Origin of the sequence: Paractinoplanes lichenicola (genome assembly GCF_016785085.1) — a bacterium.
GTDB lineage: Bacteria > Actinomycetota > Actinomycetes > Mycobacteriales > Micromonosporaceae > Actinoplanes > Actinoplanes lichenicola.
The window spans coordinates 1-226,030 of record NZ_JAENHO010000009.1; the positions used below are offsets into that span (position 1 = coordinate 1).

The following is a 226,030-nucleotide window of genomic DNA, read 5'->3' on the forward strand; positions in this document are numbered from 1 at the left end:
GTGGACGCGTGTGTACAGGTGCCTCGCTGGGAAACCAGTTTTTGTGTGCCAAGTGGAGAACGACAGGCAGGAGGCGGGGGTGGGAGTGGAGTTCAGGCGGGTGCGGGGGGGGGGGGGGGGGGGTCGGGGGGGGGGGGGGGGGGGGGGTGGGGCGTGGGGCGTGGGGCGTGGGGCGTGGGGCGTGGGGCCACGGTCGGCGCGGAGCTTGACGGGTGGGAAGGGCTGATTCGCTCGACGGGAGGGTGAATACGTGGCCAAGACGCGGCGGCAAAACTTGATCTGTTCCAGAAAAGGGGTCTAAGGTCTTCCCCGTGACGTCCGACCTCGCAGCGCGGCTGCGGGCGGTATCGTTGCGCGTGACCCGGCCCCGGCTGGCGGTGCTCGCGGCGCTTCGTGACCACCCGCACGTCGACACCGAAACGGTGATCGCGCTCGTCCGGGCCGACCTTCCCACGGTCTCCCACCAGGCGGTTTACGACGTGCTACGCGCGCTCACCGACGCCCGATTGGTGCGGCGCATCGAGCCCGCCGGCGCGACCGCCCGCTACGAGACCCGGGTGGCGGACAACCACCATCACGTCGTGTGCCGCTCGTGCGGCGCGATCGCCGACGTCGACTGTGCCGCCGGCCACTCACCCTGTCTTACCGCCTCGGACGCTCACGGCTTCGTGATCGACGAGGCGGAGGTCGTCTATTGGGGCACGTGTCCCGACTGTTCGGAAGGAAAATCATGAGCGACGCCCAACTCGGAGACGCGGCCGGCTGTCCGGTCGCGCACGACTCCGTGACCGCGCACGGCAGTGAGAGCGAGAACCCGGCGATCGATTCGCCGACCCCCAAGACCGGCGGCCGCCCCCGTACGAACCGGGACTGGTGGCCCAACCAGCTCGACCTGTCGGTGCTGCACGCCCACTCGTCGAAGGCCAACCCGCTCGGCCCGAGCTTCCAGTACGCGCAGGAGTTCGCCAAGCTCGACGTCGAGGCGCTCAAGGCCGACATCGTCTCGGTGCTGACCACCTCGCAGGAGTGGTGGCCGGCCGACTTCGGGCACTACGGCGGCCTGATGATCCGCATGTCGTGGCACGCCGCGGGCACCTACCGCATCCAGGACGGCCGTGGCGGCGCGGGCGACGGCGGGCAGCGCTTCGCCCCGCTCAACAGCTGGCCCGACAATGCCAACCTCGACAAGGCGCGCCGCCTGCTGTGGCCGGTCAAGGCCAAGTACGGCCAGAAGATCTCGTGGGCCGACCTGCTCGTGCTGGCGGGCAACGTGGCCATGGAGTCGATGGGCTTCAAGACCTTCGGCTTCGGCTTCGGCCGGGTCGACACCTGGGAGCCCGAGGAGATCTTCTGGGGTCCCGAGGACACGTGGCTCGGTGACGAGCGCTACGCGTCGGAGAAGACGATGTCCGACGGCGTCGGCGCGACGGAGATGGGCCTCATCTACGTCAACCCCGAGGGTCCCAAGGGCAGCGCCGACCCGGTCGCCGCGGCGCACTTCATCCGCGAGACCTTCGCCCGCATGGCGATGAACGACGAGGAGACCGTCGCGCTGATCGCCGGCGGCCACACCTTCGGCAAGACCCACGGCGCGGGCGTCGCCGACGGCCACGTCGGCCCCGAGCCCGAGGGCGCGCCGATCGAGGCGCAGGGCCTGGGCTGGCTGAGCACCCACGAGAGCGGCAAGGGCAAGGACACCATCACGTCCGGCCTCGAGGTCACCTGGACCGACAAGCCGACCCAGTGGAGCAACCGCTTCTTCGAGATCCTCTTCGGGTACGAGTGGGAGCTCACCACGAGCCCCGGCGGCGCCAAGCAGTACGTCGCCAAGACCACCGACGAGATCATCCCGGACCCGTTCGACTCGGCGAAGAAGCACAAGCCGACCATGCTGACGACCGACCTGTCGCTGCGCATGGACCCGGCGTACGAGAAGATCTCGCGGCGCTTCCTCGAGAACCCCGACGAGTTCGCGCTGGCCTACGCCAAGGCGTGGTACAAGCTGCTGCACCGTGACATGGGCCCGGTCAGCCGCTTCCTCGGCCCGTGGGTGGCCGAGGCGCAGCTGTGGCAGGACCCGGTGCCGGCTGCCACTGGCGCCCAGGTCACCGAGGCCGACGTCACCGCGCTCAAGGCGAAGGTGCTCGACTCCGGCCTGTCCGTCGCCGAGCTGGTCTCGACCGCGTGGGCCTCGGCCGCGTCGTTCCGCTCGACCGACAAGCGCGGCGGCGCCAACGGTGCCCGCATCGCCCTCGAGCCGCAGCGCAGCTGGGAGGTCAACGCCTCCGCCGCGCCGGTCGTCGAGAAGCTGAAGGGCATCCAGCAGGAGTTCAACGCCGCTGGTGGTGCCCAGGTCTCGCTGGCCGACCTGATCGTGCTGGCCGGTTCGGCCGCGGTCGAGAAGGCGGCGCTGGACGCCGGCGTCAAGGTGACCGTGCCGTTCCACGCGGGCCGCACCGACGCCACGCAGGAGCAGACCGACGTCGAGTCGTTCAAGGTGCTCGAGCCGCGGGCCGACGGCTTCCGCAACTACCTGCGCCCCGGCGAGAAGACCCAGCCCGAGATCCTGCTGGTCGACCGGGCGTACATGCTCAACCTGACCGCCCCCGAGATGACCGTCCTGGTCGGCGGTCTGCGCTCGCTCGGCAACAACTTCGGCGACGCGCCCCACGGCGTGCTCACCGACAAGCCGGGCGTGCTGTCGACGGACTTCTTCGTCAACCTGCTCTCCCCGGGCACCCGCTGGAAGGCCGCGGAGACCGGCGAGCACCTGTACGAGATCCGCGACCTCGAGACCGACTCGGTGAAGTGGACGGCCACCGCCGTCGACCTCATCTTCGGCTCGAACTCGCAGCTGCGCGCCCTCGCCGAGGTCTACGCCAGCGCCGACGCCACCGAGAAGTTCGTCACCGACTTCGTCGCCGCGTGGACGAAGGTCATGGACGCGGACCGCTTCGACCTGGTCTGATCCACTGTCGAGCCCGGCCGCTCCCGCAGCGGCCGGGCTCGATACATTCATGGTGATGAGCAGCTCCGAGGATCTGGCCCGCTGGGACGCCATCGCCTCCACGTATGCCGGCACGGCGGGTGACAGCTTCAACCGTCGCTTCACCCCTTTTCTCCGTACGCAGTTCGGCGACATCGCCGGTCTGCGCGTGCTCGACCTGGGCTGCGGCCACGGCTGGCTCGCCGGTGAACTGCACCGGGCGGGCGCCCACGTCATCGGCATCGACGGCAGCCAAGCGCTGATCGACATCGCCCGCCGCGACTACCCGGACGTCGAGTTCGGGTTGCACGACCTCACCTCGGGCCTGCCCACGCCACCGGCTCGCGAATACGACCGCGTCGTCTCGCACATGGTTCTGATGGACATGCCCGAGATCGACCGTGTGCTGGCCGACGTGGCCGCCTCGCTGAGCGCGGACGGCGTCCTGGTCTTCTCGATCCTGCATCCCAGCTTCTTCGACCAGGCGCCAATTCAGGACGAGGCCACGGGTGCCTGGCGTCGGCACGTACGGGGTTATCTCGTCCCCGAGGAGCGCTGGATCACGTCGTTCGGCGGGCACACCCACTATCACCGGCCGCTGTCCTGGTATGTCGACGCCCTCGCCCGGCACGACTTCGCGGTGACCGCCCTGCACGAACCGCCGACACTGCCGAATCACACCCGGCCGCCGCAGGAGTGGACCGACTACGAGCGCTGGTTCAGCACCATCCCGACGATGCTGGCCGTGGCCTGCCGCCTCAGTCGTTGATCTGACAACACCTGAACCCGGACCGGCGATGGACGGGTTCCGGCGCGCCCCGGACGATTTCCTCCTACCTGGTAGGAGGGCGGGCCGGCGTGGAACCCGTGTCAATCATCGTCAGCATGCTGGTCAACGCGATGACCTCGGCCGTGCAGTCCGCCGCGGAGCGCAAAGCCAGCGCCGTCTACGGGCGGATCCGGGAACGGGTCACCAAACGGTACGGCCCGGCCGTCGCGGCCCGGTTCGCCATGCTGGAACGCAACCCGCTGTCCCGCGAGGCCCAGGTCGCCCTGGCCCGGGCGCTGTCGCGATCGAAAGCCGCCCGCGATTCCGAACTGCTCAAACTCGTACAGGTGCTCGGGCCCCTTCTGCAAAACCCGATGTCCGAGGCGGTCGGCGCCGACCTGGACGAGGTGCTGCAACGCGGCCGCGGCACGGACGACCTCGACGAGATCATGCAGCGCCACGTCGGCCTCGTCATCAAGACCCGCGGCAAATACAAAGTGGACGACACCAACCTGCTGACCCCGAACCTGAGCGAGGCCGGCGCAGTTCCCAGCCGTACGAGGAAAGAATTGGCCGGACTGCACGACCGGGTGAGAGGGGTCGTCGAACGCATCGCGCTGCTCATCGAAAACGGCAAGTATGAAGACGCCGAACAGGCGCTCCGGACGATCCCGATGGCGGTGGCCGAACGCGAGAAAGCCGAACGCCTGATCGCCGTCGACAAGCGCATGCACATCTCGTTCCAGACGCTGCGCACCACAGTAGAGTTCTTCAGCGACCTCAACGAACGCATGCTCGACCGGCTCGAACGGGAACAACAACCCGACCGCCAACTGACGATGATGCTCGGCAACGCCATCGTGGTCTACGAACTGGCCGACTTCGCCATCGACTATGTGCACAAGTTCGTCGCCGAGGGCGGCCCCGAACTCGAAGCCGTGCAACAGGAAGTGCGCACGTCGATGAACGAAATCCGGGCCCGCAACGAGGCACTGGACGAACAGGCCCGCAGCGGCCGTATCGAGGAGGCGGTGCGCGCGCAGACCCTGCAGACGATCGCGCAACGCCGGGCGGTCATCGACGAGGTCGAGCGGGAATGGCGGGCCTACACCGGGGATGTGCGCAAGCTAAGCACCATTGTGGACGAAGTTCGGGCCAAGGTGCCCACGCTGGAACTGATCCGCGACAACGCCGGCGTGCAACTGCATCTGGTTCAGCTGATCGCTTTGATGCGCTTCTTGAAGCAGAACACGGACGCCATCCGCGGGACGCTCATCGTGCTGCAAAGCCTGCGCCTGGCCCCACTGACGGTCAACCGCGTGCGCCGCCTGATCGGAAGCCCTTAGCCCCAGCCCTCCGCCCTCCGCCCGTGGCTCTTGGCGGCGGCTTGGGCGCGCGGTGGGGTTCAGCGGTCGCTCGCGTGCGCTCGTGGCGGCTCGCGTGCGCTCGTGGCGGCTCGCGTGCGCTCGTGGCGGCTCGCGCCCGCTCGGTGGGCGTCATCGGTCGCCCCTTGGCGGCTCGCATGCGCTGGGTGGTCTTTGTGATTACTTTGGTTGCGCTTGGAGTGTGGTAGCGGTGGCCCCTCGATGCCGCTTTTCAGGCTGCGGCTGAGTGAAACTCATCATTCGGTGGTAACGGCGCCAACGACTTTGATCCACACCAAGCTAAATCCCGCGGCTGAGCGGCCCAATTTCGTCCCGGTCTAACCTCGACCACAGCACAGTGAGCTTCACTCAGCCGCAGCCTGACAACGGCTTGGAGTAGTCACCGCAACCACCGCCCGACCGTGACCAAAGTAATCATGAACCCACCGGCCGCGTGGTGGCCGCTGAGAGTGACCGATGAAGCCCACCGGGCGCATGCGGGTCGCTGGGGGTGGTTGGTGGGTTCGCCGGGCGTAAGCGGGCCGATGGAGTGGCTAATGGGGCTCGCCGAGCGGGTACGGGCCGCTAAGATGGTTGGGAGCTCGCCGGGCGGTTGCGGGCCGCTGGAGGTGGTTGGCGGCGCTGGTCGAGCGCACGTGAGCCACTGAGGCCCACCGAGCCGCGGACCCGCCAAGCGGTCAGGCCTCTTCACCCCAGGTAGCCGTCTCACCGCCGGCCAGGCAGACGATCAGGAACCCGTCCGGGGAAGTGACGGCCCAAGACTCGACGTCAGCGTGCGGGCAGATCAGCACCTCGGCGCCGCTGGTGAACGAGATCGTGAGCTCCCCACCGTCCCCGGTCCGGGCCGAAGCTACCTCGTCGCCCAGCAGGGTCGCCAGGGCGTCCGATGGCTGCTCACCCGGCTCGGCCACAATCTGTCCGGAACCCGGCGTGGCCAGCTGGACCGCGGTCTCGACCAGCACCTGCCCGCCCCCGGTGAAGCTCAGCACGAAGGCGTGCCCCAGGCGCACGTATTCGAGGCGCCGGCCCGCCAGCATCTCCAGCGACCGCGCTCGGCGCGGGCGTCGTCCCGCGCCCATGTCGGTGACCATGACCGGCAACATGCTGTACCTCCCCGGCTCGTCTCTTTGTCGAGCAGGAAACTAACCGGGGTTTTCATAACAGGGCCTTAAAGGTCCCGAAAAGATTCCTAGACGGCCGAGTCGCTGAGCAGGCCTTCGAGGCGACGCAGCAGCTCCTGCGGGTTGAACGGCTTGGTCATGTAGTCGTCGGCCCCGGCCCCGTAGCCGGACTCGATGTCGCTGTCGTTGACGCGGGCGCTGAGCATCAGCACCGGGATGTTCGCCGTACCCTCGTCGCGCCGCAGGTTCTGGCAGACCTCGAGGCCGTCCATGGCCGGCATGTTGATGTCGAGCACGGCCGCGTCGGGGCGGTGCTCGGCGGCCAGCTCCACCGCGGTCTTGCCGTTGCCGGCGTGCAGCGTGCGGAACCCGGCGACTTCGAGCTTCCACGAGATGAGGTCGCGGATGTCCTCGTCGTCCTCGGCGATCAGCACTACGGGGGCGGCGGCGGTGGCGTTCATCGGTGCTCCTTGATCGGGGGGCGTCTCGCTACGCCGGGTACATCGACGCCGGGCCGGTCCGGATCAGCCATCTCCCGGTTGCGGGTAAGTTGCCGCACTATACGTTCAGTGACGGTCACGCTCAGTGGTGGGTCGTCGTTGCGGCCATGACGGGTGGGAACTACTGCGACCAGATTGCCGCGGGCGGGCCGGGTGTCGCCGTTGAAGGACCGACCGGGATCGGTTCGCTCAGCGTGAACGCGGCCGGTCCTCGGCGACCGAAAGGAGTTCGACCGTCACGTGGAGTGACGCGATTGCGGCTGAGCTCAGGTAGCGCTTGGTAGCTCGCATACACGGCCGCCGTCGGGCGTCCATTGATTCCTCGTGGCGGCTTGCTTGCACTCGGTGGGCCTGATCGGTCACCCTCAGCGGCCCCCATCCGGTGATGCCGATGAGGATCGCGCTGGGTGGCACGCACATCTGCTCGGAGTAGGCGGCCCGCAGGGCGTCGGTGTCGGCGTCAAACGGGAGCCGGCTGGCAGAACGGGCACCACCACGTCTCCCGGTCGTACGGGCCGTCGCCGGCCGGGACGAACGCGACGGGTGTGGCGCAGCGGCGGCACGGGCGGCGATAGCGGCCGTACACCCAGTGGGTCCGGCCGCGGCGCAGGTCGCCGGTGGTGCTCTGGGTGCCGTTGCGTAGGCCGAGCCGCATCATCCGGCCGATCAGTTCGAGCACCCGGTCGGCGTCGACGTCGCCGGCGGGGGTGTGTGGCCAGACGCCGGCGATGAAGAGGCCTTCGACGGCCCAGAGGTTGCCGATCCCGCAGACGTTGCGCTGATCGAGCAGCGCCTCCCGGATCCGGCGGTCGGGCGCGGCCGTGATGGCGGTGACCGCGGTGGGGCGCTGCTGCGGCCACTGGTCGGCGAGGATGTCGGGGCCGAGGTGGCCGACCACCTGGTCCTCGCGGGCGGTGGGAAGCACCTCCAGCACCGGCATGGCGTGTGCGGCCAGCACCCCGGCCGGGCCGAAGTCGAACCAGGCGCGGACCTGATCGGTGGCCGGGCCGGGTCGCCAGCCGGGCCGGTGGATCCGCCATGAGCCTTGCATGCGCAGATGACTGTGTACGGTCTGGCCGCTCGTGAAACGCATCAGCAGGTGCTTGCCGACGGGGGCGACGGTGAGCAACCGGCCGCCCTCGAACCCACCCCGCCAGAACTGCGCAGCCACCACGTCATGCCCGGCGAGCGCCCCGTCCAGCCGCGCGGCGAGCCGCCGTACGGAGTCACCCTCGGCCACGCCCCATGATGGCAGCCGTCCGGGCAATGCGGGGGTGAGAGGGCTGCGGAGGTCGTTGCAGTCGCGGGGGTGGTGAGGCTGGGGATGGTGATGGCAGTCGCCTGGGCAAGGCGGGGTGGGGAGGTGGCGGAGAGTCGTGGCAGTCGCCCGGGCAAGGCGGAGGCGGGGAGGCTGGGGTTGGTGATGGCGGTCGCAGCAGTGGCGAACCTGGGCATGGTGATGGCAGTCGCGGGCGTGGGGAGGCTGGGGATGGTGATTGCAGTCGCCCGGGCAAGGCGGGGGTTGGGGAGGCCGGGCACGGTGATGGCAGTCGCCCGGGCAAAGCGGGGGTAAGGAGCTGCGGTCGGACGCTGGCAGACGCCGGGAGAATGCGGGGGTGGGGAGGCTGCGGATGGTTCTGGTGGTCGGGCTGGTGCTGGTGGTGCTCGTGGCCGGGTTGGTCTGGGCGTTGCAGCGGCGCCTGATCTACTTCCCGGACCGCTCGGCCCCACCGCTCCCGCCCGGAGCCCGTACGGTCGACCTGCACACGTCGGACGGCCTGCGGCTGCAGGCGTGGCTGTTCGAGCCGCCGCCCGGGGTGCCCGACCGTAAGGTGTCCATCCTGGTCGCGCCCGGGAACGCCGGCAATCGAGGCGATCGACTGCCGCTGGCCACCGGGCTCGCCAACCGGGGGCTGACCGTGTTGCTGCTCGACTACCGCGGCTACGGCGGCAACCCGGGACGCCCGAGTGAGCAGGGCCTGGCCCGTGACGTACGGGCCGCGCGAGTTTATCTGGTCGGGCTGCAGCGACCGATCGTCTATCTAGGGGAGAGCCTGGGCGCGGCGGTGGCGACGGGGCTGGCGGCCGAGCATCCGTCGGCCGGCCTCGTGTTGCGGTCGCCGTTCGCCGATCTGCCGGCGGTGGGGCGGGAGCACTATCCGTTCCTGCCGGTGCGGCTGCTGGCCCGGGACAGGTTTCCGGTGCGGGAGCTGATCTCGCGGATCACGGTGCCGACCGTGGTGGTCTACGGCACGGCCGACGAGGTGGTGCCGGCCGGGCAGAGCGTCGGTGTGGCCGAGCGGGCCGGGGGGCCGGTGCGGCTGGTGGCCGTCGAGGGTGCGGGGCACAACGACGCGGTGCTGGTGGCGGGGCCGCCGTTGATCGATGCCGTGGACGACCTCGTGCGGGAGCCGTGAGAAGGCTCCCGCACGTCGTACGTGGTCAGGCCTTGGCTTCGGCCTCGGTGCTGGTGATCTCTTCGGCGCGGTGGCGGGCGGCGTTGCGGCGGCCGGTCGTGACCATGATGAGGCCGATGATGAGCAGCAGCGCGCCGAGGACCGCGAGGCCGATCGGCAGGTAGCGGCTGATCAGCAGGACCGAGCTCTTGGTGTCACCGGCGGACTTCACGTTGTTCGCGACCGTCTCGTCGGTGTAGATGAAGTTGCCGTCCAGCAGCGCCGTCGGTGCGCCCGATTCGGGGACCAGCGTCTTCTTCTGCTGCTCCTGCACCTTGATGAAGGTGCCGGAGACGGGCTCGACCCAGATCGTCCGGGTGTTGCTGTAGTTGACCTGGCCGCCGTCGGCGCCGGGGGCGAACGTGGCCAGCAGGCCCTTGAGGCGCTCCTCGGTGAAATTCAGCGGGGAGTCGGGGATCGTCTGCTGGAACTTGTACGTCTCGAGGCCGTTGATCTTCTCGGTGCCCTGGTATTGGATCGGCGCGGCCTTGCGCAGGTCGCGGTCGAAGTATTCGTAGTCCTTCTTCTCGGTGCCGAACGGGAACTTGTAGAGCTGCCCGGCGAAGTTGACCTCCGACGGCGCGTCCTCGCCCGCGTCCTGCAAGAACTGGTCGGACCAGTCGACGGCGGCCGCGGTGTCGCGGTCGAGGGCGAGGCCGGCCTTGTACTGGCTGACCATCTCGTCGGTCTCGACCCACTTGACCGTGCCGTAGCCGTTCCAGATGACCGTGTCGTCGTTCTTGATCTCCTCGGCGGTCAGGTCGACCTGGGGGGAGATCTCGGTGGTGGACCGCAGCGTGCCGGTCTGCACCGTGACGACCGGCGTGGGCACGTCCGGCCCGCCCTTGGTCTGCAGGAATTTGGCGTCCTTGGCCTCGGCGACGCTCGGACGCAGACAGTCCGACGACTGGTCCGGCTTGCACAGCGCCAGATCGTAAGGCAGACGCGCCACCGAAGGCGCGACGTAGAACGCACATCCAGCCGCAATGACCACGGCGAAGACGCCGATGCCGAACAGCACGGCACCCCAGCGAGCCCTCACTGAGCCCTCCCATCGTTATCAATCGGCCGGTATCCCCGCACGGCCCGATCACCCATAATGGGCGCAGGTTACTCGCCAGTTACATAGTTGCGCGACCCCCTGGGACGGTTTATGTCTGCGCCCGTTACGAATAGGTCCCTCCATCGACTCCCGCCACTGGATGCGGTACGGGTCGTGGGAGCGCTCGCGGTGGTCGCGCACCACGTCGGGTTCGCCACGGGGATCAATGTGGGCGCCGGTCCCTGGGCCGGTTGGCTGGCCCGGCTGGACGTCGGCGTGGCCGTGTTCTTCGTGCTCTCGGGCTTCCTGCTCTATCGTCCGTGGGCCCACGCCCGGGCCACGGGGCAGGAGCTGCCGGGGGCCGGGCTCTACCTGTGGCGTCGGGCGCTGCGGATCCTACCGGCGTACTGGATCACGGTGGTGGTCTGCCTGCTCGTCGTGCCGCGCAATCACGACGCCTCGGCGGGGGACTGGGCGCGCCACTTCACGCTGACGCAGATCTATGACGCGTACGGGTTGCGGCACGCGCTCGGGCACACCTGGAGCCTGGCCACCGAGGCCGTCTTCTACGTGCTGCTGCCGATCCTGGCCGTGCTCGCGTTGCGCGGCAAGCGGCGGGCCGGGCGGCCGATGCTGATCCTCGCCGTCGCGGCCCTGATCACGGCCACGTGGGTCACCTTGCTGAGCGTGGGGGTGCTCTCGCTGAGCCGGCACACCACCTGGCTCCCCTCCTACGCGATCTGGTTCGGCGCGGGCATGGCGCTCGCCTCCGTGCACGTGTCGCTGAGCAACGGCCTGCTGCCGCGCTGGCGGTTCCTCGACGACCTGGGCCGGGCGCCGCTGGCCTGCTGGGCGACCGCGGTGGCGGTGCTGGGCGTGGCGACCACCTCGATCGCCGGGCCGCGCACCCTGGCCGAGCCGACCGCCGCCCAGTTCGGTCTCAAGATCACCCTGTACGCGATCATCGCCGTGCTCGTCGTGCTGCCGCTGGCGTTCGGCCCGCAGACCCGTACGAAGGTGGCCTTCGGCTCCGGGTTCGCGCGCTGGCTCGGCCTCGTCTCGTACGGGCTGTTCCTCTGGCACCCCTTCGTGCTCGAGATGCTCTACGAGGTCACCGGCCGGCAGGAGTTCACCGGTGACCTGCTGGAGACGTACGCGATCACCGTGGCCGGCGGCCTGCTGCTGGCCTCGCTGAGCTACTACCTGGTCGAGAAGCCGTTCCTGCGGCTCGGTCACCTGCGCCGGCGGCGCCCGCCGGGGAACAGCAGCGAGAGCCAGAGCGCGACCCCGGCGGCCACCGCGGCCAGCTGAGGCAGCGCCGCCGTGTGGCTGTCGGCGCCGGTCACCGAGGCCCAGCCGGCGATCGCGAACAACCCGGCCGGCAGCAGGAACCGGGCCCAGTTGAGGGCGCCGCGCAGCCACTGCCGGTCGCGACTGTCCAAATGCGGCCGCAGCGCGCGCAGGGCCACCACGACGGCCAGGCCCATCGCGGTCAGCCCGGCCGCGGTCACGCCGCCGACGAGCAGCAGCGCGGCCCCGCCGACGAGCGGCGGCAGCAGCCACCGGCGGCGGCGCCGCACGGGCACAGCGGCCGGCACGGGTTGCCGGGACGGGATCACGGCGGCCACGGCCACGCCGGTCAGCAGCACCGCGCCCGCACCCAGGGCGATGCCGAAGGTCTGGTCGGGCGCGAACCGCAGCGTCACCTCGCCGGCCGGGCCGGAGGGCACGATCCAGCCCTGCTGCCAGCCGTCCACGATCAACGGCCGCAGCGTCTCGCCGGCCAGCGTCGCCGTCCAGCCCGGGTTGGTGTTCTCGCGCAGGGTCAGCACGCGCTGGGCCGGCGAGGCGTCCAGGTGCACGCGGCGCGTCGTCGAGGTCCACTCGTCGACCCGTACGGGGCTCTCCCCGCTCTCGGTCGTCTCGACCTCGCCGCCGCCCTGCCCAGCCTCGGGTCCGCGCAGCGGGGTCAGGTTGACCCGCACCGGGTCGGCGGTCGACGACGCGACCGCGACCACCCGGGTCTGGCCCGCGGCCACCCGCACCGGGCCGGTGCCCCCGGGGCCGCACAGCCGGGTCGCGACCTCGCGCCCCTCGACCAGCTCGCGGCGGCTGGCCACCAGGGCGGTCGAGCGCTGCACGCCGCCGACCGAGATGGCCGGGCCGGTGCCGCAACGCAGGTAGAGCCGGCGGTCGGGGTCGTTGCGGGCGGGCGGCGGGTCGTCCAGCACGGTCAGCTCGCTGACGCCCAGCGGCAGCTCGCGGGTGGTGTCGCGGTAGGGGTCGAGCGACCGCGACGGGAAGGCGTTGGAGAACAGCACCGTGATCGCGCCGGTGCGCAGCGGCGGGTCGAACCGCAGCGAGCCGCCCTCGTCGAGGTAGCCGTTGCGGACGCCGGTGTCGCCGAGCACGGTGACCTGCCAGATGCGTGACGCCGCGACGCCGTCCGCGAGCTGGATCCGGATGCCGTTGACCTGCCGCGGCTTGAGGAAACCGAGTCGCAGCCACGGATTCTTGTCCTCGTCGGAGGCGTACCAGGTGGTGCCGGGATCGCCGTCGGCGACGACGCCGGGGCGCGCCACCGGGTCGGGCACCCCGTTGCTGGAGGCCGTCACGCTGGGCACGATGCCGCTGGTGACCGAGGCCGTGCCGCCCGGGTCGAGCATCGCGTTGAGGGCCGCGCCGGGCTTGGGCCGGGCGCGCACGGTCACCGAGTAGAGCGCCGCCTGCGGAACCTCGGCCGTACGGTCGATGTAGCCGCCGTCCTCGGACTCGCGGGCCTTGCCGCCCGAGCAGTAGGGCCGGCCGTCGGCGAAGTAGCAGGCCGGAGTGGACGGTGCGGCGGTGAACAGCATGCCCGCGGCCCGCCCGGCGACCGGCGACGGCGGCACGGCCAGGGTGCGCTGCGCGACCACGCCCGGGATGCTCAGGTCGGTGATGCCCACGCCGCCGTAGCCGAGCCGCACGTCGCGGACCGCGTCGACGGTGACCCGCACGGTGTCGGCCGGGATGTCGCCGGGCAGCGGGATCGTGAAGGTGGTGCCGAAGACCTCGCGGGTGACCGGCTCGTTGGGCCCGGCCCGCACGGTGATGCGGGTCGGCACGGAGTCGGTGCCCTGGTCGAGGGTGAGCCCGAGGCTGCTGATGACCCGCTTGTCGGGCAGCTCGACCTCGAGCCACTGGCCGGCCGAGGGCACGCCGGGCGCCGACCGCCACGAGGTGCCCGGGTTGCCGTCGAGGGCCGCGAACGGCTGGTGGGCCGGGCGCGCGCCGATCAGCGCGTTCGCCTCCGAATAGGCCGTGGAGGCGCGCACGGTCTTGATGCCCAGGTAGCGCACGACCGTGTCCTGCTCGTCGCCCCAGTCCGGCAGGTAGTCGCGGGCCGGGGCGCCGAGCCGGCCCTCGTCGCCGGCCTCCAGCGTGGCCGAGGCCCGGTCGGCGGCCATGCCGAACGCGACCTCGCGGCGGCGCATGCCGTCGGTCAGCACCACGGGGCCGGGGCTCAGGTCGTCCGGGCGGTCGCCGGCCAGCACCGTGGGCCCGGCGGGCAGCTTGCCGGCGGCCGCGGCGCCGAGCAGCGACTCGGGCCCGCCGACCACGGTGGTCAGGCTGCTCGCGTCGTACGCGGTGATCGCCTTGGCCGGCCGGTCGACCTGCCACACCTCGAGCGCGGGGACCTTGACGTCGAGGCCGTCGTCGACGAAGAAGCCGGGCAGCCGGTCGCCGCCGACCTCGGGCCCGAACGTGGCCACCGGGGTCAGGCCGGGCGAGCGCAGCAGCGCCTGGCGGGCCACGATCGGCTCGGTGGCCTGGGCCCGGCCGTAGTTGAGGTCGGAGCGCAGCAGCAGGTAGCGCACGCCGGAACGGGACAGCAGGGTCGCCAGGCCGATGGAGCCCGAACCGGTGGCGAGCGCCTCCTCGACCGAGTCGAGCAGCCGGATGGTGCCCGGCGGGGTCAGCGGGATCGAGTTGCGCACACCCCAGTTGCCCTTCATCAGGGCCTGGGTGATCTCGTCGCTGGGCCGGCCCCACAGGTATTGCGGGAAGCGGGCGCCGGGCACCACGAGCACCTGCTCGTTGTCGAGGTTGCGGTCGAGCCAGGTGGCGGCCTCGCGCCAGTAGCCGGGCACCTCGGCGAAGCTGCCGGGCGGCACCACCCCGCCGGCCAGGGCGGGGCTGGCCACCCCGGCGATCGCGGCCAGCGCGGCCCCGGTGACCGCGGCGGCGCGCAGCCGGGCCGGCTTGCGATCGGGTTCCCGGGTCGTCCGGGCCGAGCGCAGGGCCAGGCCGAGCAGGTGGGCCAGGCCGAGCACGAGCGGCAGCCGCAGCACGACGTCGAACTTGTGCACGTTGCGCAGCGGGGCGCCGGGGCCGTCGAGGAACGCGCGCTGGGCGTCGGCGAACAGGCCGTCGATCGCGCCGACGTGGCCCAGCCCGACCAGGGCCAGCCCGGCCAGCAGGCCGGTGACCAGGAACCAGCGGTGCGGCACACCCCGGCGGGACAGCCCGGCCAGCCCGAGCCCGGCCACGATCAGGGTGGCCACGACGATCGCGCTCTCGGTGGCCAGGCGCCACCCGGCCGGCCACAGCGGACCGAACGCACCGGTCAGGTAGGCGTGCCAGTGCGAGGCGCCGCGCAGCACGGTGGTCGTGTCGGTCGGCGCGGTCGTGACGGCGGCGGTCTCGATGTAGTCGAGGAACGGCGGGCTGTAGCGGCCGAGCAGCAGCAACGGCACCAGCCACCAGGCCGTGGCCGCGGCGACCGCGACGCCCCAGCCGATCAGGGCGCGGAAGCGCAGCCGGGCCGGGCGCAGGCCGGCCAGCCACAGCACGGCCAGCGGCACGACGGCCAGCACGGCTGTCGCGTTGACGCCGCCGGCACACGCCACGACCAGCGCCGACCGGGTCACCGCGCGGCGGATCGGCACGCCCTGCCGCAGGCCGATCAGCGGGATCAGCACCCAGGGGGCGAGCGCGGTGGGCCAGGCCTCGACCGAGATCGGGCCCAGCTCGGTGAGGATGCGCGGGGACAGGGCGAACGCGACACCGGCGATGATCCGGGCCCACGGCGTGCCGATCCCCAACCGCTGGGCCAGCAGCACCAGGCCGGTGAAGGCCAGGCTGAGCAGCAGGGCCCACCACAGCCGCTGGACGACCCAGGCCGGGACGGCCAGCAGCTTGCCGAGGAGGAAGAACGGGCCCATCGGCCACAGGTAGCCGTACGCCTGATTTTGCAATTGACCGAAAGTGCCGGCCGGGTCCCACACGTGCAGCGCCCGGCTCAGCCAGCCGCCCGGGTCGATCACCAGGTCCACCTTGGTATCGATGGCCGTCGAACCGGGACTTTGCAGGAAAGCGATGGCGGTCAACCCCGCGCAAACGGCGAGCAGGCGCAAACGCCAGACTGAGCGCGGAACGCCATCGTCGGCTGACGATTTCAGTGCCGGCTGCATGTCGCTCCCGATTGACCCTTGCGGAGTCGCCGGGCGACCCCATACCGTGACCCGACCGCGAATGCTACTCGCGAGTAGGGGTGATTGTGGACACTTTTGTCGCCGGGAACCGGCATGTGCTGTTCCTCAACTGGCGCGACACCCGGAACCCCCAGGGGGGCGGTTCCGAGGTGTACGTCGAACGCATCGCGGGCGAGCTCGTGCGGCGCGGTCACCGCGCGACGCTGCTCTGCGCGAAGCACGCGTTCGGGGACGCCGAGGAGCGTACGGCCGACGGCGTGCGGGTGCTGCGCCGCGGTGGCCGGCACACGCTCTACCTGCGCGCGGCCCTGCTCCACCTGCTCGGATTCGTCGGCCTGGGCCCGCTCAGCCGCCGCCACGGCCGGCCGAACGTGATCGTCGACGTCGGCAACGGCCTGCCGTTCCTGGCCCCACTGTGGGCCCGCTGCCCGGTGATCGCGCTCGTGCACCACGTGCACCGCGAGCAGTGGCCGGTCGTGCTGACCCCACGGCTGGCCAAGTTCGGGTGGTGGATCGAGTCGTCGCTGGCGCCCCGCGTCTACCGCAACTGCCGCTACGTGACCGTCTCGGCCGCGACCCGCGACGAGCTCGCGGTGCTCGGCGTGGGCCCGGAACGGGTGTCGATCATTCACAACGGCACTCCGGACATGACGGTCACGGCTCCGGTGGCCCGTACGGCGCATCCGTCGCTCGTGGTGCTGGGTCGGCTCGTCCCGCACAAGCAGGTCGAGGTGGCGATCGACGCGGTGGCCGCGCTCGCCGGGGAGCTGCCAGGGATCACGCTGACGGTGGCCGGGCAGGGCTGGTGGGAGCCGGCGCTCAAGGACTACGCCGCCGGCCTGGGCGTGGCCGAGCGGGTGCGCTTCGCCGGCTTCGTGGACGAGCCGGAGAAGCGGCAGCTGCTCAGCGAGGCCTGGGTGGCGCTGACCCCGTCGCTCAAGGAGGGCTGGGGCCTGACCATCGTCGAGGCGGCCGCGGTGGGCACGCCGAACGTGGCCTTCGCCGGCGCCGGGGGAGTCGAGGAGTCCCTGGTCGACGGCCGGACCGGCCTGCTGGCGAACGATTCCGCGGACTACACCGAGAAGGTGCGCCGGCTGCTCACCGACGATGCTCTGCGGCTGGCCATGGGCACGGCGGCCCGGGCGCACGCGGCACGGTTCACCTGGCCGGCGGCGGGCGAGCGGTTCGCGGCCCTCGTCGAGGGGGCCACGCACGTCCCGGCGCCGGCCGAGGTGGACCGGACCTACCTGGTGCCGTAGACCCCGGGGACGACCTGCGTGTCGTCGGCGGTCTTGGCCGCCTCGGACGACGAGCCGGTCAGGGTCGAGGCCAGTGCCACCGACCCGATAGCGCCGAGGGCCAGGGCAATCACCCCGGCCAGGACCAGGGGAAGGGCCTTACGCATGTGGGCACTCCTTCTGAGCAGCGACATCGACGGGCTTGCGATGTGCGCGGGACGTTACCACCTAGTAACTTCTTTGCGAAGACCCGTTCTCGTACAACTGGAGGTCGGTTCCCGCATGCACCATTCTCAATCCGGCCAGCGCGCCGGGCGGGACCGGGGCCTCCCCTTCGACGCGCTGCACCACGACCCAGCGCATTCCGAGCGGGGCAAGCGGTTTCCCGAGCGTGAGGGCGGCGCGGATCTCGTCGGCGCGGCGGCTCTCGCCCGCGATCACGCGGTCACCCACGATCAGGCGGTCGTCCCGCACCACCTCCGCGTCCACATAGCGGGGGAGCGGGTCGATCACAGTTCGGGAACGGTTCCAGGCGTACGTGTGATAGCCCGCGAACGGCAGCGACACGACCTCGCCCGGCGACCGCTCGATCAGCCGGGCCACGACGGCGAAGTCGGCCGGGTAGCTCACCGGGCGCAGCCGGCCGGCGGCCCCGTACGCGAGATCGGGCATGATCACCAGCGGCAGCACCAGGGCCCCGGCCAGCACCTCGCGCCGCCCGATCCGCTCGGCGCCCAGGGCGGCACAAAGGCACAGCACCAAGACGTACGGGATCAGGAACTTCTGCCCGTCGCGCAGCACCCCGGCCCCGGGCACGCCGGTCACTGCCCACTCGAGCAGCGCCCGGCCGCCGGGCAGGACGGCCAGCGCGGCCAGCAGGAAACCGCCCCCGGCCAGCACGAGCAGGCGGATCGCGGCGCCGCTGGGCAGCCGCTCGCGCAGCAGTCGCCAGCCGAGGACGGCCAGCGCGAGCAGCAGCAGCGTGCCCACCGGGGCCAGCGGGGACGTGCGACTGGGCAGTGTGGTCTGGGCGTTCCAGATGCCGCCCGTTCCCAGCAGCGCGCCGATCGGCCCGGTCCAGTCGGTGCCGCGCGCGGCGAAGGCGGCCACCCCGCCGGGATCACTGCGCCCGTCCGCGCTGCTCAACGCGGTGGCCAGCAGCCAGGGCAGGTTGAGCAGGGCGGGCAGCCAGGCCTTGCGGGGCGCCAGGACGAGCACGGTGGCGAAGGCGATCAGGCCGCCGGTGGGGGTCACGGCGGCCGGGGCACAGGCGGCGAGCAGGCGCACGGTCGAGCCACGGTCGCGCAGGCAGGCCGCGACGATCCACGGCAGGCTCCCGTACGCGAGCAGCAGCCCCCACTGCCCCAGCAGCAGACGCTCGGCGAGAAAGGGCGTCCACGCGTACGCGACGGCGGCGATCAGCCGGGGCCCGAGCCGCTCGGCCGGCACCAGCCGCCCCGCGCCCAAGGCCGCCAGCAGCAGGATCGCGGCCAGGGCGACGCGCTGGATCAGCCAGCCCGGCGCGATCACCGAGGCCAGCGAGACCAGCGCGTCCTGCGGGACGGCCCGGGGCAGGGTGCCGCTCGGGACGATCAGGTCGGCGCGCAACGGCTGGTGCGGCACGAACATCATGTCGTACGAGAGCACGTACCCTGGCGCGGCGAGCGGGGCCAGGACGGCGGCGGCGACCAGGATGGCGGTCGCGGGCAGCGCCCAGCGCTTGACTCGGCGCACGGCCGACACTGTATGCGACGAACGACTGGAAGCAACCCATGAGCAAGGGAACTAAGGGGATCGGGGTCGCGGGGCTCGCCGTGACCGCGGCCGGCGTGCTGACCAACCTGCTGGGCTACGTGGTGCCGCTGATCGGCGCCCGCCGGCTCAGTGCGGCCGACCTCAGCGCGCTGGCCACCATCCTCGCCATCACCGCGATCGCCGGCGTGGCCAGCACCGGCCTGCAGATCGCGGTGGCCGTGCACCGGGCCCGGCACGGCGCCTCCTCGGTGACCCGGTCGGCGCTGCTGACCGTGGTCGTGATCGCGGGCGCGCTGGCCGTCGCCCTGCCGATCGCCGTGCTGGTGCTGCATCTGCCCGCCCTGGCCACCGTGCTGGCCGGCATCTCGACCGTCGGCGTGGTCGCGGCCGGGCGCTGGCTCGGCGAGATGCAGGGCGACCAGCGGTTCCTGCCGCTCGCCGTGGGCCTGGCCGTGCTGGCCGGCGGCCGCTACGGCGGCGTGATCGCAGGCCTGGCCGCCGGGCTCGGGCTGACCACCGCCCTGCTGCTCGGTGCGGCCACCGCCGTGCTCGTGCTGCCCGTGCTGCATCTGCTGGCCCGCCGCCCCGGGGTCGCCGCCGAGGGGGAGCCGCTGGCCGCGCGGGCCGTGCTGACCGCGGGCGGCGCCACCCTGGCCATGCTCGTCGTGTCCTACGCCGACTTGATCCTGGCCCGCCGCTTCCTGCCGTTCGACGCCTCGGGGGAGTATTCGGTCGGCACCGTGCTGACCAAGGGCGCGCTGTGGGCGCCGCAGGTGGTGACCATCATGGCCCTGCCCCGGCTGGCTCAGGCCGACCGCCGCACCCTGCGGATCGCGCTGGCGCTCGTCACCGCGTGCGGGGTCGTGCTGGTGGCCGGCGCGGCGGTCGCCGGTGGGTTCGCGTTCCGGTTGGCGGGCGGCCCCGATTACGTGTCGCTGGGCCGGTACGCGCCGATCTTCGCCGCCACCGGTGCCGTCTACGGCCTGCTCTTCGTGCTGATCAACGCGCAGGTCGCGGCGGGCGCCAAGTGGCCCGCGGCGCCACTGTGGATCTGCGCCGCCGGGTTCGTGCTGGCCGCCTGGCTGGTGCTGCCGCACACCCTGCCCGGCATCGCGTGGGGCGCGCTGGGCACCGCGGTCGTCTGCCTGGCCGCGACATCTGTCCTGGTCGGACTGCGGCTGCGGGCCTCCGTTACCGCGCCGCGACCGGAGCATGCAACGCTGTCGATCGATTGATCGGGTGGACGGGGGTCCCTGTGCGGTTCGGGATGCGGTGGCTGCTCGCCGCTTGGACGGTCGTGGTGCTGCTGGCGGTGGCGGCCGCGGCCGGGCCCAGAATGGTGCCGGAGCCCACCGGTGGCACGTCGGCGGCCGACCTCACGGCGCTGTTCCAGCGGTACGGCGACACCTCGGGCGACTGGCTCGGCGCCGACCGTACGGCCTCGGTGCCGCTGCCCGACGGCCGCCGGCTGTGGCTGTTCTCCGACACGTTCCTCGGCCGCCCCGACCCCGACGGCGCCCGGCCGCGCTCGGCGTCGCTCGTCCACAACTCGGCCGTCGTGCAGGACGGCGACCGCCTCGAGACCGTCACCGGCGGCACCCCGGGCAACCCGGCGTCGCTCTTCTCGACCGGTGACAACGGCGAATACCACTGGGTCGGCGACGCGTCGGTGCTCAGCGACCAGGTGCAGGTGCTGGTTAACCGGATCCGGCGCACCGGGCCGGGCCCGCTCGATCACGTGCTGGCCGCCACCGACCTGGCCACCCTGGCCCTGCCCACCTTCGCCGCGGGCCGGGTGCGGCCGCTGCCGGTGGGCGACAAGGTCTCGTGGGGCTCCGAGGTGATGGCCGACGGGGGCTACACCTACATCTACGGGTCCGAGGCGGCCGGCCCGATGAAGTTCGCCCACGTGGCCCGGGTGCGCGGCAGCGACCTCGGCGGGGCGTGGGAGTTCTGGACCGGGCAGGCCTGGTCGGCCAAGGCGGACGACTCGGGGCGGCTGCTCAGCGGCGTCGGCACCAGCTACGGCGTGCGCAAGGTGGGCGACCGGTACGTGCTGGTGACCCACGAGAACAACCTGATGTTCAGCGCGGACTTCGTGGCGTACACGGCCGACACGCCGACCGGGCCGTTCGCCGGGCCGCAGTACTTGTTCCGGGCGCCCGAGGCCGAGGCCGGGCACATCGTCTACGACGCCGACCTGCACCTCGACCTGGCCAAGCCGGGCTCGCTGCTGGTCTCGTACAACGTCAACGACCTCGACGAGGCGGTCGCCTACGCCGACGCGTCCATCTATCGTCCCCGGTTCTTCGAGGTTCCGTGGCCGCCGAAGGCCGGCAAACAGCTGCCCGCGGCGCCGGCCGACGTGGCCGCGGCCCCGGACGGGTCGGGGACAGCCCGGGTGACGTGGCAGGTCGAGGACGGGCGGGACTACCGGGTCTACCGGCGCGACGTGACGGCCGGGCAGACCCACTTCGTCCGGCTGCCGGGCAACGCCCCGGGCAAGTTCGAGTTCCTGACCAACGGTCACCGGTACGAGTTCGCGGTGGCCGCGGTCGACAAGCGCGGCGAGGGCGCGATGTCCCCCGTGGCCGGCATGACCGCGACCGTGCCGCCGCCCCCGGCCCCGAGCATGGTGCGGGCCGAGCCGGACAACGCGGGCAAGGTGACGCTGCACTGGGCCGAGGTGCCGTTCGTGCAGCTCTTCAAGATCTATCATCGGGATCTGACGACCAGGCAGAAGGGGCGCACGGCGGCCGGCGCCTATCCGGGGCAGAGCGCGACGGTCGGGCCGCTGCGGCACGGCCACGAATACGAGTTCACGGTCGTGGCCGTGGGCGGCGGCGGGGACAGCGCGCATTCCAAAGGCGTACGGGCGAAGGTTGTGGTGGCCGCCCCGCCCGCGCCCGGGACGCCCAGCGCGCAGCCGCGGACGGACGGGACCGTGCTGCTGTCGTGGCCGCAGGTCGCGCCCGGACTCGCGTACAAGGTCTATCAGCGCGCGGCGGGCACCACCGACTGGGGCGTGCCCGGGATCGCCCGCACGACGCAGTTCCGGTCGCGGCCGCTCGAGCACGGGCGCGAATACGAGTTCGTGGTGGCGGCGGTCAACGACGGCGGTGAGGGCACCCGGTCACCTGTCGTGCGCGTACGGGCTCAGCTGGCGCCGCCGGCCGACGCGCCGACCCGGCTGCGGGCCGAGCCACGCGGCACGGCCGTCGAGCTGACCTGGCGCTCCCGGGACACGTGGCACTGGATCTTCCGGCGCGACGTGACCGCGGGGGAGAAGGACTTTACGCGCGAGGAGGTCGGGGCGCAGGGGCGCAAGGCCACGCTGACGAACCTGGTGCACGGGCACGAGTACGAGCTCAAGGTCGCGGCCTTCAACCCCGGCGGGGCGGGTCCGCAGTCCTCGCCCGTACGGGTGCAGGTGGGGTCTGCTCTGCCGACCGATCTCGCGGTGGTGGCGACGGGGCCGGGAACGGCGCGACTGACGTGGAAGGAGAGCCGGTCGGACGCGCTCTATCGGATCCAGTTGCGGGACGCCAGCGCGGGGGAGCAGTGGCGCACGGATCCCTATCCGGTGGACGGCACGAAATACGAGGCCATCATGCTGATCGCCGGGCATCAATACGAATTCCGGGTGCAGCTCAACGACCTGACGACCGGCCCGGTTTCCGTGACGGCGCGCTAGTTCTTGCGCATCACCAGCGCGAGGTTCCACGAGAGGACCTCGCGCGCGGCCGGCACCTTGAGAATCCACTGCGCCCACGAGGGGTGATAGCGGGCCAGGGCGTCGAGCCGGGTGGCATGCTCGGTGGTGCGGGCCCATCGCAGGGCGGCGCCGACCGAATACGGATGCAGGCTGTGGCGGTATTTGTTCTTCGGCGGCTTGCCGTTGCGGCGCTCATAACGGCGGGCCGCGTAATGGCCGCCGAAATAGTGCCAGGGGGCCGTCTCGTGGCCGCCCCACGGGGAGAGCCACGGCGTGAACGAGGCGTAGATCAGGCCGCCGGGGCGGGTCACCCGGACCATTTCGTCGAGCATGCGGGGCGGGTCGGGCACGTGCTCGAGCACATTCGAGGAATAACAGACATCAATCGACCCCGTACGGATGGGAAGCTCCATGCCGCTGGCCCGGAGCGCGCCGACCGCCGAGTCCTCGCCCGCCACGCCGGAGGCCATGTCGCCGGCGTCGGGTTCGAGGCGGACGTATCGGGCGCCGGCCTTGCTGAACGCGTCGGCGAAATAGCCGGGGCCGCCGCCGACGTCGAGGACCAGCTGATCCCGCAACGGGCCGTACTTGCTGAGCTGGCCGACCGAGTCCTTCGCGAGCGCGGTGTAGAAGCGGTCGGGGTCGGTCTGCTCGACGAGGAAGGCCTGGAAGAGCGTGATCGAGCGCTGCAGGGTGGCCTTGTGCGGCTCGGTCACCGGCGTTTCTCCTCTGGGTTGACGGGCTCCCGCAATCTACCGGTGGGTAACTACGGTGACAACCGTCCGCGCCGCCTCGCCGAAAAGTCCACTGTTGACGGAATGGTCTGGCGGGACACACGGCCCTGGTCGGCGTGGGTAGGCTCCAGCGCTCTGCCGATCTTCGTCGTTCTTGAAGGAGCCTCCCCACCGTGACAACCGTTCGCCGCCTCCTCGGCCTGGCCTCGGCTGCCGCTCTGACCGCCATGCTCATCCCGGCGCCCGCCCAGGCCGCCGTGCCGTCCACGGACCCCAACGCCGTGCTCGTGGCGGGTCCCGCGCCCAAGACCTTCACCGGCGTGCCGGACAAGTGGGTCAACGAGACGCTGGAGGTGCGCAACGACAGCGACAAGCCGCTGCGGGTCGTGCTCCACGTCAAGACCAAGGGCCTGTGGTTCGCGTCGAGCTACATCACCTGTAAGTACAGCGACAGCCTCCCGCCGACCAAGGTCCCGGACGTGACCGACGTCGAGGAGGCGATCTGCCAGCCGCCGAACGAGATCGAACCGGGCGGCTCGTACAAGTTCGGCGGCGGGTTCATCCGGACCCACCCGAAGGCGCAGCCCGGCGCCGAATACTCGTACGAATTCACCTGGTACACCAAGGAGTACGCGGACGCGCAGGGGCCGACGTGGCTCGGGCGCGACAAGCTGACGCACACCGGCTTCCACACGCTGGCCCTGATGACGAAGGTGACGCCGGAGACGCCGTACACCGGGGACAACAGCAGCTCGGGCAAGGTCGTCATCCCCGCCGGGGAGACGCCGCCGACGACGCCGCCGGCCACCGCGACCCCGGAGCCGACGGTTACCCCGACCGCGACGGTCGGGCCGACCCTGCCGCCCGGCGATGGCGAGGAGGAGCCTTCGACTCCCGCGCCGACGAGCAGCTCCCCGGCCGCCCCGACCACCTCGCCTGTCGCCGGTGGTGTCGGTGGGGGTGACGACACTGGTGGCGGCCTTCCGCTCACCGGCACGAACGTGGCCGTCGTCGGCGGGCTCGGCGCGGTGCTGCTGATCGGTGGCGCCGGTGCCTTCCTGCTCGCCCGTCGGCGCCGGACGTCGTTCTCGGCCTGACCTCGCTAAGATCGCCGGTCATGCGTCCCAAACGGATCTTGGCCGGCGTGGCGGCCCTGGCGGCTGTCCTCGGGTTGGCGGCGGTCACCCTCCCCGCGGGGGCGGAGACCGCCGCTACCCCGTACGTTTTCTCTCAAGCCGACGTCGGGTTCTCGGAGGGCGCGGCGACCACGGGGCTGGTCGGGCGGCTCGACGCGATGGACGCGTACGTCGGTGATCGGAAGCCCGTGCTGCGGCTCGATCTCGACTGGTGGGGCGTACAGGATTGTGCGAATTGCGCCCCCGACTTCGGCAAGCTCGACGCCGTGGTCGACGCGGCGAACGCGCGGGGCATCCGGGTGCTGCTGATCATCGGCTACGCGCCGCCCTGGGCCAACGGCGGGCACGCCGACGACAAGTGGTTCCCGGTCGCCGACTCGACGTGGCGGACGATCGTCGATGCCACGGCGGTCCACTTCGCGGGGCGCGTGCAGGCGTACGAGGTCTGGAACGAGCCGAACTTCGCGAACAAGGGCAACTACGGCGACGGCAGCACCACGGCCCGGCGGCTGCGCTACTGGCAGCTGGCGAAGATCGCGTACGAGGTCGTGCACGCTCGCTGCACGTCGTGCACGGTGCTGGCGGGTGCGTCAGGCTCGGGCGACAAGACCGAGGACGAGTCGGCGGCCTGGCTCGACTGGGCCTACGCCAACGGCTACGGCAAGACGTTCGACGCGGTCACCCACCACCCGTACCCGGCCTGGAGCAACCGCCGCAGCCCGTCCCGCCCGGAATGCGCGACGCGGCGGTGGGCCATGTTCGGGCCGCCCGACGAGAAATGCGGTGAGCTGGCCGCCGTACGGGCTGTGATGGTCAAACGCGGCGACGGCCTCAAGAAGATCTGGGGCACCGAATACGGCTACCCCTCGAACGTCATTTCCGTTGAGGAGCGCCGGGATCACCTCGAGGAGGGCGTCCGCATGTGGCGCGCGCTCGACTACACCGGGCCGCTGTTCATCTACTCGTTCGCCGACAGCCCGTCCTGCGCCGCAAGTTCGGCCGACCCCGAATGCCACTTCGGCCTGACCGACACCGCCGGGAACCCCAAACAGCCCGCGTACGACGCCCTGAAGCTCGCCCTGACCGACAGCTTCCAGCGCACCCTGGCCCCCGGCCGGTCACTGCACCGCCAATCGGCCCTGCGCTCCAGCGACGGCCGTTTCCAGCTGTGGCTGCAGGGCGACGGCAACCTGGTGCTCTACATGGGCTCGACGGTGCTGTGGGCCAAGACCGGCCTGAAAGCGATCCGCCTGACCAACCAGCCCGACGGCAGCCTGGCCCTCTTCGACGGCAATGGTGTCAAGGTCTGGACCACGCCCACGGCCGGCAAGGGCGCCTCCGACCTCAACCTGCAAAACGACGGCAACCTCGTCCTCTACCCGAAAACCACCCCGACAACGGCGTCCTGGTCAACCGGCACGTGGGGGCACAAGGCATAGGTCACGCCTCGGCGGCCCGTCGGGCGGCCCGCTCGACTCCCGCCCGACGGGCCGCCCAGAACGCGGGGTGGTTCTGAACATTCGCGGATCCGGCGGCTGTTCCGATCGCGCCGTCGAGCTTCCACCACAACACCTCGCGGGCGTCCCGCAGCTCGCCGTGCAGATACTCCTTCGCGAACTCGTCGATCACGAACAAAGCTTGCCATGCGGCTACTTGCCGGGCGTCGTCCGTTGTGCGGAAGTCACCAGGGCATCCACCTCGGCAAGCGGCAGCAGCCGTTCGCGGCGACAGATCCGTTCCGCTGTCCGCACTGCTTCGCGCCGCCCGCCGCCGTCCCATGCGCTCCGGACGCGAGAAATCAGTCCGGACGTGGCGTGACCGTCGTAGAAGACATCATTGAGCCGTACCCACCACGCATCGAGACACCGCACCAGATCCTCGTCGATCTGTCTTTCCGCGCCCCGGGCCCGCGTTCTGAGCATTTCGTCGCCGTGCCGAGGATGTCTGATCAGCCAGTGCGACCAGATCAACGCCAGCGTCCCGGCCGGGCGTGCCCGAAAGAGCGCGTCGGCGTAAGCCGCGGGGTCCGGCGCACCCAGGGCCGCTTCCAGCTGCGCCTCGAACTCCTCGTGAGCCCGCTCCCATTCGGCAACGACCACGTCCCGACGTCCACGTTGATCGGCTGTGTTGGTGGCCAGCATGAGCAGCTTGTCGGCCGATCTCGCAAATCCGGCCGCGAGGTTTTTTGCCACCTCGTCCAGTTCCCCGCCACCCAGCGCACCCAAGAGCCGGAAGGTGCCGAGCAACCGGGCGGTCAGGTTGCCCGGCACGAGGTTTTGTCGATGGCAGAGCAACAGGCCGTCCGTCATCGTCGGCGATGGCCGGCACCCGGACCACTCGTGCGGCCGCTCGACTGCGCTGAAGCTGCGCAAGAAGTCAGGCTCGAACGCGGGCGCGGTGGCCGCAAGCGGCCCTGTCAAGAACCATCGTTCCGACTCGGCCGGAGCACAGTCCGGCCACGCGCCGCCCTCGATCAGCTCCCACTGCTCCCACAACCAGCTGGAAAGAGGCTCCTCGCCGGAATCGAAAACGGTGACGACCGGCTCTTCCGGACGCTCGGTTTGTGTTCGCCCGGTGGTCTGCTCGGCGTCGGTCCAGTGGTAGTAGGTCTGCCCACTCGGGTATCGCACGCCGAACCATCTCCCGGCAAGCGACCCGTGTGCTTCCTCCCATCCTGCTTTGGCGTTGTGTACGGCCAATGTCCGGTCAGCTTGCTCAGGGGAGGTCAGCATGAGATACCGAGCGGCGATGAGTGCCCGGTCCAGCGGCCCGGCCACGCTATTCAGCGAGGAACTCGTCTGCGCTTTGCCGGGTGATCCGGGCGACCCGGCCTGCCTTGGCCCGGGTCATCCCCCGCCGGACCAGCACCTCGGCCAGCTCTTTCTCCACATCCTCGGCTGCTCCCAGATCAACCGTTTCCAGGCTCCGCATTTCGGCCGGGATGGGCTGCTCCTCGCTAGGCGCAGCGTTCCTGCCGAGCGCGGCCGCGAACCGGGTGGCGATCCAGTCTCCGGTCGCGTTTCCCCACGCTTGCAGTCCGTCTCCGAGCTTGCTTGCGCCGAGCCCCTGGACGAACCTCTCCAGCAACAAGCCACCGAGCAGCACCAACGCGCCCTCGGCCAGGAAGAATCGCTGTTCCTGCGGCGCGAACACGTAGAGGTCTTCGCCGACTTCTTCGCGCATCCGCCCCAGAGCCGCGGACCAAGCCTCTTCCGTCACGCCGAAACCATCGCATGAGGGTTGCCGCACGATGGGAAGCCACACACGGCGGCTACGGTAAACCGTCCGTCCGAGTGCCTGTGTCAGTCTCTGGCTAACCGTTCCAGGGATGCGTCGGTGGTCAGTTCCCAGCGGTGTTCCGGGTGGGCGATGTAATGCTTCAACGCCCCCAGCACCACCCCCGGATCCGCCGCCAGCCAGCGGCCGCTGATCATCTCGGGGGCCGACATGGGACGGCCCAGGAAGTCGCGGGAGCGGGTGTCCGAGGAGCCGACGAAGCCGACCGCGATCATCGGTCCCCGGTCCCACATCGGCGAGGCCGAGGTCAGGGCGATCCACGGCACGAAATGCGTGAACGTCAGTCCCCGGTGGTGCACGCCTTGCGGTCCGATGACGACTTCGCCTGGGATCATGCGCAGGATGACGGTCAGGAGCACGAGCAGCGGCGCGCCGATGACCCCGAACAGGGCCGCCACCAGCCACGACTCACGCCGGGCGGCCACCACGGCGTAGCCGGCGGCGGCTGCGGTCGTCATGAAGAGCGTCGCGGTCACCAAGTAGGTCGGGCTTCCGGCGTACGGGAAAATCAAGCCGGCAGCCGTGCGCCGGACGCCGGGCGAGGTGCGCCGGCCGAAGCGGTAGCCGAAGAGGCACAGCAGGGCCAGGTGCCACAGGAACACGGCCAGCCCGGCGAAATACACCGCCTGCCAAGCGTCGTCGTAGAGCAGTTGCCAGCCGGCGGCGACAAATGCCAGCGCGGCCAGCGCGCCCAGATAGAGGACGCCGAACAGCATGCGGCGGGGGCGGCGGTGCCCGGACCACTCGGGCGGAAGGATCTTCATGAGAGCCCGCAGTCTAGACACGTGCCCCCAATGATCGGCGGAGGTCGATTATGCTGCCGCCGTGTCTGGTGGGCCCGAAGTTCTTCTCGATCCCGGCGCGGCTTATCCGGAGTTCGCCCCGGTGCGAGCCGCGATGCAGGCGCGTGACTGGCCGGGGGTTCGCCGGCTGCTCGACGCCACCCCACCCGGCCTGCGCAGCGGCATCATCCACACGTGCGCCGAGGAGCTGAAAGACCCCAGCTTCTTGACGGCCCAGGCAAAAGACGACACGACGGCCGCCGCGATGCTGGGGGCGCATCTGATCGTCGTGGGCTGGCGGATCCGTACGGCGGCCTCGGCCGATCAGGTCAGCCGGCGCCAGTTCGCGAAGTTTCACGAGTGGCTGCGGCAGGCCGAGGCCGTGCTGCTCGAGGCGTCCGTGGTCAACCCGCGCGACCCGGCGGTGTGGCACGAGCTGCTGCTCTCGGGTCGCGGCCTGCAGGTGGGCCAGAGCGAGGTGCTGCGCCGCTACGACCGGTGCAAGCTGGCCGACCCGCACCACCTGCCGGCCCAGCAGTCGATGGTGCAGCAGCTCTGCCCGAAGTGGGGCGGCTCGTGGGAGCTGGTGCACTCCTTCGCTCGGGAGGAGATGCTCGCCGCCCCGCCCGGGTTCCCGCAGGCCGGGCTGGTCGCCGACGCGCACATCGAGCATGGCTACGCGGGCGTGAAGCACGAGGCGATGACCGCGGGCGCCTTCCGCAAATATCTGCAGCAGGAACCCGTACGGGCGGAACTGTACGACGCCGCCAGCCGGTCGGTCTGGAATCCCGAGTTCCGCCGGTGGTACGGCTGGGAGTGGGCCGCCAGCTCGTTCGCGATGGTGTTCAGCCTGCTCGGCGACGACCGCGGCGCGCAGCACTTGTTCGGCATGCTCGGCAACGTCGCCACCACGCAGCCGTGGGAATACCTGGGCGTCCCGGCGTGGCAGATCCGCAAGTACCGTAAGAAGGCGGGGGCCTGGCGATGATCCGGCACACCGAGGTCGACGGCATCCCGGCGGTGGTGGCGGACAAGCAGGGCGGGCCGATGCGGGCCGGGCTGGTGTTCCGGGTCGGGCAGGCCGACGAGACCCTGCCCCGCAGCGGCATCACGCATCTGATCGAGCACCTGGTGCTGCATCCGCTGGGCCACGGCGACTATCACCACAACGGCAGCACGGCCGCGGCCTTCACGTCGTTCCACGTGCAGGGCAACGAGCAGGAGGTGGCCCGCTTCCTGACCGCGGTGTGCGACTCGCTGGCCGCGCCGCCGCTGGCCCGTCTGGAGGCGGAGAAGGGCATTCTCCGTACGGAGGCGGCCACGCACGGCACGGGTGTCCTGGGCTCGCTGGCGGTGTGGCGGCACGGCGCCCACGATTACGGCCTGCCCGGCATGCCCGAGTGGGGCCTGCACGCGATCACCGCCGACGACGTGCGCCAGTGGACGGCCCGGTTCTTCACCCGGGACAACGCGGTGCTGTGGATCACCGGCGGCGACGTGCCGGGCGGGCTGCGATTGCGACTTCCCTTCGGCGTACGGGAACCGATGCCCTCGCCGTCGTCGGCCCTGCCCGTGACACCGGCGTCATACAGCGGCGCGGCCGATGCGGTGGCGTGGGACAGCGTGGTCGCCGAGAGCGACGCCGCGGCCGTCTTCACCGACGCGCTCGAGCGGGTGATGTATCGCGAGCTGCGCCACGACAGCGGCCTTTCCTACACCGTACGCACTGATTACAGCCCCCGCGGCGACGGCGGAGCGGTGATCACGGCGCTGGCCGACGCCCTGCCCGAGAAGCAGGACGCCGTGCTGGGCGGGTTCGCGCAGGTGCTGCGGGCCGTCCGGGCCGGCCGGATCGAGCCCGACGACGTCACCGGGGCCATCGCCCGCCGCCTCGACGCGCTGCGTCACCCCGACGTCGACGCGGCCCGGCTGCCCTGGTTCGCCCGCGAGGTGCTGACCGGCCGCCCGCTGCGCACCACCGACGAGCTGGCCGCGGGCCTGGCCGCCGTGACCGTCGCCGATGTCGTCGCCTGCGGTCAGGCCGCCGAGCGCTCGGGCCTGCTGATGACGCCGCCGCACGCGCACGGCGGGGCCGGGATGACCGACTACTCCACCGCCGAGTCGAGCCCCGCCCCGGTGGCCGGCGCCTCCTATCGCGCCAGGGCCGGCCACGCCGAGACGATCCTGGCCGGGCCGGAAGGCATCAGCGCGGTGGGGCGTTCTGGTTCCTCCACCGTACGGTTGAACTCGTGCGCCGCCGTGCTGTCCTGGCCGGACGGCCGCCGCCTGTTCGTCGGGCTGGACGCCACCTCGGTGTCGCTCGAGCCCACCCTCTATCGCAAGGGCGAGGACGCCGTACGGGCCCTGGACGTGCACATCCCGCCCCACCTGCGCGTCCCGATGCCCGCCCGCGACCCCCAATCGATCCCCAAGCCCCGCCGCGCCGCCGTGTCACCGCAGCGCCGCCGCCGTACGGTGATCGCCGTGTTGTGGGCTTTGCTGGCCCTGGCCTGCTTCGCGGGCGGCATCTACGTGCTGAGCGGGCCCCTCGACGACGACGCCCGCCAGGGTGGCGTGGGCGGGCTACTCGTGGGCGGCTTCTTCGTCTACATGGCGATCCGCGCCTTTAGATTGTGACCTTAAGTACTTGCCGCGATCGGGGTAGAACAGGCCGCTGAGCGGTAGTAATGCATAGTGCCCGACCTCGCTCCCCGCCGCCGCGCCCTGGTGCTGGCCATCTGCTGCCTGAGCCTGTTCATCGTCGGCCTCGACGCGACGATTGTGAACATCGCGCTCCCGGCGCTGCGGAACGACCTCGACACGTCGGTCTCGGGCCTGCAGTGGGTCATCGACGCGTACACGCTCGTGCTGGCCAGCCTGCTGATCCTCGCCGGCAGCACGGCCGACCGGGTGGGCCGGCGCCGCACCTTCCAGACCGGCCTGGCCCTGTTCACGCTGGGCTCCCTGCTGTGCAGCGTCGCGCCCAGCCTGGGCTGGCTGATCGCCTTCCGGATGGTGCAGGCGGTCGGGGGCTCGATGCTCAACCCGGTCGCCATGTCGATCATCACGAACACGTTCACCGAGCCTCGCGAGCGGGCCCGCGCGATCGGGGTGTGGGGCGGCGTCGTCGGCCTCAGCATGGCCCTCGGCCCGCTGGTCGGCGGCGTGCTGGTCGAGTCGCTGGGCTGGCGGTCCATCTTCTGGCTCAACGTGCCCGTCGGCATCGCCGCGATCGCGCTGACCGCCCTGTTCGTCCCCGAATCCCGCGCCCCCAAGCCGCGCCGCATCGACCCGCTCGGCCAGGCGCTCGTCCTGATCCTGCTGGCCTCGATCACGTACGGGATCATCGAGGGCCCGGTCGCCGGCTGGTCCTCGCCCGAGATCATCGGCTGCTTCGCCCTCGGCGCGGTGGCGCTCGCCGCCCTGCTCGCCTACGAGCCCCGCCGCCAAGAGCCCCTGCTCGACCTGCGCTTCTTCCGCAGCGTCCCGTTCAGCGGGGCCACCCTCATCGCCGTCTCCGCGTTCGGCGCCCTGGCCGGCTTCCTGTTCCTCAACACCCTCTACCTGCAGGACGTACGGGGTCTGTCCGCCCTGCACGCGGGTCTGTACACCCTGCCGATGGCCGCCATGACCGCCGTCTGCGCGCCGCTGTCGGGCCGCCTGGTCGCCGCCCGCGGCACCCGCCTCCCGCTGATCCTGGCCGGCACCGCGATGACCCTGGCCATGCTGCCCCTGACCCGCCTGACCGACACCACCCCCACGGCCCTGCTGATCGGCTGCTACCTCCTCTTCGGCATCGGCTTCGGCCTGGTCAACGCCCCGATCACGAACACCGCGGTCTCCGGCATGCCCCGCTCCCAGGCCGGGGTGGCCGCCGCCATCGCCTCGACGTCCCGCCAGGTCGGCGGCTCGTTGGGCGTGGCCGTGATCGGCGCCGCCGTGGTTTCGGGCATCACGGGCCCGATGGCCGCCGAGTTCGCCCACGCCAGCCACGTCGGCTGGTGGATCGTGGTCGGCTGCGGCGTCTCCGTACTGACCCTGGGCCTGATCACGACGGGGCGCTGGGCCCGATCCACCGCCGACCGCACGGCCGCCGACCTGTTCGACACCCCCGAAGCCGCCCACGTCCCGGCCTGACCGCCCCGTTGATTGTCTTCACCCAGATCGACCCTCCAGGGACAACGTCACATGGTCCTGAACGTGGCACGGTATGCAGGACCCGTGGGTCAGAGCAGGCCCTCGAGGCGCTCTTTGAGAAAGGCAGCGCTGATCAGCTCGAAGTGGTCGTTCTGGCAGCACTCCAGGCTGTTGACGTCCAGCCCTCGATCGTCGGCTCCCTGGCTGACCTGACTGAACAGGTCCTCGTAGTTGTACGACAGGATGACGTGTACGCCGCCGGTCGCTTTGATCAACCGGCCCAGGTAGTTGAGGAACTGTGCGGGTGACTCGACGTCCCACTTCTGCACGACCTCGGTGGCGTGCCGCTGCACCTGAGCGAAGTTCTTGTCCAAGATCTTGTAGAGATACTCGCAGAGGTAGCGGAACTCATCGAGCTGCGAGGCCGACCCGAGAAGCTCGAGCAACTTCTCCGGTGCAGTCGGTCGAGCGCGTAGGCGAGCAGCGCCATGTGTGACTCGAGCGAGATCACGCCGTAGTGGTCGTCGTCCTTCTCGATGTCGTTGAAGCCGTAGAACGTCAGCGCCACGCAGTGATAGCGGCTCTCCACCATGTACGGCCGGAAGTCGAACGCGTCGAGACCGAGACCGTGCAGGAACACGATGAGGTCGGTCGAGTCGCGTTTGGCCTCCAGATAGTGAAGATCACGCCCGATCACCTTCTCGTCGATCGGCCGGTCGGTGAAGTCCTTGACTCCGGGCTGGATCGCGATCGTCCCGTCCGTCACGGTCAGCTGTTGCCGGCGCTTGATCGACCATCGATAGAAGCCGGCCGTGGTGCCGCCCGCCACGACGGCGGTGACCACCCCGGAGACCAGGGTCGTGTTCAGATCGCCGATGTTCTCCAACCCGGCACGAAACTCGGAGGAGTAGAGGTTCGTTGCGACGCCGATGACACTGCCCAGGGCGCCGGAGGCCACGGCCACCCAACGGGGGATGCGCAACCGGGTCGAAAGGGCAGAGTCGGAGTGCTGATCGGCCGGACTGTTCACAAGATCGCCTCCTCAGGGGTTCGTGAGGACCGGATGGCGATCGACGAACGACTCGAAATCGTCGAGCGGGAGCACGTCGCCGCGGAAATGGCCGTCCGAAACCATGCACACCTGCTGCGGAGCCGCTCGGGAATCGTCGTAGACCGTCACGGTGCAACCCGGCTTGGTCAATTCCGCGACCGGCTCCGTGACAATTATTATTTCCGGCGCGCGCAAGCTCTTGCGAAGGACATCGATCACCAGAGCCCGGCGCTCCGGTTCGATCTCGTAGAGGACGTAGCTCAGATTGACCGCGTTGATCTGGTAGCGCCGGATGAATCGGGCCAGCTCACGCTGCTTCAGGATGTCGAATTCGTGGTAGCGCACGGCTGTCTCCATCACACCGGGAGCGTCCAGTGACAACTCGAGCTCGCGATAGAGGTCCGCATAGTATTCGGTGGCGCCGTAGCAGGCGTGCACCCATTGGTCGTCTGGCCGCGGGCCGCGGTCCACGCCGTGGCGGGCGGCGAACGGAATGGGCTGGAACAGTGGTTGGCGGCCGTTCCACCGAAGATCCGCGCTGAACCGGTCGAACAGAATCTGCGAGTTCAGCTGGCGAGGTAGCACGCCGAGGCCGGTTCCGAGATCGGCGAAGTCGACCGTGTTTCCCCTGCCGCCGCCGAAGTAGGCGCCCAGAATGATCTGAACGACCAGGACGCGCCGCGCCGCCGTGAACGAGTTCTGCCTGCTGGTGAGGATCTCGGTGATGTCGCCACCCTTGTCCCTCAGCGTGACCTCGAGAGCCGCGAGGCGCTGCGCGGGCGGTATCCGGGCGTCGACCAACTCATCGAACGACGCCGGGCCGACCTTCTTGACGGCAATACCCAGGAGTGTCATCAAGTGCGTGAAGCTGCACTCCGACCGCGCCTTACGGGACGTCGTCACCGTGTTGCCGAGGTCCGGAGCCTCCTGTTCGAGGCCGTAGGCGAACAACCGATACAGCTCGCGCCAGCCGTGATCTTGTGGGTGATCGCCCAAGCTGCGGGCGGCTGAATAGGCATCAGCGAGTACGGTCACCTGTCCGCTTCCATCCGCCGCCGGTTCAACATCAAGATATGTGTTGGACTGAAAGTAGGTTGCCGCAATGCCAGGGCGTTCCAGATCAACAGTTTTGAATCTTGATTGAGGCACTTCAGCTTTTCAGCCTATAGAAGCGGACGGTACCACGGTGAACACTCGTGGTATAGATCGCACTCGCTGGCGAATGATCGAGAATCTTGATTCGCGCGTGGTGTTGATATGTCGTCGGACCTGTTGTGCGGCTCGTGCGAGATGTGTAGGAGTTGCATGGGGGGCGCATGATGATAGAGGCGGACTGGTCATTCCGGCCAGACCTGATGGATCCATGCCTTAGGGGCAAGGATTGCCGCCGAATCCACGTGGACAGCCAATCGCCGGGCCGGATCCATTGTGGATCTTATGGAATACTTCGTGGCTTCACCCGCCAGGGTGTACCTCGGGGCATCTTGTTCCGAACGGGGCGGTTGTCACGTTGGGATGGATTGGGCCGATCAGCGAGCGGTTGGTCCGGAGATCAACTGCGAGTGAGGATTGAAGTCTGTCGTGACTGTTGAGACGAGGTCGGTGTCGGCTCAAAGGGGCAAGGTTCACGTCGCCAGGCGCCATCGGAAACGCGGCGAGGACCTGCTTGTGTTCATGCACGGCTTCGGCTGCGCCAAGGAGAGCTTCGACGGCGCCTTCACCGCCGGGGCGCTGGCCGAGTACTCGTTGCTGACCTTCGACTTCCCCGAGCACGGCGAGTCAGGCTCACTGCCCGAGCGCGCCGACATCGAGGGAGCCGCCGAAGTCGTCACGTCGCTGTTGAGCGAGTTCGACCGGCGGCATCTATATCTCGTCTGCCACAGCATGGGCGGCGCGATCGGTGTCGTCGCCGCGCGGAAGTTGCCCGACCTCGCCGGGTTCATCAGTGTCGAAGGAAACCTGGTGGCCGATGACTGCGGATTGGTCAGCCGGGGCGTGGCTCAGCAGAGCGCCAACGACTTCAAGGAGCGAGGCTTCTCCGAGTTCGTCCAGTGGCTCGAACGTTCGCCGGAACGCAGTCACAGGGAATGGGTGAAGTGGTACCGGCGATGTGACCCGCGTGGTCTGCACGGGCTCGCGAAGTCCCTTGTGGACTGGTGTGATCATCGCGACCTGGCCGGCATCCTCGGCACGCTCGGTCCGAGCGCCTACGTGCACGGCTCGCACAGCGACGTGGCCCATCTGAAGGAGATCCTGGGTGACTCCATGTATCAGGTTGACGGGGCGGGGCATTTCCCGATGATCGATGAGCCCGACGCGTTCTACCGGCTGATCGGCGAGCGTCTCGACTCCTTTGCCACGAATGGGTGGATGGCGAACGCCTAGCGGTCCAGCAGTTGGGCCAGGTGGATGGCGGGGCGGGTGCGCAGGTCGGCTACCTGGGTGCGGCACGAGAAGCCGTCGGCCAGGACGAGGGCGTCGGGGGTGGCGTCCAGGGCTGGGAGTAGTTGTTGTTCGGCTACTGCTACTGAGACCTCATAATGGCCGATTTCGACGCCGAAGTTGCCGGCTAGGCCGCAGCAGCCGGAGAGGCGTTTGACTTGCGCTCCGGTTGTGGCTAGCAGGTCGGCGTCGGCCTTCCAGCCCAGCACAGCGTGGTGGTGGCAGTGGGGCTGGGCGATCAGCGACACGTCGGAGAGGTCGGGTGGGGTCCAGCCGGGGGTTTCGGCGAGGAGTTCGGCCAGGGTGCGGACCGAAGCGGCTACCGCGGTGGCGTCGGCCGAACCGGGGAGCAGCTCGTGGATGTCGGAGCGGAGGACCGCCGTACAGGAAGGTTCGATGCCGACGATCGGGATGCCGGCTCGGGCGTCGGGGGCCAGGGCTTCGACCGTACGGGAAAGGATTTTCTTGGCGGAGTCGAGTTGGCCTGTCGTGATCCAGGTGAGGCCGCAGCAGACCTGGCCTGAGGGGAGGCGGGGTTCGTAGCCTGCGGCGCGGAGGACGCGGACGGTGGACTCGGCTACTTCGGGGGAGAAGGCGTCGGAGAAGGAGTCGGCGAACAGGACGACGGGGGTGCCGCCGGTCGAGGGCTTGAAGGTGCGGCGGAAGGGGCGCTTGGCGAAGGCGGGGACGGACCGTCGCTTGTCGACGCCGGCCAGCCACAGGGCGAGGCGGCGGAGGCCGGGCAGGCGGGTGCCCAGGTTGGCCAGGCCGGGGGTCCAGCCGGCGAGGCGGGACCAGAACGGCAGGCGGCCCAGCGTGTAATGCGAGCGGGGGCGCAGGCGACCGCGGAACTTCTGGTGCAGGGCCTCGGACTTGTAGGTGGCCATGTCGATGCCGGTGGGGCAGTCGGAGGCGCAGCCCTTGCAGGACAGGCAGAGGTCGAGCGAGTCGTGCACCGACGGGTGGGACCAGGGCAGCTCGCCGCGGACGACCTCTTGCAGGATGCGGGCGCGGCCGCGGGTCGAGTCCTTCTCCTCGCGGGTGGCCAGGTAGGACGGGCACATCACGCCGCCGGCGGCGGAGTTGTCGGCGCGGCACTTGCCGACGCCGGTGCAGCGGTGGACGGCCTGGGCCAGGTCGCCGTCGTCGTGGGGGTAGGCCAGCGCCAAGCCCTTCAACGGGAACGAGGCGGGGCGAACAGCAGCGTCGACCGGGTCGGGGTCGACGAGCACGCCGGGGTTGAGCAGGTTGCCGGGGTCGAAGGCGTGCTTGATGCCGGCGAAGAGGGCGATGGCGTCGGCGGAATACATGTGGGGCAGCAGCTCTGAGCGGGCACGGCCGTCGCCGTGTTCGCCGGAGAGGGAGCCGCCGAACTCGCCGACCAGTTTGGCCGCGTCGACGAGGAAGTCGCGCATCACCTTGGTGCCGCCGGGCTGGTCGAGGGGGAAGTCGAGCCGGACGTGCATGCAGCCGTCGCCGAAGTGGCCGAAAGGCGCCGAGCTCATCCCGTACGCGGCCACGAGCTCGTCGAAGCGGGCCAGATACGCGCCGAGGCGGGCCGGTGGGACTGCGGCGTCCTCCCAGCCGGGCCAGGCGGGGCGGTCGGCGGGGGAGCGGCCGGCCAAGCCCGCGCCGTCCTCGCGGATGCGCCACAGCCGGGCCTGGGTGACCGGGTCGGTGACGACCAGGGCGTCGTCGGCGATGCCGTCCGCCGCGAGCTTGCGGGCCCGCGCCTCGACCTCGCCGAGCTCTTCGCCGGCGAGTTCGACGAAGAGCCAGGCGCCGCCGCGGGGCAGGGGCGGGACGGCAGCGGCGCCACGACGGGCGCGCAGCACGTCGAGCAGCCGCGAGTCGAGGCCCTCGCACGAGGTCGGGCCGTGGGCGACCACCGCGGGGGAGGCCTCGCCGGCGGCCACGATGTCTTTGAAGCCGAGGACGACCACCACCCGTACGGGCGAATCGACGACCAGACGCACAGTGGCCTGGGTGATGACGCCGAGCGTGCCCTCCGACCCGACGAACGCCTGGGTCAGGTCGAAACGCTCGGGCAGCAGATGCTGGACGGCGTAGCCGGAGACCTGGCGGCCGAAGGTGTCGAACTCGGTGCGGGCGGTGGCCAAATGGCGCCCAATGACCTGTTTAAGTGAATCGACGACCGGCCCCTGCGGCGCGGTCGTGTCCAATTTGTCCCCGGCCGCGGTCAGCAGTTCCAATGCGACGACGTTATCCGAGGTGCGCCCGTACGCCAGCGAGCGCGAACCGCAGGCGTTGTTGCCGATCATGCCGCCGATCGTGCACCGCGGGTGGGTCGAGGGGTCGGGCCCGAACCGTACGCCGTGGGGGGTGGCCGCCTTCTGCAGCGTCGCGTGGATGGTGCCGGGCTCGACCACCGCCGTACGGGAGATGGGGTCGATCTCGAGCACCCGGTTGAGGTGGCGGGAGAAGTCGAGCACGATGCCCGGGCCGATCGCGTTGCCTGCCACCGACGTGCCCGCCCCGCGCGAGGTGAACGGGGTGCCGGTCTCGCGGGCGATCGCCAGGGCCGCGGCCACCTCGTCGACGTGCCGGGGGCGTACGACGGCCAGCGGCGGCACCCGATAGAGCGAGGCGTCGGAGGCATACATCCCCCGCGTGCCGGCGTCGGACCGCACCTCGAGCCCGGCCTTTTCCAGTGCACCCACCACGTCGCTCATGAGTAACATGTTACGCGTGCCGAATCTGAGCCTGCCACCTGAGGCCCCGACGCTCGCCGACGCCGTCGCCCAGGCCGTGCGGGACGGCGTGGCCTCGGGCCAGCTCGTGCCCGACCAGACGTATTCGGTGTATCAGCTGGCCGAGCTGCTGGGGGTGTCGCGCAGCCCGGTCCGCGAAGGCATGCTGCGGCTGGCCGAGGCGGGCCTGGTCGAGATCCGGCGCAACCGCGGCTTCCGGGTGCTGCGGCCCCGCGTCCACGACGTCGAGGAGATCGTCGAGATCCGGTTGGCCCTGGAACCCGCCGCGGCGGCAAAAGCAGCCCTTTCCGGTACGGAGGAGGAGCACACGGCCATCCGGGAGGCGCTCGCCGCGATGGCGGTCGCGGCCGCCCGGGGGGACGAGGCCGCGTTCTGGCCGGCCGACCGCGCGCTGCACGACCTGCTGCTGCGCACGGCCGGAAACAACCGCTCGGCCGCGATCGTCGCCCAGCTGCGCTCGACGACCGCCCTGCTCGGCCCGCCGACGACGGCCAGCGGACGCACCCTGGCCGAGATCCACGCCGAGCACGAACCGGTGGTGACGGCCGTGCTGCGCCGGGACGGTCCCGCGGCCGAGGCGGCCATGCGAGCCCACCTGGAGTCGACCGGCCGCCTGCTCGTCGACCGGCTCAAAACCTAAGGAGTCAGGTAGCCGCGGGAGAACGCCGTAGCCACGGCGGCCGCGCGATCGCTGACCTCGAGCTTGGCGTAGACGTGCAGCAGGTGCGTCTTCACCGTGGCCTCGCTGATCAGCAGCTGCCTGGCCGCCTCCCGGTTCGTCTTGCCCTTCGCGATCAGCGCCAGCACCTCGATCTCACGCTGCGACAGCGGGGCGGCGGCGGGCTGGCGCATCTGCCCCATCAGCCGGGTCGCGACCACGGGGGAGAGCACCGCCTGCCCCTGCGCGGCCGCCTCCACGGCCCGGAACAGCTCGTCGCGCGGCGCGTCCTTGAGCAGGTAGCCGGTGGCGCCCGCCTCGATGGCCGGGATGACGTCGCTGTCGGTGTCGTACGTGGTCAGCACCAGCACCCGCGCGGGCACCTTGCGTGCGGCCAGCTCGCGGATGGCGGTGACCCCGTCGGTGCGCGGCATCCGCAGGTCCATCAGGATCACGTCCGGCCGCAGCGTCTCGGCCGCGGTCACCGCCTCGGCGCCGTCGCCGGCCTCGCCCAGCACCTCGAAGCGCGGGTCGGCGCTGAACATGCCGCGCAGGCCGTCACGCACCACCGGGTGATCGTCGACGATCAACAGCGAGATCAATCCCCACCTCCAGCTGGGATGGCGGGCACGGTGGCCGAGACCGCCGTGCCGCCACCCGGTTCCGATTCGATGTCCAGCCGCCCCGCGAGGCGCTGCACCCGCTGCCGCATGCCGGCCAGCCCGAATCCGCCGTTGCGGGATCCGTTGGCCCTTCTCGCCTCCGGGTCGAAGCCCACCCCGTCGTCGAGCACGTCCAGGGTGACCAGGTCCTCCATGTACGACAGGGTCAGGCTGACCCGGCCCGCCCGGGCGTGCTTGGCCACGTTGGCCAGGGCCTCCTGCGCCGTCCGGAGCAGCGTCACCTCGACGTCGGCGTGCAGGGGCCGGGCGTCGCCGGTGGTGGTGACGGCCGCCTCGACCGCGTTGACCTGCGACCACTGCCGGGCCACGGCGCCGATCGCGTCGGGCAGCCGGGCCTCGGCCAGCACCGCCGGCTGCACGGCGTACACGGTCTCGCGGGCCTCGGTCAGGCTGTCGCGGGTCAGCGTCATCGCCGCCGTCATGTGCCGCCGCAGCGTCGCCGGGTCGTCAATGGTCTGCTCGGCCGCCTGCAGCTGGGTCAGAATGCCGGCCAGGCTCTGGGCCAGCGTGTCGTGGATCTCGCGGGCCAGGCGCTGCCGCTCGTCGAGCACGCCCGCCTCGCGCGCCTGCACCATCAGCTGGGCCTGCAGCCCGGCGTTCTCGGCCAGCGCGGCCTCGAGCTTGACGTTCGCCTCGTGCAGCTCGACCAGCGCCTGCCGCTGCATGTCGTTGCGGTGCACGGCCCGTTCGGTGAAGTAGAAGAGCGCCACCGCCAGCACCCCGGACAACGCCCCGACGGCGAGCCAGGCCGTCCACAGATCCTCGGCGTTGATCGTGCCGACGCCGCCCAGGAAGGCCGCCGCCGAGATCATCGCGGTCGCGGCCGCACCGGCGTAGCGCCAGCGGCCGTGCAGATGGAAGGCCTGGGGATAGCCGGTGAACGCGAAGAAGCCGTACCACGGGGCGAGCGCGACCAGGCCGGCGATCTGCAGCATGAGCCCGGCGTAGTAGAAGCCCATCAGCGGGCGGTTGTCGTGCCACGCCGGGTGCAGCGTGTCGAACCACAGGATCCACAGTGCCGTCGTGATCGAGAGCCCGAGCACCACGGTCAGGTGGACCGGCTCGTCGCCCATCGGCCGCAGCAGGGTGACGACGACGCCGACGGCCAGGAGGACGTAGGGCAGGAGCTTGAGGGCCAGCGTGCCCTTGCTCTCCCAGCGGTCGAACTCCTCGCGCAGTTCGGCCTCGATGCTCACGGGTCTCCACTTCCGGCGGGGTCTCGCCATGATGGCATGTGCGAGACAATGGGGGATGCCTCGCCTGACCAAGAACATCCTGTCGTACAAGTCGAGCGGATCGATCCTCAGCATCTACTCGCGAGACTCGGTGCTGTCGGTCGGCTCGTACGGGTCGATCTTGTCGGTGTTCTCCTACGCCTCGGTGCTGTCGGTCGCGTCGCTGGCGTCGTTCGGCTCGGTGCTGGCCCTCGGCTCGTTCGGGTCGGTGCTGGCGATCGGCACTTTCGGGGCGTTCCTGGCGACGGGCTCCTCCACCACGGCCGGTGTCGTCTTCGTGGTCGCGTCGGCCGTCCTGGCTCTGGTGGGCGCGATCATCCGGAAGCGCTGATCCGCGCGCTCATTTCGGCAGCTTTGGTCCGCGCGGTCGCTTGGCAGCTTTGATTCGCGCGGTCAGGAAGGCTGCGACGTCGGGGTCGTCGGTGAGTTCTGCGGCCTTTTGGTAGGCGGCCGTGGCGTCCCGGCCCGCGCGGGCGAGCAGGTCGGCGCGGGCCGCCCAGTACGGCTGGAACGTCTCGGCGCCGGTCGGCAGCGCGGCCAGCCCGGCTGAGGGGCCCTCGATCCGGCCCACCACCGTGGCCGCCGCGACCCGGGCGCCGAGGCTGGGCGCGACGGTGAGCAGGGCCGCGTACAGGGTGTGCAGGGCGGCCCAGTCGGTCACCCCGGTCCGGCGGCGATCACAGTGGACGGCCTGGATGGCGGCCTCGAGCTGGAAGCGTCCGGGCGGTCCGGCGGACCCACAGCGGCGCAGGTAGGCCTCGCCCTCGTCGACCAGCGCCGCGTCCCAGCCGGCCGGGTCCTGCTCGTCCAGCGGCACGAACGACGGCCGGCGCCGGGCCAGCATGAGCGTGGTCAGCGCGGCCAGGCCCCACGCCTCGGCCTCGTCGCCCAGCAGCGCGGCCAGGGTGACGGCCAGATACTGCGCCTCGCCGGGGTCGCCGCGCCACGCGATCGCCGCGCAGCCGTAGACCGCCTCCAGCACCGCGGGCAGCCGCTCGGGCATGATCCGGCGATCGGGCACGGTGAACGGGATGCGGGCCTGCTTGATCCGCTTCTTGGCCCGGACCAGCCGTTGCGCCATCGTCGCGGGCGGGACAGCGTACGCTCGAGCGATCTCGGCGGCCTCGAAGCCGAGCACGGTCTGCAGCATCAGGGGCGTACGGGCGGCTTGGTCAATGGCCGGGTGCGCGCAGACGAACAGCAGCTCGAGCCGCTTGTCGCCGATCGCGTACGGGTCGTGGTCGGCCAGGGGATCGAGGCTCGCGCTGTCCTCCCCGAGCGGGACGGCGGCGGGCTTGCGCCACTCGTCGCGGCGGCGGTTGCGGGCCACGGTGAGCAGCCACCCCGCCGGGTTCGCGGGCACGCCGGTCTCGGGCCACCGGCGCAGGGCCTGCTCGAATGCCCCGGCCAGCGCGTCCTCGGCCTGGGCGAGGTCACCCGCGGGCGCCGCGAGCAGGGCGACAAGCTTCCCGTACGAGGCCCGCGCGGCCCTCTCGGCGGCCGCGCGCGCCTCGTCCCGGCTCAACTCCACACACCGTCCACGAGGTGGGTCCCCACCGGACGGATCTCGACCGTGCCCCACTGGGCCTGCGGCGCCTGGCGGGCCCACTCGATCGCCGCGTCCAGGTCGGGCACGTCGATCACGATCGTGCCGGCGAGCTGCTCCTTCGTGTCGGCGAACGGGCCGTCCTGCACCTGCGTCGAGCCGTCCCTGACCCGTACGGTGGTGGAAAGCTCGGACGGGTGCAGCACCTCGCCGCTGACGAGCACCCCGGCCGCGTGCAGGGTCGCCGCGTAACTCGACATCGCCCGCTGACCCTCGGCCAGCATCTCCGGCCCGAGCTCGTCGGTCGTCAGTTCCTGGTAGTGAAACAGCAGCGTGTAGCGCATCTCGGCCCCCTCAGCGGACAGCGTACTGGGCGATGATCACGCCCGTCGTGGTCGGAATCGTGCGCTCCAGTTCGAGATTCGCGCGCTCGCCATCCTCTTCACTGGCAAACAGCTTCGTGCCCGAGCCCAGGACGATTGGGTGGATCTGCAGCACGTACGTGTCGATCATGCGGGCGGCGTGCAGGGCGCGGATCAGCTCGCCGCTGCCCATGATCGTCAGGCCGGTCTCCCGGTGCTCGGCGACCGTCTTGACCGCGTCGCCGACCAGCAGCTCGGTGTTCGGGTAGGCCGCCGTGGTGTCCGCCGAGCGGGTGACGACCAGCTTGCGCGCGTTGACCAGCACGTCGGTGAACGGGTTGGGGCGCTCGGTCGTGGTCCAGAAGCCGAGCAGATCCTCGTACGTGCGGCGGCCGAACAGCAGTGCCCCGTCCTGGCGGCTCATGCCCTCGGCGGCGAAGCCCATCGACACCTCGTCGGCGTACCCGTCGGCCCAGCCGCCGTGCTCGAAGCCGCCCCGGTCGTCCTCGCCCTTGCGGCCGGGCGCCTGCATGACGCCGTCGAGGGTCACGTTCTGGAAGACGGTGATCATCGTGGTTCCTCTCATCGTGTGCTGTCGAGGGATGACGATTGGGTCGCCTGCCGATCGACAGCTGAGAGAAATTTCCTTCTATTGGACGCGCATCTGCTCCAGCAGGGCCTCCAGGCGTTCGGCGGGCATCGGGCGGCCCAGCAGGTCGCCCTGGCCGAGCCGGCAGCCCGCCGTCTGCGCGGTGTCGAGGTCGAGCGCGTCCTCCAGGCCGTGCGCGATGACCTCCATGCCGAGCCGCCGCCCGAGCGTCACCGCCACGTCCATCACCGCGCCCGCCTGCCGGAACGTCTCGACCGGGTCGGCGAACACCTCGCGGTCGATCTTGAGCAGGTCGATCGGAAGGATGCGCAGCCGGCTCAGCGACGTCGGGCCGGTGCCGAAGTTGTCGACCGCCGTGCGCACGCCGGCCGCGCGCAACCGGCCGAGCTGGGCGGCGATGTCCTCGACGGGCGGCTGGTGGGCGTCCTCCCGTACGTCGGAAAGGTGTTGCTCGGCGATCTCGATGACGAGCGCCGAATGGGGCAGGTCGTGATCCTCCAGCGCGGTGTCGAGCGTCGCCTGGAACGCCGGGTCGACGAGCTGGCGGGGCCGCACGTTGACGGCCAGCCACAGCGAGTCGTTGAGCTGCCGCCAGCGGGCCAGCAGCCGGCACGAGCGCTGCAGCACGGCCTGCTCGATGGGGCTGCGCAGGCCCAGATCCTCGGCCACGGCCTGCAACTCGTCGGCCGGCACCACGCCGAGCTGGGGGTGCCGCCACGTCGGCAGGGCCTCCACCCCGACCGGCCGGCGCCCGTCCAGCTCGAGCACGGGCTGATAGCGCACGTCGATCTCGCCCCGGGTGACCGCGCCCGGCAGATCCTGCTCCAGCGTCGAGCGGCGCAGCAGGCGGGTCTCCATCTCGGCCTCGTACCACTCGACGGCGCCTGGCGGCCCCGACCGTACGGACCGCAGCGCCAGCGCCGCCCGGCGGATCACCTCGTCGGAGTCGTGCTCCTCGGTCACGTCGGCCAGGCCGCCCCACGCGGACAGGTGCGAGACGGTGCCGGCCGTCATGTATGGCGCCGAGAGCGCGTTGACCAGCTGGCCGGCGAGCAGGTGGGCCCGTACGGCTCCGCTGTGGGTGAGCACCGCGAACCGGGTCTCGCCGACGCGGGCCGGGATGTCGGCCCCCGCCACCTGGGTGCGCAGCCGCCGGGCCGCCTCGACCAGCACCAGTTCGGCCAGGTCACGCCCGCGCACGTCGCCGATCGCGGTCAGCCCGCCCAGCTCGACGACGATGATCGCGCCCGCGTCGGGGGTCAGCTCGGCCGCGCGCACCAGGCCCTCCCGGTTGGCCAGCCCGGTCTGCCGGTCGAGGTGGGTGGACTGGCGCAGCGCCTCCTCCAGGTCACGCATGTTGGTGACGTCGCGGACGTGCACGACCAGCGTGTGCCCGGCCTCGGCGGGGTCGGCGCCGCTCGTGGTCCACTCGGTCTCGCGCCACCGCCCGAAGCCGTCCCTCAGCCGTACGGAAAGGCCGTTGTCCTCGTCGAAATCGGCCCGGGTCATCCGCTCGAACAGGTAGGCGTGCACGGCCTCGACCTGATCGGGATGCACCAGGGCCGACACCGCGCGACCGAGAACCTCCTGGTCGGAGAGCCCGAACTGGCGCGCGGTGGCCGCCGACTGCCAGCGCACGGCCAGGTTGGAGTCGAGCACCAGGGCCACGTCGGCCGAGCCGAACATCAGGCTGCGCAGCCGGTTGCCCTGATCGGTGAGATGCCCCGCCTGGCGGCGCAGGGCCACCGACGACACCCACTCCCGCGCGGCCACGGCCGTGATCGCGACCGAGCCCAGCGCGATCGACGGCGCGTCGAGCCGGCCGCCCTGCAGCAGGTGATAGACGGTGACCAGGGCCGACCCGAGCACCGGGGCCGCGAGCAGCGGGAAGCCGGCCGACGGTTCGCTGCCGGGCGGCGGCATCGGGCTCTCGTCGGGGGAGAGGCGCACCGAGCCGTGCCAGAGCATGAGGGCGGCCACGTTGATCGCGCCCGCGGCGACCACCGCGGCGATCTCGGCGTTCGCCTCCTGCGGATAATCCATGCCGATGACCAGCGCGGTCAGGCCGATCAGGGCCAGGGCCGCGGCCGGGCCGCACCACTGCAGGGCGGCCCGCTGCCGCAGCGCGTGCACACCGTTGACCGCGACCGTGGCGGCGGCGCTGCCCCCGCAGATCAGCGCGGTGATCGAGGCGCCGCGACGCTCGCCGTCGCCGTTGAACAGCAGCATCCACGATGCGAAGAGCAGGCAGGCGGTCACCCCGAGCACGTCGAGCCCGATCCGCAGCTGGGCCAGCGAGTCGCGGCGCTGATGCGGGCGCAGGATCGCGGGCAGGAACGTGATCGCCACCAGGAACAGCGCGACCAGCGGGATCTCGGCCGGCAGCGGAACCCCGCCGACCAGCACCTCGGACGCCACCAGCGTGGCGACCCCACTGGCGGCGCCGGCCGCGGCGGTCAGGCCGAGCCCGCCGGCCAGGGCGTACACCCGCAGCCGGGGGCCGGCGGCCCGGCCCTTGAGGGCCGCGCGCACCATCACGGCGGCGGTCACGGCCGAGGCGGCCGTCAGGAAGCCCGCCACTGCCCGCGGTTCGAGCAGGATCAGCCCGGCGATCAACGTCGCCGTGGCCACGAGGGCCCCGACGGCCAACGTGACCGGCCGGAGAGGGGATCCGCCTGCCATCAATGTCATCCAGGTAGTTCTCGGGGGTGAACTGTTCTGTACCCGCCTAACGAACCGACGCCGAGGGGGTTACGGCCATCCTGTCACTTTGGTCCCGGGCGTCCTATCCCCCGTCCTGCCGACAAGCGCGCAACTCATCGGCAACCCGGGCGGCACTCAACTCCACGGGCGGCGGCCCGATAAGTGGTGGCGTACGACCGCTTGACCACTGGGGGAAGAGATCATGAGCTACATCGCCGCATATATTCAGGCCAGGCTGACGACACGCTCCGACGAGGGCGCCACCGCCGTCGAATACGGCCTGCTGGTCACGCTGATCGCCATCGCGCTGATCGCCGGCGCCACCATTTTCGGCGGCAAGATCAGCGACCTCTTCACGACGGTCGGCAACAAGCTGGTCGCCTCCTGACCTATCCCTGTCTCAGGGCCCATTCCGCACTTGAACGCCCTCGCCGGTCGCCTTCGCAGCGGCCGGCTTAGTGGCTATCCGGCCGTCGCAGCGTTTCGTCGCCGTCGCCGTCGCCGGCTCTTGGCTGGGTCACCACGTCGTCCTCCCGCACGCGGAACGTTCCCCGGCCCTCGCTGTCTTCGACGCCGTGCCCGAGCCGCACCGTCGCCACCCGGTGCCCCTCATCCGCGACCTCCCAGCCGACGACGTCGCACGCGATCTCGAGCGGCACGGGCAACTCGGTCCAGGGCCCGAAGTCGTCATCGTCGGACAACACCGGCGCCTTCTCCACGATCACGGCCACCGACCCCTCCGCCTCCTGCAGCCGGACCTCGACCCACCCCGGCCACTCGACATCAACCCACCGCACAGCCTGCACTCGCACGAACTCCACGCGCAGAACCCTAAGACCCGCCCGCATGATCGTCGGCGTTGTCCACAATCCAAGGTTGTCCACAGGGGTCGCCGCGAAGATCGGCCCAGCTCGATAAAATGGTGCTGGTGGGGGTCCCCCTGGGAGGGCGGGCTATGTGCCGGGCCCTGCTACTGCGCGCGGAGTCTTATCACCAATTGCGCATCTGTTCCCGCGTCTACCGGTTCTCTTTCCGGCGCTGCCCGTGAAACATGGCGTTCATGGTGCCGTGACGAGACCGTCACTCACAGGCGCCACACGACCATGGGAGGCAACGATGCCAGCCAATCGCGCGGTGGTCTACGAGGGCCCCGGCAAGGTCGAGGTGCACACCATCGACTACCCCACGTACGAGTTGAAGGACGGCCCCGGCGTCAACAAACTGAACGTCGGCCGCAAGGTGCCGCACGGTGCGATCCTCAAGACGGTCGCCACCAACATCTGCGGCAGCGACCAGCACATGGTGCGCGGACGCACCACGGCGCCCCAGGGGCTGGTGCTCGGGCACGAGATCACCGGTGAGGTCGTCGACGTCGGGCCGGGCGTCGAGTTCATCAAGCCGGGCGACGTCTGCTCGGTGCCGTTCAACATCGCCTGCGGGCGCTGCCGCAACTGCAAGGAAGGCAAGACCGGCATCTGCCTGAACGTCAACCCGGACCGGCCCGGCTCGGCGTACGGCTATGTCGACATGGGCGGCTGGGTCGGCGGCCAGGCCGAATACGTGCTGGTGCCGTACGCGGACTGGAACCTGCTCAAGTTCCCCGACCGCGACCAGGCCATCGAGAAGGCGCTCGACCTGGCCATGCTGGCCGACATCTTCCCGACCGGCTATCACGGCTGTGTCAGCGCGGGTGTCACCTCCGGCTCGACGGTCTACATCGCCGGGGCGGGACCGGTCGGCCTGGCGGCGGCCACGTCCGCGTGGCTGCTGGGCGCGGCGGTCGTCATCGTGGGCGACCTCAACGAGGAACGGCTGGCCCAGGCCCGCAGCTTCGGCTGCGAGACGATCAACGTGGCCCAGGGCGACCCGGTCGAGCAGATCGCCGGGATCCTCGGCAGCGACTGGTCGGCGATCGGTGAGCCGCTGGTCGACTCGGCCGTCGACGCGGTCGGCTTCGAGGCCCGCGGGCACGGCGCGGATTCCGATGTGGAGCAGCCGGCCACGGTGCTCAACTCGCTGATGCAGCTGACCCGTGCGGGCGGCGCGATCGGCATCCCCGGCCTGTACGTCACCGGTGACCCGGGCGGCGTGGACGAGGCGGCCAAGGTGGGTTCGCTCTCGCTGCGGCTGGGGCTGGGCTGGGCCAAGTCGCACTCGTTCGTCACCGGTCAGTGCCCGGTCATGAAGTACAACCGCAACCTGATGATGGCGATCCTGCACGACAAGGTGCAGATCGCGAAGAACGTCAACGCCGTGGCCATCGGCCTGGACGAGGCCCCGCAGGGCTATCAGGACTTCGACCAGGGCGCGGCCAAGAAGTACGTGCTCGACCCGCACGGCATGGTGCCGAGGCGGGCCGCCTGAGCTGTCGTCCCCGCGGTGCCGGCCCAGGTCGCCGGCACCGCGGTCAGTTGCTGTAGACCCGGGACGGTTCGAGCAGCACCACGGTCCGTCGCTGCTCGGCCATCACCCGGTCGTACTCGTCCCAGTCGTCATGCGTGCCACCGGCCGCCGTGAACACCTCGCGCAACATCAGCCGCAGCCGCTCACCGTCGACCCCCGCCGCGGGATCGTCCGGCCCGATCAGCCCGGCCGAGCCCTCGACCGTGGCCCACTTCCACCCCGACCGCACCGACACGGCGATCTGGGGCCGCGCCCGCAGATTGCTCAGCTTCACCCGCCCATAAGTCACAAACCCCAGCGCCCGTACGCCGGTCAGCGGGTGATCGAGCACGCCCGCGTTCACCAGCGACGCCTGAATGCTCCCGTCCGCCCGCAGCGTGGACACGGTCACCAGCCCCCGCTCGGCAGTTGCCAGCTCCGCGAAGTCCTCCAACGTCGTCATAGCTGAAACTTAGCCGTAGCCAGGGTGTGGCAGACCTAGGCTGAACACGGCCTTCATATCCCGCCTCCCTCCGGCGATGCTGGGTTCGCGCCGTACGAGGGGGAGGTCGGCATGGACGACAAAGCGCTCGGCGAGTTCCTCCGCCACCGGCGGGAACGGTTGCGGCCCGAGGATGTGGGCCTGCCCGGTGGTGGCCGGCGCCGCACTCCGGGGCTGCGCCGCGAGGAAGTCGCGAGCCTGGCCGCGTTGTCGCCCGACTACTACTCCCGGCTGGAGCAGGGCCGGGTCCGCACCCCGTCCGCGGCGGCGCTGGCCAGCCTGGCCCGGGCGATCCGGCTCACCGGCGACGAGCAGGACTACCTGTTCCGGCTGGCCGGGCAGCAGCCGCCCGAGCCGCGCTCGCCGCTGGCCCACGTCGACCCGGCGATGATCTATCTGCTCGACGCGCTCGGGCCCACCCCGGCCCAGGTGACCGACGATCTGCTCACGGTCGTCGCGCAGAACCGTGCCGCGGAGAACCTGTGGGGTGTCTGGACCGGCCTGCCCGGTTACGCCTCCAACGTCACCTGGCGGTGGTTCGCCGATCCGTCGTCGCGCGACAGCAACGACCCGGCCGAGCACGAGCGCATCGGCCGGGCGTACGCGGCCGATCTGCGCGCCGGCCTCGCCCAGCGGTCGGCGGGTGACCGGTTCGGCCAGGGGCTGGTGGCCGACCTGCTCGAGCGCAGCGCCGAGTTTCGTGACGTGTGGGCCCAGCAGCAGGTGGCCCCGCTGACCTCGGCGCCCAAGCTCATCCGGCACCCGCTGGTCGGCCCGCTCGATCTGCAATGCGACGTCGTGCTGAGCCCGTCCACCGGCCACCGCCTGATCCTGTTCCGTCCCCGCCCCGGCTCGAACGCCCACGAGCAGATCGCCTTCCTGGAGGTGCTCGGCAGTCAGAAGTTCGGCGTCTAGCGGTCCGGGCCGTACAGGCCGAAGTGCAGTGCCGGGTCGGCCGGGTCCCAGGTGTTGGTGAACTGGGAGCGGGCGCCCATCTCGGCCACCCGGCTCAGCAGGTCGTTGCCCAGTTCGAGGCGGGACGGCTCCCAGGCGGCCAGGGCGCGCGGGATGTCGGGCTCGGCCGCCAGCGCCGCGGCCAGGGACCACGCGTCGGCGGCGGCCTTGGCGGTGCCGGCGGCGGCGTGGGGGCGGGCGGCGAACGCGGCGTCGCCGATCAGCGCGACCCGGCCGAACGCCATGTTGCGGACGGCGATGTCGAGCACGATCTGGATGTACGGCTCGGGCGTGCGCGCGATCAGCTCGGCGGCCGCGGGGGGCAGCAAAGACGCGGCCTCCGTACGCATCTGGTCGACGAACCGCCGTTGCACCTGTCCGGGGTGGACGGAGACGGGGGCCGTGAAGCCGCGCAGATCGGTGGTCATCTCGTCGAGCGCCGGGCCCTCGGCCACGTTGCGATACCAGATGTAGTTCAGCTGCCGTTTCCCCCGCGAAAGGCTGCCGTCCGCGCCTGGAATCGCGTACATGCAAATGTGGGACGAGTCGATGACCGAGTAGGCGAGCGCGTCATTGATCAGATCGGCGGTCTCGGCCGTGACGGCATCTTCCGGTACGCATCCCCGCCAGCCGATGTAGCCCGCGTAGCGCGGCATCACCCGGGGCTGCAGCCGCCGGCGCCCGACCGACGAGACGCCGTCCGCGAAAACGACGAGCGAAGCCCGTTCCGTACGCCCGCTGACGAACCGCAGCGTCACCCCGTCGTCGTCCTGGTCGAGCCCGACCGCGAACTCGCCCAGGTGATAGTGCTCGGGGCCGAAGTCGTCGAACAGCACCCGGTACATCGTCGTCCACGAGCTGAACCGCCAGGCGGCCGCCTCCTCGTACGCGATCTTGTTGTCCTCGCCGAGGTAGCGCATCACCGTCGAGCCGATGCTGACGTCCTCGACGGTGAACGGGTGCGGCCGCTCCTGGATCCAGCGCACGGTGTCGGGCTGCAGCACGATCCCGCCGCCCCGGCCGTCGAGATAATCACCCGTACGCTCGAAGATGTCGACCTCGAAGCCCTGCTCGCGCAGCAGCAGAGCCGCGGTCAGCCCGGCGAACGAGCCGCCGACCACGATGGCGCGCCCCCGGTCATTCATGGCCGGTCCCAGGCCCGTACGGGTGCTCGGGCAGGTTGACCACGATGGCGTCCTGCGTCGTGCGCGCCACGATCATCCGTACGGGCTCGGTCTGGCTCGCATTTTCTTCCCAGTGCACGACGTCCGGCTTGATGTAGACGAAGTCGCCCGGATGCGCCTCGCGGACGGTGTCGAGCCGGTCGCCGACCCACCAGCGGCCGACCCCGCTGAGCACGTAGAGCGCGGTCTCCGAGTGGCCGTGGTGGTGCACGCCGGTCTTGCTCCCGGCCGGCAGCACGGAGAGGCCCATCCACAGGTCGCGGGAGCCGAGGCGGGCGGAGACGGCCTCGAACCGCTGGAGGCCGGACGTCTGGGGTGTCTGATCTGACAGCTCATTGGCGCGAACAATTTGCACGCCGACGTCGTCGTTCATGGGTATGACTCTGCGATCCGGCCGTCGGTCGCGACATGTGCGGCCACACAGGTATGGCGCCGGGTCAGTTGTGGTGGCACAGTCTCCGGCATGCAGACGACCGGTGCCGTGCAGCTGCGTCCCTGGCTGGAGGCCATCGCCGCGATCGCGACTGCCCTCAACCGGCCGGTCTCGCTGCCCGAGGTGCTCGACCTCGTGTCCGGCACGGCCGCCAACCTCCTCGGGTACGACTTCTGCGCCGTGCTGCTGGTCGACGAGGAGCGCACAAAACTGGTCATCACCGGGGCCCACGGCCTGTCCCCGCGCTACATCGAGCAGGTCAACGCCGACCACCCGGTCGTGCTCGAACCCGCGGGCGAACCCCGCGCGCCGTCCAGCCGCGCCTTCCTGACCGGCACGTCGGTGCAGGTGGCCGACACCGTCGCCGACGCCACGTTCCTGCCCTGGGGCGGGGTCGCCCGCCAGCAGGGCTACCGCTCGATGATCTCGGTGCCGGTGTTCTCGGCCGGCCGCCCGGTCGGCACGCTCAACTGCTACACCCGCATCCCGCACGACTTCGGCCCCGGCGAGCAGGAGCTGCTCTCGCTGCTGGCCGAGCAGGCCGGGGTGGCTATCCAGACGGCCCGGCTGCGTGAGCGGGAGGCCGCCACCATCGCCGATCTGCTCCGCGCCGAGGAGGTGCACGAGCAGTTCACCCGGGTCGCCCTGCGCGGCGGGGGAGTGGCCGGGGTCGCGGCCGCGCTGGCCGAGCTGATGAGCACGCCGGTGCTGGTCGTCGAGGAGCCGTCCGAGGTCCCGCTGGCCGCCGTGGGCCCGCCCGTCGACGGGGAGGGCCACTCCACGCCGGTGGTGCTGGGCAACGAGACCGTGGCCCGGATCGTCGTGCCGGCGCCCTCGTCACCCCTGCCCGCGCTCGACGTCCGGGCCCTGGAGCACGCGGCCACGGTCTGCGCGCTCGAGATCCTGCGGGCCCGCACCGCGCACGAGGTCGAGTGGCGGCTCTCCGGCGAGGTGGTCACCGACCTGCTGGCCGGCCTGACGACCGCGGTCGAGCGGGCGGCGCGCCTGGGCATCGACCTGACCAAGCCGCACTCGGTCATCGTCGTCAGCGGCGGGCCGGCCCGCGTCCTCTCCGTCGCCCGCTCGCTGGCCGCCGCCGCGCAGCCCCGGGCCCTGGTCGGAACGATCGGCGACGACGTGGTGCTGCTGTGGGCGGCCGACGCCACCGGACATGCCGCCGCATTGCTGGCCCAGCTGCGCCGCGCGGGCGCCGGCCCCGAGACCGCCGTGGCTGTCTCGCCGCCCTGCACCGAGCCGGCCGACTATCCGGCCGCCTACCGCCGGGGCCGGGGCGCCGCGACCATCGCCCGCCTGCGCGGCCGCACCGACACGGTGGCCAGCTTCGAGTCGCTGGGCGTTCACGGCCTGCTGCTGCAGCTGCAGGACATCGGCGAACTGCGCCGCTTCGCAGCCGAGACCCTGGCCCCGCTACGCACGTACGACGCCGCCCGCGGCACGGCTTTGGAGCAGACCCTCCGCGCGTACGTCACCAACGACCTCAACACCGCAGCCACGGCCGCCGCCCTGTTCGTCCACCCCAACACCGTCAACCTACGGATCCGCAAGGCCGAACAACTCCTCGGCGTCTCCACGTCCCACGTACGCGTCCTGGCCGAACTACAGGTAGCCCTGAACGCCGACGACGTAGCCGACGCCCTCACCACCCCCGGCGCGACCGGGCTAGTTACTTAAGCCGTTCCCGTTTCAACGAGACACGCGCCGCCGCGGGTCGTAACCGCGCACGACTCGCGCCGCCGTGGGTCGTAACCGCGCACGACTCGCGCCGCCCCGGCCAATTGATGCCGATTGGCTGAACAATTTAATGTTCGGCTCCGGTGTGTCTCCTGAAAATGGCATGATCCGCAATTTGCTAACGATCTCCGCGGTCGAGATAATGTATTTATGCGGTACCAGCAGCTTCAATTGTTCACCCGTCCCGAGACGGCTGCTATGCGTGACCGCACAAAAGCGCGCCATTATTCACCGGGCGCGGTGGAATTCCGTCGAGATCATGCCGAGCGGCGGCGTTGGGGCTTGGTCCGTCGCCACGCGGAGAAGCTGTGCCGGCTGCACGGCTGTTCGAGTGAGTGCACCGGGTTGGGCTTACATGACCACGTCGAGTCCATGCCGTGGGCGACCTTGATCGACGACGAGATCAAGGTCCGGCGGCCGCGCTCCACCGGCCCAAGCCGCGGAGGCTCGCCGGCCGGGCGTGGCCTACGGCAGGCCGCCCCGCCGGCGGTCGGTGGGCCCGAGACCGCGAGCCGGGCGGGCGCCGTAACGCGTGCTGAACCCGCGCCCCGGACCGAATCCACTGCTCAGGCTGAACCCGCTTTCCGTCCCGCCGTGGCACCGCTGGCCCCACCCCGGCGCCGTACCGACGCCGCTGCTCGGGCTGAACCCGCTTTCCGTCCCGCCGTGGCACCGCTGGCCCCACCCCGGCGCCGTAGCGACGCCGCTGCTCGGGCTGAACCCGCTTTCCGTCCCGCCGTGGCACCGCTGGCCCCACCCCGGCCCCGGACCGACGCCGCTGCTCGGGCTGAACCCGCTTTCCGTCCCGCCGTGGCACCGCAGGCCCCACCCCGGCCCCGGACCGAAGCCGCACGCTGGGCGGGTGGCGTCACGGATCTGGTGAGCACCGTAAGCCGGGCTGGACCTGGAGGCCGGGCTGGACCTGGAGGCCGGGCTGGAACTGGAGGCTGGGCTGGACCCGGGGGCCGGACTGGACCTGCGGCCGTGCGGGCGCTGCGGGTCGGGCGGGCGCCGTAAGCCGAGCCGGCGACTCGCCGTTGTCGGCACCCGCGCACCCGCACCCAACCGATCCACAACGCAAACCCGCCTCGGCCGGAACTGATTACAGCCCGCCCCGAAAATCTCTCACCCCGGTTTCTGAAACGCCCGGAATTTGCTAGAAAGAATCGGCCCGGAATGCCAGGAAGCGGTGATGGAAAGGGGCAAGAACTATTCCGTCGCGGCGAAAAATCTGTAGTCGCCCCGAGGTCGATCCGGCGGCGTAGTGGATTGCGCGGGCCGCAAGCATAGCGAGGGAACACCTGGCGAGGTATCGACCAATTCGCTCGTCAATATGACAGGTGCTCCCCAAGTGGTGGATTCGCGCGGCTTGGGTGTCGCATCGTCGGCCGGCACTGCATTTCTGAGCTCGCTGCGGATACGGTCACTCAGCTGTCGGGGCGGCGGGCGCCTGGCCGTGCGGCCGTAAACGGGACTGCTTTACGTTCGGGCGGAAGGTGGCGGTGGGGGTTTCCTATTCGCCCCACACCGCGGTCTCGAACCGCGGTCTCGACAGAGCCAGTCGGCCGGCCTCACGGGTGGCGTCCTGGAGGTTGAGACGTCGCCCCGGGGTGGTCGGCTATCGCGATGTCCAGTGCGGCAGCAGGACGGCCCCGAGACGCGGGGCGGGGCGGCGGGTCGTGTGGTGGCGGGGTGGGGTTAGCGCTGGGAGCGGGTGGCGTGCAGGGAGGCCAGCAGTTGCAGGCGGTCGGCGTCTGGGCTGTTGGGCTCGGCTGTGAAGGCCAGCATTACTGGGCCGGGGTTGCCTGGTAGGGGGTAGGTGTCCCAGTTGAGGACTATGTCGCCGACCTCGGGGGCGTGGAAGGTTTTTACGCCGCTGACTGATTCGCGGACGTCGTGGCGGGCCCATAGGCGGCGGAATTCGGGGCTGCGGATGCTTAGTTCGCCTACCACTGCGGTGGCGCGGGGGTGGGTGGGGTCGGCGGCGATCGCGGCTCGCATCATGCCGATGTATTCGAGGGCCTGGCGTTCCCAGTCGGCGCACTGCCGTTCGTTCGTGCGGGCGTCGTCGAACATCAGCATGAGCATGTTGAGGCGGTCGGGGGGATAGTCGGCGGGGTCGCCCAGCAAAGCCTCGGCCATCGTGTTCCAGGCCAGCACGTCGAGGTGGCGGCCCAGCACCACGGCGGGGGTGGCCATCACGGCCAGCAGGCGGCGGGTGCTCTCGGGCACGACCTCGGGGCCGCGGGTGACCCGGCCGGGCGACGGGCGGCGGGCCGCGCGGGCCAGCGCGAACAGGTGCCGCCGTTCCTCCTCGTCGAGGTCGAGCGCGGCGGCCAGGGCGTCGAGCACGTCGTCGGACGGGCGCAGGTCGCGGCCCTGCTCCATGCGCTGGTAGTAATCCGTGCTCAGGCCGGCCAGCAAAGCCAGCTCCTCGCGGCGCAGCCCGCTCACCCGGCGCCGCCCGCCCGGCTCGAGGCCGACGTCCTGCGGGGTCAGCCGGCCGCGGCGAGCGCGCAGGAAGTCGCCCAGCTCACGGGCGTACGGGGAACTCATGAGCCAAGTCTGCCCCGCCCGCCGGGAATCAGGGTAGGTCTGCCGGACCTAGGCACGAGCGTGCGACGGAACCCCCGCAAATCGGTCCTAGCGTCGGCCGCATGATTCCCGACATGAACGGCCGCGTCGCCGTCGTCACCGGCGCCAACTCGGGCCTCGGCCTGGTCACCGCGACCGCCCTGGCCCGGGCCGGCGCCCACGTGATCCTGGCAGTGCGCAACACCAAAGCCGGAGCCGAAGCAGCCCGTACGATCGGCGGCGCCACCGAGGTGCGCGAGCTCGACCTGGCCTCGCTCGCCTCGGTACGCGCCTTCGCCGGCAAGCTGACCGTCGACCATCCCGTCGTCGACCTGCTCGTCAACAACGCCGGCCTGGTGCTGATCGGCCGGCGTCGCACCACCGCCGACGGTTTCGAGCTGCACCTGGGCACCAACATGCTGGGCCACTTCGCGCTGACCGGCCTGCTGCTCGACTCCTTGACCGCCGCGCCCGCCGCTCGCGTGGTCAGCCTCAGCTCGATCACCCACAAGCCCGCCCATCTCAACTTCGACGACCTGATGTGGGAGCGCAGCTACAGCGCCAACCGCGCGTACGGGGCCTCGAAGCTGGCCACGACCGTCTTCGGCCTCGAACTCGACCGTCGCCTCAAGGCCGCCGGGTCGCCGATCGTCAGCACGCTCGCGCATCCCGGCATCACCCGCACCAACCTGACCCCGCGCGCCTGGGAGGACCGGGGGCGGTTCGGCCGGTTCGTGGCCCGCGGGGGCTTGCTCTTCACCCAGTCGGTCGAGCGGGGCACCGAGCCCCAGCTACGCGCCGCCACCGACCCCACCCTGCGCGGCGGCGAGTTCTTCGGCCCGTCCGGCTTCATGGAGATGCGCGGCCGCGTCGTCCCGGTCAAGCCGAGCCGCGAGGCCGCCGACCCGGCGGTGGGCAGGCGCCTGTGGTCGGCCGCGGAGCAGCTGACCGGAGTCCGTTTTCTTTGAGCGCGTGCTCGCCGGTGGGTGCGGCCGAGGACTCGTCAAGGGCCGGCGTAGGCACCGGTGAGTTCGACGGTAGCGTCGGTGACCCGGCCGCCGGCGTGATCGTCAGAACGTCGACGGTGTCCGCGCGTCCGGCAGGGGTTGCGGGGTGGGGGCGGCGATGCGGGGCAGGGCGGTCAGCGGCAGCAGCCACAGTGCGGCCACGGCGACGAGCGTCCACGAGGCGTAGCCGTGGTCGGCGGCCCACCCGACGATCGGGGTCGCCGCGACGACCAGGCCGAAGGCGGCCGTGTTCGTCAGGCCGACGGCGGCCGCCGGGCGTTCGGGCAGCCTGGCCTGGCCCGCGCTGACCACGCTCGCGAACGGCAGGCCGCTGAACATGCCCAGCGTGATGACGGCCAGCACGGCGACGACCGGCGTGCTGCGCCACGACAGGGCAATCGTTGCCGCCGCGCACGCCACGAGAGCGACCACCCAGACCGTACGGGAAAGGCCCGGCCACAACGCGGCGATGTGCCCACCGAGAGGACGGCTCAGCACCGACAGCCCGAGCACCGCCGACCCGACGACGGCGGCCACGGCGGAACTGAAATTCCAGATGTCAGTCAGCAGTGTGGTCGCCCACGAGGACAGCACGACGCCGAGACCCAGTGTCGCGGCGTGCACCGCGGCCAGCCGGAACAGTTGCCCGTCGCGCACCGAGCCCGCGCCCCGCGGAGACACCCGACGAGCGGAACCGCCTGGCGACAAAGCGGACAAAACAAGCGCTGGAAGGACAACGGCCAGCGTCGTCGCCCAAGCCGCCCGCCACCCCAGCACCAGCGAAGCGAAGGGCACCACCAGCACAGCGAACCCGGAGGCGGCCAGCGCCACCCCGCCGAAGATCCCCATGCCCCGCGGCCCCGTCCCGCTGTCCCGGGCCAGCGACGTGCCGCAGACGAAGCACACCGCGAACCCGGCCCCCGACGCGAACCGGGCCCCGACGGCCAGCCACGGCAGCGGCGCGACCAGGGCGGCCACGTGCGCCACGACCACCAGCGAAAGCCCGGTGACGGCGGTGGCCCGCACGCCGAAGCGGTCGACGAGCACTCCGCTCGGGAACTGCAGGGCCGCGTACGGGAAAGCCAGAGCCGACGTCAGCAAACCGACCCAGAGCAGGCCGGCGCCATAACCCGAGGCCAGCACCGGCGCGCCGGCCCCGGGCGCGGTCATGGCCCAGCCCGCGGAACCGCCGAGCAGGCACGCGAGGGCAAGCTTCACCCGTCGATCGGCAGCCCAGCCCGCGGAACCGCCGAGCAGGCACGCGAGGACGAGCTTCACGCGTCGATCAGCAGCCGGGCCAGGCGCAGCGCCACCTGCAGCTCGGTGCGGCGCTCGGTCAGCGGGCGGCCGAGCAGCTCGGCCGCCTTCTGCAGCCGGTTGCGCACGGTGTGCTCGTGCAGATGCAGGTGGGCCGCGGTGGTGACGTGGCTGCCGAACCGGTGCGAGGCCTCGACGGTCTCGCGCAGCCGGGCCGCGATCTCGTCCTCGGCGCCCAGCTCGCCCAGTTCGGCGCGCACGAACGCGCGGGCCCGGGCCGGGTCGGCCATCAGCAGCACCTCGAGGCTGACGTCGGCATAGCTCAGCACCCCGGAACCCCAGGCCGCGCGGACACTTTGCACATCGCGCACCTGCCGCCAGCCGTCGCGCACACCCTGCACGCCCACATGCGGTTCGCTGACCGACGCCTGCAGCCCTAGCGAACGCAGGCAGTCGGTGATCGCGACGATCCGGGCGGCCGTCCAGCCCGCCTGCCGGGGCTGCGCCAGCCACACGACGGTGCTGGTCAGGTCGATCGGGTGCACGAGAGTGTCCCGTACGTGGCACTTGTCGCGCAGCGTGTCGAGGATCTGCCGCGCGCAGCCCTCGGGCGTGGCCGGCAACAGCACGGCCAGGTGCGCGGCGTCGAGCGGGTAGTCGAGCAGCACCAGGTCGGACGGCGGCAGCGGGGTCGAGTCGTCGCGCAGCAGGTGCTGCACCAGCCCGGCCCGCACGTGGTCGCGGGATCGGCTCAGCACGTCGTCCGTACGGGCGAAGGTGTCCGCCACCTGCGAAGCCGCATGGTGCTGATAGGCCAGCACGAGCTCGGTCAGCGCCTGCAGGGCGGCCAGGCTCTCGCCGCGGGGCACGTCGTCGGCCTCGGCGCGGGCCACGAGCTGGTCGCTCCACTCCTGCCACATGGCGCGGAAGCCGACCCGGTACGACCGTTGCAGCGCGGTCTGCGGCAGGCGCAGCCGTGCCTGCAGGGCGGCCAGCGCGAACGGCTCGGTCAGCCGCACCTCGGCCAGGGGCAGCCGGCCGGTCAGCACCTGCCGCAGCGCGCTCAGGTTCTCGACCACGCTGGCCCGCAGCCGGTCGACGAACTCGTCGTTCTCGCGCAGCGTCTCGAAGGCGGCCGCGAGGTCGACCTCGACCACCCGGTCGGCGAGCGCGGGCAGGTCGACGGCGTCGGCGGCTTCGCGGGCCCAGCGGGGGAGCGGGGCCACAACTGTGGTCGTCATGGCCTTACGTTGCCGCCACCCCGCGCACCGGCCGATGTGCCGGCCACCACACTGTCAGGTCAAGAATGGTTGGCCACACATCGCGGGAGCGGGCTGGCCCCGGTGAGGCTGTGCCTTGTAACACAGCCGTCACACTTAGGAGCCGCCATGCCGCTGGGTCGTCGACCTCCGCACCAGGCTGGTGGCGAAGAGCCGTTCGCGGCCGGCCCCGATGTCGCCCTCGTGCTCGATCCGCTCCACCAGCAGCCGGGCCGCCGCGCGGGCCATCTCCGACAGCGGCTGGTGCACGGTGGTCAGCTGGAACACCTCCCAGGAGGCCATCGGCACGTCGTCGAAGCCGATCACCGAGATGTCGCCCGGCACGTCGAGGCCGAGCGACTTCGCGGCGTCGATGGCGCCGAACGCGATGATGTCGTTGCCGCACAGCAGCGCCGTCGGGGGAGCGGGCAGCCGCAGCAGCTCGCGGGCGTTCTGATAGCCGCTCTGGTGCGAGTAAGGCCCCTCGCGGACCAGCTCCGGGTCGACGGTGAGCACCTCGGCCACCCCGGCGTGCCGGTCGCGGCTGGTCGACGTGTTGGCCGGGCCCCGGATGACGCCGATCCGGCGATGGCCCAGCTCGAGCAGGTGCCGGGCGGCCAGGCGCCCGCCGTGGTGGTTGTCCGCGGTCACCCGGTCGACGTCCATCCCGTCGACGTAGCGGTTGAGCAGCACGATCGGCAGGTGCCGGGCGGCCAGCTCGGCCCCCAGCTGCGAGTCGAGCGTGGCCGTGGTCAGCAGCACGCCGTCGATCGACGAGTTGAGCAGGCCGAGCAGGGCCTCCTGCCCGGTCGGCAGGTCGGTGCGCTCGGCGAACAGCACGAATCGGTAGCCCATCAGCTGCAGCTCGTCGTGCACCGGGTTGAGCAGCGACGGGAAGAACGGGTTGGTCAGGTCGGACGCGACGACCGCGATCGAGGGCGTCCGCGGCGCGGGCTCGGCCGGGGCGATCGTGGTCCAGGAGGGGCGGTAGCCCAGCCGATCGGCCGTCTCCTCGATCAGCCGGCGCGTCTCGTCGGAGACCCGGGGATCGCCGCGCAGGGCCCGCGAGACCGTCGACTGGGCCACCCCCGCGGCCTCGGCGACGGTGGAGCTTGTGGCGCCCCGCGCGGGCCCACGGCGGCGTTCCGGGTAGGTGCTCATGCATAAATTATGCACACCCGGCGCTGCTCAGGACACTCATCTGAGTGCATAAATTTCTCAAGAATGCTTGACTTGCACACCTCATCCAGGCAGTGTCGGGCGTCACATACCTGAAACATTCTGCGCACTCTACTGCCGGACTTTTCGCAGCTCCTCGCCTCTGGTCGCACCCGTCGATGTGTCGCACCCCCGTGAGAGGTAGACCCATGAATGCATCACGCATCGCCCGTCCGAACAGCCGCCGATTCATAGCCGCCACCGCCGTCCTCGCCGTCGCCGCCGCCTCCGGATGCGGGGCCCGCCCCGGCGCCCAGTCCGGCGGCAACGCCGAGGCCAAGGACGCGAACGGCGTCGTCAACATGGTCATGGCCCCCGACCCCGTCTGGAAGTGGATGGAGTCGCAGGGCATCAAGCAGGAGATGGAGGAGGCCGCCAAGATCCAGGTGCTGACCTCGTCGTCCTGGGACGAGTTCGGCGTCTACGCCGGCGGTCACGCCGACGTCGTCTCCGCGGCCTCCTACGAGGTGCCCGAGCTCGAGAAGCAGACCGGCGAGAAGACCACGATCTTCGGCAAGTTCAACTCCGACCGCAGCATCCTGGCCGTGGGCAAGGACAGCCCGGCCAAGGACATCTGCGAGCTCAAGGGCAAGAAGATCGTCACGCACAGCGCGGTCTCGATCACCATCATGTGGGGCGTCTACGCCAAGAAGTGGTGCAACCTCGACCTGCGGGCCGGCGGCGGCGACTACGAACTGGTGGTGACCGACCCGCAGAACGCGGCCGGGCTGATCGAGCGGGGCGACGCCGACGCCGGCCTGCTGCTGCCCGACTTCTCCATCCCGCAGCTCTCCAGCGGCGCGATCAAGCCCCTGTACGACTCGAAGAGCGTCTCGCAGATCTACGCCGAGCAGTTCTCCGACGACAAGACCGAGCTCACCCACCCGCAGAACAACGTGTTCGTCGCCCGCAAGGCCTGGGTCGAGAAGAACCCGGAGGAGGCGGCGTTCCTGATCAAGATGTGGGACCGCGGCGTGCAGGAGTGGGCCAAGAACCGCGACAAGATCATCGAGGCCTACCCGGAGGACTTCGCCGCCGAGAGCGACAAGGACAAGAAGTTCATCCGCGACTGGCTGGCCAACACGTACGACTGGTTCGTCGACACGACCTACCTCGACCAGGCCTGGGTGGACAGCGAGACCAAGCTGTTCAACCTGATGAAGGAAGCGGGCTACGTGCCTGACGACGTGGCCGACCCCGACTTCACGATTCTGCCGAAGTCATGACGGACCAGCTGATCGGTGCGGCCCCGGCCGCACCGCCCACCGACCCCGAGGCCGGGGCCAAGCGCACCGCGAAACGGCGCCGCCTCCGGCTCACCGGCCTGGTCATCCTGGGCTGGATCGCGTTGTACGGCGTCTGGGAGTACGGCTCCTGGTGGTTCGGGTCGCGGCTGCTGCCCACCCCGTACGAGGTCCTCATGTCGGCGGTCGAGATCGTCGAGAGCGGCAACTTCCTCACCGACTTCTCGGCCAGCGTGCTCAAGACGTTCGCCGGCTTCGCGGTGGCCGCGGCGGTCGGAGCCCCGATCGGCTATTTGATGGGCCGCTACAACTACTGGCGCGCGTTCTTCCACGACGGCGTCACGATCGCCGGCACCATCCCCGCGATCGTCTACGCGGTGCTCTCGCTGATCGTCTTCGGCCTGTCCAACCTGGGCCCGATCCTCGCCGTCGCGCTGGTCTCGGCGCCCTACATCGCGCTCAACGTGGCCGAGGGCATCCGGGGCGTCGACAAGTCGCTCGTCACGATGAGCGAGGCGTTCGGCCGCTCGCCGCAGCAGATCCGCCGCGAGGTGCTGATCCCGACCATCGTCCCGTACGTGTTCGCGGCCATCCGGATGTGCTTCGCGGTGGCCTGGAAGGTCGAGGCGCTGACCGAGGTCTTCGGCGGCCGCAACGGCGTCGGCTTCCAGATCCGTACGGAATATCAGCTGTACGACATCGCCGCCGTGCTGGCCTGGATGTTCCTGTTCATCGTCTTCATGCTGATCATCGAGCGCCTGGTGCTGGCCAAGAGCGAGGCCCGCCTGCTCTCGTGGCGGCCGCAGGAGAGGAGCTCCGCGCTGTGAGCACCACGATGGCCCCCGTCAAGGCCCGCCGCTCCACCACCGAGAAGGAGCAGGAGACGCCGGCCTGGCAGAAGCGGCTCACCTCCGACCGCGCGGCCCGGATCGCCGCCCTGCTCAGCTTCTTCCTGTTCTGGGTGCTGATCTCGTGGCTCTTCCTGCGCGTGCCCGGCCCGATCGAGGTCGTGCAGCGGCTCGTCGACGAGTTCAGCCGCGGCGAGGTGTTCGGCAACTTCGGCAAGACGCTGTACCGCTTCGGCGTGGGCGTCGCGCTGGCCACGGTCGTCGGCATCGCGATCGGCGTCGTCATGGGCCTGTCCCAGCTGGGCCGGGCGTTCTTCGAGAGCCCGGTGCTGGTCGGCCTGTCGATCCCGGCCATCATCTGGTCGTTCCTGACCGTCATGTGGTTCGGCTTCGGCGATCTCAGCCCGATCGTGACGACGTTCCTAACCTCTGTCCCGTTCGTCATCGTCAACGTCGCCCAGGGCGTACGCGGGGTGTCGCGGGACCTGCGGGACATGTCGACGACGTACAACGTGCCGCTCTCGCGCCGGATCAAGGATCTGGTGCTGCCGGCGGTCACCGGCTACGTCGCGGCCGGCGTCCGGTTCGCCATCATCATCGGCTGGAACGGCGTGCTGCTGGCCGAGTGGTTCGGCGGCGGCGGGGGCGTCGGCTACCGCGCCCGGTGGTGGTACGACGCCAACCGGTTCGGCGGCTTCGCGGCCTGGGTCGTGCTGTTCGTCGGCTTCATCGTGCTGCTCGACCGCTTCGTGCTCGACCGGATGATCCAGCGCGCTTTCCGCTGGCGCGACGCCTCGGCCTGATCTCTCTAAGGAGCCACTGTGGCTGTTCTGACCGTCAAGAACCTCGCCAAGACCTTCAACGTGGGCACCGCCAAGGCCAGCCGGGTGCTCGACGACATCTCGTTCGACGTCCGCGGCGGCACGTTCGTCTCGATCGTCGGCCCCTCCGGGTGCGGCAAGAGCACGCTGCTCAACATCATCTCGGGGGTCGAGGAGCACACGTCGGGCGACATCAGCCTGACCAGCGACTCGGGCGGGCCGGCCCGGATGGGCTACGTCTTCCAGGACCCGCGGCTGCTGCCCTGGCGCAGCGTCATGAAGAACATGATGTACGTCCAGAACGATCGGAGCGAGCCAACGGTTGCCCGCTGCCGAAAGTATCTGGACATGGTCGGGCTGACCAAGAACGCCGACTTCTTCCCGGGCCAGCTCTCCGGTGGCATGCAGCAGCGGGTCGGCATCGCCCGCGCGTTCGCCGTCGAGCCCGACCTGCTGCTGATGGACGAGCCGTTCAGCCACCTCGACGCGATCACCGCCCGCGGCCTGCGCGCGCAGTTGCAGGACATCTGGGCCCAGTCGAAGAAGACCGTCGTCTTCGTGACGCACGATGTGGTCGAGGCCGTCGAGCTCTCCGACCGGATCATCGTGCTGCAGCCGGGCGGGCGCATCTATGAGGACATCACCATCGACCTGCCCCGGCCGCGCCGGCAGACCGACCCGACCGTGGCCACGCTGCAGGCCGAGGTGCTGGGGCGGCTCGAGGCGATGAAAGCCCTTTCCCGTACGGCTTCGGAGGTGGCCGCCTGATGACGTCCTCGCTTAAGCAGCCCACCGGCGACGCGACGGCCGGACCCGACGTCAGCGCCGTCGTCACCGATGTCATCGCCGACATCCGGGCCAACGGCGACGACGCGGTTCGCAAGTACTCGGCCAAGTTCGATAACTGGTCGCCGTCGTCGTTCCGCCTGTCGGCCGCAGAGATCGACGAGATCATCGCGAAGGTGCCCGCCGGTGTCCTCGACGACATCAAGACCGTGCAGGCCAACGTGCGCGGCTTCGCCCAGGCCCAGCGCGACAGCATGCACGACGTCGAGGTCGAAACTCAGCCCGGTGTCTTCCTCGGTCAGAAGCACCTGCCGATCGTGGCGTCGGGTGCTTACGTCCCCGGCGGTCGTTATCCGCTGACCGCCTCGGCCCACATGACCGTGGTGACGGCGAAGGTGGCCGGCGTGGAACGGGTCACCGCGTGCACGCCGCCGCTGCGCGGGGAGATCCCGCCGGCCACGATCGCCGCGCTGCACCTGGCCGGGGCCGACGAGATCCTCGTGCTGGGCGGGGTGCAGGCGGTGGCGGCGATGGCCCTGGGCACGGAGTCCATCGGGCGCGTGGACCTGATCGCGGGCCCCGGGAACGCGTACGTGGCCGAGGCGAAGAGGCAGCTCTTCGGAACCGTTGGCATCGACCTGTTCGCGGGGCCTACGGAGATCTTGATCGTGGCCGACGAGGACGCGGATCCGTTCGTCGTGGCGGTCGACCTGCTGAGCCAGGCCGAGCACGGGCCCGACTCGCCGGCGGTGCTCATCACGACGTCGGCCGCCCTCGGGCAGCGGGTGATCGAGCACATCGAGGCGATCCTGCCCGGCATGCCGACCAACGACATGGCCGGGCCCGCGTGGCGCGACCACGGCGAGGTGCACGTCGTGGGCACGCTGGACGAGGCGTACGGGCTGGCCGATTCCTACGCCAGCGAGCACGTGCAGATCCTGACCCGCAACCCGCGCGAGGCGCTCGACAAGATGCGGCACTACGGCGCACTGTTCCTGGGCGAGGGCACCTGCGTCTCGTACGGGGACAAGGTGATCGGCACGAATCACGTGCTGCCGACCCGCGGCGCGGCCCGCTACACCGGCGGCCTCTGGGTCGGGAAATACCTGCGGACCGTGACCTATCAGGAGGTCACTTCCCAAGCCGCTTCGGCCGAGCTCGGCGAGCTGTGCGGGCGTGCGGCTCGGGTCGAGCTCTTCGAGGGCCACGCCCGCTCCGGCGATGTCCGCGCCGCCAAGTACGGCGGGGCGCCTCTGCCCTGGTCACCGCTCGCTTCGATCTAAGGACATTCATGCGCACCGTTGACATTCACGGCCACGTGATCCTGCCCGACACGCTGCCGCTGACGGCCGGGCTGATGTCGCCCGAGATGGATCCGTTCACCTACTACGGCGGGGACGAGACCAACGCGTACCAGGTCGAGCATGTGCGCGCCATCATGCCGCAAGCGACCGACCCCGTACGGCGGATCGCCGACCTCGACCGCATGGGCATCGACGTGCAGGCCATCTCGGTCGCGCCGGCCGGCTACTTCTACTGGACCGACCCCGCGCTGGGCCTGCAACTGGCGCAGATGCAGAACGACAACCTGTCGAAGATCGTGGCCGACCACCCCGACCGTTTCGTCGGGCTGGCCACGGTCCCGATGCAGGACGTCGACGCGGCCGTGCAGGAGCTGGAGCGGTGCGTGACGGAGTACGACTTCCGCGGCGTCGAGATCAACACCAACGTCATGGGGCTCGACCTGGACGACAAGCGGTTCCGGCCGTTCTTCGCCAAGGCCGAGCAGCTCGACGTCGTCGTGATGCTGCACCCCAACGGTTTCACGGGCGGCGAGCGCTTCCGCAAGTATTACCTGACCAACGTGATCGGCAACCCGCTCGACACGACGGTGGCGCTCACCAAGATCATCCACGGGGGAGTGCTGGAGGAACACCCGGGTCTGAAGCTCGTGGCCGTGCACGGTGGCGGGTACCTGCCGTTCTACTCGTCGCGCATGGACCACGCGTACGGGGAACGCCCGGAGGGCCGGCACCACATCACCCGGCCGCCATCGACGTATCTGAAGCAGATCTACGTCGACTGCCTGGTCTTCGACGCCCCGCACCTGGAGTTCCTGGTGCAGCAAATGGGCGCCGACCACGTCGTGATCGGCACCGACTACCCGTTCGACATGGGCCACTACGACCCGCTCGACCAGATCGCGTCGGCCCGCCTCGACGAAACCGTCCGCAACGCGATCCGCGGCGAGACGGCGGCCCGGCTGCTCAAGCTGGCCTGAGTCCGGCCGCGCCCGCTGTCCGGCAACGGCGCCGGCGGTGGGTGCGGCCCTATTCCGGAGGAGATCCCGCCGGCAGCGGCTCAATCTCGATCTTGCTGTTGAAGCCGCAGGCTCTGGCGATCGGATCGCGATCCGGCATGACGTTCGGCGGCCCGGCCTCGGTCGCGTTGCTCGCATAGGCGGCCAGGCCGTCCGCGAAGGACAAGAAGGCCTTGCGGACCGGAGGATAGTCGGCTGTCCCCGCCAGATTCCGGATCAGGGTCTCGTGGTGACCGTAGAAGGCCTGACGCAAGGCGATCCTCTGCCGGACCGAGTAACCGTCCGGGTTCTGCGTCATGCGTTCGTACTCACTGACGGCGGCCTGGCTCCTGTCGCCCGGATACTGGAGAACCCAGGCCACGAAGCCGTCGCAGGGATCGTCGGGGGTGCGCGCCGCCGGGCTGGAGTTGGGAGCCGGGGCGCTGGTTCGGGACGCTGCGGCGTCGTTGCGGTCGGCGCACGCCCCGGCCGAGACGCCGATGACCAGCAGGACAGTGATCAGCCGCAGCGACGGGCTACGCAACGGACTTCTCCAGCAGCACGATGTGGTCGTCGCGGACCACCAGCACGCGGCCGTCCGCGGAGACGGCGAGCAGTTGTTCGCGCTCCTGGTTGTCGTAGCTGTCCAGGGGTGTGCTGGCACATTCCTGGTTGCGGCAGCGCCAGACCGTCTGCCGCCAGTGCTGGACCGGCTCGCCGTAGGTGATGCGGAAGCCGGAACCCGCTGCCTCGGTGGGCACGGCCGCGGCCACGTAGACGTCCGGGCCGGCCACCGCGGCCGCCGCCAGCTTCGAGTTTCCGCTGCCGCCGACGGGGGTCGAGGTGTGGCCGTCGAAGAGCTCGCCGCCCCGCACGAAGACTGTGCGGTCGCCGGCCACGGTCCAGGCCGCGTCGGACGGCCCGCTGTCGACGGCCGACTGCTTGGGCGCCGCGCACGTGACCGGCTCGCAGCTGTAGCGGTAGACGGAGTGGCCGATCCAGAAGGAACCGTCCGGCCGCCCGTCGGTCCCGATCGTCAGGCGGGCGCGGCGGCCGTCGGGATAGCCGTCCTCGGGCGTCCGGTCGAGCACACCCACCTGGTGGCGTTGCGGCGCGGCACAGGCGACGTCGGCGCATCTGATCATCGAGAACCGGTACCGCCCGTGCTGCCCGCCCGTGATCGGCGTGGCCACGAACAACCACAACGCCCCGTCCGGTGCCGGCGCGCCCGCCACCTCGGTGCGGCCCTCCACATCCAGTCGTTCCCGCCCTGACGCGCGAACCGGGATCCACGCCTCCTGACACCCTTCCCGTACGCACCGGGCGTAGTGCACGAACGGCCCGCCCTTGTCCGGTCCACCGGTCAGCGCGGTCTTCACCACCGTGCCGTCGGCACCGATCGTGGCCGACCCGTACCCCTCCACGGTCGGCGGACCGCCGCTCACGTCGGTGGAGTTCTGGCACAGGTCGTCGTCGCAGAACCAGACCTCACTGGTGGTGACGATCACCGGGTGCCGGCCCGCGGGCCACGCCACGGCCCGCGCCCCGGACGACCCGGCGGAGTTGGTGCGAACCACCGGGGCGTCGTACGGGTTGGTCAGCAGCACGCCCGCCGCCAGCGCGACAGCGACCGCGAACACGGTTATGGCGGGCCACAAACGCGGCCGTCTTGCCCGAGCGGCGGCCGCGTCCTTGGCCCCGCTTGTCCCGGCTCCCCGCGAGTGCGGTCGCGCGGCCAGCCCGATCTGGGCGACAAGCGCGACGATCAGCAGCACCGTCTCGCTTCCCGGGGCACCCAGGCGTTCCCACCCGTACGCCACCAGCATCGGCACCGCGACCCCGCCCAGCACGAACGACAGCGCCTCGCCCCAGGTCGGCGCCGTGCCGGAGCCGACGAGCTGGTCGATCCCGATCAGCAGCACCCTCGCCGCCCCGAGCACGACCGCCACCAGCACGGCGACGATCAGCACCAGTCCCGCGCCGCCGCGGGCGAGCCCGGCCGCCGCCCACAACGCGAGGAAGGCGCCCCCGCCCACGGCGATCAGACCGATCCCGTACGCGGGAAGGCTCTTGACCCCCTGCCACAACGACTCGCGCGGCCCGGCGTCGCGGGCGACCGCCCACACCCCGCCGACCAGCCCCACCAGCCAGAACACGACGGCGGTGACCGCTTTGACCCCCGCCAGCCCGTCCCCGCTGAGCGCCTCGGGGATCCCGTCGACGATGACCAGCCGCCCCGACCCGAGGGCGAGGTCGGCCAGCGTCGACACCACCAGCATCGTCGCCGCGACGGGCAACACGACGGCGAACAACCGCCGCCACCGCCGCGACGCCAGCCCATAACCCGACGCGACGTTGCCCAGCAGCCCCTCGTGCGAGGTCACCGGCAGTGTTGAAGACATCGCGCCAGGATAGGTTCCCATTGATCTTGCGGCGACCCCGCCCGGATCACGGCCCCGGCGGGTCGTCCCCGCACCTCGGCCCGTCCCGAGGAGTCCGCCCGCAACGCCATCCGCGGCGCTACGGCACCCGGCTCTCCTCCCGGTTTCCGGCGCGCCGGCGGAGGCCGTAACGGACTGCCTCGACGATGACGGTGGTGCCGGCGGCCAGGCCCAGGCCCAGCAGCAGGCCCTTCAGCTTGTCGTGCTCGAAGGCTTCGCCGCCGACGTAGCCGACAGTTGCCGAATACACGGCCCAGGACATGGCGGCCAGAGCGTCGAACAGGGCGAACTTGCGGGGTGGATAGCGGACGGCGCCCATCGTCATAGTCACCGCGGTGCGCCCGCCGGGGATGTAACGCGCGACTACCAGCAGCAGGCCGCCGCGTTTCTCGAGCGGTCGTTCGACCCACCGGAACCGGTCGCGCCGTACGGTCCGGCCGATCCGGTAGGCGATGTGATCGCCGCAGAAGGCCCCGATCGCGGCGACCGTCATGACGAGGGCCAGGTTCGGTTCGCCGCCGGCCGCGAAGACCCCCACCCGGACGCTCGACGAGCCGGGCGGCCGTTTCCCGATGATCGCCGGCCCCGGGACGGGAGTGGACGTGGTCAGCAGAGGAAGGCGGCCACCGCGTCGGCGAAGGGGGCTGGGTGTTCGTAGGCCGTGGCGTGGGCGCCGGGGAGCCAGGTGACTGTGGGGTCGGGGAGGGTGGCGGTGAAATAGTCGACGGCCTGGTGGAAGGGGGGCGCGTCGTGTTTGCCGCACAGGAGCAGGGTGGGGGCCTTGATCTCGGGGACCAGTGCGGTGGTGTCGGCGGCGGCCAGGGCCTCGCAGGTGCGGGCGTAGACGTCGGGGTCGCCGGAGAGCAGCAGGGCCCTGATGCGGGACACGTCGGAGGGCTGGGCGGCCTCGGTGAACCAGAGCTTCTCGGTCGGGGCCAGGATCGGCGTGAGGCCCTCGGCGCGTACGAGGGCGGCTCGCGAACGCCACATCTCGCGCATGGCGGGGGGATAGACGGCGACGGTGTCGGCCAGGATCAGGCGGCGGACCAGGGACGGGTGGCGGGCCGCGATGACCTGGGCGACCAGGCCGCCCAGCGAGACGCCGCAAAGGTCGACGGGGCCGGGCAGCGAGACGGCGGCCGCCATCTCCTCGATCGTGGCGCCGGACAGGTCGGGCGTGACGACCGAGGGCTGGAAGTAGGGGCGTACGGGATCCCAGAAACGGTGGTCGACGCCGAGCGGATGCAGCAGAACCAGCGTCATGAGCGCTCCCGGGGAGGCAGACGAGGCGCGTCGGCCGGGGGTGGCGTGCGCGCGACGTTCATCGTCATGGCCAGGGTCGTGTAGTAGCCGGCCGTGCCGACGACCTCGATCACGCGTTCCTCGCCCAGCAGGTCAAGGGCTTTCCCGTACGCCGCATCGCCGACCTGCCGCGTGCGGTGCAACTCGTCCAGCAGGTCCCACACGGTCGCAAAACGATCACCCGCGGGTCGCCGGGCGTGCGCGACCGCCTCGACGACCTCCGGCGGCAGCCCGGCTTTTAACGCCAGGGGATGATGGAACCCGTACTCGAAATCCTGGTCCCAATGCCGGGCCACGAACAGGATGACCAGCTCGACCAGGTCGTCGTCGAGCGCGCTGCCGAAGCGCAGGAACTCGCCGACCAGCTGCAGCCGGGTCATCAGCTCGGGGCTGCGCAGCAGCGGCACGAACGGGCCGAACAGCGCACCGCGCGGCCCGGAGGCAATCCGCGCGGCGGCAGCCCGCTGCTCGGCCGTCATGTCCTCCAGCGGCGGCAAGCGATCGTTCACGCCAGGGCCGCGTTCACGTCCGGCATCACCTTCTGCGCCATCAGCTCCATCGACCGGCGGGCCAGTCGCGGGTCGACCCAGTCGAGGCCGGCGTAGACGAGCTCGCCGAAATCGCCGGTCTGCTCGCGCAGGGCCAGGATCTGCTCGGCCACCGATTCCGGCGTGCCGGTGATGACCAGCTTGTCGAGCACGTAGTCGAGCGTGACCTCCTCGTCGGGCTGGTCGCGCCGGGTCTTGAACAGCTGGAGCCGGCCCAGTTTTTTCATCTTCTTGAGCATCTGCGAGTAGTAGAACCGGTAGGGGCTGTTTTCGTCGTCGCGCCCATAGGAGGCAGCGGTCGCGGGGTCGTCGGCCACGAACACCGTGCGGGCCACGCGCCAATCGGCCGGATCGGCGGTCGCGCCGGCGGCCTGCTTGCCCTCGACGTAGTTGGGCCAGTGCGTCGCCACCCACTGCGGCAGCAGGAAGTTGGCCGACAGCGGGTGGAAGTCGCGCTTGCCCATCGCGATGACGCCCTTGGAGAACGGTGCCACCACGGTGCCCACAATCTCGGGCCGCGGCTGCTGTAACGGTTTGGGCAGATAACCCACGCCGAAATCGGTGTCCATGGTCGACTCGGTCGTCACCTTGAAGCGGTTGCCGGGCAGATCGATCGCGTACGGCGGTTCGGACTCCCAGATCGCGGTGATGACGTCGATCGCCTCGGCGAACATCTTGTTGCGATCCTCGGTCAGGATGCCGAGCGCCTCGGCGTCGGAGGTCAGCGCGCCGGGGCTGATGCCGAGGATGAACCGCCCGCCGGCCAGGTGGTCGAACATCGCCGAATTGGCGGCGACCAGCACGGGATGCTGCTGCGACAGGTTCGTCGTGCCGGTGGCGAGCTTGATCTGCCGGGTGTCGGAGATCAGCGTGGCCAGGAACAGCAGGCTGTTGGTGATGTTTTCGTGCCGGTCGGTCAGGTGCTCGCCGATGAACGCGTCGTGGAAGCCCAGCGAGTCGGCCAGGATGACGGCCTCGCGATCCTCGCGGAGGGTGTCGGCCCACGTCCGGCCGAGCGGGTGCAGCGGCATCGAGAAGTAACCCAGTCTCACGGCATGACCTCCCTTTCGTTGCAGGCAGTCTCGCTCGCGGCCGGTGACAGCACAGTGTCGTCACCTGTGACTTGACGGTCACCTGATGACGCCCGCCGTCAGTGCCCCGGGCCGGCCCGCTGGATAGCGTCCGGTCATTCGGCAGACAGCCCCTCAGGAGGCGTGATGGAGCTCCCCACCGGCCTGCGTATCGGCGGCAAGGTCGTCCCCGGTCGCGGCCCCCGGCTGGACGTCCTCAACCCGTCCACCGGTGGCGTGCTGGCCGTCGCCGACAGCGCCGACGAGGCCGACGTCGAGGACGTGATCCGGGTCGCGCAGGAGACGTTCGACTCCGGCGTGTGGAGCCGTATGCCCATCCACGAGCGCTCCCGCATCCTGCACCGGTTCGCCGACGGGATCGCCGCCCGGATGACCGAGCTCTACGAGCTGGAGACGGCGAACAACGGCCGCCCGCTGACCGAGACGAAGGCCCAGATCACCCGGCTGCCCGAGTGGTATCGCTACAACGCCTCGCTGCTGCTGGCCGACCGCGACGCCGTGGTGCCGATGCCGGGGCCGTACCACTCGTACACGACCCGGCTGCCGCTCGGCGTGGTCACGATCCTGGCCTCGTTCAACCACCCGATGATGATCGCGTCGAAGTCGCTGGCCCCCGCGCTGGCCACGGGCAACTCGGTCGTCCTCAAGCCGTCCGAGCAGACCCCGCTGACCGCGATGCTGCTGGCCGACATCGCCCACGACGCCGGCCTCCCCGATGGCGTGCTCAACGTGATCAACGGCCTGGGCCCGGTGGTCGGGGCCGCCCTCACCCAGCACCCGCTGGTCAAGAAGGTCGTGTTCACCGGGGGCACCGAGCCCGGCCGGTCGATCGCGGTCGCGGCGGCCCAGCGGTTCGCCAAGACGACGCTCGAGCTGGGCGGCAAGTCACCGGTGATCGTCTTCGGGGACACACCGGTCGACGTGGCGGCCCGGGGCGCGGCGTTCGCCGGGTTCGTCGGGGCCGGCCAGACCTGCATCGCGGGCAGCCGCCTGATCGTGCACCGCAGCCTCCACGACGAGTTCCTGGCTGCCCTGGCGACGATCGCGGAGAACATCCGGATCGGGGACCCCGCCGACCCGGCCACCCAGCTGGGCCCGGTGATCTCGGCCAAGGCCCGGGACCGCATCCTGGCCACGATCGAGAAGTCCGGGGCGCGCGTCGTCACCGGGGGCCAGGCCGCGACCGTACCGGGGTTCGAGGACGGCTTCTTCGTCCAGCCGACCGTGCTGGCCGACGTCACCAACGACATGCCCGTGGCCCGCGACGAGATCTTCGGCCCGGTGGTCGTGGTCATCCCGTTCGACGACGAGGACGAGGCCGTCAGAATCGCCAATGATTCCCCGTACGCCCTGGGGTCGGCGATCTGGACCCGCGACCTCGCCCGCGCGCACCGTGTCGCGTCGCGGATCGAGGCCGGGATGGTGTGGGTCAACGACCATCACCGGCTCGACCCGTCGTCGCCCTGGGGCGGCCTCAAGGAGAGCGGGATCGGCCGCGAGGGCGGCTGGGAATCGTTCCACGACTTCACCCACGTACGGGCCGTGACCGTGCGGACGGCGCCCGACGACGTGGACTGGTACGGCGGAATCGCGACCGGGAGGCTGAACTAGATGAACTTCGAGACCCACGACGGCGTCATCGTTGCCGAGCTGGACCGGCCGCCGCAGAACCTGTTCAGCATCGAGCTCTGCCACACGCTGGCCGACCTGCTCGACGACCCGCCGGCGGACGCGCACGTCCTGCGGTTCCGGGCCACCGGCGATGTGTTCTGCCTGGGCCGCGACCGGGGCGGCGCGACCCCGGCCGAGGTCAAGGGCGAGGCGCAGGCGCTGGCCCGGCTGACCCGCTCGGCCCGGCGGACCCCGCTGGTCACCGTGGCCGAGGTGCAGGGCGACGCGGCCGGCTTCGGGGTGGGCCTGATCGCCGCGTTCGATGTCGCGGTGGCTCTCAGAACCGCGACCTTCCGCTTCCCCGAGGTGGGCATCGGCCTGGCTCCGGCCCTGGTGCTGGCCTGGCTGCCCCGGATCGTCGGCCGGCGCGAGGCGTTCTGGCTGACCGCGACCGGCGAGCCGCTGGACGCCGAACGGGCGTGGGATCTCGGGCTGCTCAACGAGGTCGTGGACACCCGGGACGGCCTGACCAAGCGGGTCGACGAGATGGTGGCCGCCCTGCGCGCCCGCAGCCCCCGGGTGCACGCCGACATCAAGGACATGCTGCGCGCGTTCGGCGAGCTGGGCGACGACAGCGCCCTCGACGCCAGCGTCGACCGGCTGGTGGTGGGGTCTTTACGCCGGGGCGAACGCTAGACCGATGAGTTTCGCGGCCCTCCCCGGTCTTAGCTCTCGACGACCGACACAGAGGAGAGCACCATGACCGCGACCTACACGTTCGACGTCTTCAGCAGCCTCGACGGCTTCGGCACGGCCACCGGTGACTGGACCGGATACTGGGGCAAGCAGGGCCCCGAGCTGCTCGAACACCGCCTCGGCCACTATGCCGAGCCGCAGCGCATGGTGTTCGGGGCCAACACCTACCGGGCGTTCGTCGGGCTGCTCAGCTCCGACGTCGAGGAGGCCGTGCACGACCCGTGGGTCACCCGGATGGTGAACCTGCCCGCCACGATCGTGTCGTCCACGCTCAAGGAGGCCCCCGACTGGCCGGACGCGACAGTGGTCGACGGGGACGCCGTCGAGGTGGTGGCCCGGCTCAAGGAGGAGTCAGACGTGCCCCTGCGCTCGCACGGCAGCCTGTCGCTGAACCGCGCGCTGATGAAGGCCGGCCTGGTCGACTTCGTGCAGATCAGCGTCTTCCCGGTCATCACCGGCCGCAACGGCCAGGACCCCATCTTCCGCGGCGCCGAGGACTTCGACCTGGAACTCGTCGAAAGCAAACTCCTCGACGGCCGCACCCACGAACTCACCTACCGCCCGACCCTCCACGGCTGAGCGCGGCGAGGGCGCACGCCTCGTCTACGTCGGACGTGTCGCCGCTGACGCCGAGGGCGCCGGTGAGGTGGCCGGTCTCGTCGTGGATCAGGATGCCGCCGGCGGCGGGGGCCAGGTGGCCGTGTGTGACGGCGGCCAGGGAGGTGAAGAAGGCGGGTTGCTTTTCGGCGCGGGTGGCTATGTCGCGGGAGGACATGCCCATGCCCAGGGCGCCGTACGCCTTGGCGGTGGCGATCTCGACGCGCAGGATGCCGGCGCCGTCCTCGCGTTTGACCACCACGGGGTGGCCGCCGGCGTCGAGAACTACCACGGCCAGCGGGGCGGCGCCGAGCGTACGGGCGTGGGCCAGGGTCGCGTCGGCCAGGCGGTCGGCTTCCGTGAGGTTCATCGGCCCTCCTCCAGCACCTCGAGCAGGGCGGCGGCGTCGGCGTCGGCCCAGCCCGTCGCGGCGGCCCGTTCGTAGAGGGGGAGCGTGGCGTCCAGAACCGGGGTGGGGACGTGCAGCGAGCCGGCCAGTTCGCGTACGAGGGAAACGTCTTTGAGAAACATGGAGACCTTGGCGGTGGCCGGTCGGTAGGCCCGCTCGACCATCAGAGGGCCGCGCTTGTCGAAGATGACCGAACCGCCGGCGCCGTCGCGGACCGTGTCGTAGAGGACCGCCGGGTCAAGGCCGGCCGCCACGCCCAGCGCGAACGCCTCGGCCGTGGACGCGTTGTGGATCGAGACGAGCAGGTTGGCCACCAGCTTCATGCGGGTGCCGTCGCCGAACGGGCCCAAATGCCGTACGGAGCGGGCGAACGCCTCCATGACCGGGCGGGCCGTCTCGAACGCGTCCTGGTCGCCGCTGCCCAGCACGACCAGGTCGCGCACGCGGGCCTGGGCGCCGGTGCCGCTGATCGGGCAGTCGAGCAGCTCGCCGGCCACCAGCGAGCGGCACTGCTCCTTCACGGCCAGCGACAGGGTCGAGGTCTCGACGACGATCTTCGCGGCGGACAGGGACCGGCAGACTGTCAGCGCCGCCTCGGCGGTGGGCAGCGAGGTCACCACGATGTCGGCGGCCAGCGCGGAAGGGTCGGGAGCGGACCGGCCGCCGATGGCGACCAACGCCGAGACGGCCTGCGGGGACACGTCGGTGCCGATCACGTCGAAGCCGGCGTCGAGCAGGTGGCCGGCGATCGCCGACCCCATGATGCCGAGGCCGACCACGCCGACCGTCTTCGCTGTCGTCATCGGGCCACCGTAGGACGCCGCCAAGGACGGGGGAGTGTCGCTCGCCGTCAGTGCGGGACCGCGGGACTGCTGTGCGGCGGGAGTCGTTACGGCGTACGGGAAATCTAGGCTTTTCGCACCCGAACGGAAGGAGCGGTGCCGTGCGCCTCGTCGACCTGTCACAGGACATCTACCAGGGGATGCAGGTCTACCCCGGGCACTTGAAGACCGTGGTGTTCGACCACGCGACGCACGAGGAGACGGCGCTGCGCTTCGTGGGCGGCTTCTCGTTCCAGACCAAGGGTTTCATGATGAACGACAACGGGCCGACCCATGTCGACTCGTTCTCGCATCTCGACCCCCACCCGTCGGCCGAGACCATCGACCAGATGTCGCTCGACCTGTTCTACGGTCCCGCCGTCTGCCTGGACGTCTCGCACGTCGAGGCCCACCAGGACATCACGGCCGAGCACCTGGACGCGGCGCAGGAGGCGGCCGGGCTGACCGTCGAGACCGGCGACATCCTGCTGCTGCACACCGGGACCCACGGCCGGTACGCCGGCACGGCCCGCTACCTGACCGACTTCCCGGGGCTGGGCGAGACCGGCAGCGAGTGGATCGTCCAGCACGGCGTGAAGACGTTCGGCGTCGACAGCCCGACCCCCGACAACCCGGTCAGCAAGTCGTACCCGTGCCACATGATGTGCCGCCGCCACCACATCACCCACTACGAGAACCTGACGAACCTCGACCAGCTGATCGGCAAGCGGTTCACGTTCTCCGGCTTCCCGCTCAAGGTGATCGGCGCCCACGGCGGCCCGACCCGCGCGGTGGCGCTGCTGGACGAGGACGCATGACCGACCGCGTACGGGGCCGGACCGCGCTGGTCACCGGGGCCGGTAACGGCCTGGGGCGGGCGATCGCGCTCGCCCTGGCCGCGCGGGGCGCCCGGGTGATCGCGGTCGGCCGCAACCGGGACCGTCTCGAGGCCATCGGCGGCGTAGAAGCAGCTGTCGCTGATATCTCCGACCCGGCCGGCGTGGATGCGTTGGCGGCCCGATATCCGGACGTCGACATCCTGATCAACAACGCCGGCGTCCCCGGCCCGGTGGCCGCGCTGACCGATATCGAACCCGACGAGTGGGACGAGGTCTTCGCGGTCAACGTGCGCGGCACCTACCTGATGTGCCGCGCGTTCCTGCCGGCCATGGTCGAGCGGGGCGCGGGCGACGTCATCAACGTGGCCTCGGTCAGCGGCAAACGACCCCTGATCCGCCGTACGCCGTACACCGCCAGCAAGATGGCCGTGATCGGCTTGACGCGGACCCTCGCGTACGAGGTGGGCCCCGCGGGCGTGTCGGTGAACTCGCTCTCACCCGGGCCGGTCGACGGGCCCCGGATGACCCGGAACTTCCGGCTCGAGGCCGAGCGGACGGGGGTCACGTACGAGGAAGCGGAGGAGGCCTTCGTGTCCCGCGCGGCCCTGCACCGCATGCTGACCGAGGACGAGGTGGCCGACGCCGTCATCGCGATGCTGCACATGCCGGGCCTGTGCGCGGCCGACATCGACCTGTCGGCGGGCATGGTCGCACCGTAGGCGATAGCGTGCCGGTGTGGATCGAGACCTTCATGCCGCCCGTGACCTGGCCGCCGAGCTCGCCGTCCGGGCCGGTCGGCTGCAGCTGGACAGGCGGAGCACCCTGAAGATGGGCGCGCCCAAGGCACACGCCAACGACGTGGTCTCCGACGTCGACATCGCCAGCGAGGAACTCATCGTGGACGCGATCCACGCCGCCTGGCCCGACGACGCGATGCAGGCCGAGGAGGGCCACGGCAGGGCGGGTTCGAGCGGCTGGAGCTGGGTGATCGACCCGCTCGACGGCACGCGCAACTACGTCAGCCGTACGGGGCCCTGGTCGGTCTGTGTCGCACTTTATGAGGGTGACGAGGCCCAGGTGGCCGTCGTGCACGAGCCCGTGGCGGGCGAGACGTTCAGCGCCGTCGACGGCGGGGGAGCGTTCCTCAACGGCGAGCGGCTCCCGGTGCCGGCGGGCGCGACGCTCGACAAGGCGCTGGTCGGGGTGAGCTTCCAGCCCAACCCGGCCACCAAGGAGCGCGCGGCCCGGGTCGTCCGCGAGCTGCTGCCGGTCTCCGGCGACATCCGGCGCCTGCCCGCGGCCCTCAACCTGGTCTATCAGGCCGCCGGCCGGCTCGACGGCGGCTTCTGCCTCGACACGAACCTGTGGGACATCGCGGCCGGCGCCCTGATCGCCCGCGAGGCCGGCGTCGTGCTGGGCGGACACGGCCCCGAGTTCACCACCGAACTGACGATCGGCGCCGCCCCGGCACTGTGGGACGACCTGGCCGCGCGGATCCGCGCCATCGGCATCGACCACACCTGACCGGCGTTGCCGATCGATTGCCGGGCTTGAGAGGATCTCGGTCATGTCGCTGACTCGCCGTCACCTCCTGGGCGCTGGAACTGCCGCCCTCGCCGCCACCGTCACGGGCTGCGGCCGCAGCGCCAGTGGGTGGATCGACGGGCAGAGCAGCGGGGGCACGGGGGGCGGGGCGGCCGCGGCCCCGGCCTATGTGGCCCCGCTCAAGGCCGTGCTCACGAAATACTTGAAGCCGACCACGGCCAACCCCAAACACCCGACGTACGCCGGGGCCGCGCTGGTCGTGATGGTCAACAACTCGACGACGGTGAACCTCGCGGTCGGGCACGCCCTGCGCTACGGGGCCGGTCCGGTCGAGCTGGCCGCGGCCAAGCGGGTCGCGATGCGCACCGACTCGATCTTCGATCTGGCCTCGCTGACCAAGGTGTACGTCGCGATCGCGCTGCTCCAGCAGGTCGACAAGGGCAAGGTCGACCTGGACGCGCCGGTGGTCCGCTACCTGCCCGGGTTCACCGGCGCCGGCAAGGACAAGGTCACCGTACGGATGCTGCTGACCCACACGAGCGCCCTGCCGGTCGGCGCCACCGGGGTCAAGGGCCTGTCCGTCGCCGCCCAGCGGGCGAAGGTGCTGGCCACTCCGTTGATCGGTGGGGTGGCCCCGGGCAAGTCGTATCGCTACTCCAGTGTCGGGCTGATGGTGGCGGGCCAGCTCGTCGAAAAGGTCACCGGCCTGAGCCTCGAGGCGGCCGTCAAGAGCGGCATCACCGTGCCGCTGGGCCTGACCTCCTCGCTGGGCTTCAACCCGCGCAAGTGGCTCAGCGCGTCGACGCTGGCCACCCGGATGGCCGCCACCGACGCCCGGACGTCCCGCGGCCTGCTGCGCGGGGTGGTCCACGACGACATCGCGGCCCAGATGGGCGGCGTGATCGGCAGCGCCGGCCTGTTCGGCACCGCCCGCGACGTGGCCCTGACCGGTCAGATGCTGCTGGCCGGCGGTGTCTACGGCGGCAAGCGCCTGCTCTCGGCCGCGCTCGTCAAGGAGATGCTGACCAACCACAACGCCGGCCTGCCCGCGGTCGACCCGGAGCGGCAGGGCCGCCCCTCCGACCACGGCCTCGGGGTGACGCTGCGCCAGCCCTGGTTCATGGGCGCGTTGTCGTCGCCCACGAGCTTCGGCCACACCGGTTTCACGGGCACGTCACTGCTGGTCGTCCCGCAGCGCAAGCTGGTGCTGTCGCTGATGACCAACCGCGCCCACCCGAACTGGAGCTGGGCCAACCCCGACCCGATGCGCGCCGAGATCGCCAGCACCCTCGCCAAGCACCTCTAATTAGGTGAATGACCGGACGTAGGCCAGCGCGGCATTCATCGACGCCCGCAGCGGGGCCGCGGTGCGCAGCGTCTGGCTCAGCAGGTTGCCGCCCTGCAGGGCCGTGAGCAGGGCCATCGACAGCTCGTCGAGGTTGGCCTCGGGGCGCAGGTCGCCACGCTCGCGCATCGTCCCCAGGCCGTCGTGCAGCACGGACTGCCAGCGCAGGAACGCCTGGCACAGATCCTCGCGGGCCTGGTCGTCGGTCGGGCCCAGCTCGCCGGCCAGGGCGGTCAGCGAGCAGTCGCCCCGGCCGCTGTTGCGCTCCTGATGCTCGACCGCGGCGTCGGCCCAGGCCCGCAGCGCGTCGAAGCTGTCCAGGGCGCCCATGATCGGCTGGCCCGGGACGAGCGGCGCCTCGGCCTGCCGCGTGATGACCGCCCTGATCAGGGCCTGCTTGCTGTCGAAGTAGTGATAGAGCTGCGACCCGCCGATGCCGGCCGCCTTGCGCACATCCTCGGTGCTGGTGCCGGCCACCCCGCGCTGGGCGATGAGCTCGGCCGCCGCCTCCAGGATGCGCTCCCGGGTCGCCTGTCCTTTGCGGGTCAACGTCACGCCACGAGCCTAGCCGATTGGGTTGCGCGACCCAAAAAGCTGCGTTACAAATTGGGTCGACCAACCCAGAATGGAGTCGTCATGTCTGACCTAGCAGGGAAAACGGCCTTGGTGACCGGCGCGACGGCGGGCATCGGCCGCGCCGTGGCGATGCGTCTCGCCGAGCACGGAGCCGAGGTCGTAGTGCACGGCCGCGATGCGGTGCGCGGGGCCGAGTTGGTGTCCGCGATCGCCGACAAGGGCGGACGGGCCCGGTTCGTCGCCGCCGATCTGTCGGCCGCCGAGGACGTCGAGCGGCTGGCTCGCGACGCCGGCCCGGTCGACATCCTGGTCAACAACGCCGGGATCTACGAGTTCGCCACCACCCCCGGCACCAGCGCGGAGAGCTTCGACCGGCACCTGGCGATCAACACGCGGGCGCCGTTCCAGCTCGTGGCGGCGCTGGCGCCCGGCATGGTCGCCCGTGGCCGGGGCGCCGTCGTCAACGTCAGCTCGACCGCCGCCACCATAGTCGCGCCGGTCGGGGCGGCCTACGGCGCGTCCAAGGCGGCCCTCGAGACGCTGACCCGCTATTGGGCGACAGAGTTCGGCGGCGCCGGGCTGCGGGTCAACGGTGTCTCGTCGGGCCCGGTGCGCACGCCGGGGACGGAACCGATGCTCGAGGCCTTCCCCGACGCCATGGATCAGACGAACGCCCGCGGCCGGATCGGCGACCCGGAGGAGATCGCCGACGTCGTGCTGTTCCTGGTCGGCGAGAGCAGCAGCTATGTCAACGGCGCCGTGGTCAGCGTGCACGGCGGCGAGCGCAGCCTACTCCCGGGGTAGGCGCTCGAGCTGTCCACTGCGGGCCGACCGGGTGATCGCCTCGAACGTGTCGGCGTTGGCCAGCATTTCCCCGTACGGGACGGGATAGGCGGCCCGCCCCTCGGCCGCGGCGGCGAACGCCTCCAGGTTGGCGCGCACGGACGGGTGCGGCGGGTAGAACTCGGTCGACGGCTCGCTGCCGCGCAAGGTGGTGGTCACGTCCCAGCCGCGGGGCAGCTCGGGATGATTGCGGTCGCGGATCTCCAGCCAGCCCCGCGAGCCCATCACGGCCACCCGCCCGACGAAGGGGGTCGTCAGCACGGCCGTGATCAGCGCGGTGCGCCCGCCCTCGAAGCCCAGCGTGACCGTCAGCGTGTCGCCGTTCGCGAACTCCGTCGCCAGCGTGCCCAGCCGCGCCCACACCTCGACCGGGCGCCCGAACACGGCGATGGCCAGGTCGACCAGGTGGATGCCGGTCGCCGACAACGGTCCCACCGGCGCGTCGGTCGCGGACAGCCGCCAGTTGTCGGCGGGCAGGGCGAGGAACTTGTCCTGGCTGAAGTTGCCCTCCAACACCAGCGGGACGCCGAGGTCGCCGTGGCCGCACATGTCGCGCAGCAGCTGCACGGCCGGCTCGAAGCGCCGTTCGTGACCGATACCCAGCTGCACGCCGGCCTTCTCGACGGCGGCGATCGCGTCCCGGGCCTCGGCCCCGCTCGTGGTCAACGGCTTCTCGCAGAACACATGCCTGCCCGCGCCCGCCGCGGCGACGATCTGCTCGGCGTGGCGGGCGTGCGGCGTACAGAGAATGACCGCCTCGACCTCGTCGTCGGCCAGCGCGTCCGCGAAGGCGGCGGCGGTCCGAACCCCGGTGATCTTCCTCCGGGCCTCCGCCGACGGGTCCACTCCCAGCACCACGCGGATCTCCGCGCTCCCGTCCAGGTCGGCGACGATCTTCTGGCCCCACCATCCGAGGCCCACCACGGCTGCGTTGATCACAGGCAAAGTCAAACCCGTGCGCCCGTACGGGGCACTGACGCGAGCCGTCACCGTCGCGCTCGACAGTGACGGGGCCGGACACTCCGTACGGGAGTTCGCCGTTATTCGATGGCCCCATGGACGCAGCGCATTTCCGGCACGTCGTCGGGCACCTCGCGAGCGGGGTCACCGTCATCACGACCGACGCCGGTGACCTCCGGTACGGCATGACCGCGAGCTCGGTGACGTCGCTGTCGGCCGACCCGCCGATGATGCTCGCCTGCCTCAACAACGCCGTGCCGACGGCCGAGGCGGTCACTGCCTCGGGCCGGTACGCCGTCAACGTGCTCGGTGACGGTCAGGGGGAGCTTGCCCGCCAGTTCGCCTCGCCGAGCCCGGACAAGTTCCGCGGCGTCGCCGTGCACCCCGGAACGTTGGGGCTGCCGCTGCTCAGTGACGCGCTGGCCCACATCGAATGCGAGGTCGTCGAGCGGGTCACCGGGGGCACCCACACCATCTTCCTGGGGCACGTACGGTCCGCGACCGCCGGCAACGGTCAGCCCCTCACGTACTTTCGGGGTGGGTTCGGGCGGTTCGCCTTCGCCAAGGACGACGAGGTCTACGGGCGGGCGCGGGAGCTGGTGCTGAGCCGCGCCTACCCGGCCGACACGGCCCTGCCGCTGGAGGATCTGGCGGCCCGGCTCGAGGTCGACGATGCGGCGGCTTTCTATGCGCTGACCCGGCTTTCGTCCGACGGTCTGGTGCGGCGGGATGCCGATCGGGGGTACGTGATCGCGCCGCTCGACGTGCGGACCTCGGACGAGACCTTTGACGCCCGGCTTGCTGTCGAGCTGGGTGTGCTGGCGCTGGCCCTGGACCATGTCACCGATGACGAAGTGGCCGAACTGAACCGCCGCTTCGACACCATGGCCGCGTTGTTGGTGGGGGAGCGGTTCGTCGACTTCCACGGGTATTTGGACGCCAACTACGCGATGCATGAGTATTTGGTGTCGCTGGCCGGCAATCCGTTGCTGACCAACACTTTCGGCCGGCTGGGGATCAAGAACGTGATGACCCGCTCGTTCGGTGTGACACCGGAGACATCGCAGAAGTTCGTCGAAGCCCAGGGTCGGCTGGTGCACGGCGTCGCCACCCGCAATCCGGACGCGGCTCGGCGCGGGGCCGTCGAATATTGCGAGCTGGCCAAGGAGCGGGTCCGCGAGATCCTGACGTCGAACGGCGGGCGAATCTGACCGCGGCACCGCGCCGGCGGACGGATCGGACCGCCGCACCGAAAGAGAGCCGCACCGACCCCGGGACCATGATCAAGTCGACCCCAGTTCCCGCCCTCCCAGGGGGCCTCCGCCACCGCCGATTCTACCGATCCGCGGCGATCTTCATGGGATGGCCTGTGGATAACCTTCGATTGTGGATAACGGCGGTGGCGGCCCGAAGAGCTGGCACGATGGCGGTGCTGAAAGGAGGCACCAAGCCCCGTGGGGGAATCGAGTCGGGCCCGTGCGCGGTCGGCATTCTTAGCGGCTTGCGCGTGCTGGTTGCGGTCTGGCGGTAGCCGGCTCGTGCGGCGATCGGCGGTCTGGCAGTGGGCGATTCGCTTGCTCGCGGCGATCGGCGGTTTGGCGGTGGGCGATTCGCTTGCTCGCGGCGATCGGCGGTTTGGCGGTGGGCGGTTCGCTTGCGCGCGGCGGCCGACGGTCTGGTGCGCGCGGCGGCCGACGGTCTGGCGGTAGGCGGCTCGTCTGGGCGCGGCGGTTTGGCGGTGCGCGGTTCGTTCGCGTGCGGCGATCGGCGGACTGGCGGTCGGCGGTTCGCTTGCGCGGGGGCGGGCGGTCTGGCGGTGGGCGACCCGTCTGCGCGCGGCGGCGGGCGGACTGGCGGTAGATGGCTCGTCTGCGCGCGGCGTTGGGCGGCCGGCGGTTTGGCGGTGGGCGCGGTGGGCGGTTCATTTGCGCGCGGCGATCGGTGGGGGCGGCCAGGTCTGCGGGCGCGGAGCGGCCGGGCGGTGACCTGCGGCCGCCGGGGTCGTAGGCGTTTGGCGGCGACGGAACGAGGCGTGGGCGCGACGAGGCCTCAGTCCCAGACGACGACGTTGCGGCGTACGGGGGTGGAACCGTCGTTGGAGGCGAACAACTGCGGCGACTGCGCGCGGATGCGCTCGACGTCGTCGAACACCGCGCGCAAGTGAGTGCGCATGGCGGCCCGGGCAGCGGTCAGATCCCCTGTGCGGACGGCGTCGAGAATGGCTCGGTGCTGTGCGGCGTTCAGTGTGGGCGGTGAAGCCTCGTGCAGCCCCAGCCGGCGGGCCCGATCCAGGTGCCCCTTGGCCGCGCTGACCGTGGCCCACGCTGCCCCATGACCGCTCAGTTGCAGCAGCCCGTGGTGGAACTCCTCGTCGAGGGCGAAGAACTCCTCGAGGTCGATGCCGGGTCGATCCTGGGCGCTCAGATTCGCGTCCAGTGCGGCCAGCAGCGCCGGGTCGAGGACCGTCGGCAGGTCGTCGAGGGCGGTCAGTTCCACGGCTTCGCGCAGGAATTGGGCGTCGGCCACGCGGACCGGGTCGACGCGGGAGACGAATGAGCCGACCTTGGGGAAGACCTGGATCAGGCCCTCCTCGGCCAGCAGAATCAGACTTTCCCGTACGGGTGTGCGCGAAACGCCCAGCGCCGCGGCGAGTTCGTTCTCGCTCACGGGGGCTCCGGGCTGCAGTTCCATGGTGAGGACCTTGCGCCGCAGTGTCGCGTAGACGGTCTGCCGATTCGTTCCTGCCACGGTGACCAAGCATAGGGCCTTGACATCCTGCGCGACCGCAGCTTGTATACAAGCACACGCACACAAGACATCCGCCCGTAACGGAGGAGTGATCCGATGGCAACGATCGAGCGCGTCGAGGTGCTGGTGACGTCGCCGGGCCGCAACTTCGTGACGGTGCGGGTCACCACGTCCGACGGGGTCACCGGGCTGGGCGACGCCACGCTCAACGGCCGCGAGCTGGCCGTCGCCTCCTACCTGCGGGATCACCTGGTTCCGCTGCTGATCGGGCGCGACCCGGCCCGCATCGAGGACACCTGGCAATACCTCTACAAGGGCGCCTACTGGCGGCGCGGCCCGGTCACCATGACCGCGATCGCCGCGATCGACGTCGCCCTGTGGGACATCAAGGGCAAGCAGGCCGGGCTGCCGGTCTATCAGCTGCTCGGCGGGCGCTCGCGGGACGGCGTTCTCGTCTACTGCCACGCCAGCGGCGGGAGCGTCGACGAACTGCTCGACGACGTAGCGGCGTACACGGAAAAGGGTTTCAAGGCGATCCGGGCCCAGGCCGCCGTGCCCGGGCTCAGCGGCAGCTACGGGGTGCGCAAGGGCACGTTCTACGAGCCGGCGTCGACCGCGCTGCCCGACGAGCAGGCGTGGAGCACCGAGGCCTACCTCGACTTCGCGCCGGGCTATCTGGGCAAGGTGCGCGAGAAGTTCGGCTTCGGCTTCCACCTGCTGCACGACGTGCACCACCGGCTCACCCCGATCGAGGCGGCCCGGTTCGGCAGGAGCGTCGAGGACGTGCGGCTGTTCTGGATGGAGGACCCGACGCCGGCCGAGAATCAGGAGGCGTTCCGGCTCATCCGGCAGCACACGACGACCCCGATCGCGACGGGCGAGGTGCTCAACTCGATCTGGGACGTGCAGACGCTGATCACCGAGCAGCTCATCGACTACGTGCGCACCACGGTCGTGCACGCCGGGGGCATCACGCACCTGCGGCGCATCTTCGACCTGGCCGCGCTCTATCACGTGCGTACGGGCTCGCACGGGGCCACCGACCTGTCCCCGGTGACCACCGCGGCGGCCGTGGCGGTCGACATCTCGGTGCCCAACTTCGGCATCCAGGAGCACATGGGGCACACCCCCGAGACGTACGAGGTCTTCCGCGGCACACCTCGGCTTGAGGACGGCATGCTGTTGCCGTCGGAGGAGCCGGGCCTGGGCATCGAGTACGACGACGAGGCGGCCGCCAGATTCCCGTACGACCCGAAGTATCTGCCCGTGGCGCGGCGCCTCGACGGCTCCGTGCACGACTGGTGACCGCGATGCAGCCCCGCGTCCTGCACTTCGGCCTCGGCAACTTCCACCGCGCCCACCAGGCCGTCTACACCGAGGCGGTCGGCAACGGGGAGTGGGGGATCGCCGCCGTCGCGCCCGGCAACCGCGAGACCGTGGCCAAGCTGCGCGCGCAGAACTGCGTCTACTCCGTGACCGTCCGCGGGCCGGGGGAGCCGCGGGTCAGCCTGTGCCGGGCGCTGACCGAGGCCAACCACCTGACCGACGATGCCGACCGGGTGGAAGCGCTCATCACCCACCCCGGCACCACGGTCATCACCTTGACGATCACCGAGAAGGGCTATTTCCGTACGCCGGAGGGCCGCCTCGACACGGCCGCACCCGAGATCGCGGCCGACCTCGCCGCCGGCACCGCCCGTACGGTGATCGGCGCCCTGGTCCGCGGCCTGACCGTGCGGCACCTGACCGGCGGCGCCCCGCTGACCGTCATCTCCTGCGACAACATGGCGGCCAACGGCTCGGCCCTGCACGGCGTGGTCCGCGAGTTCGCCGAGCTCTCCGGGGCCGGCGACGCGTTCCTGCAGTGGCTCGGCACCGCCGTCGCCTGGCCCTCGACCGTGGTCGACCGGATCGTGCCGGCCACCGTCCCCGGTGACGCCGACGCGGCGAGCGCGGCCCTCGGCGTACGGGATGAAGTGCCTGTCGCCGCGGAACCGTATCGCCTGTGGGTGCTCGAGGACGCGTTCGCCGCCGACCGCCCGCGCTGGGAGCTCGACGGCGCGCTGATCGTGCCCGACGTGACGCCGTACCAGTTGACGAAGTTGCGGCTGCTCAACGGCTCGCACTCCGCGCTGGCGTACCTGGGGCTGGCCGCCGGGCTGCAGACCGTGGCCGACACGATGGCCACCGACTGGGGCCCGAAGCTGGTGCGGCAGCTCGCCGACGAGGTGGCCCCGACCCTGCCGACGTTCGGTCCCAACCCGGCCGCGTACGCCGATGACCTCGTGACCCGGTTCGAGAACCCGTCGATCCGCCACTCGCTGCGCCAGATCTCGGCCGACGGCTCCCGCAAGCTCCCCGAGCGCTGGTTCGGCGTGCTCCGCGAGACCCGGTCGCCCGTGCTGGAACTGGCGCTGGCGGCCTGGGTGCACGCCACCCGCGACGCGGCCGACCCGCTCGCCACCGACCTGGCCCGAACCTGGGCCGAGCACCGCACCGCCCCCGAACTGGTCGCCGCGCAGCTGAGGCTTGTTGGCGCACCCGACCTCGCCGACCGCGCCGAGCTCGTACGCTCCGTTGCGGAGCGGCTGCCCGCCGTCCACGACGGGCGCATCGAAGTCTGACCGTTCTCTCTCCGACCACGGAGTGCCTCATGACCGACGTTTCCGAGCGGGCCACCCCCGTTCAACGCAGCACCAAGGACCTCACCCGGGCCGCCGTCTCCGGCTGGCTCGGCACGGCCATGGAGTTCATGGACTTCCAGCTGTATTCGCTGGCCGCCGCCATCGTCTTCAACCGCATCTTCTTCCCCGACGTCAGCCCGGCCATCGGCCTGATCGCGGCCATGGCCACGTACGGGGTGGGTTATGTGGCCCGGCTCGCCGGCGCCGTGTACTTCGGCCGGATGGGCGACCGGATCGGCCGCAAGAAGGTCCTGTTCATCACGATCACCATGATGGGCGCCTCGACCACGCTGATCGGCGTGTTGCCGACGTATCAGGCGATCGGCATCCTCGCGCCGATGCTGCTGGTGCTGCTGCGCCTGATCCAGGGCTTCGGGGCGGGCGCCGAGATCGCCGGCGCGACCGTCATGCTGGCCGAGTACGCCCCGCCCAAGAAGCGCGGCCTGATCGCCTCGCTGGTCTCGTTGGGCACCAACTCGGGCACGCTGGCCGCCTCGGGTCTGTGGGCCGTCCTGGTCGCCACGCTCTCCGACGAGCAGCTGCTCAGCTGGGGCTGGCGCCTGCCGTTCCTGCTCAGCTTCCTCCTGATGCTCTTCGCCGTGTGGATGCGGCGGAACCTCAAGGAGAGCCCGGTCTTCGAGAAGCGCGAGGCGGCGCCGGCCGCCAAGATTGAGACCGCCGCCCGGCAGCGTAAGGGCAAGTCCTTCTTCCTGGCCCTGGGCCTGCGCTTCGGTCAGGCCGGCAACTCCGGGCTCGTGCAGACGTTCCTGGTCGGCTACATCGCCACTGACCTGGCCGTGAGCAAGAGCGTGCCGACCACCTCGATCGTCTGGGGCTCGCTGCTCGGCTTCGCCACCGTGCCGCTGATCGGCCTGCTCGGCGATCGCGTCGGCCGCCGCCCGGTCTACATCGCCCTGTCGCTGATCACCATGATCTTCGCCGTGCCGATGCTGCTGCTGATCACCAGCGGCAGCACGGCCGGTCTGATGGCCGGCATGATCCTCGGCCTCAACGTGGGTGTGCTCGGACTGTTCTCGCTCGAAAGCGTCACGATGGCCGAATTGTTCGGTGCTCGCAATCGTTTCACCCAGCTTGCCTTGGCCAAGGAGATCGGCGGCATCCTGGCCACCGCCATCGGCCCGGTCACCGCGGCCGCGCTGACCGCGTGGACCGGGCACTGGTGGCCGATCGCCGCGATGCTCATCGTCTACTCCGCGATCACGCTCGTGTCGGCGCTGCTGGCGCCCGAGACGCGAGGTCGCGACCTGGTCAAGCTGGAGGACGCGGCATGAGGGCCGTCGTGGTTCATGGAGCTTCCGACGTACGGGTGGACGAGCTCGCTGTTTCCGAACCCGGGCCGGGCGAGGTGCTGGTGGCCGTCGAGTGGGGCGGGATCTGCGGGTCCGACGTGTCCTACTACGGTCACGCGGCTTCCGGTACGGCGGTGCTCAAGCACCCGCTGATTCTGGGCCACGAGATCGCCGGCCGGGTCGCGTCGGTCGGTGCCGATGTCACCGGTGACCTGGTTGGCCAGGCTGTCGCCGTGCACCCGTCGACGCCGATCGGCACGCTGCCCGCGCGGCTCGCCGGGCGGAACAACCTCAACACGCAGGTGCGCTACCTGGGGTCGGCGGCCTTCGATCCGCACACCGACGGCGGGTTCGCCGAGTCGGTCGTCGTGCGGGCTGACCAACTGCGGCCGCTGCCGCCCGGGGTGTCCACGCGGCATGGGGCGCTGGCCGAGCCGCTCGCCGTGGCCATGCACGCTGTCTCGCGGGAGCCGGTCGCCGGGCGGGAGGTGTTCGTCAACGGGGCCGGGCCGATCGGCTGCCTCGTCGTGGCGGCGCTCAAGCTGGCCGGGGCGGCATTCGTGACGGCGGCCGACGTCGCCGACGAACCGCTCGACATGGCCCAGGCCCTCGGCGCCGACCGGGTGCTCAACCTGCGCGCCGGCGATGAGCTCCCCGCGGACGCGGAACTCGTGTTCGAGGCCTCGGGTGTGCCCGCGGCCCTGGGCGGGGTGCTGCGGGCCACCGCCCGGGGCGGCACGCTCGTGCAGGTCGGCAACCTTCCCGGTGCGGCCACCCCGGCGGTGCTGGGCGACCTGGTGACCCGCGAGATCACGTGGATCGGGTCGTACCGCTTCGCCGATGAGATCACTGACGCCGTACGGGCGCTGGGGTCCGGTCTTGATCTGGAGCCGCTGATCTCGGCGACGTATGACCTGGCCGACGCGCCGGCCGCACTGGCCCGCGCGGCCCAGGGCGGCGGCGGCAAGGTGATGCTGCGGATCGGGGACGTGTGACTGCCCGAGTCGTGACTCTGGGCGAGACGATGGCGCTGGTCTCGGTGCCGGCCGACGGGCTGGTTCGGGGGCCGGCCCCGATCGGGCTGGGCGGCGCCGAGTCGAACGTCGCCATCGGCCTGGCCCGCCTGGGGACACCGGTGACCTGGATGAGCCGCCTCGGCGACGACGGGCTCGGCGCCTACGTCCGGCGCGAGATCCGGGCCGAGGGCGTGACGGTGCTGGCCGCGGCCGACCCGGACGCGCCGACCGGACTCATGGTCAAGGAACTGCGGCACGGTACGCCGTCACGCGTGCGCTACTACCGGTCCGGCTCGGCGGCCTCCCGCCTGACCCCGGACGACATCCCGGACGAGCTGATCGCCGCGGCCGACGTCCTGCACGTCACCGGGATCACGCCCGCCCTCGGCCCCGGCCCGCGCAAGACCGTCGAGCACGCTGTCGAGGTGGCCCGCGCGGCCGGGACGCTCGTGTCGCTCGACGTCAACCACCGCCGTACGTTGTGGACCGACGACGAGGCCCGCTCGGTGCTGACCACGCTGCTGCCGTCGGTCGACCTGCTCTTCGCCGGCGTCGAGGAGGCAACCATGCTGCTCGGCAGCCCGGGCCCGCAGCGGGACGAGTCGGAACTCGGCGCGGCGCTGGCCTCGTCAGGCCCGGCCACCGTCGTGATCAAGCTCGGGGAGCGGGGCGCGCTGGCCGTGTCCGCCGGTGAGCTTGTCCGCGCCGAGGCCTCGCCGCGCGTGGTTGTCGACCCGGTCGGCGCCGGTGACGCCTTTGTGGCCGGCTATCTGTCCGCACTCTGTGACGGCGGCGACGTGTCTCACTGCCTGGCCACCGGCAACCGCGCGGGCGGCCAGGTTGTTACTGTTCCCGGCGACTGGGAGGGCCTGCCCTTCGCCGCCGACCTGACCCCGCAAGCCGCATTCGCTGACGAGGTGATCCGATGAGCAGCCCGATCCTGCCCGTGGTGGTGCTGGACGACCCCGGCCAGGCCGTCCCGCTCGGCGAGGCGCTGCTCGCGGGTGGCATCGACAGCGTCGAGATCACGCTGCGCACCGCCGCCGGGCTCGAGGGCATCCGCCACGCCCGTACGGTCGAGGGCCTGCGCGTCGGGGCCGGCTCGGTGCTCACCCCGTCGCACGTCGATCAGGTCGTCGAGGCCGGCGCCGAGTTCATCGTCTGCCCCGGCCTGTCGGCGGCCGTGGTCGAACGCGCCCGCGAGCACGGGGTCGACATCCTCCCCGGCGTGGCCACCCCGTCCGAGCTGATGGCGGCGGTCGCTCTCGGGCTGGACGAGGTCAAGCTGTTCCCGGCCGGTCTGCTGGGCGGCCCGGCCTACATCGAGGCCCTGTCGGCCCCGTTCCCCGCCATGCGTTTCGTCCCCTCGGGCGGCGTCAGCCTGGCCACGCTGCGCGACTATCTGGCCGTGCCCGCCATCACGACCGTGAGCGGCACGTGGATGGTCGCCCGCAAACTGCTCGCCGCGGGTGACTGGGCCCGGGTGACCGCCCTGTCGGCGGAGGCGATCGCGGCCGTCTGAGGCTTCCTCTCCGCTTCACGACGGCGTCGATGAGAGTTCACAGCGCCTCCCGGCCGGTCCGCTTACGTGGTCCAGCGACACGCTTGGATATCCGGGAGGATCGATGCGAACTCGCCTGAAGGTCGCCGCCGTGCTCGGGCTGGTGGCCCTCACCCTCAATGCCGCGCCGGCCGGGGCTGCCGCGGCCGAGCCGCCCCTTCACACGGCCACGCTCGTGCGCGCCTACCCCGCGTTCGACGCCAACCAGGGCATCGCGGTGGACCGCAAATACTTCTACGCCGTCGACAACCGCAGCATCACCAAGCACGACCGGGCCACCGGCGAGCCGCTGCTGCAGTTCTACTCCGCCGCCGACGGCCCGCTCATCCACATGGACAGCGGCGTGGTCGTCGGGGACCGCCTCTACGCGGCGCACTCCAACTATGACGCGTCGCCGATGCAGAGCTCGGTCGAGGTCTACGACACCCGGACGATGCGGCACGTCGCCACGCACAGCATCGGGTTCTTCCCCGGCTCGCTGACCTGGCTCGACCGGCACGACGGCGCGTGGTGGGCCGGCTTCGCCAATTACGACGTCGTGCCCGACGGCGAGACCGAGCCGTACGGCGGCACCGCGAACACGCAGGTCGTCAAGCTGGACGACAAGTTCCGGGCGCTCGAGTCCTGGGCGATCCCACCGGCGATCCTCGACCGCTTCAAGCCGATGAGCAACTCGGGCGGCTCCTGGGGCCCGGACGGCCGGCTCTGGCTCACCGGCCACGACCTCGGCGAGGCGTACATAATGTCCGTGTCCCCGGCCGGCTCCCAGCTCACCTGGGTCGCTACGGTGACCCTGCCCGGCGTCGAGGGCCAGGGCATCGCCTGGGACCGCTCCGGACCCAAGCCGACGCTGTGGGCGATCAAGCGCTCGACGAAGCAGGCCCTCAGCTTCTCGGCCCCCTACAAGGCAATCACCACACCCGCCGGTCCGGGCTGGCGGGTCAACGGCCCGGGGGAGTTCCAGCCCTGAGGTGCCGGTCGAAGAAATCGGTGACGTAGTCCCAGGAGAGCTGGACGGGGCGGTCCTGGCCGGCGTGCCATTCGCGGGCGTCGGCGTTGATGGCGGGGTCGGTCAGGAAGCCGTTCCACTGGGCGTGGTGGCCGTTGGGCAGCAGCACCAGGGTGGCGTCGTGGGCGGCCTCGTAGAGCAGGCGGCCCTGTTGCCACGGGACCAGCGTGTCCTGCTGGCCGTGCAGGATCAGCAGCGGCGGGTCGGCCGGGGAGACGTACGAGATGGGGTTGGCCTTGGCGACCAGGTCGGGGCGGTCGGTGATCGGGTGGCCCAGCAGCAGCGACTCGGGGGAGCGCGGGTCGGCGTGGCAGTCGGTGAGGCCGAACGGCTCGTTGAACGGGCGGCAGTCGTCGAGCATCGACTCGTCCATGCGCAGGAAGTCGGTCGGGGGATAGAAGGCCACCGCCGCGCCTACGCCCTTGTCGGTGACGGCAGCCATCGCGGCCGTCCAGCCGCCCGAGGACTCGCCCATGATGCCGATCCGGGACGGGTCGAGGTGGAAGCGGGCGGCGTTGGCCCGCAGGAAGCGGATGGCGGATCGGATGTCGTTGAGCTGCCCGGGGAACTGGGCGTGGGCGCTGGACCGGATGGCCACGCCGGCCACCGCGTACCCGTGCGGGTTGAGCCGGGCCGCCACGACGTCGGCGCCGTCCCGGCCGTTCTCGCTCAGCCAGCCCGAGCCGTGCGACCAGATGATCAGCGGCGCCGGCTTGCCGGTCTTGCGGGGCAGGTAGAGATCGAGCAGATGCCCCTTGCTGCCGGCGGGCTCGGCCGGGGCGTACGCGATCCGCTTGATCACCCGGCCCCCGCCGGCGGCCGGTCCCGGGGCCGCGACCAGCACCGACACGGCCAGGCCAAGCCCGCCGATCACACCCAGAATTCGCCGCACGCCCTCATGGTGCGGTTCTCGTGCAAATCCGGAACATCCCCCGGAACGGTCGGAGCGCCTGCCTGAACGTCGTGTGACGGTCTCGTAACGGAGCGATCTCGGGCGTAGCTTGAGGACGGCAGGTCGGTCCCCAGCGGTGAGGAGCCACCATGAAGAAGCTCATCAACGATCCCGCGGACGTCATCTCCGACGCGCTGCACGGCCTCGCGGCCGCTCATCCGGAGCTGCGCGTCGACTTCGAGAATCGTGTCGTCGTGCGCGGCGATGCCCCCGTACGGGGAAAGGTCGGTCTGGTCTCGGGCGGCGGCTCGGGCCATGAGCCGTTGCACGCCGGCTTCGTCGGGGCGGGCATGCTCGACGCGGCCTGCGCCGGGGAGGTCTTCACCTCGCCCGTGCCCGACCAGATGGTGGCGGCGACCCAGGCCGTCGACGGCGGCGCCGGGGTGCTGCACATCGTCAAGAACTACACCGGCGACATCATGAACTTCGAGCTCGCGGCCGAGATGGTGGCGGCCGACCAGGGCACCGAGGTCGTCTCAGTGGTCGTCGACGACGACGTGGCCGTGCAGGACAGCCTCTACACGGCCGGGCGGCGCGGCGTCGGGGCGACCGTGCTGGTCGAGAAGATCGCCGGGGCCGCGGCCGAGCAGGGACGGCCCCTGGCCGAGGTGGCCGACGTCGCGCGCAAGGTCAACTCGTACGCGCGCAGCATGGGTCTTGCCCTGACCTCGTGCACGGTGCCTGCGGCCGGGCGCCCGACGTTCGACCTGCCCGACGACCAGATGGAGGTCGGCATCGGCATCCACGGCGAGCCCGGCCGCCGCCGCGTGCCCGTCGCGCCCGCCAACGAGATCGCCGAGATGCTGGTCAGCCCCATCCTGACCGACCTCGACTTCACCGGCGGCGACGGCGTGATCGCCTTCGTCAACGGGATGGGAGCCACCCCGCTGATCGAGCTGTACGTGATGTTCAACGAGGTCACGCAGCTGCTGGCCAAGAACGGCATCCCGGTCGCGCGCTCGCTGGTGGGGCCGTACATCACGTCGCTCGACATGGCCGGCTGCTCGGTCACGCTGCTCAAGGCCGACGACGAGCTGCTGCGATTGTGGGACGCCCCGGTCAACACCCCCGCCCTGCGACGCGGGGTCTGACGCCCGTGGACGCGACGGCTCTCACCGCCTGGCTCCGGGAGTTCGCCCGGCTGGTCGCGGAGAACAAGGACGAGCTCACCGCCCTCGACTCGGCGATCGGCGACGGCGACCACGGCGTCAACATGGACCGCGGCCTGACGGCGGTCGTGGCGGCGCTCGACGCGGAACCGCCGGAGACGCCGTCGGCGCTGTTCAAGAAGGTCGGCATGACCCTGATCAGCAAGGTCGGCGGGGCCAGCGGGCCGCTCTACGGCACGGCTTTCCTGCGCATGTCCGCGGCGGCCGACGCGGAGCTCGACGGGCCCGGGTTCGCCAAGGTGCTGCGGGCCGGTCTCGACGGGGTGGTCGCCCGGGGCAAGGCCGCGCCGGGCGACAAGACGATGATCGACGCGCTGGCCCCGGCCGTTGACGCGCTCGATGCCGCGTTCGCCTCCGGGGCCGGCTTGGCGGACGCGTTCAGCGCCGCTTCCGAGGCCGCCGCGCGGGGCCGCGAGGCGACTGTTCCGCTGGTCGCGCGGAAGGGGCGGGCCAGCTATCTGGGGGAGCGGAGCGCCGGGCATCCGGATCCGGGCGCGACCTCGGTGACCCTGCTGATGCGGGCCGCGGCGTCGACCTTGGGTGCCGCCGGATGACGGTCGGGCTGGTGGTGGTCTGTCACAGCCGGCCGCTGGGCCGGGCCGCGGCAGCCCTGGCGTCCGAGATGACGCAGGGGCGGCCGGTGGCCATTTCGGTCGCGGCCGGGCTCGATGAGGGGACGTTCGGCACGGACGCGGTGGCCATTAGCGAAGCCATGACGGCGGCGGACGACGGCGACGGCGTGGTGGTGCTGATGGACCTCGGCAGTGCCGTGCTGTCGGCGGAGACGGCCCTCGAACTGCTGGACGACGAGCAGCGGGAGCGGGTTGTGCTGTGCCCGGCGCCGCTGGTCGAGGGGCTGGTGGCCGCGGCGGTCACGGCGGGGACGGGCGGTTCGCGGGAGGAGGTGGCGGCGGAGGCGCTGTCCGGACTGGCCGGGAAGGAAGCTCATTTCGGAACGTCAGCGCCGGCCGAGGCGGGGGACGGGTCGGCGGTCGTGCGGGTGCTCAATCCGCACGGGTTGCATGCCCGGCCGGCGGCTCGGCTGGTCACCGAGATGCGGTCGTTCGACGCGGTGGTCGAGGTGCGCAATGTGACGACTGGGTCGGGGTGGGTGCCGGCATCGAGCCTGACCCGGGTGACGACCTTGGGGGCGTTGGCGGGGCACGAATTGGCCGTACGGGCTTCGGGGGCTCAGGCGCGGGCGGCTGTTGAGGGGTTTGTGAGGTTGGCGGCGGACGCGTTCGGCGAGGTCACCGAGGTTTTGGCTGACCCGCGCGAGCGTTATGTCAACCACCCCACAACAGGACCCGCCCTCCACCGGGGGGCCTCCACCTCGCACCATTATCGCGTGTCGGGGGGATCTCTGCCGGAGGCCTGTGGACAAGCGGGGATTGTGGATAACTCCGACGTCGCCGGTGGATCTGCTAAAGCGACCGGCGGCGCGGGGGACACCGAGCGACTGCTCTCCGGGGCTCCCTCATCGCCGGGCATAGCCGTAGGCCCGGCGATCCGCCTTCACGAGCAGCCCCTGCAAATCCCCGACGAGCCGTTCCAGGGCACCGAGGCCGAGCAACGCCGCCTCGACGAGGCCCTGACGGCCGCACACCGCGAGATCGGCCAGTTGAGCGGCGACATCTTCGCGGCCCACGTCGTCCTGCTCGAAGACGCCGCCCTGCTCGACGACGCCCGGGCTCAAATCGCGCAGGGGCTCACGGCTCCCCGGGCGTGGCGCGCGGCAACCGACCGAGCCGCGGGCGAGTTCGACGCCCTGCTGGACCCCTACCTGCGAGCCCGCGCCGAGGACGTACGGGCGGTCTCGACCCAGGTCCTCCGAGCCCTCCTCGGCGTCCCGCCCGCCACGGTCGACGGCGATGGCATCCTGCTGGCCGACGACCTGACCCCGGCCCAGGCCGCCACCCTCGACCCCACCCGCGTCGCCGGCGTAGTGCTGGCCAAGGGCAGCCCCACCTCGCACGCCGCGATCCTGCTGCGCACCCGGGGCATCCCCGCGGTGGTCGGCGCCGGCCCCGTCGAAGCCAAGGTGATCGCCCTGGACGGCAGCACCGGCGAGGTGGTCGCCGATCCTGCCCCGGAGGTCCTGGCCGACTTCCACCAGCGGGCCGAGCGGCAGAAAGCCTCCCGCGACAACGCTCGCGCCAACGCTGCGAAACCGGCGGTAACGACAAAAGGCGTCACGATCCACGTAGGCGCCAACATCGGCTCCGTCGAGGAGGCCCGAGCCGCCGCCGAGAACGGCGCTGACCTGGCCGGCCTGGTCCGCACCGAATTCCTCTTCCTCGGCCGCGACGAGGCGCCGAGCGAGGACGAGCAGGTCGCCGTCTACCGCGCGATCGCCGACGCCCTCGGCGGCCGCCCCATCATCCTGCGCACCCTCGACGCCGGCAGCGACAAGCCACTCCCTTATCTGCCCGCGCCGCAAGAGGCCAACCCCTTCCTGGGCGTACGGGGGATCCGCCACTCCCTGGCCCACCGCGAGATGTTCGCCGAGCAGCTCCGGGCGATCGTCCGGGTGGCCCGCGAGACCCCCGTCAGCGTGATGTTCCCGATGATCACCAAGGTCGAGGAGCTGATCGAGGCGCGCCGGCTGCTGGGCGACGTCCCGGGCCTGAGAGTCGGCATGATGGTCGAGGTGCCCGCGGCCGCGCTCCGGGCGTCCGATTTCACCCCGTACGTGGATTTCTTCTCCATCGGCACCAACGATCTGACCCAATACACGCTGGCTGCCGAGCGCGGCAATGCCGACCTGCTGGCCCTGTCGAGCGGGCTCGACCCGGCAGTTGAGCTGCTGATTCAGAACGTCTGCCGGGCCGCCGGCGAGAAAACAAAGGTGGCGGTCTGTGGCGAGCTGGCCGCGGACGAGGCCGTGGTGCCGCGGCTGCTGGCGGCCGGCGTACAGGAGCTCAGCGTGGCCCCGGCGCTGGTGCCGCTGACCAAGCAGGCCGTCCGAGCCACGTGACCGAAGGCTCACCTCGGCGCCGCCGCTGGGAACTGTCGTACCGGTGAGAGAGGATGGGTCCAGGCTGTTGATCTGGAGGGGCTCATGACGTCACGCACCGAGATCGTCGAGGATCTGATGGGGCGATTCCCGCACGTGCCGCGGGAGGCTGTCATCAAGGAGGACCTGCTGCGCGGCGGGCTGGCCTTCGACGATTCGGCGCTGACCGACAACGAGCACGGCGACGTCAAACCCAAGTCGTATTTCATCTTCTCGTTCGACCACCGCACCCTGCCCGAGCTGGGCACGGCCGCGCTGCGCCGCCCGCCGGAGGAGATCGTGCTCACCGGCGGCCCCTACGAGCTCCGCCGTACGGTCGTGTCCGTCCGCACCAACCCGAGCTCGCCGTACAAGGTGAAGACGGACGACGACGGCCACCTGCGGCTCTACTTGGACGACAAGCCGATCGCCGACGTCGGTGTGCCGCCGATGCCGGACTATTACCGGCACACGTTGAGCAACGGCAAGTCGGTGATGGAGGTCGCCCCGACGATCCAGTGGGGCTATCTGATCTATCTGACCGCCTTCCGGGTCTGCCAATACTTCGGCGCCAAGGAGGAGTGCCAGTATTGCGACATCAACCACAACTGGCGCCAGCACAAGGCGGCCGGCCGGCCTTATACGGGCGTCAAGCCGGTTGACGAGATCCTCGAGGCGCTCGAGATCATCGACAAGCACGACACCGCGCGCACGTCGCAGGCCTACACGCTGACCGGCGGCAGCATCACGTCGCACGTGCAGGGCAAGGCCGAGGCCGACTTCTACGGGCAGTACGCGCAGGCCATCGAGGAGCGCTTCCCCGGCCGCTGGATCGGCAAGGTCGTCGCGCAGGCGCTGCCCAAGGCCGACGTCCGGCGCTTCAAGGATTACGGCATCCAGATCTACCACCCCAACTACGAGGTGTGGGACAAGAAGTTGTTCGAGCTGTATTGCCCGGGCAAGGAGCGCTACGTGGGCCGCGAGGAGTGGCACCGCCGCATCCTCGACTCGGCCGATATCTTCGGCCCGCGCAACGTGATCCCCAACTTCGTGGCCGGTGTCGAAATGGCCGCCCCGCACGGGTTCGAGACCGTCGACGAGGCGATCGCGTCGACCGCCGAGGGCCTCGAATACTTCATGTCGCGCGGCATCACGCCCCGGTTCACCACGTGGTGCCCCGAGCCGACGACCCCGCTCGGCCGCACGAACCCCGAGGGCGCCCCGCTGGAATATCACGTGCGCCTGCTCGAGACGTATCGCGCGGTCATGGAGGCCAACGGCCTGACCAGCCCGCCCGGGTACGGTCCGGCCGGCGCCGGTCGCGCGGTGTTCTCGGTCAGCTCGTTCATGGACTCGCTGGCCCCGAACGACGAGACCGGGCCCGCGATCGAGACCGGGTCCAAGACCGCCGCCGCTGTGGAGTGATGCACGCTCCCGACGGGTTCCCGCTCGCCGTCCAGACGAGCGGGCTCGAGGACGGGCCGGTGCTGCTCCTGCTCTCCGGCCAGGCCAACTCGCACGAGTGGTGGACAGGGCTGCGTGAGGCCTACGAGAGCCGGTTCCGCGTCGTGACGTTCGATTACCGCGGTACGGGCGGCAGCCGCGGCCCGGTCGGCGAGTGGTCGACGGAAACCTTCGCCGACGACGCGGCCCACGTGCTGCGCGAGCTGGGCGGCGGGGGAGCGGCGGTTCACGGCACGTCGATGGGCGGGCGGGTCGCGCAGCACCTGGCGGCCCGCCACCCCGAACTCGTCGGCCGGCTCGTGCTGACCTGCACCTCGCCCGGCGGGCCGCACGCCGTCGAGCGCTCGCCCGCCGTACGGAAAAGGCTCGCCGACGACGAGCAGCGCGGCCGAGTGCTGCGCGAGCTCTTCTACACCGACGCGTGGACCGGCGAGAGCCACCTGTTCGGCGACCCCACCATGACCGTCGAGGAGAGCCGCGCCCACCTGCGGGCCAGCAACCGCCACGACGCCTGGGAGGCGCTGCCGCTGATCCAGGCGCCGACCCTCGTGCTGCACGGCACTGACGACCTGATGGTGCCCTCGGCCAACGCGCCGCTGCTCGCCCGGCGCATCCCCGGGGCCACCATGCACCTGTACGAGGGTGGCCGGCACGGCTTCTTCGACGAGTTCTCGGAGGATCTCGCGCCCGTCCTCGACTCTTTCCTGGAAACTTGAGGGCCCTCGCTCCTTTTGCCCTTTTGCGCTTCGAGTCATAGACACCGAGTACTAGCCTCGTGTTGTAGCCCTCCGTAATCGGCACCAAGATCGTCACGCGGAGTCACGTCGCCGAGACGCTGCCGGCCGCTCGCCGGGCCGCGATCGCCGCGGTGAGCTGCTGTTTCCCGGCCCGGGGAGATCCTTTGGCGTGACCACTGCCCCAACCGCTCTGAGCTGCGGAAATACGCGCCGGCCAGCATGTCAAGTGCGCACCCCCGCGCACGTGACCAGGGTGTTGACGACCGCTGCAAGATGTGGGTCGTGGCAGCCGACTTACCTGATCTCAGCAGAGCGCGACGACGGCATCGGCACATCCCGGCCTCCGCGCAGGGTCACTCGCCGTCATCGCCCCGCCATTCGTACGTCATCCCGGCCGAGGCGCCGCCGCCCGGCGCCGTACGCGGGGACGGCATCCAGGCCCTGAGCCACGACGTGCTGGTGCGGCGATCGCTCGAGATCTCGCCGGGCGGCTTCATCACGATCATCAGCATCATCCAGGGCGTCGCGCTCGCGCTGCTGGCCGAGAACACGTTCGAGAAGCCGAGCCTGCTCGTCACCGTGCAGAGCATCGCCACCCTGCTCATCTTCGTGGTCGTCTTCTACTGGTATCTGACGATGAGCGTGCTGCTGCGCTGGGCGCCGTCGTTCCTCGACTCGTTCCTGCCGTTCGCGATCGCCGGCCTGGAGATCCCGCCCGCCTTCTTCCTCGGCGACGCCCGCGCCTGGAACCTGTGGCTCGCCCTGTTCTGGGGCGGCACGATGACCGGCATGATGATCACCAAGCGGTGGTCCCCGCAGTCCCACTTCGGCGAGCACGTCGAGGCCCACCGGATCCTGCACCGGCTGCTGCGCGAACTGCAGACGATGACCGGCATCACCGCGCTCGCCGTGGGCCTCTGCGGCCTGTTCGCCTTCCTCGACTGGACGAACCAGCTCTTCTGGGGCCTGACCGGCGCCATCATCGTGCTGTTCACGAACGGCGTCATCGTGGCCCGTACGGAGGTCTGCTCGTCCTTGATCCACGCCCACTTCGGCGTCAACCGGCCCCCGTTCAACTGAGGACGTGAACCGGCCCCCGTTCAACTGAGGACGTGAACCGGCCCCCGTTCAACTAAGGGACGTGAACCGGCCGTCGCTCAACGGAAGGACGTGAACCGGCCGCCCTACGACTAACGGGCTAAGGTGGTCATGGGCCGCGTCCGCCGGAGCCGGGCCAGCAGATCCCCGTACGGGGATTTGACGCTGATCAGGTGGGCCAGCAGCGCCACCACGGTCTCGGCGTGGTGGCGCAGCCGGTCGGGATCGCGGGGCGCCGTGCGGCCGCACAGTTCGGCCAGGCCCAGCCGCTCCGACCCGTCCACCATCGGGATCCACAGGTGCACGCCGTGCTCGTTGTCGCCCGCGAGCTTGGTGACGGTGGTGAAGGCGCGCCCGCCCGTCGTGCGGGCATCGATCATCCTTAACGGGCCGGCGCGATCACCGAGGCCTCCAGGGCGCGGCTGATGTGGGCCGCGGTGGTCCAGAGGGCTCGGATCACCTGCTGGTCGTCGCGGCGGGGCAGGGGCAGGGTCGCCGAGACCGCGGCCACCACCTCGTGCGGGCCGCCCAGGGTGATCGGCACGGCGTACGTCTTGTAGCCCTCGACGCACTCCTCGTGCTCGACCGACCAGCGCCGCTCGCGGATGGCGGCGATCTGAACTCGGAGCTGGGCGGCGCTGCTCACGCTGTGGCGGGTGCGTGGGGCGGTGTCGCCGGCGTCGAGGGCGGCCAGCAGGGTCTCGGCGTCGGGGCTGTGCGCGATGAACAGCTTGCCCGAGGCGGCGTACCGGAGCGGGACCCGGTTGCCGACCGCCGTCTGCAGGCGGGCGTCGCGGCGGCCGGCCAGGCGCTCGAGATAGAGCGTGTGCAGGCCGTGCGGGACGGACAGGTGCACGACCGCGCGGGTCGCCGAGTGCAGATCCATCAGCACCGGGCGGGCGACGTGCCGCAGGTTGGCCGGGCCGGGCACCAGCTGGCCCAGCTCGTACATCCGCCACCCGAGCTGATAGCCGGCTTCCGCCCGTTCCAGCAGGTTGAGGTCGACCAGCTCCTGCGCGAGCCGGTACGCGGTGGCCTTCGGGATGCCGGAGCGGCGGCTGAGGTCGGTCAGCCCGAGCGTGGTGCGGGCGCCGTCGAACGCCCCGAACAGCAGGAACGCCTTGCCCAGCACGGACGACGGATGGTCCTGCACGGTCGGCCTCCCCTCGAATTGTCCACCTGGACAATTCACATTCTGTGGCCGCCGGACGTCACAAGTCCAGACCGGGATGTAAATTCTGTGCGATGAATCCTCCCGTCCGCGACCGCCTGCTCGACGCGGCCATCCACATCGCCGGTGCCGAGGGCCACGACAAGGTCACCTACCGGTCGGTGGCGGCGCTCGTCGGCACCTCGCACAGCCTCGTCCGCTTCTACTTCGGCACCCGCGAGGCCCTGCTCACCGAGGCGTTCGAGCGGGCCGCCCGGCGCGACGCGGCCGAGGCCACCCTGCGCGCGGCCGGCGTCGACGAGTTCGGGTCCAACCTCGTCCGGCTGATCACCGAGGCCCGCGACCGGCAGCTGCTGCAGTACGACTTCCTGCTGCGCGCGGCCCGGGGCGACGGCGAGATGGCCCCGGTGGCGCTGCTCTACGACCACTACATCGACCAGGTCGCGAGCACCCTGTCCGCCCTGGGCATCGACGACCCGGGCGGCGTCAAGGCGGCGCTCGTCTTCGCGGCGCTCGACGGCCTCGTGCTGCAGCACCTCGTCTACGGCTCCGTCGACCGTACGGAGGAAACGCTTTTACGGCTGCGGGAAATGCTGACCCTGTGGCAGTCGGCCCACTGAGCGGACCGAATCGCAGAATCCGCGACGAAAAGCATGTTTCGCTGAGGTCCGCAAAAGAAAGGACCTCACCCCATGCGCAATCCTCTGTTCGACTCCCTGACCGCGGACGAGATCCGCCGTGTCGCCGCGGTGATCCGGAGCGAGAAGATCGGCGGCGACCGGCCGGGCTTCAGCGCCGTCTTCACCGACGAGCCGGACAAGTACGCGCTGCGCGCCGGCCAGACCGTTCCCCGCCGGGCCCGCGCCATGATCCTCGACCGGGACACCGCCCGTACGTACGACGTCGTAGTTGATCTTGACGCGGCGGACGGGAAGGGCGAGCTGAAGAGCGTCACCGAGATCACCGACGGCTCGGCGCCCGTGCTGCTCGAGGAGTTCGACCGCGCCCCCGAGCTGATCAAACAGGACCCGCGCTACGTCGAGGCGCTGGCCAAGCGGGGCATCACCGACCTGGCCAAGGTGCAGATCGACCCGTGGGGTGTGGGCAACATGGCCGACGTGCCGGTCGACGGCAGGCGCATGTGCGGCTCGGTCTCCTACTACCGCGAGTTCCCCGACGACAACGGCTACGCCCATCCGATCGAGGGCGTCATCGCGATCGTCGACCTGACGACGGGCCAGGTCGTCGACGTGCACGACTTCGGGGTGCGCCCGATGAATCCCGAGCCGGCCAACTACACCGCCGACGCCAACCAGCCCATGCGTACGGACATCGCCCCGCTGGAGATCACCCAGCCCCAGGGGGTCGGCTTCACCCTCGACGGCCCCGAGCTGACCTGGCAGAAGTGGCGCTTCCGGATCGGCATGCACCCGCTCGAGGGCGTCGTGCTGCACGCCGTGGAGTACAAAGACGGCGAGGACTACCGCTCGGTCATGCACCGCGGCTCGCTGTCCGAGATGGTGGTTCCGTACGGGGATCCGTCGTCGGAGCACTTCTGGCGCAGCGCCTTCGACGTCGGCGAGTTCGGGCTGGGCAAGCTGGCCAACTCGCTGCGCCTGGGCTGCGACTGCCTCGGCGAGATCGTCTACATGGACGCGGTGCTGGCGGGCGAGGACGGCGAGCCGGCCACGATCGAGAACGCGATCTGCATCCACGAGGAAGACGACGGCATTCTCTGGAAGCACACCGACTGGGTCACCGGCAAGGTCGACGTGCGCCGCTCGCGCCGGCTGGTGGTCAGCTTCATCGCCACCGTCGGCAACTACCACTACGGCTTCTTCTGGTACTTCTATCAGGACGCGTCGATCCAGATGGAGATCAAGCTGCTCGGCATCGTGCAGACCCGCGCGGTCGAGGACGTCTCGCAAGCGAAGCACGGCACCCCGATCAGCACCAACCTGGTCGGCACCTATCACCAGCACCTGTTCTCGTTCCGCCTCGACATGGAGGTCGACGGCTGGCAGAACACGGTGGTGCAGAACGACGCGTACGCCGTACCGGTGGGCCCGGAGAACCCGCAGGGCAACGCCATCGGCGTACGGAAGACCGTGATCGATCGGGAGAACGCGGGGGACTGGGTCACCCACACGCAGAGCTCGCGCAACTGGACCGTCGTCAACCGGGGCAAGACCAACCGGTGGGGCGTGCCGGTCGGCTACAAGTTCCTGCCCGGCTGGAGCTCGGCGACCATGCTGGCCCAGCCGCCGTCGCTGATCGCCCAGCGGGCCGGGTTCGCCACGCGCAACATGTGGGTGACGCCGTACCGGCAGGACGAGATGCGCTCGGCGGGGGAGTATCCCAACCAGAGCCGCTCCGGCGACGGCCTGCCCCGCTGGACCGCCGAGGACCGGCCGACCGAGGACACGGATGTGGTGCTGTGGCACACGCTGGGCGTCACCCACATCCCGCGCGCCGAGGACTGGCCCGTGATGCCGGTCGAGAAAGCAGGCTTCCACCTGCTGCCGGTCAACTTCTTCGACAAGAACCCGGCCCTCGACGTCCCGGCGTCCGCGCCCTCATCGCACTCGTCGGCCGCCGGGGAGACGCATTGCCACTGATCCCGCGGGCCGCCGCCGCGCTGGCGGCGGCCTGCCTCCTGGCCCACATCGGGTTGATCATCAGCATGGGCCCAAGTGCGGCACCCATGCTGGCGCTGTCGATCGTCTGCGCTGTCTGTTCCCGGGCCGGCTGGCGGGGCCGTTTCTCTCCGCATGAGCGCGTCACGATGATCATCCTCGGCGCGGCGATGGCCGTCCTCCACACCGGCCACGCGTCGCATCACGCCTTCGGACAAGCGACACTGCTCCTCGCGTACGGGCAAATGGTCTTGGCGCTAATTTCCGGACCACTGACCGGACCGGCCCATCGGCGCAGCTCAGCCCGTCTGCCACGGTGACCGGATGGCGACCACCACTGAAACATCCGGTGCTCAGAACGAGGGTCTGGCCGGCGGCACCCTCGGCGCCGGCCACCTCGTCTTCATGGTGATGGCAGCGGTGGCCCCGGCCGCCGGCGCCGTCGCGCTCATCCCCCTGTCGATCGCGCTCGGCGTCGGCGTCGGCACCCCCGGCGTGTTCGTCATCGTCGCGCTGACCCTGCTGCTGTTCGCGGTCGGGTTCACGCGCATGGTCCCGTACGTGCGGAACGCCGGCGCCTTCTACGCCTTCATCACCAAGGGCCTCGGCCGCCTGGCCGGCCTGCCCGCCGCGTACGTGGCCCTGACCGCCTACCTCTGCGTCGGCACCGCCACCCTGGGCGCGCTCGGCTTCTTCGCCAACCTCACGCTCGACCAGTTCTTCGGCGTCGACGTGCCGTGGTGGCTGTGCTGCCTGATCGCCATGGTGATCATCGCGCTGCTCGGCTGGTTCCGGATCACCGTCGCGGCCGGGGTGCTCGGCGCCGCCCTGATCGCCGAGGGGGTCGCCGTCCTCGTGCTCGACGTCGCCGTCCTGATCCGGCAGGGCGCCGGCGCGTTCACCCTCGACTCGTTCTCGCCGGGCAGCGTGCTCACCACCGGCTCGCTCGGCGTCGCGCTCATCTACGGTTTCTCGTGTTTCCAGGGTTTCGAGGGCACCGCGATCTACGCCGAAGAAGCCCGAGACCCCGACCGTACGGTTCCCCGGGCCACCTACGCCGCGGTGCTCTGCGTCGGCCTGTTCTTCGTGCTCACCTCGTGGGCCCTGATCGCCGGCGGCACCGTCGAGCAGGTGGCCGCCGACCCCGGCAACTACGCGTTCACCCTGAGCACCGACTTCGTCGGCCAGCTGTGGACCGACCTGCTCCAGGTCCTGATCGTGACCAGCTCGTTCGCCGGGGTGCTGGCGTTCCACAACGCCGCCTCGCGCTACCTGTACGCCCTGGCCCGCGACGGTTTCATGCCGGCCCCGCTGACCCGCACGCACCCGCGCTTCAAGTCGCCGACCGTGGCCGGGTTGACCAGCTTCGGCGTGATGACGCTGGTGATGCTCGGGTTCGCCGTGGCCGGGCTCGACCCGCTGACCAACCTGTCGACGTCGCTGACCGGTGTCGGGGCCGTCGGCATCCTCAGCCTGATCACCGTCACGTCGCTCGCGGTGTTCGTCTTCTTCGTGCGCCGCAAGCAGTACGGCTGGCGGTTCACGGTCGCCCCCGCGCTGGCCACGCTCGGCGTCGGCAGCGCGACCGTGCTGGCCCTGTCGAACTACGAGGCCATCACCGGCACGACCTCGACGGTGATCAACTCGCTGCCGTGGGTCCACCTCGTGGTCATCGCCGTCGCGGTGGGCCTGGGTCTGTGGGCCCGGTCGCGGCAGCCCGCACGGTATGAGTCCATGGGCGTCACCCGCGTCGATTGACGCATACTCAGATCATCTTTATATTGCCTCGCATGGCGAAAGCGAAGGCGATGCGGGAGCCCACCTTCTGGATTCTCACCGCGCTGGTCAAGCAGGCCCGGCACGGTTACGGCATCATCCAGGAGGTGGCCGCCCTTTCCGAGGGACAGGTCGAGCTGCAGGCGGGCACGCTCTACGCGGCGCTCGACCGGCTGCATGCCGAGGGTCTGGTCGCGGTCGACCACGACGAGAAGGTCGACGGCCGCGACCGGCGGTACTACTGCCTCACCGAGGGCGGCGTCGCCGCGCTCCAGGCCGAGACCGCGCGGCTGGAACGCAACGTGCGCACGGCCTCGACCCAGCTCGCCACCCGGCCGGCGACGGCATGAGCCGGGGCTATCGCCTGCTCGTGCGGGCCTATCCGCCCGGCCGGCGCCGCGGCGAGCTGCTCGACACGTTCGCCGAGGCGGGACGCGTCCGGCCGACCGCTCGCGAGGCGGTCAACCTGCTGCGGCACGGCCTGCGGGCCCGCCTGGGCCGCCCGGCCAGCCGCGGCGTGGTCGTCCTGGCTACCCTTATCGCGCTGGTCACCGGGTTTGTCGGCGCGGCCGTGGCGGCCCGCATCGCGTGGGAGTTCGCGCCCGCCTATCCGAGCGGCGCCCGCCTCGAGGCGATCAAGGAGTCGGTCTTCCCGGGCCTCCGCCCGGTCTCCGAGCGCAACGGCGACGGCCTGTTCTTCGACGTCGGCGAGCGGTCCTACGGCGAGGTGTTCCTCTACGGTCACGACGAGGACTTCGCGTTCTCGACCGTGTGGATCGGCCCCGACGGCAACTTCATCAAGGGCGACTACCCGGCCTGGACCGCCGCGGCCCAGCAGCGCCTGGTCGCCGAGGGCTGGCAGGTCAGCGACGCCGAGGTCACCGGGGCCACCTGGATCGCCACCGGCGAGATCGACGACAGCGGCCGCGCGTTCACGGCCACCCGGGGCGGGCTGTCCCTGAGCGTCCAGACCGAGACCGACGTCGTCGACACCCCGGCCGGCTCGTTCTACGCCAGCGCCGAGCTCAACCGGCTCACGCCGGGCTGGATCACCGCCGCCGGCGTGCTCGGCCTGCTGGTCTTCGCCCTGCTCGGCTGGCTGATCACCGGCTGGGCCTCGCGCCGCACCCAGGACGCCCGCGGCACCGTCCGCTCGCTGACCCGCGAACCGGCCGTGCTCGCCCTGGTCCTGCTGTTCCCGCAGGCTCTGCTGGGCCTGATCGGGATGGTGCGCGAGCCGCTCGCGGGCGGGCCGCCGATCGCGCCGTTCTGGTCGCTCTCCCTCACCTACGGGTTCGGCTGCGGCTTCCTCGGCTTCCTGCTCTTCGCCGTATCCCTCATCACCGCCGCCGTGGCCGGCCGCCCCGCCCGCGTGGAGGTGTCCGCGTGAAGTATTTCCTGGCCCTGCTGGGCGCCGTCCTGTTCGGACTCCCGATCGCCCTGCTCGCTCACTCGGGCGCCGAGGCCCTGCAACCCGACCCCGATCCCCGTACGGCGGCCGCGGTCGTCTATCCCGGGCAGGCGCTCGCCGTCGAGGAGGACCCGTTCCGCGCCGACCAGGCGGCCTGGCTGCGCTTCATGATGGCCCGCGAGACCGGCGCCCCCATGGTCACCTCAGCCCCGCCCGCGCCCGTCGACACCGCCGCCGCGCGGGCCCGCGCCGACGCCGCGGGCTGGCAGACCGCCGACGGCCCGCCCGACATGTACGACTTCGAGGCCACCAAGGGCGACGTCCGGCTGCTCGTCTACAGCGACTTCACCAACGTGCTCAAGCAGGACGCCTGGTGGGTCACCGCGCTCACGATCCTGGCCGGCCTGGCCGGGGCCGCGCTCGGCGCCTGGCTGACCCTCGCGGCCCGGCGCCTCTCCCAGCGCAAAACCCCGCGCACCCGTACGGTGATCCGCGAGACCGCCGTGGTCGGCGCCGCGCTGCTGTTCCCGGTGCTCGTGCAGACGGTGCTGAAACTGTTCGGCGTCGCCGAGCCGGCCCTGCCCTACTCGGCTCAGCTGCTGATCGAGCTGGCCCGCTGGCCCGCCGTCCTCGGCCTCCTGCTGCTGGCCGCGGCCGTGCTGGCCCTGCGCTACGCCCCGGTGCGAAACGCGGCCCGATAGGTCTCCGGCCCCACCCCGCGAACCCGCCGGAACTGCCGCCGCAGGGTGTCGGCGCTGCCGAAACCGCAGCGCCGGGCCACCGTCGCGATCGTCGCGCCGTCCCGCTCGAGCAGCCGTTCGGCCTGCCGCACCCGTTCCGCCCGCACCCACGCGGCCGGGGTCGTGCCGGTGGCCGCGGCGAAGTGCCTGACGAACGAGCGGTCCGACATCGCGGCCCGGGCGGCCAGCGCCTGCACCGACAGGTCGTGATCGAGGTGGTCGGTGGCCCAGTCGAGCAGTTCGGCCAGCCCGCCCTCGCGCCGCGGCGTCACCGGCTGCCGTGAGAACTGGGCCTGACCGCCGCTGCGGTGGGCCGGCATCACCATCTCGCGGGCCACCCGGTTGGCCACGTCGGCGCCGTGCTCGCGGCGCACCAGGTGCAGGCAGAGGTCGATCGCGGCGGTGGCGCCGGCGCTGGTCGCGATCGTGTCGTCGGCCGTGTAGATGCGGTCCGCGTCCACCGTGAGCTGCGGATAGCGGGCGGCCAGCTCGTCCGCGTACGCCCAGTGGGTGGTCACCGTGCGGCCGTCGAGCAGACCGGTCGCGGCCAGGGTGAACACGCCCGTGCAGAGCGACGCCAGGAATGCCCCGCGCCCGGCGGCCCGGCGCAGCGCCTCGACCAGCTCGGCCCGGGGCGGCGGCAGCGGCGGCGCCGACCCGGTGACGATGATCAGGTCGGCCCGCTCGAGCCGGTCGAGGCCGTCGCTCGGTGTCATGGAAAAGCCGGTCGACGTGCGCATCGGCCGCCCCGGCTCGGCGGCGCAGACCGCGTAGCCGAACCGGGGCAGCTCGGGGTCGGCCCGGCGCACGCCGAACACCTCGCTGGCGATGCCCAGCTCGAACGCGGGCACCGGCTCGGCCACGACGACTGCCACCTCGACGGTCACAACCCCAGCATGGCACGAAATGCCGGTGGGATGGCAGAACTGCCAACGCGCACCGGGTATGGCCAGGTCATGACGTTTCTCGGACCGCTGCTGATCGTCTATGTCGTATGGGGCTCCACCTATCTGGCGCAGAAGGTGGGGCTCGAGGGACTGCCGCCGCTGACCATGAACGCGGTCCGCTTCCTGATCGCCGGGGCGCTGCTCTACGCGTACTGCCGCTGGCGCCGGATGCCCCCGGTGACCCGGCCGCAGTGGCGTGCCGGGGCGATCCAGGGCCTGCTGCTGCCCGCGGCGGGCACGGGCGGCGCCGCCTGGGCCGAGCAGTGGCTGTCCTCCGGCATCACGGCCTTGTTCCTGGCCAGCATTCCTCTGTGGATCGTGCTGGGCCGGCGGGTGGCCGACCACGAGAGGATCAGGTGGCCGGTCGCGCTGGGGCTGGCCGCGGGTTTCGCCGGCGTGGTGGTGCTGGCCCGGCCGTCGGGCGGCGGCGACGCGGTGGCGATCGCGGTCGCCCTGGGCGGGGCGTTGTGCTGGGGCCTGGGCACGGTCTACGCCGGGCACGCGCCCCGGCCGGCCTCGGCCCTGCGAGCCAGCGCCATCGAGATGCTGTGCGCGGGCGCGATCCTGGTCGTGCTCTCCGGCGCCACGGGGGAGTGGACGCGCATCGACGTCACCGGCCGGTCGGCGATCGCGGTGGGCTATCTGATCGTCTTCGGCAGCCTGGTCGCCTACACCGCCTACACGTGGCTGCTCGACCACGCGCCGCCCCGCATCACCGGCACGTACGCCTTCGTCAACCCGGTGGTGGCCGTCCTGCTGGGCTGGTGGATCCTGGGCGAGCCGCTCACCGTGCGTACCCTGCTGGCCACCGCCGTCATCGCGATCGGCGTCGCATTGATAGTCCTGGCGCCCGGCGACAGGGAAACAAGCATGGCTCGCCAAGATCGGGGTATGAGGCCACCCGCCCGGAGGACGTCCGATCGACGTCTTTTCAGTATCCTGCGTGGGGACGCGGGTCCGGGCCTGGTGAGCGGATTGACGAAACGGGAGAGCTCGCACGATGGGTGGGGTGGGGCCGGCAGCCGGCGCGGAGGTCTTCGCCACAGGCGGTGACGTCGGGCGTGACCTGATGGCCGTGGCCTGGGAGGAGACTCCGCTGGGCCCGCCGGGGCAGTGGCCGCAGAGCCTGCGCACCGCGGTCAGCATCCTGCTGTCGTCGCGGTTCCCGATGTGGATGGCCTGGGGCCCGCAGCTCACGTTCTTCTGCAACGCGGCCTACCGCGACGACACGCTGGGCAGCAAATATCCGTGGGCCCTGGGCCGCCCCGCCGGCGAGGTCTGGCGCGAGATCTGGGACGACATCGGCCCCCGCATCCTGAGCGTGCTCGACACCGGCAACGCCACCTGGGATCAGGGCCTGCTGCTCTTCCTCGAGCGCTCCGGCTATCGCGAGGAGACGTACCACACCTTCTCCTACAGCCCGCTCCGCGACGACGACGGCGCCCTGGTCGGCATGCTCTGCGTGGTCAGCGAGGACACCGTCCAGGTGATCGGCGAGCGCCGGATGGCCACGCTGCGCGACCTCGGCTCCGACCCCACGGTGATCCGCACCGAGGACCAGGTGCTGGCGTTCGCCGGTGCGCAGCTCGACCGCAACCGGCACGACCTGCCGTTCACGCTGACCTACATGTTCGACGAGGGCGGCCCCCGGCTGGCCGCGAGCACCGGCATCGCCGCCGACCACCCCGCAAGCGACCCGGCGTGGTGGCCGACCGAGGCGGCGGCCCGGGGCGAGTCCACCGTGGTCGATCTGGAAGGCGATTTCCCGTACGGGGATTGGCACGAGCCCGCGACCCAGGCCCTGCTCGTGCCGCTGCTGCAACCGGGCGGGATCCCGTACGGGTTCATGGTGGCCGGGCTCAACCGGTTCCGCGCCCTCGACGACGGCTACCGCGGGTTCGTCGAGCTGGTCGCCGGGCACGTCGCCGCCGGGATCGGCAGCGCCCGCAGCTATCAGGCGCAGCAGCGCCGGGCCGAGGAGCTGGCCGAGCTGGACAGCGCCAAGACGGTCTTCTTCTCGAACATCAGCCACGAGTTCCGCACCCCGCTGACCCTGATCATGGGCCCGGTCGAGGAGCTGCGCGGCCGCCCCGACCTGGCCGACGACGGCGTGCGGGCCGAGCTCGACGTCATCCACCGCAACGGGCTGCGCCTGGGCAAGCTGGTCAACACGCTGCTCGACTTCTCGCGCATCGAGGCCGGCCGCATGCAGGCCCAGTTCTCCCCGCTCGACCTCGCGGCCACCACGACCGAGCTGGCCAGCGTCTTCCGCTCGGCGATCGAGCGGGCCGAGCTGACGTTCGAGGTGGACTGCCCGCCGCTGCCCCAGCCCGTCTATCTCGACCGCGGCATGTGGGAGAAGGTCGTCCTCAACCTGCTGAGCAACGCGCTCAAGTTCACCTTCACCGGGGGAGTGCGCATCGCCGTACGGGCGGAGGCCGGCGCCGCCGTGGTCACGGTGACCGACACCGGGGTCGGCGTGCCCGCGGCGGAGCTGCCGCAGCTGTTCGAGCGCTTCCACCGCATTGAGAACACCCGCTCGCGCTCCAACGAGGGCAGCGGCATCGGCCTCGCGCTGGTCAAGGAGCTCGTCGAGCTGCACGGCGGCACGATCACGGCGGCCAGCGAGCCCGGCCGGGGCACCACGTTCACGATCCGGCTGCGGTTCGGCGCCGAGCACCTGCCGCCCGAGTCGGTCACCACCCAGGGTGCCGGCGCCGCGGTGTCGTCGGCCGTCGACCCGTACGTCGAGGAGGCCCTGCGCTGGCTGCCCGGCGCGCCGGAGGAGCCAGTGCCCGAGCGGACCGGTCACCCGGCCACGGTGCTGGTCGCCGACGACAACGCCGACATGCGCGACTACCTGACCCGGCTGCTGCGCTCGGCCGGGCACCACGTCCAGGCGGTTCCGGACGGCCAGGCCGCGCTCGAGGCGGCCCGGCTGCGCAACCCCGACCTCATCGTCAGCGACGTGATGATGCCCCGCCTCGACGGGCTCCAGCTCGTCGCAGCTTTACGAGCCGATTCCCGTACGGCGGGAACTCCGGTTTTGCTCTTGTCGGCGCGCGCCGGGCAGGAGGCCTCGATCGAGGGCTTGGAGGCCGGAGCCGACGACTATCTGGTCAAGCCCTTCTCGTCGGCCGAGCTGCTGGCCCGCGTGCGCGCCAATGTGGAGCTGTCGCGGCTGCGCAACCACCACGCCCGCTGGCGCACGGCGCTGATCGACTCGCTGCAGGAGGCGTTCTTCGTCTGCGACGAGGACGGCGCCGTCATCGAGATCAACTCCACGTTCACCGACGTGATCGGCTACGGGCCGGAAGGCCTCCCGTATGCCCCGATCCACCCGTGGTGGCCCGACCAGGAGTCCGACCCCGAGGGCTTCCAGCAGGTGACCGAGGCGTTCTCGCTGCTCATCGAGGCGACCCAGGGGACGTACACGATCCCGGTCAAGCATCGCGACGGGCACCGGCTGTGGGTCGCGGCGTCGTTCAACCAGGTCGAGGATCCGGACACCGGCCGCCGCGTCATCGTCGGCACGTTCCGCGACGTCACCGCCGAGCACTACGCGGTGCAGCGCGAGAGCGCGGTGGCCCGGCTGAGCGTGCGGCTGTCGCAGGCCGAGAGCGTGCCCGGCGCGCTGACCGCCGTGCTGCCCGCGCTCAAGGAGCTGTGGCAGGCGAACCGGGTGATCGCGACCGTCTTCAACGGCGGCGCCGACCCCACGGTCTACACCACCGAGGGCCCGGCCCCGTGGGACGGCCTGAGCGAGAACCGCCGGCACGCGCTGACCGTCCTGCGCGACGAGCCGCTGCTCACCCCCGTCGCCGAGCGGGCCGGCGGGGCCGGGATCGCGCTCGAGCACCCCGACGGTGCGATGGTCCTGTGGGTCGAGCTGGCCGAGAAGCGCCCCTTCACCGAACAGGATCAGACCCTGCTGGCGCTGCTGGCCGGCCACCTCGGCCAGGGCCTGCACCGCATCCACCAGATCGACCAGCAGCGCGAGACGGCCCTGGCCCTGCAGCGGGCCATCCTCGGGCCGGCGCAGCTGCCGGCCGGGTTCGCCGTCCGCTACTCGCCCGCGACCCGGCCGCTCAAGGTCGGCGGCGACTGGTACGACACGGTCACCCTGGCCGACGGGCGGATCGGCATCGTCGTCGGCGACTGCGTCGGTCACGGCCTGCAGGCGGCCACGGTGATGGGTCAGCTGCGCAGCGCCTGCCGGGCCCTGCTGCTGCAGAACACCGATCCCGCGCAGACGCTGACCGCCCTCGACCGGTTCGCGAGCCAGCTGCCCGGCGCCATGTGCGCCACGGTCTTCTGCGGCGTGCTCGACCCGGCGTCGGGCGAGCTCACCTACGCCAGCGCGGGTCACCCGCCCGCCGTGGTCACCCACGCCGACGGCGCGACCGACCTGCTCGACCAGGGCCGGTCCCGACCCCTGGGCGTACGGTCGGCGACCGCCCGCCCCGAGGCCCGCTATCGGGTTCCGGTCCGGGCCACGCTGCTGCTCTACACCGACGGGCTGGTCGAACGCCGCCGTCAGCCGCTGACCGCCGGCATCCAGCGGGCCGCCGCCGCGGTGCAGCAGGCCCGGTCGGCCGCGCTGGAAGATCTGGCCTCGGTCGTGATGGACAGCATGGCCCCCGAGACCGGCTACGACGACGACGTGGCCCTGCTGCTCTACCGGCATCCGGGCCCGCTCGAGGTCGACTTCCCGGCCGAGGCCACCCGGCTGGCCACCGTACGCTCGATGCTGCGCGGCTGGCTCGCCCGCTGCGGCGTCGACTCCCTGACCGCACAGAACGTGCTGGTCGCGGCGGGTGAGGCCTGCGCCAACGCGATCGAGCACGGCCACCGCCAGCTGCCCGGCGGCCTGATCCGCCTGCGCGCCGCGGCCACCGCCCACGACCTGCACCTGACCATCACCGACAGCGGCCTGTGGAAGACCCCGCAGCCGGCCGCCAACCCGCACAGGGGACGGGGATTCACCCTGATGCGGGCGATGATGACCGAAGTGACCGTGACGACCGGCGCCGCCGGCACCATCGTCGGCCTGCAAACGAGGATTCCCCGATGAGCACACCGCTGACCCTGACCCCCGGCCGCGACCCGTCCGGCGCCGTCGTGCTCACGGCAGTCGGCGAGATCGACATGAGCAACTCAGCCTCGTTCGCCGCCGCCCTCACCGACACCCAACGCGACGCCGGCGGCCAGTTCACCGTCGACCTGACCGCAGTCGAATACATCGACAGCGCGGGGCTGGCCGCATTGTTCCCCCACGTCGACCATTTACGGCTGCTCTCCAACCAACTACTGGCCCCCGTCCTGACAATCGCCGGCCTGGACGACATCACCACCTTCCCCGAGGCGTCCTAACTCCGACCCTTCTTCTGCGCGCCCGCCTCCTCCGCGCGTCCACCTCTTTCCGTGCCGACCCCCTCCGGCGCGCCCATCTTTCGCGCCCACCTTCCCTCGCGCGCGCCTACCTCCGTTGCCCGCGCCCACCCCTTGCCCGCGCCCACGTCCCCTTCCGCCCCTCGTTAACTTGCAGCGTCAGGCGGTCGGACAGCGCCCTCAGGAAGTCGGGGGCGTCGAACGCGGCGCCGGCCGAGAGGACGCCGGTTGACCGAACCCGGCCGGTGAGGATGCGCTCGACGGCCTCGACCGCGAGCGGGGCAGTAACGGCGTAGATGTCCCGGCCGGTGGCGGTGATGCGGCGTTCGGTGCCACCCGCGCGGACGAGGACGTCCACGACGAACGTCTCGGGGGTGCGGCCACGCTCGTCGCCGGCGGCCAGATCCTTCGCGGCCTGGGCGGTCATGTAGGTGCGGACCTCCCGCACGGCCAAGTGGCTGGGGATGGTGACGACGTCGGCCATGGTGAAGTCGCCGAGCACGCTTCGCGGCCCGAGCGGGGGCGGGAACGGCCACTCCAGAGTGGGCAGAGGGTCGTCGTGGTACTGCAGTTGCCCGCCGGTGAAGCGGATCCGTCGGCCCGCGCGGCGCCGCGTCGAGACCTCACCCGCGGCGATCGTGCCGGGTGTCGGGTGCCAACTGCTCAGCCCGTAAGCGATGTGCACCTCGTCGGCATCGATGGGCTCGCCGGGTGCGGCGGTGGGTTTGCCGGGTGCGGCGGCGTGGTCGTTCGAGGCGGCGGTGCGGTCGGCTGTAGCGGCGGTTGGTTTGCTAAGTGCGGCGGTTACCAGTAGATCCCCCAGGCCGCCGAAGAAGGCCATGGCCGGGACCACCACGATGCCGGCGGCGCGGGCGGGCTTGGCGAAGTGTGCGAACATGTCGGCGTTGGCTTCGATCTCGGCCGCCACATCGACGTACGGGATGTGGGCGCGCAGCGCTGCCTCGATCACCGGGCCGGCGGTGCAGGCGAAGGGTCCGGCTGTATTGATCACCGCTTCCGCCCGATCAAGGTCGTCGAGTGTTGCCGGGCGGGCCTCGGGGTCCATCGCCCGTAGCTTCTTCTCGTCGCGGCCGAGCAGGATCGGGACGTGCCCGCGCTCCCGCAGCTCGGTGACCACGAATCGTCCGGTGTGCCCGTAGGCGCCGTAAACCGCGATGTTCCCCATGCCCACGATCCTGGTCATCGGACGCAGCGCCGGACAGTGTCGGGAACGACGACACCCATACAATTCCGGACATGCACTCTGTTGCCTTCGCCGCCGCCGACGGGATGCTGCATTTCGAGCTGGGCCTGGCGTACGAGGTCTTCGGCGCGGCCCCCATGCCGTGCCCGGCCCGTGGTACGACGTGACCGTGTGCGGCTCCCACCCCGTACGGGTGGGGCGGTTCTTCCTCGAGCCGGACGGCGGGCTCGATCGGCTCGCCCGGGCCGGCACGGTGATCGTCCCCGCCCTGGCCGACGTCGATGTGGCCCCACCGGCCGACCTGGTCGAGGCGGTCCGCACGGCCCACGCCGCGGGCGCCCGGATCGTCTCGCTCTGCACGGGAGTGTTCGTGCTGGCCGCCGCAGGCCTGCTGGACGGCTTGCGCGCTACCACCCACTGGGCCCACACCGCTAAGCTGGCCGCGCACTACCCGCGGGTGACGGTCGAACCGGACGTGCTCTACGTCGACAACGGCCAGGTGCTCACCTCGGCCGGCAAGTCCGCCGCGATGGACCTCTGCCTGCACCTGATCCGCCGTGACCACGGCTCGGTGGTCGCCAACCTCGCCGCCCGCCGCCTGGTGGTGCCGCCGCACCGGGCCGGCGGCCAGGCCCAGTTCGTCACCACCCCGGTGCCCGCGACCGACGACCATCCCCTGGCCGCCCTGCTCCCGTGGGTGATGCAGCGCCTCGACCAGCCGCTCACCGTGGACGACCTGGCCCGCCGGGCCAACCTGAGCACCCGCCAACTGACCCGCCACTTCCACGCTGTCACCGGCACGACCCCGCTGCAGTGGCTGCTGACCCAACGCATCCGCCACGCCCAGGAACTGCTCGAAACCACGAACGACAACATCGACGCCATCGCCGCAGCCGCCGGCCTGGGCACCGCGACCACGTTGCGCCGCCACTTCCACCGAACCGTCGGCGTGCCCCCGGACACGTACCGCCAGACGTTCCGCCCCCGCGACTGACTTGAGGCACCGAAACGAGCGCGGTCGGGCGGTGCCCCCACGGCAGCAACACTCGCGGGTGGATCTCCGCCGGTTGACAGCCCTGGTTCTTCAAGAGCGCGCGTACTCGTTCGAGTGAGCGGCGTGGGCAGGGAAGGGGACGCCGGCGCTCGGGGAGACGAGGCGGCGGGGGTGGCCGACTACGCAGGAGGCGGCCGGTATCGGGGGGCGGTGGCCGACGGCGAGGAGGGAATCGAGCGGCCAGTGAGACGGACGTGGTGTCCTCGCTCCTGGCGTCAGTCTCGTTGGAGAAGGCGCGACCTCCGGGCACCGCCGGGACCCCGGTTCCAGGTATGGTCCGGTTCCAGCGGTTGTAGACGACGGTCGAAATGGGGATGCTTGCCCAGGTTGAGCCGCCTGGGGCTTGACAGGGTGGGGTGAAATAGACGGGGCTCGCTTCGGGCGGCGGACGGACGAGGCACGGGTGGGTGGTTCGGTGGGTTCCTGGTTTCGCAGGCGCGATCACAACATCTTCTTCAACATGTTTGCGCTGCTCACATGTGGGCTCGTGGCCGGTGTGGTCGTAGCCGCGGCGGCGTTCCCGGTGGCGGCCATGTCGGGGCTCACGGCCAAGGCCGGCGGTGACGCGTTCGCGAACCTGCCCAGCGAGCTCAAGGATTTCGCCTCCCCGCAGATCACCCGGGTCTACGCGTCGGACAACAAGACGCAGATCGCGCAGTTCTACGACGAGTTCCGCAGCGACGTGCGGCTCAAGGACATCTCGAAGCACATGGTCGGCGCGATGATCGCCGCCGAGGACAGGGATTTCTACAAGCACAACGGGGTCGACCTCAAGGGTGTCGCCCGTGCGGTGGTCAACAACAGCGGCAAGAGTGATTCCAAGCAGGGCGCCTCGACGATCACCATGCAGTGGGTGCGCATGTCGCTGGCGTATTCGGCGACCAGCCCGTCCGAGGTGGTCAAGGCGACCGAGGACACGAACAAGCGCAAGGTCACCGAGATCAAGTACGCCATGCAGGTCGAGAAGAAGTACGGCAAGGACGAGATCCTCGAGCGGTATCTCAACATGGCGCCGTTCGGCAAGGCGACGTACGGGATCTTCGCGGCCAGCAAGGTCTACTTCAACAAGAAGCCCAAGGACCTCACGGTCGGTCAGGCCGCGCTGCTCGCCGCCATCGTGCGGGCGCCGTCCTACTACGACCCGACGACCAAGAACGGCTACGACGAGATCCGGCAGCGCCGCAACAACTACGTCATCCCCGGCATGGTCGAGGCGGGCGCGATCACCGCCGCCCAGGGCGAGGCGGCCAAGAAAGAGGCGATCCCGCGCAAGGTGCAGGCGATCGGCAACGGCTGTGTCTCGGTGGCCAACAACAACTGGGGCTTCTTCTGCGACTTCTTCTACCGCTGGTGGATGGATCGGCCCGAGTTCGGCGCGACCGTGTTCGACCGGGAGCGCCGCCTCAAGAGCGGTGGCTATCGGATCACCACCACGATCGACCTCAAGGCGACCAGCCAGGCCCGCGGCCGGATCGCCGACCTGATCAAGGAGAAGAACAAGAACGCCCTGCTCCTGGCGGCGGTCGAACCCCGTACGGGGAAGGTCAAGCTCTTGGCCACGAACCGCAAGTACACGCTCGACAACTCGAAGAACCCGCTCTCGTCCGACCCGGCCAAGGAGCGCCAGAAGGTCAAGGCGACCTACCCCAACACGGTGAACCCGCTGCTCAGCGGCGGCGGCGACATCACCGGTTATCAGGCCGGCTCGGTCATGAAGATTTTCACGCTGATCGCGGCGCTGGAGAAGGGCTACCCGCTGCACTACACGATCAAGGCGGAGAAGTTCTTCCGGTCGAAATACATCGTCGAGCGCAGCAGCGACTCCGCCTGCCCGGGCACGCATTTCTGGTGCCCGCAAAACTCCGGCGGTGGCGGCGAGGGCGTCTACAACATGTGGACCGGGTTCGGCCGCTCGATCAACACCTACTTCGTGCCGCTGGAGGAGCGGGTCGGCGCCGACAAGGTGGTCGACGTGGCCAAGCGGTTCGGCATCAAGTTCCGCGACCCGCAGGACGCCAAGTACGCCTCGCCCGGCTATTCGCAGCAGTGGGGCGCCTTCACGCTGGGCGTCTCGGCGACCACCCCGCTCGACATGGCCAACGCGTACGCGACGCTGGCCGCCGACGGCAAGTATTGCGAGCCCACCCCGATCGAGCAGATCACCACCCGCGACAACGAGAAGCTCGACATCGGCAAGCCGCACTGCGTCCAGGCGACCAGCGTCGACGTGGCCCGGGCGGCGCTCGACGCGGCCCGCTGCCCGGTCGGCGATTCCGCCCGTACGGGCTCCTGCGGCGGCGCGACGGCCCGGCAGGTCCGCGGCACCGTCGACCGCCCGGTGTTCGGCAAGACCGGCACGACCGACCGCGACCGTACGGCCTCGCTGATCGCCGGCACGACGTCGCTGGTCGTCGCGGGCTACTTGGTCAACCCCGACTATCAGGCCCACAAGGACCGGCTGCGCCACGATCAGGTGAACCCGGCGGTCTATCGCACGCTGGCCGACTACATGGAGACCCGGCCGTACGTGCAGTTCAAGCGGCCCGAGAATCGCAAGCTGGTCTACGGCGATCAGCGCCGCATCCCGAACGTCGAGTGCGACTCGCTGCGCAGCGCCCGCAACAAGCTGGAGAACGCCGGCTTCTACCCGGTGATCAGCTCGACCGAGGTCGAGTCGGAGTGCCCGGTCGGCACGGCGGCGGGCACCGAGCCGAGCGGCCGCACGGTCAAGGGCGGCGTGGTGGTCATCAACGTCAGCAGCGGCAAGGCGGCCGTGCCGCCACCGGGCACCCCGGGCGCGCCGCCGACGTCCGGGCCGCCGCAGCCGCCCCGGCGGTGAGCACCGGCCGGCGGGTCGCCGCGGTGGTGGCGCTGGCCGCGCCCCTGCTCGCGGTGTGCGCCGGGCTCGAGCAGGCGGTCCGGCACTTCGGCACGTTCGTGACGTTCGTGCTGGCGGTCGCGGTCGTCACGGCCGCGGTCTGGTACGCCCTGACCCGGCGCGGCCCGCTGCGCTGGCTGGCCGTGCTGGTGGCGACCGGGGCCGCGCTGCTGATGATCCTGCTCGGCCTGTCGCTGTTCGTCACCCAGGTCGCGTCGCTCGTCGTGTTCGCCGTCGCGGGCAAATACGCGCTGGGCAGACAGCGCGTCCTGGTCGCCGCCGACCACCCGCCGCAACGCGCCCGGCACGGCGTCCTGCTGATCAACCCCCGGTCCGGCGACGGCGCGGCCGAACGGGCGGGCCTGGCCGCGGCGGCCGCCGAGCGCGGCATCGAGGTGGTGACGCTCCGGCCCGGCGACGATCTGGCCGCGCTGGCCGAGCAGGCCGTGCGCGACGGCGCCGACGTGCTCGGCATGGCGGGCGGGGACGGCTCGCAGGCGCTGGTCGCGACGACCGCGATGCGGCACGGGGTGGCATTCGTGTGCGTGCCGGCCGGCACCCGCAACCACTTCGCGCTCGACCTGGGCCTGAACCGCGCGGACGTGACCGGCGCGCTCGACGCCTTCACCGACGGCGTCGAACGGCTGGTCGACCTGGGCCTGGTCAACGACCACGTGTTCGTCAACAACGCCTCGCTCGGGGTGTACGCCGAGGTCGTCCGGTCGAAGGGCTACCGCCGGGCCAAGCTGCAGACGTGGGGGCGGCTGCTGCCCGACCTGCTCGGCCCGGCCGCCGCGCCGCCGGATCTCGCGTTCGACAGCCCCGACGGCCGCACGTTCAGCGGGTTGTCGCTGGTGCTGGTGTCCAACAACCCGTACGACCTGTCCCGCGCCGGGCGGGCCGGTGGGCGTCCCCGGCTCGACACCGGACGGCTGGGCATCGTGACCGCGCAGGGGCCGCGGCCGGTGGGGGAGTGGACGGCGGCCGAGTTCGAGGTGCGGTCGGGCGCCGACGTGCCGGTCGGGCTGGACGGGGAGGCGCTGCTGCTGTCGCCGCCGTTGCGCTTCATCTCGCTGCCGGGGGCGTTACGCGTACGGGTGCCTCGGAATTTGATGCCGCCGGACCGGGGCGCCGCCCTCACCCGGAGCGACCTGAACGCGCTGGTCCGCGTCGCGTCAGGGCAGCCAGCCGTCGCCTGAGCGCCGCCACCCGGTCGTCGAGCGCTCGCGGAAGGCGCTGCCGGACCACTCCCGTACGGTGATCGTCAGCCGGTCGCCGTCGAGGTCGAACACCGTGTACGACTGGCTCTCGCCGGCCCGCACCCGCCACGAGCAGGCCGTCCCACTCAGCACGCCGATCATGCCGCCGGGCAGCCGGGCCTGCGCCGCCACATGATCGTGCCCGCACAGGATCAGATCGGTCCGCACCGCCGCCGCCGCGCGCAGGGCCGCCGTCACGCCGTGCACTAGCGCCTCGTTCGGCCGCTGCGGCGACCGGAACACCGGATGGTGCAGCATCAGCACTTTGAGCTCGGCGTCCGCGGTCAGCTCCGTCTCGATCGCGCGCACCTGACCGGCGTCGAGCCGGCCACCCTTCCACAGGTACGCCCGCGGCGAGCTCAGCCCGAGCAGCAGCAACCCGCCGTCGCGCACCACGGGCTCGGTCCGCTCGTCGATCAGGCGGCGATAAGCGTCAAGGCCCCCGTACGCGCGTGCCGGCCGATCGAGCGGCAGGTCGTGGTTGCCCGGCACGCTCGTCCACGGCGTGCCGATCGAGTCGAGCAGCTCGCGGGCGGCGGCGAACTGCTCGTCGCGGGCCCGCATGGTCAGATCGCCCCCGACCAGCACCCGATCGACGTCCTGCGCGATCAGGTCCGCGCGCAGGCCCTTGACGACTGCGGCCTCCTCGGCACCGAAGTGCAGGTCGGTCACGTGGGCCAGGCGCATGCCCCGAGCCTAGATCGCACTCCGGGGCATGCGCCGGGCAGTGATCAGCTGTAGGTGAGCGAGAAGCTGTTCGTCGTGAAGTTCGACTGCCCCGCCGTGCCCGTGATCTCGAAGCCGAACTGCAGCTCACCCACGGTCACGTTGCCCCACCAGTTGTTGGTGCGCAGCCAGTTCATGATCGCCAGCAGGTCGATCGTGCCCGAGCTGGTGTTCGTGCGGATGAACGAGAACACCGCGTTGGCGCCGTTCGAGCCGCGATAGACGTTCCACGTGTGGCCGCCCACCGACAGATTCCGGACGTTCGGCACCGCCCCGTTCGCGTCGTACTGCTCGGCGATCGGCCCCACCGCGCCGTGCTGGTTGGTCCAGATCATGACCTCGTACGCGTGATTGTTGGCCCAGATGTCGTACGTGGTCGCGTAGTCCCCGTCGGCCGGCACCGACACGTTGAACGAACTGGACACGCCGGCCAGCGAGCTCAGCGTCCGGTTGAGCGTCTTGCCGGTGTTCGGGTACGACTTCACGCCGCTGGTGCGCGGATGGTTGGCCACCACGCCGAAGTTCGTGCCGCTGCGGGCCCAGATCGTCTGCGCGCCCGCGCCCGCACCCCAGATGTTGTTGTAGAGCGTGTACCCGTTGTTCTGCCACGTCGCCCACTGCCCTGAGTCGACCCAGGCGGCGTCGCTCGGCACCCCCGGACTGCTCGGGGGTGGTGTCGTCGGCGGTGTCGTGGGTGTCGTCGCGCCGGTGCAGGCCGTGCCGTTCAGCGTGAACGCCGTGGGCGCCGTGCCGCTCCCCGACCCGTTGAAGCCGAACGACACGGTCCCGTTCGTCGCCAGCGAGCCGTTGTAGCCGGCGTTGCGGGCCGTGACGGTCGACCCGCTCTGCGTCAGGTTCGTGTTCCAGGCCTGGGTCACCGACTGCCCATTCCCGTACGTCCACACGAGCGTCCACGACGTGAGCGGGTCACCCAGATTCGTGATCGTCACGTTGGCCCCGAACCCGCCCGGCCACGTGCTGCTGACCGCGTAGGCCACCCGGCACCCGGCCGCGGCCGACGCGGGCAGGGCGGTGAGGACGGCCGCCCCTCCGGTCATGAGCACGGTGCCGGCCAGCGCGACCGCAAGACTGCGTCTGCGCATGTCATCCCTCCGATCGGACGGTCGTCGAAGCGCTTCGACGGTGGCGCGAGCAGTTCGACGACCGTCAATGTGTAGGTGTCCGCGATGGTAGGACGTGACGCAGGCCACGGCAACCGAACGGGCGCTGCTAAGTGGCGGCTAAGAGGGCGCGCTCATCGTCGGTTCCATGACGACTACCTCGTACGCTTCCCACCGTCTCGACCTCATCCCCGGCGCGGGCTTCCAGGCCTGGCCGGCCGACCCCTCGCGACCGCCTGCGCGCCTGCGCCGCCCGGGCGCCGGCGTGGCCGCGCCCCTGGGCCGCGAACGCCAGATCGCCCTGACCCTGGAGGCATTGGCGCGCGGCCAGGTCGTCAACGTCCGTGGCCCGTGCGGCATCGGCAAGTCCACGCTGTTGCGACACCTGGCCGCGGTGGCCGGCGCCGCACTGCCCGCCGTCCCCGGTCCCGCTTTCAGCGACTCGGCTCTCTTCGACGATTCGGCGTTTCTGGACGATCCGACTTTCCTGGGCGGCCTGACTTTGCCGGGCGGTCCGAGCCGTCCTCATGCCTTCGCGGGCAGTCGCGGTGGTTCGACACGCGTTCGTCCTGGCGTTTATCTGCAGGTGAGCGCGGACGACGACCCAGCCGACGTGGTGGAGGCCGTGCTCGACAACCTCGGCTATCCCGGACGCCCCGAGGCGCTGGCGACCCTGCGCCCGGTGGTGGCCCTCGACTGCGACGCCGGCGGCGCGGCCGGGGTGGAGGCCCTGCGGCCGCACTGCGCGGTGATCGTCGGCTCCGAGCAGCCGATCACCGGCGTGCCCTGCGAGCTGCCCGGACTCGCCGAGGACGACGCCCTCCTGCTGCTGACCCGCGAACTCGGGCACGACCTGAACGCCTTCGAGCGGATGGCCGCCGCCCGGCTCGTGGTGGCCGTCGACGGCAGCCCCCTGCGTCTGCGTCAGGCGGCCGCCGTCGTACGGGCCGGTTTGCGGACCCTCGAAGACCTGGCCGACGTCGTCACCCGCGACCCGGCCGCCCTGACCCGGATGACCCTGCTCGGCCTCGACCGCGCCGACCGTGGCGCCCTGACCGTGCTCGGCGTGCTGGCCGGCATGCACCTGCCGGCCGACCTGGTCGAGATCATCACCGACACCGGCAACACCCGCGCGGCCCTGCTCAAGCTGCGCGACCGCCGCCTGGTCGACGCCGAGTGCGACCGGTTCGGCCTGCCCGTCTGCCGGGCGCCCGAGAACGCCGCCCTGCTGTTCCGCACGATCGACCTGTCATCGGCGGTCCGCGACATTGCCGAATTCGTCCACGAGGCCGACCTCAACGCCGACGGCACGATCACGCTGGCCAAGGCCCTGGTCACCCTGACCGGCGAACTGGCCCGCCGCCGACAGTGGACAGCGGTCGTGACCCTGGTCGAAGCGGCCGAGCCCATCCTGACAGTCGCTGGCCGCTGGTCCACCTGCCAACGGCTGCTCTCGCTGGGCATTAAGGGTGCCCAACACGCCGGGGACCTGGCCTCGGAGGCACTGTTCCACCACGAACAGGGCACCCTGGCCTTGGCATCGGGCGATCATGCCCAGGCCCGCGAGCAGCTCACCCAGGCCCACGACCAACGCGCCCGGCTGGGCGACACCCAGGGCATGGAAGTGAGTGCTCACAACCTTGGCCTCGTCCCAGCGATCCCGGCGGCCGACGACGAGCGCGGTGACGACTCGGGCGAACGCGGGCGCTCAGGGGTGAACCGCGCCCGCGAGGGCTCCCCGTGGGCGCCGGCCGCACGGGTGGGGCCGGTCTCGGGAGCGGAGGCCGCCACGCCCGAGCCGCCCGCGCCCCGGCCGGCGAAGCAGCGCGGCCGTCTGAAGGCGGCCGCGGGCACGCTCATCGCGGTGGTCATCCTGGGGCTCGGCGTGGTCGACGCGCTGTGGGACACCAGCGAAGATGCGAAGGGCTCGGCTGCCCCGGCGACCTCGGCAGGTCCGACAGCGACGGCAACCCCGACGCCGACGACCGCCGCGCCGACGACCGCCACGCAGGCGCCGTTCACGCGGGCGCCGTTCACGCAGCAGCCGTTCACGCGGGCGCCGTTCACGCAGGCGCCGTTCGTTACTCCGCCGCCGCCCACCACGCCGGTGCCGACCCCGTCCCGGCGGGAGCCGCCCCCGGTCACGAGCCCGCCGACGCCCGGCACCTCCTCGCCGCCACCGAAACTGCCCGCGCTCGCCCCGGACGGCCTCGATTTCGGAGAGGTCCAAGTGGGCGAGTCGTCGGGGCAGCGTCTCCTGGTCCTACGCAACGACCAGGACGTTCCGGCCGTCTACGGCAAGCCGACGGTGACCGACCCCGCGTTCGTCGTGCCGGCCTCGGACCCGTGCGCGGGTGTCGTGCTGCCGCACAGTTCCTGCACGTTCGCGATCGCGTTCGCGCCCACCGTGCCGGGTGTCGTGCGGGCCGCCGTGCAGATTCCCATGACGACCTTCCCCGACGTACGGAGCAGCCTCGTGGCCACCGGCTACTGGGAGTTCACGGTGAACGTGCTTACCAGCCAGGGCAGGGTGACCATGACGTCTCCCGTGCAGGCGTGTGCCAAGACCGAATGCGTCTTCCGGGCGACTCGGACGCCGGTCGAGCTCAGAGCCGAGGACTGCACGCGGTGTCGGGTCACCTGGCTCAACTGCGTGCAGTCCGAGGATCACCGGACTTGCCGTGCCGATCTGAAGGCCGGCCTGCAGGTGTTCGCGGGCTTCGCCGGCCCGCAGACGGGGCCCGACTAGGGCATCCGCATTCCCCGGCCGCTACCTGCGGCACGTCGACTACCTGCTGCGACTCGAGCCGGCGGCCGATGCTACGAGCCGCGGCGACGCCACCTTCCACCTGGAGTGAGGGCGGACTCCGGCTGCGGTTAGGCTTTCCTAACCTTGGAGGAACGGGGTTGGGGATGACGCAGCCGGAGTCGCTCGCACAGTTGCTGAACGGGCGGCGCGCCGCGATCGACGCGACCCTGCCGACCGTCGGGTTCGTGGCCGGTTGGCTGGTCCTCGGCCAGTCGATCATCGCCGGCGCGATCGTGGCCGTCGTCGTCGCGCTGGCGATCTCGGCGTGGCGGCTCCGCAAAGGGGACAAGCCGCGCGCGGTCGTGATCGGCCTGCTCGGCGTGTGTGTGGCCGCGCTGATCGCGCTCTACACCGGCAACGCGGCCGACTTCTTCCTGATCCAGCTGTTCAGCAACGCGGCCAGCGCCCTGGCCTGGGCGGTCAGCATCGTGATCCGGTGGCCGCTGCTCGGGCTCGTGGTCGGCGGCGTGCTCGGGCAGAAGACCCGCTGGCGGCGCGACCCGGCGCTACTGCGCTCGTACGGGTTGGCCAGCTGGGTTTGGGTGCTGCAATACGTCGTACGGGTGGCGGTCTTTCTGCCCCTGTACGCCGCCGGCCAGGTCTTCGCCCTCGGTGTCATGCGCGTCGCCCTGACCTGGCCGCTGGTCGCCGCATGCCTGGCCGTGAGCTGGTGGGTCATCCGCCGCACGCTGCCGCCCGGCCACCCCGGCCTGCGCCACCCGGTGACCTCAGTAGTGCCGGATCCCCTTGGTGAGGGTTCGCGCCCAGCCTGACTCGTCGTGCAGCACGCCCAGCGCCACGACGAAATGGCACAGCTGCCCCCGGGCGAAGAACTGCTGAACGTCGTCGTCGGAAGCGCCCGACTGCTGCTTCACGTGCTCGACCAGGCGGCCCTGCGCGGCCTGCAACTCGTGCCGGACCGACTCGTCGTCGCAGGCCGCGAGCGCCTGAATCTGGATCATCATGAGCTCGCGGCTGGTGATCAGTTGGGCGTACTGATCGGCCATGCCGTCGAGCGTGGTGGCGGTGAGCGCCCCGATGATCTGCTCGAAGCAGTCGTGCAGGACGGTGATGAACAGCGCCTGCTTCGTGCCGAAAAGCCGGAAGACGTACCCCTCGGAGATGCCCGCACCGGCGGCGATCGTCTTGGTCGACGTGCCGTGATAGCCGGTGCGAGCGAACGCGTCGATCGCCGCCTGCATGACATCGGCGCGGCGGACGTTGGCGGTGGAGCGTACGCGAGGGGGCATTCGCGAGATTCTAGAGGCGACGCGGTTCCGGCTCCACAAACTCCCACCCCATCGCCTCGCCACCCTTGAGCAACTCCTCGGGCGAGGGGTTCCGCGTCTCGTGGGTCGGCATCGAGGGGCTGGTCGCGGGCTCACCCATGTCCTCGAAGAACTTCTCGAACCCGGCCGGCGTGACCATGCAAAAACCGCGGCCACGCTTCGACCGTACGAAGATGGAATGCGGGGTGGCCTGCGGAATCCACACCGTCGACCCGGGCGTGACCAGGTGCACGGTGTCGTTGACGAAGACCTCCCACTCGCCCTCGGTGATGAAGAAGAGCTCGCTCTCGTTGGCGTGCCGGTGCACCGGGGCCTGCCAGCCGTGGGGGACGTCGCACTGGAAGAACGAGAGGACGCCCTTGGTGTCGGCGGCCTTGGCCTTGAAGGTGATCAGCGCGCCGGCGAACCAGGTCATCGAGCCTTCGTCGGGCCCCAGCATGTAGCCGCTGGGATCGGCCCCGGGCACGGGAGTCCCATTGTGCGGCGCTCGGTAGTCGAACGACATGACACCCTCCAGTTATGTAAGTGAGTACTCACATACATCTCCGGCCGGGGTAAGCCCAAACGTGTCGATCGATGGTTGTGTGCCTAGTAAGTGAGTACTCACGTACCGCGCATCCGAGAGCGCCGACCGGCGCGTAGCCGGGGCCGGCGTTCTTTTAGGACGCCGCGACCGGTGCCCGCTGCTGCTTGCCGTCCACTGCGGCCGGGGCCGCTGCGGCTCGCTGCCGCTCGGATCCGGCCAGCTGCGGCTCGCTGCCCGCTTCGGCCCGCCGCCGCTCGCCGTCCCGCTACGGTCCGCCGGTCCTGACGGTAAGTGAGTACTCACATCGGCTCTGCGGGTTGTAGCGGTCGATGGGGCGAGTTGGGCTTCGTTGAGAGGGATGCCGTCTGGTTTGGCCCGGTCGGCGCATCCGTCGGCCTTCGCTTGTAAGTGAGTACTCACATCGGCCCGGCGGGTTGTAACGGTCGGCGGGGCGAGTGGGACGTCGTTTAGTGGGCGCCGTCTGCCTACTCGCCCGCCGCCCGCCGCCCGCCGCTTGTAAGTGAGTACTCACTTAAACGTCGGCGGTCGGTGAGTTCGGACACCGCGATCAATGGTTGCCGTTTGGCAAGTACGGGTATCAGTAGTGCGTTGGCACGACGATGTGGAGGCTGTCATGGCATTCGACGACAAGGTCGACAACAAGGCCGAAGAGGTTGGCGGCAAGGTCAAGGAGGGCGTCGGCCGCGCGACGGACGACGAGCAGCTCGAGGCTGAGGGCCGGGCCGACCAGAGCAAGTCGAAGCTCAAGCAGGCCGGCGAGAACATCAAGGACGCCTTCAAGTCCTGAGCTCGCTGAGAACGACCAGGCCCCGGCCCGCGATCAAGCGGCCGGGGCCTCGTTCTGCGCGAGTAAGCACGAGAAGCGAGCAGGCGCGAGTAGCGAGCAGGCGCGAGTAGCGAGCAGGCGCGAGTAGCGAGCAGGCGTGAAAAACGAGCAGGCGTGAAAAACGAGCGGGCGCGGGCGATCAGGCTGCCGGGGCCTCGTTCACGATCGTGTAGAGCTTGACCACCACGTCGTTCTCGACGAGCAGGATGTCCACGCCGGTGACGACCGCGGGCGCGTCGGCGGGGCCTAGTTCCCAGGCCAGCATCGCGAGGTTGCCCACCGTCTGCACCGGGCCGGCCGGGCGGAAGACGAAACCCGGGGTCCGGTCGAGCAGTTTCTGTGCCTTGGCGTCGAGCGCGTCGCGGCCGGTCAGTTCTTCCTCGGAGTCGGTGAATACGACGTTCTCGGCGTACGTCTCGGCGATGACCGCGGCCCGCGCCTGCGGGTCACGCTCCCCGAAGACGCGCAGCAGGTTGTTGGTGGCGAGTTCCGTCAGGCGATCCATGATCCTGATCGTGGCAGCGTTCCGCTGATCGCGCCGTCGCCTGCGTCACGGTTCGGGGTGGCGTCGCGGTGGTAACCCGGACCTATGAAGCGTTTTCTCGCGATCCTCGCCGCGCCCGCCCTCCTAGTGGTCGGCTGCGGCACGACCGGCGCCACGAATGGCTCAGCGCCGGAGCCGAGCAAAGCAGTGCGAACTGCGCCGGAGTCGAGCGAGGCTGTGCGAAGTGCGCCGGGCCCGAGCGAAGCGGCGGAAAATGCGCTGGAGTCGAGCAAAGCGTCGCAAAGTACAACCGGGGCAGGGGGTGGTCCGGCCCGATGTCACACCGCGGATCTCGACGTCACAACCGGCGTTGGCGGCGCCGCGGCCGGCACGCACTCGATCAATCTCCTCTTCACCAACAAGACCGGCAAAACCTGTTCCCTGTACGGCTATCCGGGCGTCTCCTGGGTCGCAGGCGACAACGGCACGCAGGTCAACGCGGCGTTCGCCCGTGAGCCCGGTGAGACGGCCGCGAAGACGATCACGGTGAGGCCCGGCGCCAAGGCGTACGTGCTTCTGCTCTGGCCGTATTACGCCAACTGCGACTCCGCGAAGTGCCGCCCGGCGCAGGTCCGGGGTTACCGTGTGTATCCGCCCGACGAGACCGCGGCGATCTTCGTGAGCGATCAGCAGACGGTCTGCGCGGCGCCGGGCGTCGGCACCGGCCGCGTCCGCCCGGTTGCCGCCGCGGCAAAGTGACCGACCGCCGCGGCGAGGTGACCGGCCGCCGCGGCGAGGTGACCGACCGCCCCGGGGAAGTGATGGACCGCCCCGGGGAAGTGATGGACCGCCGCGGCCAAGTGAACGACCGGCGCCGTGAAAGTGACTGACCGGCGCCGCGGAGTGGTAGGTTACTGAAGAGTTAATTAGGGCTGATTTGGCCAGCATAAATACAGACTCGCCCGTTCGTACCACTCCGCGTGGGACGAACGGACCTCATTGATGCTCGTCGTGATCTGCCGGGGCCGGAGATCCGTGTTGGCGGGCGAAGGGGCGACGCTCAGCGCCCCCAAATGAGGAGATCTCATGCTCAACACGAAGCGTTCTCGTGTCCGCGCCGCCGCTGGGGTGGGGATGGCGGCCGTGATCGCCACCGTCGGCGCCGTGACCTTCAACGCCTCAGCGGCGGAGCAGGCGCCCGTCGCGCCCGCGGCCGTCGGGCCCGAAGCACGCGCGGTCTCCATCCCGGGCATCCCCGCGGCCATCAAGCCGCCCAAGGGTTCCAAGCCGATCGGAGCCTACATCGTCGCGAGCGGCACCCAGACTTACACCTGCAGCACCAACCTCAAGTACGAGGGCGCCTCCACCCCCGAGGCGCAGCTGATCGGCACCGGCGGCCGCGTCCACCACTTCGGCGGCCCGAGCTGGCAGTCCACCCGCGACGGTTCCAAGGTCACCGCCAAGAAGGAGGCCGAGAGCCCGCGCACCGGCACGATCCCGGAGCTGCTGCTCAAGGTCGACACCTCCACCGGTGGCGGCGTGCTCGGCAAGGCCACCTACATCAGCCGCCTGCTCACCTCGGGCGGCACCGCGCCCACCGAGGCCTGCACCGCGGGCCAGACCAAGGCCGTCAAGTACGGCGCGGTCTACGTCTTCTGGACCAACTGACCCAACGCGATTCTTCCCGGGGCGTCGGCCGACCAGGCCGGCGCCCCGCGTTGGTGAACCGAACCGGCGCTCCCGTGCTACCCACCTCTGAGAGGGGGAGGTGGCGATGGCACAAGAAGACCACGAATTGCTGCGCTCGATCGCCGCCGGTGACGCCGCCGCGCTCTCCCTCCTCTACGAGCGCCACTCCGGCCCGCTCTTCGGCTATCTGCTGCGCCTGGCGGGCGACCGGATGACCGCCGAGGAGATCCTGCAGGACACGATGCTCGCCGTCTGGCGGTCAGCCGGGGCGTTTCAAAGCCGCGCCAAGGTGTCCACCTGGCTGTTCGGCGTGGCCCGTCGTCAGGCCCACAACAGGCTGCGCCTGCGGTCCGCGCCCGAGCCCGCCGCCGAGCTGCCCGACCCTGCCGACCAGGGCGCCGGTCCCGAGGAGCTCGCGATCGCCGCCGCCGGTGGCACCCCGGTGGCCGTCGCCGTCGACCGGCTGCCCGCGCATCACCGCGACGTCATCGCCCTGGTTTTCGTGGCCGGGCTGCCGCTGTCCGAAGTGGCCGAGATCCTCGCGATCCCCGTCGGCACGGTCAAGAGCCGCCTGCATCACGCCCGGGCCGCCGTCGCCGCGGCGCTCGTAGCCCAGGAGGTGCCCGAATGAAAGACCACCTTCCCGCGCAGGAGGTGCCCGAATGAAAGACCACCTTCCCGCGTACGCCGCCGGAGTGCTCGACGCCGCCGAGAGCGCCCGGGTCAGCGAGCACCTGGCCGACTGCCCCGATTGCCGCGCCGACCTCGCCGCCTGGCAGTCGATCGCCACCGCGGCCCCGCCCGCCCGGCTCTCCCCGCCCGACCCGGCCCGGCTCGTGCGCACGGTCCTGACCCGCAGCGCGACCGAGCCCGTACGGGAATCCGGTCGTCCCCGGCGGCTGCGGCACCTGGCCGCGCTGCTGCTGGCCGAGGCCCGCCTCATCCGTCCGGCCGTGCCGATCGCGTCGGCCCTGGTGATGGCGCTCGGCGTGGCCGTCGTGCTGCTGCAACCCGTCGCCGGCTCGGCCGGTCTCGTGCTGTCGCTGATCGCCCCGCTGGTCGCGGCGGCCGGGGTCGCGGGCACCTACCGCGCCGGCCCGGAGCTGATCGCCTCGCTACCCACGTCCGGCCGCCTGCTGTTGCTCGTACGGCTGGCCTTGGTCTTCGGGTACGACCTGGTGCTGGCGACGGCGGCGTCGGCCGTGCTGGCCGCGGGCAGCCTGCACACGCTGATCGCGGCCTGGCTGGGCCCGATGGCGCTGCTGGCCTCGCTGAGCCTGCTGGTCGCCGTCCGGTTCGGACCCGACGTCGCGCTCGGCGTGGCCGTAGGCCTGTGGTCCGTTCGCGTGCTGGCGGCCGGCGTGTTGCTGCCCGACGGCTGGCCGGCCCGGTTCATCGTGGCGTCCTGGTCGACGACTGCGCCCGTCCTGGCCGTCAGCGCCGCGGCCGCGATCGTCGCCGTCGCCGTCCCGGGTCGCGGTGAACCCGGGGGCGGCCGGCGCGCTACCCATTCGATGTGAGACCGAAAACCCTTTGGCGGTACGAGATACGCCGCGCGGGCTGGACGGCGGTGCTCGGCCCGCCGATCGCCGTCGCCGTGGGCGTGCTGGCCGCCGTCGCGAACCCGGTGCCGAGCGACACCAACACCGCACGTGTCCTGATCGGCGCCCTCGAGATGGCCCTGCCGCTGACCGCCGGGGTGGCCTGCGCCTCGCTCGTCGGACGCGACCCGGCGGTCGAGATCCAGCTGGCCGTGCCCACGCCGTACCGGGAAACGCTTTTGCGCCGGACCGTGGTGACCCTGGGCTGGGCCGCGCTGGTGGCCGCCCTGACCGCCGCGGTGCTGATCGCGACCGGCTGGTGGGCCCGCTGGCCGGACAACCACGGGGTGATCGCCGGGCAGCTCACGTGGGCCGCGCCGACCCTCGCGCTGGGCGGCCTGGGCCTGGCCGCGGCCGCCGTGAGCCGCAGCCCGGGTGCGGCCGGGGCGCTGGTCACGACGGTGTGGGCGATCCAGCAGTTCTTCGCCGGGCTCGCGCAGCAGCACCTGCCGGGCCGCATGCTCTACCTGTTCGCGACCACCCGCGGCGCCGACCCCGCCGACTGGACGGCCAACCGGCTCACGCTGATCGCCGTGGCGGTCGCGCTCGTCGCGCTGGCGCTGGTCGTGCTGGGCCGCTCCGAACGACTCATCTCCGAGGACGACGAATGATCGCGACCCTGCTCTACGAGTTCCGCATGCAGATCCGCAAGCGCTCGGTGTGGATCGTGCCCGCGCTGACCCTCGTGCTGTTCGTGCTGATCGGCGGCAGCCTGCTGCGCGACCTGTTCGACCCGGCCGAGCGGCCCCCGGAGGCCCGGCTGGCCGTGGTCGGGCTGGCCGTGCAGATCCACGCCCTGCTGTCGATCGGGTTCGGCTGCCTGCTGGCCGACCGGCTCGTGCGCGACGACCGGCTGCGCGTCGCCCCGATCCTCGATGCCACCCCCGCCTCGCCGGGCGCCCGGCTGGTCGGCAAATACCTGGGCGCGGGCGCGGCGACCGCGGTGCCGATCGCCGTGGCCTTCTTCGGCTTCGCCACGGCGTACGCGGGCAGCTCTGGATCTTGGAGTGCCCTGCCGTGGGCGCTGGCCGTGTTCGGTGCCGTGATGGTGCCGGGTCTGCTCTTCGTGGCGGCGTTCGCGCTGACCGTGCCGCTGATCATGCCGGCCCCGCTGTTCCGCGTGCTGTTCGTCGGCTACTGGCTGTGGGGCAACGTGGTCACGCCCGACCTGATGCCGACGCTGTCGCGGACCGTGCTCAACCCGCTCGGCGGCTATCCGATGGCCGCCCTGTTCGACTTCGCGGGCATCGACGGCGACGACCAGTGGGCGGGGCCGTTCCCCGGCGCCACGCTCAACTTCCTGCGGCCCGAACCGACCCCGCTGATCGCCTGGCTGTCGATCGCCCTGCTGCTCGTGCTCGCCGCGGCCGCCCTGACCGGCGGTCACCTGGCCCGCCTCGCCGAAAGGACCCGCTCGTGAGAATCGAGATCGCCGGCCTGACCAAGACGTTCCGCGGGGGAGTGGCCGCCCTCGACGGGCTCGACCTGACCGTGCCGACCGGCATGTTCGGCCTGCTCGGAGCCAACGGCGCGGGCAAGACGACGCTGATGCGCATCCTGGCCGGCATCGCCCGCCCGACCGCCGGCCGCGTCACCGTGGGCGGGCACGACCTGGCCACGACGGCGGGCCGCCACGCCGTGCAGCGCGGCCTGGGCTACCTGCCCCAGGATCTGGGCGTCTATCCCGACCTGACGGCCCGGCAATTCCTCGACTACGTCGCGCTGCTGAAAGGCCTGGACGACCCCACCGTACGGCGTCGTCGCGTCGGCGAGCTGCTCGAAGTGGTGGCCCTGACCGGCCAGGCGAACCGCCGGCTGCGCGGCTTCTCGGGCGGCATGCGTCAGCGCGTCGGCATCGCCCAGGCGCTGCTGGCCGACCCGCGACTGCTGATCGTCGACGAGCCCACGGCCGGGCTCGACCCCGAGGAGCGCATCCGCTTCCGCACGCTGCTGTCCCAGTTCGCCGGCGACCGTACGGTGTTGCTCAGCACCCACATCGTCGACGACATCGCGCAGACGTGCCGCGAGGTCGCCGTGCTGTCCCGGGGCCGCCTGGCCTTCCGCGGCACCGTCGAGTCGCTGACCCGCGAGGCCGCGGGCCGGGTCTGGTCGCTCACCACCGCCGGCCCGCCGCCGCCGGACGGCACGGTCGTCTCGGCCCTGCCCGCCGCGGAGGGCGGCATGCGCTATCGGATCGTCGCCGCGACCGCCCCCGGCCCCACCGCCCAGCCGCTCGAACCGGCCCTGGAGGACGGCTATCTGACGGTGGCCGCCCCGGAGCGATCCGCGCTGAACGCATGACCCAGACTGGGTGGATGACTGGCCATGTGGTGTTGCTCGCCGGATACAGCGAGCAGCAACCGGTGAATGAGGTAGTGCCCGCCACCCTTGTCGAGGACGGTGTGTACGACGTTCTGGGCAGCCCCGCGATGGCGTACGGCTGCGCGGCCGGCGACCGGGTCCGGGTCGCCGCCGACGGATCGTTCGAGGTGCTGCGCCGCGGGGGGCAACGTTTGCCTTTCGGTGCTGCCCGAGACGACGCCTGACGACGATGACGTGGCCGAGCTGCGGGACGCCTTCGACCGGCTGGACGGCCTCGTCGAGCTGCCCGCGGACCGGCGCTTCATCGTCATCACCGTGCCCCTGACGGCCGGCTTCCCGGCCATCGAGGCTGCCGTGAACGCGTGGACCGCCGCCCGTAACTGTGGCTGGGAATACGGCAACGTCCACGATGAGGACTGGTGGGTCGGGGAGCCGGGCTGACGGGTGCTATTTGGCGCGGAGGCGGAGCATCCCGCGCGCGGTCCAGAGTAGACCGATGAGCAGGGCGCCGACGATGGCTACCGTGCTGACCGGGCCGTCGAGCACGGAGACCAGCCCGACCGTGATGCCGTAGGCGATGGAGAGAAGGACGAGCAGGCGGGTGGAGAGAATCCCGTTCATGTGAGTCAGCATGGCCGTGGGGGTGGCCCGCGCGGTGCCACCGGTCGGGGGGATTTCGATTCCGACGACAGTTGGATGCGCCGGGTCGCGGGCGGCTGCGATCCTATGGGGATGGCCGACCTCGCGGGGCGTGACGAGTGGCGTCGTCATACCGGTGTCTGGCACGCCGGGTTCGGGTTGCTGGCCGCGGTCACCGGGGCCTTGCTGGTCACGCAGGGACGCCCGATCGGCCTGCCCCTGCTCGCGGCGCTGGGCGTCTGGTATGCGGCGGTCGGGGCGCGGGCCGTGCGGGACGGGGAGCAGGGGGCCGCCGGTCTGCTCTACGTCGCCGGGGCGTTGCCGCTGACGCTCGCGCTGTTCGCGGTGCACCCAGTGTGCGCGGTGCTGTTGTTCTGCCTCTATTCGCACATCTGGGCGGTGCTGCCGCCGCGCCGCGCGCTCGTCGCGACCGTGCTCGCACTGGTCGGCACGGCCGCGGTGACGGTGGTCAGCGGCGGGCTGACCGCCGAAGTGTTCGTCACCGCCGCGGCCGGCCTGTTCATCGCGGCCGGGCTGGGCCTGTGGATCACCCGGATCATCCAGCAGAGCCAGGAACGCGCGGGCCTCGTCGCCGACCTGACGCGGACCCGGGCCGCACTGGCCGACATGAGCCGCCGGGCCGGTGCGCTGGCCGAACGTGAGCGGCTGGCCCGCGACATCCACGACACCCTCGCGCAGGGTTTCACCAGCGTGTTGCTGCTGCTGGAGGCGGCCGAGGCGGAGCCGGAGCCTGAGTCCGCGCGGCGGCACCTGACCCGGGCCCGGCACACGGCCAAGGAGAATCTCGACGAGGCCCGCGCCCTGATCGCCGCGCTGGCCCCACCGGCGCTGCGCGACGCCACCCTGCCCGACGCGCTGCGCGTGCTCGTCGGCCGGGTCGGGGCCGACCTGCCCGCCCCGCCCGCCCTTGCCGTCACCGGGACACCGCGACCGTTGCCCGCCGATCAGGAGGTCGCGCTGTTGCGGGTCGCCCAGGAGGCGCTGACCAACGTACGCCGGCACGCCGCGGCCGCCACCGTCGGCGTGGAGCTGGAGTACGCGGACGGCGTCGTGCTGCGGGTGACCGACGACGGCCGCGGGTTCGACCCGGCCGCGCTCACCGGCGGTTTCGGCCTGTCCGGCATGCGCGAACGCGTGGCGCAGGTCGGCGGCGTGCTGGCGGTGCGATCGGGACCGGACGGCACCACCGTCACGGCCGAACTGGTGGCTCCGTGACGGTCCGGGTGTTGCTGGTCGACGACCACCCGGTCGTACGGGAAGGGTTGCGGGCCGTCCTCGAGGCCGAGCCGGACATCACCGTCGCGGGCGAATGCGGTTCCGGCGACGAGGCCGTACGGGAGGCCGCCGCGCTCCGGCCCGACGTCGTGCTGATGGACCTGCGCCTGCCCGGCCTCGACGGCGTGGCCGCGACCCAGCGGATCGTGGCCGACCGGACCGCGGCGGTGCTGGTGCTCACCACGTACGACACCGACGGCGACATCACCCGGGCGGTCGCCGCCGGGGCCGCGGGCTATCTGCTCAAGGACAGCTCGCGGCAGCAGCTGGCGGCCGCCGTACGGGCCACCGCGCGGGGCGAGACCGTGCTGGCCCCTCGGGTCGCCGCCAAGCTGGCCGACCACGTACGCGGCACCGGCCCGGAACTGACCCCGCGCGAGCTGGAGGTGCTGCGCTGCGTGGCGACCGGCATGTCCAACCCGGAGACCGGCCGCCACCTGTTCATCAGCGAGGCGACCGTGAAGAGCCACGTGATGCGCATCTTCGAGAAGCTCTCGGTGCGCGACCGCACGGCCGCCGTCACCGCCGCCATCGCCCGCGGAATCCTGCCACCGCCGGGCTAGGTCCTGTTTCGTAGTGGGGGTGGGTGCGAGGCCGGGTCCAGATTTCGTCTGGTGGTGGCCCGGGGAAGCCTGGCTCCCGGGGTTGGAACCTGGCTTTCCCGGGACGCCGCCAGGCGGGATCTGGGCCCTGCCGCAGCCCCGCCCCCACTACGAAACAGGGCCTAAGCCGCGGCGGCCATCGTGCGGCGGTATTCGTGGACCGGGCGCCAGCGGTCGTGCAGGGTTGTGATCAGCGAGATCATGACCAGGAAGAACAGGGTGTCGTAGCCGTCGAGCTGGTTGTCGAGGATCCAGTTGGCCACCGTGGCGAAGGCGACGTTGAGCAGCAGGCGGGCCAGGAACGAGAGCACAGTGTTGCGGATCGTCCAGCTGCGGCGGGCGACGGCCAGCGAGATGGCCGCGTTGACGACGACCGTGATGGCGACGCCGACGATCAGGTTGCTCGTCGAGCCGGTGTAGTCGGGGAGCATCTGGGCGAAGATGGTGCAGAGCAGGCCGAGCAGCACGGCCTTCTCGAAGGTGTTCCACGACCAGACCTTGTCGTTCTGCACGCGCCAGGCGCTGCGCTCGTGCGGCTCGTCGATGGCCTCGGGCTGCGGCTCGGGACGGAACTGCCACGACCAGTCGGTGGGCCGCAGCCGGGGCCGCACGGCCCGCTGGAACACCACGACGAGCCCGGCCAGCAGGGCGATCAGCAGCCCGATGGCCCACTGGTGCTGGGCAAGCTGGTCGGTCACGTCGAGCTGGGCGACGTGCAGCCACCACTCCTGCGGCAGCTTGATCACCACCCAGATCACGCCGGCCAGGCTCAGCCACCAGCCGATCAGCAGGGTCACCGGCGACCAGCGCGAGCGAATGGTCTCGTACGCGATGAAGAAGTACTCGAAGACGTTGGGGAACACGAGCAGCAGCCAGCGCAGCTGCGTGAGCTCGAAGACCAGCGCCCCGGCCAGCCGGTAGTAGAACAGGAACCGGGAGATGCGGAACGCCGGCTCGCTCGTCCAGTTGCGCAGCGTCGACAGGTACGCGATGGACAGGTAATACACGTCCATGGCCTTGTCGTACGACTGATAGCCGGGCGGGTCGTAGCCGAACGCCTGGAAGATCGTCTGGTCGACCCCGTCGAGCACCAGGCAGGCGATGACGGCCGGCAGCGGGTAGTAGGGGATGGCCAGCGGCAGCAGGAACCGCGCCGCCACGACGGCGACGAAGGCCAGCGCGGCTCCCGTGCTCACATACGCAGACTGTCAGAGACAGGGCGGCGTGTAACGGTCGACCCGCAGTCCGTGAAAAGCGAGCTTGTTCGGGGTCTTGCCGACGAACACGAAACCGCGCGCCTCGCTGACGGCCGTCGCGAAGCTGTGGGCGGGCTGGCCCAGCTCGGCCACCGGACCCCAAGCGGACGGGCGGAAGCTGAAGAACCTGGTCACCGTACGGCCGTGGGTGGACGGGATGCGGGTGGCCCACTGGGCGCCGCCGCTCCAGTGCGAGGCCGGGCGCAGCTGCAGGTAGACGTCGTCGGTGGCGCTGTACGTGAGCCGGAACCCGGCCGAGCGCGACAGGTCGGCCTGCGCCTCGAACTCGTTCGCCAGCCACAGCACCGCAACGTGCCACTCGTCGTTCAGGAACTCGATCTTGGCCGTGTAGCCCCGGTGGCGGGCCGGGACCAGCATGCTGCCGGTGGCCGGCACGGTGGTGCCCTCGCCGCTCGCGATCCACTGCTGGTAGCGGTCGATCGACGGGGTCGCGCACTCGCGCGCGGAGCCGGCATGCGGCAACGGACTGGCCAGCATCACCACGGACAACAGCGCCGCAAGCATCAGTAAACCCCCACAAGATGAGCGGATCAGTAAGGTTTGTTCAGAGTAAACTGCAGTCAAGTTTATCGATGGAATTGGCATAGTCGGATGAGCCCGGATTGGCGTGTCAGAAACTTCGCGAAGCAAGTACTTTGGGGGATGTGACGAAAGTTGACTTCTACTTCGACCCGGCCTGCCCCTTCGCCTGGATCAGCTCCCGCTGGATCCTCGAGGTTGAGCAGCAGCGCGACCTCGACCTGCGCTTCCGTGTGATGAGCCTGTACGTGCTCAACGAGAAGCGCGACCTTGACGACTGGTACCGCGAGCTGATCAACCGGGCGATCGGCCCGGTCCGCGTGCTGACGGCGGCCGCCCAGCAGCACGGCGAGGGAGTGCTGCGGGACCTCTACACCGCCATGGGCACCCGCATCCACAACCAGCAGCAGAAGGACTTCGACGTCGTCGTCCGCGAGGCGCTGGCCGAGGTGGGGCTGCCGGCCGAGCTGGCCGAGGCCGCGAGCAGCACCGACTACGACGAGGCGCTGCGCAAGAGCCACCACGAGGGCATGGACCCGGTCGGCGAGGACGTCGGCACCCCGACCATCCACATCGACGGGGTGGCGTTCTTCGGCCCGGTGCTCAACAGCATCCCGCGCGGCGAGCAGGCCCTCAAGATCTTCGACGGCGCCGTGGCCCTGGCCGGCTATCCCGACTTCTTCGAGCTCAAGCGCACCCGTACGGGCGACCTCAAGTTCGACTGAGCTGTCAGGCCGCGAACCGGTTGACCTTCTCCGGGTGCAGCACGATGCGGGTCATTCCCGAGGCCTGCCACTCCTCGAGCAGCTGCCGGTGGCCCGGGTCGCTCATGTCGTAGTAGCGGTCGGCCAGCCGGGTCGCCAGCTCGATCCCGTCGTCGTGCAGCGTGACCGTGCCCTCCACCGACACCCAGTGCTCGGGTTCGCCGACCGGGGCGGCCACCACGACCGACGCCCGGGGCTGTTCGCGCAGCCGCGCCACCTTGGGCGCGCCCGGGTCGGAGAACAGGTGCAGGGTGCCGTCGGCGGCCTGCTCGAACCACACCGGACGGGGTGCGGGCCAGCGCTCGCCGCGCGGCGCGACGGTCAGGAAGGCGTAGAGCGGGCGGGCCAGCAGCGTCAGATCCTCGTCGCGAAACATGCGATCAACAGTGACACATGGAAAGGCCCGGCCCTCCCGCTCGGGAGAGCCGGGCCTTGGGCCCAATTACGGCTTCTCGGCCGTGTGCAGGGCCGCGACTTCCGCGTCGGTCAGCGCGCGGTTGTAGGCGTGCACCTCGTCGACCGAGCCCGACCAGTAGTCGGTGCGGTTGCCGGCATACTTGGCCCGGCCCACCGCCAGCGGACCGGTGCTGACCACGTCCGGACCGGCCGGAACCGCGGCCGCCCGCTGCCCGTCGACGTAGAGGCGTACCTCACCGCCGGCGTGGTCGCGCACGCCGACCAGGTGGTACCAGCGGTTCAGCTCGGGCGTGACCGCCAGCCGGGCCCGGTTGCCGCCGGGGGTGCTGAAGGCGAACGCGCCCTGCCCGTACTGCAGGTAGAACGGGTTCTCGGTGACCCGGCCGTCCTGGCTCACCGCCGAGGCGTAGTTGCCCGGCAGCTTGTCGAGCGTGACCCAGGCCGCCACCGTGTAGTCCTTCGTGGTGTCGAGCACGGGCCCGGCGGTGTCGGCCGAGTCGCCGTCACCGTCGAACTTCAAACCCTTCCCCCGTACGCCGTCGGTCCACGCCGTGTTCCCCGAGAGCGCCAGATCGGCCTTGCCCCCGCTGGAATCGCGAGCCGTGGTGCCGCTGCCCTCGTCGAGGGTCCAGTCGCCGCGACCGGGGTACGACGCCTCGGTCACCGGATTCGCGCCGGCCTCGATGATTTTGAGGTTGACCGCCCGTACGGGACCGGGGTTGACCTTGATCTCCCGGCGGTCGTAGGTCCAGAGCCCGTTGAGCTCCGTCTCGAGGTCGGTGATCTGGGTGTAGACCGAGCCGGAGAGCTCCGCCCGGGCCGCGTCCAGATAGAACCGCTCGGTGTTGTCGACGTACTTGGCGGTCAGTGCGGCCTTGTCGGCGACCCCGCTGTAGATGACCGCCGGGGGACCGGGCCACATGTGCCCCGGGGTGCGCAGCGTGAAGCCGCCGTGCTCGCCGTCCATCGCGATGCGGGTCGCGTCCGGGAAGGCCGGGTCGGTGTTGTTGTAGTCGTGGTGGTCGATGACCTCGCCCTTGCCCGAGTCACCCTTGGAGGCGCAGCAGTTGACGCCGCTGTGCGCGTTGAGGATGCGCGACGGGTCGGCCGCCTTCATCTGCTCGGCGATGCGGCCGGTCTCCTCCCGGTTCCACTCGCCCCAGCCCTCGTTGAACACGATCCAGCCGATGATCGACGGGTAGCTGTGCAGCTGCTTCATCATCTCCTGGCCCTGGCTCAGGAACGCCTGCTGGCCGGCCGTGGAGTTGATGTCGGACGAGACGAAGTCCTGCCAGACCAGCAGGCCCAGCTCGTCGGCGTGGCGATAGAAGCGGGCCGACTCGACCTTGATGTGCTTGCGGACCGCGTTGAAGCCGAGCTTCTTCGTCTCCACCAGGTCGAACTTCAGGGCCGCGTCGCTGGGCTGGGTGTAGAGGCCGTCGGGCCAGAAGCCCTGGTCGAGCGTGGCCAGCGAGAAGATCGGCTTGCCGTTGAGGACCAGCTTCGGGTAGGCGCCGACCTTCTTCACCTCGACGGTGCGCAGACCGAAGTAACTGCGTACGGAGTCAGTGCCTTGCTTGACGTCGAGGTTGTAGAGGTAGGGGTTGTCGGGGCTCCACAGCTGCGGCTTCTCGATCTGGAGCGTCAACGGCGTGTTGGGCGCGCCCGAGATGGTGCCGACCTTTTTGCCCTTTTTGTCGACGGCCGTTGCGGTGATCTTTGCGGTCGAGGTCGAGTTGACCTGGACCGTAACGGAGGTCAGCGTCGGAGTCGTCACCACGGCGTCGATCCCGCCGGGGGCCACCGGCTCCAGCCAAACCGTCTGCCAGATGCCCGACGACGGCTCGTAGACGATGCCCTGCGGGTTGAGCGACTGCTTGCCCTTGGGCTGGTTAGGCCCGGTCACGTCGGTGACGGCGACGACGATCTCCTGCTGCCCGCTCTTCTTGAGGGCGTCGGTGATGTCGGCCGTGAAGGCGTTGTAGCCGCCGGTGTGCTCGGTGACCAGCTTGCCGTTGACCCAGACCTTGGCCTGATAGTCGACCGCGCCGAAGTTGAGCTTGACCCGCTTGTTCTTCCAGCCGCCGGGCACGCTGACGAGCTTGCGATAGAACATGTGGTCCTCGCGCCGCTCGATGCCGGACAGCTGCGACTCGACCGGGAACGGCACGGTGATCTTCTCGGCCAGCTTCTTGCCGAAGACCGGCTGCTCGCCCGCCTCGGCCCCGGCGAACTCCCACTGGCCGTTCAGGTTGAGCCAGTCCTTGCGGATCAGCTGCGGCCGCGGGTATTCGGGCAGCGGGTTCTTCTTGTCGACCTTGTCGCCCCACGGGGTGGTCAGGCGGTGGGCCGAGTTGTTGGTGGCCGAGCGCTGGAACTCGGGGACGGTCTCGCCGCCGACGACCAGGCCGCCGGTGCCGTCGTAACTGACCCGTACGCGCTGGTTCTTCTGAATCGTCGCGTCGAGCTTGATCACGATCTTCTTGCCGTCCCGCTTGACCGACTTGATCGGGAACGGGGTGGTGTCGACCTCGACCTTGGCCTTGTCGGCGAACTGCCCGAGGGTGTCGACCCGCGCGTCGAAGTTGGCGGTCAGCGTGGTGCCGGACTTGTCGACCGCGAACGCGACCGGGAAGACCTGGAAGCCGTCCGGCGGGGTGAACGCCGACTCGGGCACGATCTGCTTGGCGATCCCGGCGCCGGCCCAGCGCAGGAAGAGGTTCGCGCCGCCGACGTCCTGGAACATCTCGATCCGTACGGTGTGAGCCTCGCCGGCCACCAGCCGTACGGGGGTGCTGTTCTGCTCCACGTCCCAGTCGCCGACCCAGTGGTCGATCACCGGCTGGTCGTCGAGGTAGAAGCGGAACCCGTTGTCGCCGATCATCGAGAACGTGTAGTCGCCGGTGGCCGGGGCGGTCAGCTTGCCGGTCCAGCGGGCGGTCGTGTGCTCGGTGCGGCCGGTCAGCGACTCGAACGTGCCGGCCAGGCCGGGCAGGTCGATGTTGGGGTCGAGTACGGTGCCGCCGAGCTCGGCGAAGTCGCGGGCCCCGGGCGCCGACATCCGGAAATACTCGCCCTTGAGGCCGTTGACGGTCACGGCGGCCTGGGCGGAGGCGGGGACCGTGAGGACGGAAGTTATCAGCAACAGGGCGAGCAGGAGTGGTCGCAGGAGCGATCGCGGCATCGAGTGTGTTTCCTTTCGATCAACAGCGCGTTGCGACCACATTGAGGCATCGAAATGTGTGATGTCAACAGAAGGAAACAGACCCGGACACGTTCGTACGTGTGACCGGCGTCACATGATTTCGTGATCCATGGCGGTGGCTCCCGTCGTCTGACCGGATGTGAGAGTGACCGAGCTGGACGAGGAGCATCTGCTGCGGCGCGTCGCGCGGGCCGATCGGGCCGCGTTCGACGAGCTGTACCGGCGCACGTCGCCGTGGCTCGCCGTCCGCCTGCGCCGGCGCTGTGCCGACGACGGCATGGTCGCCGAGGTCATGCAGGACACGTATCTCGCGGTCTGGCGGGCCGCCGGCACGTTCGCCGGGGTGCAGGGCGGCGGCAGCGCGGCCGGCTGGCTCTGGACCATCGCGGCCCGCCGGCTCGTCGACGCGATGCGCAAACGGGCCCGCCGCCCGGAGACCCCGGCCGAGGAGCTGCCCGTACGCAGCACGCCCGCCGCCGAGGACGAGGCGCTCGCCGGCTCGATCGGCGACGAGGTCGGCGCGGCCCTGGCCCGGCTCGCCCCCGAGCTGCGGGCCGTGCTGCACGCGATGGTGCTGGACGGCCTGACCGTACGGGAGACCTCGATCCTCCTCGGCCTGCCCGAGGGAACCGTGAAAAGCAGGGCCCGGCGCGCCCGGACCACCTTGAAGGAGGCCCTGTCGTGAGCAAGCACATCCCGGCCGCGTCGCTGGCCGCCTACACCGCCGGGGACCCGGCCCTGGACGACACCGCGGTCTGGACGATCGAGGTGCACCTGGAGAACTGCGGCGACTGCCGCGCGCAACTGGCCGAGGCGGCCCCGCCCGCGCTGACCGCACTGCTCGACGACGTGCAAGTGATGATCGACAGGGGGGTGCGTACCGGGCCCGAGCCGGTCCGTCGACGCGCCTGGCGTCACTTCGCGCACCGCTGGGCCATGTGGGATCTGGTCCCGTGGCTGGTCACCATCGGCGTCGCGGTGGCCGCCGCGTTCTTCCTCGACCGCACATTCCCGCAACGGCCGTCGCTGGTGCTGCTGCTGGCGCCCATCGCCCCGCTGGCGGGCATGGCCGCCGCCTGGTCCCGGCGCCGCGACCCGGGCTGGGAGATCGTGGCCGGCACCGCCCGCGCGGGCCTGGAGCTGATGCTGCGCCGCACCACGGTGATCCTCGCGCTCGTGCTCCCGCCGCTGGCCCTGGCCGGCTGGCGGCTGGGCATGTCGCCGGCGCTGTGGCTGCTGCCCGCCCTGACCTTCACCGCGGCCACGCTGCTGCTGGGTGGCCGGTTCGGGGTGGTGCGGGCGGCCGCGACCCTGGGCGGCGCCTGGTTCCTGGCCGTCGTGACCCCCGCCGTCATCACCGCCGACATCCCGGCCCTGATCGAGCCGGCCAGCGCCCCCGGCTGGGCCGTGGCCGCCGTCGCCGGCACCGTTCTCGCAGTCTGGCGCGCCGGCGACCACCGGCACACCAACCCCCGATAACTGGAGGAAAACAGTGGTACGCATGGTGAGCGCGACGGAGTTGCGTCCGTCGACCAACGCCTGGCCCATCGAGGCCGACCGGTTGAGCGTCAAGGCCGGCAAGCACCTGGCCGTCGACGGGCTCGACCTCAAGCTCGGCGTCGGCGTGCACGGCCTGCTCGGCCCGAACGGCGCCGGCAAGACCACGCTGATGCGCGCGCTGTCGACAGTCGAGCGCCCGTCCGGCGGCCGGCTGCGGCTGCTCGGCGAGGACGCCACGGACGGCCGGGCGCTGCGCGCGCTGCGGGCCCGGCTCGGCTACCTGCCGCAGCACTTCGGCTTCTACCCCCGGTTCACCGTGCGCGAATACGTCGAATACGTGGCCTGGCTGCGCGAGATGCCCAAGGCGGACATCCCCGAGGCCGTGCAGCGCGTGATCGACCGGGTCGGGCTGGCCGACCGGGCCGACTCGCGGCTCAGGACGCTCTCCGGCGGCATGCTGCGCCGCGTCGGCGTGGCCCAGGCCATCGTCAACAGCCCCGACGTGCTGCTGCTGGACGAGCCGACCGTCGGGCTCGACCCCGAGCAGCGCGTCGAGTTCCGCACCCTGCTGCGCGACCTCGGCACCGACAGCTGCGTGCTCGTCTCGACCCACCTCGTCGAGGACGTGGTCGCGGCCTGCTCCGACGTCGTGATGGTCAACCTGGGCAAGCTCGTCTGGCAGGGTGTGCCGGCCGAGCTGATCGCCCTGGGCGAGCAGGGCGGCGTCGGCGACAGCCCGGCCGAGCGCGGTTACAGCACCATCCTGGCCAGCCACCGGAGTGCGGCATGAGGCGGATGCTGGGAATCGAACTGCGCCGCTCGAACGCGCTGACCCTGGTGCTGCTGCTGGTCGCGGCCAGCATCGCGGGCCTGCTGCTGTCCGGCAACGACTGGTACGCCACCTGGATCCGGCTCTCCTACCTGCACGGCTCCTCGCTGTTCCTGCTGCTCCCGCTGGCCCTGGCCGGGGGTGCGGTGCTCGGGCGGCGCGAGAAGCGCACCCACGCCGCCGAGCTGATCGCCAGCACCGGGCGGCCCAAGGCCCAGCGGCTGCTGCCCGGCCTGCTCGCCGTCGGTCTCGCGGCCGGCCTGACCCACCTGGTGTTCTTCGCCGCGGCCGGGATCGTGCCCGCGACGACCGGCAGCTACGCGGGGCTGACGGCCCTGCTGTGGCCGCTCACCGGCACCCTCGCGCTGATCGGCGGCGTCTGGCTGGGCCTGGCGGCCGGCCGGGCGTGGGCCTCCCCGCTGGTGCCGCCGCTGGTCGCGGTGCTCGCGCTGATCGCGCAGATCGGCCTGTCCGAGGTCGGCGGGCCCGGCGGGTCGTCGCCGCTGCGCAACCTCTCGCTGCTGGGCCAGCCGCCGAGCTACGACTGGGAAGCCATCACGCCCCGCACGCTGATCGGCTGGACGCTGCTCGGGCTCGGCCTGGCCGCCGGCGGTTACCTACTGTCGACGGGCCGCACCTGGCTGCCCCGGGTGGTCGCCGTGGCGGTGATGGGCGTCGCCTTCACGGCCGCCGCGATCATCCCGGGCACGGAGCAGACCGACCACTACCGCATCGACGCCGGCGCGCAGAAGCTGGTGTGTGCCGACGGCGCCCCGCAGGTGTGCGTGACCGCGGTCCACGCGTACGTTCTGGACGACGCCGCACCCCAGGTCCGCAAGGCGATGGAGATCCTGGCCAAGCTGCCCGGCGCCCCGACCAGGGCCGCCGAGTGGCGCGCCGACGAGGTCTACGGCTTCGGGAACGCGAACTGGATGAACGGCGGCACGACCCGCCCCGAGCCGGGCACGCTCAACTTCGACCTCGTGCTGGACGACAACAAGATCAGCGAGCAGCTGGTCGAGAACATCGTCGTCGGCGCCGGCACGTACTGGAACGGGTGCGAGCAGGGCTGGGACACGGTGGCCGGGCACGCGGCCGGGGCCTGGCTGATGGGCTCGGACAAGCTCGAGGGCGTCGACGACGGCTCCGACAACTACCCGGAGCAGCAGGAGGAGGTCGCGAAGGTGCTGGCCGCCCTGCGCGCCGCGCCCGAGCAGGAGCAGATCCGCCGGGTGGCGGCCATGCGTGACGCCGCGCTGAGCTGCAGCGGCGCCGACCAGACGGCCATCCTCACCGGCAAGGCGTCGGCGTGATGCGCTGGCTCACCCTGTACGCACGCTCCCGGCGCCTGCCGCTGGCGGTGCTGGTCTCGATCGGCGCGGTCGCGCTGGTCTGGGGCGGCTGGGGCCTGTTCACCGACCGGCGCGAGATCAACGAGAGCCTGGCGCTGATGACCGTCCTGCTGGCCCTGGCCCCGCTGATCCCGACGATGGCCGGCGACGACGACTCGCTGGAATCGGGCGCGGCCCTGCCCTGGCCGCCGCGGCGGGCGCTGCACGTGCTCGCCTTCGCCGCCCTGGCCTGCGTGCCGCTGCTGGCCAGCGCGGCCACCGGCGCCTGGTTCGGCCCGCCGGGCACGGTGCTGCGCAACGTGGCCGCGCTGACCGGGCTGATCGCCCTGAGCGTCGCCCTGGCCGGCATCCGGATGGCCTGGCAGCTGCCGCTGTGCTGGACCGTCCTGCAGATGCTGTTCGGCGGCCTGGCCGAGCCGGGCTGGAAGGAAGCACCGTTCCTGCTGCTCCAGCCGGCCGGCAGCGAGACCGCCGCGGTCACCGCGATCGTGCTCTTCGCCGCCGGGGTGCTGGCCTACGCCTGGCGGGCCGGCCCGCGCGTCGCCCCGGCCGAGGTCGCGTTCGGTCAGTGACCGTCCTTGCGGCTGATCGCGTAGTGCAGCGTGAGGAACGGCATCCCGTACAGGGAAAAGGAATGCTCGGCCTTGAGCTCCTGGTCGTCGACGAAGACGTCGAGTTGCTCGGTGAAGCCGTGCACGGCGAGGGTGGTGAGCTCGCGGGTGCCGGGGTCGATGTAGGTCAGGTAGTGGCCCGGGTGGGCGAGCTCGCTGCGGCTGGTCAGCACGAGCCCGCCGCCCGGGCGGGGGAGCGGCAGCAGGGTGGCCGTGAAGCTGCCCTGCGGCACCGGGAAGCCGACGCTGACGAAGCCGCGATCCTCGTGCCGGTAGGTCGTGTAGATGCCCACATAGATCGGCTCGTCGGTGTCGGCGAAGGACCGGATCCACCCCCGTACGCCGATCAGCTCCGCGCCGTCCGGGGTGATCGTGTCGATGCGGCTGCGCACCCCGCGCAGCGTCTCCCGCTGGTTCATCGGCACGTTGGCCTGACCCAGCGGCCGCGCGACGAGCGTGCGATAGAGCAGATAACCCGGGCGCACCCAGAGCTTCCACTCGGGCACGATGTCGAGCTTGAACCGGGTGGTGTGCTCGTAGAACTCGCGGACCAGGGGATCGACCCAGTCGGGCTCGAACTGGGGGCCGGCCAGGTCGTCGAGCGACGCGACGATGCCCACGTCGCCGGCGTCGGCCTGATACTTCCCGCCCAGCACCTCGGCCAGGCCGCGCACGTAGTCGGTGCCGACATAGCCCGTACGGGCCTCGAGCGGGACGACGAACGGCAACTCGTCGGCCGCCACCCGCTCGGCCAGCAGGTCGACCTGGGGATCGCGGAACAGCAGCGCCGACAGCACCCGGAAGCCGACCACGGTCGTCGCCGCGACCACGGCCGGGTTCGCTTTCGTATTGCGGAAGGCCGCGCCCGCGACTGCCCCGACGACCGGGCCGAGCGCCACCTTCTGCGGGCGCAGGCCGAGCCCACCGGCGACCGTACCCGCGGCCAAAGCCACCGGAAGCGGCCTGGCCTTGGTCACCCAGCCCGCCTGGGCCGCGATCGCGCCGCTCATCACCACGCGCGACCACCAGGGCGGAATCTCGCCCGGACGCTGCCGAGCCCGGGCCACCCCTTCGACCGCGGCCAGCGCGGCCGCCCCGGCCAGCGCCCCTGTCACCCGGCGACGGGTGAGCGCGGCCCCGGCCAGGGCACCCACGGCGGCGGCGAACGCGATCCCGGCGGCTTTCGTCATGCGCGCATGGTAGTCACTCCACGTGCGCGGCCGCGGCCAGGATCGCGTCGATGGCGGCCTGCGGCTGCGACACCATCGAGACGTGCGACGCCGAGACGTCGGTGATCTTCGCGCCGGCCCGCTCGGCCATCGACCGCTGCGTGTCGGGCGGGATCACCCGGTCCTCGAGGCCGATGACCGCCCAGCTCGGCAACGTCTTCCAGACCGCCGTGACCGACGGGGCGGTGTTGGCGCTCAAGGTGATCGGCCGCTGGCCCGCGGCGATCAGCCACCGGTCGGCCTCGGGCAGATCTTGGGCGAAGGCGGTGTGCACGGTCTCGGGTTTGAGGAACGCCTCGACGTCGCCCTCGGGCCCGCCGGGATAGCCCGCCAGGTCGAGCACCGTGGTGGGATCGGGCACGGCCAGCGCCGACCCCGAGTCGCCGAGGATCCCGAACGTGGTCTCGCCCTCGTCGGGGATGAACGCGTCCACATAGACCAGCGCCCGCACGTCGCCGCCCCCGGTCGCGGCGTTCGTGATGACAAAACCGCCGTACGAGTGGCCGGCCAGCACGACCGGCCCGCTCGTGCGCTGGGCCAGGAACGAGGAGATGTACGCGGCGTCACCGGCGGGGCCGCGCAACAGGTTGGTCGGCGCGAGGACCGTGAACCCCTGACCCTGCAGGGCGGAGGCGACGGCATTCCAGCTCGAGGCGTCGGCCCAGGCGCCGTGTACCAGAACGATCGTAGGTTTCGACATGACTGTCCCCCTGAACGTCGTAGTCACCGGTGATCGTAGGAGCCCGGCAGCGCCGCCTCCACCACCCAGCCACCGCCTGGGAGCGTTCCCGCGTCGAGCCGGCCGCCCTGCTCCCGTACGCGTTCCCGCAGCCCATCCAGGCCGTGACCGGTGCCGCCGAGCTCCAGCCGCGCCTGCGTCGACGGGTCGTTTTCCACGCGTACGGATAAACGCCGTCCTTCCCCCGTGACAAGAACCCGCACCGGGGCTCCGGGCGCGTGCCGCAGCGCGTTGGTCAGGCTCTCCTGCACCACCCGGAAGGCGACGTGCGCGACCGGCGCCGGCACCCCGTCCCGGTCGCCGGTGAACCGGCACGTCACGTCGAGACCGCTGCGAGCCGCGCGGGTCACGACCTCCTCGATCAACGACAGGTCCGGACCGCCGACCTCGGTGCCGCCCAACAGGTCGATCAGGCGCTTGAGGTCGGCCTGCCCCTGCCGCGCCGACTCGGCGATCGCGCCGAACGTCTCCCGGGCCCCCGCCGGATCGCGCTCGACGAGCCGCTGCCCGGCCGCGGCCTGGATGATCATCACGCTGATCGCGTGGCCGATGATGTCGTGCAGCTCGGCCGCTATCCGCGCGCGTTCGTGCCGCAGCGCCAGCTCGGCGAACAGTTCGCGCTCCTCCTCGAGCTCGCGCCCGCGCTCGGCCAGCTGCCGGGCGGCCTCGCGACGCAGGCGCAGCACCGTGCCCGCGAAGAAGGCCGGCACGCTGAACATGGCCAGCCCGATCGACGGGTCCACCAACGACCACAACGCCCAGAGGTACGCCACCAGCCCCGCTCCGGCCAGCCAGGCCGCCCGGCCGCCGAAGGCCAGGGCCGCCACCCCGGCCAGCAGGGCCATGATGACCAGGGCCGGATCGGGGAACCAGCCGCGCCCGCCGAGCACCGCCGCCAGCAGCCACAACGAGCCACCCACGACCGTCACGACCTGCGGATGCTTGCGCCACCAGAGCAGCGTGAGCCCGCTGACGGTCAGCAGCACGATGGGCGGCGCCCACTGCCCGGCAACGGTCGCCGGCACTACGACCACCGCGATGACCAGCGCCGCGATCGCCGCCCGCTCCAGCATCTACATCACCGGCAGCAGCGCCACGACCCGCGCCCGGCCCCGCGCCACCCGCACGTCGACCGACCCGCCCAGCAGCCGCGCCCGCTCCCGGGCCCGGGTCACCGCCGCGCGTACTTCGCCGCCCCGGCCGACCGCGCCGTTCACCCGGATCTCCAAAGCGTCGTTGTCGAACCGGATCGCCACCTCGAGCCCGTCGAGCACGCCGACCAGATATTCGACGATCCGATAGGCCGACAGCTCCACCGTCGCCGGCAACGACCGCGGATCGCCGGTCACGGTCAGGCAGGAATCCAGGGCCAGCAGCGTTTCGAGATGCGCGACGCTCGGCGCCGGCGACAGGTCGACCTCCCCGCCGCGCAGCAGGCCCACGATCTCGCGCATGTCGTCCATCGTCCGGCGGCTGTCACTCTCGATCGACTCGAGCAGCTGCCGGGCCCCCGCCGGTTCGAGCCCGTCGGCCGACTCGGCGGCCCGCCCGAGCTGGTCGAGCCGTTCCTGCAACAACTCGTCGAGCTGGCGGGAGAGGCGGGCCCGGTCGTCGGCCACCAGCAGCGCGGCCCGCTCGTCGCGCAACTGCCGCAACTCCTCGTCACGGCTGCGCAATTGCCGGTTGAGCATGCTGCGCTGCCGGGCCGCCCGGCCCACGCCGAACACGATCAGCGCGACCGGCACGGCCAGGATCAACGCGCCCGGCCCGGCGGACGAGTCGACCACCAGGACGGCGCAACACAGCAACACATTCAAGCCAAAAGCCAACCAGGCCCTCGTACGGGGGTAGGAAAGCGCCCCGAGGAACGTCAAGGTGAACACGAGTGGCAGCCCCGCGCCGCACCTGGTGACCCAGCCGAAGAGCAGGTCGTGCAGAACCATGACGACCAGCGCGACGCCGGTGACGGCCAGGACGCTGCGACGCCACCACAGCACCGGGATCGTGGCCGCGGCGAACAGCGGAACCATCCACACCGAATGCGAGTCGACCGGGTGCACCGCGGCGCCGGCGGCGATGTCGCGGGCCATCTGCGCGTCGTCGACCACCACCATGAAGACCATGAGCAGAACCCCGAGCGCCGTCAGGCACCCCGCCAGGAGCCAATCGCCGATCCGGATCCTGCTCATCGCCGCACCCCTCTTCAGACTGTCGCGTGCTCGGCGGCCGGCTTCGTGGTCCTTCGATTCTGGACCGCGAGGCCGATGCCGTAGAAGAGGGCGGACCCCGGAAGAGCGATCTCGAGACCACCCGGCAGCCCGCCGATCGACGAGTCCCGCACGAGCACGAGCAGCAACAAGGCGACGATCCCGGCCGCCCCGATCGCCTGGTTCCGGACGTTACCGGCGAACCGGGCCACCGCGTACGAGAGGGCGAAGGCCAGCGGCAGCCCGGCGCCGCACCGGGTCACCCAGCCGAACGCCACCACGTGGATCGCCATCGCCGCCACCGTCACCCCGACGACGGCCAGAACGTTTCGCCGCCGCCACAGGATCGGCGCGGTGGCCAGCAGAAACACCGGCAGCATGACCCACGACGTGGTGGACAGCGGATGGGCCAGAGACTCGTCGTCGGCCCCCATCACGTTCGCCACCATGAGCAGCGCCCCGGCCGCCGTCAGCAGCGCCGCCACAATCCAATCGGTCCTCTTCATGACCGTTCCCCTTTCGTTTCCCGGAACGGTAGGGATCCGCGGGGGTAGCCCTCGTCTTCCTCGAGGACGATGTCCCGGCCCCGCATCCTCCGCAGGGATGACCCGCCGTCGTCCGCCGGTTCGGCACAATCGCAGGTGTGATCCGGGTGCTGATAGCCGACGACCAGACCCTGGTCCGCACGGGCTTCCGCGTCATCCTGGAGGCCGAAGGCGACATCACGGTGGTGGCCGAGGCGGGCACGGGGACGGAGGCGATCCGCCAGTCCCAGCTCACGAAGCCCGACGTGATCCTGATGGACATCCGCATGCCGGAGCTGGACGGACTGGCCGCCACCGAAGAGATCCTGCGCCACCCCGACCCACCCACGATCGTCGTCCTGACCACGTTCGACCAGAACGAGTACGTCTACCGCGCGTTGCGCGTCGGCGCCGCGGGATTTCTGCTCAAGGACGCGCCGTCGACCCGCCTCCTGGCCGCGGTGCGGGCGGCGGCAACGGGGGACTCGCTGATCGAGCCGTCGATCACGCGTCGGCTGGTCGAACGTTTCGCCTCCCCGGTGGTGCCGGCCGGCCCGCCGGCGGAGTTGGCCGCCTTGACCGAGCGCGAGCGGGATGTGTTGCGCTCCATGTCGCGGGGGTTGTCCAACGCCGAGATCGCGGCCGAGTTGGTGGTGGCCGAAACAACGGTCAAAACCCACGTGGCTCGCATCCTGACCAAACTCAACCTGCGCGATCGGGTGCAGGCGGTGGTCCTCGCCTACGAGACAGGCTTCGCCACCCGCCGCGACCACTAGCCTCTACGCGTTGCGTTTGTCAGCCGCCGCGCCCACCTGCTGCTGCCACCATCCGCTACCGCCGTTTGCCACCCGCCGCGGTCGCCTGCCGCCACCCGCTGCCATCCGCCGTGGCAACCTGCGGTCACCACCCCGCTGCGGTCACCACCCACCACTCGCCGTGGCCACCTGCCACGCTGCCACCCGCCCGGCGCTGCCACTACCGGCCACCCGCAACCTGCTGTGACCCGCCGCTGCGGCGGCCGCCATCTCGCCGCGCCGTCGCGGCCGCCGCCCTGGGCCGCCGCCCCTGGGCCGCCGCCCTGGGCCGCCGCCCTGGGCCGCCGCCCTGGGCCGCCGCCCCTGGGCCGCCGCCCCTGGGCCGCCGCCCCTGCGCCGCCGCCCCTGCGCCGCCGCCCCTGCGCCGCCACCCTGCGCCGCCACCCCGCCGCGGCCAACAAGGTGGGATCGCGCGCCCCTGGTGGGCGTCGATGGTTCCTCGTGGTGGCTTGCGTGCGCTCGGTGGGCGTCAATGGTCACCCGTGGCGGCACGCCTGCGCTCGGTGGGCTGATGAGTTTCTTTGGTTGCGGTCAGGCGGTGGTTGCGGTGACTACTCGCGGCCGTAGTTTCGCCTGCGGTGGGTGCAACTCATCATGCTGTGGTCAAGGTTGAGTCCTGGGTAGGCGGGCCGCTCAGCCGCGGGATTCCGTTTGTCTGGGTCAAGGTCTTTGGCCTGGACCACCGAATGATGAGTTTTGCTCAGCCGCGGCCTGAAAACGGCATCGAGGGATCACCGCGACCACTATCAAAGCGTGACCAAAGGAATCATTGAACCTCTTCGCGCGGGCGCGCCGCCAAGCGTGACCGTTGACGCCCACCGAGCGCATGCAGCCCCGCAGGCCGCCACGGGACACCAATGGGCCCCCCGAGCGTGCGGCCGCCGAGTCGCTTCAGGTCACCCGAGACTGACCGGCGTCCGGTGTTGGCTGTGACAGGCGTACGGGAATTGGTTGTTCATCACGTGTTCTGGTCCGTGGGCGCGCTCCCGGCATAGCTTGAGGTGGCACAGCACCAACCGCGAGGGGGAGTCCCACATGCCTTACGTGACCACGAACGACGGCGTCGAGATCTTCTACAAGGACTGGGGGACCGGTCAGCCTATCGTGTTCAGTCACGGGTGGCCGCTGTCCGCCGACGACTGGGACACGCAGCTGCTGTTCTTCGTTCAGAACGGTTACCGGGTCATCGCGCACGACCGCCGGGGTCACGGCCGGTCCACTCAGGTCAGCGACGGCCACGACATGGACCACTACGCCGATGACCTGGCCGCCCTGACCGCGCATCTCGACCTGCACGACGCTATTCACGTCGGGCACTCGACCGGTGGCGGCGAGGTGGCGCACTACATCGCGCGGCACGGTGAGAGCCGGGTGGCGCGGGGTGTGCTGATCAGCGCCGTCCCGCCGCTCATGGTGCAGACCGAGGCCAACCCGGGTGGCCTGCCCAAGAGCGTGTTCGACGACCTGCAGGCGCAGCTGGCCGCGAACCGGTCGGAGTTCTACCGGGCGCTGCCGTCGGGCCCGTTCTACGGCTTCAACCGTGAGGGTGTCGAGTCGTCCGAGGCGATCATCGAGAACTGGTGGCGTCAGGGCATGATGGGCGGCGCGAAGGCCCACTACGACGGCATTGTCGCGTTCAGCCAGACCGACTTCACCGAGGACCTCAAGAAGATCACCGTCCCGGTTCTGGTCATGCACGGCGACGACGACCAGATCGTGCCGTATGCGGACTCTGCCCCGCTTTCCGCCGCGCTGCTGAAGAACGGCACGCTCAAGACGTACGCCGGTTTCCCGCACGGCATGCCCACCACCCAGGCCGACACCATCAACGCCGACCTGCTGGAGTGGCTGAAGTCCTGACCCCGCGCGACAACAGGGGCGCGGTCCGTAATTGGCGTTTTGTTACTACAGTCGTGGGCGATGAAGTCGCTATCGAAGGTGGTCGTCGCGCTGGTGGCCGCAACGCTGGGTGCCGGTGTGTTGCCTGCGCCGGCCCACGCGATCGCGAACGGTGAGGATGTCGCCGACGGACAGTACGAGTTCGCGGTCAAGCTGACCGACATCGGCATCCCCACCAAGGACGGCGGCAAGCGGAACAGCTCCTGCTCGGGCGGGTTGATCTCGCCCCGGTGGGTGCTGACCGCCGGCCACTGCTTCAAGGACGAGAACGACCGCCGGGTGTCGCGCCCGGTCGCCGATCGCACGGTCGCCACGATCGGAAGAGCAGACCTTTCCGGTACGGCGGGTTTCAGCGCGAATGTCGTCGAGGTGCGCCAGCACGGGGACGCCGACGTCGCGCTGGCCCGCCTCGACCGGCCGATCACCGGCGTGCCGCTCATGCGCCTGAATCGCAAGAAGCCCGTCAAAGGCCAGACCGTGCGGCTCGTCGGGTTCGGCCTGACCGACGGCAAGGCCAAGCAGACCACGCTGCGCCTGCAGACCGGCCAGTTCGAGATCACGTCGACGTCGAAGCTCGAGATGGGCGTCATCGGCAAGGCCCCCCGCGAGGACACCAGCGCCTGCGAGCACGACTCCGGCGGGCCGTATTTCATCGGCGGCCCGACCGGCGCCCCCACCGTGGTCGGCGTGGTCAGCCGGGGCCCGGACTGCCCGCACACCGGCGCCGACACCTCGGCCCGGGTCGACGCGGTCGCCCCCTGGATCCTCTCGGTGATCGGCGCCGACCTGAAGGCCGCGGCGGCCAAGCCCAGCCCCAAGCCCACCGAGGCGGCCGCGGCGCCCGCCCGCCGGGCCGAGTCGCGGTCGGGTGAGCCCGCCGACGAGCCGGTTTCGCCGTTGCTGTGGGTGGCCGCGGTGCCCATCGTGCTGCTGATCGGCGCACTCGTGATGTGGGCCGCGAAACCGCGCAAGGGGTCACACCGCCGCCGCTAGCTGCGAAAACAGCGCCGTGTCAGGCCGTATCAGCGGTATGTGCGCGCGCTGTCAGCACCAGGCGCGAGTCTCTACGTCGAGGGCAGCCGTCACGCTGCCCGCGACGGAGGGGGACGGAACATCATGAGCGATCTCGTGGTGCGCGCGGAGGGGCTGCGCAAGCGATTCGGCAAGACGCAGGCGCTCGACGGGGTGGACCTGGCGATGCGACGCGGAACCGTGCTGGGCGTGCTCGGCCCGAACGGCGCCGGCAAGACCACAGCCGTACGGGTCCTGGCGACTCTGCTGCGGCCCGACGAGGGCTACGCCGAGGTGGCCGGGATCGACGTGCTCAAGGAGCCCGCGCGGGTGCGCCGGCGGATCGGTCTGACCGGGCAGTACGCCAGCGTCGACGAGGACCTGACCGGCACCCAGAACCTGGTGCTGATCGGCCAGCTGCTCGACCTGCCGACCCGGGACGCGCGGAAGCGGGCGGCCGAGCTGCTCGAATGGTTCGACCTGGCCGAGGCGGCGGGACGGCCGGCCAAGACGTATTCCGGTGGCATGCGCCGCCGGCTCGACCTGGCCGCGAGCCTGGTCGGCCACCCCGAGGTGATCTTCCTCGACGAGCCGACCACCGGCCTCGACCCGGCCAAGCGCGAGGACATGTGGGGTGTCGTGCGCAACCAGGTCGCCCAGGGCGCGAGCGTCCTGCTGACCACGCAATACCTGGAGGAGGCGGACGCGCTGGCCGACGAGATCGTGGTGGTCAACCACGGCCGCGTCATCGCGCACGACGATCCCGACGGCCTCAAACGGCGCGTCGGGGGACTGACCTTGCGAGTACGCCCGGCCGACGCGGCCCGGGTGCCCGAGGTGATCAGGGTTTTGGACGCCGTGGCCGCCCCCGGCACCAACGCGTCCTCCGACACCGCCGCCGGTGCCCGTCCCGGCGCGGTCAGTGTGCCGGTCAAGGACGACCTGGCCCTCGACGTGGTCGTGCCCGCGCTGCGCCGGGCCGGCGTCGAGGTCGTCGACCTCGGCCTGCACCTGCCCAGCCTGGACGAGGTCTTCCACTCCCTCACCGACGACGGTGACCCCACTGCTTCCGCCAAGGAGGATGAGCTCGTATGACCACGCTCGACGTTCCCGTTCGCAACATCACCGGCGACATCGACAAGCCCCGCGGCGGCGCGCTAGCCGCCCTTGTGCGCCACAGTGTGGCCCTGGCCCGGCGCAGCCTGATCAAGACCATCCGTACGCCGGAGGCCCTGATCGACGTCACCCTGCAACCAGTCATCTTCCTGGCGCTGTTCACCTACCTGTTCGGCGGCGCCATCGCCGGCGGTGACCGCAGCGCTTACCTGCAGTTCCTGCTGCCCGGCCTGCTCGCCCAGTCACTGTCCATGGGCAGCATCGCGCTCGGCCAAAATCTCAACGCCGACATCGAGAAGGGCGTGTTCGATCGCTTCCGGTCCCTGCCGGTGGCCCGCTCGGCTCCCCTGGTGGGCGCGGTGGCCGCCGACGTCGTCCGCTACATCACCCTGACCGTGGTGATGCTGGGCTTCGGCATGCTCATGGGCTTCCGGGTGCAGACCGGCTTCCTGCCCACCATCGCGGCGCTCGGGCTGGCCATCGCGTTCGGCCTGAGCTTCGGCTGGATCTCGGTGTGGGTCGGCATGATGGTCCGTACGTCGGGCGCCGTCCAAGGCGTGATGTTCCTGCTGGTCTTCCCGCTCGGCTTCGGCAGCAACGTCTTCGTCGCCACCGACACCCTGCCCGGCTGGCTGCAGGCTTTCGTCCATGTCAATCCGATCACGCCACTCGTCGCCACGATCCGCGGCCTCCTGATCGGCGGCCCGGTGGCCAACCACCTGCTGCTCACGCTGGCCTGGATGGCCGGTTTGCTGATCGTGTTCGTACCGCTGGCATTGCGCGCCTACAACCGCCGCGCCTGACGCACACGAGAAAGGGCCGGCCCTTCGGGACCGGCCCTTTCGGTGTCAGTACCGGTAGTAGCCCACCAGCCCGGAACGGCCGCTGACCGAGCTCTTCCGGATGTTCATCCCGGTCTGCGGCGCCTCGATCATCCGGCCGGCGCCGACGAAGATCGCCACGTGTGTCGTGTTGGTCGGGCCCGACCCGAAGTAGACGAGGTCACCGGGCTGCGGGGCGGTCACCCGCTTCATCCGCTTGAGATGCATGTTCGTGTTGCCGCCGCCGAGCACATCCACCCCGTACGCCTGCCGGTAGACCCACCGCGTGAAGCCGCTGCAGTCGACCCCGACGGTCTTGGTGGCCGGGCACGGCTTGATCGAACCGGTGTACCCGTCGCACGTACCCGTCGAGGGGCCGGCCACCGAGCCGTGCCCACCGCCCCACACGTACGGGACTGAGCCGCCCCGCCACGGCGAGACCGCCCGCCCGGCCAGCACGTCCTCGGCGATCCGGACGATCGCCGAACCGCCCGCCGGGGGCACCGTGACCGAGCACGACGGGTTGCTGACGGCGTTGCCGAAGAACCCCGCCCCGGCCCCGTACGCGAAGACACCGCCATCGGTCCCGGCCAGCCAGTAGCCACCTGCCCGAGGATCGGCCGCGATCCCGGTGATCGGCCCGCCCAGCCGCCGCCCCGCCGCGGACCCCCGGAAGGTCGCCCCGCCCAGCGCGAACACTCCGCCGTCGCCGGCCGTCAGCAGCAGCCCGAAGCCGTTGCCGTCCCGCGCGGCAGCGGTCACCGGCTGCGCCAGCCTCATGCCCGGCAGGGGATTGCTCGACGGCCCGCGGTAGTCGCCGAACGCGAACACCCCGCCGTCGGCCGCCACGGTCGCGTAACCCCGCCCGGTCGGGCTGGCCACGATGTCGACCATCGGCTTGTTCAGCGGCTTGCCACCCATCGACCCGAAGAACGGCGCCCCGCCCAGCGCGAACACGCCACCGTCACCGGCCACCAGCAGCAGCCCGTTGGCCCCGATCCGGGTGGCCTCCACGATCGGCTTGACCAGCTGACCGCGGCCCGCCATGGCCGGCAGCGGATTGGACGCCGGCGCCACCGCGTCGCCGTACGCGAACACACCACCGTCGGCCGCCACCGTCCAATAACCGGACCCCGACCCGGTCGGCACGACCGCGACCATGGGCTTGTTCAGCGCCTTGCCGCCCATCGAGCCGTAGAACCGGGCGTCGCCGTAGCTGAAGACACCTCCGTCGGTGGCCGTCAGCCAATACCCGTTGCCGGTCGGCGTGGGCGCCATGTCCACGATGCTGCCGGCCAGGCACCCCGGCAGGGCGGCCTGCGCCGTCGCGGGCGCGATGAGAGTGAGGGCTGTCGCCGCGAGCGCCACGGCACCCGTGCTCAACAGCTTGCGGTGAATGGACATCGATTTCCCGTCCGGAAGCAGAAACGAACCTGGCCCCACCGAGAGAACATCGCAGAACCGGCGGAATCCATACCGTGGCCCCAATATCGGGCGTTCGCCGCGAACCCCCGCTGCTCCGATTAACCCGTTCGGGTAGGCCGGCCCGGCGTGCCACACTGTCGCAGTGGATCTGTTCCGGTGCGCGACTTGCGGCAACACGCTGAGCGTCCCGATCCGCCTGGTGGAGCTCCCGGCCGGTCCACACTGGTCACTCCTGAGCTGCCACCACGTCAACCCGCCACGCCTGGCCCCCGGCACCTACGCGACAGACCCCAGCCCGTACGGCCGTGACCAGACGACCGGCACGTTCGTGCTCTCACCCGGCGACGTCCGCGGCACCCGCTTCGTCCACGACCACGTCCACATCGGCTGCTGGTCCCTGGCCGGCTGGGAACCCTGCATGGCCTGCGACACGTGCGGCACCCTGGTCGCCTCCCGCACGGACGACTGCAAGGTGGCCCAGGAGACACGCTTCGACCCGGCCACGGTCATCCGCGAGCCCCACAGCGGCGAGCCCGGCCTACCCGCGGACCAGTTCGCCTTGATCGCCGACTGGGACGACCCTGCCCCCGACACCCGCCGCAACTGGACACCTCGCCCGGTCCGCCCCCGCCCCGAATTGCTGGCAACTCGCTGGGGCGGCCAGGGCCTCGCCGAAGACCTCTACCGAGACGACCCACCGGCCTGACCCCGACGGCTTCCAGGATGGCTGCGTTGCGGTTACCGCCCTCGCCGTCTCCTCATGGTTCGCGCTCAGGCAGGTTCGCTACGTCCGGCAGGCGAATCATCTGCCGCTGCTCGCGAACGTGATCCAGGATTTCCGGACCGCTGACTTCATGCGCGACCTCGAATACGTCGAGGGACGGCTGGCCATCGAGCACGACCCGAGCCTCGGCATCGCCGACCTTCCCAGCCCGGCCAAGGAACGCGTCTTCAACGTGGCCTACTACTTCCAGTCGTTGGCCTCGATGGTGATCTTCGACGTGGTGGACGCCGACATAGTCGTTTACATGATGAGGCACCGGGTCCGGCGAGTCTGGACCGCGATCGAGCCCTTCGTCTTGAACGAACGCGAGCACGGCCATCACAAGGGGCCGATGTTCTCCCTTCTGGAGGATCTCGCCGTCCGCTGCAGTGAGGTCGACGAGGAAGACGCCGCTCGCAAGCTTCGTCTCCGTTCGTTTCCTCGGCCCGAGCGGACCAGGATCGCGGCGGCGGCGAACAGCGACGCCGAGGAGCCGTGACCGGCAGCCATTGACACTCTTCAATTAAAGGGTGACGATGCAGTCTGGGAGCGCTCCCATCCTGAAGCGAAGGGGCTGAATGGTGTCTCGATTTCGTACGCTGGTGCTCGCCGCGGCCCTGGGTGTAGCCACGGTCGTCCCCGCCGTGGTCGCGAGTTCCGGGCCCGCGCAGTCCGCCGATGCGCCCGTACGGGTCATGCCGCTCGGCGATTCGATCACCGCCGGGCCTGGTTGCTGGCGGGCCAAGCTCTGGAATCGGCTGCAGACCGCGGGCTACACGAACGTCGACTTCGTCGGCACCCAGTCGGATGGTGGTGGCTGCAACCCCGGCTACGCGTACGACTCCGATCACGAGGGGCACGGCGGCTTCTCGGCGACCGGCATCGCGGCCAACAACCAGCTGCCGCCGTGGCTGGCCGCCGCTCGGCCCGACGTCGTGCTCATGCACCTGGGCACCAACGACATGTGGGGTGGCTACATCCCGCTGGCCGACAAGCTGACCGCCTTCACCAAGCTGGTCGGGCAGATGCGGGCGGCGAACCCGGCCGTGAAGGTTGTCGTCGCGCAGATCATTCCGATCAGTGCCGCCGCGTGTTCGACCTGTCCGGCCGACGTGCGGGCCCTCAACGATGCGATCCCCGGGTGGGCGGCCGGGCTCAGCACCAGTCAGTCGCCGATCACGGTGGCCGACCTGTGGACCGGCTATGACGCGGTGGCCGACAACACCGACGGTATCCACCCCAACGACACCGGCTTCCGCAAGATGGCCGACGCCTGGTTTCCGGCCGTGGCGCGGGTATTGGGCGGCACCCCGCCGCCGACGACGACACCGCCCACCACGACCCCGCCGACGGGCACCTGCGCCGCGACCTACACCGTGACCGGCCAGTGGGCGGGCGGCTTCCAGGGCGAAGTGACCGTACGCAACACGTCCTCCGCGACCACCGCCGGCTGGACGGCGACGTTCGCCTTCAGCGCCGGCCAGCGGATCAGCCAGGCCTGGAACGCCACAGTCACCCAGACCGGCAGCACGGTGACCGCCCGCGACGCGAGCTGGAACGGCCGCCTCGCCCCGGGAGCCAGCGCCTCGTTCGGCTTTACGGCAACGGCGACGGGCAGCAATCCGAGCCCGGCGGTGACCTGCGCCCTGAGCTGACAACTGACTCCCCGCCCCTCATCCGACGCAAGACAAAGGAGCGGACGTTGCGAGCACGAAGAATTCTCACCCTGGCGGCGGTGCCGATCGCGGTCCTCGGCGCTACCGCCGTCCCCTCGGAGGCGGCTACCACCCTGACCGTCGCCGCCGACGGCTCGGCCACCTACCGTACGGTGCAGGCCGCCGTGAACGCCGTGCCGGCCGGCAACACCAGCCGCGTCACGATCACGATCAAGGCGGGCACATACCGGGAGAGTGTGGTCATCCCGTCGAACAAGCCGTACGTCACGTTGGAGGGTCTCGGCTCGACCGCGGCGGCCACGGTGATCGTCAACAACAAGCCCGCGTCGACGGCCGGCACCACCGGCTCGGCCACGGTCTACGTGCAGGCCAAGGAGTTCTACGGCAAGAACCTGACGTTCAGCAACGACTACGACGAGGCCGCCAACGGCTCCTCGCAGGCGCTCGCGCTGGCGCTCTACGGAGACCGGGCGCGGCTGGGGAACGTACGGGTGACTGCCGACCAGGACACGCTGCTCATCTACAACAAGGCCCGGGCGTACATCTGGAGCTCGTACATCGAAGGCACCGTCGACTTCATCTACGGCAACGGCGCGGCGGTCATCTACGCCAGCACGATCCACGAGAAGCGCAGCACCGGCGGCTACCTGACCGCGGCCAACACCGACGCGGCCTCCCCGTACGGCTTCTTGATCTACAAGTCGACGATCACCGGCGTGACCAGCAACGTCACCTATCTCGGCCGGCCGTGGGGCGCCGCCGGGCAGGTCACGGTCAGGGAGTCGAACCTGAGCGCCACCATCAAGGTCGCGCAGCCCTGGACCGACATGTCCGGCAACGCCTGGCAGAACGCGCGCTTCTACGAATACAAGAACACCGGCGCGGGCGCGACGGTCAACAGCAACCGCAGGCAGTTGACCGACGCGCAGGCCGCGAACTACACCCCGCAGAAATACCTGGCGGGCTCCGACGGCTGGAACCCGGTGGGCTAGGTCCTGTTTCGTAGTGGGGGTGGGAGCGAGGCCGGGTCCAGATTTCGTCTGGTGGTGGCCCGGGGAAGCCTGGCTCCCGGTGTTGGAACCTGGCTTTCCCTCAGGCGCCGCCAGGCGGGATCTGGGCCCTGCCGCAGCCCCGCCCCCACTGCGAAACAGGGCCTAGGGCCAGACGATCAGGGAGTCGGCGACGTTCGAGGTCAGCCGCTGGAAGTCGCCGCCCGGCCGGAGCCCCTGGTTCTTGAGCTGGGTGGCGACCAGGCGGGCGACCTCGATCGCGCCGTGCGCCCGGAAGTGCGTGTTGTCCTCGATGCCGTCCGGGTAGTTGGGGCTCTGCCCGGCCGCCAGGAACAGGAAGCACTTGCGGGTGTCGTTCACGCCCAGCTTGTTCCACAGGACCAGGCTGAGCGCGGTCAGGTCGATGCACGGCACCTGCCTGGCCGCGGCCAGCTCCTTCATCGCGCCCGGGTAGGCGCCGTGCGACGACTGAGCCACGCCGGCGCTGTCGAAGCGGCGCCGCTCGACCGGGGTGACCAGCACCGGGGTGGCACCCTTGGCCCGGGCCCCGTCGACGAACCGGCTCAGGTAGGTCTTGTAGGTCGTCGCCGGGATCGTGTAGCGCGCCGGGTCCTCGGCCTTCTCGTCGTTGTGACCGAACGAGATGAGCAGCAAGTCACCCGCCGTGATCGCGTTGAGGATCGGCGTGAGCAGCCCCGAGTCGACGAAGCTCTTCGAGCTCGCACCCGATTTGGCATGGTTGACGACCGTGACGCCCGACGTGAAGAAAACCGGAAGAGCCTGACCCCAGCCCGTACGCGGGGCGGCGGACTTGCCGTACGTCGAGGCGGTGGAGTCCCCGGCGACGTAGACCTTGACGGCGGCCGCGGCGGCCGACGCGGGGCCGGTCAGCAGCGACGGGGCAACAGCGGCGAGTGCGCCGACGGCGCCGGCCCCGGCCAGAAAGGCCCGGCGGCTTGTGTGATCGGACATGACAATCCTCCCTGAAACGGACGGCGGGCGGACCCGGCGGGTCCGTTCAGTAGTGCGACCGTCCGGGAGTCGGATAACAAGAAATTCAAGCTCTCCGTAGCGAACCGTTCGCTCAGTGATGGGCTCGAGGACGCCCGCGCCTGCCGGGAAATGTCTGTTCCTGCCCGTCCGGCCCGGTGGGCGGTAGCACCGCGAGTGGGATGGCGCAATTACCGAAAGTGACGGCCGCGGCGTGAGCTGGGACTGCGGAATCGATCCGGCCGAGAGCCGCCCGGCGCCGCGCCGAAAACCCTGATTCGATCTTCCAATTAGGCGCCTGTCGATGTTTGGCGCGGGCCCGCGCGGAGGGTACGGTCTGCGGTCATGACCGAAAGCAACCAGCAGTCCGGCCGGCACGCCGCGAAGCCGGACGATCTCGGGGATCGTTCCACCGTCAACATCAAGAAGTATCTGTTGAAGGACGAGGAGCTGGAGCGTCGCGCGGCCACCGAGAGCAAGGGCCGGCACTCCGCCCCGGAGCCGCAAAGCTGAGCAACAACCTCCCCGGGTTGGGCGAGCTGGACCCGGCGCGGGAGGATCGACCATGTGGGTGAGCACGGGGCTTCGGGCACGCGGCTGCGGGTGACGCTGCTCGGCGCCTTCGAGGTGCGGGCGGGCGACACTGTCGTGCCGGTTCCCGGGGCCCGGCTCAGAGGCCTTCTCGTACGGCTGGCGCTCGCCGGCGGCCGTGCCGTCGAGCCCGCCGTCCTGGTCGGCACGCTGTGGCCCGGCGAGCGCCCGGCCGACCCCGCCAACTCGCTGCAGTCGCTGGTCTCCCGGCTGCGGCGGATGCTCGGGGCGGCGTCGCTGGTCGTGCAGAACGAGGCCGGCTATCACCTCACGGTGGCCCCGGACGACGTCGACGCCCTGCGTTTCGAGCGCCTGGCCGCCGAGGGGCGCGGCTGCCTGCGGGCCGGGGAGGCGTCCCAGGCCGTACGGGTGCTGGGCGAAGCCCTTGAGCTGTGGACCGGGCCGCCCGTCACTCACGACAAGACCCGGCTGGAGACGATCCGGGCCGAGGCGATCGCCGACCTGGCCGAGGCCGAGCTCGCGTTGCGGCAACCGGCCGGGGCCGCCGCCCGCCTGACCGCCCTGCTGGCCGAGGATCCGGTGCACGAGCGGGCCGCCGCCCTGCTGATGGACGCGCTGGCCGCCCAGGGGCGTCAGGCCGAGGCGCTGGCCCTGTTCGAGACGGTCCGCGAGGCGCTGGCCGACCGGCTCGGCGCCGACCCGGGGGCCGCCCTGCGCGAACGCCACGTGCGGCTGCTGCGCGCCGAGCCGGCCGCGGCCGCGCCGGAGCCCGTACGGGATCATCGAAGCAACCTGCCCGAGCCGCTGACCAGCTTCATCGGGCGCGATCATGATCTGGCCCGGATCGACGGCCTGCTCGCCACCGGGCGGCTCGTCACCGTGCTCGGGCCGGGCGGCGCGGGCAAGACCCGGCTGGCGATCGAGGCGGCCCGGCGGCGGCGCCACGAGTTCCGCGACGGCGTGTGGCTGGTCGACCTGGCCGCGGTCACCGAGCCCGCGAAGGTCGGCGCGGCCCTGCTCACCTCGGCCGGGCTGCGCGGGGGTGCGCTGTTCGAGCCGGCGGCCCGGATCCGGGCCGAGGCGGGCGACATCGACGTGCTGGTCGAGCATCTCGACGGCCGCGAGACCCTGCTCGTGGTCGACAACTGCGAGCATCTCATCGACGCGGTGGCCCACCTGATCGCGTCGCTGCTGCCCCGCTGCTCGGGCATCCGGGTGCTGGCCACCAGCCGCGAGCCGCTCGCGGTGGACGGCGAGGCGCTGGTGCCGCTGGGCCCCCTCACGCTGCCCGGCCCCGACGACACCGTCCAAGAGGCCCGCCGTACGGCCTCGGTCCGGCTCTTCGCCGAGCGGGCGGCGGCCGTGCGTCCCGGCTTCGACGTCGACGAGAGCACCCTCGACGACATCCGGCGGATCACCACGGCGCTCGACGGCATGCCGCTGGCCCTCGAACTGGCCGCGGCCCGGCTGCGAACGATGTCGCTGGCCGAGCTGACCGCGGGGCTGTCCGACCGGTTCCGGCTGCTCACCACGGGCAACCGGACCGCGGCGCCGCGCCACCGCACGTTACGGTCCGTCATCGCGTGGAGCTGGGATCTGCTCGGCGACCACGAGCGTACGGTGGCCGAAAGGGTCTCGGTGCTGCCCGGCGGCGTCACCCCGGCCACGGCGATCGCGGTCTGTGCCGGCACCTCCGTGCCCGCCGCCGAGGTGCCCGACCTGCTGGCCGCGCTGGTCGACCGCTCACTGCTGCAACTCGCCCCCGACCCCGGCCGTTATCGCATGCTCGAGACCCTGCGCGAGTACGGCACCGAACGCCTCGCCGAGCAAGGAGTGCTCGAGCAGACGCGGGGTCTGGCCGCCCGGCACCTGGCCGCGCTGATGGCCCGGCTCGACCCCGAGCTGCGCGGCCCCGGCCAGGTCGGCGCGCTGCGGGTGCTCGGCCCCGAATACGACAACATGCTGGCCGGCCTGCGCTACCTGTGCGACATCGGCGACGGCGACGCGGCGATCGCGCTGGCGCTCGACCTGGCCTGGTACTGGCAGATGTTCGGCCGGCACAACGAGGCCGCCTACTGGATCGGCGAGGCGCTGGCCCAGCCCCCGGGCCGCCCGTCGCTGCGCCGCGACTGCGCCGAAGCGTTGCAGCTGCTCAACCGGATCAGCACCCGCTCGCTGATGACCGCCGACGAGATCCACCGGCGCGAGACCGAGATGCGGGCGCTGGCCGACCGGCTGACCTCCTACCCCGACCTGCCCGGCCTGATGGGTGCCATGGCCGGCATGACCCTTTTCTTCGTCCGGGAGGACGAGGCCGCGCTGACCCTGCTCGGGCGGCTCGCCGACGGCCCCGACGTGTGGACGGCCGGGCTGGCCCACCTGATCCGCGCCCAGTTCGCCGAGAACGAGGGCAACCTGGCGCAGGTCCGCATCGACCTGACCGCCGCGCTCGACTTCTTCGGCCGGGCCGGCGACCGCTGGGGTGTGGCCACCGCGCTGCCGATGCGCGCGATGCTGCGCCAATACGACGGCGACCTCGACGGCGCCCTGGACGACCTGCGGCAGGCCCGCGCGCTGGCCCGCGAGTTCGGGTCGCTCAGCCTGACCGACGAGATCTTCATCGACCTCCGCTGGATCGACCTGCACATGCGCCGCGGCGACGACGACCTGGCCATCGGCATGCTCGACGCGACCCGCGAACGGATGGCCCGCTCCTCCGCACCCGAACTGACCCTGCTGCTCAACGCCCTGGAATCCGGCCTGTGGATCCGCTTCGGCGACCTCGGCCGCGCGGGCCGCCTCCTCGACCGCGCCGAAGCCGAGATGGCCACCCAGCCCGACCTCGGCGGCGACCACGGCCGCGCGATCGCCGGCGCCATGCGGGCCGCCCTCTGCCTGGAACTGGGCGACGCCGACGGCGCCGAGAAAGCCCTGGTCCACGCGTACGCGGCGGGCCTGGAAACCCGCGACATGCCCATCCTGTCCCTGGTCGCAGTGACGGCGGCCGGCCTGGCCGAACTGCGCGACCAGCCCCACGAGGCCGCCCGGCTGCTGGGCGCGGCGGCCCGCTTGCGCGGAGCCCACGACCGCACCGACCCCCGGATCCGCGAAATGACCAGCCGCGGACGACAGGCGCTGGGCGCGGACGGCTTCGACGAGGCGTACGGGGAAGGGTGGTCCTTGGACGGGAAGACGGCGTCGGTCGAGGTGGGCCGCTTCACCCCGCGCATCGACCCGTCACCCGGGCGCTGAACGCTCGGCTGATCTCTCCACCACGTTTCCGGCACCCTCCAAGCACGACATGGGATCGTCATGGCTTTGCGGGGCCTTCGAGACACTGGGTGGGCAAGTACCTCTTCGACCAGAACGGTTGAGAGGAGCGAACATGACCACCAACGGGATCGTAGTAGGAGTCGACGGCTCGGCGGAGTCGCTGGCCGCGGTGCGGTGGGCCGGCCGGTACGCGGGGGAGATCGGCGCGCCGCTGCAGGTGATCCACGCGGCCGCGAGTCCCGAGACCGTGTCGATGATGCTGCCGGTGCCGGTCGGCATCAGCACGGCGGGTCTGCGGCGCGGCGGACCGACCGCACCCGACGTTGTGCGGACCGCGGGTGACGAGGCGAGCCGGTCGAACCCGCCGCCGGAGATCTCCTCGCTCACGGTGCCCGCCGAGCCGGTGAGCGCCCTGGTCGAGGCCTCGTCCGGGGCGGGTCTCGTGGTCCTCGGCGCGTCGCATCGGCGCCGGTTCGCCGCCACGTTGTCCGGGTCGGTGTCGGGCAGGGTGGTCGCGGCCGCGCATTGCCCGGTCGTGGTGGTGCGGGAGGACGTCGATCCTTCCGGTCCCGTGGTCGTCGCCGTCGACAGTGAGGGCACCAGCGAGGCGGCGGTGCGGTTCGCGTTCGCCGAGGCGGCCCGCCGGGGTTGCGCCCTGCACGCCGTCCACGCGTGGCAGGTCCCGTCGATGCCGTCGGGAACCGGAAGCACCGCGGTCATGACGAACACGCGGTACCTGCCCGACGCGGCGCTGCGGGCGCTGTCCGCCGCCGTCGCGCCCGGGCGGGCCGCGTTTCCCGGCGTGGAGGTGCACGAGCGCCTGCTGACCGGCTCACCGCAGCAGGTTGTGCCCGGCGAGACCGACGGGGCCGCGCTGGTGGTCGTAGGGTCGCGGGGGCGCGCGCCGCTGACCGGTCTGCTGCTCGGTTCGACCAGCCAAGAGCTGCTGCACCGGTCGAGCACCCCGGTCGCCGTCGTACGGGCGCCGGAGGAGGGGGCTGGTCTGCCGGCGGATGCAAGCCTAGGCTCGGCGGATGACCGAGGCCTTTGACACGGGACGGCCGCATCCGGCGCGGGTTTATGACTATCTGCTGGGCGGCAAGGACAACTTCGCCGCGGATCGGGCGGCTGCTCAGCAAGGGGTGGCGGCCAATCCGAATGCCGTGACCGCGCCCCGGCAGAACAGGGCGTTCCTGCAGCGGACCGTGCGCTGGCTGGCCTCCCGGCGCGACGTGAAGCAGTTCCTCGACATCGGGACGGGCCTGCCCACCCGGCCCAATGTGCACGAGGTGGCCCAGGGCATCGACCCGGCGGCGCGCGTGGTCTACGCCGACAACGACCCGATCGTGCTGGCCCACGCGCGGGCCCTGCTGACCGGGCGGGCGGAGGGGCGAACCGACTACGTCGAGGCCGATCTGCGCGACCCGAAGAGCATCCTGGCCGCGCCGGAGCTGCGGGCCACCCTCGACTTCGATCAGCCGGTCGGGTTGCTGCTCTACGCGGTGCTGCACTTCATCGAGGACGACCAGGACCCGTACGGGATCGTCAAGGAACTGATGGACGCCCTGCCCGCCGGCAGCTATCTGGTCGTCTCACACATCACCGCCGATCACGATCCGGAGTCGTGGGGCCGCTTCGCCGAGATCATGCGCGGCCAGGGCATCCCGACCCGGCTGCGCTCGCGCGACGAGGTGGGCCGCTTCTTCGACGGCCTCGAGCTGGTCGAGCCGGGTGTCGTGCCGATCCTGCAGTGGCGCCCCGACCAGGAGGTCCCGTTCACCGACACCCAGGTCGCCCTCTACGGCGGAGTCGCGAGGAAACCCTGAGCATCCGGATTCGTCCGGGATATGCGCGTACCCCCGCCGGGCTGCCGAGACTCGCAGTGTCCTTGATGGCTCTCCTGAACGGGGAATGTCATGCGCATGCGAAAGTTCGTCGCCCTGATCGCTTCCGTTTTGCTGGTGCTGGGAGTGTTCCCGGCCCGTCCGGCCGCCGCCGCGGAAACGCAGTGGTGGCTGGAAAATGTTCTCAGCGGGTGGTGCCTCCAGGGGAAGGGTCCACAGCAGCCGGTGGTCATGGACTACTGCGCGAACGACACCACTGGAGTCTGGTACCTGCGGCCGGTGGCCGGGCCGGTCAACGATTACACGATCCGGAACGGCGAGTATCCGAACCAGTGCCTCGACCAGCATTACGGAAGCAACGGCAGCACCGCGACGACGTTGCTGCGGATGTGGCCGTGCAGCGGGGTGAGCAATCAGACCTGGGTCATCGAGCCCCCGACCGATCGTGGCAACACCATCCGCAACGCCCGCAGCCGCTGGTGCCTCGACCAGAGCCACACGAACAACAACACCGTTCCGACATCGACCGTGGTGGCCTATCCGTGCCATTACCAAAGGAATCAGCAATGGCTGAACTACTGACCTGCTAGTCGAGGCGGCGCTGCGTCTTCAGTGTGGTTTCGAGGCCGTCGAGGAGGCGTTGCAGGCCGAAGTCGAAGAGGGAGTCGAGGTCGAAGGAGCGGTCCTCGGCCGTGATGAAGCGGGCCATCTGCGGGAACCGGCCGGTGGCGAGCACGGCGGCCATCCGTTGCTGCTGTGCCTGCATCCACTGTCGTTCGTCGATCCCCGACTCCTGCTCGGCCTGCGCCTCCTCCTCGAGGTTCACCGCGGTTCCCCGTACGTAATTCGCCACCGTCACCGCCGCGCGGAACTGCACGTTGATGTGCAGCCCATGGCCGTCCAGGGCGCGCAGCGTCCACTCGGTGTGGGCCATCGCGTGCGGCGCCAGCAGCGGGCGGGTGAACGACACGGCCTGGGCCAGCCACGGGTGCCGCCGATACATCGACCACTGCAGCCGGGCCAGGGCCTCGACGCAGGCCCGCCAGCCGTCCTGTGCGGGCGTCAGGCCGGGCGGGGGAGGGTTGGCCGCCCACACCTTGTCCATCATCAGCAGCACGAGCTCTTCCTTGTCGGCCACGTGCTTGTAGATCGACATGGTGGGCATGCCGAGCTCGCCGGCCAGCCGCCGCATCGACAGCCCGGTCAGGCCCTCGGCGTCGGCGATCGTGATGGCGGTGCGGACGAGCAGGTCGCGGTCGGGGGCCGAGCCGGCGGGCACGGCGCCGACCGCCACCACGGTGCCGACACCCGGCTTGGCCCGCACGAGGCCCTCGTCGCGCAGGTGGGTGATCACCTTGGTCGCCGTGGCCATGGCCACGCCGTACTCGGCCATGATCTGACGGGTCGACATGATGCGCTGACCGGGGCCGGGTTCGCCCGCGGCGATGCGTGCGGCCAGCTCGTCGGCGATCCGGCGATAGACACTCATGCGACCTCCCGGTGGTGCACTAGAGCAGCCGTTCCCGGTGCACTAGCCGGATACGGGTGCTAGCACTACCGATTTCAGAATAGTGCGTTCGTACGGTGTATCCATGACCGACATCGTCAGGGTAGAAGAGCTTTACAAGACGTACGAGGGCGGCGTCACCGCGCTGGACGGCGTCACGGCCGGGTTCGCCGCGGGCAGCTTCACGGCGGTGATGGGCCCGTCCGGCTCCGGCAAGAGCACGCTGCTGCAGTGCGCGGCCGGGTTGGACCGTCCCACCGGGGGCCGCGTGTTCATCGACGGCACCGAGCTGACGGCCACCAAGGACACTCCGATGACCAAGTTCCGGCGGACCCGGGTCGGGTTCGTCTTCCAGGACTACAACCTGCTGCCGTCGCTGACCGTCGAGCAGAACACCGTGCTGTCGCTGCGCCTGGCCGGGCGGCGTCCCGATCGCACGCGGGTGCACGCCGTGCTCGACCGGCTGGGCCTGGGGGACCGGCTGCACGAGCTGCCCGAGCGCCTCTCCGGCGGTCAGCGGCAGCGGGTGGCCGTGGCCCGGGCCCTGGTCACCGAGCCCGCCGTCATCTTCGCCGACGAGCCGACCGGCGCCCTCGACCTGCGCAGTGCGCGCGAAGTGCTCACTTTGCTGCGCTCGATCGTGCACGACCACGGCCGTACGGTCGTGATGGTCACCCACGACCCGGTGGCCGCCGCGTACGCCGATTCGGTCGTCTTCCTGGCCGACGGCCGGCTCGCCGGTTCGCTGCGCGCGCCGACCGCCGACGCCGTGGCCGAGCGCCTGGCCCACCTCGGCGACCGGGTCGGCGGGGTGCTCGCATGATCGCCGTGGCCCTGCGCAACCTGCGCCACCGTCCGGGCGGTTTCATCGCCACGTTCCTCTCCGCCTTCCTGGGCGCGGCGCTGATCATGGCGTTCGCGGCGCTGCTGGACACCGCCTCGGGGCTCTCGGCCGCCGAGGGCAACGACTCGCTGGTCACCACGGCCATGGTCGGCGGCGGCTGGTGCCTGGTCATCGTGGCGTTCGCGGTCACCTCGACGCTCAGCCTGGCCGTGCGGCAGCGCTCCGAGCAGATCGCGCTGCTGCGCCGGGCGGGCGCCACCGGCCCGCAGATCCGCCGGATGGTCGTGGGGGAGGCCCTCGCGGTCGCCCTGCTCGCGTCGGCGATCGCCGTGCCCGCGGGCTGGCTGCTCGGCCGGGTGCTGGTGTCGCTGCTCAAGGACACCGGACAGGTCGTCGCGGCGGTCTCGCCCGGCTTCGGCGGGATCGCCCTGGCCCTGGGCTTCGGCGTCACGTTGCTGGGCTCGTTCGCGGCCGGTCTCGCCACCGCGCGGCGGATCCTGGCCTCCTCGTCGCGGCGCGAGCGGCCCCGGCTGCGTCGCCTCGGCGCGGTGCTGTTCCTGCTGATCGGCGCGAACTGCGCGGTGCTGACCGCGACCCTGATGGACGGCAAGGGCATCGACGCCATGCAGACCGCCGGGCAGGCCGGCATCTGGGCCTCGATCGGCCTGGCCCTGCTCGCCCCCGAGCTGCTGCGGCTGGTCACGGTCGTGCTCGGCCCGCTCGTCCGGGTCTTCGGCGTCGCCGGTGACCTGGCCGTGACAGGCGTCCATTCCCGTACGCGGCAGCTCGCGTCGGCGGTCATGCCGGTGCTGCTGTTCACCGGGATCGCCACCGGCACCGTCTACATGCAGGGCATCGAGGATCGGGCGGCGGAGGGCCAGATCCAGCCCGAGTACGCCCAGGACATCCAGACCCTCAACTACGTCGTCGTCGGCATGATCACGCTGTTCGTGGCCATCATGCTGGTCAACACGCTGGTCGCCGCGACCACCCACCGCCGCCGCGAGTTCGCCCAGCAGCGCCTGGCCGGGGCGACCACGGGGCAGGTGCTGGCCATGGTCTCGCTGGAGGGCGTGCTGATCACGGTCACCGGCGTCCTGGGCGGGCTGGCGGCCTCGATGTTCACGATCCTGCCGTTCGGCTCGGCCCGCGCCGACCAGATCTGGCCGTCCGAGTCGCCGTGGGCGTTCGCGATCGTCGCCTGTTCCGCCGCGGTCCTCACCGCTTTCGCCACGATCCAGACCACCAGCCGTACGGTCCGGGGCCCGGCCACCACCGCAGTGCGCGCGTAATGGCGTTTCGAGCATGGGCCGCGAACGGATAATGTTCGCGGCCCATGTCGCTTCCGTCCGAGGAGCAGTAGTGACGTCACCGAAGATCGTGTCCGTCGAGTGGGGCCACATGCAGGTGGAAGGCCTCCAACCCGGCAAGGACTTCAAGCTCTACCCCGGCGGCGGCCACGAATGGGACTGGTCGGAGACCGGCATGCGCCACCACCCCGGCATCCAGCCCGAAGACGTCGAAGAGCTCCTCGCCCACGGCGCCACGGTGATCGTCCTGTCCCGCGGCATGGACCTGAAACTCGAAGTGGACCCGGCCACCCTCGACTACCTGGAGTCCAAAGGCGTCGAGACCCACGTGGCCGAGACCGAGCTGGCAGTCGCCCTCTACAACGACCTGGCCGCCACCCGCCCGGTCGGCGGCTTGTTCCACTCCACCTGCTGACGCGTCCAGGCCATCTCGATGACTGGGGCGCCTGTTTACCGGCCGACGGGCTCGCGCGTCCAGGCCATCACGGCGGTGGGGCGGGGAACGCGGCCGGTCCACACCTGCCGGATCGGGGACGACACACATTCGCCGATCCACCCGAAGGACCAGCCGTCACGCTCCCGGCGGGTCCAGCCGTCCAGGTCGTAACGCCACTCCCGGGCGGTGTCCCAACCGTTCCGCCCCGACCTGGGCACTTCGCCGCACGATGTAGCGCAGGCCGCCGAACCGGCTTACGAAGCTCCCGCGGCTTAAGGCAGATTCGAGTGGGCCGAGGACGGTGGGCTCGCGCCACGCCGTACGGGTCAGGAACGCTCTTGCTCGGGGCGACAAACCGTCGAGATCGTCAAGAACGTGCACATGGGCTTCCCGCTGTCAAGAGAGGAGCTCAATATAGCCGTCCGTGCCGTGGACGCGGATGCGCTGGCCGTCGCGGATCGTGCGGGTGGCGTTGTCGACGCCGACCACTGCGGGCAGGCCGTATTCGCGCGCGATCACCGCGCCGTGGGTCATCAGGCCGCCGACCTCGGTGACCAGGCCCGCGACCGAGACGAAGAGCGGGGACCAGCTGGGGTCGGTGTACGCCGTGACCAGGATGTCGCCCGCCTCCACGTTGGCCTGGACCATGTCGAGGATGACCCGGGCCCGGCCCTCGATCGTTCCGGCCGAGACGGGCACGCCGACCAGGGCCCCGGCCGGCACGTCGTCGCGGCGGTACGCGCCCGAGATGCCCTCGCCCTCCGACGTGAGGATCCGCGGGGCGGCGAGCGCGGCGTACGACCGGTACGCCTCGGCCCGGGTGCGAATGAGCTCCTGGTCGACGGCTTGGACCCGTACGGCGTGGGAAAGTTCTTGGAAGGTGAGGTAGAAGATGTCGTCGCGGGCCCGCAGCGCGCCCGACCCCACCAGGCGATCGGCCTCGGCCAGCAGCGCCTGCTTGTAGACGAAGTAGCGGCTGACGATGCCGTACTTGGGGAATTCGCGGTAGCCGATGAACGTACGGACCCGGTCGATCATGTGTTTGGTCTCGGCCGCCTTTGCCTCCCCGTCGGGCAGGGCCCGCAGCCGCTCCAGCACGTCCTGCTCCTTGCGGGCCGCCTCCAGCCGCCCGCGCTCGAACCGCCGCGCCGCCTCGCCCGGCTCGAACGTCCGCACATTGTCGAGAATGAGCGGCACCAACGTCGACGGTTGCTCGCTCCAACGCGGCCGGGTGATGTCGATCTCGCCCGCGCACCGCATTCCGTACCGCTCCAGATAGGCCTCGATCGCCTCGCGCGCGGCCTCGGGCAAGGCGTCCAGGAAATCGTCGTCGCGCACATTCTTCAGAAATTCCACCACTTCCCCGTACGGCCGGATCACGTCGGCGACGTCGAGAAGCGCGAGCCCCATCTCCGACGTGATGTTGCCCGGCGCGGACAGCGTGAGCGTGTCGGCCGCGTTGCGTTCGCCCAGCGACTCGAACAGGTGGTCGTTGAGCCACCAGGTGGCGCCCATGCCCGCCATCAGCGCCTGCATGCTCAGCGGGTCGGTCAGCAGCCGCTTGTGCTCGTCGATGGCCTCGAGCAGGAAGTCGAACAGCTCCGGCCCGCTCTTCGTGGCGATGGTCGCCTTCAAAGCGGCCAGAGAGTCCCCCGTACGTTTGATCAACTCGGCCACGATGCCCGGGTCGTTGGCGATCTCCTGGCCGGTCTGCCCACCCAGCGGCGGCGCGGCCGGGGTCGCGTCCGGGTTCAGGGGGACGAAGTCGCGGTCGAACAAGGTCCGCAGCGCGTCCCCGACCAGCGGATCCGACTTGCCCGCCATGTCCATCAGCCCGGCCCGGCCTTGAGGGGTGGCCACCCGCGCCGTGACGTCGACGAACAACCGCCCGCCGGCCGTGTGCATCGGGGCCAGCGCGGTCAACTGCCAAACCGAAATGCCGAGCGGCTTCATCGGATCGGTCATCATCTGCTGGTGCCCGACCGAGACGTAGACACGATTGCCCGGCCCCGCCGCCTCCGGAATCGGGAACAGCGTCGTGATCGGCCGGCTCTGCACGATTTGGAACTCGTCGCCGGCCAGACACCATTCGACGTCCTGCGGGCGGCCCAGATGCGCCTCGATGCTGCGGCCAAGAGCGGCCAGCCGTACGACTTGAGAATCCGTCAGCGCCGGTTGCGTTTGCTGCGCGATCTCGACCACTTCGGTGCCGCCTGCTTTCAGGGGGCGAACGGCACGTTGCTTGGCGGCGATCGCGCGCTCGACAATCTGGCCGTCACGCACTTTGAACACGTCCGGGTTTACCAGCCCCGACACGAGCGCCTCGCCCAGCCCGAAACTCGCGTCCACGGTGGTGACATGCCGATTGCCGCTCACCGGATCGGCCGTGAACAGAATGCCCGACGCCTCCGCCACCACCATCCGCTGCACAACAACGGCCATCAGCACCCGGCGATGATCGAAGCCGTTGCGCAACCGATAGGCGACCGCCCGCTCGGTGAACAACGACGCCCAGCACCGACTGACATGCTCGATAACCGAGGCCGCCCCGATCACATTCAAATACGTGTCCTGCTGCCCTGCGAACGAGGCCGTCGGCAGATCCTCGGCAGTGGCACTCGACCGCACCGCGTAGGCGCCGTCGTCCAATGCTTCCGTGATCGCTTTGGCCAGTTCGCCGGGCACTTCGGTCTCCTCGATCGCCCGCCGGATCTCCGCGCTGCCGGTGCGAATCTCTTCGCGGTCGTCCGCCTTCAGCCCCGCCAGCCGCTCGAGCAGTTCGTCGACGCCCGCCGCCGCCAAGACCTGCCGGTACGCGTCGGTCGTCACACAGAAACCCCCAGGCACCCGTACGCCGTCAATCCGCGACAGCTCACCCAGGTGCGCGCCCTTCCCCCCGACGGCCGCCACCATCGTCCGATCGATCTCGCCAAAGCCCACAATCATGCGCAAAAACCTTCCCCGTACTGGCCCCAAGCCGACGATTCTGCGCCCCGCCCCAGGCCTTGCCACAAGCCCCCAGGTGCGATATACGTTAGAGGTGGCAGGGAGAGTCTTCTCCTTGCCTTTTGCTATTCGCACCCCCTCCACCCACAGTCACCCATCCGGCGCGCCTCCCGCCACGGACCCATCGTGTATCGACCGCTCGCGCCCGTCCCGTCGCCCTTCCGGGACGTGTCGTCGGCTTGCCGCGCACTTCCGTCGCCCTTCCGGCGTGCGTCGGCCGCGCTGCGCGTTTGTGTCGCCCTTCTGGCGCGCGTTCGCCGCGCTGCGCGTGTGTCGCCTATCTGGCGCGCATCGGCCGCTTGCTGCGCGTTCGTCGTCCTTTCTGGCGCGTGTCGGCCGTTTGCCGCGCGTTTTTGTCAGCCGCCGGGCGCGCGTCGGCCGCTTGCTGCGCGTTTGTGTCACCCTTCTGGCGCGTCGCCGTGCTGCGCGTTTGTGTCGCCCTTCTGGCGCGCGTTCGCCGCGCTGCGCGTTTGTGTCGCCCTTCTGGCGCGCGTTCGCCGCGCTGCGCGTGTGTCGCCCATCTGGCGCGCATCGGCCGCTTGCCGCGCGTTTCCGTCGCCCTTCCCGGCGCGTGTCGACCGCTTGCCGCCCGTGCCTGTCACCCTTCCGGTGCGCGTCGCCCATCTCGTTGCGCCGGTTGCTTCCACAACAGCTCGTTCACGGCGGTGGGAGCCAGCAATGATCAGTCCGCAGGGCCAGCACCAGACCTACCTGCACGGGTTCGCCGACCGGGTCAATAACGATCTCGCCACCGCGCGCCGTCCGATGCCGGCCAGGCAGCTGTTCGCCGGCATCGTGCTCTTCGCTGCGCTCGTCCTGGGTTGCGTCGGCTTCGGAGGCGCCATGCAGACCGCCAGCCTCTACTGCCACGACGTCGGCAAGCGGACCTGCCTGGGCTTGATCGTCAACGACCTGACCGGCCAACCCATGCCCGCACGATCGGGCGACTGAGGGTGTCAGCCGCCCCAGATCACCGTTCCGTCCGCCGTCAGAATGGCCGGGTCGGGAACCGCGTGCTGCCGCCTTCCCTACTCGTCCACCCTGCGCGCACCCTGGTCGGCCGCATCGCCGGCGACACGGTGACCCAGGCTGCGATCGACGTTGAGCGTTACTGTCGCATGTCGCGCGCTGCGATCAGGGTTGCGCGACTCTGCTCGTTTGTTGCGCATACGACCGCGCGTTGCTCGGCTTCCGTCAGGCACTGCACGTCCACTCGGGCGCTGCACGTCCGTTTGCCGCTGGCAATTCTGACCAGCGTGCCGCTCGAGCTGGTCGGCCACTGCGCGCATCGATCGGGTGTTGCGCGTTTCTTGTGCGTTTATCGTCGCGTCGTGCGCGCACTGATCGGCCGGTGCGTGGACCGCTCGACATTGCGCGTCGATCGACCATAGTTGCTCGCCCGTTGGGCTGCGCGTTTAAGGCCAGGCACTGCGCATGTCGGCCGGGCGTTGCGCAGGCTCGTCCTGCGGTGCGCATGTTGATCGGCTGGTGCGCGAGTTCGGTCAGGCGTTGCGCGTTGTCGGCGGTGCGCCCACGTTAATCGGCGGTGCGCGGGTTGGTCAGGTGTTGCGCATGTTGGCCGGTGTCGCGCGGGCTGGTCCTGCGGTGCGCATGTTGATCGGGCGGTGCGCGGGTTTGGTCGGGCGTTTCGTGTTGTCGGGCGGTGCGCGCCGGCTGATCAGGCGGTGCGCGTGTTGGTCGGTTCGTTGCGCATGTTGGCCGGGTGTTGCGCGGGCTGGTCGTGCGGTGTTCGGGCTGTTCGTGCGGTGTTCGGGCTGGGCCGGCTGGTTCGCGCGCTGGGCCGGGTGTTACGCGGGCTGGCCGGGTTGCGCGCGAGTTTGGTTGGGCGTTGCGCGCTGGTCGCGCGGTGCGCGCTCGTTGATCGGGCGATGCGCATGTTGGTCGGGTGTTGCGCGTTGATCGAGCGGTGCGCAGACGTTGATCGGGCGATGCGCATGTTGGTCAGGTAGTGCGCGAGTTTGGTCGCGCGTTGCGCGCTGGTCGCGCGCGTTGCGCGCTGGTCGCGCGGTGCGCGCACGTTGATCGGGCAGTGCGCGTGTAAGTCAGGCGTTGCGCGTTGATCAGGCGGTGCGCGTGTTGGTTGAGTGTTGCGCATGTTGGTCGGGCGGTGTGCATGTTGGTCCGGGTGTTGCGCGTTTGCCGTCGTTTGTTGACCGCTTAGATCGGAGGTTGCGCGGGTCGGCTTGGGGTTGGGCGTTTGGTGGGGTCAGGGTTGTCGGGATGTCAGGGCGAACGCCAGCAACCCCGTGGCACTGAAATCGATGGCCGGTTCGGTGTTGGCGGAGATGCGGCTGTCGTCGGTGAAGTGGGTGTCGGGGCGGTCGAAGGCGGCGAAAGCGTCGTTGCGACAGAGCGAAGGCCCGGCGGATTGCAGCGAGCGAACCCGGTCGGCGCGGTTGGGGCCGTTGACGACGGCGCCGGCCATGGGTAGCCCCTCGCCCGACAGGGTGGCTATCTGGTCGTGCGGGCAGCGGGGATACGTGGTGCCGACGCCGACGACCAGGGACGTGCCCCAGCCGTTGGCGCCCAGCACGACCCCACGCTGCGCGGTGGCGAAGGCGGCGTAGCGCGAGTCACCAGACGCACGCCCATAAAGCAGAGCCGTCGCCACATAACCCAGCTGGCGGGCCGCGTAGTCGTAGCCACCATCGCCCGCGGCGGCGCCCAGCGGGTTGGCCGCCGCCGCCCGCACTCCGGTGTCGAGGCGTTGGCGCAGGTCGGCCAGCAGCCAGGGGGCCGGGCCGGTGAGGCGGATCAGTTCGGCGTCGGCCAGGGCGCTGACGTCGTACACGCTCAGGGGGCCGCTGCCGCCCGCGTTCGAGCGCGTCCATTTGGTGGCGTCCGCTGTCCACTGCTGGGTGCGGGGGTCGCCGAGGGCACGGCCGGCCAGGGCGAGCTCGGTGGCGCCGAACGCGAGGTCGTCGGTCCAGCGGTCCTCGGGGTAGAAGCTGCGGGGCTCGGCCGTCACCAGTTCGCCGACCTCCGTCGTACGGGCAAGGCTGTAAATGCGCGCTGCGGCGTCGAGATGATCCTGGGCCCGGTCGGGGCGCACCTGGGCGGCCAGGGCGAACGCGGCGGCGACCCGGCCGGCCAGGTTGGGGCTGATCGGGTCGCCGGGGGCGGCGGCGCGAAAGACGGGACGGTATCGCTGGTAGTAGCGCCGGTCGCCGGGCTGCACCTCGAGCTGGTCGTCGGTCTCGGGCAGCCGCCACGTGTCGTGATCGCCGAGGAAACCACCGGTTCCGCTGCCGATGCCGACCTGCGTGTAGAGCACCTCGTCGGATGAGTCCCACATCTTGCCGAGCCACGTCAGACCGTGGTCGATCTCCGGGGCCGCCCCGAGCAGGCCGTCACGCTCGGCCAGCAGCATCGCGCTGAGGGCGTACGCGGTGGTGTGGGTGAATTTGAGGAAGTCGCCGGCGTCGTACCAGCCGCCCTCGACGTCGACCGGCCCGCCGACGCGCGTCAGAACACGGTCGTAAACAAAAGCGGAGCGGTCGGAGAGATGAGCCGGCGGCCGGGCCCACGGAGTCGACGCCTGGTTCGCGCCGTCACGATGGTTCTCGAAGTAGGAAAGCGCGTCCCGGGCCGCCGGTCCGAACAGAGAGGCCGCGTCGGAAATCCGGAACGGCGGTGACGAGACGCCCGAGGCCCGCACCCGATAAACCCCGGGCGTCCGCAGCCCACTGAGGTCGATCGGCCGCACGTCCGCGAACCTCGCGTTCCACGCTCCCCGGCCGGCCCCCACCCGAGGCGTCAAAACCTGTTTCCCGTACGCATCCACGACCGTCACCCGCACGTCAGCGGCGTCACCCGGCCAGAGCAGGTACGCGATCTTCGCCTCGCCTGGCGCATACCCGACCTGGTCGACCCGGATCACCCCGCCGGGCGCCGACGGCCGATCGCAGGCGCTGGACAGGACGAGCAACAGAATGCCGAGCGCGACAAGGACCGGTGATCTCACGCGCAACAGTCTGTTGTTTACGGTCCGACGCACCCGGACGAAATGTGCGGATCAACTACTTCTCGATCAGATCGACGAGCGGGGTCGGCTGGCTGATGTTGGCCGGCGCGTTCCACTTCTGCAGCTCCGACGTGTTGCAGACCGAGACCTTGACCTTGCTCGTGCCGTCGCCGTGGAAGTCGTTCGCCACCCCGCTGGCCTGGTCGGTCGGCTGCAGGCAATACCCCCGGAAGTCCTTGATGCGGTAGCTGGTGCCGTAGTCGCCGGTGTCGTGATAGACGGTCCACTGCAGGTTGTTCGCGGTCTGCGAGGCGGGGGTCGCGCACTGCACCACCGTCACCCACGAGGTCGCGTTGACCACGCCCGGCGAGCGCAGGCAGTAGTTGTTGGTGGCCAGCCCGTTCTTGCTGTTGCTGGTCGAGTTGGTGTTGTTGACGATGATCGGCCCGGTCGCGGTGACGGCCGGGATGACCGGTGTCGGGTGCACCCACTGCTGGTTGAAGTCGACGACGCCGCCGGGGTCCTGCTTGCAGAACCAGGCGATCATGTACGACGAGCCCATGTTCTTGCTCGTCACGTCGAGGCAGCGGCTGAACTGGGCGTAGTTGACCAGCTGGTTGGTGTTGTCGCCGGCCATGCCCGCGCCGACGCCGGTGGCCGAGCGGAACACCGTCGTGGAGTTGTTGGCCGAGCAGCCGCCCAGCACCACCGCCCGGTTCGCCGTCGAGCCCGGCGACTGCACGTTGACGCACGAGCTGCCGTCGGACTTGCTGGCCGTGGTCGTCGAGTGGAACATCGAGCTGCCGTCCAGGGCCCACTGGAACGTCGTGGTCCGCACGGCCGGGCAGGGCCGGAAGACCAGGGCCGTGCCCGACTTGCGGGCGTCGCTGGCCCACAGGCACATGCCCGAGGTCGCGGTGGACGACTCCGAGTTGATCCGCTTGAGGTAGAGGTCGGAGGTGTAGCCGAACTGCTGGCGGCTGCTGCCGTCGCAGGGCGCCATCAGCACCGGGGTGTCGGAGGCCGGGGCGCCGGCCGTGCCCGAGTCGAAGCACTGGTTGCCCAGGGTGGAGCTGGCGATCCGGATCTGCCCGCCCGGGATGTTGGTGTTGCTCGTCGAGAAGACGTACGTGGCGGTCAGGGTCCGCTTGACCGCGCCGCCCGCGCCGACCGAGCTGACGACCGCCGTGGCCGGCACGTCGGTGGCCGGGCAGGGCATGTCCTTGCCGTCCTGATCGCGATAGGTCAAGGTCACCACGTACGTGAGAGTGTCGCCGGCCGTGCTCACCCCGGCGTCCCCGGTGAGCGTGCACGGCGGCAGGTTCTCCAGGTAGCCGCTCTGCGTGTCCTGGTCGGCGGCCGCCCGCACCCGGGCCATCATCACGTCCATGCCCGCCTGCGAGGCGTTGAGCGCGGTGTTGCGCTCGCCGAGGCTCTGGCTGGTCCTGATCTGCCGCACGACCATCGGGACGAGCACCGCCGACAGCGACATCACCACCGTCACGACGAGCAGCGCCATCAGCATCGAGCCGGTGTCGTCCGTACGGCGTCGAACGCGCATCATCAGACCGGCCTCGCCTTGCCGCAGTCGTTGTCGACGAGCTTGCCGTTGTCCGAGAAGACGTTGCTGGCGCTGGTGTTCTGGGCCGTGAAGAGCACGTCCAGCGGCAGGCTGGTCACGCCGGCCCGACCGGTGAACCGGAGCCGCACCTGGGTGTGCGCGAGCTGATAGTCGCGCCCGACTCCGGAGACGCCGGGGCTGGCGGAGGCGTACGGGGTGGAATTGGGCAGGTAGACCGTGAACGGCGGCGTGGTGCCGGTCTGGGCCAGGTTGGTGGCGAGCGTCGTCGGTGTCCCCGGGGTGAGGCCGGGCAGCGTCCAGGAGGCCGTGGTCAGCACGCCGTTCTTGAGGATCAGCTGACGGCAGCCGGCGGTGGTGGCGTACTCGAGATACCAGGCGCCGCCGACCTGCCCGGGGGTGGCGACCCAGTTGGCGTAGCGCAGCTCCTTGTCGAGCCGGCGGAAGCTGGTGGTGAGCTGGTCGCGGACGAGGCTGGTGGTGTCGACCCGGTTCACGTTCGAGTAGATCTCGGTCAGCCCACCCAGCGCCATGACCAGCACGAACGACAGCAGGCCCATGCCGACCACGAGCTCGATGAGGCTGATCCCGCGGTCGTCGGTGTCGCGTTCCCCGGTCATGTCACCGTCCAGATGAGGGTGAGGACGCTGGTGGCCGTCACGGTGGTGGCCGTCGCGGTGACGGTGTAGGCGCCGGCTGTCGTCGGCGTCCCGGAGATGGTGTTGGTCACCGCGTTGTAGGTCAGGCCGGGCGGCAGGCCGGTCACCGTGATCACCGGGCTCAGGCCCAGCAGCGCCCCGTTGGTGGCCAGCGTCATCGACGCCGCCGTGCCCCGGGCGGTGGTGCGGTCCGGCGCGGTCAGGGCGGGCGCCGTGAAGATCAGCGAGCTGGTGGTGTTGACCAGGACGACGATCCGCTGGCTGGCCGTGCCGGCGGTGCCGCCGAGGCCGTCGGTGACGGTGATCGTGGGCAGGAACCGGCCCGAGACGTTGACCTTGTCCTTGATCATGCCGTTGTTCTTGTTGATCGTCACGCCGGCCGGCAGGCCGGTGGCCGAGTAGCTGTACTTCCCGTCGCCGCCCGCGCCCACCGCGGTCAGGCTGAGTTGGTCACCCAGGTTGATCGACTGGTTGGCCAGGGGGTTGAGGGTGACCGCCGGATACACCGTATGGGTGTAGGTGCCACTGCCCGGGATGCCGTTCTGGTCGGTGGCGGTGACCGTCGGGGCGAAGGTGCCGGCGTCGGTGACCGTGCCGGTGATCGCCCCGGTGGAGTTGTCGATCGTGAGCCCCGGCGCGAGCGTGGACGAGCCATAGACGTACGGGCCGACGCCGTTGGCCGCGGTGGCCTGCAGGCTGACCGCCTCGCCGATGTGGTTGCCGGTGTTGGGCGGCATCGTCACCGTGGGCGGCAGCACGACGGTGAACGTGATGTTCGCGGTGTCGCTGCGGTTCAGCTTGTCGGTGACGGTCGTGGTGGCCGGGGTGATGCCGGCCGCGGTCGGGGTGCCGGTGATCAGGCCGCCCGTCGTCATCGTCAGGCCGGCCGGCAGCTTGCTCACGGTCCAGGTGTTGGGCAGCTGACCGCCGCGCGCCTCCAGCTGGGCCGAGGCCGGGGTGCCCCGATAGAACGTGATCGCGGTGGTCATCACGGTCGGCGACGGCCGCTTGAGGTCGAAGCTGGGTTCGGGGGCCCGCGAGACCAGCGTCGAGGTGACGTACGCGCAGGTGTTGGCGGGGATGCCGGCGGTCGTGGCGCACGAGTTGTCGGGCCAGGTGACCAGCACGACCGCCCGGAAGAACTTGAGGATCTTGGTCTTGTCGGCCGGTTCCGCGCTCTTGCCGACCGGATAGACGCAGGCGCCCGAGCTCGACGTCAGATAGACCTCGCAGGCCCCGACATAGATCATCCGGGTGTACGCGGTGCCCTCGACGGTCGTGACCTGGGCCGCGGTCGAGATCGGGGCGTCGGCGCCGTCGGTGGTGAGCACCGCGCTGTCCTCGTCCCGCCCGACCTGCATCGTCGCCAGGTAGGGCTTGACGATGGCGGGGGCGGCCGCGAACTGGTCCTCGCCGGCCTGCTGGCCGTGCCCGCTCAGCAGCGAGCTGCCCTTGAGCCCGCGCACCTGCTCCATGGCGGTGTCGGCGACCTGGATGGCGGCCTGCCGGGTGCGCTGCTTGTTGACGCTCTGCAGGCTGTTGACGAAGAACGGGGTGGCGGAGAGCAGCGTGATGGCCAGGACGGCGAGTGCGACGATGATCTCGACGAAGGTGAATCCCTCGTCGTTCTCCGTATCGCCCATACCCACCCTCCTCACCGTGCTCATCGGCAGCGGGCAGGGGGCACTTAGCCGATTCGGACATTTTGGTTGTCGGCCCCCAACGATTTGAGCGCTGGTCGGCATCGGTAGGTTCCAGGGGTGGTACGAGCTCTCGACGACGCGCAGCCGCCCGCCGACACGGTCTCGCTGGAGCACTTCAGCGGGCTCTACGAGGCCAAGGACGACCCGTGGGACGTCGCGGTCAGCTGGCACAACCAGCGCAAATACGCGGTCACCGTGGCCAGCCTGCCGCGCGAGCGCTATCGCCGCTGCTACGAGCCGGGCGCCTCGATCGGGCTCCTTACCCGGCTGCTGGCCGCGCGGTGCGATGAGGTGCTGGCCGTCGACAGCGTGCCGTCCGCGGTCGAGCAGGCCCGCGAGACAGTCAAAGACCTTCCCCACGTACGGGTGGAGGTGGCGAATCTTCCCGCCGAGCTCCCGGATCCGGCGTTCGACCTGATCGTCGTGGGCGACCTGCTGTATTACTTCTCGGCGGCCGACCTCGCGGCGGCGCTGGACGGCTTCGTGCGGCTGCTCGAGCCCGACGGCGACCTCGTGTCCGTGCACTTCCGCGATCGGGGCAACGGCGGGAACTACGACGGGTTCCAGGTCAGCGCGGCCCTCTCCGCTGTTGAGGGGCTTACAAGGGTCGTGCGGCACGAGGACGAGTGGTTCGTGCTCGACGTGTTCCGGCGCACAGTGCCGGTGTAAGGAGCGCGGAGTACGTTCGAGGAATGTCGATCGCGATCTCGATTCTCGACCTGGCCCCGATCAGCAAGGGGCAGACCGCCCGGGAGAGCTTCGAGGGCAGCGTCGCGCTGGCCCGGGCCGCCGAGGCCAGCGGCTACGAGCGGGTCTGGTATGCCGAGCACCACAACATGCCGACCATCGCCTCGTCCGCGACCAGCGTCGTCATCGGCTACGTGGCCGCCAACACGTCGACCATCCGGCTCGGCGCGGGCGGCATCATGCTGCCCAACCACTCGCCGCTGGTGATCGCCGAGCAGTTCGGCACCCTGGCCACGCTCTATCCCGGCCGCATCGACCTGGGTCTGGGCCGCGCGCCCGGCAGCGACCAGAACACGATGCTCGCCCTGCGCCGCGACAACAGCTCGGCCGAGTCGTTCCCGCAGGACGTGCTCGAGCTCAACGGCTACCTCACCGGCCACTCCCGCATCCCCGGCGTGCAGTCGGTGCCCACCCCCGACGGCCCGGTCCCGCTCTACATCCTCGGCTCGTCACTGTTCGGCGCCCAGCTGGCGGCCCAGCTCGGCCTGCCGTACGCGTTCGCCTCGCACTTCGCGCCCGACGCGCTGCACCAGGCGGTGACGGTCTATCGCGAGACGTTCCGCCCGTCGGCCCAGCTCGAGACGCCGTACGTGATCGCCGGCGTCAACGTCTTCGCCGCCTCTACTTCTGCTTCGGCGGAGGAACAGCGCGTGCGGGCCTATCGGTCGCGGACCCGGGCCTTCATCACCCGCGGGGCCCGGGGCGGCAACTTCACGGACGCCGAGATCGACGCCTTCCTGGCCTCGCCGGCGGGCGCCCAGCTGTCCAACATGACCCGCTACACGGCGGTGGGCACGCCCGACGAGGTCCGCGAATACCTGCTGAAGTTCGCCTCGGAGACGGGTGCCGACGAGCTGATTACTGCCCACCACGCCAGTGACCTGAGCGATCGGGTCCGCTCGATCGAGCTCACCGGCGCGGCAGTGCGGTCCGGCGCCTGATTCCCAGACAGTGGTCGTTCGGGTCCAAAGCCGTGCGCGCCGGCGCCTGATTCCCCGACAGTGGTCGTTCGGATCCAAGCCGTGCGCGCCGGCGCCTGATTCCCAGATAGTGGTCGTTCGGATCCAAAATGGATATTCAGGTTTGTGTCAGCTGGGCGACAGTTAGATATCGAAAACTGTCGAACGGTCCGTTCTGGGGTGTTCATCATCACCCGAAACTCCTTTGTTTCAATGGGTGAAACACTGCGTCACGAGAACCTGAAAAATGTGACCCCGGTCGCCGTATAAATCGGGCGATTACTGCATCATTACGACGGCCGATCGCCGCTGTGACCTGCGCGTCCGTACCGAGAGTTGCCGGGCGGGAAACCACGCCGCGCCGCTTGCCCCTAAGATCCTTTGAATTCGGAGAATGCATTCTGAGCTGACGTGGCCGAGGGGTGGAGTGAAGCTATGGTCGACCGACCGATCCGTGAGTGGAACGGGCTGACCATTCCCGACCCGGGTATGTACAAATTGGACGAGGCTCACAAGCGGCTCGGATTCCACGCCCAGCACATGATGGTGAGCCCGGTCCGCGGCGAATTCGCCCGGGGCAGCGCGACCATCTTCGTCGCCGAGGACCCCGCCCGCTCGTCGGTCACCGCCACCATCGACGCCACGAGCCTCAACACGCACAACCCCGACCGCGACACCCACCTCTCCAGCGCCGACTTCCTCGACGTGCAGAAATATCCGACCCTCGAATACCGCAGCACCGGGGTCGAATGGCAGGAGAACAATGACGCGATCTTCCTGTGGGCCCGGCTGCGCAACAACCCGCTGTCCCGCCGCCCCAACGCCGCCAACCTGCCCGCGGCCAAGCCGAGCGGCAAGTTCGTGGTCCACGGCCTGCTCACGATCAAGGACGTGACCCGCCAGATCGACCTCAACGTCGAATACGGCGGCGCGCGCCGCGACCCGTACGGGCGCGACATCTTCGGCTTCAGCGCGTGGGCCGAGTTCGAGCGCGAGGACTACGGCCTGGTCTGGAACGTGGTGCTGGAAAGCGGCGGCTTCCTGGTCGGCAAGACGGTCCGCATCGAGATCGCCGGCGAGGCCATCCTCGAGACCCCGGCGGCCGCTTAGCGGAAGCTGCGGCGGTAGCTTTGCGGGCTCGTGCCGACGACTCGCTTGAAGCGGTCACGGAACGCTGTCGGGGAGCCGAAGCCGACCTGGGAGCCGATGCGGTCCACGGGGTGCGCGGTCGTCTCGAGCAGGTGCTGTGCCTGGCGGATGCGGGACAGGTGCAGCCACTGCAGCGGCGTCGTGCCGGTCTGCTCGCGGAAACGGCGATTGAGCGTACGGGTGCTCATGCCGGCGTGGCTGGCGATGTCGTCCAGGGTCAGGTCGCGGCCGGCGCTGTCCTCCAGCCACTGCAGCAGCGGTTCCATTTCCGAGCCGCGCGGGGCCGGGGGTTGTTCGGGCACGATGAACTGGGCCTGGCCGCCCTCGCGTTCCAGCGGCATCACCGACAGGCGGGCGGCCTGCGCGGCGACCGCCGAGCCGTGGTCCCGGCGTACGAGATGCAGGCACAGGTCGAGCCCGGCGGCCGCTCCGGCCGAGGTCAGGAACTGGCCCTCGTCGACGTAGAGCACGCCCGGATCGAGCTCGACGAGCGGGAACATCTCGGCGAAGGCGGCCGCCCCGACCCAGTGGGTGGTTGCCCGGCGGCCGTCGAGCAGGCCCGTGGCGGCCAGGATGAACGCGCCGGCGCAGATCGACGCCATCCGGGCGCCACGGTCGGCAGCTTCTCGGAGTGCGTCCACGACCTCCGGCGTCACGCCCCGCACCAGGTCGTGGCAGCCGGGGAGGATGATCGTGTCGGCCGTCGCCAGGGCCTCCAGACCGTGCGCCGCCTGCAGGGTGAAGGCCCGCGCGCTCACCGACGGGGCAGGAGCACACACCCGTACGTCGTAGGGCTGTGACCCGTCGTCGAGGCGAACCCGGTCGAACACCTCGAGCGGGGTGGCGAGATCGAAGGCGACGACGTTGTCGAGGGCGAGAACGGCGATGCTGTGCACGCCGACCAGCATATGGCCAGAATCCGTTGACCTGTGGCATTCCCGCCACTGTTGTCGTCGGCCGAACGGCCATACGGTCGATCACCGTGACAAAAGTGCTGCTCTCCCTGCATGTCCTGGCCGCGATCGTGGCCATCGGCCCGGTCACCGTCGCGGCCAGCATGTTCCCCGCCGCCGTCCGCCGGGGTGATCTCGCCCAGCTGCGGACGTTGAACCGGATCTGCCGCGTCTACGCCGTGCTCGGGCTGACGGTCCCGGTGTTCGGGTTGGCCACCGCGGCCTCCCTGGGGGTGCTGACCGACGCCTGGCTGCTGGTGTCGATCGCCCTGACCGCCGTCGCCGCCGTGGTCCTGGCCTACGCGATCCTCCCGGCCCAGGCCGCGGCCCTGACCACGCTTTCCGCGAGCCTGACGGTCCAGCCTCCGACTCAGACCGCGACGCCCGCCCCGCCGACCATCCAGCCCACGGCTCAGGTCGCCCAGCCCGCGGCTCAGGCCTCCCAGCCCCCGTCCCAGGCCGCGCCTCCGTCGGCCCTCGCCACCCCCGCCGCGGACCTCACCACCCCGGCCGGGACAGCTGACCTCACCCCGGCCGCTATCGCTCGCCGCCTCGGCATGGTGTCGGGGATCTTCAACCTGCTCTGGGCCACCGTCGTCGTGCTGATGATCGTGCGGCCCGGCTCGACCACTGGGGCGTGACGATGCTGCTGAAGATCGCCGCCCGCGTCGAATTGCTCTCGTTGCTCGTCCTGCTGGCCAACTTGGCCACCGTGCACCTGCCGTGGGTGGCCACCCTGCTCGGCCCGCTGCACGGCTGCGCCTATCTGGTCGTCATAGGCGCAACCCTCGCCGCCACCCGACAAGCCGGTCCACGGCTGCTCGCCCTCGTACCCGGGGTCGGCGGGGTGCTGGCGAGACGCCGCCTCAACGCACAGGAGTGACTCAGGCGGCGTTTCCTCAAGGCGCCCCGCGCAGTGTCGATGGGAACCACGGACCGGGATGGTCCCTGTCGACGCTCGGAGGGAGGCCGCGTGGCCCGATCGGCGCCCGCGGACGGACCGGCCACGGCCAGGTCCGCGCTGCGCCGTGACCCGTGGCTGCTCGGTCTCGTGGCGGTCACCGGCCTCGCGTTCATCCTGTTCACCGCGCTGGCCGGCAACACCGAGTGGCAGGTCCGGGTGTTCTGGGCGTTCCAGCCCGGCGTCGACCTGCTGCTGACCGTCTTCTCCTGGCGGGTGGCGCGGCTCGCGACCGGGGCGGTGCGGCGGTTCTGGCTGGTCCTGACGCTGACCGGCGCCCTGTTCACGATCGGCGACACTTTCCAGGCCGTGTCGACGTGGCGGCCGGGGGAGTGGTCGACCAACGGCGACACCGTGCAGACCGTCTTCCTCGGCATCGGCATGGCGGCCGTGGTGACGGCGATGCTCCTGCACCCGCATCCCGACCGCAACGGCCGGGAACGGCTCGGCTTCTGGCTCGACTCGGCCACGGTGCTCGTCGCCGGCGCGGTGGTCGCCTGGTGTTCGCTGGTGACGCCGGACGGCGCGACCCGCTCGGACATGCTCGCCGTGCTCGCGGCGACCGGCGTTGCCGTCACGGCGTCGTTCGCCTCGGTCAAGATGATCCTGAGCGGCAACGCGCCCATGCATCGGGCGGCCGCCATCCCGATGATCGGCGCGGCCGTGGTGATGAGCGTCGGCATGTTCCTCGGCGACCAGACGCACCCGGTGGCGTATTTCGTGCGCTACCTGCCGACCGTGCTCATCTGCGCCGGTCCGCGGGTGCAACTTCTGCTGGCGAGCAGCGACCGGACGGCCTTCGGCGAGCGCCGCCGCAAGCCGTACAGCCTTCTCCCGTACGGGGCAATGGTTGTCGCTTTCGGCGTGCTGGCGATCGCGCTCCCCGGCGGGGTGAACGCGCGGCTGTGGGGCGTGGTGGCCGGGCTCGCGCTCATCTGCGCGCTGGTCGCGTGGCGGCAACTGGTGGCGTTCCACGACAACCAGGCGCTCATCGCGCAGCTGCGCGAGCACGAGGGCCGGCTGATCGACCAGGCCCACTTCGACGGGCTGACCGGGCTGGCCAACCGCGGGCACTTCCGCGATCAGGTGGAGACCGCGCTCGACGCCGCGCCCGCCTCGGTGTCCGTGCTGCTGGTCGACCTCGACGGTTTCAAGGCCGTCAACGACACGATGGGCCACGCGGCCGGCGACGCGCTGCTGATCGGGGTGGCCGACCGCCTCCGCGGTTCCATCCGGTCCGGCGATGTGGCCGCCCGGCTCGGCGGGGACGAGTTCGCCGTCCTGCTGCCCGACTGCACGACCGCCGAGGCGGAACAGACCGCCGTACGCATCCTGGCCGCCCTCACCGTCCCCGAGCAGATCGACGGCATTCCCGTACGGGCGGCCGCCTCGATCGGCGTGGCCTCGGCCTCACCCGGCGCGAACGTCAACTCGTTGCTGCGCGAGGCCGACATCGCCATGTACGCCGCCAAACACCAGGGCAAGGGCACCTGGCTGCGCCACGACCCGAGCATGCTGGCCACCCGCCCCGCTGACATGATGCACGGGTGACCGGCACGATCCCGGCCGGCTATGCGCACCTGTGGGGCACCGACAGGCAACAGCAGAATGCCGCGTACGACGCGTTGATGGCCGCCACCGAGGAAGCTGTCCCGTGGGCGGATGCCGTGTGGGACGACGTCAAGGACCACCTGACCGACAGCGACAACCACAATCGCGCGATCGCCGGGCAACTGCTGTGCAACTTGGCCGCCCACGAAGCCGGCGACCGCATTCTCGGCGAACTGCCCGCGCTGATCACGGTGACCAAGGATCCTCGATTCGTCACGGCTCGGCATACTCTGCGCTCGCTGTGGAAGATCGGCCTGGCCGGCGAGAGACAACGGCACGGGCTGCTCGACGCGCTCGGCACGCGCTATCGGGACAGCTTCGACGAGAAGAACGGCACCCTCGTACGCAGTGACCTCGTCGAATCGCTGCGCCGGCTCCACGACGTGGTCGCCGACGACGCCGTACGGGCGCTCGCCGAGGAAATCATCGCCGCGGAGCCGGACGCGAAGTACCAGAAGAAGTACGCGCGCTTCTGGAGGTAGCTGGTCAGTCGAGCCAGATGTTGTCGTGCTCGAGGTAGAACTTGGCCTTCTCGTCCTCGCTCATCTCGCCGACGTGCACCAGCCCCTCGAAGTAGCCCTCACGCGGCGCCCCCGGCGAGAAGTGCAGCAACATCGACGCAGGCTCACCCGACTCGTTCTTGAACGCGTGAATGCCCCCGATCGGCACGTGCACCCAGTCCCCGGGCTCGGTGTCGATCCACTTCTCGCCGGTGTAGATGCGCATGCTGCCGGTCAGGGTGTAGAACGACTCGGAGATCGAGCGGTGAAAATGCGGGTCGGGCCCGGTGACTCCGGGGCCGCACTCCCAGCGGTACAGCCCGAACAACCCGCCGGTCGACGCCCCGCTCGACAAGTAGTGAACCTTCGTCCCGTTCGGATAGACGAGCTCGGGTGGCGTCCCGTCCGGGCGGTAGGTGGCGCTGACTTCTCCGGTTTCCCCGTGGTACTGCGGTGGTGGATACGTCATGAGCTCATCTTGCCCGCTCCCACCGACAAGATTCTGGTTCTCAGTACCCCACCGCCACCCCCAGCCACCCAGGGCAGGGTGCGAGGCTAGCCCCCGCCGGGTCCTCGACAGCGGTTGTCCACAGGAACCTTCGGCCTTTTCTGAACCCGCTTCGGCTCGTTTTTCGGCTGGGCTGTTCATCTGTCCGGCCACGGGTTCCTTCGGGTTTCTTTCGGTTGCGCTTCGGCCGGCTTTCGGGGGTGACTGGTGTCATCGGTGCATGACAGATGACGTTACGGACCGCCGGCTCGAGCGGACGCTGTTTGAGGTCAAGAAGGTAATCGTCGGGCAGGATCGGTTGGTTGAGCGGCTGCTGACCGCGCTCCTGGCCGGCGGGCACTGCCTGCTCGAGGGTGTGCCGGGCGTGGCCAAGACGCTCGCCGCCGAGACGCTTGCCGTGGCGGTGGGCGGGACTTTCCACCGCATTCAGTTCACGCCCGACCTGGTGCCGTCCGACATTCTCGGCACCCGCATCTACCGCGCGGGCAAGGAGAGCTTCGACGTCGAGCTCGGCCCGATCATGGCGCACATCGTGCTGGCCGACGAGATCAACCGGGCGCCCGCCAAGGTGCAGTCGGCGCTGCTCGAGGTGATGGCCGAGGGGCACGTCTCGATCGGCGGGCAGACCTATCCCGTACCGCAGCCGTTCCTGGTTCTCGCGACCCAGAACCCGATCGAGAGCGAGGGCGTCTATCAGCTGCCCGAGGCGCAGCGGGACCGCTTCCTCATGCGGGTGGTCGTCGGCTACCCGACCGAGCAGGAGGAGCTCGGCATCCTCTACCGCATGGGCGGCGCGCGGCCGGTGGCGCTGCCGGTGCTCGACCCGGTGACGCTGCACGAGTTGCAGGGCAAGGCGCGCGGGGTGTTCGTGCATCACGCGCTGGCCGAATACGTTGTGCGTTTGGTGCTCGCCACGCGCGAACCTGAGCGTTTCGGCCTTCCCGAGGTGGCAAACCAGCTCGCGTACGGGGCCAGTCCGCGCGCCACGCTGGGTCTGGTGGCCGCCGGCCGGGCCCTCGCGCTGCTCCGCGGCCGCGACTACGTACTGCCGGCCGACCTGCTCGACATCGCCCCGGACGTGCTCGCGCACCGGCTCGTGCTCTCGTTCGACGCGGTCGCCGACGGTGTGTCGCCCGAGCAGATCGTGCGCCGGGTCATCGACGCCGTCCCACTGCCGATCATCGCCCCGCAGCAGGAACAAACGGGCCCCGGCCTCGGGATGGCCGCATGAACGAGGGTGGCTTCGCACCCGAGCTCGTCCCCGAACGGCGGCTCCGGCGCCTCGAGCTGATGATCACGCGGCGGCTCGACGGGCTGCTCCACGGCTCGTACCTGGGCCTGCTCCCCGGCATCGGCAGCGAGCCGGCCGGCAGCAAGGAATACCGCCCCGGCGAGGACGAGGTGCGCCGGATGGACTGGGCCGTGACCGCGCGCACCACCGTGCCCCACGTGCGCACGGTCGACGCCGACCGCGAGCTGGCCACGCACGTGCTGGTGGACGCCAGCGCGAGCATGGACTTCGGCACGGCCGACCTCGAGAAGCGGGAGCTGGCCCTGGCGGCGGTCGCGGCCGTCGGCTTCCTCACCCTGGGCAACGGCAACCGGCTGGGCGCTCATCTGCTGACCGGCGAGGGCGTACGGCGATACCCGGCGCGCGGCGGACGCGCATCTTTGCTCGCTCTCCTGCGCGCGATGATGCTCACGCCGCGCAACCAGCAACCCGTGCCCCTGGGCGCCGGGATCGAGGCCCTGCACCGCCAGACCCCCCGTACGGGATTGGTCGTGGTGGTCTCGGACTTTCTCGACGGCCTCGACGAGGACGGGCTCGGACCGGCCGCGCCCGACTGGGAGGAACCGCTGCGCCGGCTGGCCGCCCGCCACCAGGTGCTCGCGGTGCAGGTGGGCGACCCGCGCGAGCAGGAGCTGCCCGACGTCGGCCTGCTCACGCTGGTCGACCCGGAGACCGGCCGCCGCCGTGAGGTGCCCACCGCCAGCAAGAAGTTGCGCGCCGAATACGCGGCCGCGGCCGCCCAGCAGCAGGCCACCATCGCGGCGGCCGTGAAGCGGGCGGGCGCGGCTCACCTTCCCCTGCGGACCGACCGCGACTGGGTCGCCGACATCGTGCGGCACGTGCACGCACGGCGGCGGCTGAGCCGGGCCGCGGCGAAACCACAAAGGACTCCCTCATGACCTGGCTTTCCCCGGAACGACTGTGGCTGCTGCTGGGTGTCGTCGCGCTCGTCGTGGCGTACGTGATCGCGCAGCGCCGCCGCAGCAAGTACGCCGTACGGTTCACCAACCTCAAGCTGCTCGACCGGGTCGCCCCCAAGCGTCCCGGGTGGCGGCGGCACCTGCCGGCCTCGCTCTTCCTGGCCATGCTCGGCCTGCTCGTGGTCGGCTTCGCGCAACCTCAAGCAGAAGTGCGCGTCCCGCGTGAACGAGCGACTGTGCTCGTCGCGGTGGACGTCTCCCGCTCGATGCTGGCCGCCGACGTCGCGCCCAACCGGCTCGACGCGGCCAAGGAGGCGGCCCGCGGGTTCGTCGAGGACCTGCCCGAGCAGTTCAACGTCGGGCTGGTCGGGTTCGCCGGGCAGGCGTCGGTGTTCGTCCCGCCGGGCACCGACCGGGCGCAGATCGGCACCGGCATCGACCGGCTGGCCGACGGCTCGGCCGGGCAGGGTGGCACGGCGATCGGCGACGCCATCTCGGCGGCCCTCGAGCAGATCCGCTCGGTGGGCGCGGAGGAGGGCGAGGAAGTGCCGCCGGCCCGCGTGATCGTGCTCTCCGACGGGGCCAACACGTCGGGCTTGGACCCGGCCGAGGCCGCCCGGATGTCCAACGAGCTGGGCGTTCCGGTCGACACCATCTCGTTCGGCACGGCCGCCGGCACGATCGGCGACGGCCAGCAGGTGCCGGTCGACGGCGAGACCCTGCAGGCGGTCGCCGAGGCCACCGGCGGGCGCTACTTCGAGGCCGCCAACACCGACGAGCTGAACAACGCGTACGCCGACATCGGCAGCTCGGTGGGCTACGAGACCGAGGTCCGGGAGGTGTCGGCCTGGTTCATCGGCATCGGGCTGGTGCTGGCCGTGATCGCGGCCCTGGCGTCGATGTTCTGGTTCGCCCGCCTGCCCTGATCCTGTCCTTCGTCTCCCCACGCCGGCCGTTCACGTCGCGGCCGCGATCCTGGAAAGGGAACACCATGTCTGGACTGGGGTCACCTCGTGGACCTGAGTTCCACTCGCCCGACTGGGCCACCGCGCCCGATCCGCACCACCATTCGGCACCGGTGCATGCTGCATCCCGCGGCAAGCGCCTGCCGGCGGCAGCATTGGCCGCTCTCGCTGTCGTCGGTCTCTCGGCCGGCACCGGCGGGGTGGCCGGATATGTGGCCGGCCGCGACTCCCAGGAGCCTGCGACCGCCGCGCCGCTCCCTCAGGGCAACGTCCCGGCCGACCTGGTCGGCGCGGCGGCCCGGGTGCTCCCCGGCGTCGTCTCGGTCCAGGTCCGTACGGGCCAGGGCGGCGCCTCCGGCTCCGGCTTCGTCTTCGACACCCGCGGCCATATCGTCACCAACAACCACGTCGTAGCGGCCGGCCGCGGCGGCACCGTCTCCATCGTCGGCCAGGACGGGCAGCGCCGCGAGGCCGAGATCGTCGGCACCGACCCGAGCAGCGACATCGCTGTGCTGAGAGTCACTCAGGGCACCGCGCCCACCCCGCTGGCCCTGGCCGACCCCAGCGGGACCCGGGTCGGGGAGTCGGTCCTGGCCGTCGGCTCGCCGCTGGGACTGAGCGGAACCGTGACCGCGGGCATCATCAGCGCGCTGGACCGGCCCGTACGGCTGGGGGGTCAGACGCGGCAGACGGCGGTGCAGACGGATGCCTCGATCAACCCCGGCAATTCGGGCGGACCGCTGGTGAACGCCCGAGGCGAGGTGGTCGGGGTCAATACGGCCATCGCGACCCTCGAGGGCGGCGGTTCGATCGGAATCGGCTTCGCGGTTCCCATCGAGCGGGCCCGCCAGGTGGCCGACTCGCTCATCGCGCGGGGATAGTTGACCGATGCGGTTGCTGGTGGTGGAGGACGAAGAGGATCTGGCGGAGGGCCTGCGCGTCGGGCTCGCCCGCAGCGGATACGCGGTCGACGTGGCGCTCGACGCCGCCCAGGCCTATGACCGGCTGACCGTCAACGAGTACGACCTGATGCTGCTCGACGTGAACCTGCCCGACGGCGACGGGTTCACGCTGTGCCGCTCGCTGCGCTCGGGCGAGATGGAGCTGCCCGGCGACGGCGACCTGCGGGTGCTCATGCTGACCGCCCGCGGCGGGCTCGACGACCGGGTCCGCGGGCTGGACGGCGGCGCCGACGACTACCTTGTCAAGCCGTTCCATCTGGCCGAACTGCAGGCCCGAGTACGGGCTCTGCTGCGCCGCGACACCGGGGGCGGGTCGGCCCGGCTCACCGTGGGTGACATCGTGCTCGACTCGGCACGACACCAGGTGACCGTGGCCGGCCGGCCGCTGGCGCTGACCCCCAAGGAGTTCGGGGTGCTGGAATACCTGATGACCCGCCCGGGGCATGTGGTCTCCAGCGAGGAGCTGCTCGAGCACGTGTGGGACGCCAACGCCGACCCGTTCACCCAGACCGTCCGGGTCACCGTCGGCACGCTGCGGCGCAAGCTGGGCGAGGGCTCGATCGAGACGGTTGTCGGCCGGGGCTACCGGCTGCGGGAGGGATAAGTCGTGAAGCGCCCTGAGGTGTTCCGGTCGATCCGGTTCCGGCTCACCGTCATCTATTCGACGGTGCTTTTCGCGCTGGCCGGCCTGACCCTCGGGGTGGTCTACCTCGCGGTCGCGCAGAGCACGTCACCCCGCCCGGTGACGGAGCGTATCGCGAAGGTCTACAACACGAACCGCGAGTATCTCGGCACCACCACGGTCGCCGAGGTCAGCGAGATCGAGGAAGCGGTCAACTACAACACGCTGACCAGCCTGCGGCGGTGGTCGTTCATCGGGCTGGGCGGGCTGTTCGTGGCCAGCCTGGGCATCGGCTGGGTGCTCTCCGGGCGGGCGCTGCGGCCGGTCGGCGCGATCACCCGGACGGCCCGCGAGATCCAGGCCACCGACCTGTCGCGGCGGATCCGGCTCAACGGGCCGCCCGACGAACTGCGCGACCTGGCCGACACGATCGACTCGATGCTCGACCGGCTGGACCACGCGTTCCAGGCCCAGCGGCAGCTCATCGACGACGCCTCGCACGAGCTGCGCAGCCCGCTGGCGATCATCCGGACCAACCTGGACGCCTCGCTGACCGCGGCCGATGCTACGCCCGAGGAGCGTACGCGGGCTGTTGCGGTGGTTGATCGGGCCACGACCCGGATGTCCCGGCTGGTCGAGGATCTGCTGGCCACCGCGCGGCGCGACGCCAACGCCACGGCCGACGCCGACGTCGACCTGTCGGTGGTCGCGCGGGAGGCGGGCGAGGAGTCGTTCGTCACCGACCGGCCGCTGCATCTGCGCTACGAGACGGCGGCCGGGCTGCGCCTGATCGGCGACGCCGACGCGCTGCGCCGGGCGGTGGGCAACCTGCTGTCCAACGCCGTACGGCTGGCGCCTTCGCATTCGACGGTGACCGTGGCGACCGGTCAGGCGGGGTCGTGGCTGTGGCTGGCCGTGGCCGATGAGGGGCCCGGCATCGCCCCGGCCGATCTGCCGCGGGTCTTCGATCGCTTCTGGCGGGGGGAGAACACCGAAGTTCCCGGCGTACGCAGGGAGCGCCGCACCGGGCTCGGGCTGGCGATCGTGCGGCAGATCGTCGAGTCGCACGGGGGACGGGTAGTCGCGTTCTCACCGCCGGGCAGCGGCAGCACCTTCGTGTTGTGGCTGCCCGCGGCCGACCGTACGGACGAGGAACAGCCGCCGGGTGGCAGCCCGCTCTAGATCGTTTCCAGGCTTGTCTCGGCTTTACCCACCTGGCGCTCCAGTTCGCGGAAGAGTTGCTGGGCTTTCTTCGCCGGCCAGTCGGGCGGCAGGTGCTCGACCGGCAGGCGAGGGTCGCGGCGGATGGCCTCGAGCCACTCGGCGGTCAGCGTGAGCCGGATGGCGAGGGGGTCGCTCAGCGGGGCCGGGCCGTCCCAGCGCGCCAGGAACGCCTCGTAGCGGGCGGCCAGCGCGCCCAGGTCGTACGCGTCCCGGATCATGGCGTCGACGTCTGTGAGCGATCCTGCGCGAGCATGGAAGACGCGCGCATGAGCGTCCAGTCCGAGCGACGACACGATCTGCTGCGCGTCCACGACGCCGGGCGCGATCCACAAGCCGCCTTGGATCGGGCCGAAGCCTGCCCACGCCAGTTGTGAGCGCAGGTCGTGCCGCTGGCGCTGCCACGACTCGGGCAGCGAGAAGCTGAGCAGCGTCCATGTGCCGTCCCAGCGGTCGTTGACCGCGCCCGTCTCCCAGATGCGCGTCCGGCCGTCGCGCAGGATCGCCGTCGAGCGCTCGGTCAGTCCGAAATACACGCGCCGGCCCTGCTTGGTGCGGCGCAGCAGGTCGCGGCCGGCCATCCGGGTCAGGGTCGAGCGGGTCGCGTGCTCCGAGATGCCCAGGCGGGCGCACACGTCGATCACGCTGCCCGAGAAGACGCTGACGTCCCGGTCGAGCACGAAGTCGCCGAAGAGCATCAGCAGCAGCGTCTGCGGTTGCACCATACGGAAGATGTTAGGCATTTTCTTGACGGCAGTCATAGACGCGCCTAACTTCGGTCGTTGTGCCCCCAGCCTTGTCCGCTTTGGGAGGTACCCGTGCGTCTCTTCTTAGCCTCGTTCTCCGCCCTGCTTTTGGCCGCGGCGGGCTGCGGCTCGACCGGCTCGTCCTCCGGCGACGACCCGATCCGCGTCGGCCAGATCGTGTCGCTCACCGGCAACTACTCGCCGCTCGGCACCGAGAACCAGAAGTCGGTCGCCCTTGCCGTCGAGCAGATCAACGCGGCCGGCGGCATCAACGGCCGCAAGATCGAGTTATCCGTACGCGATGACAAGAGCCTGCCCGACCAGGCGGTGCTCGCCTTCAACGAGCTCAAGGACGACTCCGACGCCGTCATCGGATCACCGTTCTCCAACTCGGCGCTGGCTGTCGTCCCGCTCGTCGACCGCGAGGAGATCCCGTACATCTCGCTCACCCCCGCCGACGAGCAGGTCAAACCCGTCCACCCGTACGTCTTCGTCGTGCCCGCCCTGTCCGGCACGTACGCCGAGGCCGCCCTGCAGTACTTCCAGGCGAGCAAGCTGACCCGCGTCGCCGTCGCCTACGACACGAAGAGCAGCTATGCCACGGCCGGCTTCAAGGGATTAGAGGCCAAGGCCCAGACGTACGGCGTGACGCTGAACCCGATCGAGCAGTTCCAGACCACCGCGACCGAGTTCAGCGCCGTCTTCACGCACGTACGCGCATCCGACGCGCAAGCGCTCATGGTGTGGGGGACGGGCGCCCCCGCCGTGGCCCTGACCAAGCAGTACGCCGCGAGCGGCCTCGACATCCCGCTGATGCTCACCGGTTCCCAGGCCAGCAAACTGTTCCTCGACCCGGCCGGCCCCGCCGCCGAGGGCGTGACGATCTCGAGCTCGATCGGCGTGGTCGGCACCGCCCTGCCCGACGGCGAACAAAAACGCGCAATCGAAGAACTGTCCACTGCGTTCACGGCCAAGTACGGCTACACCCCGCCGCAGTTCGCCCAGGACGGCTACAGCGGCGTCAAACTGCTGGCGGCCGCGGTGACCAAGGCCGGCAGCACCGACCGCGCCAAGGTCCGGGACGCGCTGGAGGGCCTGACGCTCACGACGCCCAACGGCACGTACAAGTACGCACCCGACAACCACAGCGGCCTGACCACCGACTTCATCTCCATCAACACAGTGAAGTCCGGCAAACTCGAACCCACCCCCTACTCCCAGCAAAAACTCTCCACCCTGGGCGGCCGCTGATGCCGACCACTCGCGCAGCCCCCGCGCCACCGCCCGCAAACGGCCGTGCCCCCTACCGCTTGCCTGCTACAACCGGCGCCAGCTACACCCCTCTCCTCTCGCCCGCCAGCTGCACCCCTCTCCTCTCGCCGTTGCTTAGTGCTGGTGGGCGTTGATGGGTGCTTCGCTTGTGGTTTCGGGGGCGTCCAAGGCTTTCGGCGGGGTCTTTGCCGTGCGGGAGGTTGACCTCGTCGTCGAACCGGGGGAGTTGCGGGCGGTCATCGGACCCAACGGGGCCGGCAAGTCGACGTTGTTCGCCCTGATCGGCGGTCAGCGCGCGCCCGACGCGGGGGCCGTGAGGCTCGACGGCGTGCGTATCGATCGGCTGCCCGCACACCGCCGCGCGCAGCTTGGGGTGAGTGTGGTCTTTCAGGCCGCGCGCATCTTTCCGCGGATGACCGCGCTCGAGAACGTCATGGTCGGGGCGCACACCGCGACCCACGCCGGCTTCCTTGCGGCGGCGGTTCGGTGGCCCGCGCATTATCGGTCGGAACGGCTGATCGTTTCGCGCGCACGGGAGGCGTTGGCACGCGTCGGCCTCGCGGACTGGTCGACGCGCCCGGCCGCATCGCTCCCGCTCGGACAACAACGCGCACTCCAACTCGCCCGTGCCCTGTGCGCCGAGCCCCGGCTGCTGCTCCTGGACGAGCCGGCCTCCGGCCTGCGCGCGGCCGAGCGGGACGAGTTGGCCGCGCTGCTGGCCGACCTCCAGCAAGAGGGCCTGACCATGCTGCTCGTCGAACACGACGTCGGCTTCGTGATGCGGCTGGCCGACCGGGTGACCGTGCTCGACCTGGGCCGCGTCATCGCCGAGGGCACGCCGGCCGAGGTCCGCGCCGACCCGGCCGTCATCGCCGCCTATCTCGGCGACCGCCAAGGATCCGCAGCATGACCACACGCGGATTGCACGACTGTGCGCGAACGTGCAGAAAACCAGGCGGGCTGCGCAATGCGTGACTTGAGCGAACGCGCACTGACCGGACGCTCGATGAGTGCGCGATGAGCGGGCGCGCAGTGGTTGAGGTGTCGGGACTGACCGTTCGATACGGCGCGGCGACTGCACTTGATGGCGTCGACCTGTGGGTGGGCGAGGGTGAGATGGTCGCCCTGATCGGGGCCAACGGGGCAGGGAAGACGAGCCTGGTGAAGGCGCTGTCGGGGTTGGTGGACCGGTCGGCCGGCGAGGTGGTCGTTCGGGGACGGTTGGCTCAGGTGCCCGAGGGCCGGGAGATGTTCGCGGACCTGAGCGTCGACGACAACCTGCGTCTCGGCGGCTGGCGAAACGGCCGTCGCGGACGGGACACAAGCGGGATCTACGAGCTGCTTCCGGAGTTGGGCGGTCTGCGGCGGCGGCTGGCGGGCACGCTTTCCGGCGGGCAGCAGCAGATGGTGGCAATCGGCCGTGCGTTGATGGCCCGGCCGGACGTGCTCGCCATCGACGAGCTGAGCCTCGGCCTGGCCCCGATGGTCATCGACACGTTGATCGCGCATCTTCACGCACTTCACCGTGACCAAGGCCTGGCCGTGCTGCTGATCGAACAGAACGCGGCGCTCGCTTTCGACCTGTGCGACCGCGCGTATGTGCTCGAAGCCGGCCGCGTTGTGCTCACAGGCGAGACCGCCGAGCTGGCCCGCGATCCGCGCGTAGCGTCCGCCTATCTGGGCGGTGCGGTGCGATGAGCGTTTACTGCGCGAAGGTGTTCGTTGCGGCCGGTGTATTCAGTCGCCGCGCGTTTGGATTCTCCGGCGGGGCGAACGCTTTCTGCGCGAGGTTGCTCGTTTCGGATGGCGGTTACTGTCGGGGTCTGGCGTTCGCGGGCGTGGGCGGGTGGTCGTGGTGAGCGATCTCGTTGCGTACGTGCTCACCGGGCTGGGGGTCGGGGCGGGGTACGCGCTGGTCGGTAGTGGGCTCGTGGCCATCTATCGGGTGACCGGGGTCGTCAACTTCGCGCAAGGGGCGTTCGCGGTGGTGGCGGCGATGCTTACCTCGACGTTGCTCGGGGTGGGGCTGCCGCATGTGCTGTCCGAGGTCGCGTCGGTGATCGTGGCGGCGGGGGTCGGGTTGCTGGTCGGGGTGGTGGCGATCGGGAAGCCGGGCACCGAGCCGGGGGCCGCGCTCATCATCACGCTCGGGTTGGGCGTGTTCGCGTACGCGGTCGAGATTGTGCTCTGGGGTGATCAGCCGCGGTCGTTCGCCGGGTTGCCGGGTGTGATTTCCGTAGGTGGGGCTCGGGTTCAAGCGCACTACCTGCTGATCCTGGGCGTCACGGTGCCGGTGTTCGCGGCCATGGCGGCCTTCTTCGCGCGCACCGACCTGGGCAAGGCGCTCACCGCGTGCGCGAGCAACCGTTACGCGGCGCGGGTGGTCGGCATCGACGTACGGGGGATGGGGTTGCTGGCCTTTGCTCTCGGAGGTGCGCTCGGTGGCCTGGCGGGAGTGCTGACCACGCCCGTGCAGCAGGTGACGTTCGACAGCGATGTGACGCTGATCGTGAACGGGTTCGCGGCGGCTGTGCTCGGCGGGCTGACCCGGCCGTTCGTGGCGCTGGCGGGCGGTTTGCTGCTCGGAGTGGCGCAAACGCTCATCGCGGGTTACGGCGGCGGCGCGTACCAGCTCGAGGTTGCGCTGCTGCTCATGCTCACCGTGATGATCGTGCAGGCGACCCGTGCGGGCGCTGTCCGGGAGGCCACATGAGTAACTGGCTGCCCGGCCGGTCGACGGCCGTACGTTTCGCCGGCCCGTGGATCGTCGTGCTGGTGACGCTGGCGATCCCGCCGCTGCTGCCGGAGCGCCATCTCGCCACGTATGTGTTGCTCGGACTGACCGCGACGGTGACCGTCGGTGTGTCGCTGCTGATGGGGTACGCGGGGCAGGTGCCGCTCGGGCAGGCGGCGTTCTATGCGATCGGCGCGTACGGGGCGGGGCTGCTTGCGGTGCACGGGTTTCCGCCGCTGCTCGCTTTGCTCGTCGCGCCGCTGATCGCTGCGGTCGCGGCCGTGCTCCTGGGCGCTCCGCTGCTGCGGCTGCGCGGCCATCATCTCGCGTTCGCGACGCTCGCCGTCCAGCTGATTCTGCTCTCGCTGCTCAGCCAGGGCACGTGGGCGGGCGGCGCGATCGGGTTGCAGGGCATTCCGCGCCTGTCCGTCGGCGGCTTCGAACTGCGCGAAGATGTCGGTTACGCGTACGTGGCCTGGGGCGTTCTTGCTCTGGCGTTGCTCGTTTCGCGCAATGTCGTGCAGTCGCGCTCCGGCCGGGCGTTGCGCGCCGCAGCGACCAGCGAGACGGCGGCCGCCGCCAGTGGGGTTCCGGTGGGTGCGTACCGGCTGGCGGTCTTCGCGTTGTCGGCCGGGTTCGCGGGGTTGGCCGGGGGCGTCTACGCGTTCTACCTGGGCTATCTGTCGCCCGGTTCGTTCCCCGTGCTGCTGTCGATCGAGTTCGTGGTCATGGCGGTCGTGGGCGGCCTGGGCACACTCTCCGGCCCGCTGGTCGGCGCTATTGTGATCGTGCTGCTCGTCCAGGCGCTCAACACGCTTGGCACGCAACCCGGCATGCCCTCGTACGCCCCCAGCGTCCTCTCCTATGCCGTTTACGCGCTGCTGCTGGTGGCCGCGGTGCGTTACCTGCCGGGCGGCCTTGTTCCGGCCGCCCAACGCCTGACCGCCCACCTGAATCGCCCTTTGCTCCCCGAACCGAGCCCTCAGTCGTCGGCAGACGCCCAATCAGTAGTGAGTACTCACTTAGCTGTGGGTGCTGATCGTGGGGTGGGTGGTCAGCCGGATGTGAGTACTCACTTAGCTGTGGGTGCTGATCGTGGGGTGGGTGGTCAGCCGGATGTGAGTACTCACTTAGCTGTGGGTGCTGATCGTGCGGCGGGCGCTCAACCCGTAGTGAGCACTCACTTAACAACGACCACTGAACCAACAACGACCACTGAACCAGCGGCGGGCGTTGAACCAGCGGCGGACGCTCCACCAGCGGCGGGCACCCAACCAACGGCGGACGCTAACTCAGCAACGAACGCTCATCCACCTGCGGGCGCTCAATCAGCAACGGACAGCCAGCCAGTGGCGGGCGCTCACTCGGCAATGAGCGATGAGCCGACGGTGAGCAGTCAACCGGAGGGCGGCGCGCCGACGGAGACGGCGGCGACTCGCTCGAGGCCGGGCACTTCGGGACGACAGGAGCAGTGATGGATCTCAGTGGGAAGGTTGCCGTCGTTACTGGAAGTGGGCGGGGGCTTGGGTTCGCCTATGCGCGGGCGTTGGCCGCGGCGGGGGCGGCGGTGGTGGTCAACGACCTTGATGCGGACGTCGTCGATAAGGCGGTCGGTGCGATCAGTGCGGATGGTGGGCGGGTGGCTGGGGTGGCGGCTGCCGTGGGGGAGAGCGCTACGGCCGATCTGTTGGTGGCTACGGCGGTGCGGGAGTTCGGGCGGCTCGACGTGATGGTGACCAACGCGGGGATTCTGCGCGATCGGGTGCTGTGGAAGATGAGCGATGACGACTTCGATGAGGTCGTTCGTGTTCATTTGCGCGGGACGTTCACCTGTGGACGGGCGGCGGCTGTGCACATGCGCGAGCAGGGGCAGGGCGGGCGGCTGATCCTGGTGTCGTCGCCGGCGGGGCAGCGGGGCAACTTCGGGCAGACTAACTACGCCGCGGCCAAGGCTGGGATCGCGGCAATGGCCCGTACGTGGGCGCTTGAACTTGCTCGTGCGGGGATCACCGCGAACGCGATCGTGCCCGTCGCCGCCACCGACATGACTAAGACGATCCCTGCGTTCGCGCCGTTGATCGAGGAGTCGGAGCGTACGGGGAAGCCTTTGCCTTCCTGGTTGCGCCGCGAGGAGGGGATGGGGACCGCCGACGACGCCGCCGGGTTGGTCGTGTTCCTGGCCTCGGACGCGGCGAAGGACATCACCGGGCAGGCGATTGGGGTGGGCGGGGACCGGTTGGCGGTGTGGTCGCATCCGGCCGAGAAGCGTGTGGCGTTCGCCGACGGTGGCTGGACGGCGTCCGCAATCGCCGATGAGTGGGCCGACGGCGTCGGCGCGCAACCGGAGACGTACGGGATTCCGGCGCCGGGCGGACTCAAATGAGCAATATCGAGCGTCCAATGGTGCGCACAGTTGGCCGGACTGTGGCGGGGGAGGCTGTTCTGCTGCCTGCGGTCATCGTGGACGACGTCCGCGCGATCTGCCGATCAGGGGTGCGCGCCATCGACGAAGACGCGGGAACGCCGGCGTGGCGAGGGATGTCGGGATGTCAGCCAGAGGCGGGGCCGAGTGGGAGGCGCGGGAACGTCAGCGAGACATGCGGGCGTCGGGGAGGTGAGCGGGGGTGGATCTGGATGTGTTGACTGCTATTGATGTGCATACGCATTGCGAGGTGAGCCGGGACGGGCATGGGTCGCTCAGTCCGGAGTTGCTGGGGGCGTCGGCCGCCTATTTCAAGGCGGGTGGGCCGCGTCAGCCTACGATCGACGAGACTGCGGCCTATTATCGCGAGCGGCGGATGGCGGCCGTCGTTTTCACCGTGGATGCGGAGCACACCACGGGGCATCCGCGCATTCGTAACGAGGAAGTGGCCGAGGCCTGTGCGGCCCACGGCGATGTGCTCATTCCGTTCGCGTCGGTCGATCCGCATCGGGGGCGGGCGGGGATTCGGGAGGCGCGCCGCCTCGTGCAGGAGTTCGGCGTACGGGGGTTCAAGTTTCATCCGAGCCTGCAGGGGTTCGCGCCGGACGATCGGATCGCGTACGGGCTCTATGAGGTCATCGAGGAATTGGGTGTGCTGGCGCTTTTCCACAGCGGGCAGACCGGGATCGGCGCGGGGGTGCGCGGGGGCGGCGGCATCCGGCTGCGCTACTCGAACCCGATGCTGGTGGACGACGTGGCCGTGGACTTTCCCGACCTGAAAATCATCCTGGCCCATCCGTCGTTCCCGTGGCAGGACGAGGCCCTCGCCGTCGCCACGCACAAGCCGCTTGTCCACATCGATTTGTCCGGTTGGTCGCCGAAGTATTTTCCTCCACAGCTCGTCCGGTACGCCAACACGCTGCTGAAGGACAAGGTGCTGTTCGGCTCGGACTATCCCGTCCTGACGCCCGACCGCTGGCTCGCCGACTTCGCGGCACTGGACATCAAGCCCGAGGTGCGGCCCAGAATCTTGAAGGACAACGCCGCCCGCCTGCTCGGGCTGGCCGACGACAAGGAGAACTCCGCATGATCACTGTGAACGGACTGGACGAGCTCAAGACCCTGGTCGGCCGGGATCTGGGGCACAGCTCGTGGCTCGAGGTAACGCAGGAGCGGGTCAACGCGTTCGCCGAGGCGACCGGCGACCACCAGTGGATTCATATTGATGTGGACAAGGCCAAGGACGGGCCGTTCAAGGGGACGATCGCGCACGGATACCTGACGCTGTCCCTCGTCATCCCGTTCTTCTCCGAGATTCTTCATGTTGACGGAATCAAGATGGGCGTCAACTACGGACTCGACAAGGTGCGCTTCCCCAGCCCGGTGCGGGTCGGGTCGAAGATCCGGCTGGCCGCGACCGTCGCCGGGGTCGAGGAGGTGGCCAGCCGCTGCGTGCAGGTGGCGCTCGACTTCACCGTGCAGATCGACGGGGTGGACAAGCCGGCCTGCGTGGCCCGGCCGATATACCGCTACTACGCATGAGAAACGCCGGCCTCGGGGCGTGGCCGGCCCGGCGTGCGACGATCTCGCCGGGTCGCACCGCCCTCGTCTTCGAGGGACAGCGGATCTCGTACGCCGAGGTGCACGAACGCGTGGTGCGCCTGGCCGGCCGGCTCCGGGAGGCCGGCGTGGAACGGGGTGACCGGGTCGCCTACCTGGGGCCGAACCATCCGTCGGCCGTCGAGACGATGTTCGCGACCCACCTGCTGGGCGCGATCTTCGTGCCGCTCAACTTCCGCCTGACCGCCCCCGAGGTCGACTACATGCTGGCCCACAGCGGCGCCAAATTGCTTGTGTACGGGCCCTCGTGCGCGACGACCGTGCAGGCGTTGTCCACAGCCCCGATGCTGGTCGGCCTTGTGGACAAGTACGAGGGCTGGCTTGTGGATAACGCCGGGCCTGTCCCGGACGTGCCGGTGGGGCTCGACGACGCGGCGCTGATCCTCTACACGTCGGGCACCACGGGACGGCCCAAGGGCGCTGTGCTGACCCACGGGAACCTCGTGTGGAACTGCTTCAACCTGCTCGTCGGCGTCGATGTCGGCGGGGACGAGGTCGGGCTGATCGGGGCGCCGCTGTTCCACGTCGCCGCGCTCAACCAGTGCCTGCTGCCCACATTCCTCAAGGGCGGCACGAGCGTCATCATGCCGGCCTGGGACGTGGACCGGGCGCTGGAATTGATCGAGGAGCAGCGGGTCACCTGGATGTTCGGGGTGGCGGCCATGTTCGCGGCGCTCACCCGGTCGCCGCGCTGGGCGGGGGCGGACCTGTCGTCGGTGCGCAGCGTGATGAGCGGGGGCGCCGCCATCCCGCCGGCGCTGATCACGGCGTACCTGGAAAGGGGGTTGACCTTCTGCCAGGGCTACGGGATGACCGAGACCGCGCCCGGGGCGACCTTCCTCGAGGCGCGGGAGAGCCTGGCCCATGTGGGATCGGCGGGTGTTCCCGTGTTCTTCGCCGATGTGCGCTGCGTGCGGCCGGATCTGAGCGACACGGATGTGGGGGAGCCGGGGGAGGTGCTGGTGCGCGGGCCGAACGTGACGCCCGGGTATTGGGACGATCCACAGGCCACGGCGAGCGCGTTCGCGGACGGTGGATGGTTCCGGTCGGGTGACGTCGCGGTTGTGGACGACGGGGGACATTTCCACATCGTGGACCGGCTCAAGGACATGTACGTGTCGGGTGGCGAGAACGTATATCCGGCGGAGGTGGAGGCGGCCATCTTCGAGCATCCCGACGTGGCCGAGGCGGCGGTGGTGGGCGTACGGGATGAGCTTTGGGGTGAAGTGGGACGCGCGTTCGTGGTGCCGGTGGCCGGACGGCGGATCGATGCGGCCGGGTTACGCGCTTTCCTGGGGGACAAGCTCGCGCGGTACAAGTTGCCGGTCTATGTGGACACTGTCGAGCAGCTGCCGCGGACGGGATCGAACAAAGTGCGCAAGGCGCCGTTGCGCGCGATGCCGCTGAACGCAGAGATGCCCGGCGAGCGGTAAAGGCTCACCGGGCATCGTCGTCGGTTGTCAGCCGATGCGCTCGATCACGGCGCGGCGGATGAGGAACTTGCCGGGCTCGCGGACACCCTCGAACGCGGCGTTGTTGAGCAGGATGCAGCTGCCCGACGTGGTCTCGACCTTGACGGTGATGCTCTTGTTGTTGTCCAGGTTGGTGACCTTGAGCGTGGTGCCGATCGGGAAGGTGCCGCTGGAGGCGAACGGGGCGCCGGCCTCGCCGGAGAGCGTCACGGTCGAGCCCTTGCAGACGACCTCGCCCGCGCCGGAGCCCGCGGCGGGCGGGGCAGCCGGGGGAGTGGTGGCGGCGGGCGGGTTGGCGGCGGGCGGGTTGGCGGCGGGCGGCTTAGCGCCCTGCTGGCCGCCCTGGTTGCCGGCGGCGGCGCCCGGCACCTCGCCGGCCACGTCGGCGGTGCAGCCGGCCACGCCGCGGCGCTGGTTGATCAGGTCGACCACGGCCTGGCGGTTCGCGATCCGGGCCTCCGACTGGGCGTCGGGCGCCGCCCGCTGGCCCGCGATGAACTGGAGGTTCTGCCGCAGCGCCTGGTCGAGACCGCCGCAATCCTCACCCGCGCTGCTGATCCCCGTGCTGATGGCGAAGGCGCCACCCGCGAGCACCACGGCCGAGGCGCCCAGCACCACCTTGCGGGTCGTCGAGGACATCTTGCGGCGCTGGGTCCGGTACATCGGGGCTCCTTCGGTGTCGGGCTGCTTCGGTGCAGGTACCGACAAGTACGAGGGGCCAATGATCACGGATCAGAAAGGAAACCTTAAACATCCTTAAATCCGCCGAACCCGCTGGTCAGGGACGTGGTCGGCAGTGAATGACGCGGGTCGCGATCTATCCCGGGTCAGGGCCGCGGGTAGCGGTGGGTGTCGCGTGGGGCGGTCGGTGAGGGGTCGGGGGTGGGGAGTTGGCGTTGAGCGGCAGCGGTTTACGCGTGTGTCATTCGGTGAGGGGGGGTTGGCGTTGAGCGGCGGTCAGTGACGCGCGTCGCGGTCGATGCGGAGGTCGCGTTCTAGTTCGGTGATCATTGTGCGTAGGTCGTCGAGGCGTTGGCTGATCAGGATGCGGTCGATGTTGTCGGGGATGCCGTCCTGGTCCTCGTCGACGGCCAGGCTTTCGGTCATCTCGAGCCGGCGCGCCTCCTCCATCGAGTTGACGATGACCGCGATCAAGATGTTGAGCAGCAGGTTCACCGTGATCAGCACATAGCTGACGTAGTAGACGAGCGTCCACGGCGACATCTGCATGCCCTGGTCGATCAGATCCGGCAGCGTCTCCAGCGACAGCAGCACGAACAACGTGACCACGGCCCGGCCGATCGTGCCGTACTCGTCGGGGTAGGCCTCGCCGAAGATCAGCCAGCCGGTCATGCCGTAGACGTAGAACGTGACCAGGGCCAGCGCCAGGAACCCGCCCACGCCGGGCAGGCTGCGCAGCAGGGCGGTCACGATCGTGCGCAGTCCGGGCGAGAAACGCACGAGCCTGACCACCCGGGCCATGCGGATCACGCGCAACGCGGCGGTGTCGCCGTGCAGGCCGGGGATGAACACGGCCGCGATCACGGCGAAGTCGAACACGTTCCAGCCGTGTTTGAAGAAGTCCTGCGGACGGCGCCCGTACGCGAGGATGCGGACGACGATCTCGGTCACGAACACGGCCCGGAAGAACCACTCCAGCCAGTGCAGGTAGGTCAGCCGCTCGGCCAGCGGATAGGTCTCGAGGCACAGCAGCGCCGCATTCAACCCGATCACCACGACGATCGTCACCTCGAACGCGCGGGAATCGACGATTCGCGAACATCGGCGGGCCACACGCGTCAGGTCGAACATGCCGGTCAGCCTACGGAGCCTCGCCGGCCGCCATGACCGCGGCAATGGCGAGCACAACAGGTTGGGCGGCCGACGGCCGGGTAGTCGTTGGCCGGGCGTGGGAGCCGGGCGCGGGAGGGCGTGGGCGTCGGGTGTGGGAGCCGGGCGCGGGCGGGTGTGGGAGTCGGGTGTGGGCGTTTCGGGGGGATATGGTGGAGTCGCTATGAGTTCTGACCTGCTGGATGTGCGCCGCATCTACTTCGAGGCTGCGGCGGCCGAGCTGCCTCGGGGCAAGGAAGTGCTGGCCAGGTTTCCCGAGGCGCAGCTGGTCGAGGTGGCCAGTCATAACCGGATCGACGAGCTCTACGGTGACGAGACCAACGTCAACCGGTGGGTGCGGATCAAGCGTGAGGCCCTCGTGCTCGGCGTGAAGAAGACGCTGGCGGCGCGCCCCAACGGGCGGTCGGCCGATTTCATCGCGCCGTCGACGGCCAACGGTTGTGCGATGGCTTGCGCCTATTGTTATGTGCCGCGGCACAAGGGCTACAGCAATCCGATCACCGTGTTCGCCAACATCGATCGGATCGAGGGTTACCTCAAGCGGCACGCGGCCAAGCAGGGGGTCAAGCCGGCGCCGAACGAGTGTGATCCGGTGGCCTGGGTCTATGACATCGGCGAGAATTCCGATTGCAGCGTCGACGCGCGGATCAGCGACAATGTGCGCGATTTAGTGACGTTGTTCCGGTGGATGCCCAATGCCAAGGCGTCCTTCGCGACCAAGCATGTGAATCGGGATCTGCTCGAGTGGGATCCGCAGGGGCGCACGCGCATCCGGTTCTCGTTGATGCCGCAGCGGGATGCGAAGCTGCTCGACATTCGCACGTCGCCGATCGCCGAGCGGATGGCGGCGATCGACGACTTCGTGGCGGCCGGCTATGAGGTGCACGTCAACTTCAGCCCGGTCGTGGTGCGCGACGGCTGGCTGGAGGATTGGGCGGTGCTGCTCGACGAGCTGGACGCCGCGATCGGGCCGGCCGCCCGGCAGCAGCTCGCGGCCGAGGTCATCTTCCTGACCCACAATCGCGACCTGCACCAGGTCAACCTGGGCTGGCATCCGAAGGCCGAGGAGCTGATCTGGCGGCCCGACCTGCAGCAGCCGAAACGCTCGCAGAACGGGTCGTGGAACGTGCGCTACCGCACGGGGGCCAAGGGCGAATACGTGGCGGCGCTGGTCGGCCTGATCGGCGAGCGGTTGCCGTATTGCCGAGTGCGGTACGCGTTCTGACATGCACACCGTCGAGCTGTTGCCTGATGACGAGCTGGATTCCCGCGTACGGGAAATGTGGGGTCTGCTGGGCGAACGAGGGCTGGCGTCGCACCCGCATCCGACGAACCGCCCGCACCTGACCGTGGTGACGGCGCCCTCGCTGGACGGGCTGCCGGAATTGGCGTTGCCGATCGAGGTCGAGATCGGGCCGCCGCGCATGCTCGGGCGGGCGCTCGTGTTGCCGGTGACGCCGAATGCCGCGCTGCGGGATATGCATGAGCTGGTGTGGTCGTCGCTCGCGGAGGCGTGGCCCCCGGCGGCGGAATGGGTGCCGCACATCAGCCTCGCTCTGCGGTTCCCGGAGGGGGACCATACGGCACGAGAAATGAGCGGGCCGGCCACCGGGACCCTCACAAAAGCCCGCAGCTACGACAGCGTGACGCGGACCGTACGCGACCTTTAATCAATCCGTTGGATAGGTGTTGCCCGGGGTGGTCGCAATGAGGATGCTCGCCACCGGCCGCCAGCCCAGCGCCGTGTAGAGATGCTGGCCCTGTTCGCTGGCGATCAGCAGGCCGTGGTCGGCGCCCTCGTCGACCGCCGCGCCGGCCAGGCCGCTCATGACAGCGCTGGCCAGCCCACGGCGGCGGTGCTCGGGCAGCGTCTCGATGCGGTCGGCCACGGCGTCGGCGTTGGTCAGGCCCACGGTGCCGTGCGCCCCGACCTCGTTGTCGAGCAAAACCTCGACCCTGATCACGTCGTCGGAGAGCCAGGTCTCGAGCTGGTAGGGCGCGGGCGGCTCCGACGTCGGGTGCTTGTGCAGGTTGATCGTCATCAGCCGCTCGGAGCGCTTGAGCAGCACGAGACCGTTGGCCTCGATCGTCTCGGCGGCCGCGTCGGGGTCGGCGGCCGGCACGGTCAGCCAGGTGACCTGCTCCTCGCCCTTCACCTGCGCACACAGGGCGGGCAGGGCCGCGACGTCGAGCGCGAGGTATTCCACGGCCCGGCCGGGCTGATGGCACTCGGTGCGCAGGCCGTCGCCCACGTCCTCGGCCGGGTCGAGGGAACGTGCCACTGCCCAGCCGCGCTGCCACCGCTCGATCAGATCACGCACGACCGGAATTAGATCACCAGACGGTTGGCAGGGAACTCTCAGGGAGCCCCCCGGATACTGGCGTGTCGATGGCCATGTGCGGCCGACGATTGTGAGGAGTGTTCCTTGACCGTGCTCGCCGAAGCCGCCCCCGACAATCCCGGAGGGCTGGCCGGTTGGGCCGTGGGCCTCATGGAGTCACTCGGCGGCCCGGGCGCCGCCCTGATCGTCGGGCTCGACAACCTGTTCCCGCCGATCCCGAGCGAGCTGGTGCTGCCCCTGGCCGGCTTCTCGGCCAGCCGGGGCGTGTTCAGCCTGCCCGAGGCCCTGATCTGGACGACCCTGGGCTCGGTACTGGGCGCGATCGTCGTCTACTGGGCGGGTGCCCTGCTCGGCCGGGAGCGCACCCGTAACTTGGTGGCGTACATCCCGCTGGTCAAGGTGCAGGATTTCGACCGCTGCGAGGAGTGGTTCGCCAAGCACGGCACCAAGGCGGTCTTCTTCGGCCGCATGGTCCCGCTGTTCCGGAGTTTCATCTCGCTGCCGGCCGGGGTCGAGCGGATGAGCTTCTGGAAGTTCACCGTGCTGACCACGCTGGGCAGCCTGATCTGGAACACCATCTTCGTCAGCGCCGGGTTCGTGCTGGGCGAGAACTGGCACCGGGTCGAGGAGTACGCCGGCGTCTTTCAGAAGATCGTCATCGCCGGTGTGGTCATCGGCGTCGGCTACTTCGTCTGGCAGCGCCTGCGCGCCCGCCGTCTCGGCGTAACCGACGCCGACGCCACGGTGGTCCTCCCGGTCGTGCGTGAGCGCCCCCGCAGCCACCGCCGCTAAGAAGCTCAGCACGCGGCGTGGTGCGTCATCGCCGCGGCTCCCAGCGGAACATCCGGGTCGCGAACGACACCGCGACGACGACCCAGGCGAAGGTGGGCGCGAGCAGGATCAGCGAGTCGGACAGGGCGACCCCGCCGTTCCACGCGTTGAGCACCAGCTCGGTGGCCGCCCCGCCGGGCAGGATCCGCTTGACCTGGGCTAGCTCCTCGGTGCCGGTGATGCCGACCCAGCTCGCCACCGCGATCACGCCGAGGCTGACCGGCAGCGTGGTGACCTGGGCGTGCTCGGGCGAGTTGGTGACGCCCGCCGTGGCCAGGGCCAGGCCGATCATCATGGCCACCGTGGCGATGACGGCCACCACGAGCAGCAGCACGTTGTCGGGCCCCCCGACGACCGCGCCGAGGACGGCCAGGATGCCGACGACCTGCACGATCGCGACGACGGTGGCCGGCAGCACCAGCCCGGCCAGGATGCCCGCGTCGCTCTCGGCGGTGGAGCGCAGCCGCTTGAGGAACAGGTTCTGCCGGCGCGAGGCCAGCGTCGTCACGGTCGAGGTGTAGAGCCCGAACGCGCCGACGGTGAACATCACGATCGCGGCGATGTAGCCCAGGCTGCCGAGCTGCGTGAACACCTCGTGCTGGTAGATGAAGTAGGCGCTGATGGCGACGGGGATGATGAAGCTGGTGACCAGCACCAGCCGGTTGCGGAAGATCTGGATGAGCTCGGTGCGAGCGATGGCGAACATTCAGCAGCCCTCTCAGGACTCGATGGCGCGGAAGACGTCGTCCAGCCGGGTCGGCCCGGCCGTCAGGTCGCGCAGTTCCAGGGCGTTGTCCTGCGCCCAGGCCAGCAGGACGTGCAGGTCCTTCTGCAGCTCGAAGGTCTCGACGCGGACCGACCCGTCGGTGGCCACGGCGGCCTGCAGCGGCAGCGCGGGGGCCGGGGCGACCAGCGTGAAGCCGATGACGGCGGGCAGCGCGCGGGTCAGCTCGGTGACCGTGCCCTCGCGGTGGAACACGCCCTGGTGCATCAGCCCGATGCGGTCGGCGCGCTGCTGCGCCTCCTCCAGGTAATGCGTCGTCAGCACGACCGTGGAGCCGTTCTCGCGCAGCCGGTCGACGGCGTTCCACAGGTGGTCGCGCGACTGGATGTCGAGGCCGGTGGTCGGCTCGTCGAGGAAGATCAGCTCGGGGGTGCCGTAGACGGCCGTCGCGAAGTCGAGCCGCCGCTTCTCGCCGCCGGAGAGCTGGCCCACCTTGGTGCCGGCCTTGCGGGTCAGGTCGACGATGTCGATGACCCGGTCCACGTCATCCGTGCGCTTGGTCAGCGTGCCGATCAGGCCGACCGACTCGCGGACGGTCAGGTCGGGGGAGAACCCGCTCTCCTGCAGCATGATGCCCATCCGCGGCCGTACGGTCGTCCGGTCGGCGGGGCTGTGGCCGAACACCCGGACGGTGCCGGAGGTCGGGGTGCGGTGCCCCTCGATCGTCTCCAGCGTCGAGGTCTTCCCGGCGCCGTTGGTGCCCAGGAGCGCGTACAGCTCCCCGGGCCGGACCTCGAACGACAGGTCCTTCACGGCGTGGAAGTCGCCGTACTTGAGGTTGAGGCGTTCAACGATGACTGGCGTTGTGGACATGACTCGATAAGACCAGCGACCCCACCCCTCCGGTCAGTGTCGCAGTGTCATGACCCGATATGACGTGGTGTCACTACTCGCCGGGCCGTTCGATCCGAATACTGGTGGGGTGAAGGCAAGATCGCTGCGCATCACCGAGGCGACCCAGGGGCGTTTGCGCCGGCTCAACCTCTACACCGCGCTGCCGCCGATCCTCCTGGCCGCGTACGTGGTGGTGGCGGTCGACGTGCACGCCTGGTGGCACGCGCTGGTGCTGGTGCCGGGCGTGCTCGCGGCGCTGGTGGCCTTCGAGCGGTGGACGGCGAACGACATCGGCCGGGTCGCGCTGCCGTGCCTGGTCGTCGCGGCCGCCGTGTGGCCGCTGGGGGTGCTCGTGGTGGGCAGCCCCAACGCGTACTGGGGGGTGACAAGCGTGGCCTCGCTGGCCATTCCCCGGATGCCGCGCCACCAGTACGTGGCGGCGGGCGCCCTGGTCGCCTTCGTCGCGGGCATCGGCGCCACCCGGCTGCTGGTCGAGTCGGGCGTGTCGGGCGGCCTCGGTGCCTTCCAGTTGCTGGCCGGCGCCGACGACGTGCTGATGAAGTTCGTGCTGATCCCGACCGGCGTGACCCTGCTGGTCATTGTGCTCTCCTTCGTCGGGGAGCGGTTCTACGACATCGTGCAGGAGCTGGAAGCGTCCCGGGAACGCGAGGCCGAGCTGGCCGTCATCCGCGAACGGGTGCGGTTCGCCGGCGACCTGCACGACATCCAGGGCCACACGCTGCACGTGGTGAAGCTGAAGACCGCGCTCGCGCAGAAGCTCGTGCACAGCGATCCCGACCGGGCCGCCGACGAGCTGCGCGAGATCAACGACCTGGTCGGCGACACGATCAAACAGACCAAGGAGCTCGCGTACGCGCAACGACGGCTGAACCTGTCGGCCGAGCTGGAGAACGCGAAGAACCTGTTCGAGGCGGCCGGGATCCGGGTGCGCATCACGCGCGAGTCGGAGCCCGAGGCGGGAGTGAGTGAGATGCTCGGCCAGGTGCTGCGCGAGACGACGACGAACATCCTGCGGCACGCCCAGGCCACGCAGGTACGGGTCACGCTCACGGCGTCGGGCATCACGATCGTCAACGACGGCGCCGCGCGGCACGGGCCGCCCGAGCTGCGCGGGCTCTCGGCCCTGCGGCAGCGGCTCGTGGCCGACGGCGGCGACCTGGCCGTCACGCTCGCCGCCGGGGAGTTCACGACGGCGGCGGCGTTCCCGGCGGGAGGTGCCCGATGACGACGGTGATGCCGGCCGAGCTCCGCGCGGGAGGTGCACGATGACGACGGTGGTGCTGGCCGACGACGAGGTGCTGCTGCGCAAGGCGATGGCCGCCCTGCTGCCGCTCGAGGGCGACATCGCGGTGCTGGCCGAGGCGTCCGACGGGGCCGAGGCGGTGACCGAGACGATGCGGCACACGCCGGACGTGCTCGTGATCGACCTGGAGATGCCGAACGTGGACGGGCTCGGTGCGGTCGCCGAGATCCGCCGCGAACGGCCCCAGCAAGTGATCCTGATGCTCACGCGGCACGCCCGTCCCGGCGTACTGCGGAAGGCTTTGAAACTCGGGGTGCAGGGGTTCGTGAGCAAGTCGGCCGACCCGTCACACATCGCGACGGTGATCAGCACCCTGCACGAGGGCAAGCGCTGGATCGACCCCGACGTCTCGGCCCTGGCCGTCATGGACGATGTGCCGCTGACCGACCGCGAGCTCGACGTGCTGCGGGTGACCAGCGAGGGCTACTCGGTGGCCGACATCGCCGCCCGGCTGCACCTGGCGCCCGGGACCGTCCGCAACTACCTGTCCAGCGCGATGCAGAAGACCCAGACCCAGACCCGCCACGAGGCGGCCCGCTATGCCCGCGAACACGACTGGCTGTGAGGTAACGAAGTGTTGTTGGTGGAAGATCTGATGCTGCTGTTGCTCGACGACGAGACCGGGGTGCCGGCCGCGGCGGGCACGCTGCCCTACACGCTCGGCGGGGCCGTGCTCGTCGAGCTGGCCCTGCTCGGGCGGATCGGGACCGACGGGGACAACACCTCCTGGATCAACGACCCCAAGGTGCACGTGACCGGCGAGGGCCCGCTCGACGACCCGCTGCTGCAGGAGGCGTACGACAAGGTGGCCGAGAAGCCGCGCGGCGCCCAGTCGTTGCTGCTGCACATCGGGGGCAGCCTCTACAACCCGCTGATCGAGCGGCTCCTCGAGCGCGGGCTGATCCGCCGCGAGAAGAAGCGGGTGCTCGGCATCTTCAAGATGAACGCGTTGCCGGCCACGGAATCCGACTACGAGCCGCGGATGCGCGACCGGATCAAGGCTGTTCTCGTCGATGGGGCACAGCCTGATACCCGTACGGCGGCCTTGATCGCTCTGTTGTCTTCGAGCGGCGCGTTGCCGATGCTGCGCCCCCAGCTGGCCTGGTCGTCGCCGGTCATCAAGCGGGCCAAGGAGCTCGAGCAGGGACACTGGGGCGCCGAGGCCGTCAACACCGCCGTGACCCGTACGGCGGCCGCGATCGCCGTCTCGACCGCCGCGGTCACCGTCACCGTGGTCACGTCGACAAACTAGGCCCTTTCCGCAACAAAAGATCTCTACAGTGACCGGGTGTTCGTCTTCGGCGATGAGGACAGCTCGGCCCGCCGCTTCGGCCCGGTCACGATCGCGGTGCTGGCCCTGGTGGTCGTGATCTCGGTCGCGGCCGCCCTGTGGCAGCCGGAGGGCGGGCGCGAGACGGCCGCGCCCGGGCCCTCGGGTTCGCTCGACCCGCTCGAAGGGTGCGGGCCGGACGCGCAGGAGCTCGCCGAGGACAGGCTCCGGTGGGAGGCGCAGCACTGCGGGCCGCTGGTGGCCGACGATCCCGACCGGCTCAAGCTGGCCGACCCGTGGCTCGTCAGCACCAAGGCCGAGCAGATCAACCGCGGCGTCGACCGTGCCCTCTGCCCGGACCCTTCCCGCTGTACGCGGGCCCGGCCGATCTCGGCCGAGGACGTCGGCCAGGTGCGGGCCGCGCTGAGCGCCCTGGGCTATCCGGCCGCCGAGGTGCGGCTGCCGGTGCCGGCGGACGGCGTGCCGCTGGCCAGCGTCCTCTACGGCGTGCCGCTCGACCAGTCGGCCTGCCTGGTCGCCTACGCCCGGATGGGCGAGGGGACCGTGCACCTGCCCCCGGTCGGGCGGCTGAAGTCGGGGCCTTGCCTGCGGCCCTGAACTGGGTGAATGCGACTGGGAAAAGGGTGGAAGATCGGCTTTCGCGGGTGGCCGTTCGGGTGATTTCGGCGTTACTTCGCGCGGGCGTACGTTCGGGATTCCTTGATGCGTGCCGCCTGTCGATTATCGAGGTAATGGCGCATGACGACCGTGATGTTAGTAGCTGTTGCCGCCATCCTGCTCACCGTTGTGCTGGGCTTCGTGCAAAAGCGGAAATCGAATGACACGGCCACGGATACCGGTTCGATCTACGTGCCCGTGGTGCCGACTTTCAAGATTGTCGCCCTGGGTATGCGCGGATCGGGCAAGACCGTGTATCTGGCGAGCATGTACGACGAGATGATGGTCGCGGCCGACGACCGCAGCTTCTATTTGCAGGCCGAATACTCCGACGCCAAGATCCTCAGTCAGTGGAAGAGCGAGATCGTCGACCCGAATCGGGGCTTTCCGCCGGGCACGGTCGCGACGCAACTGCGGAAGTTCACCTTCGGCGTCCGGGCCCGCAACCGCGGCACCCCGCACACGATCATGAATCTGGAATACGTCGACTACGCGGGCGGGCTGCTCACCGACCCCGACGACCCGGGCTCGACCGCCCCCGCTGAGCTGCACGAATACGTCAGCAAGGCGCACGCCCTGATCATCGTCATCGACGGGGCCCGGCTCGCGCAGCACATCGCCGGGGACGACGAGGGCACCGTCTATCTGCAGGAGGCATTGCGACTGCTGGTGACGCTCGTGCAGGACCTGCCCCAGCCGATCAACTTCATCATCACGAAATGGGATCTGCTGCAAGATCTGGAAGATACGCCGGAGGCGAGCCTGCGCACCGTTCGCGGGATGCTGGAGGAGGATCCGAAATTCCGCGCCCTCGTACGGCTGCAGGGCAGCCGCCGGATCGTCCGGCTCGTTCCGGTCAGTGCCGTCGGCGCCGGCTTTCTCGACGTCGAGAACGGTGAGGTGCGAAAGCACGGCGCGATGCGACCGGTGAACGTCGACGTGCCGATCGCCGCCGTCATCCCCGACATTCTCGAACGGGTGCGCAAAGACATCGAGGGGCTCGAACGGCAGCAGGCGGTCGAGAAATTGCGCCGGGATCTGCGGATCGGCCCCTCCGGCGCGGTCCGCGAACTGAGCATGTTTCTGGTCGAGAAGGCCGGGATGGGCGTGAAAGCGCTGTCGCTGCCGGCGGTCGAGGCGATCGTCGATTCGGTCAACAACGCCTACGACGTGCCGGGCAAGCGGGCCGAGCGGGTCAAGGCCGTGCAGGACGCGGCCAACCGGATGGAACGGGAATCGGTGCACGTCCAGGAGTTGCGTGACTACGTCATCCAGGAGATGCGCAGCCGCGTGCGTGAGCTCGAGCGCGAGCTGCCCAGCGCCCGGCTGGAGGGGTGATGGCCGCCGGCGGGGCGTGGCCGTTCCTGATCGGGGCGGGCCGGGTGCGCGACTATCGCGTGCTCGTCGCGCCCGACTTCCTGCCCGACTACGGGCGGCTGAAGGACGTCGTGCGGCCCGGTCCGGACGGCGAGGTGCAGAGCGCCACCCTCGACACGCGGACCGGCCGGGTGTCGGTGACGTATCGGACCCGGATCGCCGCCGTGACGGACGGGCAGGGCCGGTCGATCCAGCTGTTCTACGGCTATGTCTTCCGGTCGCCCGAGCCCGGTCCGGTGAGCGAGGCCGACTTCGACCGGGCGGCCGCACTGGTGCTCCCGGTCTTCGACACGTTCCTCGACGACGAGCAGAGTTTCACCGTACGGTCGTCGCCGCCCACGATGCTGACCGATCCGCCTGCCGATCCGGCCCCACCCGGCCGGCGCCGGGGGCTGATCGTGACGGCTGGTCTCGTGCTGGCCGTTGCGGCGATGGTGGGCGCCGGCTACGCCATTTTTCGGCCCGGGAGCGACGTCGTGCCGCCACCTGTCGACGAGCCGGGGAGAGCTGCCCCGTGCGAAGGCCGGGTGGTGCTCAGTCCCGACGGCAAGTTGCTCGCCGCGGTCCAGGGGGAGCAGATCGTCCTGTGCGACGCCGTCAGCGGCCGGCCGCTCGGTCCCGTGCACCCGGGCACCAAGGCCGTCTTCAGCGGCGACGGCCGGACAGTGGCGGTGGTCTCGCCCGGACGTGTCGAGTTCTTCGCGACGACGAGCGGCGAACCCACGCTGCCCGCGATCGGCGAGGACCCGGAGGATGTCGTCTTCGACCCGATGACCGGGTGCTGGCGGCTGCTGTTCCCCGACCGCATCGAGCGGTGGCAGCCGGGAGCCGGTCAGCGCGGGCCGGCCGAGGTCACGCCGCGGGGTGAGGACGGGCCCGCCCCGGCCCCCAGCCGCAGCTGAGAGCGCGAGGCGGGCGGCCGGTCAGGCCGGGTCGATCGGGAAGACGCCGGCGAAGCGGAACAGGTCGGTGATCGTGACGATCGGGTCGCCGTTGGCCAGGCGCACGCCCTGGGCCGGGTTCCAGCCGCGGTAGCGGCCCAGGTACGACTCGGGGTCGGCGCGGAGCTGGCCGATCAGGGTCTCGGCGACGATGCGGCTGCCGACCTCGCCCAGGAAGTTGCCGTGGCAGCGGATCTCGGCCTCCTTGAGGATGTAGAACCACAGCGGCGTGTGCTCGAGGAACGGCTGCAGGGCGTCGTTGACCTCCTGCGAGTTGCCGCGCTGGAGCTCGTCGGTGGTCAGCGGCCGGGCGCCGACCTTCGCCGCCACGGCCTGGCCGGTCGGCAGCGACAGGTGATAGCCGCGCAGCAGGTTGCGGATGGCCAGGCCCTTGAGCATCGCCTGGATCTCGGGCGCGGCGTTCTCGTCCTCGCCGGACACCTCCTTGAACATGTCCGACAGCGGCTCCGCGAGCTTGGTGTCGATGGGCCGGGCGAAGTGGTCGGCGAGGCCGTCGCCCTTGTCGACGAACCGCGGCCAGTCGATCACCCAGTTGAAGGGCAGGTTGGAGTCGCTGAACCCGGCGAACGGGTCGGCGTGGTGGCCGGTGAACTCGAACAGCTGCCGGAACCGCGCGACCCGGGCCAGGGTGCCGTTGCCGTCGCCCTTGCGCCCGAAATTCTGGTTGTAGTCGTAGACCGAGCGCACCATGCTGTGCCCGAACCGGTAGGCCGCGACGGAGAACTCGATCGGCATGTACGGTTCCTGGCCCGGCTCGAGCACGTAGAACCGGTTCCCGGTCAGCAGCACCTTGTCCACGATGCCCGGCATGGCGATCGTCTTCAGGTAGTCGTGCACCACGAGCCACTGATAGTGCCAGCGGACGAGGTCGCGGGCCTCGAGGAACAGCTCGCGCTCGCTCTTCTGATAGCCGTTGCTCGTCTCCCGCAGGTGCGCCACGACGTTGTTGTGGAACCTGAGGAAGGCGACGTGCAGCTGGGCCACGATGAGGTTCTCGTCGTTGCGGGCGTCGCCGACCACCGCGGTCGTGCGGTGGATGGCCCGCGATTCCGGGGTCGCGTCCGGGTCGAGCCCGGCGTCGAGCTTGCGGGGCAGATCGCGCCGCCGGTCGTCGGCCGGGGGAATGTGGTCGCCGGGGATGCCGTCTTCGAAGACCTCACCGATCCGGAGGTCGATGCCGTCGTACAGCGTGCCGGATTCCGTGCCCTCGTCGTCGAAATCCGGACCGTCGGCGTAGACGGAGTCGAGATTGAGCGCGGGCTGCCGCAGATTCCGCAGATCCCGGCGGACGTCTGCCGGATCGATCGGCGTCAAATCAGGTTTGCGAAGGTCGGTCACCGCATTCGCGCGGTCGGTGTTCGCGGTGATGTCGTGGTCGATGAATTGACCCCAGTACGTGTAGACCGCGGGAATCACCGAATTGCCGGCGCCGCCGCGCTGGTCGTCGGCGGCCGGCGTCTCCTTGGCCATCGCGATGCCGAGCGCGGTCAGCAGCCCGCGGACCGTGGCCGGCTCGCCGGGAATGTGGTGGGCCGGGAACTCCGCGGCCAGGTCGCCGAACAGGTAGTCGAACGGGCTGGAGACCTCGGCGATCTCGGCCTGGGCGGTCGGCGGCAGATCGGCCGCCTCGCTGAGCAGCGTGGCGCTCGCCAATCCGGCCGCGGTCCGCTGCGCCCCGGGAGCGGTGTCAGGTAATACCTGGCTGCCGTGCCGGATATTGGACAGCATCCGGCGGTACTGCTTTTTGTCTGGTGCGGTCATGACGATTCCCCTCGTGTTGCGCCAGGCGTCCTCTCCAGGGCGCGAGAACACATTTGCGCGTTCGCCGGAATGGTCACCAGACTTATGTCCCGAAGCGGACAAGAAGAGCGGGGGATCGACACGGGCAGCACCGTCGTCCACTATGGCGTGGTGTATGACGTCATAGTGATCGGGGCCCGCTGCGCCGGGTCGCCGCTGGCCATGTTGCTCGCCCGCCGGGGCCTGCGGACCCTGCTGGTCGACCGGGCCACCTTCCCCAGCGACACGGTGTCCACCCACGTGATCCACCCGCCGGGCGCCGCCGCGCTGCAGCGGTGGGGCCTGCTCGACCAGGTCGTGGCGACCGGGTGCCCGCCGGTCGGGCGCTACTCGTTCGACTTCGGCCCGGTCAAGCTCGCGGGCGCGCCCGGCACCCCCGACTCCCCGTACGCGTATGCGCCTCGCCGCTCGCTGCTCGACAAGATCCTCGTGGACGCCGCCGCGGCCGCCGGGGCCGAGGTGCGCGAGGGCTTCGGGGTCGAGGAGGTGCTCGTCGAGGACGGGCGGGTGACCGGCATCCGGGGCAGCGGCGGGCAGGTCGAGCGGGCGCGCGTGGTCGTCGGGGCGGACGGGCGCAACTCCGTCGTGGCCAAGGCGACGCAGGCCCCCGCGTACGAGGAACACCCGGCGCTGACCGTGGGCTACTACTCGTACTGGAGCAACCTGCCGACCGAGACGTTCGAGGCGTACAGCCGGCCCGGGCGGGGCTGGGCGGTGTGCCCGACCAACGACGACCTCACGCTGGTGATCGGGGGCTGGCCGCACGCGGAGCTGGCCGAGCACCGCAACGACGTCGAGGGCACGCTGACGGCGATGTTCGAGTCGTCGCCCGAGTTCGCCGAGCGGATCCGCGCCGCCAAGCGCGAGGAGAAGCTGGTCGGCACGTCCGTCCCGAACTACTTCCGGGTCCCGTACGGGCCGGGGTGGGCTCTGGTCGGCGATGCCGGCTACTCGCGCGACTTCATCACGGCGCAGGGCATCACCGACGCCTTCCTCGACGCGGAGGGCCTGGCCGAGGCGCTCGACGAGACGCTGGCGGGCGGGAAGCCGTGGGACGACGCGCTCGCCGGCTATCAGACGCGCCGCGACACCCGGGCCATGCCGCACTACCAGATGACGCTGGGCATCGCGTCGCTGCAACCGCCGGACGAGCAGATGATCCAGCTGGTGTCGGGGATCGCCGGCAAGCAGCCCGCGATGGACGCGTTCGCCCGGCTCAACTCGGGCGTCACGTCACCGGCCGAGTTCTTCGCCCCCGAGAACGTGGGAAAGCTGCTCGCCTAGATTCGTAGCAGGACGGCGTGCCGGCCCGGCCCGTACTTCGCGGAGTACAGGGCCAGCACGCTCTTCCTGGTCTCGGGGCTGACGTCGGCCAGCGTGGTGGCGGCCGTCTCGGGGGGCAGCTCGCTCTCGTCGATGTCGACCCAGTGCTCGCCGTCGTGCAGCACATAACGCAGGTCGAGCGGACCCACCCGTACGCGGTAATGGTCGGCCACGTCCTGCAGGCCGGCCGCGCCCCAGCGGGACGTGAAGGCCTCCAGCGCGAGCCCGCCCACGTCGCCGCGCACCCGCACCTCACGCTGGTGGTTCTCGCTCATCCGGCGATCGCGGAACAGCCCGTACGAGAGCCAGTTGTCGACGCGGTAGAACGCGTGGGCCGGCCCGATCTGGCTGATCCGCACCTGGAACCGCTCGCGGTGGCGCTCGGGCAGCGACCGCAGGAACTCGTCGAGCCGCTCGATGTTGAGCCGCATCAGCGCGACGGCGTCGGTCGGGGCGACCTGCCGGGCCCGCTCCGCGGCGTCGGGGCACGACGGGTCGGTCAGCATGATGCGGAAGTGCACGCCCCGGTCGAGCGCGGACATCACCGCGGCCCGGAACGCGTCGAGGTGGGCCGGTTCGAGCAGGCCGGTCCAGTGCTTCCAGATGTCGACCCGGTCGGACGCGTCGTCGATGCGGCGGATCACGTCGCGATAGTCGAGCCGGGTGCGCCAGCGTACGGCGTTGCGGTTGAGCGAGAGCACCAGCGGCTGCAACACCAGCACCGCCAGCACCAGGTCGAACAGGTTGGCCCCGACGTTGATGCGCAGCTCGTCGCCGAAGCCCTCGGTGTGGCGCAGCGGCCACAGCGTCACGAAGCTGCCGAGCAGCAGCACGGCGTCGATCCCGGCGTACAGATAGGACAACCAGTATCTGCTCCCGGGCAGCCGCGGCCGACGCATGCGCTCATGGTGGCAGCCGGGAACCACCACCGTCGATACGGGGTCGCGCCGGACGGCCGCACCGGGGATGATCTCCGGCCATGACCACGACCGTGACCGACTGCCCGCAGTGCGCGGCGCCGACCGTCGCCCTCGGGCACCCGCAGCGCTGGTGCCCGGCCTGCGACTGGAACCTCGACACCGTGACGAACGCCGTGTTCGGCTGGCGGTGGCTCGACCGGCGGCTGCACCGGGTGGCGTTCCGGCTGACCGCCGCGCAGTTCGAGGCGCTCGGCGCGGGCCGGTCGGCGGGCCGGGTGGCGCGCGGCGTGACGCTGGCCGCGGCGGCGATCCTGCTGGCCGGGGTGCTGGCCCTGGCCGTACTGGGCACGTGGTTGATTCTTGTCGATTTCTTCAGCGTCCTCACGGTGCTCGGGCTTGTCGTCCTGGCCGTCGCGGTTCTGCTGCGGCCCCGCTTCGGCCGGCTCGACGCACCCGTCGTGCTCGACGAGGCCGCCGCGCCCGCGCTGTTCGGGCTGATCCGCCGGGTGGCCGAGACCGTCGACGCGCCGGTGCCGCACGTCGTGGTGCTCGCCTCCGACCTCAACGCGTACACCACCACTGTCGGCGTGCGGCGCCGGCGGGTGCTCGGCCTCGGGCTGCCGCTGTGGGCCACGCTCGGCCCGCAGGAACGGGTGGCGCTGCTCGGTCACGAGCTCGGGCACTTCGTCAACGGCGACGTCCGGCGCGGGCCGCTGACCCAGGTCGCCGAGACGACGCTGGGCCGGGTGGCGCACCTGCTCGCGGCCGACGGCGATGGCGACTCGGGC

At 70.6% G+C, this 226,030-nt stretch carries 214 protein-coding genes and 2 pseudogenes (1 of these 216 cut by a window edge); 135 read left to right on the forward strand and 81 right to left on the reverse strand.

Annotated elements, in window-relative coordinates; all coding sequences use genetic code 11:
* The first annotated feature begins 311 nt into the window (after positions 1-311).
* From JKJ07_RS29670 to JKJ07_RS29685, 4 genes are all read left to right on the forward strand, one after another.
* On the forward strand, positions 312-734 hold the full coding sequence (locus JKJ07_RS29670) for a Fur family transcriptional regulator (protein WP_184951237.1): 423 nt from the start codon (positions 312-314) through the stop codon (positions 732-734).
* On the forward strand, positions 731-2,968 hold the full coding sequence (gene katG / locus JKJ07_RS29675; RefSeq protein WP_202995167.1) for a catalase/peroxidase HPI: 2,238 nt from the start codon (positions 731-733) through the stop codon (positions 2,966-2,968). The genes JKJ07_RS29670 and katG overlap by 4 nt, the downstream gene beginning before the upstream one ends.
* Before the next feature lie 55 nt (positions 2,969-3,023).
* Entirely contained in the window at positions 3,024-3,755 is a 732-nt protein-coding gene (locus JKJ07_RS29680; protein ID WP_202995168.1) for a class I SAM-dependent methyltransferase, read from the forward strand.
* 98 nt (positions 3,756-3,853) lie between these two features.
* Positions 3,854-5,101, forward strand: coding sequence for a hypothetical protein (locus tag JKJ07_RS29685; RefSeq protein ID WP_202995169.1), 1,248 nt, complete (start codon positions 3,854-3,856; stop codon positions 5,099-5,101).
* A gap of 716 nt (positions 5,102-5,817) precedes the next feature.
* Here JKJ07_RS29685 and JKJ07_RS29690 read toward each other — a convergent pair.
* The 3 genes from JKJ07_RS29690 to JKJ07_RS29700 form a co-directional block, all read right to left on the reverse strand.
* A complete protein-coding gene (locus tag JKJ07_RS29690; protein ID WP_202995170.1) occupies positions 5,818-6,243 on the reverse strand; it encodes a DUF6188 family protein in 426 nt (141 codons plus the stop codon).
* Positions 6,244-6,329: 86 nt separating this feature from the next.
* A complete protein-coding gene (locus JKJ07_RS29695; RefSeq protein WP_202995171.1) occupies positions 6,330-6,722 on the reverse strand; it encodes a response regulator transcription factor in 393 nt (130 codons plus the stop codon).
* 499 nt (positions 6,723-7,221) lie between these two features.
* Entirely contained in the window at positions 7,222-8,001 is a 780-nt protein-coding gene (locus tag JKJ07_RS29700; protein ID WP_202995172.1) for a DNA-formamidopyrimidine glycosylase family protein, read from the reverse strand.
* 391 nt (positions 8,002-8,392) lie between these two features.
* On the opposite strand from JKJ07_RS29700, the gene JKJ07_RS29705 reads away from it, so the two are divergent.
* Positions 8,393-9,178: an alpha/beta hydrolase gene (locus JKJ07_RS29705; RefSeq protein WP_202995173.1), complete on the forward strand. Its 786-nt coding sequence runs from the start codon at positions 8,393-8,395 to the stop codon at positions 9,176-9,178.
* Between the two features lie 25 nt (positions 9,179-9,203).
* On the opposite strand, the gene pgfA is transcribed toward JKJ07_RS29705, so the two are convergent.
* Complete coding sequence (pgfA, locus tag JKJ07_RS29710) at positions 9,204-10,259, reverse strand: cell envelope lipid trafficking protein PgfA (protein WP_202995174.1); 1,056 nt, start codon at positions 10,257-10,259, stop codon at positions 9,204-9,206.
* A gap of 111 nt (positions 10,260-10,370) precedes the next feature.
* Between pgfA and JKJ07_RS29715 the strand changes: the two genes are divergently transcribed.
* A complete protein-coding gene (locus tag JKJ07_RS29715) occupies positions 10,371-11,570 on the forward strand; it encodes an acyltransferase family protein (protein WP_202995175.1) in 1,200 nt (399 codons plus the stop codon).
* Here the strand turns inward: JKJ07_RS29715 and JKJ07_RS29720 are convergent.
* On the reverse strand, positions 11,492-15,712 hold the full coding sequence (locus JKJ07_RS29720) for an alpha-(1->3)-arabinofuranosyltransferase domain-containing protein (protein WP_236030152.1): 4,221 nt from the start codon (positions 15,710-15,712) through the stop codon (positions 11,492-11,494). The genes JKJ07_RS29715 and JKJ07_RS29720 overlap by 79 nt on opposite strands.
* Positions 15,713-15,798: 86 nt before the next feature.
* Between JKJ07_RS29720 and JKJ07_RS29725 the strand changes: the two genes are divergently transcribed.
* A complete protein-coding gene (locus tag JKJ07_RS29725; protein WP_307834474.1) occupies positions 15,799-16,992 on the forward strand; it encodes a glycosyltransferase family 4 protein in 1,194 nt (397 codons plus the stop codon).
* Here the strand turns inward: JKJ07_RS29725 and JKJ07_RS29730 are convergent.
* The gene (locus JKJ07_RS29730; RefSeq protein ID WP_202995177.1) at positions 16,977-17,138 is read right to left on the reverse strand and encodes a hypothetical protein; all 162 of its coding nucleotides are present in this window, start codon (positions 17,136-17,138) and stop codon (positions 16,977-16,979) included. The genes JKJ07_RS29725 and JKJ07_RS29730 overlap by 16 nt on opposite strands.
* A 61-nt stretch (positions 17,139-17,199) precedes the next feature.
* On the reverse strand, positions 17,200-18,705 hold the full coding sequence (locus JKJ07_RS29735) for an MmpA family trehalose lipid delivery protein (protein WP_202995178.1): 1,506 nt from the start codon (positions 18,703-18,705) through the stop codon (positions 17,200-17,202).
* A 38-nt stretch (positions 18,706-18,743) separates the two neighbouring features.
* Between JKJ07_RS29735 and JKJ07_RS29740 the strand changes: the two genes are divergently transcribed.
* Both JKJ07_RS29740 and JKJ07_RS51895 read left to right on the forward strand, forming a co-directional pair.
* On the forward strand, positions 18,744-19,961 hold the full coding sequence (locus JKJ07_RS29740; protein ID WP_202995179.1) for a polysaccharide biosynthesis protein: 1,218 nt from the start codon (positions 18,744-18,746) through the stop codon (positions 19,959-19,961).
* Positions 19,962-19,981: 20 nt separating this feature from the next.
* Positions 19,982-22,420, forward strand: a complete 2,439-nt coding sequence (locus JKJ07_RS51895) for a DUF5005 domain-containing protein (RefSeq protein ID WP_202995180.1) — start codon at positions 19,982-19,984, stop codon at positions 22,418-22,420.
* Here the strand turns inward: JKJ07_RS51895 and JKJ07_RS29750 are convergent.
* Entirely contained in the window at positions 22,417-23,157 is a 741-nt protein-coding gene (locus JKJ07_RS29750; RefSeq protein WP_307834475.1) for a class I SAM-dependent methyltransferase, read from the reverse strand. The genes JKJ07_RS51895 and JKJ07_RS29750 overlap by 4 nt on opposite strands.
* 191 nt (positions 23,158-23,348) lie before the next feature.
* On the opposite strand from JKJ07_RS29750, the gene JKJ07_RS29755 reads away from it, so the two are divergent.
* A complete protein-coding gene (locus tag JKJ07_RS29755) occupies positions 23,349-24,272 on the forward strand; it encodes an EGFR-like transmembrane domain-containing protein (RefSeq protein WP_202995181.1) in 924 nt (307 codons plus the stop codon).
* Between the two features lie 20 nt (positions 24,273-24,292).
* Entirely contained in the window at positions 24,293-25,750 is a 1,458-nt protein-coding gene (locus JKJ07_RS29760) for a hypothetical protein (RefSeq protein WP_202995182.1), read from the forward strand.
* 1 nt (position 25,751) lies between these two features.
* Here the strand turns inward: JKJ07_RS29760 and JKJ07_RS50250 are convergent, their stop codons facing one another.
* The 4 genes from JKJ07_RS50250 to JKJ07_RS29780 all read right to left on the reverse strand — a co-directional run bounded on the left by JKJ07_RS50250 (position 25,752) and on the right by JKJ07_RS29780 (position 28,372).
* Positions 25,752-25,940 (reverse strand): hypothetical protein, encoded by a 189-nt coding sequence (locus JKJ07_RS50250; protein WP_236030153.1) that lies wholly within the window; start codon positions 25,938-25,940, stop codon positions 25,752-25,754.
* A 20-nt stretch (positions 25,941-25,960) separates the two neighbouring features.
* Positions 25,961-27,088 (reverse strand): hypothetical protein, encoded by a 1,128-nt coding sequence (locus tag JKJ07_RS29770; protein WP_202995183.1) that lies wholly within the window; start codon positions 27,086-27,088, stop codon positions 25,961-25,963.
* A gap of 1 nt (position 27,089) precedes the next feature.
* Positions 27,090-27,530, reverse strand: coding sequence for a hypothetical protein (locus JKJ07_RS29775; RefSeq protein ID WP_202995184.1), 441 nt, complete (start codon positions 27,528-27,530; stop codon positions 27,090-27,092).
* An 83-nt stretch (positions 27,531-27,613) separates the two neighbouring features.
* Positions 27,614-28,372: a hypothetical protein gene (locus JKJ07_RS29780; protein ID WP_202995185.1), complete on the reverse strand. Its 759-nt coding sequence runs from the start codon at positions 28,370-28,372 to the stop codon at positions 27,614-27,616.
* Between the two features lie 61 nt (positions 28,373-28,433).
* Here JKJ07_RS29780 and JKJ07_RS29785 point away from each other — a divergent pair, with 61 nt between their 5' ends.
* From JKJ07_RS29785 to JKJ07_RS29795, 3 genes are read left to right on the forward strand one after another with little or no spacing between them, the layout of a single operon-like run.
* Entirely contained in the window at positions 28,434-29,378 is a 945-nt protein-coding gene (locus tag JKJ07_RS29785) for a hypothetical protein (protein WP_202995186.1), read from the forward strand.
* Complete coding sequence (locus JKJ07_RS29790) at positions 29,375-31,027, forward strand: peptidase M16 family protein (protein WP_202995187.1); 1,653 nt, start codon at positions 29,375-29,377, stop codon at positions 31,025-31,027. The genes JKJ07_RS29785 and JKJ07_RS29790 overlap by 4 nt, the downstream gene beginning before the upstream one ends.
* A gap of 57 nt (positions 31,028-31,084) precedes the next feature.
* Positions 31,085-32,527, forward strand: a complete 1,443-nt coding sequence (locus tag JKJ07_RS29795) for an MFS transporter (RefSeq protein ID WP_202995188.1) — start codon at positions 31,085-31,087, stop codon at positions 32,525-32,527.
* 89 nt (positions 32,528-32,616) lie between these two features.
* On the opposite strand, the gene JKJ07_RS29800 is transcribed toward JKJ07_RS29795, so the two are convergent.
* The 3 genes from JKJ07_RS29800 to JKJ07_RS29810 all read right to left on the reverse strand — a co-directional run bounded on the left by JKJ07_RS29800 (position 32,617) and on the right by JKJ07_RS29810 (position 34,613).
* Complete coding sequence (locus JKJ07_RS29800) at positions 32,617-32,802, reverse strand: hypothetical protein (RefSeq protein ID WP_202995189.1); 186 nt, start codon at positions 32,800-32,802, stop codon at positions 32,617-32,619.
* Complete coding sequence (locus tag JKJ07_RS29805) at positions 32,799-33,491, reverse strand: alpha/beta fold hydrolase (RefSeq protein ID WP_202995190.1); 693 nt, start codon at positions 33,489-33,491, stop codon at positions 32,799-32,801. Before JKJ07_RS29805 ends, JKJ07_RS29800 begins: the two co-directional genes overlap by 4 nt.
* Before the next feature lie 78 nt (positions 33,492-33,569).
* Entirely contained in the window at positions 33,570-34,613 is a 1,044-nt protein-coding gene (locus JKJ07_RS29810) for a hypothetical protein (RefSeq protein WP_202995191.1), read from the reverse strand.
* Between the two features lie 534 nt (positions 34,614-35,147).
* Between JKJ07_RS29810 and JKJ07_RS29815 the strand changes: the two genes are divergently transcribed.
* On the forward strand, positions 35,148-35,963 hold the full coding sequence (locus tag JKJ07_RS29815; protein ID WP_202995192.1) for an alpha/beta fold hydrolase: 816 nt from the start codon (positions 35,148-35,150) through the stop codon (positions 35,961-35,963).
* Here the strand turns inward: JKJ07_RS29815 and JKJ07_RS29820 are convergent.
* Positions 35,960-38,713 carry an FAD-binding and (Fe-S)-binding domain-containing protein gene (locus JKJ07_RS29820; RefSeq protein ID WP_236030154.1) on the reverse strand — a complete coding sequence of 918 codons (2,754 nt, stop codon included), beginning with the start codon at positions 38,711-38,713 and terminating at the stop codon, positions 35,960-35,962. The genes JKJ07_RS29815 and JKJ07_RS29820 overlap by 4 nt on opposite strands.
* 16 nt (positions 38,714-38,729) lie before the next feature.
* Here JKJ07_RS29820 and JKJ07_RS29825 point away from each other — a divergent pair, with 16 nt between their 5' ends.
* Complete coding sequence (locus JKJ07_RS29825; protein ID WP_202995194.1) at positions 38,730-39,392, forward strand: GntR family transcriptional regulator; 663 nt, start codon at positions 38,730-38,732, stop codon at positions 39,390-39,392.
* Here JKJ07_RS29825 and JKJ07_RS29830 read toward each other — a convergent pair.
* Positions 39,389-40,012 carry a response regulator gene (locus JKJ07_RS29830; RefSeq protein ID WP_202995195.1) on the reverse strand — a complete coding sequence of 208 codons (624 nt, stop codon included), beginning with the start codon at positions 40,010-40,012 and terminating at the stop codon, positions 39,389-39,391. The genes JKJ07_RS29825 and JKJ07_RS29830 overlap by 4 nt on opposite strands.
* Positions 40,009-41,289 (reverse strand): sensor histidine kinase, encoded by a 1,281-nt coding sequence (locus tag JKJ07_RS29835; RefSeq protein WP_307834476.1) that lies wholly within the window; start codon positions 41,287-41,289, stop codon positions 40,009-40,011. Before JKJ07_RS29835 ends, JKJ07_RS29830 begins: the two co-directional genes overlap by 4 nt.
* A gap of 55 nt (positions 41,290-41,344) precedes the next feature.
* On the opposite strand from JKJ07_RS29835, the gene JKJ07_RS29840 reads away from it, so the two are divergent.
* The gene (locus JKJ07_RS29840) at positions 41,345-41,659 is read left to right on the forward strand and encodes a hypothetical protein (protein WP_202995197.1); all 315 of its coding nucleotides are present in this window, start codon (positions 41,345-41,347) and stop codon (positions 41,657-41,659) included.
* Positions 41,660-41,668: 9 nt separating this feature from the next.
* On the opposite strand, the gene JKJ07_RS29845 is transcribed toward JKJ07_RS29840, so the two are convergent.
* From JKJ07_RS29845 to JKJ07_RS29860, 4 genes are all read right to left on the reverse strand, one after another.
* Positions 41,669-42,859 (reverse strand): RNA polymerase sigma factor, encoded by a 1,191-nt coding sequence (locus JKJ07_RS29845; RefSeq protein WP_307834477.1) that lies wholly within the window; start codon positions 42,857-42,859, stop codon positions 41,669-41,671.
* Complete coding sequence (locus JKJ07_RS29850; protein ID WP_202995198.1) at positions 42,850-43,218, reverse strand: YciI family protein; 369 nt, start codon at positions 43,216-43,218, stop codon at positions 42,850-42,852. The genes JKJ07_RS29845 and JKJ07_RS29850 overlap by 10 nt, the downstream gene beginning before the upstream one ends.
* A 10-nt stretch (positions 43,219-43,228) precedes the next feature.
* Positions 43,229-43,807, reverse strand: coding sequence for a dihydrofolate reductase family protein (locus JKJ07_RS29855; protein WP_236030155.1), 579 nt, complete (start codon positions 43,805-43,807; stop codon positions 43,229-43,231).
* A gap of 78 nt (positions 43,808-43,885) precedes the next feature.
* Positions 43,886-46,537: a putative bifunctional diguanylate cyclase/phosphodiesterase gene (locus tag JKJ07_RS29860; RefSeq protein ID WP_202995199.1), complete on the reverse strand. Its 2,652-nt coding sequence runs from the start codon at positions 46,535-46,537 to the stop codon at positions 43,886-43,888.
* Between the two features lie 214 nt (positions 46,538-46,751).
* Here JKJ07_RS29860 and JKJ07_RS29865 point away from each other — a divergent pair, with 214 nt between their 5' ends.
* Positions 46,752-46,937, forward strand: coding sequence for a Flp family type IVb pilin (locus JKJ07_RS29865; protein WP_202995200.1), 186 nt, complete (start codon positions 46,752-46,754; stop codon positions 46,935-46,937).
* A 67-nt stretch (positions 46,938-47,004) separates the two neighbouring features.
* Here JKJ07_RS29865 and JKJ07_RS29870 read toward each other — a convergent pair whose 3' ends face one another.
* The gene (locus JKJ07_RS29870) at positions 47,005-47,370 is read right to left on the reverse strand and encodes a hypothetical protein (protein ID WP_202995201.1); all 366 of its coding nucleotides are present in this window, start codon (positions 47,368-47,370) and stop codon (positions 47,005-47,007) included.
* A 295-nt stretch (positions 47,371-47,665) separates the two neighbouring features.
* On the opposite strand from JKJ07_RS29870, the gene fdhA reads away from it, so the two are divergent.
* On the forward strand, positions 47,666-48,913 hold the full coding sequence (gene fdhA, locus JKJ07_RS29875; protein ID WP_202995202.1) for a formaldehyde dehydrogenase, glutathione-independent: 1,248 nt from the start codon (positions 47,666-47,668) through the stop codon (positions 48,911-48,913).
* A gap of 43 nt (positions 48,914-48,956) precedes the next feature.
* Here fdhA and JKJ07_RS29880 read toward each other — a convergent pair whose 3' ends face one another.
* Entirely contained in the window at positions 48,957-49,394 is a 438-nt protein-coding gene (locus JKJ07_RS29880; protein WP_202995203.1) for a TIGR03618 family F420-dependent PPOX class oxidoreductase, read from the reverse strand.
* Positions 49,395-49,505: 111 nt separating this feature from the next.
* Between JKJ07_RS29880 and JKJ07_RS29885 the strand changes: the two genes are divergently transcribed.
* The gene (locus tag JKJ07_RS29885) at positions 49,506-50,348 is read left to right on the forward strand and encodes a helix-turn-helix transcriptional regulator (RefSeq protein WP_202995204.1); all 843 of its coding nucleotides are present in this window, start codon (positions 49,506-49,508) and stop codon (positions 50,346-50,348) included.
* Here JKJ07_RS29885 and JKJ07_RS29890 read toward each other — a convergent pair.
* Entirely contained in the window at positions 50,345-51,532 is a 1,188-nt protein-coding gene (locus tag JKJ07_RS29890; protein ID WP_202995205.1) for an FAD binding domain-containing protein, read from the reverse strand. The two genes, JKJ07_RS29885 and JKJ07_RS29890, sit on opposite strands and share 4 nt — an antisense overlap.
* A complete protein-coding gene (locus tag JKJ07_RS29895; protein ID WP_202995206.1) occupies positions 51,525-51,944 on the reverse strand; it encodes a cupin domain-containing protein in 420 nt (139 codons plus the stop codon). The genes JKJ07_RS29890 and JKJ07_RS29895 overlap by 8 nt, the downstream gene beginning before the upstream one ends.
* 90 nt (positions 51,945-52,034) lie before the next feature.
* Here JKJ07_RS29895 and JKJ07_RS29900 point away from each other — a divergent pair, with 90 nt between their 5' ends.
* On the forward strand, positions 52,035-53,696 hold the full coding sequence (locus tag JKJ07_RS29900; protein WP_202995207.1) for a helix-turn-helix domain-containing protein: 1,662 nt from the start codon (positions 52,035-52,037) through the stop codon (positions 53,694-53,696).
* A 1,758-nt stretch (positions 53,697-55,454) separates the two neighbouring features.
* Here JKJ07_RS29900 and JKJ07_RS29905 read toward each other — a convergent pair.
* On the reverse strand, positions 55,455-56,312 hold the full coding sequence (locus tag JKJ07_RS29905; protein ID WP_202995208.1) for a helix-turn-helix transcriptional regulator: 858 nt from the start codon (positions 56,310-56,312) through the stop codon (positions 55,455-55,457).
* Between the two features lie 101 nt (positions 56,313-56,413).
* On the opposite strand from JKJ07_RS29905, the gene JKJ07_RS29910 reads away from it, so the two are divergent.
* Entirely contained in the window at positions 56,414-57,298 is an 885-nt protein-coding gene (locus JKJ07_RS29910) for an oxidoreductase (protein WP_202995209.1), read from the forward strand.
* Positions 57,299-57,400: 102 nt separating this feature from the next.
* On the opposite strand, the gene JKJ07_RS29915 is transcribed toward JKJ07_RS29910, so the two are convergent.
* The 3 genes from JKJ07_RS29915 to JKJ07_RS29925 all read right to left on the reverse strand — a co-directional run bounded on the left by JKJ07_RS29915 (position 57,401) and on the right by JKJ07_RS29925 (position 61,014).
* Positions 57,401-58,615 carry an MFS transporter gene (locus tag JKJ07_RS29915; RefSeq protein WP_202995210.1) on the reverse strand — a complete coding sequence of 405 codons (1,215 nt, stop codon included), beginning with the start codon at positions 58,613-58,615 and terminating at the stop codon, positions 57,401-57,403.
* Positions 58,612-59,835, reverse strand: a complete 1,224-nt coding sequence (locus JKJ07_RS29920; RefSeq protein ID WP_202995211.1) for a PucR family transcriptional regulator — start codon at positions 59,833-59,835, stop codon at positions 58,612-58,614. The genes JKJ07_RS29915 and JKJ07_RS29920 overlap by 4 nt, the downstream gene beginning before the upstream one ends.
* A gap of 135 nt (positions 59,836-59,970) precedes the next feature.
* The gene (locus tag JKJ07_RS29925; RefSeq protein WP_202995212.1) at positions 59,971-61,014 is read right to left on the reverse strand and encodes a LacI family DNA-binding transcriptional regulator; all 1,044 of its coding nucleotides are present in this window, start codon (positions 61,012-61,014) and stop codon (positions 59,971-59,973) included.
* A 206-nt stretch (positions 61,015-61,220) separates the two neighbouring features.
* On the opposite strand from JKJ07_RS29925, the gene JKJ07_RS29930 reads away from it, so the two are divergent.
* The 6 genes from JKJ07_RS29930 to JKJ07_RS29955 are packed head-to-tail and all read left to right on the forward strand — an operon-like array spanning position 61,221 to position 67,051.
* Positions 61,221-62,297 carry an ABC transporter substrate-binding protein gene (locus tag JKJ07_RS29930; protein ID WP_202995213.1) on the forward strand — a complete coding sequence of 359 codons (1,077 nt, stop codon included), beginning with the start codon at positions 61,221-61,223 and terminating at the stop codon, positions 62,295-62,297.
* Positions 62,294-63,142 (forward strand): ABC transporter permease, encoded by an 849-nt coding sequence (locus JKJ07_RS29935; RefSeq protein ID WP_202995214.1) that lies wholly within the window; start codon positions 62,294-62,296, stop codon positions 63,140-63,142. Before JKJ07_RS29930 ends, JKJ07_RS29935 begins: the two co-directional genes overlap by 4 nt.
* Positions 63,139-63,966, forward strand: a complete 828-nt coding sequence (locus JKJ07_RS51280; protein ID WP_202995215.1) for an ABC transporter permease — start codon at positions 63,139-63,141, stop codon at positions 63,964-63,966. Before JKJ07_RS29935 ends, JKJ07_RS51280 begins: the two co-directional genes overlap by 4 nt.
* Before the next feature lie 18 nt (positions 63,967-63,984).
* Positions 63,985-64,752: an ABC transporter ATP-binding protein gene (locus JKJ07_RS29945; RefSeq protein ID WP_202995216.1), complete on the forward strand. Its 768-nt coding sequence runs from the start codon at positions 63,985-63,987 to the stop codon at positions 64,750-64,752.
* Positions 64,752-66,053 carry a histidinol dehydrogenase gene (gene hisD, locus JKJ07_RS29950; protein ID WP_202995217.1) on the forward strand — a complete coding sequence of 434 codons (1,302 nt, stop codon included), beginning with the start codon at positions 64,752-64,754 and terminating at the stop codon, positions 66,051-66,053. Before JKJ07_RS29945 ends, hisD begins: the two co-directional genes overlap by 1 nt.
* A gap of 8 nt (positions 66,054-66,061) precedes the next feature.
* Positions 66,062-67,051 carry an amidohydrolase family protein gene (locus tag JKJ07_RS29955; RefSeq protein ID WP_202995218.1) on the forward strand — a complete coding sequence of 330 codons (990 nt, stop codon included), beginning with the start codon at positions 66,062-66,064 and terminating at the stop codon, positions 67,049-67,051.
* Positions 67,052-67,100: 49 nt separating this feature from the next.
* On the opposite strand, the gene JKJ07_RS29960 is transcribed toward JKJ07_RS29955, so the two are convergent.
* From JKJ07_RS29960 to JKJ07_RS29985, 6 genes are all read right to left on the reverse strand, one after another.
* The gene (locus JKJ07_RS29960) at positions 67,101-67,613 is read right to left on the reverse strand and encodes a hypothetical protein (protein WP_202995219.1); all 513 of its coding nucleotides are present in this window, start codon (positions 67,611-67,613) and stop codon (positions 67,101-67,103) included.
* Positions 67,606-69,471, reverse strand: coding sequence for a hypothetical protein (locus JKJ07_RS29965; RefSeq protein WP_202995220.1), 1,866 nt, complete (start codon positions 69,469-69,471; stop codon positions 67,606-67,608). Before JKJ07_RS29965 ends, JKJ07_RS29960 begins: the two co-directional genes overlap by 8 nt.
* A 118-nt stretch (positions 69,472-69,589) precedes the next feature.
* A complete protein-coding gene (locus JKJ07_RS29970; protein WP_307834478.1) occupies positions 69,590-70,048 on the reverse strand; it encodes a DedA family protein in 459 nt (152 codons plus the stop codon).
* A 68-nt stretch (positions 70,049-70,116) separates the two neighbouring features.
* Entirely contained in the window at positions 70,117-70,773 is a 657-nt protein-coding gene (locus JKJ07_RS29975) for an alpha/beta fold hydrolase (RefSeq protein ID WP_202995221.1), read from the reverse strand.
* Positions 70,770-71,321 (reverse strand): carboxymuconolactone decarboxylase family protein, encoded by a 552-nt coding sequence (locus JKJ07_RS29980; protein WP_202995222.1) that lies wholly within the window; start codon positions 71,319-71,321, stop codon positions 70,770-70,772. The genes JKJ07_RS29975 and JKJ07_RS29980 overlap by 4 nt, the downstream gene beginning before the upstream one ends.
* A complete protein-coding gene (locus tag JKJ07_RS29985) occupies positions 71,318-72,412 on the reverse strand; it encodes an LLM class flavin-dependent oxidoreductase (RefSeq protein WP_202995223.1) in 1,095 nt (364 codons plus the stop codon). The genes JKJ07_RS29980 and JKJ07_RS29985 overlap by 4 nt, the downstream gene beginning before the upstream one ends.
* 165 nt (positions 72,413-72,577) lie before the next feature.
* Here JKJ07_RS29985 and JKJ07_RS29990 point away from each other — a divergent pair, with 165 nt between their 5' ends.
* The 3 genes from JKJ07_RS29990 to JKJ07_RS30000 all read left to right on the forward strand — a co-directional run bounded on the left by JKJ07_RS29990 (position 72,578) and on the right by JKJ07_RS30000 (position 75,397).
* Complete coding sequence (locus JKJ07_RS29990) at positions 72,578-74,062, forward strand: aldehyde dehydrogenase (protein ID WP_202995224.1); 1,485 nt, start codon at positions 72,578-72,580, stop codon at positions 74,060-74,062.
* Entirely contained in the window at positions 74,063-74,758 is a 696-nt protein-coding gene (locus JKJ07_RS29995) for an enoyl-CoA hydratase/isomerase family protein (RefSeq protein ID WP_202995225.1), read from the forward strand.
* Between the two features lie 63 nt (positions 74,759-74,821).
* Positions 74,822-75,397 carry a dihydrofolate reductase family protein gene (locus JKJ07_RS30000; protein ID WP_202995226.1) on the forward strand — a complete coding sequence of 192 codons (576 nt, stop codon included), beginning with the start codon at positions 74,822-74,824 and terminating at the stop codon, positions 75,395-75,397.
* On the opposite strand, the gene JKJ07_RS30005 is transcribed toward JKJ07_RS30000, so the two are convergent.
* A complete protein-coding gene (locus JKJ07_RS30005; RefSeq protein WP_202995227.1) occupies positions 75,369-75,785 on the reverse strand; it encodes a GlcG/HbpS family heme-binding protein in 417 nt (138 codons plus the stop codon). The two genes, JKJ07_RS30000 and JKJ07_RS30005, sit on opposite strands and share 29 nt — an antisense overlap.
* A complete protein-coding gene (locus JKJ07_RS30010; protein ID WP_202995228.1) occupies positions 75,782-76,627 on the reverse strand; it encodes an NAD(P)-dependent oxidoreductase in 846 nt (281 codons plus the stop codon). Before JKJ07_RS30010 ends, JKJ07_RS30005 begins: the two co-directional genes overlap by 4 nt.
* Positions 76,628-76,767: 140 nt before the next feature.
* Here JKJ07_RS30010 and JKJ07_RS30015 point away from each other — a divergent pair, with 140 nt between their 5' ends.
* The 4 genes from JKJ07_RS30015 to JKJ07_RS30030 are packed head-to-tail and all read left to right on the forward strand — an operon-like array spanning position 76,768 to position 80,335.
* The gene (locus JKJ07_RS30015) at positions 76,768-77,463 is read left to right on the forward strand and encodes a cyclase family protein (RefSeq protein WP_202995229.1); all 696 of its coding nucleotides are present in this window, start codon (positions 76,768-76,770) and stop codon (positions 77,461-77,463) included.
* On the forward strand, positions 77,460-78,203 hold the full coding sequence (locus JKJ07_RS30020) for an SDR family NAD(P)-dependent oxidoreductase (RefSeq protein ID WP_202995230.1): 744 nt from the start codon (positions 77,460-77,462) through the stop codon (positions 78,201-78,203). The genes JKJ07_RS30015 and JKJ07_RS30020 overlap by 4 nt, the downstream gene beginning before the upstream one ends.
* Before the next feature lie 16 nt (positions 78,204-78,219).
* On the forward strand, positions 78,220-79,008 hold the full coding sequence (locus JKJ07_RS30025; RefSeq protein WP_202995231.1) for an inositol monophosphatase family protein: 789 nt from the start codon (positions 78,220-78,222) through the stop codon (positions 79,006-79,008).
* Between the two features lie 43 nt (positions 79,009-79,051).
* Positions 79,052-80,335, forward strand: coding sequence for a serine hydrolase domain-containing protein (locus JKJ07_RS30030; protein ID WP_202995232.1), 1,284 nt, complete (start codon positions 79,052-79,054; stop codon positions 80,333-80,335).
* On the opposite strand, the gene JKJ07_RS30035 is transcribed toward JKJ07_RS30030, so the two are convergent.
* A complete protein-coding gene (locus JKJ07_RS30035) occupies positions 80,336-80,929 on the reverse strand; it encodes a TetR/AcrR family transcriptional regulator (protein ID WP_202995233.1) in 594 nt (197 codons plus the stop codon). It lies immediately after the preceding gene.
* An 81-nt stretch (positions 80,930-81,010) separates the two neighbouring features.
* Here JKJ07_RS30035 and JKJ07_RS30040 point away from each other — a divergent pair, with 81 nt between their 5' ends.
* Positions 81,011-81,754, forward strand: coding sequence for an SDR family NAD(P)-dependent oxidoreductase (locus JKJ07_RS30040; protein WP_202995234.1), 744 nt, complete (start codon positions 81,011-81,013; stop codon positions 81,752-81,754).
* Here JKJ07_RS30040 and JKJ07_RS30045 read toward each other — a convergent pair.
* Positions 81,740-82,732 carry a Gfo/Idh/MocA family protein gene (locus JKJ07_RS30045; RefSeq protein WP_202995235.1) on the reverse strand — a complete coding sequence of 331 codons (993 nt, stop codon included), beginning with the start codon at positions 82,730-82,732 and terminating at the stop codon, positions 81,740-81,742. The genes JKJ07_RS30040 and JKJ07_RS30045 overlap by 15 nt on opposite strands.
* A gap of 116 nt (positions 82,733-82,848) precedes the next feature.
* On the opposite strand from JKJ07_RS30045, the gene JKJ07_RS30050 reads away from it, so the two are divergent.
* Entirely contained in the window at positions 82,849-83,964 is a 1,116-nt protein-coding gene (locus JKJ07_RS30050; RefSeq protein ID WP_202995236.1) for a flavin reductase, read from the forward strand.
* 838 nt (positions 83,965-84,802) lie between these two features.
* On the opposite strand, the gene JKJ07_RS30055 is transcribed toward JKJ07_RS30050, so the two are convergent.
* Positions 84,803-85,501 carry a GntR family transcriptional regulator gene (locus JKJ07_RS30055; RefSeq protein WP_202995237.1) on the reverse strand — a complete coding sequence of 233 codons (699 nt, stop codon included), beginning with the start codon at positions 85,499-85,501 and terminating at the stop codon, positions 84,803-84,805.
* Between the two features lie 96 nt (positions 85,502-85,597).
* On the opposite strand from JKJ07_RS30055, the gene manD reads away from it, so the two are divergent.
* The 7 genes from manD to JKJ07_RS30090 all read left to right on the forward strand — a co-directional run bounded on the left by manD (position 85,598) and on the right by JKJ07_RS30090 (position 93,042).
* On the forward strand, positions 85,598-86,806 hold the full coding sequence (gene manD / locus JKJ07_RS30060) for a D-mannonate dehydratase ManD (protein WP_202995238.1): 1,209 nt from the start codon (positions 85,598-85,600) through the stop codon (positions 86,804-86,806).
* Positions 86,807-86,811: 5 nt separating this feature from the next.
* On the forward strand, positions 86,812-88,125 hold the full coding sequence (locus JKJ07_RS30065; protein WP_236030195.1) for a mannitol dehydrogenase family protein: 1,314 nt from the start codon (positions 86,812-86,814) through the stop codon (positions 88,123-88,125).
* Between the two features lie 29 nt (positions 88,126-88,154).
* Positions 88,155-89,477 (forward strand): MFS transporter, encoded by a 1,323-nt coding sequence (locus tag JKJ07_RS30070; RefSeq protein ID WP_202995240.1) that lies wholly within the window; start codon positions 88,155-88,157, stop codon positions 89,475-89,477.
* Complete coding sequence (locus tag JKJ07_RS30075; RefSeq protein WP_202995241.1) at positions 89,474-90,490, forward strand: L-idonate 5-dehydrogenase; 1,017 nt, start codon at positions 89,474-89,476, stop codon at positions 90,488-90,490. Before JKJ07_RS30070 ends, JKJ07_RS30075 begins: the two co-directional genes overlap by 4 nt.
* On the forward strand, positions 90,487-91,440 hold the full coding sequence (locus JKJ07_RS30080; RefSeq protein ID WP_202995242.1) for a sugar kinase: 954 nt from the start codon (positions 90,487-90,489) through the stop codon (positions 91,438-91,440). Before JKJ07_RS30075 ends, JKJ07_RS30080 begins: the two co-directional genes overlap by 4 nt.
* Positions 91,437-92,033 carry a bifunctional 4-hydroxy-2-oxoglutarate aldolase/2-dehydro-3-deoxy-phosphogluconate aldolase gene (eda, locus tag JKJ07_RS30085; RefSeq protein ID WP_202995243.1) on the forward strand — a complete coding sequence of 199 codons (597 nt, stop codon included), beginning with the start codon at positions 91,437-91,439 and terminating at the stop codon, positions 92,031-92,033. Before JKJ07_RS30080 ends, eda begins: the two co-directional genes overlap by 4 nt.
* A 103-nt stretch (positions 92,034-92,136) precedes the next feature.
* The gene (locus JKJ07_RS30090; RefSeq protein ID WP_202995244.1) at positions 92,137-93,042 is read left to right on the forward strand and encodes a YncE family protein; all 906 of its coding nucleotides are present in this window, start codon (positions 92,137-92,139) and stop codon (positions 93,040-93,042) included.
* On the opposite strand, the gene JKJ07_RS30095 is transcribed toward JKJ07_RS30090, so the two are convergent.
* Positions 93,014-93,973, reverse strand: a complete 960-nt coding sequence (locus JKJ07_RS30095; protein WP_202995245.1) for an alpha/beta hydrolase — start codon at positions 93,971-93,973, stop codon at positions 93,014-93,016. The two genes, JKJ07_RS30090 and JKJ07_RS30095, sit on opposite strands and share 29 nt — an antisense overlap.
* 149 nt (positions 93,974-94,122) lie before the next feature.
* Here JKJ07_RS30095 and dhaK point away from each other — a divergent pair, with 149 nt between their 5' ends.
* From dhaK to JKJ07_RS30125, 6 genes are all read left to right on the forward strand, one after another.
* Positions 94,123-95,124: a dihydroxyacetone kinase subunit DhaK gene (dhaK, locus tag JKJ07_RS30100; protein ID WP_202995246.1), complete on the forward strand. Its 1,002-nt coding sequence runs from the start codon at positions 94,123-94,125 to the stop codon at positions 95,122-95,124.
* A 5-nt stretch (positions 95,125-95,129) separates the two neighbouring features.
* Positions 95,130-95,756 (forward strand): dihydroxyacetone kinase subunit DhaL, encoded by a 627-nt coding sequence (dhaL, locus tag JKJ07_RS30105; protein ID WP_202995247.1) that lies wholly within the window; start codon positions 95,130-95,132, stop codon positions 95,754-95,756.
* Positions 95,753-98,179: a phosphoenolpyruvate--protein phosphotransferase gene (gene ptsP / locus JKJ07_RS30110; protein WP_202995248.1), complete on the forward strand. Its 2,427-nt coding sequence runs from the start codon at positions 95,753-95,755 to the stop codon at positions 98,177-98,179. Before dhaL ends, ptsP begins: the two co-directional genes overlap by 4 nt.
* A gap of 84 nt (positions 98,180-98,263) precedes the next feature.
* A complete protein-coding gene (locus JKJ07_RS30115; protein WP_202995249.1) occupies positions 98,264-99,622 on the forward strand; it encodes a radical SAM protein in 1,359 nt (452 codons plus the stop codon).
* The gene (locus tag JKJ07_RS30120; RefSeq protein ID WP_202995250.1) at positions 99,622-100,377 is read left to right on the forward strand and encodes an alpha/beta fold hydrolase; all 756 of its coding nucleotides are present in this window, start codon (positions 99,622-99,624) and stop codon (positions 100,375-100,377) included. Before JKJ07_RS30115 ends, JKJ07_RS30120 begins: the two co-directional genes overlap by 1 nt.
* A 303-nt stretch (positions 100,378-100,680) precedes the next feature.
* Positions 100,681-101,478, forward strand: coding sequence for a hypothetical protein (locus tag JKJ07_RS30125; protein ID WP_202995251.1), 798 nt, complete (start codon positions 100,681-100,683; stop codon positions 101,476-101,478).
* A gap of 110 nt (positions 101,479-101,588) precedes the next feature.
* Here the strand turns inward: JKJ07_RS30125 and JKJ07_RS30130 are convergent, their stop codons facing one another.
* Entirely contained in the window at positions 101,589-101,876 is a 288-nt protein-coding gene (locus tag JKJ07_RS30130; protein ID WP_202995252.1) for a hypothetical protein, read from the reverse strand.
* A gap of 2 nt (positions 101,877-101,878) precedes the next feature.
* Positions 101,879-102,649, reverse strand: coding sequence for an IclR family transcriptional regulator (locus tag JKJ07_RS30135; protein WP_202995253.1), 771 nt, complete (start codon positions 102,647-102,649; stop codon positions 101,879-101,881).
* A 92-nt stretch (positions 102,650-102,741) separates the two neighbouring features.
* Here JKJ07_RS30135 and JKJ07_RS30140 point away from each other — a divergent pair, with 92 nt between their 5' ends.
* The 7 genes from JKJ07_RS30140 (at position 102,742) to JKJ07_RS30170 (ending at position 109,191) form a co-directional block, all read left to right on the forward strand.
* On the forward strand, positions 102,742-103,287 hold the full coding sequence (locus JKJ07_RS30140) for a TetR/AcrR family transcriptional regulator (protein ID WP_202995254.1): 546 nt from the start codon (positions 102,742-102,744) through the stop codon (positions 103,285-103,287).
* 72 nt (positions 103,288-103,359) lie between these two features.
* Positions 103,360-105,285: a primary-amine oxidase gene (locus tag JKJ07_RS30145; protein WP_202995255.1), complete on the forward strand. Its 1,926-nt coding sequence runs from the start codon at positions 103,360-103,362 to the stop codon at positions 105,283-105,285.
* Entirely contained in the window at positions 105,276-105,623 is a 348-nt protein-coding gene (locus JKJ07_RS30150) for a hypothetical protein (protein WP_202995256.1), read from the forward strand. Before JKJ07_RS30145 ends, JKJ07_RS30150 begins: the two co-directional genes overlap by 10 nt.
* A 4-nt stretch (positions 105,624-105,627) precedes the next feature.
* Positions 105,628-107,061: an APC family permease gene (locus JKJ07_RS30155; protein ID WP_202995257.1), complete on the forward strand. Its 1,434-nt coding sequence runs from the start codon at positions 105,628-105,630 to the stop codon at positions 107,059-107,061.
* A gap of 32 nt (positions 107,062-107,093) precedes the next feature.
* Positions 107,094-107,429 (forward strand): PadR family transcriptional regulator, encoded by a 336-nt coding sequence (locus tag JKJ07_RS30160; protein WP_236030157.1) that lies wholly within the window; start codon positions 107,094-107,096, stop codon positions 107,427-107,429.
* Entirely contained in the window at positions 107,426-108,469 is a 1,044-nt protein-coding gene (locus tag JKJ07_RS30165; protein WP_202995258.1) for a hypothetical protein, read from the forward strand. The genes JKJ07_RS30160 and JKJ07_RS30165 overlap by 4 nt, the downstream gene beginning before the upstream one ends.
* Positions 108,466-109,191 (forward strand): hypothetical protein, encoded by a 726-nt coding sequence (locus JKJ07_RS30170; RefSeq protein WP_202995259.1) that lies wholly within the window; start codon positions 108,466-108,468, stop codon positions 109,189-109,191. The genes JKJ07_RS30165 and JKJ07_RS30170 overlap by 4 nt, the downstream gene beginning before the upstream one ends.
* Here the strand turns inward: JKJ07_RS30170 and JKJ07_RS30175 are convergent.
* Entirely contained in the window at positions 109,161-110,117 is a 957-nt protein-coding gene (locus tag JKJ07_RS30175; protein ID WP_307834479.1) for a helix-turn-helix domain-containing protein, read from the reverse strand. The genes JKJ07_RS30170 and JKJ07_RS30175 overlap by 31 nt on opposite strands.
* 69 nt (positions 110,118-110,186) lie before the next feature.
* On the opposite strand from JKJ07_RS30175, the gene JKJ07_RS30180 reads away from it, so the two are divergent.
* The 3 genes from JKJ07_RS30180 to JKJ07_RS30190 are packed head-to-tail and all read left to right on the forward strand — an operon-like array spanning position 110,187 to position 115,550.
* Complete coding sequence (locus JKJ07_RS30180) at positions 110,187-111,230, forward strand: EamA family transporter (RefSeq protein WP_202995260.1); 1,044 nt, start codon at positions 110,187-110,189, stop codon at positions 111,228-111,230.
* Positions 111,178-115,251, forward strand: a complete 4,074-nt coding sequence (locus tag JKJ07_RS30185; RefSeq protein WP_202995261.1) for a SpoIIE family protein phosphatase — start codon at positions 111,178-111,180, stop codon at positions 115,249-115,251. The genes JKJ07_RS30180 and JKJ07_RS30185 overlap by 53 nt, the downstream gene beginning before the upstream one ends.
* Positions 115,248-115,550: an STAS domain-containing protein gene (locus JKJ07_RS30190; RefSeq protein ID WP_202995262.1), complete on the forward strand. Its 303-nt coding sequence runs from the start codon at positions 115,248-115,250 to the stop codon at positions 115,548-115,550. The genes JKJ07_RS30185 and JKJ07_RS30190 overlap by 4 nt, the downstream gene beginning before the upstream one ends.
* Positions 115,551-115,656: 106 nt before the next feature.
* Here the strand turns inward: JKJ07_RS30190 and JKJ07_RS30195 are convergent, their stop codons facing one another.
* Positions 115,657-116,772: a saccharopine dehydrogenase family protein gene (locus JKJ07_RS30195; protein WP_236030158.1), complete on the reverse strand. Its 1,116-nt coding sequence runs from the start codon at positions 116,770-116,772 to the stop codon at positions 115,657-115,659.
* A gap of 53 nt (positions 116,773-116,825) precedes the next feature.
* Between JKJ07_RS30195 and JKJ07_RS30200 the strand changes: the two are divergent.
* The 3 genes and pseudogenes from JKJ07_RS30200 (at position 116,826) to JKJ07_RS30210 (ending at position 121,903) form a co-directional block, all read left to right on the forward strand.
* A pseudogene (locus tag JKJ07_RS30200) lies at positions 116,826-117,766 on the forward strand (helix-turn-helix domain-containing protein).
* 520 nt (positions 117,767-118,286) lie between these two features.
* Positions 118,287-120,665: a penicillin-binding protein gene (locus tag JKJ07_RS30205; protein ID WP_202995263.1), complete on the forward strand. Its 2,379-nt coding sequence runs from the start codon at positions 118,287-118,289 to the stop codon at positions 120,663-120,665.
* Positions 120,662-121,903: a diacylglycerol/lipid kinase family protein gene (locus JKJ07_RS30210; RefSeq protein WP_202995264.1), complete on the forward strand. Its 1,242-nt coding sequence runs from the start codon at positions 120,662-120,664 to the stop codon at positions 121,901-121,903. Before JKJ07_RS30205 ends, JKJ07_RS30210 begins: the two co-directional genes overlap by 4 nt.
* Here the strand turns inward: JKJ07_RS30210 and JKJ07_RS30215 are convergent.
* Together JKJ07_RS30215 and JKJ07_RS50260 are read right to left on the reverse strand one after the other, a co-directional pair.
* Positions 121,880-122,650, reverse strand: coding sequence for a metallophosphoesterase family protein (locus tag JKJ07_RS30215; RefSeq protein ID WP_202995265.1), 771 nt, complete (start codon positions 122,648-122,650; stop codon positions 121,880-121,882). The genes JKJ07_RS30210 and JKJ07_RS30215 overlap by 24 nt on opposite strands.
* 44 nt (positions 122,651-122,694) lie before the next feature.
* Entirely contained in the window at positions 122,695-123,792 is a 1,098-nt protein-coding gene (locus JKJ07_RS50260; protein WP_236030159.1) for a glycoside hydrolase family 12 protein, read from the reverse strand.
* Positions 123,793-123,958: 166 nt separating this feature from the next.
* Between JKJ07_RS50260 and JKJ07_RS30230 the strand changes: the two genes are divergently transcribed.
* From JKJ07_RS30230 to JKJ07_RS30240, 3 genes are read left to right on the forward strand one after another with little or no spacing between them, the layout of a single operon-like run.
* Positions 123,959-126,559, forward strand: a complete 2,601-nt coding sequence (locus JKJ07_RS30230) for a hypothetical protein (RefSeq protein WP_202995266.1) — start codon at positions 123,959-123,961, stop codon at positions 126,557-126,559.
* Positions 126,560-126,605: 46 nt separating this feature from the next.
* Positions 126,606-126,668 (forward strand): hypothetical protein, encoded by a 63-nt coding sequence (locus JKJ07_RS52460; protein ID WP_438871449.1) that lies wholly within the window; start codon positions 126,606-126,608, stop codon positions 126,666-126,668.
* A 55-nt stretch (positions 126,669-126,723) separates the two neighbouring features.
* Positions 126,724-127,392 (forward strand): DUF3159 domain-containing protein, encoded by a 669-nt coding sequence (locus JKJ07_RS30240; protein ID WP_202995267.1) that lies wholly within the window; start codon positions 126,724-126,726, stop codon positions 127,390-127,392.
* Here JKJ07_RS30240 and JKJ07_RS30245 read toward each other — a convergent pair.
* Together JKJ07_RS30245 and JKJ07_RS30250 are read right to left on the reverse strand one after the other, a co-directional pair.
* Entirely contained in the window at positions 127,348-127,869 is a 522-nt protein-coding gene (locus tag JKJ07_RS30245; RefSeq protein WP_202995268.1) for a TetR/AcrR family transcriptional regulator, read from the reverse strand. The two genes, JKJ07_RS30240 and JKJ07_RS30245, sit on opposite strands and share 45 nt — an antisense overlap.
* 10 nt (positions 127,870-127,879) lie before the next feature.
* Positions 127,880-128,413, reverse strand: a complete 534-nt coding sequence (locus tag JKJ07_RS30250; protein ID WP_202995269.1) for a cupin domain-containing protein — start codon at positions 128,411-128,413, stop codon at positions 127,880-127,882.
* Positions 128,414-129,068: 655 nt separating this feature from the next.
* Between JKJ07_RS30250 and JKJ07_RS30255 the strand changes: the two genes are divergently transcribed.
* Entirely contained in the window at positions 129,069-129,242 is a 174-nt protein-coding gene (locus JKJ07_RS30255; RefSeq protein ID WP_202995270.1) for a CsbD family protein, read from the forward strand.
* A 178-nt stretch (positions 129,243-129,420) separates the two neighbouring features.
* On the opposite strand, the gene JKJ07_RS30260 is transcribed toward JKJ07_RS30255, so the two are convergent.
* The gene (locus JKJ07_RS30260) at positions 129,421-129,786 is read right to left on the reverse strand and encodes a nuclear transport factor 2 family protein (RefSeq protein WP_202995271.1); all 366 of its coding nucleotides are present in this window, start codon (positions 129,784-129,786) and stop codon (positions 129,421-129,423) included.
* A gap of 84 nt (positions 129,787-129,870) precedes the next feature.
* On the opposite strand from JKJ07_RS30260, the gene JKJ07_RS30265 reads away from it, so the two are divergent.
* From JKJ07_RS30265 to JKJ07_RS30305, 9 genes are all read left to right on the forward strand, one after another.
* Positions 129,871-130,524, forward strand: a complete 654-nt coding sequence (locus JKJ07_RS30265; RefSeq protein WP_202995272.1) for a DUF4232 domain-containing protein — start codon at positions 129,871-129,873, stop codon at positions 130,522-130,524.
* 327 nt (positions 130,525-130,851) lie between these two features.
* On the forward strand, positions 130,852-131,433 hold the full coding sequence (locus JKJ07_RS30270; protein WP_202995273.1) for a DUF3455 domain-containing protein: 582 nt from the start codon (positions 130,852-130,854) through the stop codon (positions 131,431-131,433).
* Positions 131,434-131,539: 106 nt separating this feature from the next.
* Positions 131,540-132,085, forward strand: a complete 546-nt coding sequence (locus JKJ07_RS30275; protein WP_202995274.1) for an RNA polymerase sigma factor — start codon at positions 131,540-131,542, stop codon at positions 132,083-132,085.
* A gap of 31 nt (positions 132,086-132,116) precedes the next feature.
* On the forward strand, positions 132,117-132,974 hold the full coding sequence (locus JKJ07_RS30280; protein ID WP_202995275.1) for a zf-HC2 domain-containing protein: 858 nt from the start codon (positions 132,117-132,119) through the stop codon (positions 132,972-132,974).
* Entirely contained in the window at positions 132,971-133,666 is a 696-nt protein-coding gene (locus JKJ07_RS30285; RefSeq protein WP_202995276.1) for a hypothetical protein, read from the forward strand. The genes JKJ07_RS30280 and JKJ07_RS30285 overlap by 4 nt, the downstream gene beginning before the upstream one ends.
* Positions 133,663-134,475 (forward strand): ABC transporter permease, encoded by an 813-nt coding sequence (locus tag JKJ07_RS30290; protein ID WP_202995277.1) that lies wholly within the window; start codon positions 133,663-133,665, stop codon positions 134,473-134,475. Before JKJ07_RS30285 ends, JKJ07_RS30290 begins: the two co-directional genes overlap by 4 nt.
* Complete coding sequence (locus JKJ07_RS30295) at positions 134,472-135,356, forward strand: ABC transporter ATP-binding protein (RefSeq protein WP_202995278.1); 885 nt, start codon at positions 134,472-134,474, stop codon at positions 135,354-135,356. Before JKJ07_RS30290 ends, JKJ07_RS30295 begins: the two co-directional genes overlap by 4 nt.
* A gap of 14 nt (positions 135,357-135,370) precedes the next feature.
* Positions 135,371-135,601: a hypothetical protein gene (locus JKJ07_RS30300; protein WP_202995279.1), complete on the forward strand. Its 231-nt coding sequence runs from the start codon at positions 135,371-135,373 to the stop codon at positions 135,599-135,601.
* Positions 135,579-135,818: a hypothetical protein gene (locus JKJ07_RS30305; protein ID WP_202995280.1), complete on the forward strand. Its 240-nt coding sequence runs from the start codon at positions 135,579-135,581 to the stop codon at positions 135,816-135,818. Before JKJ07_RS30300 ends, JKJ07_RS30305 begins: the two co-directional genes overlap by 23 nt.
* 6 nt (positions 135,819-135,824) lie before the next feature.
* On the opposite strand, the gene JKJ07_RS30310 is transcribed toward JKJ07_RS30305, so the two are convergent.
* Positions 135,825-135,998 carry a hypothetical protein gene (locus JKJ07_RS30310; protein WP_202995281.1) on the reverse strand — a complete coding sequence of 58 codons (174 nt, stop codon included), beginning with the start codon at positions 135,996-135,998 and terminating at the stop codon, positions 135,825-135,827.
* Positions 135,999-136,109: 111 nt separating this feature from the next.
* Between JKJ07_RS30310 and JKJ07_RS30315 the strand changes: the two genes are divergently transcribed.
* Complete coding sequence (locus JKJ07_RS30315) at positions 136,110-137,252, forward strand: sensor histidine kinase (protein WP_202995282.1); 1,143 nt, start codon at positions 136,110-136,112, stop codon at positions 137,250-137,252.
* Positions 137,249-137,875, forward strand: coding sequence for a response regulator (locus JKJ07_RS30320; protein ID WP_202995283.1), 627 nt, complete (start codon positions 137,249-137,251; stop codon positions 137,873-137,875). Before JKJ07_RS30315 ends, JKJ07_RS30320 begins: the two co-directional genes overlap by 4 nt.
* Before the next feature lie 161 nt (positions 137,876-138,036).
* Here JKJ07_RS30320 and JKJ07_RS30325 read toward each other — a convergent pair whose 3' ends face one another.
* Both JKJ07_RS30325 and JKJ07_RS30330 read right to left on the reverse strand, forming a co-directional pair.
* Positions 138,037-139,110, reverse strand: a complete 1,074-nt coding sequence (locus JKJ07_RS30325) for a hypothetical protein (protein ID WP_202995284.1) — start codon at positions 139,108-139,110, stop codon at positions 138,037-138,039.
* Positions 139,111-139,122: 12 nt separating this feature from the next.
* Positions 139,123-139,695, reverse strand: a complete 573-nt coding sequence (locus JKJ07_RS30330) for a hypothetical protein (RefSeq protein WP_202995285.1) — start codon at positions 139,693-139,695, stop codon at positions 139,123-139,125.
* Between the two features lie 131 nt (positions 139,696-139,826).
* Between JKJ07_RS30330 and JKJ07_RS30335 the strand changes: the two genes are divergently transcribed.
* Complete coding sequence (locus JKJ07_RS30335; protein ID WP_236030160.1) at positions 139,827-140,435, forward strand: mycothiol-dependent nitroreductase Rv2466c family protein; 609 nt, start codon at positions 139,827-139,829, stop codon at positions 140,433-140,435.
* Positions 140,436-140,439: 4 nt separating this feature from the next.
* On the opposite strand, the gene JKJ07_RS30340 is transcribed toward JKJ07_RS30335, so the two are convergent.
* A complete protein-coding gene (locus JKJ07_RS30340) occupies positions 140,440-140,850 on the reverse strand; it encodes a pyridoxamine 5'-phosphate oxidase family protein (protein ID WP_202995287.1) in 411 nt (136 codons plus the stop codon).
* A gap of 66 nt (positions 140,851-140,916) precedes the next feature.
* On the reverse strand, positions 140,917-144,075 hold the full coding sequence (locus tag JKJ07_RS30345; protein ID WP_202995288.1) for a LamG-like jellyroll fold domain-containing protein: 3,159 nt from the start codon (positions 144,073-144,075) through the stop codon (positions 140,917-140,919).
* A gap of 166 nt (positions 144,076-144,241) precedes the next feature.
* Here JKJ07_RS30345 and JKJ07_RS30350 point away from each other — a divergent pair, with 166 nt between their 5' ends.
* Genes JKJ07_RS30350 through JKJ07_RS30370 form a run of 5 tightly spaced genes read left to right on the forward strand, consistent with a single transcriptional unit; the run spans position 144,242 to position 148,349 of the window.
* Entirely contained in the window at positions 144,242-144,781 is a 540-nt protein-coding gene (locus tag JKJ07_RS30350) for an RNA polymerase sigma factor (protein ID WP_202995289.1), read from the forward strand.
* Positions 144,778-145,575 carry a zf-HC2 domain-containing protein gene (locus tag JKJ07_RS30355; protein WP_202995290.1) on the forward strand — a complete coding sequence of 266 codons (798 nt, stop codon included), beginning with the start codon at positions 144,778-144,780 and terminating at the stop codon, positions 145,573-145,575. The genes JKJ07_RS30350 and JKJ07_RS30355 overlap by 4 nt, the downstream gene beginning before the upstream one ends.
* Positions 145,576-145,597: 22 nt before the next feature.
* Complete coding sequence (locus JKJ07_RS30360; protein WP_236030161.1) at positions 145,598-146,386, forward strand: ATP-binding cassette domain-containing protein; 789 nt, start codon at positions 145,598-145,600, stop codon at positions 146,384-146,386.
* A complete protein-coding gene (locus JKJ07_RS30365; RefSeq protein ID WP_202995292.1) occupies positions 146,383-147,738 on the forward strand; it encodes a hypothetical protein in 1,356 nt (451 codons plus the stop codon). The genes JKJ07_RS30360 and JKJ07_RS30365 overlap by 4 nt, the downstream gene beginning before the upstream one ends.
* Positions 147,735-148,349 carry a hypothetical protein gene (locus tag JKJ07_RS30370; RefSeq protein ID WP_202995293.1) on the forward strand — a complete coding sequence of 205 codons (615 nt, stop codon included), beginning with the start codon at positions 147,735-147,737 and terminating at the stop codon, positions 148,347-148,349. The genes JKJ07_RS30365 and JKJ07_RS30370 overlap by 4 nt, the downstream gene beginning before the upstream one ends.
* On the opposite strand, the gene JKJ07_RS30375 is transcribed toward JKJ07_RS30370, so the two are convergent.
* The 5 genes from JKJ07_RS30375 to JKJ07_RS30395 are packed head-to-tail and all read right to left on the reverse strand — an operon-like array spanning position 148,343 to position 153,069.
* Positions 148,343-149,578: a hypothetical protein gene (locus JKJ07_RS30375; protein WP_202995294.1), complete on the reverse strand. Its 1,236-nt coding sequence runs from the start codon at positions 149,576-149,578 to the stop codon at positions 148,343-148,345. The two genes, JKJ07_RS30370 and JKJ07_RS30375, sit on opposite strands and share 7 nt — an antisense overlap.
* Before the next feature lie 13 nt (positions 149,579-149,591).
* The gene (locus JKJ07_RS30380; RefSeq protein ID WP_202995295.1) at positions 149,592-150,317 is read right to left on the reverse strand and encodes an alpha/beta fold hydrolase; all 726 of its coding nucleotides are present in this window, start codon (positions 150,315-150,317) and stop codon (positions 149,592-149,594) included.
* A 23-nt stretch (positions 150,318-150,340) separates the two neighbouring features.
* The gene (locus JKJ07_RS30385; protein WP_202995296.1) at positions 150,341-151,429 is read right to left on the reverse strand and encodes a sensor histidine kinase; all 1,089 of its coding nucleotides are present in this window, start codon (positions 151,427-151,429) and stop codon (positions 150,341-150,343) included.
* Entirely contained in the window at positions 151,430-152,545 is a 1,116-nt protein-coding gene (locus tag JKJ07_RS30390; RefSeq protein WP_202995297.1) for a sensor histidine kinase, read from the reverse strand.
* Positions 152,546-152,559: 14 nt separating this feature from the next.
* Entirely contained in the window at positions 152,560-153,069 is a 510-nt protein-coding gene (locus tag JKJ07_RS30395) for a hypothetical protein (RefSeq protein WP_202995298.1), read from the reverse strand.
* Positions 153,070-153,206: 137 nt separating this feature from the next.
* Here JKJ07_RS30395 and JKJ07_RS30400 point away from each other — a divergent pair, with 137 nt between their 5' ends.
* The 5 genes from JKJ07_RS30400 (at position 153,207) to JKJ07_RS30420 (ending at position 158,731) form a co-directional block, all read left to right on the forward strand.
* Positions 153,207-153,863, forward strand: a complete 657-nt coding sequence (locus JKJ07_RS30400; protein ID WP_202995299.1) for a response regulator transcription factor — start codon at positions 153,207-153,209, stop codon at positions 153,861-153,863.
* Between the two features lie 1,074 nt (positions 153,864-154,937).
* Entirely contained in the window at positions 154,938-155,762 is an 825-nt protein-coding gene (locus JKJ07_RS30405; protein ID WP_202995300.1) for an alpha/beta fold hydrolase, read from the forward strand.
* A 60-nt stretch (positions 155,763-155,822) separates the two neighbouring features.
* Positions 155,823-156,794, forward strand: coding sequence for a S1 family peptidase (locus JKJ07_RS30410; RefSeq protein ID WP_202995301.1), 972 nt, complete (start codon positions 155,823-155,825; stop codon positions 156,792-156,794).
* 123 nt (positions 156,795-156,917) lie between these two features.
* The gene (locus tag JKJ07_RS30415; RefSeq protein ID WP_202995302.1) at positions 156,918-157,907 is read left to right on the forward strand and encodes an ATP-binding cassette domain-containing protein; all 990 of its coding nucleotides are present in this window, start codon (positions 156,918-156,920) and stop codon (positions 157,905-157,907) included.
* On the forward strand, positions 157,904-158,731 hold the full coding sequence (locus tag JKJ07_RS30420; RefSeq protein ID WP_202995303.1) for an ABC transporter permease: 828 nt from the start codon (positions 157,904-157,906) through the stop codon (positions 158,729-158,731). The genes JKJ07_RS30415 and JKJ07_RS30420 overlap by 4 nt, the downstream gene beginning before the upstream one ends.
* 45 nt (positions 158,732-158,776) lie before the next feature.
* On the opposite strand, the gene JKJ07_RS30425 is transcribed toward JKJ07_RS30420, so the two are convergent.
* A complete protein-coding gene (locus tag JKJ07_RS30425; RefSeq protein WP_202995304.1) occupies positions 158,777-160,153 on the reverse strand; it encodes a C40 family peptidase in 1,377 nt (458 codons plus the stop codon).
* Positions 160,154-160,316: 163 nt separating this feature from the next.
* Between JKJ07_RS30425 and JKJ07_RS30430 the strand changes: the two genes are divergently transcribed.
* The 4 genes and pseudogenes from JKJ07_RS30430 (at position 160,317) to JKJ07_RS30445 (ending at position 163,605) form a co-directional block, all read left to right on the forward strand.
* Entirely contained in the window at positions 160,317-160,880 is a 564-nt protein-coding gene (locus tag JKJ07_RS30430; protein WP_202995305.1) for a hypothetical protein, read from the forward strand.
* Between the two features lie 49 nt (positions 160,881-160,929).
* A pseudogene (locus JKJ07_RS30435) lies at positions 160,930-161,436 on the forward strand (DUF4760 domain-containing protein); the annotation flags it as partial.
* An 82-nt stretch (positions 161,437-161,518) separates the two neighbouring features.
* Complete coding sequence (locus tag JKJ07_RS30440; RefSeq protein ID WP_307834482.1) at positions 161,519-162,592, forward strand: cellulose binding domain-containing protein; 1,074 nt, start codon at positions 161,519-161,521, stop codon at positions 162,590-162,592.
* Between the two features lie 47 nt (positions 162,593-162,639).
* Positions 162,640-163,605 carry a pectinesterase family protein gene (locus JKJ07_RS30445; RefSeq protein ID WP_236030162.1) on the forward strand — a complete coding sequence of 322 codons (966 nt, stop codon included), beginning with the start codon at positions 162,640-162,642 and terminating at the stop codon, positions 163,603-163,605.
* A gap of 162 nt (positions 163,606-163,767) precedes the next feature.
* On the opposite strand, the gene JKJ07_RS30450 is transcribed toward JKJ07_RS30445, so the two are convergent.
* The gene (locus JKJ07_RS30450) at positions 163,768-164,595 is read right to left on the reverse strand and encodes a rhamnogalacturonan acetylesterase (RefSeq protein WP_202995308.1); all 828 of its coding nucleotides are present in this window, start codon (positions 164,593-164,595) and stop codon (positions 163,768-163,770) included.
* 363 nt (positions 164,596-164,958) lie between these two features.
* Here JKJ07_RS30450 and JKJ07_RS30455 point away from each other — a divergent pair, with 363 nt between their 5' ends.
* From JKJ07_RS30455 to JKJ07_RS30475, 5 genes are all read left to right on the forward strand, one after another.
* Entirely contained in the window at positions 164,959-165,126 is a 168-nt protein-coding gene (locus JKJ07_RS30455) for a hypothetical protein (RefSeq protein ID WP_202995309.1), read from the forward strand.
* Between the two features lie 54 nt (positions 165,127-165,180).
* On the forward strand, positions 165,181-168,417 hold the full coding sequence (locus JKJ07_RS30460) for an ATP-binding protein (protein ID WP_202995310.1): 3,237 nt from the start codon (positions 165,181-165,183) through the stop codon (positions 168,415-168,417).
* A gap of 133 nt (positions 168,418-168,550) precedes the next feature.
* Positions 168,551-169,489, forward strand: coding sequence for a universal stress protein (locus JKJ07_RS30465; RefSeq protein WP_202995311.1), 939 nt, complete (start codon positions 168,551-168,553; stop codon positions 169,487-169,489).
* A complete protein-coding gene (locus JKJ07_RS30470) occupies positions 169,473-170,264 on the forward strand; it encodes an SAM-dependent methyltransferase (protein WP_202995312.1) in 792 nt (263 codons plus the stop codon). Before JKJ07_RS30465 ends, JKJ07_RS30470 begins: the two co-directional genes overlap by 17 nt.
* Before the next feature lie 96 nt (positions 170,265-170,360).
* The gene (locus tag JKJ07_RS30475; protein WP_202995313.1) at positions 170,361-170,864 is read left to right on the forward strand and encodes an RICIN domain-containing protein; all 504 of its coding nucleotides are present in this window, start codon (positions 170,361-170,363) and stop codon (positions 170,862-170,864) included.
* A gap of 4 nt (positions 170,865-170,868) precedes the next feature.
* Here JKJ07_RS30475 and JKJ07_RS30480 read toward each other — a convergent pair whose 3' ends face one another.
* The gene (locus JKJ07_RS30480; protein WP_202995314.1) at positions 170,869-171,771 is read right to left on the reverse strand and encodes a TetR/AcrR family transcriptional regulator C-terminal domain-containing protein; all 903 of its coding nucleotides are present in this window, start codon (positions 171,769-171,771) and stop codon (positions 170,869-170,871) included.
* A gap of 103 nt (positions 171,772-171,874) precedes the next feature.
* On the opposite strand from JKJ07_RS30480, the gene JKJ07_RS30485 reads away from it, so the two are divergent.
* The 3 genes from JKJ07_RS30485 to JKJ07_RS30495 all read left to right on the forward strand — a co-directional run bounded on the left by JKJ07_RS30485 (position 171,875) and on the right by JKJ07_RS30495 (position 174,358).
* Positions 171,875-172,612 carry an ABC transporter ATP-binding protein gene (locus JKJ07_RS30485; protein WP_202995315.1) on the forward strand — a complete coding sequence of 246 codons (738 nt, stop codon included), beginning with the start codon at positions 171,875-171,877 and terminating at the stop codon, positions 172,610-172,612.
* Positions 172,609-173,925, forward strand: coding sequence for an FtsX-like permease family protein (locus JKJ07_RS30490; RefSeq protein ID WP_202995316.1), 1,317 nt, complete (start codon positions 172,609-172,611; stop codon positions 173,923-173,925). Before JKJ07_RS30485 ends, JKJ07_RS30490 begins: the two co-directional genes overlap by 4 nt.
* Positions 173,926-173,995: 70 nt before the next feature.
* Complete coding sequence (locus tag JKJ07_RS30495) at positions 173,996-174,358, forward strand: Mth938-like domain-containing protein (RefSeq protein ID WP_202995317.1); 363 nt, start codon at positions 173,996-173,998, stop codon at positions 174,356-174,358.
* Positions 174,359-174,393: 35 nt separating this feature from the next.
* Here the strand turns inward: JKJ07_RS30495 and JKJ07_RS30500 are convergent, their stop codons facing one another.
* The gene (locus tag JKJ07_RS30500; protein ID WP_202995318.1) at positions 174,394-174,597 is read right to left on the reverse strand and encodes a hypothetical protein; all 204 of its coding nucleotides are present in this window, start codon (positions 174,595-174,597) and stop codon (positions 174,394-174,396) included.
* 178 nt (positions 174,598-174,775) lie between these two features.
* Entirely contained in the window at positions 174,776-177,325 is a 2,550-nt protein-coding gene (gene rph, locus JKJ07_RS30505; RefSeq protein ID WP_202995319.1) for a rifamycin-inactivating phosphotransferase, read from the reverse strand.
* 738 nt (positions 177,326-178,063) lie between these two features.
* Between rph and JKJ07_RS30510 the strand changes: the two genes are divergently transcribed.
* Positions 178,064-178,336, forward strand: coding sequence for a hypothetical protein (locus tag JKJ07_RS30510; RefSeq protein WP_202995320.1), 273 nt, complete (start codon positions 178,064-178,066; stop codon positions 178,334-178,336).
* A 727-nt stretch (positions 178,337-179,063) separates the two neighbouring features.
* Here the strand turns inward: JKJ07_RS30510 and JKJ07_RS30515 are convergent.
* The 5 genes from JKJ07_RS30515 to JKJ07_RS30535 all read right to left on the reverse strand — a co-directional run bounded on the left by JKJ07_RS30515 (position 179,064) and on the right by JKJ07_RS30535 (position 185,251).
* Complete coding sequence (locus JKJ07_RS30515) at positions 179,064-179,501, reverse strand: hypothetical protein (protein WP_202995321.1); 438 nt, start codon at positions 179,499-179,501, stop codon at positions 179,064-179,066.
* 111 nt (positions 179,502-179,612) lie between these two features.
* Entirely contained in the window at positions 179,613-181,370 is a 1,758-nt protein-coding gene (locus JKJ07_RS30520) for a glycoside hydrolase family 9 protein (protein ID WP_202995322.1), read from the reverse strand.
* 55 nt (positions 181,371-181,425) lie between these two features.
* Positions 181,426-182,931 carry a ricin-type beta-trefoil lectin domain protein gene (locus tag JKJ07_RS30525; protein WP_202995323.1) on the reverse strand — a complete coding sequence of 502 codons (1,506 nt, stop codon included), beginning with the start codon at positions 182,929-182,931 and terminating at the stop codon, positions 181,426-181,428.
* 2 nt (positions 182,932-182,933) lie between these two features.
* On the reverse strand, positions 182,934-183,569 hold the full coding sequence (locus tag JKJ07_RS30530) for a PilW family protein (protein WP_202995324.1): 636 nt from the start codon (positions 183,567-183,569) through the stop codon (positions 182,934-182,936).
* Entirely contained in the window at positions 183,566-185,251 is a 1,686-nt protein-coding gene (locus tag JKJ07_RS30535; protein ID WP_202995325.1) for a putative Ig domain-containing protein, read from the reverse strand. Before JKJ07_RS30535 ends, JKJ07_RS30530 begins: the two co-directional genes overlap by 4 nt.
* Positions 185,252-185,368: 117 nt before the next feature.
* Between JKJ07_RS30535 and JKJ07_RS30540 the strand changes: the two genes are divergently transcribed.
* The 3 genes from JKJ07_RS30540 (at position 185,369) to JKJ07_RS30550 (ending at position 188,127) form a co-directional block, all read left to right on the forward strand.
* A complete protein-coding gene (locus JKJ07_RS30540) occupies positions 185,369-185,980 on the forward strand; it encodes a class I SAM-dependent methyltransferase (protein ID WP_202995326.1) in 612 nt (203 codons plus the stop codon).
* 23 nt (positions 185,981-186,003) lie between these two features.
* On the forward strand, positions 186,004-186,999 hold the full coding sequence (locus JKJ07_RS30545; RefSeq protein WP_202995327.1) for an LLM class flavin-dependent oxidoreductase: 996 nt from the start codon (positions 186,004-186,006) through the stop codon (positions 186,997-186,999).
* Between the two features lie 453 nt (positions 187,000-187,452).
* Entirely contained in the window at positions 187,453-188,127 is a 675-nt protein-coding gene (locus tag JKJ07_RS30550) for a YceI family protein (protein WP_202995328.1), read from the forward strand.
* Here JKJ07_RS30550 and JKJ07_RS30555 read toward each other — a convergent pair.
* The gene (locus JKJ07_RS30555) at positions 188,124-189,062 is read right to left on the reverse strand and encodes a GlxA family transcriptional regulator (RefSeq protein ID WP_202995329.1); all 939 of its coding nucleotides are present in this window, start codon (positions 189,060-189,062) and stop codon (positions 188,124-188,126) included. The two genes, JKJ07_RS30550 and JKJ07_RS30555, sit on opposite strands and share 4 nt — an antisense overlap.
* Positions 189,063-189,223: 161 nt before the next feature.
* On the opposite strand from JKJ07_RS30555, the gene JKJ07_RS50265 reads away from it, so the two are divergent.
* From JKJ07_RS50265 to JKJ07_RS30575, 4 genes are all read left to right on the forward strand, one after another.
* Complete coding sequence (locus JKJ07_RS50265; RefSeq protein WP_438871450.1) at positions 189,224-189,760, forward strand: hypothetical protein; 537 nt, start codon at positions 189,224-189,226, stop codon at positions 189,758-189,760.
* Between the two features lie 2 nt (positions 189,761-189,762).
* Positions 189,763-190,002, forward strand: a complete 240-nt coding sequence (locus tag JKJ07_RS30565; RefSeq protein ID WP_202995562.1) for a DUF3817 domain-containing protein — start codon at positions 189,763-189,765, stop codon at positions 190,000-190,002.
* A gap of 90 nt (positions 190,003-190,092) precedes the next feature.
* Positions 190,093-191,631, forward strand: a complete 1,539-nt coding sequence (locus JKJ07_RS30570) for a diguanylate cyclase domain-containing protein (RefSeq protein WP_307834483.1) — start codon at positions 190,093-190,095, stop codon at positions 191,629-191,631.
* On the forward strand, positions 191,628-192,173 hold the full coding sequence (locus JKJ07_RS30575) for a hypothetical protein (RefSeq protein ID WP_202995331.1): 546 nt from the start codon (positions 191,628-191,630) through the stop codon (positions 192,171-192,173). The genes JKJ07_RS30570 and JKJ07_RS30575 overlap by 4 nt, the downstream gene beginning before the upstream one ends.
* A gap of 4 nt (positions 192,174-192,177) precedes the next feature.
* Here JKJ07_RS30575 and JKJ07_RS30580 read toward each other — a convergent pair whose 3' ends face one another.
* Entirely contained in the window at positions 192,178-192,660 is a 483-nt protein-coding gene (locus JKJ07_RS30580; RefSeq protein ID WP_202995332.1) for a cupin domain-containing protein, read from the reverse strand.
* Positions 192,661-192,919: 259 nt separating this feature from the next.
* On the opposite strand from JKJ07_RS30580, the gene JKJ07_RS30585 reads away from it, so the two are divergent.
* The 6 genes from JKJ07_RS30585 to JKJ07_RS30610 all read left to right on the forward strand — a co-directional run bounded on the left by JKJ07_RS30585 (position 192,920) and on the right by JKJ07_RS30610 (position 198,641).
* Complete coding sequence (locus JKJ07_RS30585; protein WP_202995333.1) at positions 192,920-193,930, forward strand: AAA family ATPase; 1,011 nt, start codon at positions 192,920-192,922, stop codon at positions 193,928-193,930.
* Positions 193,927-194,889: a DUF58 domain-containing protein gene (locus tag JKJ07_RS30590; RefSeq protein ID WP_202995334.1), complete on the forward strand. Its 963-nt coding sequence runs from the start codon at positions 193,927-193,929 to the stop codon at positions 194,887-194,889. The genes JKJ07_RS30585 and JKJ07_RS30590 overlap by 4 nt, the downstream gene beginning before the upstream one ends.
* The gene (locus tag JKJ07_RS30595) at positions 194,886-195,836 is read left to right on the forward strand and encodes a VWA domain-containing protein (protein ID WP_202995335.1); all 951 of its coding nucleotides are present in this window, start codon (positions 194,886-194,888) and stop codon (positions 195,834-195,836) included. Before JKJ07_RS30590 ends, JKJ07_RS30595 begins: the two co-directional genes overlap by 4 nt.
* 65 nt (positions 195,837-195,901) lie before the next feature.
* Positions 195,902-196,756 (forward strand): S1C family serine protease, encoded by an 855-nt coding sequence (locus JKJ07_RS30600; protein ID WP_202995336.1) that lies wholly within the window; start codon positions 195,902-195,904, stop codon positions 196,754-196,756.
* Positions 196,757-196,763: 7 nt separating this feature from the next.
* On the forward strand, positions 196,764-197,441 hold the full coding sequence (locus tag JKJ07_RS30605) for a response regulator (RefSeq protein WP_202995337.1): 678 nt from the start codon (positions 196,764-196,766) through the stop codon (positions 197,439-197,441).
* A gap of 3 nt (positions 197,442-197,444) precedes the next feature.
* Positions 197,445-198,641 (forward strand): sensor histidine kinase, encoded by a 1,197-nt coding sequence (locus tag JKJ07_RS30610; protein WP_202995338.1) that lies wholly within the window; start codon positions 197,445-197,447, stop codon positions 198,639-198,641.
* On the opposite strand, the gene JKJ07_RS30615 is transcribed toward JKJ07_RS30610, so the two are convergent.
* Positions 198,638-199,405 carry a PaaX family transcriptional regulator gene (locus JKJ07_RS30615; protein WP_202995339.1) on the reverse strand — a complete coding sequence of 256 codons (768 nt, stop codon included), beginning with the start codon at positions 199,403-199,405 and terminating at the stop codon, positions 198,638-198,640. The two genes, JKJ07_RS30610 and JKJ07_RS30615, sit on opposite strands and share 4 nt — an antisense overlap.
* Before the next feature lie 93 nt (positions 199,406-199,498).
* Between JKJ07_RS30615 and JKJ07_RS30620 the strand changes: the two genes are divergently transcribed.
* From JKJ07_RS30620 to JKJ07_RS30660, 9 genes are all read left to right on the forward strand, one after another.
* Entirely contained in the window at positions 199,499-200,677 is a 1,179-nt protein-coding gene (locus tag JKJ07_RS30620; RefSeq protein ID WP_202995340.1) for an ABC transporter substrate-binding protein, read from the forward strand.
* Positions 200,678-200,888: 211 nt separating this feature from the next.
* Positions 200,889-201,608: an ABC transporter ATP-binding protein gene (locus JKJ07_RS30625; RefSeq protein WP_307834484.1), complete on the forward strand. Its 720-nt coding sequence runs from the start codon at positions 200,889-200,891 to the stop codon at positions 201,606-201,608.
* A gap of 107 nt (positions 201,609-201,715) precedes the next feature.
* Complete coding sequence (locus JKJ07_RS30630) at positions 201,716-202,396, forward strand: ABC transporter ATP-binding protein (protein WP_202995342.1); 681 nt, start codon at positions 201,716-201,718, stop codon at positions 202,394-202,396.
* A gap of 157 nt (positions 202,397-202,553) precedes the next feature.
* On the forward strand, positions 202,554-203,411 hold the full coding sequence (locus tag JKJ07_RS30635) for a branched-chain amino acid ABC transporter permease (protein WP_202995343.1): 858 nt from the start codon (positions 202,554-202,556) through the stop codon (positions 203,409-203,411).
* The gene (locus JKJ07_RS50270) at positions 203,408-204,907 is read left to right on the forward strand and encodes an ABC transporter permease subunit (RefSeq protein WP_236030164.1); all 1,500 of its coding nucleotides are present in this window, start codon (positions 203,408-203,410) and stop codon (positions 204,905-204,907) included. The genes JKJ07_RS30635 and JKJ07_RS50270 overlap by 4 nt, the downstream gene beginning before the upstream one ends.
* Complete coding sequence (locus JKJ07_RS30645; RefSeq protein WP_202995344.1) at positions 204,907-205,815, forward strand: SDR family oxidoreductase; 909 nt, start codon at positions 204,907-204,909, stop codon at positions 205,813-205,815. The genes JKJ07_RS50270 and JKJ07_RS30645 overlap by 1 nt, the downstream gene beginning before the upstream one ends.
* A 241-nt stretch (positions 205,816-206,056) precedes the next feature.
* Positions 206,057-206,944 carry an amidohydrolase family protein gene (locus JKJ07_RS30650; protein WP_202995345.1) on the forward strand — a complete coding sequence of 296 codons (888 nt, stop codon included), beginning with the start codon at positions 206,057-206,059 and terminating at the stop codon, positions 206,942-206,944.
* The gene (locus JKJ07_RS30655) at positions 206,941-207,396 is read left to right on the forward strand and encodes a MaoC family dehydratase (protein WP_202995346.1); all 456 of its coding nucleotides are present in this window, start codon (positions 206,941-206,943) and stop codon (positions 207,394-207,396) included. Before JKJ07_RS30650 ends, JKJ07_RS30655 begins: the two co-directional genes overlap by 4 nt.
* Positions 207,393-208,907 (forward strand): acyl-CoA synthetase, encoded by a 1,515-nt coding sequence (locus JKJ07_RS30660; RefSeq protein WP_202995347.1) that lies wholly within the window; start codon positions 207,393-207,395, stop codon positions 208,905-208,907. Before JKJ07_RS30655 ends, JKJ07_RS30660 begins: the two co-directional genes overlap by 4 nt.
* A gap of 27 nt (positions 208,908-208,934) precedes the next feature.
* Here JKJ07_RS30660 and JKJ07_RS30665 read toward each other — a convergent pair whose 3' ends face one another.
* Complete coding sequence (locus JKJ07_RS30665; protein WP_202995348.1) at positions 208,935-209,609, reverse strand: SCO2207 family protein; 675 nt, start codon at positions 209,607-209,609, stop codon at positions 208,935-208,937.
* 294 nt (positions 209,610-209,903) lie between these two features.
* On the reverse strand, positions 209,904-210,758 hold the full coding sequence (locus tag JKJ07_RS30670) for an ion transporter (protein ID WP_202995349.1): 855 nt from the start codon (positions 210,756-210,758) through the stop codon (positions 209,904-209,906).
* Between the two features lie 202 nt (positions 210,759-210,960).
* On the opposite strand from JKJ07_RS30670, the gene JKJ07_RS30675 reads away from it, so the two are divergent.
* On the forward strand, positions 210,961-212,022 hold the full coding sequence (locus JKJ07_RS30675) for a spore photoproduct lyase family protein (protein ID WP_202995350.1): 1,062 nt from the start codon (positions 210,961-210,963) through the stop codon (positions 212,020-212,022).
* Position 212,023: 1 nt separating this feature from the next.
* Positions 212,024-212,467 (forward strand): 2'-5' RNA ligase family protein, encoded by a 444-nt coding sequence (locus JKJ07_RS30680; protein WP_202995351.1) that lies wholly within the window; start codon positions 212,024-212,026, stop codon positions 212,465-212,467.
* Here the strand turns inward: JKJ07_RS30680 and JKJ07_RS30685 are convergent, their stop codons facing one another.
* A complete protein-coding gene (locus tag JKJ07_RS30685) occupies positions 212,468-213,118 on the reverse strand; it encodes a GNAT family N-acetyltransferase (protein ID WP_202995352.1) in 651 nt (216 codons plus the stop codon).
* Positions 213,119-213,223: 105 nt separating this feature from the next.
* Here JKJ07_RS30685 and JKJ07_RS30690 point away from each other — a divergent pair, with 105 nt between their 5' ends.
* Positions 213,224-213,931: a DedA family protein gene (locus JKJ07_RS30690; RefSeq protein ID WP_236030165.1), complete on the forward strand. Its 708-nt coding sequence runs from the start codon at positions 213,224-213,226 to the stop codon at positions 213,929-213,931.
* A gap of 25 nt (positions 213,932-213,956) precedes the next feature.
* Here JKJ07_RS30690 and JKJ07_RS30695 read toward each other — a convergent pair whose 3' ends face one another.
* On the reverse strand, positions 213,957-214,676 hold the full coding sequence (locus JKJ07_RS30695) for an ABC transporter permease (protein ID WP_202995353.1): 720 nt from the start codon (positions 214,674-214,676) through the stop codon (positions 213,957-213,959).
* Positions 214,677-214,688: 12 nt separating this feature from the next.
* Entirely contained in the window at positions 214,689-215,567 is an 879-nt protein-coding gene (locus JKJ07_RS30700; RefSeq protein WP_202995354.1) for an ABC transporter ATP-binding protein, read from the reverse strand.
* 109 nt (positions 215,568-215,676) lie between these two features.
* Here JKJ07_RS30700 and JKJ07_RS51900 point away from each other — a divergent pair, with 109 nt between their 5' ends.
* From JKJ07_RS51900 to JKJ07_RS30730, 6 genes are all read left to right on the forward strand, one after another.
* Positions 215,677-216,834 (forward strand): sensor histidine kinase, encoded by a 1,158-nt coding sequence (locus JKJ07_RS51900; RefSeq protein WP_202995355.1) that lies wholly within the window; start codon positions 215,677-215,679, stop codon positions 216,832-216,834.
* Positions 216,835-216,874: 40 nt separating this feature from the next.
* Positions 216,875-217,477 carry a response regulator transcription factor gene (locus tag JKJ07_RS30710; protein WP_202995356.1) on the forward strand — a complete coding sequence of 201 codons (603 nt, stop codon included), beginning with the start codon at positions 216,875-216,877 and terminating at the stop codon, positions 217,475-217,477.
* 18 nt (positions 217,478-217,495) lie between these two features.
* Positions 217,496-218,164: a GOLPH3/VPS74 family protein gene (locus JKJ07_RS30715; protein WP_202995357.1), complete on the forward strand. Its 669-nt coding sequence runs from the start codon at positions 217,496-217,498 to the stop codon at positions 218,162-218,164.
* Between the two features lie 36 nt (positions 218,165-218,200).
* Positions 218,201-218,800, forward strand: a complete 600-nt coding sequence (locus JKJ07_RS30720) for a hypothetical protein (RefSeq protein ID WP_202995358.1) — start codon at positions 218,201-218,203, stop codon at positions 218,798-218,800.
* Positions 218,801-218,941: 141 nt separating this feature from the next.
* Positions 218,942-220,198 carry a TRAFAC clade GTPase domain-containing protein gene (locus tag JKJ07_RS30725; protein ID WP_202995359.1) on the forward strand — a complete coding sequence of 419 codons (1,257 nt, stop codon included), beginning with the start codon at positions 218,942-218,944 and terminating at the stop codon, positions 220,196-220,198.
* Positions 220,198-221,139, forward strand: a complete 942-nt coding sequence (locus tag JKJ07_RS30730) for a WD40 repeat domain-containing protein (RefSeq protein WP_202995360.1) — start codon at positions 220,198-220,200, stop codon at positions 221,137-221,139. The genes JKJ07_RS30725 and JKJ07_RS30730 overlap by 1 nt, the downstream gene beginning before the upstream one ends.
* 21 nt (positions 221,140-221,160) lie before the next feature.
* On the opposite strand, the gene JKJ07_RS30735 is transcribed toward JKJ07_RS30730, so the two are convergent.
* Positions 221,161-222,960, reverse strand: coding sequence for a peroxidase family protein (locus JKJ07_RS30735; protein ID WP_202995361.1), 1,800 nt, complete (start codon positions 222,958-222,960; stop codon positions 221,161-221,163).
* A gap of 150 nt (positions 222,961-223,110) precedes the next feature.
* On the opposite strand from JKJ07_RS30735, the gene JKJ07_RS30740 reads away from it, so the two are divergent.
* Positions 223,111-224,283 (forward strand): NAD(P)/FAD-dependent oxidoreductase, encoded by a 1,173-nt coding sequence (locus tag JKJ07_RS30740; protein WP_307834485.1) that lies wholly within the window; start codon positions 223,111-223,113, stop codon positions 224,281-224,283.
* On the opposite strand, the gene JKJ07_RS30745 is transcribed toward JKJ07_RS30740, so the two are convergent.
* Complete coding sequence (locus tag JKJ07_RS30745) at positions 224,280-225,221, reverse strand: hypothetical protein (protein WP_202995362.1); 942 nt, start codon at positions 225,219-225,221, stop codon at positions 224,280-224,282. The genes JKJ07_RS30740 and JKJ07_RS30745 overlap by 4 nt on opposite strands.
* An 80-nt stretch (positions 225,222-225,301) precedes the next feature.
* Between JKJ07_RS30745 and JKJ07_RS30750 the strand changes: the two genes are divergently transcribed.
* Positions 225,302-226,030, forward strand: partial view of a M48 family metallopeptidase gene (locus JKJ07_RS30750; RefSeq protein ID WP_202995363.1) — the 5' portion only. Its footprint extends 495 nt past the window's final position; only the first 729 of its 1,224 coding nucleotides appear in the window; the start codon lies at positions 225,302-225,304; its stop codon lies beyond the right edge, outside the window.

What these genes read in the sequence shown, in the direction of transcription:
- katG (WP_202995167.1), top strand. Translation starts at nt 731, where the DNA reads ATGAGCGACGCCCAACTCGGAGACGCGGCCGGCTGTCCGGTCGCGCAC.
- JKJ07_RS29680 (WP_202995168.1), top strand. Translation starts at nt 3,024, where the DNA reads ATGAGCAGCTCCGAGGATCTGGCCCGCTGGGACGCCATCGCCTCCACG.
- JKJ07_RS29690 (WP_202995170.1), bottom strand. Translation starts at nt 6,243, where the DNA reads ATGTTGCCGGTCATGGTCACCGACATGGGCGCGGGACGACGCCCGCGC.
- JKJ07_RS29695 (WP_202995171.1), bottom strand. Translation starts at nt 6,722, where the DNA reads ATGAACGCCACCGCCGCCGCCCCCGTAGTGCTGATCGCCGAGGACGAC.
- JKJ07_RS29705 (WP_202995173.1), top strand. Translation starts at nt 8,393, where the DNA reads ATGGTTCTGGTGGTCGGGCTGGTGCTGGTGGTGCTCGTGGCCGGGTTG.
- JKJ07_RS29715 (WP_202995175.1), top strand. Translation starts at nt 10,371, where the DNA reads ATGTCTGCGCCCGTTACGAATAGGTCCCTCCATCGACTCCCGCCACTG.
- JKJ07_RS29720 (WP_236030152.1), bottom strand. Translation starts at nt 15,712, where the DNA reads ATGCAGCCGGCACTGAAATCGTCAGCCGACGATGGCGTTCCGCGCTCA.
- JKJ07_RS29730 (WP_202995177.1), bottom strand. Translation starts at nt 17,138, where the DNA reads ATGCGTAAGGCCCTTCCCCTGGTCCTGGCCGGGGTGATTGCCCTGGCC.
- JKJ07_RS29740 (WP_202995179.1), top strand. Translation starts at nt 18,744, where the DNA reads ATGAGCAAGGGAACTAAGGGGATCGGGGTCGCGGGGCTCGCCGTGACC.
- JKJ07_RS29760 (WP_202995182.1), top strand. Translation starts at nt 24,293, where the DNA reads ATGCGTCCCAAACGGATCTTGGCCGGCGTGGCGGCCCTGGCGGCTGTC.
- JKJ07_RS29780 (WP_202995185.1), bottom strand. Translation starts at nt 28,372, where the DNA reads ATGAAGATCCTTCCGCCCGAGTGGTCCGGGCACCGCCGCCCCCGCCGC.
- JKJ07_RS29790 (WP_202995187.1), top strand. Translation starts at nt 29,375, where the DNA reads ATGATCCGGCACACCGAGGTCGACGGCATCCCGGCGGTGGTGGCGGAC.
- JKJ07_RS29820 (WP_236030154.1), bottom strand. Translation starts at nt 38,713, where the DNA reads ATGAGCGACGTGGTGGGTGCACTGGAAAAGGCCGGGCTCGAGGTGCGG.
- JKJ07_RS29840 (WP_202995197.1), top strand. Translation starts at nt 41,345, where the DNA reads ATGCCTCGCCTGACCAAGAACATCCTGTCGTACAAGTCGAGCGGATCG.
- JKJ07_RS29850 (WP_202995198.1), bottom strand. Translation starts at nt 43,218, where the DNA reads ATGCGCTACACGCTGCTGTTTCACTACCAGGAACTGACGACCGACGAG.
- JKJ07_RS29855 (WP_236030155.1), bottom strand. Translation starts at nt 43,807, where the DNA reads ATGATCACCGTCTTCCAGAACGTGACCCTCGACGGCGTCATGCAGGCG.
- JKJ07_RS29860 (WP_202995199.1), bottom strand. Translation starts at nt 46,537, where the DNA reads ATGACATTGATGGCAGGCGGATCCCCTCTCCGGCCGGTCACGTTGGCC.
- JKJ07_RS29865 (WP_202995200.1), top strand. Translation starts at nt 46,752, where the DNA reads ATGAGCTACATCGCCGCATATATTCAGGCCAGGCTGACGACACGCTCC.
- fdhA (WP_202995202.1), top strand. Translation starts at nt 47,666, where the DNA reads ATGCCAGCCAATCGCGCGGTGGTCTACGAGGGCCCCGGCAAGGTCGAG.
- JKJ07_RS29880 (WP_202995203.1), bottom strand. Translation starts at nt 49,394, where the DNA reads ATGACGACGTTGGAGGACTTCGCGGAGCTGGCAACTGCCGAGCGGGGG.
- JKJ07_RS29885 (WP_202995204.1), top strand. Translation starts at nt 49,506, where the DNA reads ATGGACGACAAAGCGCTCGGCGAGTTCCTCCGCCACCGGCGGGAACGG.
- JKJ07_RS29890 (WP_202995205.1), bottom strand. Translation starts at nt 51,532, where the DNA reads ATGAATGACCGGGGGCGCGCCATCGTGGTCGGCGGCTCGTTCGCCGGG.
- JKJ07_RS29895 (WP_202995206.1), bottom strand. Translation starts at nt 51,944, where the DNA reads ATGAACGACGACGTCGGCGTGCAAATTGTTCGCGCCAATGAGCTGTCA.
- JKJ07_RS29900 (WP_202995207.1), top strand. Translation starts at nt 52,035, where the DNA reads ATGCAGACGACCGGTGCCGTGCAGCTGCGTCCCTGGCTGGAGGCCATC.
- JKJ07_RS29905 (WP_202995208.1), bottom strand. Translation starts at nt 56,312, where the DNA reads ATGAGTTCCCCGTACGCCCGTGAGCTGGGCGACTTCCTGCGCGCTCGC.
- JKJ07_RS29910 (WP_202995209.1), top strand. Translation starts at nt 56,414, where the DNA reads ATGATTCCCGACATGAACGGCCGCGTCGCCGTCGTCACCGGCGCCAAC.
- JKJ07_RS29920 (WP_202995211.1), bottom strand. Translation starts at nt 59,835, where the DNA reads ATGACGACCACAGTTGTGGCCCCGCTCCCCCGCTGGGCCCGCGAAGCC.
- JKJ07_RS29925 (WP_202995212.1), bottom strand. Translation starts at nt 61,014, where the DNA reads ATGAGCACCTACCCGGAACGCCGCCGTGGGCCCGCGCGGGGCGCCACA.
- JKJ07_RS29930 (WP_202995213.1), top strand. Translation starts at nt 61,221, where the DNA reads ATGAATGCATCACGCATCGCCCGTCCGAACAGCCGCCGATTCATAGCC.
- JKJ07_RS29935 (WP_202995214.1), top strand. Translation starts at nt 62,294, where the DNA reads ATGACGGACCAGCTGATCGGTGCGGCCCCGGCCGCACCGCCCACCGAC.
- hisD (WP_202995217.1), top strand. Translation starts at nt 64,752, where the DNA reads ATGACGTCCTCGCTTAAGCAGCCCACCGGCGACGCGACGGCCGGACCC.
- JKJ07_RS29955 (WP_202995218.1), top strand. Translation starts at nt 66,062, where the DNA reads ATGCGCACCGTTGACATTCACGGCCACGTGATCCTGCCCGACACGCTG.
- JKJ07_RS29965 (WP_202995220.1), bottom strand. Translation starts at nt 69,471, where the DNA reads ATGTCTTCAACACTGCCGGTGACCTCGCACGAGGGGCTGCTGGGCAAC.
- JKJ07_RS29975 (WP_202995221.1), bottom strand. Translation starts at nt 70,773, where the DNA reads ATGACGCTGGTTCTGCTGCATCCGCTCGGCGTCGACCACCGTTTCTGG.
- JKJ07_RS29990 (WP_202995224.1), top strand. Translation starts at nt 72,578, where the DNA reads ATGGAGCTCCCCACCGGCCTGCGTATCGGCGGCAAGGTCGTCCCCGGT.
- JKJ07_RS29995 (WP_202995225.1), top strand. Translation starts at nt 74,063, where the DNA reads ATGAACTTCGAGACCCACGACGGCGTCATCGTTGCCGAGCTGGACCGG.
- JKJ07_RS30000 (WP_202995226.1), top strand. Translation starts at nt 74,822, where the DNA reads ATGACCGCGACCTACACGTTCGACGTCTTCAGCAGCCTCGACGGCTTC.
- JKJ07_RS30005 (WP_202995227.1), bottom strand. Translation starts at nt 75,785, where the DNA reads ATGAACCTCACGGAAGCCGACCGCCTGGCCGACGCGACCCTGGCCCAC.
- JKJ07_RS30010 (WP_202995228.1), bottom strand. Translation starts at nt 76,627, where the DNA reads ATGACGACAGCGAAGACGGTCGGCGTGGTCGGCCTCGGCATCATGGGG.
- JKJ07_RS30020 (WP_202995230.1), top strand. Translation starts at nt 77,460, where the DNA reads ATGACCGACCGCGTACGGGGCCGGACCGCGCTGGTCACCGGGGCCGGT.
- JKJ07_RS30030 (WP_202995232.1), top strand. Translation starts at nt 79,052, where the DNA reads ATGTCGCTGACTCGCCGTCACCTCCTGGGCGCTGGAACTGCCGCCCTC.
- JKJ07_RS30040 (WP_202995234.1), top strand. Translation starts at nt 81,011, where the DNA reads ATGTCTGACCTAGCAGGGAAAACGGCCTTGGTGACCGGCGCGACGGCG.
- JKJ07_RS30050 (WP_202995236.1), top strand. Translation starts at nt 82,849, where the DNA reads ATGGACGCAGCGCATTTCCGGCACGTCGTCGGGCACCTCGCGAGCGGG.
- manD (WP_202995238.1), top strand. Translation starts at nt 85,598, where the DNA reads ATGGCAACGATCGAGCGCGTCGAGGTGCTGGTGACGTCGCCGGGCCGC.
- JKJ07_RS30065 (WP_236030195.1), top strand. Translation starts at nt 86,812, where the DNA reads ATGCAGCCCCGCGTCCTGCACTTCGGCCTCGGCAACTTCCACCGCGCC.
- JKJ07_RS30070 (WP_202995240.1), top strand. Translation starts at nt 88,155, where the DNA reads ATGACCGACGTTTCCGAGCGGGCCACCCCCGTTCAACGCAGCACCAAG.
- JKJ07_RS30075 (WP_202995241.1), top strand. Translation starts at nt 89,474, where the DNA reads ATGAGGGCCGTCGTGGTTCATGGAGCTTCCGACGTACGGGTGGACGAG.
- eda (WP_202995243.1), top strand. Translation starts at nt 91,437, where the DNA reads ATGAGCAGCCCGATCCTGCCCGTGGTGGTGCTGGACGACCCCGGCCAG.
- JKJ07_RS30090 (WP_202995244.1), top strand. Translation starts at nt 92,137, where the DNA reads ATGCGAACTCGCCTGAAGGTCGCCGCCGTGCTCGGGCTGGTGGCCCTC.
- dhaK (WP_202995246.1), top strand. Translation starts at nt 94,123, where the DNA reads ATGAAGAAGCTCATCAACGATCCCGCGGACGTCATCTCCGACGCGCTG.
- ptsP (WP_202995248.1), top strand. Translation starts at nt 95,753, where the DNA reads ATGACGGTCGGGCTGGTGGTGGTCTGTCACAGCCGGCCGCTGGGCCGG.
- JKJ07_RS30115 (WP_202995249.1), top strand. Translation starts at nt 98,264, where the DNA reads ATGACGTCACGCACCGAGATCGTCGAGGATCTGATGGGGCGATTCCCG.
- JKJ07_RS30120 (WP_202995250.1), top strand. Translation starts at nt 99,622, where the DNA reads ATGCACGCTCCCGACGGGTTCCCGCTCGCCGTCCAGACGAGCGGGCTC.
- JKJ07_RS30130 (WP_202995252.1), bottom strand. Translation starts at nt 101,876, where the DNA reads ATGATCGATGCCCGCACGACGGGCGGGCGCGCCTTCACCACCGTCACC.
- JKJ07_RS30140 (WP_202995254.1), top strand. Translation starts at nt 102,742, where the DNA reads ATGAATCCTCCCGTCCGCGACCGCCTGCTCGACGCGGCCATCCACATC.
- JKJ07_RS30145 (WP_202995255.1), top strand. Translation starts at nt 103,360, where the DNA reads ATGCGCAATCCTCTGTTCGACTCCCTGACCGCGGACGAGATCCGCCGT.
- JKJ07_RS30155 (WP_202995257.1), top strand. Translation starts at nt 105,628, where the DNA reads ATGGCGACCACCACTGAAACATCCGGTGCTCAGAACGAGGGTCTGGCC.
- JKJ07_RS30160 (WP_236030157.1), top strand. Translation starts at nt 107,094, where the DNA reads ATGGCGAAAGCGAAGGCGATGCGGGAGCCCACCTTCTGGATTCTCACC.
- JKJ07_RS30165 (WP_202995258.1), top strand. Translation starts at nt 107,426, where the DNA reads ATGAGCCGGGGCTATCGCCTGCTCGTGCGGGCCTATCCGCCCGGCCGG.
- JKJ07_RS30180 (WP_202995260.1), top strand. Translation starts at nt 110,187, where the DNA reads ATGACGTTTCTCGGACCGCTGCTGATCGTCTATGTCGTATGGGGCTCC.
- JKJ07_RS30185 (WP_202995261.1), top strand. Translation starts at nt 111,178, where the DNA reads ATGGGTGGGGTGGGGCCGGCAGCCGGCGCGGAGGTCTTCGCCACAGGC.
- JKJ07_RS30190 (WP_202995262.1), top strand. Translation starts at nt 115,248, where the DNA reads ATGAGCACACCGCTGACCCTGACCCCCGGCCGCGACCCGTCCGGCGCC.
- JKJ07_RS30195 (WP_236030158.1), bottom strand. Translation starts at nt 116,772, where the DNA reads ATGACCAGGATCGTGGGCATGGGGAACATCGCGGTTTACGGCGCCTAC.
- JKJ07_RS30205 (WP_202995263.1), top strand. Translation starts at nt 118,287, where the DNA reads ATGTTTGCGCTGCTCACATGTGGGCTCGTGGCCGGTGTGGTCGTAGCC.
- JKJ07_RS30215 (WP_202995265.1), bottom strand. Translation starts at nt 122,650, where the DNA reads ATGCGCCTGGCCCACGTGACCGACCTGCACTTCGGTGCCGAGGAGGCC.
- JKJ07_RS50260 (WP_236030159.1), bottom strand. Translation starts at nt 123,792, where the DNA reads ATGCGCAGACGCAGTCTTGCGGTCGCGCTGGCCGGCACCGTGCTCATG.
- JKJ07_RS30230 (WP_202995266.1), top strand. Translation starts at nt 123,959, where the DNA reads ATGACGACTACCTCGTACGCTTCCCACCGTCTCGACCTCATCCCCGGC.
- JKJ07_RS30240 (WP_202995267.1), top strand. Translation starts at nt 126,724, where the DNA reads ATGACGCAGCCGGAGTCGCTCGCACAGTTGCTGAACGGGCGGCGCGCC.
- JKJ07_RS30245 (WP_202995268.1), bottom strand. Translation starts at nt 127,869, where the DNA reads ATGCCCCCTCGCGTACGCTCCACCGCCAACGTCCGCCGCGCCGATGTC.
- JKJ07_RS30250 (WP_202995269.1), bottom strand. Translation starts at nt 128,413, where the DNA reads ATGTCGTTCGACTACCGAGCGCCGCACAATGGGACTCCCGTGCCCGGG.
- JKJ07_RS30255 (WP_202995270.1), top strand. Translation starts at nt 129,069, where the DNA reads ATGGCATTCGACGACAAGGTCGACAACAAGGCCGAAGAGGTTGGCGGC.
- JKJ07_RS30260 (WP_202995271.1), bottom strand. Translation starts at nt 129,786, where the DNA reads ATGGATCGCCTGACGGAACTCGCCACCAACAACCTGCTGCGCGTCTTC.
- JKJ07_RS30265 (WP_202995272.1), top strand. Translation starts at nt 129,871, where the DNA reads ATGAAGCGTTTTCTCGCGATCCTCGCCGCGCCCGCCCTCCTAGTGGTC.
- JKJ07_RS30270 (WP_202995273.1), top strand. Translation starts at nt 130,852, where the DNA reads ATGCTCAACACGAAGCGTTCTCGTGTCCGCGCCGCCGCTGGGGTGGGG.
- JKJ07_RS30275 (WP_202995274.1), top strand. Translation starts at nt 131,540, where the DNA reads ATGGCACAAGAAGACCACGAATTGCTGCGCTCGATCGCCGCCGGTGAC.
- JKJ07_RS30280 (WP_202995275.1), top strand. Translation starts at nt 132,117, where the DNA reads ATGAAAGACCACCTTCCCGCGTACGCCGCCGGAGTGCTCGACGCCGCC.
- JKJ07_RS30290 (WP_202995277.1), top strand. Translation starts at nt 133,663, where the DNA reads ATGATCGCGACCCTGCTCTACGAGTTCCGCATGCAGATCCGCAAGCGC.
- JKJ07_RS30300 (WP_202995279.1), top strand. Translation starts at nt 135,371, where the DNA reads ATGACTGGCCATGTGGTGTTGCTCGCCGGATACAGCGAGCAGCAACCG.
- JKJ07_RS30310 (WP_202995281.1), bottom strand. Translation starts at nt 135,998, where the DNA reads ATGAACGGGATTCTCTCCACCCGCCTGCTCGTCCTTCTCTCCATCGCC.
- JKJ07_RS30315 (WP_202995282.1), top strand. Translation starts at nt 136,110, where the DNA reads ATGGCCGACCTCGCGGGGCGTGACGAGTGGCGTCGTCATACCGGTGTC.
- JKJ07_RS30330 (WP_202995285.1), bottom strand. Translation starts at nt 139,695, where the DNA reads ATGCTTGCGGCGCTGTTGTCCGTGGTGATGCTGGCCAGTCCGTTGCCG.
- JKJ07_RS30340 (WP_202995287.1), bottom strand. Translation starts at nt 140,850, where the DNA reads ATGTTTCGCGACGAGGATCTGACGCTGCTGGCCCGCCCGCTCTACGCC.
- JKJ07_RS30345 (WP_202995288.1), bottom strand. Translation starts at nt 144,075, where the DNA reads ATGCCGCGATCGCTCCTGCGACCACTCCTGCTCGCCCTGTTGCTGATA.
- JKJ07_RS30360 (WP_236030161.1), top strand. Translation starts at nt 145,598, where the DNA reads ATGGTGAGCGCGACGGAGTTGCGTCCGTCGACCAACGCCTGGCCCATC.
- JKJ07_RS30365 (WP_202995292.1), top strand. Translation starts at nt 146,383, where the DNA reads ATGAGGCGGATGCTGGGAATCGAACTGCGCCGCTCGAACGCGCTGACC.
- JKJ07_RS30375 (WP_202995294.1), bottom strand. Translation starts at nt 149,578, where the DNA reads ATGACGAAAGCCGCCGGGATCGCGTTCGCCGCCGCCGTGGGTGCCCTG.
- JKJ07_RS30380 (WP_202995295.1), bottom strand. Translation starts at nt 150,317, where the DNA reads ATGTCGAAACCTACGATCGTTCTGGTACACGGCGCCTGGGCCGACGCC.
- JKJ07_RS30385 (WP_202995296.1), bottom strand. Translation starts at nt 151,429, where the DNA reads ATGCTGGAGCGGGCGGCGATCGCGGCGCTGGTCATCGCGGTGGTCGTA.
- JKJ07_RS30390 (WP_202995297.1), bottom strand. Translation starts at nt 152,545, where the DNA reads ATGAGCAGGATCCGGATCGGCGATTGGCTCCTGGCGGGGTGCCTGACG.
- JKJ07_RS30395 (WP_202995298.1), bottom strand. Translation starts at nt 153,069, where the DNA reads ATGAAGAGGACCGATTGGATTGTGGCGGCGCTGCTGACGGCGGCCGGG.
- JKJ07_RS30405 (WP_202995300.1), top strand. Translation starts at nt 154,938, where the DNA reads ATGCCTTACGTGACCACGAACGACGGCGTCGAGATCTTCTACAAGGAC.
- JKJ07_RS30410 (WP_202995301.1), top strand. Translation starts at nt 155,823, where the DNA reads ATGAAGTCGCTATCGAAGGTGGTCGTCGCGCTGGTGGCCGCAACGCTG.
- JKJ07_RS30415 (WP_202995302.1), top strand. Translation starts at nt 156,918, where the DNA reads ATGAGCGATCTCGTGGTGCGCGCGGAGGGGCTGCGCAAGCGATTCGGC.
- JKJ07_RS30420 (WP_202995303.1), top strand. Translation starts at nt 157,904, where the DNA reads ATGACCACGCTCGACGTTCCCGTTCGCAACATCACCGGCGACATCGAC.
- JKJ07_RS30425 (WP_202995304.1), bottom strand. Translation starts at nt 160,153, where the DNA reads ATGTCCATTCACCGCAAGCTGTTGAGCACGGGTGCCGTGGCGCTCGCG.
- JKJ07_RS30450 (WP_202995308.1), bottom strand. Translation starts at nt 164,595, where the DNA reads ATGTCCGATCACACAAGCCGCCGGGCCTTTCTGGCCGGGGCCGGCGCC.
- JKJ07_RS30455 (WP_202995309.1), top strand. Translation starts at nt 164,959, where the DNA reads ATGACCGAAAGCAACCAGCAGTCCGGCCGGCACGCCGCGAAGCCGGAC.
- JKJ07_RS30465 (WP_202995311.1), top strand. Translation starts at nt 168,551, where the DNA reads ATGACCACCAACGGGATCGTAGTAGGAGTCGACGGCTCGGCGGAGTCG.
- JKJ07_RS30470 (WP_202995312.1), top strand. Translation starts at nt 169,473, where the DNA reads ATGACCGAGGCCTTTGACACGGGACGGCCGCATCCGGCGCGGGTTTAT.
- JKJ07_RS30475 (WP_202995313.1), top strand. Translation starts at nt 170,361, where the DNA reads ATGCGAAAGTTCGTCGCCCTGATCGCTTCCGTTTTGCTGGTGCTGGGA.
- JKJ07_RS30480 (WP_202995314.1), bottom strand. Translation starts at nt 171,771, where the DNA reads ATGAGTGTCTATCGCCGGATCGCCGACGAGCTGGCCGCACGCATCGCC.
- JKJ07_RS30485 (WP_202995315.1), top strand. Translation starts at nt 171,875, where the DNA reads ATGACCGACATCGTCAGGGTAGAAGAGCTTTACAAGACGTACGAGGGC.
- JKJ07_RS30490 (WP_202995316.1), top strand. Translation starts at nt 172,609, where the DNA reads ATGATCGCCGTGGCCCTGCGCAACCTGCGCCACCGTCCGGGCGGTTTC.
- rph (WP_202995319.1), bottom strand. Translation starts at nt 177,325, where the DNA reads ATGATTGTGGGCTTTGGCGAGATCGATCGGACGATGGTGGCGGCCGTC.
- JKJ07_RS30510 (WP_202995320.1), top strand. Translation starts at nt 178,064, where the DNA reads ATGATCAGTCCGCAGGGCCAGCACCAGACCTACCTGCACGGGTTCGCC.
- JKJ07_RS30515 (WP_202995321.1), bottom strand. Translation starts at nt 179,501, where the DNA reads ATGCGCAACACTCAACCAACACGCGCACCGCCTGATCAACGCGCAACG.
- JKJ07_RS30525 (WP_202995323.1), bottom strand. Translation starts at nt 182,931, where the DNA reads ATGCGCGTTCGACGCCGTACGGACGACACCGGCTCGATGCTGATGGCG.
- JKJ07_RS30530 (WP_202995324.1), bottom strand. Translation starts at nt 183,569, where the DNA reads ATGACCGGGGAACGCGACACCGACGACCGCGGGATCAGCCTCATCGAG.
- JKJ07_RS30535 (WP_202995325.1), bottom strand. Translation starts at nt 185,251, where the DNA reads ATGGGCGATACGGAGAACGACGAGGGATTCACCTTCGTCGAGATCATC.
- JKJ07_RS30545 (WP_202995327.1), top strand. Translation starts at nt 186,004, where the DNA reads ATGTCGATCGCGATCTCGATTCTCGACCTGGCCCCGATCAGCAAGGGG.
- JKJ07_RS30550 (WP_202995328.1), top strand. Translation starts at nt 187,453, where the DNA reads ATGGTCGACCGACCGATCCGTGAGTGGAACGGGCTGACCATTCCCGAC.
- JKJ07_RS50265 (WP_438871450.1), top strand. Translation starts at nt 189,224, where the DNA reads ATGTTCCCCGCCGCCGTCCGCCGGGGTGATCTCGCCCAGCTGCGGACG.
- JKJ07_RS30565 (WP_202995562.1), top strand. Translation starts at nt 189,763, where the DNA reads ATGCTGCTGAAGATCGCCGCCCGCGTCGAATTGCTCTCGTTGCTCGTC.
- JKJ07_RS30580 (WP_202995332.1), bottom strand. Translation starts at nt 192,660, where the DNA reads ATGACGTATCCACCACCGCAGTACCACGGGGAAACCGGAGAAGTCAGC.
- JKJ07_RS30585 (WP_202995333.1), top strand. Translation starts at nt 192,920, where the DNA reads ATGACAGATGACGTTACGGACCGCCGGCTCGAGCGGACGCTGTTTGAG.
- JKJ07_RS30590 (WP_202995334.1), top strand. Translation starts at nt 193,927, where the DNA reads ATGAACGAGGGTGGCTTCGCACCCGAGCTCGTCCCCGAACGGCGGCTC.
- JKJ07_RS30595 (WP_202995335.1), top strand. Translation starts at nt 194,886, where the DNA reads ATGACCTGGCTTTCCCCGGAACGACTGTGGCTGCTGCTGGGTGTCGTC.
- JKJ07_RS30600 (WP_202995336.1), top strand. Translation starts at nt 195,902, where the DNA reads ATGTCTGGACTGGGGTCACCTCGTGGACCTGAGTTCCACTCGCCCGAC.
- JKJ07_RS30605 (WP_202995337.1), top strand. Translation starts at nt 196,764, where the DNA reads ATGCGGTTGCTGGTGGTGGAGGACGAAGAGGATCTGGCGGAGGGCCTG.
- JKJ07_RS30615 (WP_202995339.1), bottom strand. Translation starts at nt 199,405, where the DNA reads ATGGTGCAACCGCAGACGCTGCTGCTGATGCTCTTCGGCGACTTCGTG.
- JKJ07_RS30630 (WP_202995342.1), top strand. Translation starts at nt 201,716, where the DNA reads ATGAGCGGGCGCGCAGTGGTTGAGGTGTCGGGACTGACCGTTCGATAC.
- JKJ07_RS50270 (WP_236030164.1), top strand. Translation starts at nt 203,408, where the DNA reads ATGAGTAACTGGCTGCCCGGCCGGTCGACGGCCGTACGTTTCGCCGGC.
- JKJ07_RS30645 (WP_202995344.1), top strand. Translation starts at nt 204,907, where the DNA reads ATGGATCTCAGTGGGAAGGTTGCCGTCGTTACTGGAAGTGGGCGGGGG.
- JKJ07_RS30655 (WP_202995346.1), top strand. Translation starts at nt 206,941, where the DNA reads ATGATCACTGTGAACGGACTGGACGAGCTCAAGACCCTGGTCGGCCGG.
- JKJ07_RS30660 (WP_202995347.1), top strand. Translation starts at nt 207,393, where the DNA reads ATGAGAAACGCCGGCCTCGGGGCGTGGCCGGCCCGGCGTGCGACGATC.
- JKJ07_RS30665 (WP_202995348.1), bottom strand. Translation starts at nt 209,609, where the DNA reads ATGTACCGGACCCAGCGCCGCAAGATGTCCTCGACGACCCGCAAGGTG.
- JKJ07_RS30670 (WP_202995349.1), bottom strand. Translation starts at nt 210,758, where the DNA reads ATGTTCGACCTGACGCGTGTGGCCCGCCGATGTTCGCGAATCGTCGAT.
- JKJ07_RS30675 (WP_202995350.1), top strand. Translation starts at nt 210,961, where the DNA reads ATGAGTTCTGACCTGCTGGATGTGCGCCGCATCTACTTCGAGGCTGCG.
- JKJ07_RS30680 (WP_202995351.1), top strand. Translation starts at nt 212,024, where the DNA reads ATGCACACCGTCGAGCTGTTGCCTGATGACGAGCTGGATTCCCGCGTA.
- JKJ07_RS30695 (WP_202995353.1), bottom strand. Translation starts at nt 214,676, where the DNA reads ATGTTCGCCATCGCTCGCACCGAGCTCATCCAGATCTTCCGCAACCGG.
- JKJ07_RS30700 (WP_202995354.1), bottom strand. Translation starts at nt 215,567, where the DNA reads ATGTCCACAACGCCAGTCATCGTTGAACGCCTCAACCTCAAGTACGGC.
- JKJ07_RS30710 (WP_202995356.1), top strand. Translation starts at nt 216,875, where the DNA reads ATGACGACGGTGGTGCTGGCCGACGACGAGGTGCTGCTGCGCAAGGCG.
- JKJ07_RS30725 (WP_202995359.1), top strand. Translation starts at nt 218,942, where the DNA reads ATGACGACCGTGATGTTAGTAGCTGTTGCCGCCATCCTGCTCACCGTT.
- JKJ07_RS30730 (WP_202995360.1), top strand. Translation starts at nt 220,198, where the DNA reads ATGGCCGCCGGCGGGGCGTGGCCGTTCCTGATCGGGGCGGGCCGGGTG.
- JKJ07_RS30735 (WP_202995361.1), bottom strand. Translation starts at nt 222,960, where the DNA reads ATGACCGCACCAGACAAAAAGCAGTACCGCCGGATGCTGTCCAATATC.
- JKJ07_RS30745 (WP_202995362.1), bottom strand. Translation starts at nt 225,221, where the DNA reads ATGCGTCGGCCGCGGCTGCCCGGGAGCAGATACTGGTTGTCCTATCTG.